At 68.5% G+C, this 230111-nt stretch carries 179 protein-coding genes, 8 tRNA genes and 2 pseudogenes (2 of these 189 only partly in view); 133 read left to right on the top strand and 56 right to left on the bottom strand.

Features of this window, described 5'->3' with window-relative positions; translation table 11 throughout:
- Window positions 1–745, top strand: partial view of an SDR family oxidoreductase gene (locus ACQ4L4_RS14255; protein ID WP_431104806.1) — the 3' portion only. Its footprint begins 161 nt before the window's first position; 745 of the gene's 906 nt are visible here — the last part of the coding sequence; its start codon lies off the left edge, out of view; it ends in the stop codon at window positions 743–745.
- A 114-nt stretch (window positions 746–859) separates the two neighbouring features.
- Window positions 860–2584, top strand: a complete 1725-nt coding sequence (locus ACQ4L4_RS14250) for an ATP-binding protein (protein ID WP_431104805.1) — start codon at window positions 860–862, stop codon at window positions 2582–2584.
- Between the two features lie 75 nt (window positions 2585–2659).
- Here the strand turns inward: ACQ4L4_RS14250 and ACQ4L4_RS14245 are convergent, their stop codons facing one another.
- On the bottom strand, window positions 2660–5083 hold the full coding sequence (locus ACQ4L4_RS14245; protein WP_431104804.1) for a hypothetical protein: 2424 nt from the start codon (window positions 5081–5083) through the stop codon (window positions 2660–2662).
- A 619-nt stretch (window positions 5084–5702) separates the two neighbouring features.
- On the opposite strand from ACQ4L4_RS14245, the gene ACQ4L4_RS14240 reads away from it, so the two are divergent.
- The 5 genes from ACQ4L4_RS14240 (at window position 5703) to ACQ4L4_RS14220 (ending at window position 9799) form a co-directional block, all read left to right on the top strand.
- Window positions 5703–6965 (top strand): NAD(P)/FAD-dependent oxidoreductase, encoded by a 1263-nt coding sequence (locus ACQ4L4_RS14240; RefSeq protein WP_431104803.1) that lies wholly within the window; start codon window positions 5703–5705, stop codon window positions 6963–6965.
- A 70-nt stretch (window positions 6966–7035) separates the two neighbouring features.
- Window positions 7036–8214, top strand: coding sequence for a Fic family protein (locus ACQ4L4_RS14235; protein WP_431104802.1), 1179 nt, complete (start codon window positions 7036–7038; stop codon window positions 8212–8214).
- 146 nt (window positions 8215–8360) lie between these two features.
- On the top strand, window positions 8361–8933 hold the full coding sequence (locus ACQ4L4_RS14230; protein WP_431104801.1) for a hypothetical protein: 573 nt from the start codon (window positions 8361–8363) through the stop codon (window positions 8931–8933).
- 288 nt (window positions 8934–9221) lie between these two features.
- Window positions 9222–9479, top strand: a complete 258-nt coding sequence (locus tag ACQ4L4_RS14225) for a YdaS family helix-turn-helix protein (protein WP_431104800.1) — start codon at window positions 9222–9224, stop codon at window positions 9477–9479.
- 137 nt (window positions 9480–9616) lie between these two features.
- Window positions 9617–9799, top strand: a complete 183-nt coding sequence (locus tag ACQ4L4_RS14220) for a CsbD family protein (RefSeq protein WP_431104799.1) — start codon at window positions 9617–9619, stop codon at window positions 9797–9799.
- A 99-nt stretch (window positions 9800–9898) separates the two neighbouring features.
- On the opposite strand, the gene ACQ4L4_RS14215 is transcribed toward ACQ4L4_RS14220, so the two are convergent.
- From ACQ4L4_RS14215 to ACQ4L4_RS14185, 7 genes are all read right to left on the bottom strand, one after another.
- Entirely contained in the window at window positions 9899–10051 is a 153-nt protein-coding gene (locus ACQ4L4_RS14215; RefSeq protein WP_431104798.1) for a hypothetical protein, read from the bottom strand.
- A 66-nt stretch (window positions 10052–10117) separates the two neighbouring features.
- Window positions 10118–11575, bottom strand: a complete 1458-nt coding sequence (locus tag ACQ4L4_RS14210; protein ID WP_431104797.1) for an alpha/beta hydrolase family protein — start codon at window positions 11573–11575, stop codon at window positions 10118–10120.
- Window positions 11576–11852: 277 nt separating this feature from the next.
- Complete coding sequence (locus tag ACQ4L4_RS14205) at window positions 11853–12098, bottom strand: helix-turn-helix domain-containing protein (RefSeq protein WP_431104796.1); 246 nt, start codon at window positions 12096–12098, stop codon at window positions 11853–11855.
- 27 nt (window positions 12099–12125) lie between these two features.
- Window positions 12126–13589 (bottom strand): M81 family metallopeptidase, encoded by a 1464-nt coding sequence (locus ACQ4L4_RS14200; RefSeq protein WP_431104795.1) that lies wholly within the window; start codon window positions 13587–13589, stop codon window positions 12126–12128.
- Between the two features lie 112 nt (window positions 13590–13701).
- The gene (locus tag ACQ4L4_RS14195; RefSeq protein WP_431104794.1) at window positions 13702–15741 is read right to left on the bottom strand and encodes a serine hydrolase; all 2040 of its coding nucleotides are present in this window, start codon (window positions 15739–15741) and stop codon (window positions 13702–13704) included.
- Window positions 15742–15810: 69 nt separating this feature from the next.
- The gene (locus ACQ4L4_RS14190; RefSeq protein ID WP_431104793.1) at window positions 15811–17874 is read right to left on the bottom strand and encodes a serine hydrolase domain-containing protein; all 2064 of its coding nucleotides are present in this window, start codon (window positions 17872–17874) and stop codon (window positions 15811–15813) included.
- A 10-nt stretch (window positions 17875–17884) separates the two neighbouring features.
- Window positions 17885–20170, bottom strand: a complete 2286-nt coding sequence (locus tag ACQ4L4_RS14185; protein WP_431104792.1) for a TonB-dependent receptor — start codon at window positions 20168–20170, stop codon at window positions 17885–17887.
- A gap of 175 nt (window positions 20171–20345) precedes the next feature.
- Between ACQ4L4_RS14185 and ACQ4L4_RS14180 the strand changes: the two genes are divergently transcribed.
- Window positions 20346–21065 carry a helix-turn-helix domain-containing protein gene (locus ACQ4L4_RS14180; RefSeq protein WP_431104791.1) on the top strand — a complete coding sequence of 240 codons (720 nt, stop codon included), beginning with the start codon at window positions 20346–20348 and terminating at the stop codon, window positions 21063–21065.
- A 105-nt stretch (window positions 21066–21170) separates the two neighbouring features.
- On the opposite strand, the gene ACQ4L4_RS14175 is transcribed toward ACQ4L4_RS14180, so the two are convergent.
- Window positions 21171–22583: a peptide MFS transporter gene (locus ACQ4L4_RS14175; RefSeq protein ID WP_431104790.1), complete on the bottom strand. Its 1413-nt coding sequence runs from the start codon at window positions 22581–22583 to the stop codon at window positions 21171–21173.
- A gap of 125 nt (window positions 22584–22708) precedes the next feature.
- Here ACQ4L4_RS14175 and ACQ4L4_RS14170 point away from each other — a divergent pair, with 125 nt between their 5' ends.
- Window positions 22709–23860, top strand: a complete 1152-nt coding sequence (locus ACQ4L4_RS14170) for an NAD(P)/FAD-dependent oxidoreductase (RefSeq protein WP_431104789.1) — start codon at window positions 22709–22711, stop codon at window positions 23858–23860.
- A 142-nt stretch (window positions 23861–24002) separates the two neighbouring features.
- Window positions 24003–24992 (top strand): dipeptide epimerase, encoded by a 990-nt coding sequence (locus ACQ4L4_RS14165; protein ID WP_431104788.1) that lies wholly within the window; start codon window positions 24003–24005, stop codon window positions 24990–24992.
- A gap of 29 nt (window positions 24993–25021) precedes the next feature.
- Here ACQ4L4_RS14165 and ACQ4L4_RS14160 read toward each other — a convergent pair whose 3' ends face one another.
- Window positions 25022–25516, bottom strand: a complete 495-nt coding sequence (locus ACQ4L4_RS14160) for a DUF1579 domain-containing protein (RefSeq protein ID WP_431104787.1) — start codon at window positions 25514–25516, stop codon at window positions 25022–25024.
- A 115-nt stretch (window positions 25517–25631) separates the two neighbouring features.
- Window positions 25632–26555, bottom strand: coding sequence for a M14 family metallopeptidase (locus ACQ4L4_RS14155; protein WP_431104786.1), 924 nt, complete (start codon window positions 26553–26555; stop codon window positions 25632–25634).
- Between the two features lie 178 nt (window positions 26556–26733).
- On the opposite strand from ACQ4L4_RS14155, the gene ACQ4L4_RS14150 reads away from it, so the two are divergent.
- From ACQ4L4_RS14150 to ACQ4L4_RS14140, 3 genes are all read left to right on the top strand, one after another.
- The gene (locus ACQ4L4_RS14150) at window positions 26734–27723 is read left to right on the top strand and encodes an aldo/keto reductase (protein ID WP_431104785.1); all 990 of its coding nucleotides are present in this window, start codon (window positions 26734–26736) and stop codon (window positions 27721–27723) included.
- 191 nt (window positions 27724–27914) lie between these two features.
- Entirely contained in the window at window positions 27915–28112 is a 198-nt protein-coding gene (locus ACQ4L4_RS14145; RefSeq protein ID WP_377152484.1) for a hypothetical protein, read from the top strand.
- 19 nt (window positions 28113–28131) lie between these two features.
- On the top strand, window positions 28132–28365 hold the full coding sequence (locus ACQ4L4_RS14140) for a hypothetical protein (protein ID WP_377152486.1): 234 nt from the start codon (window positions 28132–28134) through the stop codon (window positions 28363–28365).
- 54 nt (window positions 28366–28419) lie between these two features.
- Here the strand turns inward: ACQ4L4_RS14140 and ACQ4L4_RS14135 are convergent, their stop codons facing one another.
- The 3 genes from ACQ4L4_RS14135 to ACQ4L4_RS14125 all read right to left on the bottom strand — a co-directional run bounded on the left by ACQ4L4_RS14135 (window position 28420) and on the right by ACQ4L4_RS14125 (window position 32487).
- Window positions 28420–28635, bottom strand: a complete 216-nt coding sequence (locus tag ACQ4L4_RS14135) for a cold-shock protein (protein WP_377152489.1) — start codon at window positions 28633–28635, stop codon at window positions 28420–28422.
- 313 nt (window positions 28636–28948) lie between these two features.
- Window positions 28949–30535: a M20/M25/M40 family metallo-hydrolase gene (locus tag ACQ4L4_RS14130; RefSeq protein WP_431104784.1), complete on the bottom strand. Its 1587-nt coding sequence runs from the start codon at window positions 30533–30535 to the stop codon at window positions 28949–28951.
- A 113-nt stretch (window positions 30536–30648) separates the two neighbouring features.
- Complete coding sequence (locus ACQ4L4_RS14125) at window positions 30649–32487, bottom strand: M4 family metallopeptidase (RefSeq protein WP_431104783.1); 1839 nt, start codon at window positions 32485–32487, stop codon at window positions 30649–30651.
- Window positions 32488–32900: 413 nt separating this feature from the next.
- Here ACQ4L4_RS14125 and ACQ4L4_RS14120 point away from each other — a divergent pair, with 413 nt between their 5' ends.
- The 13 genes from ACQ4L4_RS14120 (at window position 32901) to ACQ4L4_RS14060 (ending at window position 48942) form a co-directional block, all read left to right on the top strand.
- On the top strand, window positions 32901–34586 hold the full coding sequence (locus tag ACQ4L4_RS14120) for an acyl-CoA dehydrogenase family protein (protein WP_431104940.1): 1686 nt from the start codon (window positions 32901–32903) through the stop codon (window positions 34584–34586).
- A 168-nt stretch (window positions 34587–34754) separates the two neighbouring features.
- On the top strand, window positions 34755–37094 hold the full coding sequence (locus ACQ4L4_RS14115) for a Tex family protein (protein ID WP_431104782.1): 2340 nt from the start codon (window positions 34755–34757) through the stop codon (window positions 37092–37094).
- Window positions 37095–37416: 322 nt separating this feature from the next.
- Window positions 37417–39621, top strand: a complete 2205-nt coding sequence (locus tag ACQ4L4_RS14110; RefSeq protein ID WP_431104781.1) for a TonB-dependent receptor plug domain-containing protein — start codon at window positions 37417–37419, stop codon at window positions 39619–39621.
- 70 nt (window positions 39622–39691) lie between these two features.
- Window positions 39692–40774, top strand: a complete 1083-nt coding sequence (locus tag ACQ4L4_RS14105; protein WP_431104780.1) for a patatin-like phospholipase family protein — start codon at window positions 39692–39694, stop codon at window positions 40772–40774.
- A gap of 204 nt (window positions 40775–40978) precedes the next feature.
- Window positions 40979–42904: a threonine--tRNA ligase gene (thrS, locus tag ACQ4L4_RS14100; RefSeq protein WP_377152501.1), complete on the top strand. Its 1926-nt coding sequence runs from the start codon at window positions 40979–40981 to the stop codon at window positions 42902–42904.
- Between the two features lie 68 nt (window positions 42905–42972).
- A complete protein-coding gene (gene infC, locus ACQ4L4_RS14095; RefSeq protein WP_082938615.1) occupies window positions 42973–43518 on the top strand; it encodes a translation initiation factor IF-3 in 546 nt (181 codons plus the stop codon).
- 153 nt (window positions 43519–43671) lie between these two features.
- Window positions 43672–43875 carry a 50S ribosomal protein L35 gene (gene rpmI, locus ACQ4L4_RS14090; RefSeq protein WP_067275755.1) on the top strand — a complete coding sequence of 68 codons (204 nt, stop codon included), beginning with the start codon at window positions 43672–43674 and terminating at the stop codon, window positions 43873–43875.
- Window positions 43876–43901: 26 nt separating this feature from the next.
- The gene (gene rplT, locus ACQ4L4_RS14085) at window positions 43902–44258 is read left to right on the top strand and encodes a 50S ribosomal protein L20 (protein ID WP_067275752.1); all 357 of its coding nucleotides are present in this window, start codon (window positions 43902–43904) and stop codon (window positions 44256–44258) included.
- A 196-nt stretch (window positions 44259–44454) separates the two neighbouring features.
- The gene (gene pheS, locus ACQ4L4_RS14080) at window positions 44455–45492 is read left to right on the top strand and encodes a phenylalanine--tRNA ligase subunit alpha (RefSeq protein WP_297530917.1); all 1038 of its coding nucleotides are present in this window, start codon (window positions 44455–44457) and stop codon (window positions 45490–45492) included.
- 39 nt (window positions 45493–45531) lie between these two features.
- The gene (gene pheT / locus ACQ4L4_RS14075; protein WP_431104779.1) at window positions 45532–47946 is read left to right on the top strand and encodes a phenylalanine--tRNA ligase subunit beta; all 2415 of its coding nucleotides are present in this window, start codon (window positions 45532–45534) and stop codon (window positions 47944–47946) included.
- A gap of 17 nt (window positions 47947–47963) precedes the next feature.
- On the top strand, window positions 47964–48329 hold the full coding sequence (locus tag ACQ4L4_RS14070; RefSeq protein WP_431104778.1) for an integration host factor subunit alpha: 366 nt from the start codon (window positions 47964–47966) through the stop codon (window positions 48327–48329).
- Window positions 48330–48369: 40 nt separating this feature from the next.
- Window positions 48370–48831, top strand: a complete 462-nt coding sequence (locus tag ACQ4L4_RS14065; protein WP_377152506.1) for a MerR family transcriptional regulator — start codon at window positions 48370–48372, stop codon at window positions 48829–48831.
- 34 nt (window positions 48832–48865) lie between these two features.
- Window positions 48866–48942 (top strand) — tRNA-Pro (locus ACQ4L4_RS14060).
- 52 nt (window positions 48943–48994) lie between these two features.
- Here ACQ4L4_RS14060 and ACQ4L4_RS14055 read toward each other — a convergent pair.
- Window positions 48995–50185, bottom strand: coding sequence for a choice-of-anchor tandem repeat GloVer-containing protein (locus tag ACQ4L4_RS14055; protein ID WP_431104777.1), 1191 nt, complete (start codon window positions 50183–50185; stop codon window positions 48995–48997).
- A 171-nt stretch (window positions 50186–50356) separates the two neighbouring features.
- Window positions 50357–51559 carry an acyltransferase family protein gene (locus ACQ4L4_RS14050; RefSeq protein ID WP_431104776.1) on the bottom strand — a complete coding sequence of 401 codons (1203 nt, stop codon included), beginning with the start codon at window positions 51557–51559 and terminating at the stop codon, window positions 50357–50359.
- 135 nt (window positions 51560–51694) lie between these two features.
- On the opposite strand from ACQ4L4_RS14050, the gene ACQ4L4_RS14045 reads away from it, so the two are divergent.
- The 5 genes from ACQ4L4_RS14045 (at window position 51695) to ACQ4L4_RS14025 (ending at window position 56393) form a co-directional block, all read left to right on the top strand.
- On the top strand, window positions 51695–52648 hold the full coding sequence (locus ACQ4L4_RS14045; RefSeq protein WP_431104775.1) for a LytTR family transcriptional regulator DNA-binding domain-containing protein: 954 nt from the start codon (window positions 51695–51697) through the stop codon (window positions 52646–52648).
- Between the two features lie 63 nt (window positions 52649–52711).
- Window positions 52712–53869 carry an ABC transporter permease gene (locus tag ACQ4L4_RS14040; protein WP_431104774.1) on the top strand — a complete coding sequence of 386 codons (1158 nt, stop codon included), beginning with the start codon at window positions 52712–52714 and terminating at the stop codon, window positions 53867–53869.
- Window positions 53866–54732 carry an ABC transporter ATP-binding protein gene (locus tag ACQ4L4_RS14035; RefSeq protein ID WP_431104773.1) on the top strand — a complete coding sequence of 289 codons (867 nt, stop codon included), beginning with the start codon at window positions 53866–53868 and terminating at the stop codon, window positions 54730–54732. The genes ACQ4L4_RS14040 and ACQ4L4_RS14035 overlap by 4 nt, the downstream gene beginning before the upstream one ends.
- 72 nt (window positions 54733–54804) lie before the next feature.
- Window positions 54805–55767 (top strand): MlaD family protein, encoded by a 963-nt coding sequence (locus ACQ4L4_RS14030; protein WP_431104772.1) that lies wholly within the window; start codon window positions 54805–54807, stop codon window positions 55765–55767.
- Entirely contained in the window at window positions 55764–56393 is a 630-nt protein-coding gene (locus ACQ4L4_RS14025; protein WP_431104771.1) for an ABC-type transport auxiliary lipoprotein family protein, read from the top strand. Before ACQ4L4_RS14030 ends, ACQ4L4_RS14025 begins: the two co-directional genes overlap by 4 nt.
- 170 nt (window positions 56394–56563) lie before the next feature.
- On the opposite strand, the gene ACQ4L4_RS14020 is transcribed toward ACQ4L4_RS14025, so the two are convergent.
- The 3 genes from ACQ4L4_RS14020 to ACQ4L4_RS14010 form a co-directional block, all read right to left on the bottom strand.
- Complete coding sequence (locus ACQ4L4_RS14020) at window positions 56564–57421, bottom strand: J domain-containing protein (RefSeq protein ID WP_377152525.1); 858 nt, start codon at window positions 57419–57421, stop codon at window positions 56564–56566.
- Between the two features lie 149 nt (window positions 57422–57570).
- Window positions 57571–59766: a sodium-translocating pyrophosphatase gene (locus tag ACQ4L4_RS14015; RefSeq protein WP_431104770.1), complete on the bottom strand. Its 2196-nt coding sequence runs from the start codon at window positions 59764–59766 to the stop codon at window positions 57571–57573.
- 380 nt (window positions 59767–60146) lie between these two features.
- Window positions 60147–61364 (bottom strand): citrate synthase family protein, encoded by a 1218-nt coding sequence (locus tag ACQ4L4_RS14010; RefSeq protein WP_431104769.1) that lies wholly within the window; start codon window positions 61362–61364, stop codon window positions 60147–60149.
- A 253-nt stretch (window positions 61365–61617) separates the two neighbouring features.
- Here ACQ4L4_RS14010 and ACQ4L4_RS14005 point away from each other — a divergent pair, with 253 nt between their 5' ends.
- The gene (locus ACQ4L4_RS14005; RefSeq protein WP_431104768.1) at window positions 61618–62625 is read left to right on the top strand and encodes a Bug family tripartite tricarboxylate transporter substrate binding protein; all 1008 of its coding nucleotides are present in this window, start codon (window positions 61618–61620) and stop codon (window positions 62623–62625) included.
- Window positions 62626–62679: 54 nt separating this feature from the next.
- Entirely contained in the window at window positions 62680–63633 is a 954-nt protein-coding gene (locus ACQ4L4_RS14000; RefSeq protein WP_431104767.1) for a 2-hydroxyacid dehydrogenase, read from the top strand.
- A gap of 63 nt (window positions 63634–63696) precedes the next feature.
- Here ACQ4L4_RS14000 and ACQ4L4_RS13995 read toward each other — a convergent pair whose 3' ends face one another.
- Window positions 63697–66783, bottom strand: coding sequence for a PKD domain-containing protein (locus tag ACQ4L4_RS13995; RefSeq protein ID WP_431104766.1), 3087 nt, complete (start codon window positions 66781–66783; stop codon window positions 63697–63699).
- A gap of 257 nt (window positions 66784–67040) precedes the next feature.
- On the opposite strand from ACQ4L4_RS13995, the gene ppa reads away from it, so the two are divergent.
- Entirely contained in the window at window positions 67041–67580 is a 540-nt protein-coding gene (gene ppa, locus ACQ4L4_RS13990; RefSeq protein ID WP_331614326.1) for an inorganic diphosphatase, read from the top strand.
- Window positions 67581–67796: 216 nt separating this feature from the next.
- Window positions 67797–69044: a glycosyltransferase gene (locus ACQ4L4_RS13985; RefSeq protein ID WP_431104765.1), complete on the top strand. Its 1248-nt coding sequence runs from the start codon at window positions 67797–67799 to the stop codon at window positions 69042–69044.
- A gap of 25 nt (window positions 69045–69069) precedes the next feature.
- Here ACQ4L4_RS13985 and ACQ4L4_RS13980 read toward each other — a convergent pair whose 3' ends face one another.
- Window positions 69070–70290, bottom strand: a complete 1221-nt coding sequence (locus ACQ4L4_RS13980) for a GNAT family N-acetyltransferase (RefSeq protein ID WP_431104764.1) — start codon at window positions 70288–70290, stop codon at window positions 69070–69072.
- Window positions 70291–70348: 58 nt separating this feature from the next.
- On the opposite strand from ACQ4L4_RS13980, the gene ACQ4L4_RS13975 reads away from it, so the two are divergent.
- Window positions 70349–72454 (top strand): NAD(+) synthase, encoded by a 2106-nt coding sequence (locus ACQ4L4_RS13975; protein ID WP_431104763.1) that lies wholly within the window; start codon window positions 70349–70351, stop codon window positions 72452–72454.
- 67 nt (window positions 72455–72521) lie between these two features.
- Window positions 72522–72860, top strand: a complete 339-nt coding sequence (locus ACQ4L4_RS13970) for a P-II family nitrogen regulator (RefSeq protein ID WP_067275693.1) — start codon at window positions 72522–72524, stop codon at window positions 72858–72860.
- A 95-nt stretch (window positions 72861–72955) separates the two neighbouring features.
- On the opposite strand, the gene ACQ4L4_RS13965 is transcribed toward ACQ4L4_RS13970, so the two are convergent.
- From ACQ4L4_RS13965 to ACQ4L4_RS13945, 5 genes are all read right to left on the bottom strand, one after another.
- Window positions 72956–73333, bottom strand: coding sequence for a diacylglycerol kinase (locus ACQ4L4_RS13965; protein WP_431104762.1), 378 nt, complete (start codon window positions 73331–73333; stop codon window positions 72956–72958).
- 25 nt (window positions 73334–73358) lie between these two features.
- Window positions 73359–73910: an RDD family protein gene (locus ACQ4L4_RS13960; RefSeq protein ID WP_377152543.1), complete on the bottom strand. Its 552-nt coding sequence runs from the start codon at window positions 73908–73910 to the stop codon at window positions 73359–73361.
- A 9-nt stretch (window positions 73911–73919) separates the two neighbouring features.
- The gene (locus ACQ4L4_RS13955; RefSeq protein ID WP_431104761.1) at window positions 73920–74669 is read right to left on the bottom strand and encodes a DUF3106 domain-containing protein; all 750 of its coding nucleotides are present in this window, start codon (window positions 74667–74669) and stop codon (window positions 73920–73922) included.
- 122 nt (window positions 74670–74791) lie between these two features.
- Complete coding sequence (locus ACQ4L4_RS13950) at window positions 74792–75310, bottom strand: DUF3619 family protein (RefSeq protein ID WP_431104760.1); 519 nt, start codon at window positions 75308–75310, stop codon at window positions 74792–74794.
- Window positions 75307–75873: an RNA polymerase sigma factor gene (locus tag ACQ4L4_RS13945; RefSeq protein ID WP_067275679.1), complete on the bottom strand. Its 567-nt coding sequence runs from the start codon at window positions 75871–75873 to the stop codon at window positions 75307–75309. The genes ACQ4L4_RS13950 and ACQ4L4_RS13945 overlap by 4 nt, the downstream gene beginning before the upstream one ends.
- 271 nt (window positions 75874–76144) lie before the next feature.
- On the opposite strand from ACQ4L4_RS13945, the gene ACQ4L4_RS13940 reads away from it, so the two are divergent.
- The 7 genes from ACQ4L4_RS13940 (at window position 76145) to pbpG (ending at window position 85438) form a co-directional block, all read left to right on the top strand.
- Window positions 76145–77941 carry an acetolactate synthase 3 catalytic subunit gene (locus ACQ4L4_RS13940; RefSeq protein ID WP_431104759.1) on the top strand — a complete coding sequence of 599 codons (1797 nt, stop codon included), beginning with the start codon at window positions 76145–76147 and terminating at the stop codon, window positions 77939–77941.
- A gap of 176 nt (window positions 77942–78117) precedes the next feature.
- Window positions 78118–78609, top strand: a complete 492-nt coding sequence (gene ilvN / locus ACQ4L4_RS13935) for an acetolactate synthase small subunit (RefSeq protein ID WP_431104758.1) — start codon at window positions 78118–78120, stop codon at window positions 78607–78609.
- A 52-nt stretch (window positions 78610–78661) separates the two neighbouring features.
- Window positions 78662–79678 (top strand): ketol-acid reductoisomerase, encoded by a 1017-nt coding sequence (ilvC, locus tag ACQ4L4_RS13930; RefSeq protein WP_431104757.1) that lies wholly within the window; start codon window positions 78662–78664, stop codon window positions 79676–79678.
- A gap of 92 nt (window positions 79679–79770) precedes the next feature.
- A complete protein-coding gene (pssA, locus tag ACQ4L4_RS13925) occupies window positions 79771–80619 on the top strand; it encodes a CDP-diacylglycerol--serine O-phosphatidyltransferase (protein WP_431104756.1) in 849 nt (282 codons plus the stop codon).
- A gap of 254 nt (window positions 80620–80873) precedes the next feature.
- Window positions 80874–82559, top strand: a complete 1686-nt coding sequence (leuA, locus tag ACQ4L4_RS13920) for a 2-isopropylmalate synthase (RefSeq protein WP_431104755.1) — start codon at window positions 80874–80876, stop codon at window positions 82557–82559.
- Window positions 82560–82683: 124 nt separating this feature from the next.
- Window positions 82684–84225 (top strand): 2-isopropylmalate synthase, encoded by a 1542-nt coding sequence (locus tag ACQ4L4_RS13915; protein WP_431104754.1) that lies wholly within the window; start codon window positions 82684–82686, stop codon window positions 84223–84225.
- Window positions 84226–84409: 184 nt separating this feature from the next.
- Complete coding sequence (gene pbpG, locus ACQ4L4_RS13910) at window positions 84410–85438, top strand: D-alanyl-D-alanine endopeptidase (RefSeq protein ID WP_431104939.1); 1029 nt, start codon at window positions 84410–84412, stop codon at window positions 85436–85438.
- 129 nt (window positions 85439–85567) lie between these two features.
- On the opposite strand, the gene ACQ4L4_RS13905 is transcribed toward pbpG, so the two are convergent.
- The 4 genes from ACQ4L4_RS13905 to hpnC all read right to left on the bottom strand — a co-directional run bounded on the left by ACQ4L4_RS13905 (window position 85568) and on the right by hpnC (window position 89506).
- Window positions 85568–86335, bottom strand: a complete 768-nt coding sequence (locus tag ACQ4L4_RS13905; RefSeq protein ID WP_088403548.1) for an IclR family transcriptional regulator — start codon at window positions 86333–86335, stop codon at window positions 85568–85570.
- Between the two features lie 120 nt (window positions 86336–86455).
- Window positions 86456–87739, bottom strand: coding sequence for a hydroxysqualene dehydroxylase HpnE (gene hpnE / locus ACQ4L4_RS13900; protein WP_431104753.1), 1284 nt, complete (start codon window positions 87737–87739; stop codon window positions 86456–86458).
- 1 nt (window position 87740) lies between these two features.
- Complete coding sequence (hpnD, locus tag ACQ4L4_RS13895) at window positions 87741–88637, bottom strand: presqualene diphosphate synthase HpnD (protein WP_431104752.1); 897 nt, start codon at window positions 88635–88637, stop codon at window positions 87741–87743.
- Window positions 88634–89506 carry a squalene synthase HpnC gene (gene hpnC / locus ACQ4L4_RS13890; RefSeq protein ID WP_431104751.1) on the bottom strand — a complete coding sequence of 291 codons (873 nt, stop codon included), beginning with the start codon at window positions 89504–89506 and terminating at the stop codon, window positions 88634–88636. Before hpnC ends, hpnD begins: the two co-directional genes overlap by 4 nt.
- Window positions 89507–89720: 214 nt before the next feature.
- Here hpnC and ACQ4L4_RS13885 point away from each other — a divergent pair, with 214 nt between their 5' ends.
- The 13 genes from ACQ4L4_RS13885 (at window position 89721) to ACQ4L4_RS13825 (ending at window position 102869) form a co-directional block, all read left to right on the top strand.
- The gene (locus ACQ4L4_RS13885; protein ID WP_431104750.1) at window positions 89721–90947 is read left to right on the top strand and encodes an efflux RND transporter periplasmic adaptor subunit; all 1227 of its coding nucleotides are present in this window, start codon (window positions 89721–89723) and stop codon (window positions 90945–90947) included.
- A gap of 16 nt (window positions 90948–90963) precedes the next feature.
- Window positions 90964–94104, top strand: a complete 3141-nt coding sequence (locus ACQ4L4_RS13880; protein WP_431104749.1) for an efflux RND transporter permease subunit — start codon at window positions 90964–90966, stop codon at window positions 94102–94104.
- Between the two features lie 208 nt (window positions 94105–94312).
- A tRNA-Leu gene (locus tag ACQ4L4_RS13875) sits at window positions 94313–94399 on the top strand.
- Between the two features lie 26 nt (window positions 94400–94425).
- Window positions 94426–95736, top strand: coding sequence for a trigger factor (gene tig, locus ACQ4L4_RS13870; RefSeq protein WP_431104748.1), 1311 nt, complete (start codon window positions 94426–94428; stop codon window positions 95734–95736).
- A gap of 222 nt (window positions 95737–95958) precedes the next feature.
- On the top strand, window positions 95959–96564 hold the full coding sequence (gene clpP / locus ACQ4L4_RS13865; protein WP_067275631.1) for an ATP-dependent Clp endopeptidase proteolytic subunit ClpP: 606 nt from the start codon (window positions 95959–95961) through the stop codon (window positions 96562–96564).
- Between the two features lie 301 nt (window positions 96565–96865).
- Window positions 96866–98134, top strand: a complete 1269-nt coding sequence (clpX, locus tag ACQ4L4_RS13860) for an ATP-dependent Clp protease ATP-binding subunit ClpX (RefSeq protein ID WP_067275628.1) — start codon at window positions 96866–96868, stop codon at window positions 98132–98134.
- 131 nt (window positions 98135–98265) lie between these two features.
- On the top strand, window positions 98266–100692 hold the full coding sequence (gene lon / locus ACQ4L4_RS13855) for an endopeptidase La (RefSeq protein ID WP_377152584.1): 2427 nt from the start codon (window positions 98266–98268) through the stop codon (window positions 100690–100692).
- Between the two features lie 215 nt (window positions 100693–100907).
- Window positions 100908–100983 (top strand) — tRNA-Gly (locus ACQ4L4_RS13850).
- Window positions 100984–101072: 89 nt separating this feature from the next.
- Window positions 101073–101146: transfer RNA gene (locus ACQ4L4_RS13845), tRNA-Cys, on the top strand.
- Window positions 101147–101159: 13 nt separating this feature from the next.
- Window positions 101160–101235: transfer RNA gene (locus tag ACQ4L4_RS13840), tRNA-Gly, on the top strand.
- Window positions 101236–101284: 49 nt separating this feature from the next.
- A tRNA-Gly gene (locus tag ACQ4L4_RS13835) sits at window positions 101285–101360 on the top strand.
- Window positions 101361–101460: 100 nt separating this feature from the next.
- Window positions 101461–101548, top strand: a tRNA-Leu gene (locus ACQ4L4_RS13830).
- A 28-nt stretch (window positions 101549–101576) separates the two neighbouring features.
- Entirely contained in the window at window positions 101577–102869 is a 1293-nt protein-coding gene (locus ACQ4L4_RS13825) for an MFS transporter (RefSeq protein ID WP_377152586.1), read from the top strand.
- A 36-nt stretch (window positions 102870–102905) separates the two neighbouring features.
- Here the strand turns inward: ACQ4L4_RS13825 and murI are convergent, their stop codons facing one another.
- Window positions 102906–103751, bottom strand: coding sequence for a glutamate racemase (murI, locus tag ACQ4L4_RS13820; protein WP_431104747.1), 846 nt, complete (start codon window positions 103749–103751; stop codon window positions 102906–102908).
- 285 nt (window positions 103752–104036) lie between these two features.
- On the opposite strand from murI, the gene ACQ4L4_RS13815 reads away from it, so the two are divergent.
- From ACQ4L4_RS13815 to ACQ4L4_RS13790, 6 genes are all read left to right on the top strand, one after another.
- Window positions 104037–104792: an electron transfer flavoprotein subunit beta/FixA family protein gene (locus tag ACQ4L4_RS13815; RefSeq protein WP_431104746.1), complete on the top strand. Its 756-nt coding sequence runs from the start codon at window positions 104037–104039 to the stop codon at window positions 104790–104792.
- 130 nt (window positions 104793–104922) lie between these two features.
- Window positions 104923–105852: an electron transfer flavoprotein subunit alpha/FixB family protein gene (locus ACQ4L4_RS13810; RefSeq protein ID WP_431104745.1), complete on the top strand. Its 930-nt coding sequence runs from the start codon at window positions 104923–104925 to the stop codon at window positions 105850–105852.
- Window positions 105853–105954: 102 nt separating this feature from the next.
- Window positions 105955–107748 carry an acyl-CoA dehydrogenase gene (locus ACQ4L4_RS13805; protein ID WP_431104744.1) on the top strand — a complete coding sequence of 598 codons (1794 nt, stop codon included), beginning with the start codon at window positions 105955–105957 and terminating at the stop codon, window positions 107746–107748.
- Between the two features lie 106 nt (window positions 107749–107854).
- On the top strand, window positions 107855–108808 hold the full coding sequence (locus ACQ4L4_RS13800) for an NAD(P)H-dependent flavin oxidoreductase (RefSeq protein ID WP_431104743.1): 954 nt from the start codon (window positions 107855–107857) through the stop codon (window positions 108806–108808).
- Between the two features lie 378 nt (window positions 108809–109186).
- Window positions 109187–110728, top strand: coding sequence for a methyl-accepting chemotaxis protein (locus tag ACQ4L4_RS13795; protein WP_431104742.1), 1542 nt, complete (start codon window positions 109187–109189; stop codon window positions 110726–110728).
- Between the two features lie 277 nt (window positions 110729–111005).
- Window positions 111006–113921 (top strand): thiamine pyrophosphate-dependent enzyme, encoded by a 2916-nt coding sequence (locus ACQ4L4_RS13790; protein WP_431104741.1) that lies wholly within the window; start codon window positions 111006–111008, stop codon window positions 113919–113921.
- 100 nt (window positions 113922–114021) lie between these two features.
- On the opposite strand, the gene ACQ4L4_RS13785 is transcribed toward ACQ4L4_RS13790, so the two are convergent.
- The 3 genes from ACQ4L4_RS13785 to ACQ4L4_RS13775 all read right to left on the bottom strand — a co-directional run bounded on the left by ACQ4L4_RS13785 (window position 114022) and on the right by ACQ4L4_RS13775 (window position 117862).
- The gene (locus tag ACQ4L4_RS13785; protein WP_431104740.1) at window positions 114022–115620 is read right to left on the bottom strand and encodes an ABC transporter substrate-binding protein; all 1599 of its coding nucleotides are present in this window, start codon (window positions 115618–115620) and stop codon (window positions 114022–114024) included.
- Window positions 115621–115785: 165 nt separating this feature from the next.
- The gene (locus ACQ4L4_RS13780) at window positions 115786–117351 is read right to left on the bottom strand and encodes an ABC transporter substrate-binding protein (RefSeq protein ID WP_431104739.1); all 1566 of its coding nucleotides are present in this window, start codon (window positions 117349–117351) and stop codon (window positions 115786–115788) included.
- 127 nt (window positions 117352–117478) lie between these two features.
- On the bottom strand, window positions 117479–117862 hold the full coding sequence (locus ACQ4L4_RS13775; RefSeq protein WP_431104738.1) for a hypothetical protein: 384 nt from the start codon (window positions 117860–117862) through the stop codon (window positions 117479–117481).
- A gap of 96 nt (window positions 117863–117958) precedes the next feature.
- On the opposite strand from ACQ4L4_RS13775, the gene ACQ4L4_RS13770 reads away from it, so the two are divergent.
- Window positions 117959–119086 (top strand): branched-chain amino acid ABC transporter substrate-binding protein, encoded by a 1128-nt coding sequence (locus ACQ4L4_RS13770; protein WP_431104737.1) that lies wholly within the window; start codon window positions 117959–117961, stop codon window positions 119084–119086.
- Window positions 119087–119285: 199 nt separating this feature from the next.
- Here ACQ4L4_RS13770 and ACQ4L4_RS13765 read toward each other — a convergent pair whose 3' ends face one another.
- Window positions 119286–120128 (bottom strand): 2OG-Fe(II) oxygenase family protein, encoded by an 843-nt coding sequence (locus tag ACQ4L4_RS13765; RefSeq protein ID WP_431104736.1) that lies wholly within the window; start codon window positions 120126–120128, stop codon window positions 119286–119288.
- A gap of 343 nt (window positions 120129–120471) precedes the next feature.
- On the opposite strand from ACQ4L4_RS13765, the gene ACQ4L4_RS13760 reads away from it, so the two are divergent.
- The 5 genes from ACQ4L4_RS13760 to ACQ4L4_RS13740 all read left to right on the top strand — a co-directional run bounded on the left by ACQ4L4_RS13760 (window position 120472) and on the right by ACQ4L4_RS13740 (window position 128167).
- Window positions 120472–123324: a 2-oxoglutarate dehydrogenase E1 component gene (locus ACQ4L4_RS13760; protein WP_431104735.1), complete on the top strand. Its 2853-nt coding sequence runs from the start codon at window positions 120472–120474 to the stop codon at window positions 123322–123324.
- Between the two features lie 115 nt (window positions 123325–123439).
- Window positions 123440–124705, top strand: coding sequence for a 2-oxoglutarate dehydrogenase complex dihydrolipoyllysine-residue succinyltransferase (gene odhB, locus ACQ4L4_RS13755; RefSeq protein ID WP_431104734.1), 1266 nt, complete (start codon window positions 123440–123442; stop codon window positions 124703–124705).
- Window positions 124706–124723: 18 nt separating this feature from the next.
- Complete coding sequence (gene lpdA, locus ACQ4L4_RS13750; RefSeq protein WP_431104733.1) at window positions 124724–126151, top strand: dihydrolipoyl dehydrogenase; 1428 nt, start codon at window positions 124724–124726, stop codon at window positions 126149–126151.
- Window positions 126152–126278: 127 nt separating this feature from the next.
- A complete protein-coding gene (gene zapE, locus ACQ4L4_RS13745; protein WP_431104732.1) occupies window positions 126279–127379 on the top strand; it encodes a cell division protein ZapE in 1101 nt (366 codons plus the stop codon).
- 119 nt (window positions 127380–127498) lie between these two features.
- Window positions 127499–128167, top strand: coding sequence for a hypothetical protein (locus ACQ4L4_RS13740; RefSeq protein ID WP_431104731.1), 669 nt, complete (start codon window positions 127499–127501; stop codon window positions 128165–128167).
- Between the two features lie 111 nt (window positions 128168–128278).
- On the opposite strand, the gene ACQ4L4_RS13735 is transcribed toward ACQ4L4_RS13740, so the two are convergent.
- Window positions 128279–129046: a PP2C family protein-serine/threonine phosphatase gene (locus ACQ4L4_RS13735; protein ID WP_377152627.1), complete on the bottom strand. Its 768-nt coding sequence runs from the start codon at window positions 129044–129046 to the stop codon at window positions 128279–128281.
- A gap of 139 nt (window positions 129047–129185) precedes the next feature.
- Here ACQ4L4_RS13735 and ACQ4L4_RS13730 point away from each other — a divergent pair, with 139 nt between their 5' ends.
- Window positions 129186–129383, top strand: a complete 198-nt coding sequence (locus ACQ4L4_RS13730; protein ID WP_431104730.1) for a YdcH family protein — start codon at window positions 129186–129188, stop codon at window positions 129381–129383.
- A 64-nt stretch (window positions 129384–129447) separates the two neighbouring features.
- A complete protein-coding gene (locus ACQ4L4_RS13725; RefSeq protein WP_431104729.1) occupies window positions 129448–131502 on the top strand; it encodes an ATP-dependent DNA helicase in 2055 nt (684 codons plus the stop codon).
- 177 nt (window positions 131503–131679) lie between these two features.
- Here the strand turns inward: ACQ4L4_RS13725 and ACQ4L4_RS13720 are convergent, their stop codons facing one another.
- Complete coding sequence (locus ACQ4L4_RS13720) at window positions 131680–132462, bottom strand: outer membrane protein assembly factor BamD (RefSeq protein ID WP_431104938.1); 783 nt, start codon at window positions 132460–132462, stop codon at window positions 131680–131682.
- Window positions 132463–132604: 142 nt separating this feature from the next.
- Here ACQ4L4_RS13720 and ACQ4L4_RS13715 point away from each other — a divergent pair, with 142 nt between their 5' ends.
- The 20 genes and pseudogenes from ACQ4L4_RS13715 (at window position 132605) to ACQ4L4_RS13620 (ending at window position 154212) form a co-directional block, all read left to right on the top strand.
- Window positions 132605–133675 carry an RluA family pseudouridine synthase gene (locus ACQ4L4_RS13715; protein WP_431104728.1) on the top strand — a complete coding sequence of 357 codons (1071 nt, stop codon included), beginning with the start codon at window positions 132605–132607 and terminating at the stop codon, window positions 133673–133675.
- A 298-nt stretch (window positions 133676–133973) separates the two neighbouring features.
- Window positions 133974–134801: pseudogene (gene scpB, locus ACQ4L4_RS13710) on the top strand (SMC-Scp complex subunit ScpB); the annotation flags it as partial.
- 107 nt (window positions 134802–134908) lie between these two features.
- Window positions 134909–137080 carry a pseudouridine synthase gene (locus ACQ4L4_RS13705; protein ID WP_431104727.1) on the top strand — a complete coding sequence of 724 codons (2172 nt, stop codon included), beginning with the start codon at window positions 134909–134911 and terminating at the stop codon, window positions 137078–137080.
- Between the two features lie 178 nt (window positions 137081–137258).
- Window positions 137259–137684, top strand: coding sequence for a nucleoside-diphosphate kinase (gene ndk / locus ACQ4L4_RS13700; RefSeq protein WP_377152641.1), 426 nt, complete (start codon window positions 137259–137261; stop codon window positions 137682–137684).
- Window positions 137685–137742: 58 nt separating this feature from the next.
- Window positions 137743–138930, top strand: a complete 1188-nt coding sequence (gene rlmN / locus ACQ4L4_RS13695; protein ID WP_431104726.1) for a 23S rRNA (adenine(2503)-C(2))-methyltransferase RlmN — start codon at window positions 137743–137745, stop codon at window positions 138928–138930.
- On the top strand, window positions 138927–139748 hold the full coding sequence (pilW, locus tag ACQ4L4_RS13690; protein ID WP_431104725.1) for a type IV pilus biogenesis/stability protein PilW: 822 nt from the start codon (window positions 138927–138929) through the stop codon (window positions 139746–139748). Before rlmN ends, pilW begins: the two co-directional genes overlap by 4 nt.
- A 10-nt stretch (window positions 139749–139758) precedes the next feature.
- The gene (locus tag ACQ4L4_RS13685) at window positions 139759–140841 is read left to right on the top strand and encodes a helix-turn-helix domain-containing protein (RefSeq protein ID WP_431104724.1); all 1083 of its coding nucleotides are present in this window, start codon (window positions 139759–139761) and stop codon (window positions 140839–140841) included.
- A gap of 59 nt (window positions 140842–140900) precedes the next feature.
- The gene (gene ispG, locus ACQ4L4_RS13680) at window positions 140901–142229 is read left to right on the top strand and encodes a flavodoxin-dependent (E)-4-hydroxy-3-methylbut-2-enyl-diphosphate synthase (RefSeq protein ID WP_431104723.1); all 1329 of its coding nucleotides are present in this window, start codon (window positions 140901–140903) and stop codon (window positions 142227–142229) included.
- Window positions 142226–143533: a histidine--tRNA ligase gene (hisS, locus tag ACQ4L4_RS13675; protein WP_431104722.1), complete on the top strand. Its 1308-nt coding sequence runs from the start codon at window positions 142226–142228 to the stop codon at window positions 143531–143533. The genes ispG and hisS overlap by 4 nt, the downstream gene beginning before the upstream one ends.
- A gap of 38 nt (window positions 143534–143571) precedes the next feature.
- Window positions 143572–144246: a YfgM family protein gene (locus ACQ4L4_RS13670; RefSeq protein ID WP_431104721.1), complete on the top strand. Its 675-nt coding sequence runs from the start codon at window positions 143572–143574 to the stop codon at window positions 144244–144246.
- Window positions 144243–145388, top strand: coding sequence for an outer membrane protein assembly factor BamB (gene bamB / locus ACQ4L4_RS13665; protein ID WP_431104720.1), 1146 nt, complete (start codon window positions 144243–144245; stop codon window positions 145386–145388). Before ACQ4L4_RS13670 ends, bamB begins: the two co-directional genes overlap by 4 nt.
- A 1-nt stretch (window position 145389) precedes the next feature.
- Window positions 145390–146736: a ribosome biogenesis GTPase Der gene (der, locus tag ACQ4L4_RS13660; RefSeq protein ID WP_377152656.1), complete on the top strand. Its 1347-nt coding sequence runs from the start codon at window positions 145390–145392 to the stop codon at window positions 146734–146736.
- A gap of 82 nt (window positions 146737–146818) precedes the next feature.
- The gene (hfq, locus tag ACQ4L4_RS13655) at window positions 146819–147061 is read left to right on the top strand and encodes an RNA chaperone Hfq (protein ID WP_067275532.1); all 243 of its coding nucleotides are present in this window, start codon (window positions 146819–146821) and stop codon (window positions 147059–147061) included.
- Between the two features lie 6 nt (window positions 147062–147067).
- Window positions 147068–148378, top strand: a complete 1311-nt coding sequence (gene hflX / locus ACQ4L4_RS13650; protein WP_431104719.1) for a GTPase HflX — start codon at window positions 147068–147070, stop codon at window positions 148376–148378.
- Window positions 148379–148431: 53 nt separating this feature from the next.
- Window positions 148432–149694 (top strand): FtsH protease activity modulator HflK, encoded by a 1263-nt coding sequence (gene hflK, locus ACQ4L4_RS13645; protein WP_431104718.1) that lies wholly within the window; start codon window positions 148432–148434, stop codon window positions 149692–149694.
- Between the two features lie 19 nt (window positions 149695–149713).
- Window positions 149714–150613, top strand: a complete 900-nt coding sequence (gene hflC / locus ACQ4L4_RS13640; protein WP_431104717.1) for a protease modulator HflC — start codon at window positions 149714–149716, stop codon at window positions 150611–150613.
- Between the two features lie 89 nt (window positions 150614–150702).
- Entirely contained in the window at window positions 150703–150888 is a 186-nt protein-coding gene (locus ACQ4L4_RS13635; RefSeq protein WP_431104716.1) for a DUF2065 domain-containing protein, read from the top strand.
- 176 nt (window positions 150889–151064) lie between these two features.
- The gene (locus tag ACQ4L4_RS13630) at window positions 151065–152228 is read left to right on the top strand and encodes an ATP phosphoribosyltransferase regulatory subunit (RefSeq protein WP_431104715.1); all 1164 of its coding nucleotides are present in this window, start codon (window positions 151065–151067) and stop codon (window positions 152226–152228) included.
- A 52-nt stretch (window positions 152229–152280) separates the two neighbouring features.
- Window positions 152281–153618 (top strand): adenylosuccinate synthase, encoded by a 1338-nt coding sequence (locus ACQ4L4_RS13625; protein ID WP_431104714.1) that lies wholly within the window; start codon window positions 152281–152283, stop codon window positions 153616–153618.
- A gap of 72 nt (window positions 153619–153690) precedes the next feature.
- The gene (locus tag ACQ4L4_RS13620) at window positions 153691–154212 is read left to right on the top strand and encodes a phosphoribosyltransferase (protein WP_067275520.1); all 522 of its coding nucleotides are present in this window, start codon (window positions 153691–153693) and stop codon (window positions 154210–154212) included.
- A 239-nt stretch (window positions 154213–154451) separates the two neighbouring features.
- Here the strand turns inward: ACQ4L4_RS13620 and ACQ4L4_RS13615 are convergent.
- Window positions 154452–154536 (bottom strand) — tRNA-Leu (locus ACQ4L4_RS13615).
- A 183-nt stretch (window positions 154537–154719) separates the two neighbouring features.
- Between ACQ4L4_RS13615 and rnr the strand changes: the two genes are divergently transcribed.
- A complete protein-coding gene (rnr, locus tag ACQ4L4_RS13610) occupies window positions 154720–157128 on the top strand; it encodes a ribonuclease R (RefSeq protein WP_431104713.1) in 2409 nt (802 codons plus the stop codon).
- Window positions 157129–157242: 114 nt separating this feature from the next.
- Here the strand turns inward: rnr and ACQ4L4_RS13605 are convergent, their stop codons facing one another.
- Genes ACQ4L4_RS13605 through ACQ4L4_RS13595 form a run of 3 tightly spaced genes read right to left on the bottom strand, consistent with a single transcriptional unit; the run spans window position 157243 to window position 161346 of the window.
- Entirely contained in the window at window positions 157243–158757 is a 1515-nt protein-coding gene (locus tag ACQ4L4_RS13605; RefSeq protein WP_431104712.1) for an NAD(P)H-hydrate dehydratase, read from the bottom strand.
- Window positions 158758–158783: 26 nt separating this feature from the next.
- Entirely contained in the window at window positions 158784–159989 is a 1206-nt protein-coding gene (locus ACQ4L4_RS13600; RefSeq protein WP_431104711.1) for an FAD-dependent oxidoreductase, read from the bottom strand.
- 1 nt (window position 159990) lies between these two features.
- The gene (locus ACQ4L4_RS13595) at window positions 159991–161346 is read right to left on the bottom strand and encodes an amidase (RefSeq protein ID WP_431104710.1); all 1356 of its coding nucleotides are present in this window, start codon (window positions 161344–161346) and stop codon (window positions 159991–159993) included.
- A 214-nt stretch (window positions 161347–161560) separates the two neighbouring features.
- Between ACQ4L4_RS13595 and rpsB the strand changes: the two genes are divergently transcribed.
- From rpsB to ACQ4L4_RS13515, 16 genes are all read left to right on the top strand, one after another.
- The gene (rpsB, locus tag ACQ4L4_RS13590; protein ID WP_377152676.1) at window positions 161561–162307 is read left to right on the top strand and encodes a 30S ribosomal protein S2; all 747 of its coding nucleotides are present in this window, start codon (window positions 161561–161563) and stop codon (window positions 162305–162307) included.
- A 118-nt stretch (window positions 162308–162425) separates the two neighbouring features.
- Complete coding sequence (gene tsf / locus ACQ4L4_RS13585; protein WP_331614127.1) at window positions 162426–163322, top strand: translation elongation factor Ts; 897 nt, start codon at window positions 162426–162428, stop codon at window positions 163320–163322.
- Between the two features lie 107 nt (window positions 163323–163429).
- Entirely contained in the window at window positions 163430–164140 is a 711-nt protein-coding gene (pyrH, locus tag ACQ4L4_RS13580; protein ID WP_377152678.1) for a UMP kinase, read from the top strand.
- Window positions 164141–164191: 51 nt separating this feature from the next.
- Complete coding sequence (frr, locus tag ACQ4L4_RS13575) at window positions 164192–164752, top strand: ribosome recycling factor (RefSeq protein ID WP_421037958.1); 561 nt, start codon at window positions 164192–164194, stop codon at window positions 164750–164752.
- A gap of 13 nt (window positions 164753–164765) precedes the next feature.
- Window positions 164766–165497, top strand: coding sequence for a polyprenyl diphosphate synthase (gene uppS, locus ACQ4L4_RS13570; RefSeq protein WP_377152680.1), 732 nt, complete (start codon window positions 164766–164768; stop codon window positions 165495–165497).
- Window position 165498: 1 nt separating this feature from the next.
- On the top strand, window positions 165499–166332 hold the full coding sequence (locus ACQ4L4_RS13565; RefSeq protein WP_431104709.1) for a phosphatidate cytidylyltransferase: 834 nt from the start codon (window positions 165499–165501) through the stop codon (window positions 166330–166332).
- 31 nt (window positions 166333–166363) lie between these two features.
- Window positions 166364–167572, top strand: a complete 1209-nt coding sequence (ispC, locus tag ACQ4L4_RS13560) for a 1-deoxy-D-xylulose-5-phosphate reductoisomerase (RefSeq protein ID WP_431104708.1) — start codon at window positions 166364–166366, stop codon at window positions 167570–167572.
- 54 nt (window positions 167573–167626) lie between these two features.
- Entirely contained in the window at window positions 167627–168997 is a 1371-nt protein-coding gene (gene rseP, locus ACQ4L4_RS13555) for an RIP metalloprotease RseP (protein ID WP_431104707.1), read from the top strand.
- Window positions 168998–169030: 33 nt separating this feature from the next.
- Entirely contained in the window at window positions 169031–171310 is a 2280-nt protein-coding gene (bamA, locus tag ACQ4L4_RS13550; RefSeq protein WP_431104937.1) for an outer membrane protein assembly factor BamA, read from the top strand.
- Window positions 171310–171819, top strand: coding sequence for an OmpH family outer membrane protein (locus ACQ4L4_RS13545; protein ID WP_431104706.1), 510 nt, complete (start codon window positions 171310–171312; stop codon window positions 171817–171819). Before bamA ends, ACQ4L4_RS13545 begins: the two co-directional genes overlap by 1 nt.
- A gap of 26 nt (window positions 171820–171845) precedes the next feature.
- Entirely contained in the window at window positions 171846–172916 is a 1071-nt protein-coding gene (gene lpxD / locus ACQ4L4_RS13540) for a UDP-3-O-(3-hydroxymyristoyl)glucosamine N-acyltransferase (protein ID WP_431104705.1), read from the top strand.
- Window positions 172913–173368, top strand: coding sequence for a 3-hydroxyacyl-ACP dehydratase FabZ (fabZ, locus tag ACQ4L4_RS13535; RefSeq protein ID WP_377152692.1), 456 nt, complete (start codon window positions 172913–172915; stop codon window positions 173366–173368). Before lpxD ends, fabZ begins: the two co-directional genes overlap by 4 nt.
- Window positions 173369–173424: 56 nt before the next feature.
- Complete coding sequence (gene lpxA, locus ACQ4L4_RS13530; RefSeq protein WP_377152695.1) at window positions 173425–174216, top strand: acyl-ACP--UDP-N-acetylglucosamine O-acyltransferase; 792 nt, start codon at window positions 173425–173427, stop codon at window positions 174214–174216.
- Window positions 174217–174234: 18 nt separating this feature from the next.
- Window positions 174235–175380 carry a lipid-A-disaccharide synthase gene (gene lpxB / locus ACQ4L4_RS13525; protein WP_431104704.1) on the top strand — a complete coding sequence of 382 codons (1146 nt, stop codon included), beginning with the start codon at window positions 174235–174237 and terminating at the stop codon, window positions 175378–175380.
- On the top strand, window positions 175352–176053 hold the full coding sequence (gene rnhB, locus ACQ4L4_RS13520) for a ribonuclease HII (RefSeq protein WP_431104703.1): 702 nt from the start codon (window positions 175352–175354) through the stop codon (window positions 176051–176053). Before lpxB ends, rnhB begins: the two co-directional genes overlap by 29 nt.
- Entirely contained in the window at window positions 176050–176823 is a 774-nt protein-coding gene (locus tag ACQ4L4_RS13515; RefSeq protein WP_431104702.1) for a TrmH family RNA methyltransferase, read from the top strand. Before rnhB ends, ACQ4L4_RS13515 begins: the two co-directional genes overlap by 4 nt.
- Before the next feature lie 34 nt (window positions 176824–176857).
- Here the strand turns inward: ACQ4L4_RS13515 and ACQ4L4_RS13510 are convergent, their stop codons facing one another.
- Window positions 176858–177748 (bottom strand): EamA family transporter, encoded by an 891-nt coding sequence (locus tag ACQ4L4_RS13510; protein WP_431104701.1) that lies wholly within the window; start codon window positions 177746–177748, stop codon window positions 176858–176860.
- A gap of 15 nt (window positions 177749–177763) precedes the next feature.
- Window positions 177764–178585 (bottom strand): posphoenolpyruvate synthetase regulatory kinase/phosphorylase PpsR, encoded by an 822-nt coding sequence (gene ppsR, locus ACQ4L4_RS13505; RefSeq protein WP_431104700.1) that lies wholly within the window; start codon window positions 178583–178585, stop codon window positions 177764–177766.
- A 343-nt stretch (window positions 178586–178928) separates the two neighbouring features.
- On the opposite strand from ppsR, the gene ppsA reads away from it, so the two are divergent.
- From ppsA to dnaB, 7 genes are all read left to right on the top strand, one after another.
- Window positions 178929–181340 (top strand): phosphoenolpyruvate synthase, encoded by a 2412-nt coding sequence (gene ppsA / locus ACQ4L4_RS13500; RefSeq protein ID WP_431104699.1) that lies wholly within the window; start codon window positions 178929–178931, stop codon window positions 181338–181340.
- A gap of 269 nt (window positions 181341–181609) precedes the next feature.
- A complete protein-coding gene (locus ACQ4L4_RS13495; protein WP_431104698.1) occupies window positions 181610–183688 on the top strand; it encodes a sodium:solute symporter family protein in 2079 nt (692 codons plus the stop codon).
- Between the two features lie 207 nt (window positions 183689–183895).
- Complete coding sequence (rpsF, locus tag ACQ4L4_RS13490; RefSeq protein WP_067062529.1) at window positions 183896–184258, top strand: 30S ribosomal protein S6; 363 nt, start codon at window positions 183896–183898, stop codon at window positions 184256–184258.
- Between the two features lie 60 nt (window positions 184259–184318).
- Complete coding sequence (priB, locus tag ACQ4L4_RS13485) at window positions 184319–184603, top strand: primosomal replication protein N (RefSeq protein ID WP_377152712.1); 285 nt, start codon at window positions 184319–184321, stop codon at window positions 184601–184603.
- Window positions 184604–184660: 57 nt separating this feature from the next.
- Entirely contained in the window at window positions 184661–184951 is a 291-nt protein-coding gene (gene rpsR / locus ACQ4L4_RS13480) for a 30S ribosomal protein S18 (protein WP_067275431.1), read from the top strand.
- Window positions 184952–184963: 12 nt separating this feature from the next.
- Window positions 184964–185416 carry a 50S ribosomal protein L9 gene (gene rplI, locus ACQ4L4_RS13475; protein WP_431104697.1) on the top strand — a complete coding sequence of 151 codons (453 nt, stop codon included), beginning with the start codon at window positions 184964–184966 and terminating at the stop codon, window positions 185414–185416.
- Window positions 185417–185614: 198 nt separating this feature from the next.
- Window positions 185615–187036: a replicative DNA helicase gene (dnaB, locus tag ACQ4L4_RS13470; protein WP_377152716.1), complete on the top strand. Its 1422-nt coding sequence runs from the start codon at window positions 185615–185617 to the stop codon at window positions 187034–187036.
- Window positions 187037–187915: 879 nt separating this feature from the next.
- Here the strand turns inward: dnaB and ACQ4L4_RS13465 are convergent.
- Window positions 187916–188503 (bottom strand): DUF4142 domain-containing protein, encoded by a 588-nt coding sequence (locus tag ACQ4L4_RS13465; RefSeq protein WP_431104696.1) that lies wholly within the window; start codon window positions 188501–188503, stop codon window positions 187916–187918.
- Between the two features lie 300 nt (window positions 188504–188803).
- Window positions 188804–189037 carry a DUF3606 domain-containing protein gene (locus ACQ4L4_RS13460; protein WP_431104695.1) on the bottom strand — a complete coding sequence of 78 codons (234 nt, stop codon included), beginning with the start codon at window positions 189035–189037 and terminating at the stop codon, window positions 188804–188806.
- 198 nt (window positions 189038–189235) lie between these two features.
- Between ACQ4L4_RS13460 and ACQ4L4_RS13455 the strand changes: the two genes are divergently transcribed.
- On the top strand, window positions 189236–189391 hold the full coding sequence (locus ACQ4L4_RS13455; RefSeq protein ID WP_431104694.1) for a hypothetical protein: 156 nt from the start codon (window positions 189236–189238) through the stop codon (window positions 189389–189391).
- A gap of 43 nt (window positions 189392–189434) precedes the next feature.
- Here ACQ4L4_RS13455 and ACQ4L4_RS13450 read toward each other — a convergent pair whose 3' ends face one another.
- Window positions 189435–189920: a DNA-3-methyladenine glycosylase gene (locus ACQ4L4_RS13450; protein WP_431104693.1), complete on the bottom strand. Its 486-nt coding sequence runs from the start codon at window positions 189918–189920 to the stop codon at window positions 189435–189437.
- 209 nt (window positions 189921–190129) lie between these two features.
- On the opposite strand from ACQ4L4_RS13450, the gene ACQ4L4_RS13445 reads away from it, so the two are divergent.
- Window positions 190130–190393, top strand: coding sequence for a hypothetical protein (locus ACQ4L4_RS13445; protein WP_431104692.1), 264 nt, complete (start codon window positions 190130–190132; stop codon window positions 190391–190393).
- 522 nt (window positions 190394–190915) lie between these two features.
- On the opposite strand, the gene ACQ4L4_RS13440 is transcribed toward ACQ4L4_RS13445, so the two are convergent.
- Window positions 190916–192709, bottom strand: coding sequence for a YbhB/YbcL family Raf kinase inhibitor-like protein (locus ACQ4L4_RS13440; protein ID WP_431104691.1), 1794 nt, complete (start codon window positions 192707–192709; stop codon window positions 190916–190918).
- Window positions 192710–193591: 882 nt separating this feature from the next.
- On the opposite strand from ACQ4L4_RS13440, the gene ACQ4L4_RS13435 reads away from it, so the two are divergent.
- The 8 genes and pseudogenes from ACQ4L4_RS13435 (at window position 193592) to ACQ4L4_RS13400 (ending at window position 213732) form a co-directional block, all read left to right on the top strand.
- Entirely contained in the window at window positions 193592–194326 is a 735-nt protein-coding gene (locus tag ACQ4L4_RS13435; RefSeq protein ID WP_431104690.1) for a response regulator transcription factor, read from the top strand.
- A gap of 23 nt (window positions 194327–194349) precedes the next feature.
- Window positions 194350–195999, top strand: coding sequence for a FecR domain-containing protein (locus tag ACQ4L4_RS13430; protein ID WP_431104689.1), 1650 nt, complete (start codon window positions 194350–194352; stop codon window positions 195997–195999).
- Window positions 195999–197951 carry a CHASE2 domain-containing protein gene (locus tag ACQ4L4_RS13425; protein ID WP_431104688.1) on the top strand — a complete coding sequence of 651 codons (1953 nt, stop codon included), beginning with the start codon at window positions 195999–196001 and terminating at the stop codon, window positions 197949–197951. The genes ACQ4L4_RS13430 and ACQ4L4_RS13425 overlap by 1 nt, the downstream gene beginning before the upstream one ends.
- Before the next feature lie 101 nt (window positions 197952–198052).
- On the top strand, window positions 198053–198781 hold the full coding sequence (gene aqpZ, locus ACQ4L4_RS13420; protein WP_431104687.1) for an aquaporin Z: 729 nt from the start codon (window positions 198053–198055) through the stop codon (window positions 198779–198781).
- A gap of 326 nt (window positions 198782–199107) precedes the next feature.
- Window positions 199108–206976: an SdrD B-like domain-containing protein gene (locus tag ACQ4L4_RS13415; RefSeq protein WP_431104686.1), complete on the top strand. Its 7869-nt coding sequence runs from the start codon at window positions 199108–199110 to the stop codon at window positions 206974–206976.
- A gap of 14 nt (window positions 206977–206990) precedes the next feature.
- Window positions 206991–211250 (top strand): OmpA family protein, encoded by a 4260-nt coding sequence (locus tag ACQ4L4_RS13410; RefSeq protein WP_431104685.1) that lies wholly within the window; start codon window positions 206991–206993, stop codon window positions 211248–211250.
- An 819-nt stretch (window positions 211251–212069) separates the two neighbouring features.
- Window positions 212070–212258, top strand: a pseudogene (locus tag ACQ4L4_RS13405) (DnaB-like helicase C-terminal domain-containing protein); the annotation flags it as partial.
- 34 nt (window positions 212259–212292) lie between these two features.
- The gene (locus tag ACQ4L4_RS13400) at window positions 212293–213732 is read left to right on the top strand and encodes a pyridoxal phosphate-dependent decarboxylase family protein (RefSeq protein ID WP_431104684.1); all 1440 of its coding nucleotides are present in this window, start codon (window positions 212293–212295) and stop codon (window positions 213730–213732) included.
- Between the two features lie 24 nt (window positions 213733–213756).
- Here ACQ4L4_RS13400 and ACQ4L4_RS13395 read toward each other — a convergent pair whose 3' ends face one another.
- From ACQ4L4_RS13395 to ACQ4L4_RS13370, 6 genes are read right to left on the bottom strand one after another with little or no spacing between them, the layout of a single operon-like run.
- Window positions 213757–214344, bottom strand: a complete 588-nt coding sequence (locus ACQ4L4_RS13395) for a DUF3299 domain-containing protein (protein ID WP_431104683.1) — start codon at window positions 214342–214344, stop codon at window positions 213757–213759.
- Between the two features lie 41 nt (window positions 214345–214385).
- On the bottom strand, window positions 214386–215087 hold the full coding sequence (locus ACQ4L4_RS13390; RefSeq protein ID WP_431104682.1) for a DUF3299 domain-containing protein: 702 nt from the start codon (window positions 215085–215087) through the stop codon (window positions 214386–214388).
- 1 nt (window position 215088) lies between these two features.
- A complete protein-coding gene (locus ACQ4L4_RS13385; protein ID WP_431104681.1) occupies window positions 215089–216447 on the bottom strand; it encodes an ABC transporter permease in 1359 nt (452 codons plus the stop codon).
- Window positions 216448–216457: 10 nt separating this feature from the next.
- The gene (locus ACQ4L4_RS13380; protein WP_431104680.1) at window positions 216458–217165 is read right to left on the bottom strand and encodes an ABC transporter ATP-binding protein; all 708 of its coding nucleotides are present in this window, start codon (window positions 217163–217165) and stop codon (window positions 216458–216460) included.
- A gap of 2 nt (window positions 217166–217167) precedes the next feature.
- The gene (locus ACQ4L4_RS13375; RefSeq protein ID WP_431104679.1) at window positions 217168–217809 is read right to left on the bottom strand and encodes a DUF2796 domain-containing protein; all 642 of its coding nucleotides are present in this window, start codon (window positions 217807–217809) and stop codon (window positions 217168–217170) included.
- Between the two features lie 7 nt (window positions 217810–217816).
- Window positions 217817–219016, bottom strand: coding sequence for a GTP-binding protein (locus ACQ4L4_RS13370; RefSeq protein ID WP_431104678.1), 1200 nt, complete (start codon window positions 219014–219016; stop codon window positions 217817–217819).
- Between the two features lie 145 nt (window positions 219017–219161).
- On the opposite strand from ACQ4L4_RS13370, the gene ACQ4L4_RS13365 reads away from it, so the two are divergent.
- The 5 genes from ACQ4L4_RS13365 (at window position 219162) to ACQ4L4_RS13345 (ending at window position 222636) form a co-directional block, all read left to right on the top strand.
- The gene (locus tag ACQ4L4_RS13365; RefSeq protein ID WP_431104677.1) at window positions 219162–219569 is read left to right on the top strand and encodes a Fur family transcriptional regulator; all 408 of its coding nucleotides are present in this window, start codon (window positions 219162–219164) and stop codon (window positions 219567–219569) included.
- A gap of 156 nt (window positions 219570–219725) precedes the next feature.
- Window positions 219726–220346 carry a hypothetical protein gene (locus tag ACQ4L4_RS13360; protein ID WP_431104676.1) on the top strand — a complete coding sequence of 207 codons (621 nt, stop codon included), beginning with the start codon at window positions 219726–219728 and terminating at the stop codon, window positions 220344–220346.
- A 50-nt stretch (window positions 220347–220396) separates the two neighbouring features.
- Window positions 220397–221245 carry a cytochrome b/b6 domain-containing protein gene (locus tag ACQ4L4_RS13355; RefSeq protein WP_431104675.1) on the top strand — a complete coding sequence of 283 codons (849 nt, stop codon included), beginning with the start codon at window positions 220397–220399 and terminating at the stop codon, window positions 221243–221245.
- Window positions 221242–222012: a molybdopterin-binding protein gene (locus ACQ4L4_RS13350; RefSeq protein WP_431104674.1), complete on the top strand. Its 771-nt coding sequence runs from the start codon at window positions 221242–221244 to the stop codon at window positions 222010–222012. The genes ACQ4L4_RS13355 and ACQ4L4_RS13350 overlap by 4 nt, the downstream gene beginning before the upstream one ends.
- 24 nt (window positions 222013–222036) lie before the next feature.
- Window positions 222037–222636, top strand: a complete 600-nt coding sequence (locus ACQ4L4_RS13345; protein ID WP_431104673.1) for a DUF308 domain-containing protein — start codon at window positions 222037–222039, stop codon at window positions 222634–222636.
- A 67-nt stretch (window positions 222637–222703) separates the two neighbouring features.
- Here ACQ4L4_RS13345 and ACQ4L4_RS13340 read toward each other — a convergent pair whose 3' ends face one another.
- Genes ACQ4L4_RS13340 through ACQ4L4_RS13330 form a run of 3 tightly spaced genes read right to left on the bottom strand, consistent with a single transcriptional unit; the run spans window position 222704 to window position 226428 of the window.
- A complete protein-coding gene (locus ACQ4L4_RS13340) occupies window positions 222704–223705 on the bottom strand; it encodes an oxidoreductase (protein WP_431104672.1) in 1002 nt (333 codons plus the stop codon).
- A gap of 43 nt (window positions 223706–223748) precedes the next feature.
- Window positions 223749–225479, bottom strand: coding sequence for a UDP-N-acetylglucosamine-peptide N-acetylglucosaminyltransferase (locus ACQ4L4_RS13335; protein WP_431104671.1), 1731 nt, complete (start codon window positions 225477–225479; stop codon window positions 223749–223751).
- A 19-nt stretch (window positions 225480–225498) separates the two neighbouring features.
- On the bottom strand, window positions 225499–226428 hold the full coding sequence (locus ACQ4L4_RS13330; RefSeq protein ID WP_431104670.1) for a LysR family transcriptional regulator: 930 nt from the start codon (window positions 226426–226428) through the stop codon (window positions 225499–225501).
- 289 nt (window positions 226429–226717) lie between these two features.
- On the opposite strand from ACQ4L4_RS13330, the gene ACQ4L4_RS13325 reads away from it, so the two are divergent.
- From ACQ4L4_RS13325 to ACQ4L4_RS13315, 3 genes are all read left to right on the top strand, one after another.
- Window positions 226718–228043, top strand: a complete 1326-nt coding sequence (locus ACQ4L4_RS13325) for an amidohydrolase family protein (RefSeq protein WP_431104669.1) — start codon at window positions 226718–226720, stop codon at window positions 228041–228043.
- A 26-nt stretch (window positions 228044–228069) separates the two neighbouring features.
- Window positions 228070–229392 (top strand): arabinose transporter, encoded by a 1323-nt coding sequence (locus ACQ4L4_RS13320; RefSeq protein ID WP_431104668.1) that lies wholly within the window; start codon window positions 228070–228072, stop codon window positions 229390–229392.
- Between the two features lie 88 nt (window positions 229393–229480).
- Window positions 229481–230111: the 5' portion of a PA0069 family radical SAM protein gene (locus ACQ4L4_RS13315; RefSeq protein WP_431104667.1), read on the top strand. 488 nt of this gene lie beyond the right edge of the window; the window shows 631 of its 1119 coding nt (coding positions 1–631); its start codon is at window positions 229481–229483; the stop codon falls past the right edge of the window.

Here is a 230111-nt window from a genome sequence, read left to right as displayed (position 1 = left end):
GGTGCTGGCGCAACGCGTCGACGTGTCCAAGGCCGACCAGATGGAGGCCCTGGCGGCCGCGGTGAAGGCGCGCTTCGGCGCGCCGAACTTCGTGTTCAACAACGCCGGCGTCGGCTCGGGCGGGCTGATCTGGGAGAACGCGCTGTCGGACTGGGACTGGGTCCTGGGCGTCAACCTGATGGGCGTGGTGCACGGCGTGCGCCTGTTCACGCCGATGATGCTGGAGGCCGCCGGCCGGGATCCCGCATGGCAGGGGCACATCGTCAACACCGCCTCGATGGCCGGCATGCTGAACCCGCCCAACATGGGCGTCTACAACGTGTCCAAGCACGCGGTGGTGTCGCTCAGCGAGACGCTGTACCAGGACCTCGCGCTGGTGACGGACCAGGTGCGCGCGTCGGTGCTGTGCCCCTTCTTCGTGCCCACCGGCATCACGCAGAGTCATCGCAACCGGCCTGCCGACGGACCCGGGCACCTGGGCGCGGACAAGCCGACCAAGAGCCAGCTCATCTCGCAGGCGATGACCGACAAGGCGGTCAGCTCCGGCAAGCTGACGGCGGCGGACGTCGCGCGCCTGGTGTTCGAGGCGATGGACGAGGAGCGCTTCTACATCTTCAGCCACCCGCAGGCGCTCAAGGGCGTGCAGACGCGGCTGGAGGACGTGATGCAGCTGCGCAACCCGACCGATCCGTTCGAGGACAAGCCGGAGATCGGCGCGAAATTGCGGGCCTCGCTGCGCGGCTGAACCGGACGGCGCACGGCAAGGTGTCGGAGACACCTGACACTTCTGACAGGGACCTCCCCCGGATGCGGGAGAGCCCTTCCCCTGTCGCGGGAGAGGCGGGCCCACAATCCTTGCGTGGTCCTGTTCGCACTCCCCCGACTTCTGCGCGCGCTGCCGCGCCTGCTGCCGATCCTGGCCGCGGCCGTGGCGGCGTGGCTGGCATTGGCGGGACAGGGGCACGCCGATCCGCGTGACTGGCTGACGGCCGAGGAGCGCGCCTGGGTGGCGCAGCATCCGGTGCTGCGGGTCGGGGGCTCGGCGAGCTACGGGCCGTTCACCTATGTCGACGAGGAAGGCCGCCTCACCGGCCTGTCGGTGGACTACGCGCGGCGCTTGATGGAGCTCACCGGACTGCGCTTCGAGTTCCAGCCGCCGCGGCCCTTCGCGGACAACCTGGACGCGCTGGCGGCCGGCACGCTCGACGTGCAGATGTCGCTGCGCGAGACGCCGGAGCGCACGCAGCGCTTCGGCTTCACCCGCCCCTACATCACGGTGCCCGCGGTGCTGCTGCGCCGCGCCGGCGCGGGCGACGACCCGCTGCGTCCCGGCGAGGCGGTGGCGGTGGCGCGCGGCTACGCGGTGGCGGAGTTCCTGCGCGACCGCTACGCCACCAATCCCTTGCAGGTCGAGGTCGACGACCGCACGGTGCTGCGCCGGCTGGCCGGCGGCGAGGTCGGCGCGGCGGTGATGGACCTGGCCGGCGCGACCTACCTGATGCGGCGCGACGGCATCGGCAACCTGCGGGTGGTGGACGACATCGGCTACGCGTACGGACTGGGCATCGGCTACCGGCGCGACTGGCCGATGCTGGGGCGCATCCTGGACAAGGCGCTCACGCGCATCGGCGACACCGAGCGCCAGGCCATCGCCGACCGCTGGATCACGCAGGACACGGCGGCGATGCGCTGGCAGCGCCGCGCGCTGTGGGGAGTGGGTGTCGCGCTGGCGCTGGTCGTCGCCGGGCTCGGCGTGACGCTGCTGTGGAACCGCGCCTTGCAGCGCCAGGTGCGGCTGCGCGGCGAGCTGCTGCAGCGCGAGCTCGGCGAGCGCATGCGGCTGCAGGACGTGGACCAGGCCCGCGAGCTGGCCGAGGTCACGAGCAAGACCAAGAGCGAGTTCCTGTCCCAGGCCAGTCATGAGCTGCGCACGCCGTTGAACGCGGTGCTGGGCTTCAGCCAGTTGCTGGCCCACGATCCGAAGCGGCCGCTGGACGATGTGCAGCAGTCGCGCCTGCGGCACATCGACGAGGCGGCCAAGCATCTGCTGGTGCTGATCGAGGACATGATGACGCTGTCGCGCGTCGAGGCGAACACGCTGACCGTGCAGTCGCTGCCGCTGCAGGCGGGGCCGGTGCTGCGCCGCGTGGTGGAACTCGCTCAGCCGGCGGCGGCGGCGGCCGGCGTCGACCTGCAGATGGGCATGACGCCCGAAGAGGACAGCACGCTCCCGCTCGTGCAGGCCGATCCCATCCGGCTGGAGCAGGTGCTGCACAACCTCATCTCCAACGCCATCAAGTACAACCGGCGCGGCGGCTGGGTGAAGGTCCGCGCCTGCGCGGAACCGCGCGGCTTCCGCATCGAGGTCGCCGACAACGGCATCGGGCTGAGCCCCGAACAGCGCTCGCAGCTGTTCCAGCCGTTCAACCGGCTCGGGCGCGAGGACCAGCCCGGGCACGGCATCGGGCTGGTCATCTGCAAGCAGCTCATGGAGCGCATGGGCGGGCGCATCCTCGTCGACAGCGAAAGCGGACAAGGCTCCCGCTTCACGCTGGAGCTGCCGGCCGTGCCGGCAGCGGCGTAGTCCTCGACGACCGGCGAAGCCCCCGACGACGTCGCTCCCGCCACCGCGGCCGACCTTGCCTCGTCTCCGGTCCCGTCACTCCCGCCACATGCGTCCGCTCCAGTCGGAGAAGGTCTTCAGCCGCTGCGCCTCGGCACCGTGGTTGCGCGCGGAGATCACGCTCCAGGTGATGTACTGCTCGCTGGTCCAGTCGACCCATCCGCCCACCAGGTGCGGCTGGCCCTTGCCGTTCAAGGGCAGCGGTGTCCGCTTCGCGTCGAGGCAGAAGCGGAAGCCCGACTTGGTCTCCGGCTCGCTGCCGAACAGCGCGTTCGGGTCGCAGCGCCGCCACTGCTCGTAGCTCGTGTTCGCGTACATCGCGTTGTAGAGCGAGATCGAGCTGTTGATGAACATCAGGTGCAGTCCCGGCGTCACGTCGTCCAGCAGCCGGAAGCGCGACTTCTCCCAGCTCTCCGGCCCGCGATCGACGACTTCGCCCACGCCCAGCTTGTGGATCGCCAGCGACGCGCGGCTGCGGTGCCCCTCGTTGCGGAACAGGTCGGTCGGCGCGGCGGGATCCGGCTTGTTGAAGGAGAGGGTGGTGTTGGCCAGTTGCGCCAGCTTGGTCCGCACCTGGAAGTAGCGCGCCAGGTGAGAAGCGGAGACTTGCGACGGTGCCTTCGCCGTCATCAGGTCGTCCACCACCGCCGTCGTGAAGCCCATGTGGTACGGCCAGTCCATCGGCCCCTCCGAGGCCCCGGACCAGCCCGGGTTCACCGTCATCTGCAGCTGGTACCACTGGTTGGTGCGGTAGTAGGAGGTGAGGCGCGGCTCCCACGAGAAGTAGAACTCGCGCTTGCCCTGCGGCGTCTGCTCGTCGGCGTAGAGCATGTGCGGCGCCATGTAGAACACGCTGGGCCAGCTGAACGGCCAGCCGCGTTTCTCGCCTTCGCCCACCCATTTCCCGCTGGCGTCCTTGCGGCCGCGGAACCATGGCGCGGGACCTTCCAGGCCGTACTCGTGCGCCAGCTCCCACTGCTTGACGCCCATCCAGTGGATCGTCCCGAACATGGCCCGCTCGATGAAGGCCTCCTTGCTGTAGCCGGCCCTGGCGTTCGGATACAGCGCGCTCGCCGACGACTGCGTCGAGGGCGACAGCAGGGCCTGCAGCTTGCGCCCGCCGATCTCCGCGCCGTAGGGCTGCGACGGATTGGACGACACGCGGCTGCCGCGACCGCCGCCGACGAAGTCCAGCGTCTTCATGCCCGGATCGGTCAGCCAGTACATCGCCCGTTCGCGCTGGTCCGCGCTCAGGTGGCTCCAGTCGCCGTACACGCCGTTCGGATTCTTGTTGGCGGCCAGCCAGTCGGCGATGCGCTTGACCACCTTGATCGGGTTCGAGCCGTCATCGCCCTGGGTCTCGAACAAGCCCTGACCCTGGCCCGCGTCCGGCGTCCAGATGTCCAGCGGATGCGTGATGGGCAGCCAGGCATTCCAGTCGGGCAGTTGCAGCGGGATCGGCATCTCGCGCGTGTTCAGCACCTTGCCTGGGCTCGGATCCATCGCGGCATCGAGTTCGGCCTGCGTCACCGCGGCCGTGCTGCCGGCCGCCTTGCCGACGAAGACGTTGACGAAGGACTTCGCGTCCGGCAGCACCGCGTCGATGCCCGCGCCGGCCGCCCATTCGACCGCGGGCCTGCTGTCCAGCCCGGGGCCGGGCTGGTACGGCGGATTCCACGGCGTGGCCTGCGGCACGTGCGGCACCTGCGTCAGCGCCGCGCGCAGGTAGGCGGCGATCTGCCGGCCTTGCGTCTCGCTCAGGCCGTGGAAGCGCGAGCGCTGGACGATCGAATGGTTGGAATAGTTGAAGTACTGCAGGTCGCGGCCCGTCGCGGCATGGCAGGACGCACAGGCGGCGCGCATGCGGCTGTTCACCACCGGCGACTTCAGCAGCAGGCCCGAAGCGTTCCACAGCGCCTTGCCCGCGTCGGCATCGGCCGTCCAGGTGCGGCCGGCCTGCTTCTCGACGGCGATGTCGGCCCAACGGCGCGGATTGGTCGCGAGGTTTCGCCCGCTCGCGTCCTGCAGCTGCAGGTCGAGGATGCGGAAACCGTTGGAGTTGCCGTCGGTGCCGTTGAAGCGGAACTCGATGCGGTTGGTGGCCGGCATCGCCACGAGGCGCGCCCGCGCGGTGCTGTCCAGCGGCACGCGGAAGCGGATGGTCAGCAGCCCGCCGTTGACGCCGCCGTGTGAGCGCTCGACATCGTCGAGCTGGACGCCGGTGTCGCTGATCGGGATCCACGCGGCGGCGCTGGTGTTGTTGGCGTTGGCGGCGCCGACCACGCGCAGGCTGCCGGCGATGGGCGTCAGCGGCTTGCTGAGCGCCTCGAACTCCGGTGAGTTGTAGAAGCCGCAGCGGTGGCAGCGCACCACCAGCTGGGTGGCGGTGGAGAGCGAGGCGGCATCGAGCGACAGCTCGGCGCTGGCGATGGTCGGCGCATCGGGAGCGCCGGCGCCCAAGACCTCGATGGGGAGGGTGAGCGTGGGAGGCGGCGCCGGGGACGGTGCAGGTGCAGGTGCCGGGGCTGGGCTCGGCGCCGGAGACGGGGCCGGTGAAGGCGCGGGAGCTGGAGGTGGCGCTGGCGAGGGAGAGGGAGAGGGAGAGGGGGCCGGAGAGGGTGCCGGCGACGGCGCGGGTTCCGGCACCGGGCTGGGAGCCGGCGCCGGCGCGGACCCCTGTGTATCGGTCGGGTCCTTCGACGGGCCTGCCGCGTCCCCACCGCCGCAGGCGCTGAGCAGCACGCTGAAGGCCAGCGCGATCGTGGTCGACGCGGCCGGGCGCTTGCCGAAGCTCGGGCGGTGGGAAGGGTGCATGCGCTGCTCTCTCTGGCGTTTGTGGGGAACCGACGCGGCCGACAGCGGCGCGACTCGAATCGATCCATTTTTTCGGTGAGCTGACAGCGGTTCCAACGCGCAGGCGCAAGAGCTGCAATCAACGGTAAGCGCGGCGATTCGCCGTACCTCTTCCGGGTGGGGCGGCCACGGCACGGCTGCGCCCGGGGGCCGCCCGATCGCCCGGATCCGGGAGATCCGCGACCGTCTGGCACACTGCGCGGCCTTGCGCAGTACCCTCCATCCCATGCCCATCTCCGAATCCCCTCGTCGCGTCGCCGTCATCGGCGGCGGCCCCGCCGGCCTCATGGCCGCCGAGCGTCTCGCCCGTGCCGGTCTCTCCGTCGACCTCTACGACGCCATGGCCTCGGTCGGCCGCAAGTTCCTCCTGGCGGGCAAGGGCGGTCTGAACCTGACGCACTCGGAGGCTCGCCCCGATTTCGATTCGCGCTTCTTCGAGCGCCAGCGCCAGGTCGGCGCCTGGCTCGACCGCTTCGACGGCGAAGCCCTCCGCGCCTGGGCCCAGGGCCTCGGCGTCGAGACCTTCGTCGGGACATCCGGGCGCGTCTTTCCGAGGGACCTCAAGGCCGCGCCGATGCTGCGTGCCTGGCTGTCCCGACTGCGCGCGCAGGGCGTGCGCTTCCACATGCGGCATCGCTGGCTGGGCTGGGACGCGGCGGGCGCGCTGCGCTTGCGCTCGCCCGAAGGCGAAACGACCGTGACCGCGGACGCCGTCGTGCTCGCGCTGGGCGGCGCCTCGTGGCCGCAGCTGGGGTCCGACGGCGCCTGGGCGCCGCTGCTCGCCGAAGTCGGCGCGACCGTGTCGCCGCTGCGCGCCGCGAACTGCGGCTTCGATCTCGGCACGACGCGTGACGGCGCGGCGCCGGGCTGGTCGCCGTTCTTCGCCGAGAAATTCGCGGGCCAGCCGGTCAAGCCGGTGGCGCTGACCGCCGAGGGCATCGACGGCCGGCGCTTCTCGCGCCAGGGCGAATTCGTCGTGACGGCGACCGGCATCGAAGGCTCGCTGGTCTACGCGGCGTCGGCGCTGCTGCGCGAGAAGCTCGAGCGCGACGGCGAAGCGCTCGTGCACCTGGACCTGCTGCCGGGCCGCGACGCGGCCTGGGTGCTGGAGCAGGTCGCCCATCCGCGCGGCTCGCGGTCCTTGTCCTCACACCTCAAGAGCCGACTGAACATCGAAGGCCTGAAGGCCGGCCTGCTGCACGAGGTGCTCACGAAGGACGAGTACGCCGACACGGCGACGCTGGCCCGCACGCTGAAGGCGCTGCCGCTGCGCCTGCGGGCGGCGCGCCCCGTCGCCGAGGCCATCAGCACCGCGGGCGGTGTGACGATCGAGTCGCTCGACGAGCGGCTGATGCTGAAGGCCCGACCCGGCGTGTTCATCGCCGGCGAGATGCTGGACTGGGAAGCGCCGACGGGCGGCTACCTGCTGACGGCCTCGATGGCCAGCGGCCTGGTCGCCGGGGACGGCGCGGCGGCATATCTGGGTTGAATCGGTGGCGTGAGCCGCATTTGACGAAATACGGCTCACCGGATGAGCCGTAAATGCCAGAATGCGGCTCATGACCCGCAAGACCGCTCCGCCGACCTGGATCTGGCAGCGCCCCGACTGGCCGGCCTTCCATTACGACGCCCAGGCCGTCGCGCCCGATCTGTTCGAGGCCTACGTCCTGCACGGCACCGTCGAAGGCAAGGCGATGGCCATCGGGCTTGGAGTGACCAGTCCTGTCGTGCTGGATGTCTTCGCCGACGAGGTCCTGGCGACGGCGGCGATCGAAGGGGAACGGCTCTCCGCCGATGCGGTGCGCTCGTCGGTGCTCCGGCGGATGGGCCTGAGCGAGGAGGGGCCGGTCGACCGTCACGTCGACGGACTCGTCGCGATGATCGCGGACGCGACGACGCACATCGATCAACCGCTGGACGACGACCGCCTCTGCCGCTGGCAGGCGGCGCTGTTCCCGGACGGACTCTCCGGCCTCCAGCGCATCGCCGTGGGCCGATACCGCGATCATGCGGATCCGATGCAGATCGTCAGCGGACGGCCGGGTCGCGAGGTGGTGCACTACCAGGCGCCCCCGTCCCGTGACGTGCCCGCCGAGATGGCGCGCTTCCTCGCGTGGTTCGCCGCCACCACGCCGCGCAAGGGCGCGCCGCCGTCGGAGGATGGCCCGCGACTGGACGGTCTTGCGCGTGCCGCGATCGCGCACTTCTGGTTCGAGAGCATCCATCCGTTCGAGGACGGCAATGGCCGCGTCGGCCGGGCGATCATCGACATGGCGATTGCCCAGCATCTCAGACCGCCGATGCGGCTCCACAGCCTGTCCAGGCAACTGCTGACCGCGCGCACCGAGTACTACGCGGCGCTGGAGGGCTCGCGTGGCGGGATGGACCTGACGGCCTGGGTTCAATGGTTCGTGCGCCAGTACACCGGCGCCTGCGATGCCGCCAATCACGTCATGGACACCGCCGTCCAGAAGCGCCGCTTCTGGGACACCCATGCCGCCGGGGCGCTCGCCGAGCGCCGGCGCAAGGTGCTGCAGCGCCTGCTCGACGACGGCGACGGCGGCTTCCTCGGCGGGCTCAACGCCGAGAAGTACATGAAGATGACCGGCGTGTCGAAGGCGACGGCGACCCGCGACCTGTCGGAGATGACCGCGGCCGGTCAACTGCGCGCGCACGGCGCGGGCAAGGCGGTGCGCTACTACGTCGACGTGCCCGGCTGGACGCACGGCATCGCGTAGCGTCGACGCTCCGCCCCTTGGCTGCGCCCGCAGATGCGGCGCCTCAAAGCGCCATCCGGAAAGGCGACCCGGGAACCTGGGACGCCGCGCGCGCTCCGGGTGTCCGGTCATGCGGCTGACATGAAGCTCGGCGAGGCTGCGTCGCGATGCGCCCTGCGACCGGATCCTTCGCCCGCATGCTCGCCGGCTGGCTGCGCCAGTCGCGAGGCGTGCTGCTGTTGCTGCTGTGCGCCGCGGTCCCGCTGTACGGCGCCGCCGGCGCGCGGCTGAGCACGCTCGGCCCGACGCATCACCACCGGACCGCGGCCGCCGTCGATCACGCTCACGACGCGCGCACGCTGGCGCAGACATGGCGTGACCTCGTCCATCGGGGCTTGCAGGTGCTGGCAGGGCAGGAGACCGCACAGGCCCTCGACACCGCGCGGGCCCGGCAGCAGCTGCAGCTCCAGAGCCACCGGAAGCCCGCGCATGTCCATGCCCACGGTCCGTTCGAGCGCCACCACCACCAGGCCGGCGATCCCACCGTCGTGCTCGACGATCACGACGGGCCTTCCCCGGGCGACGCGGCGGCGCTGGGCGCTTATGTCCTGCCCATGGCGAACGTCGACATGCCGCGCGTGCCGGCGCCCGCGAGCGCCAACGGCCATTGGCCACGCGCCGAGCCGCCGACCTGGCGCAGCATCGGCGATACACGACTGGAGCGACCGCCCCGGCGCTGAACGGCCGTGATGGCGCGCGAACACGTCCACGCCCTTGGCGCGGACGGCGCGCGCTCCGCCGTTCCGCCTCGCCCGGGCCGCCGTCGTTGCGCCCGATCGATGCGGTCACGCCGCCATGCCCGCGGGCCCAGGCGGCGCCATCGGCTGTCCGCCGACGCGGCAGCAGGATCTCTCGTCATGGAAACTCTTGGAACCCTCTTTCCCGACGCCATCCCCGACGCCATCCCCGGTGCCACTTCAGGCGCCATTTCAGGCGTTCTTTCGGTCGCCCGCGAGGCCACCGCGCCCATGTCGACGCCGACCTGGCAGGGCGCGGTCGATCGGGCCGTGCGCCTGTGCGGCAGCCAGGCCGCGCTGGCCCGCCATCTGAAGGTCCCCCGGCAGCACGTCAGCGAAGCCCGCACGGGCGGCCGCACGATCCCCACGGACCGCCTGCCCGCGCTGGGGCAACTGATCCACATGACGCCGGCCGAGCTGTGGATGCTGCAGGAGATCGCCAACATGCCCCGGCGCAATCCGTTCTCCCGGGCGTGCGATGGGCGGTAGCGCCTGTTCGAAAACCTGTAGGACCGCTCCGACGGGAGGATGCGCCGCCCGCCGTCACGCGGCGGGAGACGCCCCGCCTAGGATGATTTCAGTGCCATCGCACCCTGCGGGACACGCAGTAACTTCCGGAGATGATGATGAACAAGGACCAAGTGAAGGGCGCCGCCAAGGACATCGCTGGCAAGGTGCAGCAGAAGACCGGTGAAGTGGTCGGCAGCACCGAGCAGCAGGCCAAGGGCCTGGCCAAGCAGGTCGACGGCAAGGCCCAGAAGGCCTACGGCGACGTGAAGGAAGCGGCCAAGGACGCCGGCAAGCATTGATTGCCCGGTACCAGTGAGAACGCCGGCGGGACTCGCGTCCCGCCGGCGTTTTTCATTGTCCGGACCGGTCGATCCGGACCGGCAGGACGAAGCGGGCGATCAGCCCGGCTTGTTCTTCAGCTTGCCCTTGGGCATCACGGACGTCATCGGCGCGACCGGCCGGGTGGAGACGGAGGACGACTCCTTGGGGGTGCTGGTGTCCTTCTTGGGCTTCTTGTTGGCCTTGTCGTTGCGTTGCTCGCCTTTTGGCATGGCTTGATTTCCTTCTGGTCGTTCAGGGTCGGGATGGCGGCACTCTACTACTGCCGCGAGCCCCGGTCACTTCACCGGCAGGGGCCGGGTGATGACCGCCTCCCCGTAGCGGTCGCTGGCACCGCCGATGTCGCCGTCCCGGATGAAATCCCGCATCAGCGCGAAGTAGCCTCCGGCGTAGCGCGTGGCGATCCGCCGGCCCTCGGGCGTGAGCTCGAATTCGGTCATGCCGTGATCGGCGCCCGGGTACACGGCCAGGGTGTAGCGCTGGCCCGACGCGATCAGGGACCGGATGTCCGCCTGGGCGCCGGCGCTGGGCGCGACGCGGTCGTCGGCGCCGAGGATCCACAGCTGCGGCGTGCGCGAGGCCCGCAGCGTCGGCATCGGGTCGTAGCGGAAGGACACGTCGAACTTGTAGGTCGTGTTCAGTCCCTCGACGATCTGCGACTTGTCGAGCGGCAGCACCAGATGCAGGAAGTTGCCGCGCACGTCCGGGTACCAGGCCCGTGACCGGTACTGCTCACGCAGGGCGTCGAACGCCTCGTAGCCTTCCCTGCCGCGCGTCTCGATGACGGTCTGGCCGGCGCGCGCCAGCGCCAGCGCGTCTTCGGTGTCCTGCGCGGAGTGCCGGTGGGCGCGCATCTCGAGCGCCACGCTCTGCAGGTCCTGCTCGAGCATGGAGACCGTCAGGCCGAAGCTCACGATGGCGAAGTCCACCGGCGCGCGCTCCGCCGCCAGCGGCGCGACCCACCCGCCCTGGCTGCCGCCCTGATAGCCGAGGCGGCCCGCGCGCGATCCCGCGAGTCGGCGGGCCTCCTGCATCGCCCGCACCGCGTCGTCGGCCAGCACGCCGATGTCCTGCGTGTAGGCGCCGCCGGAGGCGCCCGTGCCCCGCTTGTCGTAGACGAACGCGCCGATGCCCTCCGCGGGGAACACGCGTTGAAGCACATTGCCTTCGCGTGCGGAATCGGATTCGGAGCCGTGGAGAAGCACCACCACCGGCACGGGGCCCCGGCCCCTGGGCATGACGAGGCGCCCGACCAGCGGGACGCCGCCCGCATCGAAGGTGGTCTCGCTCACGTCGAAGGCGATGCGCTGGCCGCGCTGTCCGCCGAAGGTGATCTCGCCCGTGTCGCAGTCGGCCGAGGACAGCGTGCTTGTCGCCGGTCTGTCGGTCCATCCGACGGTGCCGGTCCAGGCGCCATCGGGCAGAGGGCGCAGCCGGCCCGTCTCGCCGCCGAGGGCGGTCCAGCGCAAGCTGTTGCCGTGGGCCGCCGCGATGTCGAGCGTCTGGCCATTTTTCAATCGATACGCGCCGATCAGGCAACTCGTCGTCCGCGGGACGGGCGCGGGCGCTCGACCGGTCGTGGCGATCGGTGGCGCCTTGGCCGTCTGCGAGGTCTGCGACGCCTGCGACGTCCGCCACGCCTGCGACGCCTGCGAGGTTTGTGACGTCCCGGCCGTTGCCGGAGCGGGCGCCGCGGCCGGCAGCGCACACAGCGCCAGCACGACAAGTGATTTCATTCGTTCCCCTCGAACATCGGTCATCGGAGGCCGGAGTCTCGATGTCCGCCACGGTCGAGGCGACCGCCACGCGACACGCCGCCGACGGGCCGTGACGAACTGCCCTGCGGGCCGACGAGCGTCGCCCGCGGCGCGGACCTGCGATGGCATGCCGAGGTCGGCGCGTTCGAGGCGGCGCAGCGTGCGGGCCAGGGGGATGCGGCAACCGGATGAAGGTGCCGGCGTTCAGGACGCGCCGCGGCGGCGCCTGAGACTCAGGGGGCGGAGTGATCGCGCCTCAATCGGGCAGGGCCGGCCTGATCCCATACAGGGCCAGCATGCCGAAGACATGGCCGATCGCGACGCCGGGCTCGCCGGACTCGATGCGCGCGATGGTCTGGACATGCACGCCCAGCCGCGCGCCTGCCGCGCCCTGACTCTCGCCGGCCGCCGTGCGCGCGGCCTTGGCCGCGGCGCCCAGCGCCTTGATCGCCTGCAGGGCGTCCTCGTCGATGTCCACCGAGATGCGTTTGCCTTGTGCCATGGGGCCGCATTCTCGCCGGACGGCGCGTCAACCGAACCCGTGCGGATCCGCCACCCGCGGCCAATAGTCCAACGACCTCGCCCGGTAGGGCGTGCTCGCGAAATCGCAGTTCATCGCGCCGGGCGTGGTGACGTAGAGCACCGCGGCCGCGATCGGCGCGAACTCCGCGTGGAAGTGCTGCGTCGACTTCACGACGATCAGCGCCTTGTTCTCCAGCGTCAGGCCCAGGCCGGTGAACGCGTCCGTGCCGTAGGTCTGCGTGCGGATCGAGCAGAGCACGATGTGCACGCCGTTCGCCGCCTCGACGCGCACGCAGGTGCCGAGCCGCTCCCGCGTGCCGAGCGCCGATTGCGTGTGGTCCTGGACCACCGCCCGCACCACGACGCGCAGGTCCAGCGGATCGCCCGAGGCCGGTCCACACTTGCCGCCGATGCGCAGGTCGAGCTCCGCGCCCACGCCCGCGTCGCGGCAGATGTGCACCGCCCCCAGATCCCACAACGCGCCGACGATGACGTTGCCGATGCCGCGCTGGACGATGCGGCGCAGGAGGAAGGTGCTGTCGCACGGCGCGCCGCCGCCGGGGTTGTCGGCGATGTCGGCCAGCACCACCGGGCCTTCGCCCAGCGCCAGCGCGCGATCGAGCGCGCCGTCGACATCGATCAGCTCCGGGCCGATCTCGTCGCGCAGGTCCCAGAACTCGCGGCCCAGTTGCTCGGCGAGCGAGCGCGCCAGCGCCGGGTCGTTGTCGGTCACGACCCAGAGCTTCGCGCCCGCTTCGGGCACGTCACCCCACGGGAAGCCGTGGCCGAGCGAGACCGACAGCACGCCCGGCGCTTGCTCCAGCGCCTGCATGCGCGCGACGAAGGACTGCATCGGCTCGCGCGTCGTGTGCCAGAGCCCGACCATCTTGCAGTCGAAGGTCGCCGTGACCGGCCGCACGCGGCCCGACGCCGTGTCGACGAGGATCCGGTAGAGCTCCCGCCCGCGCGGCTCCGCGTCGATGTGCGGGTACTCCTTGAACGCCACGATCGCGTCCGCCGAGCGCTGCATCAAGGCCGTGAGATGGCAATGCAGATCGAGCTCGAGTCCGATCGGGACGTCCGGGCCCACGACCTCGCGGATGTGCGCCGCGAGGTCGCCCTCGCAGTCGTCATAGCCCTCGGCGGCCATCGCGCCGTGCAGCAGCAACTGCACCGCGTCGACCGGCATCGCCGCGCGCAGGTCGGCGAGGATCTCGTCGCGCAGCGATTCGTAGACATGCCGCACCGTGCGGCCCGAGGGCTGCGCGATCGCGCACAGGCTCTCTGCGACCTCATGCCCGTCCGCCTCGATCAGATCGCGCAGGAATCGCAGGAAGGCGCCGGTGCCTTCGGGATCCCGGACGCTCGCGTCGCCGTGGAAGATCCCGTATTCCGCGAAGCCCCCGAGCCCCGTCGGCGCCGGGGCGAAGGTGTTGGTCTCGGTGGCGAGGTGCGCGATGAAGAACTTCATGGGTCGTCCGGTGCTCATGGGCGTTCAAGGGCGTTCAAGGGCGTGCAATGGCGTTCAAGGGCGGTAGACGTCCTCGAGGGCCTCGAGGACCGCCGAGTGCGATGGCGGGCGCTCAGTAGTTGAGGTTGAAGCTCATCAACTGGCCGACGACGCCGATCCAGACGATGCCCACCAGCGCGAGCGCCACCAGCACGCCCCACATGCGCGTGAGACGCGTCGCATCGACGCGGAACAATCGCCATGCCACCCACACGCCGACGATGGCCGCCGCGAGCGCGAACACGCCGCTCAGCTGCATCAGGCCGAAGAGCCAGTCGTTGCCGCCGTTGTAGATCGCCAGGTCGGTGCTGAGCACCGGCATGATCAGGAGGATCCAGGCGCCCAGGTAGACGACGTCCACCACGACGGCGATGCGCTGCCAGCGGCGCAGCCGGAGCAGCGCGGGCGACGCGCCGCTCGTGGCCCGATCCGCGCGGCGCAGCAGCGCGCCCAGCGGCCACGCGACCAGCGCGCTGACCAGCACCAGCAGCGACAGCCCCAGGATGCTCAGCGTCAACGGCGCCGAGCGCAGGAAGGGCGCTTCCTGCAGCACGGAGACCGGGTTCTCGCTGTCGATGACGGTCTTCACGCCGTCGACGTCGGCCAGCGCGAGCTCTTGCGTGCCGCCCTGCTTGCGCCACAGCTGCGGCGCGACCTCGCGGAAGGTGGCCATCTCGCCGGTCGGGCCGGACGGCGCCAGGATCGTGCCGTCGGGATTGGCGGCGATCACCGTCTGGTTCATCAGGTACAGCGCGCTGAGGAAGCCATGCTCGACGCGACGCGAGGTCTGGTAGCGGCCCGCGATCAACGGCGCGTCCTTCGGCGCCGAGGCCAGCGCCGGCGCGTCGACGACCGGCTGGCCGGGGAAGTAGCGGTCGAGGAAGCCTTCCATCAAGGCCTTGCGCGCGAGGTAGACCGCCGAGTCCTTTCCGCGGCTGTTGAAGGACACGAAGATCCCGACGCCTTCGTCCGGCAGCAGGCTCAGGTCGGAATGGAACACGATGGTGTCGCCGCCGTGGCCGAGCAGCGTGCGGCCGTTGCGGTACTCCCGGAAGAAGCCGTGCGCCATCACGTTGAAGCCGGGCCGCGCCTGCGCGGACGGACTGTGCATCAGCGCGGTGGTGGCGGGGCTCAGCATCTCGTGGCCGTCGAGCCTGCCCTGCTGCAGGTGCGCGAGCATGAAGCGCGCCATGTCCGCCGCCGTTGCGCTGCCGCTGCCCGCGGGTGCCGTGACGACGAGCTCGAACGGGGAGGGCGCGGGATCGCTTGCCTGCCGGTAGCCCTTCGCGATGAAGGGCTCGAACTTCGCCGGCAGCGGCTGCGCCGTCGTCGAGTGCCGCATGCCGAGCGGCTGGAAGATGTGGCGGTCGATGTAGGTGTCGAAGGGCTCGCCCGACACCCGCTGCACGATGTAGCCCGCCAGCGCGACGCCGTAGTTGGAGTAGCCAGGCGCCTGCCCCGGCGCGAACAGCATCGGCCGCGGATGCTGCTTCAGGTAGTCCTCGTTGGACGGCGCGAGCTTCGGGTCGTAGGCGAGCAGGTCCTTCAGGCCTTCCTCGAAACCGGCCGTGTGGTTCATCAGATGCCGCAGCGTGATCGGCTTGCCGAAGGTCTGCGGGATCTTGAAGTCGAGGTAGTCGTTGACGTCGCGGTCGAGATTCAGCTTGCCGAGTTGGACCTGCTGCATCACCGCCGTCCACGTGAACAGCTTGGACGTCGAGCCGGGCCGCACCATCGAGGTCTCGGCGCTCATCGGCACCTTGGCTTTGACGTCGGCGTAGCCGTAACCCTTCTGGAGCAGGACCTTGCCGTCCTTCACCACGGACACGACGGCACCGGCGATGTCGCCGGCCTCGAGCGAGTAGGCGACGCGGCCGTCCAGCCAGGCTTCGAGGTCGGCGGCGGTCAGCGCGACCGCCGCGCGAGGCGCCGACGCGGACGGCGCTGGCGGTTCCGGCGTGGCGGCGGTCGTCGGCAGGCGTGGCTTCTCTGGCGGGAGCGCCGCGGGCTGGCCGCTCGGTTGGGCGTGGGACGGCAAGGTCGCGGACATCGTCAGCGCCAGGATCACCAGACCGGCGAGGCCGGCCTTCTTCATCGGATTCATCGGATTCATCGAGCATCCTTCAAGCGAAACAGGCGCGCCTTGTGGGCGCGCCCCGACTCCATCCCGGGAGCCTCGGGTTCAGAAGTTCTGGTTGAAGCTCATCAGGTGGTGGGCGCCGCCGATCACGATCAACACGGCGAAGGCGAGCACCCAGACGACGGCCAGCGCCTTCGCCGTCTTGCTGCCGCCCTTGAAGGCGAGCCGTGCGTGCCACAGCGCCGCGAGCAGCCCGCCGATGAAGGCCAGCAGGGTCAGGCCTTGCGCGAGCGGCAGGACGACGCTCAGGTCGCCGTCGCCTTCAAGCCGCGTGAACACCAGCGTCCACAGCGCCACGGTGAGCAGCACGAGGACGCTGGCGACTCGCACCGCCAGCAACGGCCGCCCCGGCGCGGCGACGCCGTGCTTGCGACGCAGCACCGCGGCCACCGGCCACAGCAGCGCGGTGAGCAGCATCGTCACCAGCGCGAGCCCGACCAGCAGCAGCGCCAGCCCGCTCGACAACGCCGGCACCGGCTCGAACACGAAGGCGAAGACGTAAGGCTCCAGACCCCAGCGCAACACGCGGCCGTTCTCGACGATGGCCTGCAGGCGGCGCTTGCCGTGTTCCTCTTCCCACAGATACGGCTTGACCTCGCGGAACACGCTGCGCGTGCCGGCCAGCTCCAGCGCGACGCGGCCGTCGTCCAGCGCCTGCACCTTCAGCGGACTGAGCAGGGGCAGCAACGAGAAGAAGGTCGAGTCCTCGCGCCGCGTGCTCTGGTACGAGCCGGCCAGTTGCTGCGCGTGCTGCTTCGCGGTGGCGTCGTCGACCTGCCGCGGCGTCGCCGGGCGCGCATCGGGCAGATAGCGGTCGGCGAAGGACTCCAGCAGCGTGTCCCGCAGCCACTTGCCCTGGCCGTCCTTGCCCGGCGAGTTGACCGAGATGTACAGCCCGATGCCGTCGTCGACGAACAGCAGCAGGTCGGTGTGGAAGAGGATGGTGTCGCCGCCGTGGCCGACGACGCGATGGCCGTTGATGTCGTGCTGGTAGAAGCCCAGCCCGATGCCGAGCAGCTCCGGCATCGGCTTCGTCAACTGGCCGTGCATCTGCTGCACGGTCTCGGGCTTGAGGAGGCGCGCCTCGCCGAGGCGGCCCTGCTGCAGGAAGGCCTGCATGAAGCGCCCCATGTCCGCGCCCGTCGCCGACAGGCTGCCGGCGGGCGCCAGGCTGACGATCTCGAAGCCCTTGCCGGGCTCGCCCTGCTTCTCGTAGCCCTGCGACATCAGCGGCGCGAGCGACGGCGGCAGCGGCTGGCGGAAGCTCGCGTGCCGCATGCCCAGCGGCGCGAAGATCTTCTGCTCGACGTAGTCGTCGAAGGGCAGACCGCTCACGCGCTGCACGATGTAGCCGGCCAGCGCCGTCGCGTAGTTCGAGTAGCCCGGCCGCGCGCCCGGCTCGTAGAGCGCGGGCGGGATGTAGTCCTTGAGCACCTTCGCCAGGTCGGGCGACTTGCCCGAATAGGTGATCAGATCGCGGGCCGTCTCCTCGAACCCGGTCGTGTGCGTGAGCACGTGGCGCAGCGTCATCGCCTTGCCGTTGAATTGCGGGATCTTGAAGTCGAGGTACTGGTTGAGGTCGGCGTCGAGGTTGAGCTTGCCCTGCTCGACCAACTGCATCACCGCCGTCCACGTGAACAGCTTGGACACGGAGCCCGGGCGGAACAGCGTGCGCTCCGCGTCGACGGGCAGGCGTCGGTCCCAGTCGGCGTAGCCGTAGCCCTTCTGGATCAGCGGCTGGCCGTCCTTCACGATGACGACGACGGCGCCCGGCACCTGCGCCATCTTCAGCGCGGCGGGCATCAGTCCGTCGAGCCAGGCTTGCGTGTCGGCCAGCGTCATCGGCTGGGCGGCCTTCGTGCCGGCGGCAGGCGCGGCAGCGGACGCAGACGCAGACGCAGACCCGGAGGAGGCCGCCGAGGCTGGTGCGGTCGCGGTCAGCGGTGCGATCGGCGGTGCGATCGCCGGTGACTGGGTGCCGGTCGTCGGCGTCTGGGCGGACGCGATCGGCATCGCCGCGCCGAAGGTCGTGAATGCGGCGAGCGCGACGAGTGTGACGAGCGCGGCCAACATCGGGGCGCCGAAGCGCGGGGTCAGGGGCTTCATGGAGCGGCGTTCAGAAGTTGTAGGTGACCGTGGCGCCGATCGTGCGCGGCTGCGCCGGCGTCGCGCGCAGCGGGCCGCCGAAGGCGGTGAGTGCGGTGTCGGCGCCGAGGATCGCGCGCTTGTCGGTCAGGTTGCGGACGAAGGCGGACAGCTGCCAGGCGCCGAAGTCCATGCCCCACTGCGCGTCGACCAGCGTGTAGGCCGGCATCACGAAGTTGGGGATGGAGGTGGTGTCGCTGTCGTAGCCCGCGTTGCGCTTGCCGACGTGCCGCACCTGCAGGCTGGCGTAGGACGGCTTGCCGGCCAGCGCGAAGGCGTAGCGCGCGCCCAGGGACACGGACAGCCGGGCCGAGTTCGGCAGCTTCGCGCCGGAGGGGCCGAGGGCCGGCGCCTCTTCCTTCAGCTTGCCATCGGTCCAGGCCAGGCTGCCCTCCAGCCGCCAGTCGTCGTTGATCGCGTAACGCGACGCCAGTTCCAGCCCCTTGACCTCGGCCTTGCCGGCATTGCCCATCACCGTCGTCGCGCCGAAGGCGAGCGGCTGCTGCAGCTTGCTCCAGCGGATGTCGAAGAGCGCGACCTCCAGCGACAGGCGCCGGTCCAGCAGGTCGGCCTTGTAGCCGGCCTCGTAGCTCCAGAGCGTGTCGGCCTCGAACGAGGTCGGCGCGCCGGGGATGACCTGGCCGTTCTCGTCGATGGCCTGCGGGTTGGGACCGCCCGGGCGGTAGCCGCTGGCGGCGCGGACGTACACGCTGCTCTGCTTGTCGAGCGAATAACGACCCGTCACCAGGTAGGTGTTCGACCGGTCCTTGGACGTGGCCGGCTCCGGGAAGTCCGGGACGTCGTTGGTGAGCGTCTCGTACGCCTGCTTGTTGCGCGCCACGCGGGCCCCCAGCGTGAAGGAGAGCGCCGAACTGGGATTCCAGGTCACGTCGCCGTAGACGGCGTTCTCCTCGTAACTCGCGGGCTGGCCCACGCGCACGAGCTCCATGTCCGCGTCGGCGCCGGTGGGCCGGCCCCACAGGCGCTGGTTGTAGTTGTTGCGTTCCTTGTTGTGATACAGGCCGATCAGCCATTCGACGGTGCCCCGCGCCGAGGTCAGGCGCAGCTCCTGCGTTTCCTTGCGCAGCTTCGTGCGGTTGTCCAGCTGCACGAAGTCGAAGGCGCCGCCGCCGAGGATCTCGGTGGCGTCCAGCAGCGTGTCGCCGTTGAAGCGCTGGCTCGACACGATGGCGTTCAGGCGCGCCCAGCCGAAGTCGTAGTCGACGTCGGCGGAGAGCAGCCGCGTGCGGATGCTGTAGGGCTCGGAGATCGACAGGTCATGGGTCAGGTCGCCGTGGATCGGCTGACCCGTCGCGACGTCGTACTGGACCACGCCGGTGCCGTCGCGCTCGATCTTCTGGTCGACCGCGGAGAGGCGGACCTTCATCTTCGACATCGGCTCCAGCAGCAGCGAGACCCGGCCGCCGCGCGTGTCGCCGTCGTTGACGTGCTTGCCCGGCGCCAGGCCGGAGGCCTTGATGTAGCCGCCGTCATGGTCGTTGAAGGCGGCCACGCGCAGGGCGGCGACGCCGGCGCTCAGCGGCACGTTCACCACCGCGTTCTCCGTGTGTCCGAGCGCGCCGCCCTTGATGCCGCGCACGCCCAGGCCGACCTTGCCGGAGAACTCCAGGGTGTCGGGTTCGTTGGTGACGTACTTGAGCAGGCCGCCCATCGCGCCCGCGCCGTAGAGCGTGCCCTGCGGGCCGCGCAGCAGCTCGATGTGATGCAGGTCCAGCAGCGACATGTCGAGCGCCGCCACCGCCGCGCCGCCGAAGGCGGTGCTGGAGCCGTAGGCCACCTCGTCGACATAGGTGCCGACCGTCGCCGTGCCGGCGCTGCCGACGTTGATGCCGCGGATGCTGACCTGGCCGCGGCCCGGGCCGCCGTCGCTGCTCACGTCCACGCCGGGCAGGTTGCCCACGTAGTCGACCAAGGAGCCGGCGCCGGAACGCTCCAGGCCCTCGGTGCTGATCGTCTCGACGCGCAGCGGCACGTCGCGCAGCGGCTCGCGGCGGCGCGTCGCGGTGACGGTCACGACCTCCAGCTTCTCCGCCTTGACCGCGGCGCGGTCGCCGTCCTTCTCCGCGGGCATCGCGGACGAGGCCGGCGAGGCGGGCGCCGCCGGTGCGGCGGCCTGGCTCCAGGCAGGCAACGCGTGCATCGCCGCCAGGCAGGGCAGCAGCAGCGGCGCTACGGCGAAGCGTCGCGCGGCGGACGCTCGGCGGCCGGAGCGGGGAGAGCGGGGGGAGACGTTCATTCGGTGGACTCCTGGCGAGGCGGGCGAAGTTGAGCCACAAGTTTCCATTTTGGAAAAAGCTTTCGCATTGGTGGAAACCTTAGCTGCTATCGCGCGAAGCTTCAACCCAGGGTGATCGCGGTGGTCCGCCGGGGAGGCCTTGCTAAGATCGCCGCACTGTTTGCTTCTCCCGACCATGGCCATCGAATCGAACCTTCCTGGTGACCACATCCGCAGCGTGCGCCGACGGCTGGGCCTGACGCTCAGCGACGTGAGCGGGCGGACCGGCCTGGCGGTGTCGACGCTTTCCAAACTGGAAAAGGGCAACGTCTCGCTGTCCTACGACAAGCTGATGCTGCTCAGCAAGGGGCTGGGCGTGGACATGGCCGAGCTGCTGGCCGACGTGCCGGGCACGCGCGCCGCGCCGGGCGGCGGTGGGCGCCGCATCGTCGAGCGCGCGGGGGAAGGGCAGCAGGTGGTGACCGAGAGCTACCAGCAGCTCTACCTGGCGACGGAGCTGCTCAACAAGCGCGTCACGCCCTTGATCGCCGAAGTCCGCGCCCGCACGCTGGACGAGTTCAAGGCGGAGTTCGGCGACCTCATCCGCCATCCGGGCGAGGAGTTCGCGTACGTGCTCGAGGGCGAGATCGCCTTCCACTGCGAGCTGTATGCGCCCGTGGTGCTGAAGGCGGGTGACTCGATCTACTTCGACAGCGAGATGGGGCACGCCTACCTGAAGGCGTCCGACGAGCGCTGCCGCGTGCTGGCGACCTGCGCGCCGCGCAGCAGCGGCACGCCGGACGGCTTCAGCCAGCATTTCATCGATGTCTCGCGGCGTCTGCAGGAGCCGGCACCGGCGTCTTCCGGCAAGGGCGCGAAAGCCACGGCTGCAAAGTCGCGCGGCTCGAAGCGCTGATGGCCCTCACCCCTCCCTCTCCCGCAAGCGGGAGAGGGTGTCCGACCGAGCACGGTTCTGGACCCCTCTCCCGCTTGCGGAGGGTGTGTCGCGCCTGAGCCTTTCTTACTCCCTCTCCCGCTTGCGGGAGAGGGTAGGGGTGAGGGCCAGCGGCCCCTCTAACCTCCTCAGCATGGGTCCCAGCGCGACCAGCGCCAGCGAGGCCGTGGCAGCAAGCGCCGCGAGCAGCACGAAGAACCCTGCGGGGCCGAGCCACTCCCACGCGCGTCCCACGACACCCGACAGCAGGTTGCCCGCGAAGGCCGCGAGGAACCACGCCGCGATGACCGTCGCGCCCATGCCCGACGGCGCGAGCCGAGCGAACAGTCCCAGGCCGACGGGCAGGATGTAGAGCTCGCCGATCGTGTAGACCGCGAAGAACACCAGCAGCCACAGGCCGCTCACCGGCTTGCCATCGGACATCGCGGCCATCCCCGCCAGCAGCAGGTAGGCCGCGCCGACGCCGGCCGCGCCGATCGCCATCTTCCGGACCGGCGCCGGTTCGCGGCCCCGGACGGCGGCGCGCCGCCATGCGCGGATCAGCAGCGGCGTGAACAGGAAGACGAACAGCGGGTTGAGCGACTGCACCCAGGTCACCGGGACCGCGAAGCCGAAGACGTGCAGATCGACGCTCGTGTCCGCCCACAACGCCAGCGTGTTGCCGCTGTGCGCGTAGGCGCTGCGGAACACCATCACCGACAAGGCCACGAGCAGCAGCGGCACGACGATCGCCGCACCGCCGGGCTTGCGTCGCGCGTTCCCGCCCGCAGATCCTGCCGCGCCCATGGAGCCGGTCGAGCCCGCGGCCCCCGCCGCATCGGGGCTCGCGGCGTTGGCGGCGCGGGCCGACGTGTCGCGCGGCCGGTCCTGCGGCAGATGCCGCCCGCCGAGCAGATAGATCGCCAGGCCCACGCACATGCCCACGCCCGCGGCGCCGAAGCCCCAGTGCCAGCCGTAGACCTCGCCCAGCGTGCCGCAGGCCAGCGGCGCGAGCAGGCCGCCGAGGTTCACGCCGACGTAGTAGACGTTGTAGGCGCCGCCGCGGCGCGGATCGTCCTCGGCGTAGAGGTCGCCGACCTGGCTCGGCAGGTTGGGCAGGAACAGGCCGTTGCCCAGCGCGATCAGCAGGAGGCTCGGGTAGAACAGCGCCTCCCAGCTCAGCGCGAAGTGCCCGACCGCCATCAGGCTGCCGCCGATCACGATCGCGAGGCGCCGTCCCAGCCAGCGGTCGGCGAGGTAGCCGCCGGCGATCGGCGTGAGGAACACGCCGCCCGTGTACAGCCCGTAGATCAGTGAAGCGTCCGCCTGCGAGAAGTGCAGCTGCTTGGTCATGTAATAGACCAGCAGCGCGCTCATCCCGTAGAAGGAGAAGCGCTCCCACATCTCGGTCAGGAACAGCACGGTGAGCCCGCGCGGCTGGCCGAACCAGGTCGCGCGCATGGGCGTCGCGGCGTCGGGGGCAGGGCTGGGGGTGGTCATGGTGGCGCTCATCGTCGCGGTGCCTCCGGAAGGATGTCTGCGGGTCTTCCCGTGACAAACAAGGTTGTGCATCGAGTTGTCTGGATGGTAGAGTTATTTTCCATTTTGGAAAGTAGCTAAAAACCATGAGTGAGACGACCGCCCGCAGCGTGGATTGCCTGGTGATCGGGGCCGGCATCGCCGGGGCGTCGGTCGCGGCGAACCTGGCGCCGCACATGACGGTGGCCGTGCTCGAAGCGGAAGCGCATGCCGGGTATCACACGACCGGCCGGTCCGCGGCGCTGTATTCGGCGCTCTACGGCAATGCGCCGGTGCGGGCGCTGACGCGGGCGAGCCGGCCGTTCTTCGATCAACCGACGGCGGGCTTCGCCGAGGTGCCGCTGCTGCGCGCGCGCGACACGCTCTACCTGATCGGCGCCGGGCAGCAGGCCGTCGCCGACCGGTTCGCCGCGGATGAGGACGTGCGCGCACAGACGCGCCGCCTGGATGCGGACGAGGTGATCAGGCGCCTGGCCATCCTTCAGCGCGATCGGATCGAAGGTGCCTTGCTCGACGACACGTCGGCGGACATCGATGTCGACGCGCTGCATCAAGGCTTCCTTCGTCAGGCCCGGGCCGGTGGCGTGCGGCTGCACCTGGGCTCGCCGCTGCGCGAGCTGGTGCGGGAGAAGAAGGGCTGGCTCGCCCGCACCGACAGCTTCAGCGTGCGCGCGCCGCTGGTGATCAACGCGGCCGGCGCCTGGGCGGACACGGTGGCCCAACTGGCCGGCGTCGCGCCCTTGTCCCTGCAGCCGCTGCGGCGCACCGCCGCGCTGATCGACGTGCCGACGGGCGTCGCCGCCGCCGAGGCGGCCGACTGGCCGGCGGTCATCGCCATCGACGAGAGCCACTACTTCAAGCCTGACGCCGGTCTGCTGCTGATCTCCCCGGCGGACGAGACGCCGAGCCCGCCCTGCGACGCGCAGCCCGAGGAGCTGGACGTGGCCATCGCGGTGGACCGCTTCGAGACGCTCAGCGGGCAACGCGTCGCGCGGGTGCGCCATCGTTGGGCCGGGCTGCGCGTGTTCAGTCCCGACCGCACGCCGGTGGTGGGGTTCGATCCGACGGCGCCCGGCTTCTTCTGGTGCGCGGGGCAGGGCGGCTACGGCATCCAGACCGCGCCCGCGCTGGGCCGCGCGGCGGCGGCGCTCGCGCTGGGCGGCGACCTGCCCGAGGACATCGCCTCAGCGGGTGTCCGTGCCCGAGACCTCTCTCCCCAGCGCTTCCGCAACACCTGACCCTCAAGCGCGACCGCGACCGCAATCGCAATCGCCCCTCAGCCGCGATCGCACCTCATCCGCGATCGCAACTTCAAGCGTCGACGCCTGGCCCTTGCGCCTCGCGTTGACGTCCGGCCTCTCACGCCCAGTCCCTGACGCCATGACCCGCCTCCAACTGTCCAGCCATGTCGAGCAGCTTGTGCTCCGCGAGCCCTTCGTCATCTCCGGCTACCGCTTCACCGAGATGCCCGCGATGCGCGTCGTCCTGCGGGACGGCCCGTACGAAGGGCGCGGCGAAGCGGCCGGCGTCTACTACCTGGACGACCGTCCGGCGGACATGCCGGCGCAGTTGGAGGCCGTGCGTGAGGCCATCGAGGGCGGCATCGGTCGGCAGGCGTTGCGGCGCCTGCTGCCGCCTGGCGGCGCGCGCAATGCGGTCGACTGCGCGCTGTGGGAACTCGAAGCCCGGCGCGCCGGCCGGTCCGTCTGGCAGATGGCGGGGCTCAGCGAGCCGCGACCGCTGGCCACGACGATCACCTTGGGCGCCGACGAGCCGGGCGCGATGGCGACGGCCGCGCAGGCGCTGCGCGACATGCGTGCGCTCAAGCTGAAGCTCACCGGCGACACCGACGCGGACATCGCGCGAGTGCGGGCGGTGCGCGGCGCGCGGCCTGACGTGTGGCTCAGCGTCGACGCCAACCAGGGCTTCACGCCGACGACGATCGAGCCGCTGCTGCCGGTGCTGGTCGCGTGCGACGTCAGCCTCGTCGAACAGCCCTTCGCGCGCGGCCGCGAGGCCGACATGGCGCTTGTCGATTTCCCGATGCCGACGGCGGCGGACGAGAGCTGCCTGAACCTCGACGAACTCGAGGCGCTGCCGGGTCGCTTCGATGTGCTCAACATCAAGCTCGACAAATGCGGCGGCCTGACCGAAGGGCTGCTGATGGCGCACCGCGCGCGGGTGCTCAAGCTCGGCGTGATGGTCGGCAACATGGGCGGCACCAGCCTGGCGATGGCGCCGGCGATGCTGGTCGGCCAGCTGTGCGACATCGTCGACCTCGACGGGCCGACGATCCTGCTGCAGGACGTCGTGCCCGGCGTGCGGTACGGGGACGGGAAGGTGGACTGCCCGGTGGCGGTGTGGGGGTAGGACGACTGCCGCTGTGATGCGGCGCTGCCCTAGCTCGCCGTGGAGACCCGCGTGAAGCGCATCACCCAGTTGGTCTCCCAGGTGCTCCCGCCGTCGGCGGAGAACGCCTGCTCCCAGCGCGGTTCGTCCGCGTTGCGCTTGTCCCAGGTGAAGCGGACCTTGATGTCTCGGCCGTCCAGCACGTCGTCGGCGAAGAAGAGGCCGATCGGACCATCGAAGCGGCCCTTGACCGGCACGTCCAGTGCATGCGGCGCGCGGCTGTCCAGCCACCAGATCGCCCATTGCCCGCTCGTGGCATCGAAGGATCGGAGCGCCACCGCGCGATAGCTGCCCTCAGGGAGATCCAGCTCGTTGTCCTCGAGGTTGCCGAAACCGCCCAGGATGGGCCGTGTCGTGCAGCGACCCTCGAAGGAGGTCCAGTCGTCGCAAGCGCTCAGGCGTCGATTCAATCGGCGGTGCTGGACGGTCCAGGCGCCGAATTCGAAGTTGAAGTCATCGGCGCCTGAAGAAGGGGGCGTGTGCATGGCGGGCCTCGGGTCGAGTGGTCGACCGGCCCAGTTTCCGCGCGAGGCCGTCCAGTTCTGGCAGCAGACCCGGACGCTCGTCTCACGCCCGTCTCACGCCCGTCTCACGCCCGCCTCAGGGTCGGTGCGCGATGGCGAAGTCGAGCGCGGCTCGCACCGCCGTCACCTGCGCTTCGACGCATTCCTCCGGGTGGGTCCGCGGGCTGTCCGGATAGACCTCGGTGGTGGTCGTGAACGGCGCTCGCGTCACGCACGCGCACAGCCCCGACTGGCGCACCGGGAACTCGATGACGCCCCGGGCGCTCAAGGGCGAGCCGATGATGTGGCCGTCGGCATCGGGCGGCGCGATGTGGGTGACCCGCTCCACCGCCTCGATGATCGCCTGCTGGAAATCGAGCCGGGTCGTCTCGCTGTCGCCGACCAGGTAGAAGCCGTCGGGCACTTCCTCGGCCACGAGCGGCTTGCCGTCGCGCGCCGCGAGCGCCAGGCGGAACTCGGTGATGTCGGTGTCCGTCGTCTCGTGCAGGTCGATGTGCATCAGGAACTGGCCGGCGTACGGCGCCAGCAGCTCGATCAGCGCCGACGACTCCGCCGCCTCGCGGCGCGCGCCGAAGTTCCGGTTGGGATCGACCGCGTGATAGTTCCAGCGGCAGACGCGCTCATAGGCCCACGGGCTCACGCAAGGCGCGACGAGGACGTTCACGCGATCGCCGAAGGCTTCGGCGTGTTCCTCGGCGAAGCGAAGCGCACCGAGCACGCCGCTGGTCTCGTAGCCGTGGACACCGCCGGTGATCAGCGCCACCGGGCGCGACGGATCCCACGAGCGGCTCTTCAACGCGAGCAGCGGATAGGCATCGGCGCCATAGGCCAGTTGCCCGTAGCGGACGATCTCGAAGCGGTCGGCCAGGGCCTCGACGCGCGTGACGACGTCGTCCTGATAACGCCGGGAGGCCACCTGGCGTTCGCGCCAGGCGGTGCGTTCGGCGTCGCCCCACGGGACGCCGGGAGTGCCGATGGGATAGAAACGCGCTGAGGTCATGAATGCTCCGATATCGGGGAGGGCCATCAAGAGGCCGAGTGTCTCCCATTCGCGATGCTCGACTATCCTGCGGCGGCATGTCGAATGGACCGCGGACGCCGCCGCTGTGCGACGTCATGCGCCGCGATGCATGGCTGTCGCGCGGCATTCGCTCGATCTCAAACCAGGAGCTGCAGGCATGAAGTACACCAAGCTGGGCAACACGGGACTGGATGTCTCGCGGCTGTGCCTGGGATGCATGACCTTCGGCGCCGCCGACGTCGGCAATCACAGCTGGACCTTGGACCTCGACGCCTCCCGCCCGATCTTCCGCAAGGCGGTCGACAGCGGCATCACCTTCTTCGATACCGCCAACAGCTACTCCGGCGGCACCTCCGAGCAGATGGTGGGCGTGCTGCTCAAGGAGATGACGCGCCGCGAGGAGGTCGTGCTCGCGACCAAGATGTACTCCCCGTACGAGACGCCTGAAGGCGTCAGGCATCGCCGCGGCCTGTCGCGCAAGCAGGTGCTCGCCGAGATCGATGCGAGCCTGGCGCGCCTGGGCACCGATTACGTCGACCTGCTGCAGATCCACCGCTGGGATCACGACACGCCGATCGAGGAGACGATGTGCGCGCTGCATGACGTGGTGCGCTCGGGTCGGGCGCGTTACCTCGGCGCGTCCTCGATGTATGCGTGGCAGTTCGCGAAGGCGCAGGAGGTGGCGCGCCGCAACGGCTGGACGCCGTTCGTGAGCATGCAGAACCACGTCAACCTGCTGTACCGCGAAGAGGAGCGGGAGATGATCCCGCTGTGCGCGGACCAGGGCGTGGGGCTGATCCCGTGGAGTCCGATGGCGCGGGGCCGCCTCACCCGCCCCGCGGACGAGGCCACGCCGCGGCTGCAGACCGACGACGTCGGCAAGCGGCTCTACGACGGGTCGGGCGAGCAGGACCGCCCGGTCATCCAGGCCGTGCAGGACCTCGCGGCCAGGCGCGGCGCGAAGATGGCGCAGGTTGCGCTGGCCAGGGTGCTGGCGAAGCCGCAGGTGACGGCGCCGATCATCGGCGCCTCGAAGATCGGGCAGCTGGAGGACGCGGTGGGTGCGCTCGATGTCGCGCTCGATGCCGACGAGATCGCCGCGCTGGAGGCGCCCTACGTACCGCACGCGATCAGCGGACACGAGTGAATCCGGGCCGCCTGGCGCCGCGGACTGCGCGGAAGGCGTCTGCGCTACTATCGGCCCATAGACCGTGAGGTTGTCATCCCGAAGTCCTTGCCCCGTTCGAGCGTGTCGAATGCGCCGCAAGTCCTCGCCTTGATCGCTTGGCGCTTCTGTTCGCGCCGCATGTCGTGGCTCGAAACGCGAGGAGTAGGACGATGGCTGTACCGCAGGACCTGGAAGCCCTCCGGGCCTCATTGCGCACGTGCGTGGACGCGCTCCACCGACGTCGCGCGAGCGAGATCCCCGAACTGCTGATCGATCGGCTCGTGAGCCAGCATTGGCTGGAATGGCGGGGTGGGGCCTTGTGCCTGACCGAGGTCGGCGAGGGCATCTACTGGCAGGAGCTGGCGTGACCACCGCGGCGGCGATGCCATGCTGATCCGGACGCGTCTGGCCAACATCAGCGGCCTGCGGATCGATTCGTTTGATCTGGTCTTTGTCACGGCACCCGCGACGGACGTCGGGGCGGTGATCTTTCAGCGGCCGGGGCTGCCGACGCGGAGGGTGCTCCACGTGGAGGGCGTCGCTGATGATCGCGAGGCGGCTGCGCAGGCGATCAGGAGAGCGCTCGACCCGTCGCTGAGCAGCGACGGGTGGAAGCTGTGAGGCTCGAAGGCGCGGCTCCGGGGAGATGCGCCTGTCAGCTCACTCAGCCCGCGTTCAGATGACGCGGATGCCGGAGGCTTGGGGACCCTTCGGGCCGTCCTTGGTCTCGAATTCGACCTTGGCGCCTTCGGCCAGCGTGCGGAAGCCGCCGGAGCTCTGGATTTCGCTGTGATGGGCGAACAGGTCCTTGGAGCCGTCTTCCGGGGTGATGAAGCCGAAGCCCTTGTCGTCGCTGAACCACTTCACAGTGCCGGTTTTCTTGGTCGTCATGTTGTTTCCTTTGGAATGAATGACAGGAAAAAACCCGGCGCACGATTGCGGGCCGGGACAGACACACTCAAGAGCTTGCAGCGGGGGGGTGTTGCTGAAGCAGTCCGCTCGCACGAGAGGCCCGGGGAGGGCCGGCGGCGGCTGCAGAGAAGACCTCAGAAGAAAGGTCTTGTGCGAATCTATCCGGCTAATGTAGCACGAATGAAACCCCCTGACGTCTCTCGCCGAAGAAACGATGTCCCGGCGCCAAGCCGGGCGGACGCCCGACCTGGCGATCTTCCTGCGGCCGCCGCTGCGGCCGTCACTGCAGCCGTCACTGCGGCCGGTAGGTCACTTTCAACTGGTAGCTGCCCGCCGAGTAGCCGTAGACCAGCACATAGACGTCGCCATTGGCCGTCATGGTGACGCTGCAGCCCTCGGTCGCCGTCGAGCCGTCCGACTTGCACGTGTAGGTGCTCGTCGTCGGCACGGCGCTCTTGCGGACGTAGAGGTCCATGTCGCCGGTGCCCGTCGTGCTTGCCGCGAGGCTGCCGCCGTTGGCGACCTTGAACGGGCCGAAGCTCCTGCTCTGGCCGCGCGTCAGGCTGCCGCTGAAGTTCTCCGTCTTGTCCGCCGGCGGCGGCGTGCCGGGACCGTCGCTGCCGAGCTCCACCGCGTAGGCCGCGGCCATGCGCGCGAACTTCAGCGCGTGGTCGGCTTGGCTGCCCATGTTGGCGTAGGTGTCGTTGGCGCTGTGGATGTACGGGTTGGAGCTGCTCATGCCGGACTCGAAGGGCATGCTCGCGAAGTAGCCCTTGGCGTTCCATGACGCATGGTCCGAGCACGCGTAGCCGCAGCGGTCCGTCCCCACGCGCAGCGTCGGCAGGTAGGTCGCGATCACGTTCGAGAGGAAGGTGTTCTGCGCGCTGTCCGTGTAGTCGCTGAAGATGTAGATGTCGTTGGCGGCGCCCTTGTAGTTGGTCATGTCGAGCTGCAGCACGCCGACCACGTTCGTGTTGGCCGCGGCGAAGCTGTTGGCGATCTCCTGCGAGCCGCGCAGGCCGACTTCCTCCGCCGCATAGGCCATCAGCTTGATCGTGCGACGCGGCTTGTAGTTCGCCTGCACCAGCGCACGCAGGACCTCGGTCAGGCTGGCCACGCCGGAGGCGTCGTCGTCGGCGCCGGGCGCGCGCATGGTCTCGCCCGAGCCGCCGGACTGGTTGATCGAGTCCAGGTGCGCGCCCATCACGATCACCTCGCTGCCGTTGTCGCTGCCCCGGATCGTCGCGATCACCGACTTCTGGGCCCAGCCCGGGTGGGTGAACTGCTCGACGGTGATGTCGCTGCGGCCCGCGCCCAGCGTCGTCCACTTCTGCTTGAGCCAGTTGGACGCGTTCACGCCGCTGCTGCTCGTGTAGTAGCGGTTGGTGTAGTTGGACAGGTCGACGATGGTCTGCCCGATGTTGCTCGCCTGCATCTGCGACAGGATCGGCGTCACGACGGATTGCTGATCGATCGTGTAGCTGGGCCGCGTGGCGACCAGCGCGGCGGCCAGCTGCTGCGAGGCGACCGGCGTGCTGTGACGCTTCAGCGAGGCCAGGCCGGCCTCCTGGGTCGGGTGGTACATGTAGCCGCCGCAGCGGCGCAGTTCTTCGTGGATCGAGTGGCTCAGCGAGGCGAGCGCCTCTTCGTCCACCTCGACGAGGTGGATGCCTTCGGGCCTGGCCGCGAAGGACAGCGCCGACGCGTCCTGCGCGGCATCGGCCTTGACGCTGGCCACGGCGCGCGCGGCCGGGCGGTGCTTCTGCAACTGGGCCAGCGCGGCGTCGCCGAGGCTGATCCAGACCTTGTCGCCCGCGTATGCGGGGGTGAGCGCGGCCAGGCCGACGCACACCGCGGTGATGGTGAGGAATGAACGCATGGGTGTTGTCTCCGGATTCGTTCCAGGAATGGCGAAGCCGGCGCGCCGCGCAGGGCAGCGCGCCGGAGCCCCCGGCGCCGCGCGAGGCGGCACCGGGGTCGTTCAGGCGGGGATCAGTAGGTGCCGACCAGCGAAGTGCTGGTGACCGTCGAGTACGCGCTCAGCAGCACGTAGTACACGCCGGCCGTCGGCGCCGAGAAGGTGATCGTCTCGGCGTTGGTCGAGCCGATCGAGCGCTTGTCGTAGCTCGTGGTCGTCGGCGCGGAGCCGCGCTTGACGTACAGGTCGCCGTCGCCCGAGCCGCCGGACAGCTTGATCGTCAGCGTGGTGCGGCCGGCCGGCACGGTGATGCTGTAGAGCTTGGTCGCCCCCTTGGCCAGCGAGATACCGGTCACCGGCACGCCGGTGGTCAGCGGGGTCGCGGTCGGCGGCGGCGTGGTGCCGCTGCAGCTCACGCCCACCGTGGCAAAGGCGGCGGTCACGTCGGCCTTGCTGTAGCCGCGGTTGGTCGCCGCCGTTTCCACGCCGCAGGCGCCCTGGTTGAAGGTGCTGTTGGCGGTCCAGTAGAGGCGGTTGGCGTCGACCATCACCTCGAAGGCCTTGCGCGTGTTCCATCCCGGCTTGGTCGCGAGCAGGTAGAACGCGCGGTTGTAGACGCCGCTCGAGTAGTGCACGTCCATGCCGCTGCGGTAGTTGGACGCATGGCCGATCGAGCTGCCGTCGCGCGTCGGATCGTCGAAGTAGCGCAGCGCGCCGCTGCCCTTGAAGATCTGCGCGCCGACCAGCCAGTCGTTGCTGCCGTTGTTGCGGTAGTACTCGGCGGCTTCGCCGGCCATGTCGGAGAAGGCTTCGTTCATGCCGCCCGACTGGCCGGAGTAGGTCAGGCCCGAGTTCTGCTCGGTGAAGCCGTGGCTCACCTCGTGCGCGGAGACGTCCAGCGACACCAGCGGATAGAAGGTGGTGCGGCCGTCGCCGAAGCTCATCGCCGTGCCGTCCCAGAACGCGTTCTCGTAGTTGCTGCCGTAGTGCACGCGCATGTACAGCGTGCCGGTCAGCGGACGGATGTTGAACCAGTCGCCGTACATCTTGAAGATGACTTCGCCGAAGGCGTGCGCGTCGTTCAGCGGCGAGTAGGCGCCGTTGATCTGCTTGTACTCGTTGCGCGAGCAGGTGAACTGGAAGGGCGTGTTGCTGGCGCCGGTGCTGCCGTTGAGGTTGACGGTGACGACGTTGCCGGAGTTCATCTGGCAGGTGTCGGTCACCTTCAGCGCCGGGTAGTCGGTGCCGTACTCGTAGCGGCCGGTCTTGGCGTTGCCGCCGGGGCCGGTCGCGTCCTTGTGGGCCAGGCCTTCCCAGCGCTCCAGCACCGCGCCGGTGGTGGCGTCGATCATGAAGTGGGGGCGGCTCGGCTGCTTCGCGTCATGGCGCACGAAGGACACCAGGTAGAACAGCTGCGCCTTGTTGTTCTGGTTCAGCCGGACGTAGAGCTTGACCTGCTCGTTCTCGGTGATCGCGGCGTTGATGGCGCCCTTGGCCTGCGCCAGCGCGCCTTGCGAGGTCAGGCTGGCCTGCGTGGTGGCCAGGTCCTGCTGGATGTTGGCCAGCATGCTGCCGGAGAAGCGCGAGGTGCCGGCGTTGGTGTCGAGCTGCTCGACCACGCCTTCGCCCCACACCGGGACGCCCTGGTAGTACTGCTGGTGGCGCGTGACGACCTTGCCGGTGGCGTAGGTCTGGCTGCGCACCGGCTGCAGGTCGCTGGCCGCGAGGCCCAGCGCCGTGGCGGCCGATTGCGGAGCGGCGCTGGACGCGCGCATCTGCGTGTTCACCGGGGAGGCGTCGTCGAGCAGGACGCGGTCTGCGGCGATCGCCTGGCAGGCGGCGGTGGCCGCGGCGGCGATGAGGGTCGCGCGAATGGCGCGTTGGATGAATGCCTGTGTGGAAACCTTGGACATAAGCCTCTTTCGTTCGTGATGGATCGATCAGATCTCCCGAAGAAATGGCCGTGCTCGCTCAGGTGGGAACGGGACGGCCCCCTCTGTTCGCGACCCGTGGTGGGGCCGTGCCAGATGTTCTTGGAGGTGCGGCTGGCGCCGCGTCCCGAGGTGTCGCCGGGTGCCCCGGAGGTCCCGAGGTCAGGTCTTGAGTGGTCCGGACGACTGGGCGAATGTAGGGGCTTCGCGGGCCGGTTCGGACTGTCAGGGCTTACAGCCGGTGTAACCCTTGCAACGAAGTTTCCAGGCACGTCCGTGGCTGGCGTGCGCGCGATAGGCGAGGATCCGGATTGTCGCGACCCCGATCCAGAGGACATGCTGGAAACGAGGGACGTCGATGACGGACGCATCAGGAGACGCACACCATGACGACCATGGACACGAACCCCACGCCGGCCGCCGCCGCGGCCTCGGGATGGCGCACCCACGAGGTCGCCAATCAGGTCGACGAACTCGCCGACTACTCGCTCCTCGAGACCGATCCGGCGTTGAAGGAGGCGCTCGCGCGCGCCGGCGCCGACGCCTTCGTGCCGGGTCTTGCTGCCTACGCCAGCCAGTTGGGGCGGGCGCAGACCTTCGCGATCGCCGAGCGCATCAACCGCGTCACGCCGACGCTCGACAGCTTCGACAAGCGCGGCCGCCGCATCGATCGGGTCGAGTTCGACGCCGGCTGGCACGAACTGCTCGCGATGTACCGGCAGGCGGATCTGGTCGCGATGCCGTTCCGGGACGAGCGTCCCGGCCGCTGGGCGGCGTGGGCCGCGGGCTTCTACCTGCACGGGCAGGTCGAGGCCGGCACGCTGTGCCCGGCGACGATGACGCAGGCCAGCATCCCGGTGCTGCGCCGCGAGCCGCAGTTGTGGGACGCGTTGCGCGATCAGCTCTTCAGCACCGCGTACGACGGACGCGACGTGCCGCTCGCGCAGAAGCGCTCCATCTGGCTCGGCATGGGGATGACGGAGAAGCAGGGCGGATCCGACGTGCGCGCCAACACGACGCGCGCCGAGCCGGTGGGCGCCGGCGGCCGCGGTGGCGAGTACCGCCTCACCGGGCACAAGTGGTTCTTCTCCGCGCCGATGTGCGACGCGCACCTGGTCGTCGCCAAGACGCCGGACGGCGCGCCGGGCTGCTTCTTCGTGCCGCGCTGGCGGCCCGACGGGACGAAGAACGCCGTCCACGTGCAGCGCCTCAAGGACAAGGTCGGCAACCGCAGCAACAGCAGTTCGGAGGTCGAGTTCCAGGACGCCTACGGCGTGCTGATGGGCGAGGAGGGCCGCGGCATCCCGACCATCATCGAGATGGCGACCTACACGCGGCTGAACTGCGTCGTCGGCAGCGCGGCGATGCTGCGGCAGGCGCTGGCGCAGGCGCTGCACTACACGCGGCATCGCACGGCTTTCGGCAGGCGGCTCGTGGAGCAGCCGCTGATGCGGGCGGTGCTCGCGGACCTCGCGCTCGAGAGCGAGGCCGCGATGCAGCTGAGCCTGCGTCTGGCACAGGCCTTCGAGCACCAGGACGATCCGCGCGAGCGCACCTGGATGCGGCTGGTCACGCCGGCGGCGAAGTTCTGGGTCTGCAAGCGCGCGGTCGAGCTCACCGGCGAGGCGATGGAAGTCCTCGGCGGCAACGGCTACATCGACGACGGCGTCATGGGCCGGCTGTATCGCGAGGCGCCGGTCAACTCGATCTGGGAAGGCTCCGGCAACGTGATGTGCCTGGACGTGATGCGCGCCGTCGCGCGCGATCCGCAAGCCTTCCTGGCGCTGCTCGACGAGTTCGAGGCGGACTTCGGCGACGACCGCGCGTTGCGCGCCGAACTCGATGCGTTGCGCGGCTTGCTGGCCACGCCGCCGGAACAGCTCGAAGCGCTCGGCCGCCGCTTTGCGTCGCGCCTGGTGCTGCTGGCGCAGGCCGCGCTGCTGCGCAGGCACTCGCCCGGTGTCGTCGCGGACGCGTTCGCCGCCAGCCGGTTCGATCCGCGATGGGGCGCGGTGGCCGGTGCGCTCGATACGCGGGCCGTCGATGTCGATGCGCTCCTGCAGCGAGCGTTTCCCGCGTGAGACCGAGCCCGTCGGCAGGCGCCGGTATCCCCCCTCGCTCCTACGACTCGCAGGCTCCCCAAGTCGCTCGGGGGGACACCGGCGCCTGCCGACCCGCCAGCGTCGCTGTTCCAGTGACCTAAACTCGTCCGCTTTCGTTGCTCTCGGGGCCGTTGGCCCGTCGCTGTTTTGGACAAGATCCTGCTTCAGATTGCCGCCGAACTGAAAGTCCGTCCGGCTCAGGTCAACGCGGCCGTGGAACTGCTCGATGGCGGGGCCACCGTCCCGTTCATCGCCCGCTACCGCAAGGAGGCCACCGACGGCCTCGATGACATCCAGCTGCGCGAACTCGAGGCCCGCCTGAGCTACCTGCGCGAGCTCGAGGACCGCCGCGAGGCGGTGCTCAAGAGCATCGAGGAACAGGGCAAGCTCACGCCCGAACTCGCCGCCGCCATCGCCGCCGCGCCGACCAAGCAGGAGCTGGAAGACCTCTACCTCCCGTACAAGCAGAAGCGCCGCACCAAGGGCCTGATCGCCCGCGAGGCCGGCCTGGAGCCGCTCGCCGACAAGCTGTTCGCCGATCCGTCGCTCGATCCGATGACGGAAGCCGCCGCCTTCCTCAACCCCGACGCCGGCTTCGCCGATGCCTTCGCGGTGCTGGACGGCGTGCGCGACCTGCTCTCCGAGCGCTGGGCCGAGGACGCCCTGCTGATCGGCAAGCTGCGCGAGTGGCTGTGGGAGGAGGGCCTCTTCAAGTCCAAGCTGATGGACGGCAAGGACGAGAACCATCCCGACATCTCGAAGTTCCGCGACTACTTCGACTACGCCGAGCCGATCCGCACCGTGCCCTCGCACCGGGCGCTGGCCGTCTTCCGCGGACGCACGCAGGAGTTCCTCGACGCCAAGCTGGCGCTGGATGAGGAAGTTGTCCTCGGTCAGCCCTCGCTCGCCGAAGGCCGCATCGCGCGCCACCTCGGCTGGAGCCATGCGAAGCGCGCCGGTGATGAACTGATCCGCAAGACCGTGGCGTGGACCTGGAAGGTCAAGCTCTCGCTGAGCCTGGAGCGCGATCTCTTCGCGCGGCTGCGCGAAGAGGCCGAGAAGGTCGCCACCAAGGTCTTCGCCGAGAACCTGCGCGACCTGCTGCTGGCCGCGCCGGCCGGCAAGCGCGTCGTCATGGGCCTGGACCCGGGCATCCGCACCGGCGTGAAGGTCGCCATCGTCAGTGATACCGGCCGCGTGCTGGACACCTCGACCGTCTATCCGCATGAGCCCAAGCGCGATTGGGAAGGGTCGATCCACACGCTGGGCCGCCTGTGCGCCACGCACGGTGTCAACCTGATCGCGATCGGCAACGGCACCGCCTCGCGCGAGACCGACAAGCTCGCCGCCGACCTGATCAAGCGCATCCAATCGATGGCGCCCGAGACGATCATCGAGAAGGTCGTCGTCAGCGAAGCCGGCGCGTCGGTGTATTCCGCGTCCGAATTCGCATCGAAGGAACTGCCCGACCTGGACGTGTCGCTGCGCGGCGCCGTGTCGATCGCCCGCCGCCTGCAGGATCCGCTGGCGGAGCTGGTGAAGATCGATCCGAAGTCGATCGGAGTCGGCCAGTACCAGCACGACGTCAACCAGAGCGAGCTCGCGCGCACGCTGGACGCTGTCGTCGAGGACTGCGTGAACTCGGTCGGTGTCGACCTGAACACCGCGTCCGCGCCGCTGCTGTCGCGCGTGTCGGGGCTGTCGGCCAGCGTCGCGAATTCGATCGTGCGCTGGCGCGACGCCAACGGCGCGTTCCGCAATCGCCAGCAGCTGCTGGACGTCACCGGCCTCGGTCCGAAGACCTTCGAACAGGCGGCCGGCTTCCTGCGCATCCGTGACGGCGACAACCCGCTCGACGTCAGCGGCGTGCACCCGGAAACCTATCCCGTCATCGAGCGCATCCTGGCGCAGGTCCAGCGTCCGATCGCCGACGTGATGGGCAAGTCCGACGTCATCCGCGCGCTGAAGCCCGAGGCCTTCGCTGACGAGCGCTTCGGCGCGATCACCGTCAAGGACATCTTCGGCGAGCTGGAAAAGCCGGGCCGCGATCCGCGACCGGACTTCAAGGTCGCGCGCTTCAACGACGGCGTCGAGGACCTCAAGGATCTGAAGGAGGGCATGGTGCTGGAAGGCACCGTGTCCAACGTCGCGCAGTTCGGCGCCTTCGTCGATCTGGGCGTGCACCAGGATGGCCTGATCCACGTCAGCCAGCTGGCCAACAAGTTCGTCAACGACGCCCGTGAGGTCGTCAAGACCGGCGACATCGTCAAGGTGAAGGTGCTGGAGGTCGACCTGGCCCGCAAGCGCATCTCGCTGACGATGAAGCTGGACGCGCAGGCGCCGCGCGGCGGCTCGAAGCCGGACAACAGCTTCCGCCCCGCTGGCCGCAACGAACGGCAGGGCGGTGCTCGCCCATCGGGCGCGCGTGACGCCCAGCCTGTCGGTGGCAACGCGATGGCCGCGGCCTTCGCCAAACTCAAGCGCTGAGACGCTGAGACGCTGATGAGCTCGGTGCCTCGGATCGGGACGACCGGGGCCCCTTTTCGGAGGTCAAGGAGGGAATTCGACTGCCGGGAGGCAGTCGAAGGAGGGACACGGAGAAAAGGGGCCCCGGTTGTCCCGATGCGCTTGCTCGAAGAAGTGAACGCCGTCCACGGCTCCTGATCGCGTTTGATCCCACATTTTTCGCGGCTGGTCGCACCTGAGGTGTCAGGACTCGCGGTGTACGGCTACGCTGCGCGCCGTTTACCGTCAAAGACAAAAGTCGACAGACCTACACAGTGTCGACACCAAATCCTCGGGAGTTCCCTTGAAGACCCACGCCATCGCCAGGGCCTGCGCCCTTGTCTGTCTGTCCGCGCTTGCACCTGCGACTGCCGTTCTTGCGCAAGACGCTCCTCCCGGGCTGGGCAACGAGCCGACCTCGGGCAAGCGCCTGGACCGCGTGGAGATCACTGGCCGGAACACTGATTCCGAGTTGCGCCGCCGCGCCCCGGTGGCCAAGCAGATCTACGGGCGCGACGAGCTCGACAAGTACGGCGACACGAGCGTCGCCGACGTGCTCAAGCGCCTGCCGGGTGTGAACGTGTCCGACGGCGCGCCGCGCATGCGGGGCTTGGGTTCGGGCTACACGCTGATCCTGATCAACGGCGACCCCGCGCCTCCGGGCTTCAAGCTGGACCAGCTGGATCCCGCCCAGGTCGAACGCATCGAAGTGACCAAGGGCCCGAGTGCCGACCAGAGCGCGCAGGCCGTCGCCGGCGCGATCAACATCATCCTGAAGGAAGCGCCGAAGATGTCGCAGCGCGACCTGCGCGTCGGGGCCGGCTACAACATCAACCACCCGGTGCCTTCCGCCACCTTCACCTACGGCGAGCGCTTCGGCCCGGTGTCGGTATCGGTGCCGCTGTCGGCGTTCCAGTGGCTGCAGGAGATGAAGTCCACGACCGAGCGCAACGGTACCGACCTGGACGGTCAGCCGGTCATCGCTTCCCAGCACGGGAAGATGCGCAACTGGGGGCACGGCTTCAATTCCGCGCCGCGCGCGACCTGGAAGATCAGCGACGACGAGACCGTGTCGCTGATCGGCTTCGCGCAGAAGGGCTTCTGGAACAACTCGGTGCGGCTCACGCCCGATGCCGTCTACAGCCCCGGCACGCGACTGGACGACAACGCCGACAACCAGGGCACGTGGCAGATGCTGCGCGCCAACGCGCAGTGGAACAACCGCTTCAGCGAGACCCAGAAGTGGGAGCTGAAGGCCGGCGTGCAGGACGCCAAGAACCACATCGAGAACCACACGCTCACCGGCAGGCCGGTCGATGCGCTGCTCGACAGCCGCGACCGCAGCCTGACGCAGGCCGGCAAGTACAGCCAGATCCTCGGCGAGGAGCACACGCTGACGGTCGGCTGGGACTTCGAGTTCCGCAAGCGCGACGAGATCCGCAACACCCTCGTCGCCGGCGACGAGCAGAGCCCCGGACTCAACGGCGAGAACTTCGGCGCCCGCATCCGCCGCCAGGCCTTCTTCATCCAGGACGAGTGGGAGATCAATCCGCAGTGGTCCACCTACTTCGGCCTGCGGCATGAGCAGATCGTGACCACCAGCCGCGGCATCGCCACCGATGCGCGCAACAGCTCCAGCGTGCTGTCGCCGCTGTGGCACCTGACCTACAAGCTGGACCCGAAGGGTCGCGACATGATCCGCGCCAGCATCACCCGCAGCTACAAGGCGCCGGAGCTGACGCAGATGCTGGGCCGCTACACGCCCAACAGCAAGTTCCCGAGCCCCGCCACGGGCGAGCAGAACGACGAGTTCAATCCCGACCGCATCGGCAATCCGGGCCTGAAGCCGGAGCTCGCAACCGGCTTCGATGTCGCCTACGAGAAGTACCTCACCGGCGGCAGCCTCTTCAGCGTGGGCCTCTTCCACCGCAACATCAGCCAGTTGATCCGCAACGTCGTGACCCTGGATCCGGCCAATCCGCCGCTGTCCACGGTGCCGCGATACGTGATCCGGCCGATGAACTTCTCCAGCGCCACCACCAGCGGCATCGAGATGGAGCTCAAGGGCCGTGCGGGTGAGCTGTTCCCCTCGATGTTCGATCCGAAGCTGCCGTTGAACCTGCGCAGCTCCGTGAGCGTCTACCGTTCGCGGGTCAAGGCCGTGGACGGCCCGGACAACCGGCTCGACCAGCAGCAGCCCTGGACCGCCAACCTCGGCTTCGACTACCGCTTCAGCAGCGTGCCGGTCACCACCGGCGCCAACCTGAACTACACACCGGTCTACACGGTGCGTCAGACCGATCGTCAGAGCGTCGAGTACTCGCGCAACCGCGGCCTGGACGTTTTCGCCCAGTGGATGGTCAGCCCGAAGACCTCGGTGCGCTTCTCGGCCAATAATCTGTTCCCGCTCGACGCCCGGGCCGAGACCCAGCTCCCCGGTGATCAGTTCTACGCCACCGGTCGCGGTCTGAAGCCGTGGTTCCAGCTCAACCTGGAGATGAAGCTCTGAGCCTTCTCCGGAGCGAGGGCCTTCAGGTCCGCGTCGGGCGTTTCCGTTTCTTGAAAGGACGACCCGCCCGATGCAGGCCTTGCAGATCCTTGCCGGACCCCGTGCGCGCCAACGGCTGCGCGACCATGGCCTTCGGGCCGCCGACGTGCGCGTCGTGCCCGGCGCCGCCGGCGGCCCGAAGGGGTTGGTGCTCAGCACGCTCGACGCGCATCTCTTCGGCGAGTTCCTGCCGTCGGGCGGTCAGGAGGTCCATCTGCTCGGCGCCTCCATCGGCGCCTGGCGCATGGCCACGGCCTGTCTGACCCGCGACGCCGCGCAGGCGAACGCGGAGTTCGAGCGCCTCGCCCACGATTACGCCCATCAGGACTACGAGTCGGCGCCCGGCAAGCGGCCGACCGCCGCGACGGTCTCGCGCGCATTCTCCGAGAAGCTCGGAGAGATCTTCGGCGGCCGCGAGGCCGAGGTGCTGTCGCATCCGCAGTTCCGGCTGCATGTGTTCACGTCGCGCGGCAAGCACGTGCTCGGGCGGGAAGGGCGGCTGCGCACGCCGCTCGGCTACCTGGGCGCGTTCGCGGCCAACGCGATGTCGCGGCGCGCGATGGGCGCCTGGCTGGAGCGGGTGGTGTTCTCCGACAAGCGCTCGCCGCTGCCGATGCCGCTGGCCGACTACCGCAGCCGGCAGGTGGCGCTCGATGCGGGCAACCTGAAGCGAAGCATCCTGGCAAGCTGCTCCATCCCCTTCTGGCTGCAGGCCGTGCACGACATCGAAGGTGCCCCGGCCGGCGCCTACTGGGACGGCGGCATCACCGACTACCACCTGCATCTGAACTATGCCGCGATGGTCGGCGACGGCATCGCGCTGTATCCGCATTTCCAGGCCAGCGTCGTGCCGGGCTGGCTCGACAAGGCGTTCAAGCATCGGCATCGGACCAGCGCGTTCCTGGACAACGTCGTGCTGCTGACGCCCAACCCCGAATGGGTGAAGACGCTGCCCAACGGCAAGCTGCCTGATCGCAACGACTTCCAGCGCTACCTGAACGACGTCCCCGGCCGGGCCCGCGACTGGCTACGCGCCGTCCGCGAAGGCGAGCGGCTGAGGGACGAGTTCCGCGAAGCCTGCGCCCGGCCGACCCTCGACATCCAGGCGCTCTGAGCTACACTGGCCATCTCTTTTTTCTTTTTCCAACAAGGACCGGGAAAGGCGACATGGTTATGACACCGCGGACTACCACCTCCACTGCGAAGGTTTGAGCGACCGCGGCTCGTCACGTCTTTCATCAGCTGTCCGGAAAAAGTCAGCACCCCAGAAAAAGCGCGGCAAGTGGTCGCGCTTTTTTGTTTTCTGGAGTTCCCCCACATGTCCCACATCTCCATCCAACTGCCCGACGGCTCCAAGCGCGAGTTCCCGCAACCGGTGACCGTCGCCGAAGTCGCGGCCTCCATCGGCACGGGCCTGGCGAAGGCGGCGCTGGCCGGCCGCGTCGGCTCGGGCGATGACGCCAAGGTCGTCGACACGAGCTTCCTCATCGACAAGGACACGCAGCTGGCCATCGTCACGGACAAGGATCCGGACGGGCTGGAGGTCATCCGCCATTCGACGGCCCACCTGCTGGCCTATGCGGTCAAGGAACTGTTCCCCGACGCGCAGGTCACCATCGGCCCGGTCATCGAGAACGGCTTCTACTACGACTTCTCCTACAAGCGCCCGTTCACGCCCGACGATCTGGCGGCGATCGAGGCCAAGATGGGCGAGCTCGCGAAGAAGGACGAGAAGGTCACGCGCTCGGTGCTGCCGCGCGATGAAGCCGTCGAGTACTTCAAGGGCATCGGCGAGGCCTACAAGGCCGAGATCATCGCCAGCATCCCGGCGGACCAGGACGTCTCGCTGTACGCCGAGGGCGGCTTCACCGACCTGTGCCGCGGCCCGCACGTGCCGTCGACGGGCAAGCTGAAGTTCTTCAAGCTGATGAAGGTGGCCGGCGCCTACTGGCGCGGCGACCACCGCAACGAGCAGCTGCAGCGCATCTACGGCACGGCCTGGGCGACGAAGGACGACCTCGCGAACTACCTGCGCATGCTGGAGGAAGCGGAGAAGCGCGACCACCGCAAGCTCGGCAAGGACCTGGAGCTGTTCCACATCGACGAGCATGCGCCGGGCGTCGTGTTCTGGCATCCCAAGGGCTGGACGATCTGGCAGGAGGTCGAGCAGTACATGCGCCGCGTGTATCGCGACAACGGCTACCAGGAAGTGAAGGGCCCGCAGCTGCTGGACAAGACGCTGTGGGAGGCCACGGGCCACTGGGACAAGTACCGCGACAACATGTTCACGACGGAATCGGAGAAGCGCGACTACGCGCTCAAGCCGATGAACTGTCCCGGTCACATCCTGATCTTCAAGCACGGCATCAAGAGCTACCGCGACCTGCCGCTGCGCTTCGGCGAGTTCGGCCAGTGCCATCGCAACGAGCCGACGGGTGGCCTGCACGGCATCATGCGCGTGCGCGGTTTCACGCAGGACGACGGTCACATCTTCTGCACGGAAGACCAGATCCTGGCCGAGTGCGTGGCGTACACGGCGCTGTTGCAGAAGGTCTACAAGGACTTCGGCTTCGACAACATCATCTACAAGGTCGCGACGCGTCCCGAGGCCCGGATCGGTTCGGACGAGGTCTGGGACAAGGCCGAGTTCGCGCTGATGGAGTCGCTGCGCGCGTCGGGCGTGGAGTTCATCATCGCCCCGGGCGACGGCGCCTTCTACGGTCCGAAGATCGAATACACGCTCAAGGACGCGATCGGCCGCCAGTGGCAGTGCGGCACGATGCAGGTCGACTTCTCGATGCCCGCGCGCCTGGGCGCCGAGTACGTGGCCGAGGACGGCGAGCGCCACACCCCCGTCATGCTGCACCGCGCGATCGTCGGCAGCCTGGAGCGTTTCATCGGGATCCTGATCGAGCAACACGCCGGCGCGCTGCCGGTTTGGCTCGCTCCGACGCAGGTCGTTGTCGCCAATATCACCGACGCCCAATCGGACTACGTTTCCAGCATTGTGAAATCGCTGCAAAAACAAGGGGTTAGGGTCCAGGCAGATTTGCGGAACGAGAAAATCACGTATAAAATCCGCGAGCATTCACTGCAAAAGGTGCCGTTCATCCTGGTCGTCGGCGACAAGGAAAAGGCGAACGGCGCAGTCGCAGTGCGCGCCCGAGGCAACCAGGATCTGGGCGTGATGTCGCTGGAGGACTTCGTTTCGAAGCTCTCGACCGCCATCGCGGACAAGACCTGAGTCGGGCGCTTTTTGCGTTGTACTGATCATTACGGACCCTTGCCAAGGCCCGCCTAAAGGTAACCACCATCGCTACTTTTGCTGACCGTCGTGCGATTCCGGAGCGCAAGCACCGCCTGAATCGCGAAATCATCGCTTCTGAAGTCCGTCTCAATGGCCCCGAGAACGAGCCGATCGGCATCGTCTCGATCCAGGAAGCGCTCCGGATGGCCGGTGACCTGGACGTCGATCTGGTCGAAATTGCCGCCACTGCAGTTCCGCCGGTCTGCCGGCTGATGGACTACGGCAAGTTCAAGTACCAGGAGCAGAAGCGCGCCGCGGAAGCCAAGTCCAAGCAGAAGGTCATCGAGGTCAAGGAAGTCAAGTTCCGTCCGGGCACGGACGAAGGCGACTACCAGATCAAGATGCGCAACCTGCGCCGCTTCATCGCGGAGGACGGTGACAAGGGCAAGGTCACGCTGCGCTACCGCGGCCGCGAGATCACCCACCAGGACATCGGCATGCGCATGCTGGAACGCATCCGCGATGAGCTGTCGGACGTGGCGGTGGTCGAGCACATGCCCAAGCTCGAAGGGCGCCAGATGATCATGGTGCTCGCACCGAAGAAGCGTTGAGCTTCTGAAGAATCGACTCGGCGGGGCCGGCAGGCCCCGCCACAGTTTCAGCCCGCCGATCTGGTCGTCGGCGGGCTTATTAGTCTCCTGCAGGCCGGTCAAGTACCGCGGAATCCGCGGTCGCCTGGAGGGACGCACATAGAAGGAGCAGTCATGCCCAAGATGAAGACCAAGAGCAGCGCGAAAAAGCGTTTTCGCGTTCGTCCGGGTGGCACCGTCAAGCGCGGTCAAGCGTTCAAGCGCCACATCCTGACCAAGAAGACCACGAAGAACAAGCGCCACCTCCGTGGTGCGACGACCGTGCATGAGACCAACATGGGCCACATCGCTTCGATGCTGCCCTTCGCTGGTCTGTAATCCAGCAGTAGACAAGGAGATACAACATGCCTCGCGTCAAACGTGGTGTAACCGCACGTGCTCGTCACAAGAAGGTCCTGGCTCTGGCCAAGGGCTTCCGTGGTCGTCGCAAGAACGTCTTCCGCATCGCCAAGCAGGCGGTGATGAAGGCGGGCCAGTACGCCTACCGTGACCGCCGTGCCAAGAAGCGCGTGTTCCGCCAGCTGTGGATTGCCCGTATCAACGCGGCAAGCCGTGGCCTGGGTCTGAGCTACAGCAAGTTCGTGGCCGGTCTGAAGAAGGCCGAGATCGACATCGACCGCAAGGTCCTGGCCGACCTCGCCGTCAACGACCCTGCTGGTTTCGCCAGCATCTTCGCCAAGGTGAAGGCCGCTCTGGCTTGATAGCCATGGTCCGCCCGCCGGTGCTCTCCGGCGAGCGGACTGGCCGCTCCGGCCCTGCCGGGGTTGCCTCTTTCAAAGGCCGACACCCCGGTGTTCGGCCTTTTTTCATTCCGGCGCGGTGGTGCGATGTTCGCCATTCCACCGTCGTGCCATTCGATTTCCGCCAACGACGCCGACGCCCAGTCGCCGCCCCGCGATGAACGACCTCGATCAATTGCTGCACCAGGCGACCGGCGAATTCGCCGCCGCCACGACTCCCGCCGACCTGGAGAACGCCAAGGCGCGCTTCCTGGGCAAGACCGGTCAGGTCACCGAGCTGATGAAGGGCATGGCCAGCCTGCCCGTCGAGGAGAAGAAGACCCGCGGCGCGCAGATCAACCAGCTGAAGCAGGGCATCGAGGCGGCGCTGACCGCGCGCCGCCAGGCGCTGGCGGACGCGGAGCTCGAGAAGCAGCTCAAGGCCGAGGCGCTGGACGTCACGCTGCCCGGCCGCCAGCGCGGCACCGGCGGCCTGCACCCGATCACGCGGGCGATGGAGCGCATCGAGGCGATCTTCGGCTCGATGGGCTTCGACGTCGCCGACGGCCCGGAGATCGAGAACGACTGGTTCAACTTCACCGCGCTGAACACGCCGGAGGACCATCCGGCGCGCTCGATGCACGACACCTTCTACATCGAAGGGGGTCATGTCTTGCGCACCCACACCAGCCCGATGCAGATCCGCTATGCGGTGCAGCATGTCAAGAAGCACCGCGCGCTGATCGACGCCGGCCAGCCGATGCCCGAGATCCGGGTGATCGCGCCGGGCCGCACCTACCGCGTCGACAGCGACGCCACGCATTCGCCGATGTTCCATCAGGTCGAAGGCCTGTGGGTCGGCGAGAACATCAGCTTCAAGGACCTGAAGTCCGTCTACGTGAACTTCATGCAGCAGTTCTTCGAGACGACGGACATGGAGATCCGTTTCCGTCCGAGCTACTTCCCGTTCACCGAACCCAGCGCCGAGATCGACATGATGTTCGGCTCCGGCCCGCTGAAGGGGCGCTGGCTGGAAGTCTCCGGCTCCGGCCAGGTGCACCCGCAGGTGATCCGCAACATGGGGCTCGATCCCGAGCGCTACATCGGCTTCGCCTTCGGCTCGGGCATCGACCGCCTGGCCATGCTGCGCTACGGCGTCAGCGACTTGCGCCTGTTCTTCGACGGCGACCTGCGCTTCCTGTCGCAGTTCAAGTAATTCGAGCCCCCGGTCGCCTAGAGAGCAAGAGAGAACCCCATGCAATTCCCTGAGTCCTGGCTGCGGGCCTTCTGCAACCCCGCGCTGAACACGCAAGAACTGGCCGAGCTGCTGACGATGTCCGGCCTCGAGGTGGAAGAGCTGCGCCCGGTGGCGCCGCCGTTCCACGGCATCGTCGTGGCCGAGATCGTCGAGGCCGTCCAGCATCCGGATGCCGACCGCCTGCGCGTCTGCAAGGTCAACGCCGGCGGCCCCGAGCTGCTGCAGATCGTCTGCGGCGCGCCGAACGCGCGCGTCGGCATCCGCGTGCCGCTGGCCACGATCGGCGCCGAACTGCCGCCGGGCGAGGACGGCAAGCCCTTCAAGATCGGCAAGGGCAAGCTGCGCGGTGTCGAGAGCTTCGGCATGCTGTGCTCGGCCCGCGAGCTGAAGCTGGCGGAGGACCATGGCGGTCTGCTGGAACTGGCCGCGGACGCACCGATCGGCGAGGACATCCGCAAGCACCTGAACCTGGACGACACGCTGTTCACGCTGAAGCTGACGCCGAACCTGGCGCACGCGCTGAGCGTGTACGGCGTCGCGCGTGAAGTGGCCGCGCTGACTGGCGCGCCGCTGCTCGCGCCCGAGATCAAGCCGGCCGCCGTCGCGACCGATGCGAAGCTGCCGGTGCGCGTCGAGGCTGCTGACCTGTGCGGCCGCTTCTCCGGCCGTGTGATCCGCAACGTCGACACGACCGCGAAGACGCCGCAGTGGATGGTCGACCGCCTGGCCCGCTGCGGCCAGCGCTCTGTGTCGCCGCTGGTGGACATCTCGAACTACGTGATGTTCGAGCTGGGCCGCCCATCCCACATCTTCGACCTCGACAAGATCCACGGCGAGTTGATCGTCCGCTGGGGCAAGCCGGGTGAACAGCTCAAGCTGTTGAACGGCAACACGATCGAGGTCGACGCGACCGTCGGCGTGATCGCCGATCGCGAGCAGGTCGAGTCGCTGGCCGGCATCATGGGCGGCGACGCCACGGCCGTCTCCGACGACACGAAGAACATCTATGTCGAAGCCGCGTTCTGGTGGCCGAAGGCGGTGATGGGGCGCTCGCGCCGATTCAACTTCTCGACCGACGCCGGCCACCGCTTCGAGCGCGGCGTCGATCCGGCGGGCACCGTCGACCACATCGAGCGCATCACGCAACTGATCCAGTCGATCTGCGGCGGCGAGGCAGGCCCGATGGACGACCAGACCACGCAACTGCCCGAGCGCAAGCCGGTGGCGCTGCGCGTCGAGCGCGCCGCCAAGGTCATCGGCATGCCGGTGACGCAGGCGGACTGCGAAGGCGTGTTCAAGCGTCTGGGCCTCGAGTTCACCTCGGCACCCGGCGTGATCACGGTGACGCCGCCGACCTTCCGCTTCGACATCCAGATCGAGGAAGACCTGATCGAGGAAGTCATTCGCGTGCTGGGTTATCCGAAGCTGCCGTCGACGCCGCCGCTGGCGCCGGTGGTCGGCAAGGTGGGCTCGGAATCGCGCCGCGCGACGCACGCGCTGCGCCACGCGATGGCCGGCCTCGGCTACTTCGAGACGATCAACTTCAGCTTCGTCGAGGCGCGCTGGGAGCAGGAGCTCGCCGGCAACGCCGATCCGATCCAGCTGCTGAACCCGATCGCCGCGCCGCTGGCGGTGATGCGTACCTCGCTGATGGGCTCGCTGGTCCAGGCGCTGCGCAACAACCTGGCGCGCAAGTCGCCGCGCGTGCGCGTGTTCGAGATCGGCCGCGTGTTCCTGCGCGACGCGTCGGTGCAGGAAAGCGACACGACCATCGCCGGTATCGCGCAGCCGATGCGGCTGTCCGGCCTGGCCTGGGGGCCGGCGGACCAGCAGCAGTGGGCGCAGAAGGACCGCGCGGTCGACTTCTTCGACGTGAAGGGCGACCTGGAGGCGCTGTTCGCGCCGCGCGTGCTGAGCTTCGAAGCCGCCGCGCATCCCGCGCTGCATCCGGGCCGCAGCGCCCGCGTGCTGCTGGACGGCGAGGCGATCGGCGTCGTCGGCGAGCTGCATCCGAAGTGGCGCCAAGGCTACGAACTGCCGAGCGCGCCGGTCCTGTTCGAGCTGTCGCTGGACGCGGTGCTGGCCCGCACGCTGCCGCAGGGTCAGGGCGTGCCCCGCCTGCAGGCGGTGCAACGCGATCTGGCGCTGATCGTCAATGAGCAAGTGACCTATGCCTCCCTCCTCGGGGCGATCGAAGCCAGCGGCGAAGCCCTGGTACGCTCTGCGCGTTTGTTCGACGTCTTCAAGCCGGCCCAACCGACGGTGGAGCTGAAGGCGAACGAGCGCAGCCTGGCCGTGCGCCTGGAGCTGCTCGATGACGAGAACACGCTGACCGACGAACGCATCGAGCAGGCGGTGGCGAAGGTGGTGGCGCAGCTGGGCGAACGCCTCGGCGCGCGCCTGCGGGGCTGAGGGAGGGGAGGGACACCATGAGTGATGACGATCTGAAGGATCAGGCGCGCGTGCTGCTCGGCAGCCTGGAGACGCCCACGCTGACCAAGGCCGAGCTGGCGGAACTGCTGTTCGACAAGCTCGGCCTGAACAAGCGCGAGTCCAAGGACATGGTCGAGGCCTTCTTCGACATCATTCATCAGAGCCTGTCCAGCGGCCGTGAAGTGAAGCTCTCGGGCTTCGGCAACTTCAACATCCGGCGCAAGGCGCCGAGACCGGGCCGCAATCCGCGCACCGGCGAGGCGATCCCGATCAAGGCCCGCAACGTCGTGACGTTTCATGCGAGTCACAAATTGAAAGAAGCCGTCCAAGGCAACACGCCTTCGGGTGGTGACTTCGAGTAGAGTCTGACCCTTCCCGCCGCTGCCGGAGCCGTTGATCCCCATGGACGTCCAGCTTCCCGCCATTCCTGCCAAACGCTACTTCACCATCGGTGAGGTGAGCGAACTGTGCGGCGTGAAGCCTTACGTGCTCCGCTATTGGGAACAGGAGTTCACGCAGCTCAAGCCGATGAAGCGGCGGGGCAACCGGCGCTATTACCAGCATCACGAAGTGCTGCTGATCCGCCGGATCCGCGATCTGCTCTACGACCAGGGCTTCACGATCAGCGGCGCACGCAATCAGTTGATCGACGTCAGCCACACCGGGGTCAGCGCCCAGGAGTTCCGCGCCGAGGCGTTGGCGGCTGCGCAGCTCGACGCGTACCGCGATCATCGCGAGGCGTCGCGCGCGTTGGCGGCGGACGTTGCACACAGCGCGGCACACACGACCGTGTCGCTCGAGAAGCTCACGCTGGAGCAGGTCAGGGATGAGTTGTTGGCGATTCGAGAGAGTTTGCTTGCATGAGCCTCTCGAATACGTATAGAATCTAAGGCTTAGTCGGGGCGTAGCGCAGCCTGGTAGCGCACTTGCATGGGGTGCAAGGGGTCGCGAGTTCGAATCCCGCCGCCCCGACCATTTATAAGAAGAATCAGGAAGCCCGGTATCGCAAGATGCCGGGCTTTTTGCTTTACGGATTAGCGGTCAGGAACTGGATCTTGAAGATCGTGCCGTAGTAGCCCGACCAGGTGGACTCGCCGTCCGTGGTGACGCTCCACAGATTGCCATCGGCGCCGACCGTCAGCCCCGCCTTGGGCCAGCTCGGACCACCGAAGGCGTACTGGTAGATGGTCGACAGGCTGTTGTTGGACGATCGGAACTGGTACAGGCGACCGGCGTCCGAGCCCCACGAGTTGGCGTAGAACACGCCGATGAAGCGCTCGTTCAGGGCGGACCAGGGCGAAGGGTTGCTCGGCATCACGGTGCGCACCGTCACCGCGCCAGCCAGCGTGCTGGAGAAGATCGTCCCCGTGTCGCTGGCATTGCCGCCGCGATAGCTCGTGCCATACAGCAGACCGTCGCGCGCCTGGATCAGGCGTGCTGGAAAGCGCGGATCCGTCGTGGCGCTGCCGAAGCTGTACAGACGGGCGAAGCTGTTGCTGGCGGGATCGATGCTGAACAGTGTGCCGCCGGCGTTGTCGCCACCGTTGTACGCCGTGCCATACAGCTTGCCGTCGCTGGCCTGGATCACGCCGGTCATCGGGCCGCTGCCCTCGGCGCCGCAGAAGGAATGCGTGGTCGTGACGCTGCCAGGACTGGACAGCGGGAACTGGAACACCGTGCCCAGTCCGCAAGCGCCACCGGCGGTCGCGCTGCCGTAGACGATGCCGTTGCTGGCCAGCAGCAGCGGACCGGAGGGCGAGGCGCTGTCCGTGCCGGTGCCGAAGTGATACAGCACCTGATAACCGGATGCGCTGCTCCACTTGAAGAGTACGCCCTTGCCATTGGCGCCGCCGGACTGCGTGACGCCGTAATATGCGGAGCCGGTCGCAAGCACCGGTCCGTTGGGTCGGCTGCCCTGCGCGTCGCCGCTGGTGCCGAAGCTGCGCAAGGTGGTGACGGCGCCACCGGTGGTGACGGTATAGAGGGCGCCGCCGCCGCCCGCGCCGCCGTTAGGCGTCACACCGACCAGCAGACCCGTCGACGGTTCGAGCGTCAGATCCCAAGCGGGCCAACTGCCCGGGGACGTCGCCGAAGTGTTGGTCGGAGCGGGGAACGAATAGACCGGAACAAAGGTGCCGCCAGCGTGCGCGGCCAGCGACAGCGTGGCCGCGGCGACGAGCGCGGACAGCTTCGGCAGCGTGAATGGCTTCAACATCATTTTTGAGGATCTCCCTGTTGATGAGCGGTGGAGGCGGCGTTCGCAACGCGTGAAGCCGCACCACCGCAGCCGACTATTGGGCAGACCTTGCGCTCGGAAAATCCCTCCGAGGGGTGGGCCCGCAAGACCTGGTACCGTTGGCACGCAACTGTCATGTGCGAAGCGTGATCTTCATGTGCGAGGGGCGAGTCCCAGCCACGGACGTAGCGCGTTCACGCGCATCGCCAGCAGCGCGGCGAGCAGGCAGCCCAGCGCGGTGATCGCGACGAGCGCGATGGCCTCCATCGCGAGCGGCCACTGCAGCGGCGCGAGCAGGTGCCCCGCGACCACGGTGACCGTCTGGTGGACCAGATAGAAGGGGAAGACGGCGAGCGTCAGCCAACGCAGCAACGGCGAATCGCGATCGGCCAGCCACTGCCTCCCGAACCCCAGCACCGCCACGATCGGCAGCCATTGCTTGCCGGCGTTCAGCGCGCGCAGCGCCATCAGCAGCCACTGCGGGAAGTCATCACCGTGGGCGAGGCGCCACTCGTCGGTGAGCATCTGCGACATCCACTGCACCACGACGTAAGCGATCAGCGCGACCCAGCGAAGTCGGCGGGCTCCTTCCCAGGCGCCATGGCGATCGTCTCGGCTGCCGTAGAGCGCGAAGCCCAGGACGAACACCGTCAGGTACACCCCATGCTGGTACCAGTCATGGACGAGGTCGTGCGTGCTGGGGAAGCGTTCCAGCAGATGCTGGCGCAGCAGCGCGAACACCAGCCAGGGCACCCACAGCAAGCGGCCTCCGGCGACGACGTGACGCCAGCCCGGATGCGCGACGAGGGCGCGCACGGCCCGAAGCCGCAACGCCAGCAGCACGAGCACGGTGTAGGCCCACAGGTAGGGCAGGAACCAGAGGTGATTCCAGGTCGGCAGCTTCAGGCAGTCGTCGCCGCGGCAGAAGCCGTGATAGGCCTGGAAGTAGAGCGTCAGGAAGTCGCCATAGTTGCCGGCGTAGTGCAGCTTCTCGACGACCTCCAGGTAGGCCTGTGGCGGCACGATCACCGTCATCCCGAACAGCAGCGGCAGCAGCAGCCGCTTGCTGCGCGTCGCGATCAGGCCGGAGCCGCCGTTGGCGCGTCCCGTCATCAGCGCGGTCGCCGCGCCGGAGATCAGGAACAGCAGCGACATCCGCCACGGGTTCAGCCACAGCATCCAGGACTCGAGTCCGGGGACGAGTCGCGGCGACTTCACGTGCCAGTCCCAGCTCACGTAGAACATGCCCGAGTGGTAGAGGATCAGCAGGCCGAAGGCGATGACGCGGAGCCAGTCGAGCTCCGTCAGCCGGGACGACGCAGCCACGCTGCGCGCGGCGGGAATGGTGGTGTTCATGGGTCGGAGCTTCGTCGCGCAGGCCGCTTTCACGGAGGGAATGTGACGAGCCGCCCCCGCCGGGTGACGACCCGCCCCGTCCCAGGGGCCGCTCGACGGGCTCATCGGCGCGCGGCGCCCCTACACTGCGCCGCCATGACCGAGGACAAGTGGCTGGCGATCTATCTGAAGCGACGGCGCTGGGTCGAGCGCGGGATCTGGAGCGCCTTGCTGCTTGGCTCGGCCATCGCGAACACGATCACCACGAATCTGGACATCCGTCGTGCCGGCTTGCCCTTCGAGCCTTGGGAACCGGCGGTCTGGGAGTTCTCCAGCGCCATCGTCTGGATGGCGCTGATCCCGTGGATCGTCCGCGCGGCTGACACCAGGCCCTTGCGTTGGGGGCTGCTGCGCAGGCATCTGCCATGGCACGTCCTCTTCGCGCTGGTGACCAGCCTCGCGCATGTCCTGGGCATGGTGGCCCTGCGCAAGCTGGCGTACGCGACGCAGGACGCGGTCTACGACTTCGGCAACTGGCCGCTCGAACTGTTCTACGAAGCGTTGAAGGACGTCCGCAGTTACGCCTTCGTCCTGGTGATCGTCGGGGCGTACCGGCTGTTCGTGTGGCGCTGGCAGGGCGAGGCGAGCCTGCTGGCGGACGCGCCGGAAGAGCCCGCCACGTCGACGCCTGCAGCGACACCCTCACCATCGGCGCCGTTGGCCACGCCCGTGCCTGGATCCTCTCCTGGACTCGCCGCCGCGACCCCGGTGGAGCGGCCCGCGCTCCCCGAGCGCCTGCTGGTGAAGAAGCTCGGCAAGGAGTTCCTGCTGCCGATGGACGAGATCGAATGGGTGCAGGCCTGCGGCAACTATGTGAACCTGCGCCGGCAGCAGCACGACTACCCGCTGCGCAGCAGCCTGGGCGCCTTCGAGCAACGCCTGGACCCGGCGGCGTTCGTGCGCGTGCACCGCGGCTACCTGGTGCGACTGAGCCTGATCGAGGCCATCGAGCCGACCGAGGCCGGCGATGCCCACCTGCGCCTGCGTGACGGCAGCCGCGTGCCCTGCAGCCGCACCTATCTGGAGCGCTTGCGGCAGCGTCTTGTCTGACGGGGCGAACTCCTGTCCGCCGGGTTCACCGGAGGGCTCGCGCGCAGCTATGCTCTGACCCCAATGGACGCCCCTCTGGAACCCCACGACGTCGCCGACCCGTCCCCGCGCCTGCTGCGCGAGTCCGGCGAGGGCGGACGCATCCAGGTGCGGCTGGAGGGCGACTGGACGCTGCTGGCGCTGCGCGAGCGCGTCGAGGCGCTGCGCGGCGAACTCGGCGAGGTGCCGACCGCCAATGTGTCCTGGGACCTGAGCGCGGTGCGCCGGCTCGACCCGACCGGCGCGCTGCTGCTGTGGCAGGCCTGGGGCCGCCGCCAGCCCGAGGATCTGCGCTGGCCGCCCGCCCCGATGGTGGACATGTTCCAGGCGCTGTTCGCACGCCTGGGCAGCAAGCAGGGCAAGCCGGCGAAGCCGCCGCGCGCGCAGAACGTGCGCCAGTTCGGGCAGGGCCTGCTCAACCTCGCGAGCCATCTGCTCGATGCGACCGCGTTGCTCGGCCAGGTCACGCGCGACCTCGGGACGCTGGCCCGCCACCCCAACCTGATCGCGTGGAAGGACATCTCCGCCCACATCTACCGCAGCGGCGCGCAGGCGCTGGGCATCACGGCGCTGGTGGGCGTGCTGGTCGGCATCACGCTGTCCTACCTGACCGCCAAGCAGTTGCAGAGCTACGGCGCCGACATCTACGTCATCAACATCCTCGGGATCAGCGTCTGGCGCGAGCTGGGGCCGCTGCTCGCGGCGATCCTGGTGGCGGGACGCAGCGGCTCGGCGATGACGGCGCAGCTCGGCGTGATGCGGGTGACGCAAGAGCTGGATGCGTTGTCGGTGATGGGCATCTCGCACACGATCCGGCTGGTGGTGCCCAAGATGGTGGCCCTGGCACTCTCGTTGCCCTTGGTCATGACCTGGACCAGCAGCATGGTGCTCCTGGGTGGCATGCTGGCCGCGCGCGCCACGCTGGGCCTGGACTACATCCAGTTCCTGCAAGGCCTGCCGGCCGCGGTGCCGGTGGCCAACCTGTGGCTGGGACTGGCCAAATCGGCGGTGTTCGGCGTCATGATCGCTTTCGTGGCCTGCCATTTCGGGCTGCGGATCAAGCCGAACAGCGAAAGCCTCGGGACCGGCACCACCGATTCGGTGGTGAGCGCGATCACCGTGGTCATCATCGTCGATGCGATCTTCGCGGTGATGTTCTCCGACGTGGGGTTGAAAGCATGAGCGGATGTATCGAACCGACCTCGGCCGAAGCCGTCGAGGAACTGAACGTCCAGCCCGGCGATCCGGTGATCGAGGTGCGTCACGTCGGCACGGTGCTCGGCGGGGTGCGCATCCACAAGGACCTGAGCCTGGAGGTCACCGCCGGCGAGGTGCTGGCCATCATCGGCGGCTCGGGCAGCGGCAAGACGACCTTGCTGCGGCTGATGCTGGGCCTGGAGCGGCCCAGCGAGGGCGAGGTGCTGGTCTTCGGCCACAAGCTCGGCAAGTGCGAGGCGACCGACCTGGCGCAGGTGCGGCACCGCTGGGGCGTGCTGTTCCAGCAGGGCGCGCTGTTCTCGGCGCTGTCCGTGTTCGACAACGTCGCACTGCCGCTGCGCGAGCTCAAGAGCCTGCCCAAGGACCTGATCGCCGAGCTGGTCATGACCAAGCTCCAACAGGTCGGGCTCAAGCCCGAGGACGGCATCAAGATGCCGGCGGAACTCTCGGGCGGCATGATCAAGCGGGTGTCGCTGGCGCGCTCGCTGATCATGGATCCGCAGCTGCTGTTCCTCGACGAGCCGACGGCTGGGCTGGACCCGGCCAGCTCGAAGAACTTCGTGCAATTGATCGAGAGTCTCCGGCGCGAAATGGCGCTGACGGTCGTGATGGTCACGCACGACGTCGACACGCTGTTCGCGATCGCCGATCGGGTGGCGGTGCTCGCGGACCAGCACCTGATCGCACACGGGCCGCTCGAGCTGGTGGTGAAGCAGAAGCATCCGTTCATCCGCAACTTCTTCCTCGGCCATGCGGACCGCTGCGCCGCGGACAACCTGCGCAGCTACCGCGACGCGCTGCAGCACCGCGACGAGATGCCCGCCTGAGCACGGCGACGCAGCGACCAGACGCCAAGTCGACGACGAACAACGACCCATCACAAGGACCCGGACGAGCACATGGAAAACAAGGCACATGCACTGGCCACAGGCCTCTTCGTGCTGCTGCTCGGGGCGGCGCTGGTGGTGGTCATCCTGTGGTTCCGCGACGATCGCGGGGACACGCAGACCTTCACCGTGGTGACCGCTTCGGGTGTACCGGGGCTCAATGTGAAGGCGCCGGTGAAGCTGCGCGGCGTGCAGGTGGGCAAGGTCGACACCATCCGTTTCGATCCGGCGCAGCCGCGGCAGATCCTCGTCGACATCGAGGTCGATTCGGACGCGCCGATCGCGCCGGGGACGCAGGCCAAGCTGGGCTACCAGGGCATCACCGGGCTGTCGTTCATCGACCTGTACGACGGGCCGGATCCGACGGATCCGAAGCAGAGCGTGCTGCAGACGCGACGTATCGCGCTCGCCCCCGGTTTCCTCGACCAGTTGCAGGACGCGGGACCGAAGCTCGCGGCTGGTGCGCTCGCGACGATGGACCGCATCCAGAAGGTGCTCAGCGACAGCAACCAGCAGCAGCTGAGCCAGACCCTGGCGCAACTGAACGAGGCCTCCGCGGGGCTCAATGAGCTGGTCAAGGAGCTGCGGCCGACGGCGCAGGCGCTGCCGGGGTTGGTGAAGAACACCGACGGACTGATGGTCGCGGGTCGGAACACGCTGGGCAACGTCGACACGCTGGCGAAGCAGGGCGGCGAACTCGTCGACGAATACAAGGGCAAGGCGGCTGCGATCGATCAACTGGGCGACGCGGCGGTGCAGTTGCAGCGCACGCTGCGCCGCGTGGAACTGTCCTTGGTGGGCTCGGCGGACAAGCCGCGTCAACGCGCGGTGCTGGACGATCTGTCGGCGGCGGCGCGCGCCCTGGAGCGCGCGGCACAGAACATCGGCGATCAACCGCAGAGCCTGATCCTCGGGCCGACGCCCGGTGCGCCCGGACCCGGTGAGACGGGATTCGAGGCGGGAGCGAAGAAATGAACGACCACATCGAACTTCCGCGGACCGGCGGCGTGCGCCGCGCGGCGCTGCTCGGCGGACTGGCGCTCGCAGCAATGCTGAGCGCCTGCGGCAGCCGGCCGCCGGCGCCGACGCAGATGGACCTCGGTCCCGCGCCCGCGTGGCCGCAGCAGACCACGCTGGCCAAGCGGGTCGAACTCCAGGCGGTCACCGCGCCAGAGACGCTGCAAGGCACCGGCATCGCCTACCGGCTCGTCGACTCCGATCCGTATGCGCGGCGCGTCTACCGCGACTCGCGCTGGGCGGCACCGCTCCCGGTGCTCGTCGGCTCGCGGCTGCGCCAGCAGATCGCACGTGCGCCCGTCGCCGCAGGCGCCGATCCGCAAGTGGCCATCAGCGTGACCTTGGAGCTTGAAGAGAGCCTCCAGAACTTTTCCAGCGCCTCGCGCAGCGACGTGCAGGTGCGGGTGATGGCCACCGCCGAGGACGGCACGCAGCGCGCGTTCGATCGGTCGGAACCCGCTGGCGCGAGCGCTGAAGGCGCCGTCAAGGCGACCGCGGCCGCGGTCGATGCGCTCGGACCGGAGATCGCGGCCTGGGCGGCGACCTTGTCTCCCCGCGTGCCTCAGGCGCGGGGGCGGCGCTGAGCGGCAGGCTGCCCACCTGCACCCGGCGGTGCGTTGGCCGACTGTGCATGGGGCCCCGGAGGCAAGCTCCGAAACCCCAAGCACAGCCGTCCCCAACCACTGCCGTACTTCCTCGGTTTTGCTACCGAGGACTTTTGAGAGGCGAGGAGCGGAGAGGCGGGGCTGAGTCTTCAGTGAGAGGCGGCGATTCCGCCACCCATGCGCTGTTGGCGCTGGCGCAGGAAGGCCTCGGCCATGCTCGAGGCAGGCTGCAGGCGCTGGCCGATGTAGAGCTCCTGCCGCCGTTCGGTGATCTGGGCGCGCAGGCGATTGGCCATGATCCCGAGCGGATCCAGGCCGCGCTTCTCGGCGCGCTCGATCGACTCGCCAAGTTCATGCATCGTGTGGCTCTTCAGTAGCGCCAGGTGGGCCTGGACGACGCGCAGCCGCCCTTGCACCGAACGCTCCGCGCTGCGCAGCCATTCCATGACCGCGTCCGCATCGCCGCCGCGAACCTTCACCAGGCTCTCCCCGGCAGCCAGCAGCAGCGCTTCGAGACGATCCCGATCGCAGGCCTCATAGGCCTCGTTCACCTCGGCCATCTTGCGTTCGCGATGCACGCGCTCGGCATCGTCCGGCGCGAGGTCCGGATGCAGCCGCTTCGCGGCACGGCGGTAGAGGGTCTTCAGCGGCGGCGGACCGACCTGCACCAGGCCGCCTTCCGGCTCGGCAGGGAGCGGGGCGCCGGCCGGCAGCACCGGCAGTTGCGGCATGGCCGTGGCGCGGGGCGAATCGAGGGCGCGGACATCCAGTCCGTTGCGGGCCAGCGCGTCGTGCAGGTAGCGCATCGCGCAGTAGAGCTGCGATTCGAGCGCGTCCAGCTCCATGTACAACGGACCCAGCGCGGCGACGTAACGGTCGACGAAGCGCTGCATGCGCTGGCGGCATTCCGCGTACTCGGATTCCTGCGAGGCCAGGTAGCGCTGGAGCTCGGCCAATTGCTCGCGGCGGCGTTCGAATTCGCGCGGCGTGATGGCCTGGCTGAGCATGTTGAGCGAAGTCCCTGGACGTTCTGGTATCGACAGCCGATTCTGCCGTGAGCGCATGACCCTTCAAAGCGCAAACAGCCCCTCGCGGGGCTGTTTTTCTCAGCGTTTTCACCGAGGCTCGGGCGAGCCTCGCCCAGTCGGCCTGACCGTCAGGGCGCGGAGGCCGCGCTGGCGGCTTCCGTCGGCCCGCTGGCCACCGCGTCCGGCACGCCCGCGGGCGCTGAGGCATCGGGGGCCGGCGCGGTCAAGGCCGGTGGCGTGTGCGCGCCCGCCGCGGGGCCGCTGATCCCGGCCGTGGGCAGCAGCGGCACGATCAGCAGCGCGACGATGTTGATGATCTTGATCAGCGGGTTGACCGCGGGTCCCGCCGTGTCCTTGTAGGGATCGCCGACGGTGTCGCCGGTGACGGCGGCCTTGTGGGCCTCGGAGCCCTTGCCGCCGTGGTGGCCGTCCTCGATGTACTTCTTGGCGTTGTCCCAGGCGCCGCCGCCCGTGCACATCGAGATGGCGACGAACAGCCCGGTGACGATGGTGCCCATCAGCAGCCCGCCCAGCGCGGCCGGTCCGAGCACCAGTCCGACCACGACCGGCACCACCACCGGCAGCAGCGACGGCACGATCATCTCCTTGATCGCCGCGGCGGTGAGCATGTCGACGGCGCGTCCGTACTCGGGCTTGCCGGTGCCTTCCATGATCCCCTTGATTTCGCGGAACTGGCGCCGCACTTCCTCAACGACCGAGCCCGCGGCGCGTCCGACCGCCTCCATCGCCATCGCGCCGAAGAGGTAGGGGATCAGCCCGCCGATGAACAGGCCGACGATGACCATGTGGTTGCTCAGGTCGAAGCTGACCGAGAGTCCGCGCTGCTCAAGCGCATGGGTGTAGTCGGCGAAGAGCACCAGTGCCGCCAGGCCCGCGGAGCCGATCGCATAGCCCTTGGTCACGGCCTTGGTCGTGTTGCCCACGGCGTCCAGCGGGTCGGTGATGTCGCGCACGCTGGCGGGCAGGTCGGCCATTTCGGCGATGCCGCCGGCGTTGTCGGTGATCGGGCCGTAGGCGTCGAGCGCCACGACGATGCCCGCCATGCTGAGCATCGCCGTCGCCGCGATCGCGATGCCGTAGAGCCCGGCCAGCTTGAACGCCACCAGGATCGCGATGCAGACGAACAGGACCGGCCACGCCGTCGATCGCATCGACACGCCCAGCCCCGCGATGATGTTGGTGCCGTGACCGGTGGTGGACGCCTGCGCGACGTGCTGCACCGGCTTGTAGTTGGTGCCGGTGTAGTACTCGGTGATCCACACCATCGCCGCGGTCAGCAGCAGGCCGACCAGGCAGGACAGGAAGAGGGCGGTGGCACCGATCGTCTGTCCGCCGGGCAGCGTCAGGTCTTGCGGGAACAGCGCGCGGGTGATGAACCAGAACGCGATCGCCGACAGCACGCCCGCGACGATCAGGCCCTTGTAGAGCGCCGGCATCACATTCTTCATGCCGGGGCTGGCCTTGACGAAGCTGCAGCCGATGATGGACGCGATGATCGACGCCCCGCCCAGCACCAGCGGATAGACGATCGCCGCGATGGACATGCCGCCGAAGGTCAGCGCCGCCAGCGCCATCGTCGCGATCAGCGTGACCGCATAGGTCTCGAAGAGGTCGGCCGCCATGCCGGCGCAGTCGCCGACGTTGTCGCCGACGTTGTCCGCGATCACCGCCGGGTTGCGCGGATCGTCCTCGGGGATGCCGGCCTCGACCTTGCCGACGAGGTCGGCGCCGACGTCGGCCCCCTTGGTGAAGATGCCGCCGCCCAGCCGCGCGAAGATCGAGATCAGCGACGAGCCGAAGGCCAGGCCCAGCAGCGGCTTCAGCGTCTGGCTGTCCGCGCGGGTGCCGCTGTCGCTGACCCACATGAAGAACAGGCCCACGCCGAGCAGGCCCAGGCCGACGACCAGCATGCCGGTGATGGCGCCGCCCTTGAACGCGACGTTGAGCGCCGGCGCCATGCCCTTGGTCGCGGCCTGCGCGGTGCGCACGTTGGCGCGCACCGAGACGTTCATGCCGATGAAGCCGCAGGCGCCGGACAGCAGTGCGCCGATGAAGAAGCCGAAGGCCGTCTTCCAGTCGAGCGCGACGCCGATCAGGATGCCGAGCACGACGCCGACGATCGCGATGGTGCGGTACTGCCGCGCCAGATAGGCCGCGGCACCTTGCTGGATCGCGCCGGCGATCTCCTGCATGCGGGGATTGCCGGGATCCTGGCTCAGGATCCAGCTGCGTTGGATAAAGCCGTAAAGCACCGCCGCCAGCCCGCAGGCCAGCGCGAAGTACAGCGCCAAACTCGTCGACATAGGGTTGTCTCCTCTCGCTGATTCTTTGATCCGTGAGACGGTTCCATCCAGCGGGCGCCGGGCCTGCGCGCACGCAACAGCAACAGTCCGTCGATCGATGCTAAGGCCGTGAATAGTGCATGGCATGAGCGTTTACCAGCGGATTCACGGGCTTTGCAAGGCGGGTGTCAGGCTTTGCAGGGGCGCGCGACAGGACAGGGGCAACGACTGGCCCCGGGCATGTCATGTGCCTCGTCACGTTACCTTTACACGCAGCCGGTGCGCTGCGCCCGAAGCCGGCGGAGCCGGTGCCCCTCTGCGCTCAATCTCCTCCTCGCCGCTCGGAATTCGCTCCGAGGGGCACCGGCTCCGCCGGCTTCTCCGGACCGAGGACCGCCCCGTCAACGCTTGCGACGTTCCTTGCGGGGATCGACCGGGCCCGCAGCGCTGGGGCCGATGTAGCGGCCGCGCGGACGGATCACCGAATCGATGGCGAGCTGCTCCATGCTGTGCGCCAGGAGACCGACGCTGCGCGCGATCGCGAAGATCGCGAACCCGGCGTCCGGCGGCAGCTTGTAACGCGCGACGAGCGCGGCCAGCGCCACGTCCATCGACGGCGGCAGGCCCGTCAGCGCGACGACGCGCTCGATCAGGCGGGCGATCGCGGCGGGCGGCTTGAAGTCCGCCATCAGCGACGCCGCGCGCGGATCGCCGTCCGGATAGATGTGATGACCGAAGCCGGGGAGCGGCATCGCGCAAGCCAGATAGCGGTCGACGACGGCATCGGCCCCGTCGCGCTCGACCTCGTCGAACAGCGTGCGCACGCGTCCCGAGGCGTCGCCGTGTAGCGGGCCGGAGAAGGTGGTGAGTCCCGCGAGCAGGCACGCCGGCAGCGAAGCGCCGGTGGACGCGGTGATGCGTGCGGAGAAGGCCGAGCTCGTGATCTCATGGTCCGCCGCAAGGACCAACGTCTTGCGCAGCAGCGCGGCCACTGCCCGCGGCTGGCCCCAGCCGCGGGCGAGGCGCTCGTGCAGCGGCATCGCCTCCTCATCCGAGGCGCCGAAGGCGACGGCCAGTCGACCGACCAGCGCCGACGCTTCCTCGATCAGCACGCGCGGCACGCGGCCGCGCGTCGAATGTCCGGTGGCGGTGAGCGCCGCCAGTTCGGCGAATGCGCGGGCGCGCCCATTCGGCAGCGCGGCGACGACATCGAGCGCGGCGCGCGAGGGCGAGCCCGATGCGACCGCGGGGCGCGGGAACGCCGGCGGCGTCTCGACGTTCCACAGCAGCCTCGCCGCATCCTCCAGCGTTGCGGTCGCGGCCAGTTCGACGACATCGACGCCGCGGTAGAACGGCCGTCCGCCCGAGAAGGTCGAGACCGCCGTCGGGATGCTGGGCTCGGCGCCGAACAGCGTCGTCGCGGCGAGCGTCTCGCGCGTGCGCCCCGTCTCCTTGCGGCGTACCAGCGCCTTCACGTCTTCAGCGCGGTACAGGCTGCGACGCGAGTCCTGCGGATCGGGCTCGACACCGATGCGTCCGCGGCTCACGTAGGCGTAGATCGTCTGCGCACGCACGCCCAGCGCGTCGCGTGCTTCATCCAGGGTCATCCAGGCGGCCATCGGGGCATGGTCTCGTGTCGTTGATGTCGTCAATGTATTCATCAACATAAGTCCTGTCCAGGTTCCGACGTTCGCCGGTCATTGGGTCGATTGAGTCGAATCAATGGGAGTACCCGTGCCTCAGATTGATATTGATCATCAATATTGACCAGTTGTTTTCGCGCTGCCAGCATGAGTCCACGCGACATCGACGGAGACCGCCCAGAAGCCTCCGCGATGCCGGCCCTCATGCCCCTTCCATGGAGACAACCGCATGAACCGCATCCCTCGCTTCCAGCCGGACCGACGCCGGGCCTCGTTCGCCCTCGCGGCCGCCGCCTCCTTCGCCTTTTTCGCGTCCTCGGCCTCCTTCGGCGCGCTCGCGCAGGGCGAGACGTTCCCCTCCCGCGCCATCACCCTCGTGGTCGGCTCCAGCCCTGGCAGCACCACCGACGGCCTGGCGCGCGCCCTCGGCGCGGAGATCACCGCCGCGACCAAGGTGCCGGTGATCGTCGAGAACAAGGCCGGCGCCAGCGGCGGCATCGCCGCGCAGGCGGTGGCGCGCTCGGCCGCGGACGGCTACACGCTCTTCATCACGACCAACACGACGCAGGCCGCCAATCCGCATCTGTTCCGCAAGCTCGCCTATGACCCGGTGAAGGACTTCGCGCCGGTGGGCGCACTGGTGAAGGGCTATCTGCTGCTGGTGACGAATCCGCGCATCCAGGCACGCAACGTCACCGAGCTCAGCGCGATCGCGAAGAAGCAGCAGCTCACCTTCGGCGCCGGCAGCTCGTCGGCGCGCGTCGCGGCGGAGCTGTTCCAGCAGATGACGCAGACGCAGCTGACCTATGTGCCCTACAAGGCCAATCCGCAGGCGATGGTCGATCTGGTCGGCGGTCAGGTGGATCTGATGATCGTGGACCTCACCACCAGCCTGCCGCAGGTGAAGGCCGGCAAGCTCAAGGCGCTGGGCGTGAGCAGCCCGAAGCGCTCACCGCTGGTGCCGGACCTGCCGACCATCGCCGAGGCCGGCCTGCCCGGCTACGAGATCAGCTACTGGAACGCGGTCTACGCGCCCGCGGGGACGCCGGCGCCCGTCGTCGAGCGCATCAACGCGCTGATGCAGAAGGCCATGACCGCGGAGCCGGTGAAGCGCTTCGTCGAGCAGAACGGCATGGAGCCGTTCACGTCGACGCCGGCGGAACTCGCCAGCTTCCAGGCCGCCGAATACAAGCGTTGGGGCGCCGTCATCAAGACGGCTGGCATCCAGCCTGAATGAGCCCGATTGAGCCCGAATGAATCTTTTCCGATCTTTCCTGAAGTAGAGAACGCCATGAAGCCGAACATCCTGCAACTCAATCCCATCCTCGTGCCCGCGATCAACGCGGAGCTGGACGCGCTGTACACGATGCACCGGCTCTTCGAGCAGTCCGATCCGGACGCCTATCTCGCGACGCACGGCGCGATCCTGCGCGGCGTGATCACCGGCGGGCACACCGGCATCTCGCGTTCGATGATGGAGCGGCTGCCGGCGCTGGAGGTCGTCGCGGTGAACGGCGTCGGCACGGACGCCGTGGACATCGAGTACGCCCGCTCGCGCAGGTTGCCGGTGACCGGCACCTTCGGCGCGCTGACCGAGGACGTCGCGGACATGGCGCTGGCGCTGCTGCTGGCGACCGCCCGCAACGTCGCGTCGGTCGACCGCTTCGTGCGCGGCGGCCTGTGGCCCAAGTTCCCGCAGCCGAATGCGATCCCGTTGGCGCGTCGCGTGAGCGGGATGCGCGTGGGCATCGTGGGTCTCGGTCGGGTCGGCCGCGCGGTGGCGGAGCGCGTCGGCGCCTTCGGCTGCCCGGTGCGCTACACCGACCTGAAGGAGATCGCCGGCGTGCCGTGGGCGTTCGAGTCAGACCTCGTGCAACTCGCCCGCGACAGCGATGCGCTCATCGTCTGCGCCGCGGCGGACAAGGCCCGCGACCTCATCGACGCGACGGTGCTCGACGCGATCGGGCCGAGTGGCTTCCTCATCAACGTCGCGCGCGGCCGTCTGGTGAAGGAGTCCGACCTCGTGAAGGCGCTGCAGGAGAAGCGCATCGCGGGCGCGGGGCTGGACGTCTTCGCCGACGAGCCGAACGTGCCGCCGGCGCTGCTGGACCTGGACAACGTCGTGCTGCAGGCGCATCGCGCCAGCGCGACCGAGGAGACCCGCGCCGCGATGGGCCGGATGGTGCTGGAGAGCCTGGCGCAGGCGCTGGCCGGTCAGCGGCCGACGCACAGCCTGACGACCTGAGGCACAAGCGCGCACCGCTGCATCCATCGCATCGACCGGCGCCGATGCGATAGACAGCGTCGTTCAGCGCTCGAAGCTGGTGACCAGAACCGCGTTCTCCGAGGTGATCGCGAGCTGGCCGTTGCTCAGCACGGCAACGCCTTCCGCGCTGCTGATGCTGCTGGGCAGATAACCCGCCACGGTCCGACGCGACCGGTCGCTCGCCATGACCCGTTCAAGCCAGCCGTCGGTCCGCAAACGGAACACGCCCGCCTGACCCGTGAGGTAGAGCTCGCCGCTGGCGTGGTCGAGCGACAGGCCCAGGGGTTCCCAGATGCAGTTGGTGCCGATCGGTCCGTCGATCTGGCAAGAAGCGTAGAGGCGGCCCGCGACGGTCGTGACCCTGCCGTCGGGCGCGATCTTGCGCACGGTGCCGTTGCCGTAGTCCGTCACGTACACCGTACCGTCCGCGGCCGCCACCAGATGGCTCGGAAAATTGAACGTCGCGCCGCTCCCGATGCCGTCCTGGCTGCCCACGTAGCCGGCGATGCCCGCGATCGTGGACACGATGCCGGCCGGCGTCACCTTGCGGATGGCGTGATTGAAGTCCGACACGTAGACGTTCCCGGCTGCGTCGACGGCGACCCCGAGCGGCGCATAGAGGCGCGACTGCGCGACGGTCCCGTCCGCATAACCCATCGTGCGCTCCCGCCCCGCGACGATGCTCTGCGTGCCGTCCGGCGCGACCTTGCGGACCACGTTCATGAAGGCGTCCGCGACGTAGACGTTCTCCTGGGCATCCACCGCGACGCCGCCGAGGTCCGGCACGCCGCGCCAATAAGGATGGGAGCCGTACATCTGGACGGAGTTGCCCGAGAACACGGCCAGCGTGGTGACCTGTCCATCGAGCGTGATCTTGCGCAGCGCCCGATTGCCGGAGTCGGCGACGTAGAGCGCGCCGCTGGGGCCTTGCGCGATGCCCTGCGGCCGCGAGAAGGCCGCCGCATCCCGCAGGCCGTCGACGCGACCGAGGATCGGGAGCGTGCCGGCGATGGTCGTCAAGGTGTTGTCGGCATTGACGCGACGGACGATGTTGGCGTGCGAATCGGCCACCACGATCAGGCCGTCGGGACCCACCGCCACCGCGCTGGGGATCGCCGACGGATCGCCCGCCACGGCGAGCGATACCGGCATCGTGGACACCGCGCCGGACGCGGTGACCTTGCGGAGCGTGCCGTTGGACTGCAACACGATCATCGTCCCGTCCGGTGCCATCGCCATGTCTTCGATCCACTCGAAGTCGGCCGCCGCGCCCTGTCCATCCACGGTGGCGTGCGGGGTCGCGAGCCGCCCCGCGAGCGTGCTGACGGTGCCGTTCTCGGTCACCGTGCGGATCCGGTAGCCGTCGGAGACGTAGAGGAGCCCGTCCGGGCCGTATCGCAGCCGCATCGAGTAGCCCAAGCCCGCCGCCGCCCCCTGGCCGTCGGCGCCGGAACTGCTGTTGAGCGAACCCGCGAGATAGGTCATCGTGCCGTTGCCCTCGAACCGCCGGATCACGCCGGAGCCGCCGAGCGTGAGTCGGCCGTCGGCCGTGCGCGCCATCCCGGTCACGGACATCTCCGTGCCGTAGGAAAACCCGTCGCGCTTGAGCACGGTGGTGCCGTCCGCGGCCAGCCGCGTCAGGCCGCCGCAAGTCAACATCAACGCGTCGAGCACGCCGTCGTCGCGCGGGGCGATCATCGAATGGCCCCAGCCGCCGTAATAGCCGCAGCCTGAGAGCGCCTCGATCGTGGAGACCGTGCCGCCCGGCGTCAGCTTGCGGACCGCCGAATTGCCGGCATCGCTGATGTAGAGGTTGCCGGCGGCGTCGAAGACGAGACCGCTGATCTCCCTAAAGCGGGCCGACAGCGCGGGGCCGTCGATCCGTGTGTTGATGACGCCGTCACCGGCGAGCAGCTTGAGCGCCTGGCGCGGGCCGACCCCGATCGTGGCGGTGCCCGTCGTTGATCGACCGTACGCGTTCGTCGCGGTGACCGTGACCGTGTAGCTGCCGGCGGCGGCGTAGGTGTGGGTGAACCAGGAGCCCAACGCCGGATCGGACGTCTTGCCGTCCCCGAAGTCGAACGCGTAGAGGACGCCGTAGTTGCCCGCGTCGGCGGCGACGCCCACTGTGAACGAGACGCCGGCGCTGGCCTCGGCGGGCTTGGTCGTCACCTGCGCATGCGTCAGGGTGAGTCCGGAGGGCGCCGGTGCCGGCAGCACCGTGACCGACATGGTGGCCGTCGCGGTCGCGCCCGTCGGGTTGGTGCGCGTGGCTTTCACCTGATAGGTGCCCGCCTTGGGGAAGGCATAGCCCGTCGACCCCGGGTAATACCAACCCTGCGTGCCGTCGTCCAACTGGAGCAGGATGTATTCCCCGCTCGTCAATGCCGGCGTGAAGGTGAGCGGTGTCGACAGCTGCGCATAGATGAAGTCCGGCGCGGCCATGGTCAGCGCCAGCGCGTCGTAGGACACGTTGATCGTCGCACTCGCCGTGCGTCTGGCGTTCGGGCCGAAGACGCCGGCCAGCGACACGGTGAACTGGCCCTTGGAGGCGTAGGCGACTTCCACGCTCTCGCCGCTGACCCGGCGACCGTCGCCGAGATCCCACTCATAGCTTTCAGTGCCGATGCGCCAGCTCGACGAGGCCCGCAGCTTGACCGTCTGGCCGACCGTGTAGTCGGTGCGCTCGGTGACGATGGCCAGACCGGTGGCGGACTCGACGACGACGTTGGTCGTCGACTGCGCGGTCTTGCCGAGGGCGTCGGTGACGTGGAACGTGACGGCATAGCTGCCGAACGCGACGTAGGCATGTTCTGCGCTCAGGCCTGTGCCCGAGGCGCCGTCGCCGAAGCTCCAGGCGTAGACGTAGGGGGCAGTGCCGCCGCTGGCGTTGCCGGTGAACTGGATGCCATTGCCGACCAGTGCGGGCGTGCCGGACACGGTGGCGATCGACACGCTCAGGGGCGGAGGCTCCGGCGGCGGCTGGGTCGGCTGCACGGGCGGGGGCGTGGTGGCGACGGGCGGGGGGGTTGCGCCACCGCCGCCACCGCCGCCGCATGCGGCGAGCGCCATCAGGACCACGACAGCCAGCAGCCGCGCCGCCCGACCGGGCGCGCGCAAGACATTCATCCCGAGCATCGAAACCTCCCTCACAGGCGCAGCCGGCGCCGAATCCGTCTTGTTTGTTTCCTGCGTGTGACGAAGTTGGCACACGGGGCGGGCCGGATTCTGCACGAGCAGCGGCGCAAACCTTCCGGCCGATGGGGGATGCCGCCCCCGCGAACGCGGGGGCGCGGCCGCCGTCAGGCCGGTATCAGGGGAACCTCTAGAATCGCGGCTTCTCCGGTTCGCTCCGGATTCCCCCGCTTTCACCGCTGTCCACCACCATGAGCCTGCACAAAGTCACCCCCGGCGCGAAGGCGCCCGAGCAGTTCAACGTCGTCATCGAGATCCCGATGAACGCCGACCCGATCAAGTACGAGGTCGACAAGGAAAGCGGCGCGCTGTTCGTCGACCGCTTCATGACGACGGCGATGCATTACCCGTGCAACTACGGCTACGTCCCCCAGACGCTGGCCGACGACGGCGATCCGGTCGACGTGCTGGTGATCACGCCCTTCCCGCTGACCCCGGGCGTGGTGGTGACCTGCCGCGCCATCGGCGTGCTGCAGATGGACGACGAAGCCGGCGGCGACGCCAAGCTGCTGGCCGTGCCGACCACCAAGATCCTGCCGATCTACGAGCACTGGACCAAGCCCGAGGACATCAACCAGATGCGCCTCAAGGCGATCCAGCATTTCTTCGAGCACTACAAGGACCTCGAAGCCGGCAAGTGGGTGAAGGTCAAGGGCTGGGAAGGCCCGGAAGCCGCCAAGAAGGAAATCACCGACGGCATGGCGAATTACGCGAAGGCCCAGCAGGCCTGATCGCGGGACCGGAGCGTCGGGCCCGCAAGGCTCGCCGCAGGACGACAAGCGCCCCATGTGGGCGCTTTTTCATTTCTGACCGCAAGAATGTCCGCATGGCAAACACGATGCCATGACGGTGCGTTACAACTGAGATGTCCCCGCTTTGGGGATTGACGTTGTGTACTGGTGCGTGCGGCACCAAAATGGGCGACCTCACCACGGAAGTATCGTCACGTGAAAGTCGCCTACCTGCTCAATCACTATCCCAAGGTCAGCCACACCTTCATCCGCCGGGAGATCCTGGCGCTGGAGCAGCAGGGCGTCGACGTGATGCGGCTGGCCGTGCGTGGCTGGGACGATGCCGCCCCCGATCCCACCGACCAGGACGAGAAGTCGCGCACCCACTACCTGCTGCGCGGCGGTGTCGGTCCGCTGCTGAAGGCGATGGCGCGCCAGGCGCTGACCTCGCCGGCGAAGTTCCTGTCCGCACTGGCGTTGACCTTCAAGCTGGGACGTCGCGCCGACCGGCCGCTGCCGGTGCACTTCATCTATCTTGCGGAAGCCTGCCTGGCCGTGCCGCTGCTGCGCGCGGAAGGTGTGAACCACGTGCACGCGCACTTCGGGACGAATGCGACCGAAGTCGCCGCGCTGATCGAGGCGCTGGGCGGTCCCGGCTACAGCTTCACCTGCCACGGCTCCGAGGAGTTCGACCGGCCCGAGATGCTGCATCTGGGCGAAAAGATCCGCCGCTCGCGGTTCGTCGTGGCGATCTCGTCGTTCTGCCGCAGCCAGATCTACCGGTGGGTGGATCACTCGCATTGGTCCAAGGTGCCGATCGTGCCTTGCGGCGTCGAGCCGGCGTTCCATGCCAAGGCGGCCGCGCCGGCAAGCGGCCGCCGTCTGCTGGCCGTCGGTCGGCTGTGCGAGCAGAAGGGTCACCTGTTGATGCTGGAAGCGGCCGCGCTGGTGGCGGCGAAGGGCATCGATTTCGAACTGGTGCTGGCCGGCGACGGCGAGCTGCGTGAGCCGGTCGAGGCGCGCATCGACGCGCTGCGCCTGCGCGACCGCGTGCGCATCACCGGCTGGATCAGCAGCGACCAGGTGCGCGAGGAGATGCTGGCGTCGCGGGCGCTCGTCGTGTCGAGCTTCGCGGAAGGCCTGCCGGTGGTGGTGATGGAGTCGATGGCCTTGAGCCGACCGGTGATCAGCACCGCAATCGCGGCGATCCCGGAACTGGTCCGGCCGGAGAACGGCTGGCTGGTGCCGGCCGGCGATCCTCAACCGCTGGCGCAGGCCATGATCGATTGCCTGCAGCTCGACGATGCAGAACTCCAGCGCATGGGCGAAGCGGCGCGCGTGCGCGTGCTCGCGCGGCATGACGTCGACGAGGCCGCGACCAGGCTGGCCAAGCTCTTCCGCGAACACGCGGGGGAAGCCGTGCGCACGCAGCCACGCCTGGTGACATCGACGAGGACGAGCTGAACGCGGTCGGTCGCGTCCGTCCTTGTCAGGCCGCGTCGCCCGGCGCCGCGGCCTTGAACGGCTGATGCCGTTCGAGTTCGTCGATGTACTCGCCCATCGCCTCGCCCTCGCGGGCCAGGAAGTCCGCGACCGCCTCGCGGAACTGCGGATGCGCCAGCCAGTGCGCCGAGTACGTCGTCACCGGCATCAGGCCGCGGGCCATCTTGTGTTCCCCTTGCGCGCCGCCTTCGAAGCGGCGCCAGCCGTTCTCCAGGCACCAGGCCAGCGGCTGGTAATAGCACGCGTCGAAGTGCAGGTTGGGGATGTAGCGCGTCGAGCCCCAGTAGCGCCCGTACGCCGCGCGCTGCGACTCGTCGATCGCCACCAGTGACGCGGCCACGCGCTCGCCCTGCGCATCCCGCGCGATGAACATCAGCCAGTGCTCCGGCATGTCCGTCGCCATCCGTGCGAAGAAGTCGCGCGTCAGGTAAGGCTTGTTGCGATGCGCGAGGTAGGTCAGCGTGTAGCACTTGTAGAAGAAGTCCCAGTCCTCCAACGCGATCGCGGCTCCGCGCAGCGCCTCGAAACGGACGCCGGCATCGACGACCTTGCGCTGCTCCTGCTGGATCTTCTTGCGCTTCTCGCGTTGCAGCGTCGCGAGGTACTCCGCGAACGGACGCGGCACGCCGTCACCGGTCCAGTGGAACTGCACCTGTTGCCGCGCGAGCCAATCGTCGCTCGTCAATGCCCGTTGGTCCTGGTCGTCGCCGAACAGGACGTGCACCGACGAGAGCTCCGAGCGCGCCGTCAGTGCCTTCAGCGCCTTCACGAGCCATTCGCGCGCGGCGTCGTCCTTCGCCAGCAGCCGGCTGCCCGGCACCGGCGTGAACGGCACGGCGACCAGCAGCTTGGGGTAGTACGCGAGCCCGTGCCGCTCGTAGGCATCGGCCCAGGCCCAGTCGAACACGTATTCACCGTACGAGTGGCCCTTCAGGTAAGCCGGGCAGGCGGCGATCAGTTCGTCGCCGTCCCACACGCTGAGGAACTGCGCCTGCCATCCCTTCTTCGGCACCGCGGAGCCGGACGCGTGCATCGCGCTCAGGTACTCGAGCTTCATGAACGGCGACGGCAGCGGCGATGCGGCGAGCAGGGCGTTCCATTGATCGCGGGGCAGTGCGGCGGGATCGTCGTCGACGCGGATGAGCGGCTGGGCGACGTCGTGTTCCGGCACGTCGGCGGAGGGAGGAGGCGAGGGCGGGGCAGTCATGCGCGGCAAATCTTAGGCGCAAGCTCAAACCCTTCGCTTTGATGGCAGGATGCTTCCCATGCAAGCGACGACGACTTCCACCCCGACTGGCGCAACGACGTTCCCTTCCGCCGCGCCGTCCTTCGACAACCTCTACACCCACGACTTCGCCCGCATCGCCGTCGGCATCCCGTTGTGCCGCGTGGCCGATCCGGGCTTCAACGGCGAGCAGACCGCGCAGCTGCTGCGCGAGGCCGCCGCGGACGGTGCCGCGGTCGCGGCGTTCCCCGAGCTCGGTCTGGCCGCGTACACCAGCGACGATCTCTTCCATCAGCGTCCGCTGCTCGACGGCTGCGAGGCGGCGCTGGCGCATCTGCTGACCGTGTCCCGCGACCTGCCCACCGTTGCGATCGTCGGCCTGCCGCTGCGCATCGAGCATCGACTGTTCAACTGCGCCGTCGTGTTCCAGCGTGGCCGGCTGCTGGCCGTGCTGCCCAAGACCTACCTGCCCAACTACGGGGAGTTCTACGAGGCACGTCAGTTCAATGCCGCCGACGAGGCGATCTCCGAGGAGATCACCTTGCTGGGCCAGCGCGTGGCCTTCGGGACGCGGCTGGTCGTTGCGGCGACCGACCAGCCGCTGCTGCGTCTGCATGTCGAGATCTGCGAGGACGTCTGGACGCCGATCCCGCCGTCGTCCTACGCCGCGCTGGCCGGCGCGACCGTGCTCGTGAACCTGTCGGCCTCCAACATCACGGTCGGCAAATCAAGCTATCGCCATCAGCTTGTCGGCCAGCAGTCGGCGCGCTGCTTGGCGGCCTACGTCTACACCTCGGCGGGCGCCGGCGAATCCAGCACCGATCTCGCCTGGGACGGCCAGGCACTGGTCTATGAAAACGGCAGCTTCCTCGCCGAGAGCGAACGTTTCCAGCGCCGCTCGCAGTTCGTGTCGGCCGACGTGGACCTCGAGCGGCTGTCGCGCGAGCGGATGCGGCAGACGAGCTTCGGCGATTCGGTGCGGCAACATGCCCCGTTGCTCAAGACCTTCCGCACGGTCGAGTTCGAGCTGGGACTGGATCGCGCCCAGGCGCTGCCGCTGCGACGCCGCATCGAGCGCTTCCCCTACGTGCCGTCGGACCGCCAACGTCGCGACGAGCGCTGCAACGAGGTCTTCCAGATCCAGGTCCAGGCGTTGGTGCAGCGGTTGGTGTCCAGTGGCATCCACAAGCTGGTGATCGGCATCTCGGGCGGGCTGGACTCGACGCATGCGTTGCTGGTCGCCGCGCGCGCGATGGACCAGATGGGCTGGCCGCGGACGAACATCCTCGGCATCACGATGCCGGGCTTCGCCACGGGCACACGCACGCGTGACCAGGCGTTGCGCCTGATGCGCGAGATCGGCTGCGAGGCGCGCGAGATCGACATCCGTCCGAGCTGCGAGCAGATGCTCAAGGACCTCGGGCATCCGTACGCCGCCGGCGAGCCGGTCTACGACGTGACCTTCGAGAACGTCCAGGCCGGCGAGCGCACCAGCCATCTGTTCCGCCTGGCCAATCACACCGGGGCGCTGGTGCTCGGCACCGGCGATCTGAGCGAGCTCGCGCTGGGCTGGTGCACCTACGGCGTCGGCGACCACATGTCGCATTACAACGTGAACGCTTCGGTGCCGAAGACGCTGATCCAGTACCTGGTGCGCTGGGTCGCGGAGACGGCGCAGCTCGGTCACGCGGGGCAGGAAGTGCTGCTCGATATCCTGAACACGGAGATCAGTCCCGAACTTGTGCCGCAGGATGCGCGCGTGGAGGGCTCCGGTCTCCAGAGCACCGAAGACAAGATCGGCCGTTACGAGCTGCAGGACTTCAACCTGTTCTACACGATCCGCCATGGCTACTCGCCGGCCAAGATCGCGTTCCTGGCGCGCCACGCCTGGGGCGACAGGGCGCGCGGCGAGTGGCCCGACGGCGAGCACGTCCAGCGCAACGAGTACCCGCTCGCCGAAATCAAGCGCGTGCTGAGGATCTTCGTGAGCCGCTTCTTCCGCGGCAGCCAGTTCAAGCGCAGCTGCGTGCCCAATGGGCCGAAGGTGGGCAGTGGCGGGTCGCTCTCGCCGCGCGGCGACTGGCGCGCGCCGAGCGATTCGGAACCCGCCGTGTGGCTCGCCGAACTCGACCGCATTCCGGACTGACGTCGTTGCGATCCGTGCTTAAATCACAGCCAGTCCTGCCCGCCAATCCCCCTTTCGGAGCCCCGTGATGAAACAGATCACCGCCATCATCAAACCGTTCAAGCTCGACGAAGTGCGCGAAGCGCTGGCCGAGGTCGGCGCGTCCGGCCTGACGGTCACGGAAGTGAAGGGTTTCGGCCGCCAGAAGGGCCACACCGAGCTGTACCGAGGCGCCGAGTACGTGGTCGACTTCCTGCCGAAGGTCAAGGTCGAGGTCGTCGTGAAGGACGACGAGGTCGAGCGCTCCATCGACGCCATCCTGAAGGCCGCCAAGACCGGCAAGATCGGCGACGGCAAGATCTTCGTCACCGCCGTGGAGCAGGTCATCCGCATCCGCACCGGCGAACAGGACGAAGCAGCGGTCTGACCGCGCGGACCCCGACGGGTCCGGCACCAACAAGGAAGGGCGGGCGCCGGTTGGCGTCCGCCCTTCGTCGTTCAGGCGCTCGGGTGTCGATGGCGTCAGCGCAGGTGCTGCCAGATGGCCGCCGCCCAGATGCCGCCGGCCAGCACCAGCGACAGCAGCACGGCGGCGCTGGCGATGTCCTTGGCCCGCTTGCTGAGGTCGTGCAGCTCGAACGACACGCGGTCCACGACCGCTTCGACCGCCGAGTTCAGCAACTCGACGATCAGCACCAGGATCAGCGAGCCGGCCAGCAGCGCGACCTGCACCCAGTCCCTTCCGACCCAGAACGCGAGCGGCAGGCCGATGATCGTCAGCCAGGTCTCCTGGCGGAAGGCGCTTTCGCCGCGGTAGGCGGCGCGCAGACCGGCCCAGGAATAACCGGCGGCGTGCAGGATGCGATCCAGGCCGGTGCGGCCCTTGTGGGGGTTGCTCATCGTCGGGGGCGGGAGATCAGAGGGATCAGGAGTCAGCCGGCAGCGCGGCGGACTTCTTTGGCCGAGGCGGCGGCAACTGCGTGATCAGGCGGGTGCCGCAGATCACGTCGTGCAGGAACTGCCGCTGGGGATGGAGTCGGGCCAGCAGCAGGTATCCGGCGATGCCGGCGAACATCGCGCCGAAGATCGCCCCGGTGCTGCGGTCCAGGCCCAGCAGGTGCACGCTGGCCAGCGCCGGCAGGAACCAGAGCCAGGCGGCCAGGTAGCGGGCCGTGGCGCGGGCTTGCGTGAGCGGGCGGCCGTTCGCGTCGACGACGCGCAGGTGCCAGGCCCGCATCGCCACGGTCTGGCCGCCGCGCGACCAGAACCAGATGAAATAGATGCCCAGCACCAGGAACAGGAAGGCCTGCAGGCCATGCTGACCGACCAGCGCATTGCGCTGCTGGGTGAGTGTCGAGTAGAGCCAGCCGGCGATGAACACGACGCCGAACAGGACGACGCCTTCGTAGATGAAGGCGGCGAGGCGGCGCATCAGGCCCGGCGGTGTGTCTTTGCCGGCGGCGGGGGCGGAGGTCATCCGGCCAGTTTAGCGGCTGGCTCCGTCGCGCCGTGGGAGCAGCGTGTCCGGGTCGAGCTTCGCATCGCGCGGCGAGCGGATCGGCCGGCCGGGCGCGGCGCTGGCGCCGGGCAGCGGCGGCTCGGCGCGCTGCGTCATCAGCACCGTGGTGGCGCCGGGCAGGGCCTGGACGATCGTCGGGCCGGTCGTCGCGGTCAGCGGCGTGCGCTGGATCGGCGCCTTCGCGCGATTGGGTGTCGGGGGCGCGACACGCCCGGCAGCCGAGGCCTTCTCCGCGGCGCGCTCCACCAGGCGTTGGCGCTTCTCAGGTGGCAGCGCCTGGTAGGCGTCCCACTTCTCGCGCAGTCTGGTTTCCTGTTCCGGCGCGCGGAGCTCGTTCGCGTGCTGGTAGCCGATGCGAGCGCGCTGGCGCTCCGCTGGCGACATCCTGGTCCATTCGACCATGCGCTCGCGCAGACGTTGCTGGTGCTCGACGGGCAGCGTCGGATAGCGGGCGGCGATTTCCAGCCACTTGCCTTTGCGGGCGCCGTCGAGCTGATCCCATTCCTTGGACAGCGGGGTCAGCGCCTCCTTCTGCGACGCGCTCAGCGAGGCCCAGTTCTGGCTGCTGGTCAGTGCGCCGGGCGTGACTGTCGGTGCGACGGGTCTGGCTGGCGACGAGGCGCGCGGTGCGGGCGAGGCGACCGAGGGGCCTCCGTCGACCGGCGCGGACGCGGCGGTGTCCTGAGCCGAAGCCATCGCGGCGCTGAACGCGAGCATGCAGCAGGCGGCTGCCGAGCTCAGGCGGCGAGCCTGTCGGTGCGATGTGGAAGGATCAGGGAAAACGCTCAGATCACCCCTCGCGAATGGGAGAAAACGGAAGGAACTGACCACGCACCGCCTCATTGCGACGATTTGGCTTCGTCGGACTTCTCACCGTCGGCGGCGCCGTTCGGGTTGCTGGGGTCGGTCTGATCCTCGTTCAGGTATTCGCGGAAGCCAGGATCGCTATACGCCGCCGGCGGCAGCGGTTTGGAGAGCATCTCGGTGTCGAGTTCGGCCGCGCTGCGGATCTGCTCGTACCACTGGCTGTGCTGGATCAGCAGCAGGCCACCCAGCAGCAGCGCCAGCGGCAGTAGCGTCGCGGCCTTTCTCCAGCGCGGGGTCTTCTCGCCGCCGCCCAGGGCCAGCGTGCCGCCGCCCACCTGGCGGATGTCGGAGGCGGTCTGCGCAGGGGCCGCGGCACGCGCCGCCATCGCCTTGGCGAGCGCCTGCTCACGCGCGAAGCGCAGTCGTTCCTGGATGTCGCCGGACAAGGTCTCGCTGTGCTCGGTGAGGCCCGCGGCCACCCGGAGTCCGAAACGGGTCACGCGCGCGTCCGCCTCGAGCGGCAGCGGCGTTCCTGACGTGTTCTTCTTCATAGCGAGATTCCCTTGGCTTTCAGCGTTTTGGCCAGCGCATGCACAGCGCGGGAGCAGTGTGTCTTCACGCTGCCCTCCGAGCAACCCATGACCGCTGCCGTTTCGGCGACGTCGAGTTCCTCCCAGTAACGCAGGAGGAAGGCTTCCCGTTGACGTGCCGGCAACGCTGCAACTTCCTGTTCGATCGCGGCCAGTACCTGAACGCGCGAGACCTCGTCCGCGGCCGACAGCGCGCCCATCGATCCTTCCCGCGTCTCCAGCGATTCCAGCAGGTCGAAGTCGTCGCCGGGATCGGCGCCTTCGAAGTCCGACAGGTTGCTGAACAGCGCGTTGCGCACCTTCTGCCGCCGGAACCAGTCCATCGTGGCGTTGGACAGGATGCGCTGGAACAGCAGGGGCAGCTCCGCCGCCGGGCGGTCGAAATACTTCTCGGCCAACCGGATCATGGCGTCCTGGACGATGTCCAGCGCGGCGTCCTCGTCTCGAACCATGTAGACCGTGCGCTTGAAGGCGCGTCGATCGGCGGTCTTGAGAAAGTCGTTGAGTTCTTTGTCTGTGGCCAAAGGGCTGGCGCCGTCGGAGGGCGGGTCTAGGGCGGTCGAGCGGGCAAAACGGCGCGGATTATCGCATCAGCGCTACAGACTGCGATCGAATCCAGACATGTGCGGGTTTGCATGCATAATCGGCGGCTCGCACACCGCATTTTCTGTCTCAAGTAGGCCGCCCAACCGGGGCGCCCCTGTTTTTGACGCGACGTTTCAAGTCCGCTTCACAAGAGCGCGAGGAGAAGCACCGATGGTTTTTCGTCAGAGAAAAAACTCAGAGGTTCGACATATGGACATGTCTGCCGCGGACATCAAACGTGCAGCGATCACGGAAGCTCGCTCACAACCGCACCCCCATTCCGTCAGTTCCGGTCAGGAACTGAATGGCTCCGAAATCCTGGTTCAGAGTCTTCAGGCCGAAGGCGTGAAGTTCCTCTGGGGCTATCCAGGCGGTGCCGTCCTCTACATCTACGACGCGCTCTACAAGCAGGACGCCATCCAGCACGTGCTGGTACGTCATGAGCAGGCTGCCGTGCATGCCGCCGACGGCTATGCCCGGGCGACCGGCGAAGTCGGCGTTGCGCTGGTGACCTCGGGTCCCGGCGTCACGAACGCGATCACCGGCATCGCGACGGCGTACATGGACTCGATCCCGATGGTGGTCATCACCGGTCAGGTCCCGACGCCCGCGATCGGCCTCGACGCCTTCCAGGAATGCGACACCGTCGGCATCACACGCCCGATCGTGAAGCACAACTTCCTGGTCAAGGACGTGCGCGACCTCGCGACGACGCTGAAGAAGGCCTTCCACATCGCGCGCACGGGCCGTCCCGGTCCGGTCGTGGTGGACATCCCGAAGGACGTCTCGCTCAATCGCACCGCGTTCCACTACCCGGAGCGTGTCGAGATGCGCTCCTACAACCCGGTGAAGAAGGGCCACAGCGGGCAGATCCGCAAGGCGGTCCAACTGCTGATGGGCGCCAAGCGACCCTACATCTACACCGGCGGCGGCGTGATCCTGGGCGAAGCCACGGCGGAGTTGCGCCAACTCGTGGACCTGCTGGGCTATCCCTGCACGAACACGCTGATGGGCCTGGGCGCGATGCCTGGCAGCGATCCACGCTTCCTCGGCATGCTGGGCATGCACGGGACCTACGAGGCGAACATGACGATGCAGCACTGCGACGTGCTGCTGGCCGTCGGCGCGCGCTTCGACGACCGCGTGATCGGCAACCCGAAGCACTTCTCGTCGGTCGATCGCAAGATCATCCACATCGACATCGATCCGTCGTCGATCTCCAAGCGCGTGCGCGTGGACATCCCGATCGTCGGCGACGTCAAGGACGTGCTGCAGGAACTGATTGCGCAGATCAAGGAAGCGCAGGCAAGACCTGACGCCGACTCGATCAACGCCTGGTGGAGCCAGATCAACGACTGGCGCAAGCGCGACTGCCTGGCCTACAAGCAGTCCAACGAGGTCATCAAGCCGCAGTACGTCCTCGAGACGCTGTGGAACCTGACCCGCGACCGCGATGCCTACTTCACGTCGGACGTCGGCCAGCACCAGATGTGGGCCGCCCAGTTCCTGCGCTTCAACGAGCCGCGTCGCTGGATCAATTCCGGTGGCCTGGGCACGATGGGCGTGGGCCTGCCATACGCGATGGGCATCAAGCTCGCGAAGCCCGAGTCGGATGTGTTCTGCATCACCGGCGAGGGCAGCATCCAGATGAACATCCAGGAGTTGTCCACCTGCCAGCAGTACAAGACGCCTGTGAAGGTGGTCTCGCTGAACAACCGCTACCTCGGCATGGTGCGGCAGTGGCAGGAGCTCGACTACGGCAAGCGTTACTCGCACAGCTACATGGATGCGCTGCCGGACTTCGTCAAGCTGGCCGAGGCCTACGGACACGTGGGCCTGCTGGTGGAGAAGCCCTCGGACGTGGAGCCTGCGCTGCGGGAAGCGATGCGGTTGAAGGACCGCACTGTCTTCATCGACGTGCGCACCGATCCGACCGAGAACGTCTGGCCGATGGTCCAGGCGGGCAAGGGCATCTCCGAGATGCTGCTGGGGTCCGAGGACCTCTGAGACCGGTGACGGCCCGAAGCCGTCCGGCGAGACGCGCGTTACCGCGCGCGTCGCGACCGGCGGCGGACGGTCCGAATCGCTCAGGGTGAACCGACCTGATTTCCTAGATCGAAGAGCGTGGCCAAGGGCCGACCGGTTACCGCCGGCGGTCTGAAGAGCGCGAAGGACGAGACTTCATGAAACACATCATTGCTTTGCTCATCGAGAACGAGCCGGGTGCGCTGTCGCGCGTCGTCGCGCTGTTCTCCGCCCGGGGCTACAACATCGAGAGCCTGACCGTGGCGCCGACGGAAGACCCGTCGCTGTCGCGGATGACCATCGTCACCAGCGGCAGCGATGACGTGATCGAGCAGATCACCAAGCACCTGAACCGGCTGATCGAGGTCGTCAAGGTCGTCGACCTGACCGAGGGCCGCTACATCGAGCGCGAGCTCATGCTGATCAAGGTGCGCGCCGTCGGCAAGGAGCGCGAGGAACTCAAGCGCACCGCCGACATCTTCCGCGGCCACGTCATCGACGTCACCGAGAAGACCTACACGATCGAGCTGACCGGCGACGCCAGCAAGCTCGACGCCTTCATCGATGCGATCGACCGCAGCGCGATCCTCGAGACGGTGCGTACCGGCACCAGCGGCATCGGCCGCGGCGAACGCATCCTGCGCGTCTGAGCGCATCCTTCACTGAACAACCCCCTGACCTGTTTTCCCCGGAGAGACCACCATGAACGTGTATTACGACAAGGACGCCGACCTCAGCCTGATCAAGGGCAAGAACGTCACCATCATCGGCTATGGCTCACAAGGCCACGCCCATGCCCAGAACCTGAACGAGAGCGGCGTGAAGGTCACCGTGGGTCTGCGCCGCGGCGGCGCGTCCTGGGCCAAGGCCGAAGGCGCGGGCCTGAAGGTCGCCGAGATCGCCGACGCGGTGAAGGCTGCCGACGTGGTCATGATCCTGCTGCCCGACGAGCAGATCGCCGACGTCTACAAGAAGGAAGTCGAGCCCAACATCAAGCAGGGCGCGTCGCTGGCCTTCGCTCACGGCTTCAACGTCCACTACGGCCAGGTGCAGCCGCGCGAGGACCTGGACGTGTGGATGGTCGCCCCGAAGGCCCCGGGCCACACGGTGCGCAACACCTACAAGCAGGGCGGCGGCGTGCCGCACCTGATCGCCGTCTACGCCGACAAGACCGGCAAGGCGCGTGACCTGGCCCTGAGCTACGCGGCCGCGAACGGTGGCGGCAAGGCCGGCATCATCCAGACCTCGTTCCGCGAGGAGACCGAGACCGACCTGTTCGGCGAACAGGCCGTGCTGTGCGGCGGCGCCGTCGAGCTGATCAAGGCGGGCTTCGAGACGCTGACCGAAGCCGGTTACGCGCCGGAAATGGCCTACTTCGAGTGCCTGCACGAACTGAAGCTGATCGTCGACCTGATCTATGAAGGCGGCATCGCCAACATGAACTATTCGATCTCCAACAACGCGGAGTACGGCGAGTACGTGACCGGCCCGCGCGTGGTGACCTCGGCGACCAAGGACGCGATGCGCCAGTGCCTGAAGGACATCCAGACCGGCGAGTACGCCAAGTCCTTCATCCTGGAGAACAAGGCCGGCGCCCCGACGCTGATCAGCCGCCGCCGCCTGACCGCCGAGCACCCGATCGAGCAGGTCGGCGAGCAACTGCGCGCGATGATGCCGTGGATCAAGGCCAACAAGCTGGTCGACAAGTCCAAGAACTGATCCACGCAGATCGCGTCAGATCAGTCCAGAAGGCCGCGCGGGTCGCACCGCGCGGCCTTTTCCGTTGATGCGCTGGGTTATCCTCCGGCCCCATGAATTCGACCGAAAACAAGAACGTGGACCTGCTCGACGAGGACGAGGCGGACAGCATCGACGCCCCGCAGCGCCCGCGCCACAAGGGCATCTACCTGCTGCCCAACCTCTTCACGCTGGCGGCGCTGTTCAGCGGCTTCTACGCGATCGTGATGGGCATCGGCGGCCGCTTCGAGCAGTCCGTCTACGGCATCTTCGCCGCGATGGTGCTCGACAGCCTGGATGGTCGCGTCGCCCGCATGACCAACACGCAGAGCACCTTCGGCGAGCAGATGGACTCGCTGTCCGACATGGTCTCCTTCGGCGCGGCGCCGGCGCTGATCATGTATTCCTGGGCGCTGCAGGGCCTGGGCAAGTGGGGCTGGTTCGCGGCCTTCGTCTACATCGCCGGTGCGGCGCTGCGTCTGGCGCGCTTCAACACCAACATCGCGGTCGTGGACCGGCGCTTCTTCCAGGGCGTGCCCAGCCCGGCCGCGGCCGCGCTGGTGATGAGTCTGATCTGGGCGCTCGACAGCTCTGGCTACAAGGACATCCACCGGGATCCGACGCTGGCGTGGCTGGCCTTCGGTTTCACGCTCTACGCCGGCCTGACGATGGTGACCAACGCGCCGTTCTACAGCTTCAAGGACATCACCTTCAAGCGTTCGGTGCCCTTCATCGTGCTGGTCGTGATCATGCTGGCCATCGCGGCGATCAACATCGACCCGCCGCGCGTGCTGTTCGGCGTCTTCTGCGCGTACGGCATCTCTGGCTATGTCGTCTATGCGGTCCGGCGCGCCAAGGGCAAACCGGCGAGCGTCATCGCGATGTCGACCGATGAGCCTGATGAAGCGGGCCTTCACCGATAGCGAATGCTTGCGGCTCGGTCATTCGCCCACTGACGTTGACGCTGCATAGGCCGCGCCTCTATATTCAACAGCTATGACGTCCCCGGCCCGAATTGCGCTGCTACTACTAGGTGACCTTCGGGTTCGCTAGATCGCGCACGTCCGTCCATCCAGACGCTCATCCCAGATCAACGGCCCGAATGCAACTCGCAACGGGCCGTTCCTGTTTCTGGAGAGTCTGCGAGTTGCGCCCCTGAACCCACAGGAACGCTCTCATGCTCAAGCAACCGCAGACCAAGTACCGCGCCTTCGCCCCCATCGCCCTTCCGGACCGCCGCTGGCCCGACGTGCAGATCACGAAGGCGCCGCTGTGGCTGAGCACCGACCTGCGCGACGGCAACCAGGCGCTGATCGAGCCGATGGATCCGGAGCGCAAGCTGCGCATGTTCCAGATGCTGGTGAAGATCGGCTTCAAGGAGATCGAGGTCGGCTTCCCTTCGGCGTCGCAGACCGACTTCGACTTCGTGCGGCTGCTGATCGAGCAGGGCCACATTCCGGACGACGTGACGATCCAGGTCTTGACGCAGGCGCGTCAGCCGCTGATCGAGCGCACCTTCGAATCGCTGGTCGGTGCCAAGCGCGCGGTCGTCCATCTGTACAACGCGGTTGCTCCGGTCATGCGTCGCGTCGTGCTCGGCATGAGCGAGGACGAGATCGTCGACCTGGCCGTCACCCACACGCGGATGATCCGTGATTTCGCCGAGAAGCAGCCGGAGACGGATTTCCGCTTCGAGTATTCGCCGGAGATGTTCTCCAGCGCCGAACTGAGCTTCTCCAAGCGCGTCGTGGACGCGGTGACCGAGGCCTGGGGCGCGACCCCGGAACGCAAGATCATCATCAACCTGCCATCGACGGTCGAGCACTCCACGCCGAACCTGTTCGCCGACATGATCGAGTGGATGGGCCGCAACGTCCAACGACGCGACTGCATCGTGCTGTCGGTCCACCCGCACAACGACCGCGGCACCGGCACGGCCGCCGCCGAACTCTCGATCATGGCCGGCGCGGATCGCCTCGAAGGCTGCCTCTTCGGCAACGGTGAGCGCACCGGCAACCTGGATCTGGTGAACGTCGCGCTCAACCTGTACACGCAAGGGGTGCATCCGGAGCTGGACTTCTCCGATATCGACGAGATCCGCCGCTGCGTCGAGCACTGCAACCAGCTGCCGGTGCATCCGCGTCATCCGTACGTCGGGGAACTGGTCTACACCTCGTTCTCGGGTTCGCACCAGGATGCGATCAAGAAGGCTTTCGCCGCCCGCAAGGAGGGCGACATCTGGGAGATCCCCTATCTGCCAGTCGACCCGAAGGACCTGGGCCGCAGCTACGAGGCGGTGATCCGCGTCAACAGCCAGTCGGGCAAGGGCGGCATCTCGTACCTGCTCGAGGCCGAGTACGGCATCGAGCTGCCGCGTCGCCTGCAGATCGAGTTCAGCCAGATCGTCCAGGGCGTGATGGACACGAACGGCAAGGAACTCGGCGCGGCCGACCTGTGGCGGATCTTCGACCGCGAGTACGGCGTGAAGCAGGCGCCGTCGCTGCACCCGCAGATCGATACCGCCGAGGATGGCCAGACTCGCGTGCAGGCGCAGGCGGACCTGTGCGTCCGTATGGTCAAGATCGACGGCCAGGGCAAGGGACCGATCGACGCCTTCGTCGAGGGCCTGAACAAGCTGCTGAAGACGCAGGTGCGGGTGCTCGACTACCACGAGCACGCGATGGGTAGTGGCGCCGACGCGCAGGCGGTGGCCTACCTGGAGCTGCGCGTGGGCGACGCGACGCTGTTCGGTGTCGGCATGGACGGCAACATCGCGTCGGCCTCGCTGAAGGCGATCGTCTCCGGCCTGCGTCGTGCGTCGCAACGCGGCGTGCTCAAGCTCGCCGACCGCGTCGCCGTGTGAGGGACCGGGGCGGCCCCGGCGCCGCCCTCGGACGTCTCATGAAGACGTCTCACTCGTGCCGCCGCCTAAACTCGCTGATCGGGCCGCTCCGGCCCGCGGCCCGCCACCGCAAGGAAGCCCCGACATGTCCGACCACCTGATCATCTTCGACACCACGCTGCGCGACGGTGAGCAATCGCCCGGCGCGTCCATGACCAAGGACGAGAAGCTGCGTATCGCGCGGCAGCTGGAGCGGCTGAAGGTGGATGTGATCGAGGCCGGCTTCGCGGCGGCGAGCCAGGGCGATTTCGAGGCGGTGAAGGCGATCGCCGACGCGATCCGCGACAGCACGGTCTGCTCGCTGGCCCGCGCGAACGACCGCGACATCGCCCGCGCCGCCGAGGCGCTCAAGGGGGCGGCGCGCGCCCGCATCCACACCTTCATCGCGACCAGCGAGCTCCACATGGAGAAGAAGCTGCGCATGACCCGCGAGCAGGTGCTGGAGCAGGCGATCCAGGCCGTGCGCTTCGGCCGCAACCTGACCGACGACATCGAGTTCTCGCCGGAGGACGGCTACCGCTCCGATCCGGAATTCCTCGCCCGCGTCGTCGAGGCGGTGATCCGCGAGGGTGCTCGCACGATCAACATCCCCGATACGGTCGGCTACGCGATCCCGGAGCTTTACGGCCAGTTCATCAAGACGCTGCGCGAGCGCGTGCCGAACTCCGACCAGGCGATCTGGAGCGTCCACTGTCACAACGACCTGGGCATGGCGGTGGCGAACTCGCTGGCCGGCGTGAAGATCGGCGGAGCGCGCCAGGTGGAGTGCACCATCAACGGCCTGGGCGAGCGCGCCGGCAATTGCTCGCTGGAAGAGGTCGTGATGGCGGTGAAGACCCGTCGCGACTACTTCGGCCTGGACGTTCGGGTGGATCCGTCGCAGATCGTCCCGGCGTCGAGGCTGGTCTCGCAGACCACCGGTTTTGTGATCCAGCCGAACAAGGCGGTGGTCGGCGCCAATGCCTTCGCACATGCGTCGGGCATCCATCAGGACGGCGTGCTGAAGGCCCGCGATACCTACGAGATCATGCGCGCCGAGGACGTCGGCTGGAGCGCCAACAAGATCGTGTTGGGCAAGCTGTCCGGCCGCAATGCGTTCAAGCAGCGGTTGCAGGAACTGGGCGTGGTGCTGGAGTCGGAGGCCGAGATCAACGCCGCCTTCGTCCGGTTCAAGGACCTGGCCGACCGCAAGTCCGAGATCTTCGACGAGGACATCATCGCGCTGGTGATGGACGAGTCGGTCTCCCAACTCCAGGAACATTACCGGCTGGTGGCGCTGGCGCAGCGCTCCGAGACCGGTGAGCGGCCGCAGGCGCAGGTGGTCTTCGCCGAGGGCGAGATCGAACACCGCACCGAGAGCGACGGCAACGGCCCGGTGGACGCGGTGCTCAAGGCGATCGAGAGCAAGGTCCAAAGTGGGGCGGAAATGCTGCTGTATTCGGTCAGCGCAATCACCAGCGGCAGCACAGAATCGCAAGGCGAAGTCACGGTGCGCCTGCAACATGCGGGGCGCGTGGTGAACGGCGTGGGGGCAGATCCCGATATCGTGGTCGCCTCGGCCAAAGCATATTTGAGCGCTCTCAACAAATTGCAGAGCAAGATGGAGCGGGTCGCCGCCCAAGGTTGACAGGACAGCGCACGCGGAGCCCTTGGGCGCGTCGGATGGCACGGATTCAGGTACTTTAAGAGCCTGCGTTAAGTCATTGATCTTGCCGGTCTTTCAGCGATCCCCTACACTCGCGCCCACTGACCTGGGGACTGGATTGAAGACCATTGCGACATTGCTGTCTGGTGCCGCGCTCAGCGGCGTCATGTTGCTGACGGGCTTGACCGCCAGTCTCGCGCCGATCCAATCGGCGCAGGCGGCCACCTCGTCGTCCTCCAAAGCCAAGGTGAAGAGCGTGCGGCAGGCCAAGCCGGCCCCCCGCTCTCCACGCAAGGTGGCTGCCCGCGCGGCAGCCCCGATCCGGGAAGTCGTCCCGTCCAAACCGTCATTCGGGACGATGTACGGCCTGCACGACACCGAAGATCCCCTCGACCTGAAATCCAGCGTCGCCTACGTCGTCGACCAGGACACCAACGAGGTCCTGTTCTCGAAGAACCCGTCGGCGGTGCTGCCGATCGCGTCGATCACCAAGCTGATGACCGCGCTGCTGGTCGTCGAGGCGAACCAATCGCTCGACGACAAGATCGAGATCACCGACGAGGACAAGGACACCGAGAAGTTCACCGGCTCCCGCCTGACCGTCGGCACGACGCTGACGCGCGGTGAACTGCTCCATCTGGCGCTGATGTCCTCGGAGAACCGCGCGGCGCATGCGCTCGGACGCAGCTACCCGGGCGGCCTGGAGACCTTCGTCGCGGCGATGAACGCCAAGGCCCACATGCTGGGCATGATGGACACGCATTACGTCGAGCCGACCGGCCTGTCCAGCCGCAACCAGTCGAGCGCTGCCGATCTTGCCAAGCTGGTCAAGGTGGCGCATGCGTTCCCGTTGATCCGCGAGCTGTCGACCTCGTCCGAGTACACCGTCGCGCTGGGTCGCAAGCAGGTGCGTTTTGGCACGACGAACGGACTGGTCCGCAAGGGCGACTGGGACATCGGCCTGCAGAAGACCGGCTTCATCAACGAGGCTGGCCAATGCCTGGTGATGCAGGCCCAGCTCGCCGGCCGCAAGCTGATCATGGTGTTCCTGGATTCCGCCGGGAAGTACTCACGCATCGGCGACGCCGAGCGTGTGCGCAAGTGGCTGACGGGAGCCGCGTCGCCGCTGGCAGCCGTGGCAACGCCGGCCGCTGTCAGCGCGACGGCACTCACTCCGGTGCTCTCGGCCAAGTAGACAGCCGGTCTCGCAATGAAAGAAGCGGGCCTTGCGCCCGCTTCGTCATTTCCGACTCGACATTGCCTGCGCGTCGTGTCTGGTCCGCACTGTCAACGCCGGCTGCCGGGCTGGCCGAGCTCCGCCAACTCAGCCCCGGAAGCCGAGCGAGGCCGAGATCCGCGTCGCCGTCTCTTTCAGTCGGGGCAACCAGCCTTCCTCCAGCCGGTCCGCGGGTGCCGAAATCGACAGGCCGGCCACCAGCTTGCCCTGGTCGTCGTAGATGCCTGCGGCCATGCAGCGAACGCCGAGTTCGAGTTCTTCATCGTCGCGCGCGACGCCGCGCTGGCGTACCAGTGCCATTTCACGCTCTAGCAGGGTGATCTCGGTCAGGCTGTTGCGTGTATGGCCGGAGAGGCCGGTGCGCGTGGCATACGCGCGCACACGCTGGGGATCGTCGCTCGCCAGGAAGAGTTTGCCCACCGACGTCAGGTGGAGCGGCGCCCGGCCGCCCACCGCGCGCACGACTTGCATGCCGCTGCGTTCGGAATAGGTCCGCTCGATGTAGACGATCTCATCCCCCTGCCGCACCGACAGGTTGACGGGCTGGTGGGTCAGCTTGTGGAGTTCCCGCATCGGGCCGATCGCGGCTTCGCGGACGTCCAGCCGCGCCTTCACCAGGTTGCCCAGCTCCAGCAGTCGCATGCCCAGCCGGTAGCTGCCGGCTTCAGGCCGGTCCACGAAACGTCCCAAGGTCAGGTCGTTCAGGATGCGGTGCGCGGTCGACGGGTGCAGGCCCGTCGTCTCGCTGATCAACTTCAGCGACACGGGGTCCTGATGCTGGGCCAGAACGTCCAGCAGCGCGAAAGTGCGCTCGAGGACCTGGATGGCGGGGGTCTGCAACTCCTTGGACTTCATGGCGGACGATTGTGAAGGATTTCTCCCCGGTTTTGCATGGCGAAACCGAGAGGGGCATCCAGAGGGCGCAATCCGTCGTTTTTGCCCATCAGCGGTGCGCGGACCGGGCAGTGACGTGCGTCAGGACGAGGTGTCGCCGACGGATTGCCGCATTGCGGAACGCGCCGCGAACAGCCCGCTGCGCACGGCGCCTTCGAGTGTCGCGGGGTACGGCCCGGCCAGATAGTCGCCGGCAGCCCAGACCCCGGGAGCGATCGTTGGGTCGGGGCGGGTCAGGCCCGGTGTGCAGGCGAAGGTCGCTCGCTTCTCGCTGAGCACGCGAACGATCCGCGGTGGCGTCGCCCATCGGAAAAGTTCCCGGGCCTGCGTCAGTGCCGCGGCGCCGGTGGCATCCAAGCCTTGGGCGACCCACGGCGCGGCGCCGCTGACGACCAGGCTGAACAGCCCCGGTTGCTGACCGAGCTGGCCCAGATCAAAGGCGAACTGGGCAGGCTCTGTCGCCGATTCGCGCAGCGCGACCATCGGCGCCGGCAGCGCCGACCCCATGCTCTCCAGGTAGATGGTGACGATGGGTTGGAATTCGAACGCCCCGGCGGCTGCGCTCCAGTGCGGCGCCAGATCGCGAGTGAGCCGGGACGCCTCGACGGACGTGCAGGCCACGATGACCGCGTCGAAGGCGTCGCCGTCGACGGCCCAGCGGCGCCCCTCCGCGTCGAGTTGCTGGACCCGCTGCGTTCGGATCGCCACGCCGCGCGACTGCAGCCATGCGCGCGCGGGTGTCGGGAGCAGTGCGCCCAGTCCGCGCCGGGGCAGCAGCAGGTCCGCGCTCCCCGGGCCGCTGAACAGTGCGTCCTTGAGCACCCGCAGGAAGACCTGCGCGCTGGCCTGGCTGGACGGTGTGTTCAGCGCGGCGACGCACAGCGGATCGATCAGGTCGTCACGCACGGTCCGAGGGAGCCCGGCGCAGAGCTGGGCGACCGTCAGCGCCGGATCGCAGCGGAAGCCCCGCATCGTCCACAGGCTGCTTGTCAACAGGAAGCGCAGCCGGTCTCGCAGCGACCACGCCGCGCAGCCCATCACGCCGCGCAGGAAGGCGAGGGTGGGCGGCCCTGGCGGGAGCCAAAGTGTCTCGCGATCGGGATAACGCAGCCGCAGCGGCATGCGGAGCAGGTCGGCGTCCGGGTCTCCGCCGACGCGTCGCATCAGCGCGAGCGTGTCCGTGTAGGCGCCGATCAGGATGTGCTGCCCGTTGTCGAGCGCGGGCTCGATGCCTTCCAGGCTGCGCGCCCGCCCGCCGAGCGTGGGCGCCATCTCGAACAGCGTGACCGAGGCACCCAGCGAGACGGCTTCGACAGCCGCGGCGAGCCCCGCCCAGCCGCCGCCGATGACGGCCAAGCGCGTCACGTCAGCGCCCGCGCCAGTTCGTCTTCATCGCGATCCACAGCTTGCGCAGCGGCGTCAGCGCGATGCGCTGGTGCAGGACCTGGAAGTTCTCCGCCTCGATCTCGCGCAGCAGCGTGCGGTAGATGTTGGCCATCATGAGCCCGGGCTTCTGCGCCTTGCGGTCGGTGTCGGACAGCAGCGCCACCGCCTCGTCGTACAGCGCGTGCGCGCGGTCCGCCTGGAACTTCATCAGCGCCGTGAAACGATCGCTGTAGCCCCAGGGCGCGTCGCGCTTGAGGATCTCGTGCGCCTTCACGTCGAACTGCTGCAGCTCGCTCACCGGCAGGTAGATGCGACCCCGTCGCGCGTCATCGCCGACGTCGCGAATGATGTTGGTGAGCTGCATCGCCTGGCCCAGCTTGTGGGCGTAGGCGATGGTGCCGGGATCCGTGCGGCCGAAGATGCCCGATGCCACCTCGCCCACCACGCCCGCCACCAGGTGGCAATAGCGCTGCAGGCCGGGGTAGTCGAGGTAGCGCGTCTGCTCCAGGTCCATCTGGCAGCCGTCGATGACCGCGAGCAGGTGCTCGACGCGGATGTCGTAGTCCTTGACGTGCGGCATCAGCGCCTTCATCGCGGGATGCGACGGCTGGCCGTTGAAGGCGCTCATGGCTTCCTTGCGCCACCAGGCCAGCTTGGTCGCGGCGACGCCAGGATCGGACACCTCATCGACCACATCGTCGACCTCGCGGCAGAACGCGTAGAAGGCGGTGATCGCCGCGCGGCGCGGCGGCGGCAGGAAGAGGAACGCGTAATAGAAGCTCGAGCCGCTCGCGGCGGCCTTCTGCTGGACGTACTGCTCCGGCGTGGAGGCGCCGGCGGTCGTCGTGTCGGAGGTCTTGTCGGTCTTGGTGCTCATCGCGCCGTCCCTTCGCGGCGTGTGTTCGTACGGTCTGCCGGTATCGTCATCGCGCGCCACAGCAGGAGCGGCGCGTCGGATGCACCGATCGTCGGCCGTCGCAGCAAGGCGTCGAAACGGTTCGATGCCAGCTTGTCGAGGATGCGGAGGCCGCCTTGTACCACCAAGCGCAGCTCCCAGCCGGCCCGGCCCGGAATCCGGCGGGCCAGCGGCGCACCTTCGGCCATCAGGTCGCGGGCCCAATCACAGAGTTCTGCGATCAGCGCACGGGCGGCCGGGCTGTCGCGCAGCGACAGCAGGTCCTGTCCCTCGACGCCGTGACGCCGGCGGTCCTCCAGTGGCGCATAGATCCGGCCGCGCGGACCGTCGACGGTGAAGTCCTGCCAGAAGTTGATCAGTTGCAGCGCCGAGCAGATCGCATCGGAGCGCCGCAGCGACCCGACGTCGTCGATGCCGTACAGGTGCAGCAGCAGGCGCCCGACCGGGTTGGCCGAGCGGCGGCAGTAATCGAGCAGCTCGGCGCGGGTCGCGTAATCGGTTTTCACGAGGTCCTGCTCGAAGGCATCGAGGAGATCCTCCAGCAGCGGCACCGGCAGGCGGTACTGGATCAGGACGCGTCCCAGCGGCGCGAACACGCGTGCCGCCCAGCGAGGCGAGGGCGCTTTGCCGGCGGCGACGGCACGCAGGTCGGCGCGGTAGTCGGCCAGGTCGCGCAGACGCCGCGAGGGCATTGCATCGCCTTCATCGGCCAGATCGTCGGCCGTCCGGGCGAACCGGTAGATCGCCATGATCGCGGGACGCAAGGCCGGCGGGCTCAGCCAGGAAGCGACAGGAAAGTTTTCGTAGTGCTCTATGCTCACGGGCGGCATTCTCCGCTGAGCGGGCAATGTCGTTTGCGTCAACCTGACGTCCCGAACCACGCGCGGTTCGCCCTGGTCGTCAATCTCCGCAGACCACGAGCAGTACCCCGGTGAACCGTACGCCGTCGGTTTGACACGTTCGGACACGCTGAATACATTACTGACCAGTCAGTCAGTTACTCCGATGCCCGAAGTCGGGCGTCGTGGCTTTGTCGAGGTGTTCATGCCCCAACGGTCTCTTGTGTCCCTGCCCGCCGGAACGTCCGGCGCCGTGTCCGAATCCGCCTTCGCCGGATCCTGGGGGCGCGTCTCGAAGTGGTTGGCGGCTGCCGTCGCCCTGGCGGCCATGGCCGTGTTGGCGGCCTGCGGCAAGCAGGCCCCGCCGCCGGAGCCGGAACGCTATGTGCGCACGCTGGTGCTGACGCCGCAATCGGCCGGTCTCCAACGCGAGTTCGCGGCTGAAGTGCGGGCCCGGGTCGAATCCCGGCTGTCCTTCCGCGTCGCCGGCAAGATCCTCGAGCGCAAGGTGGACCTGGGATCGGTGGTCAAGCCCGGGCAGGTGCTGGCGCGGATCGACAGCTCGGACCTGGTGCTGGCGCAAGAAGCCGCCAAGTCCAACGTGCTGGCGGCGCGCGTCAACCGCGACCAGCTGGGCGCGGACTACAAGCGCTACATCGACCTCCACAAGCAGGGCTTCATCAGTGCCGCCGAACTGGATCGCCGCGACGCCGCCTTCAAGGCCGCGCAGGCGCAGTTCGAATCGGCCCGTGCCCAGTCCGACGTGCAGCGCAACCAGGCGCAGTACTCGAGCCTGATCGCCGATGCGGCCGGTGTCGTCACCGGCGTCGACGCGGAGCCCGGCATGGTCGTGGCCGCCGGCACGCCGGTCGTGCGCGTGGCCAACGACGGGCCGCGGGACATCGTGTTCTCCGTCTCCGAAGACCAGGTCGCGCTGGTGCGCGCCGCCGCGGCGCGTCCGGACGGCCTGAAGGTCCGCCTCTGGACCGATACCAAGGCCGACGCGCAGCCGATCAAGCTGCGTGAACTGGCTGCCGCCGCCGATCCGGTGACGCGGACCTTCCTGGTGAAGGCCGAGCTGAACAGCCAGAACGTGCACCTCGGTCAGACCGCGACGGTCGTGCTGACCGGCGCGCCGTCGGACAACGCGATCAAGCTTCCGCTGAGCGCCGTGATGGAAGTGCAGGGCAAGAGTTCCGTGCTGCTGCTCGACCCGAAGACCATGGCGGTGCGCCCGCAGGCGGTGACCGTCGTCGGCGCCGAAGGCAACGAGCTGGTCGTGCAGGGCCTGTCGCCCGGCATGGAGGTCGTGACCGCCGGCGGCCATGTGCTGACGCCGGGGCAGAAGGTCAAGCGCTTCGTCCCGCCGGGTACGCCGATCGAGGGCGCGGCACCCGCGCCCGCGCCCGCCTCGGCGACCGCCTCGCGCTGATTCTCGGGAGCCCTGAATGAGCAACCCGAGCCGCGCCGGTTTCAATCTCTCGCGCTGGGCGCTGGAGCATGCCCCGCTGACGCGCTACCTGATGGTGGTGCTGATGGTGCTGGGCTTCGCCGCCTACTTCCAGTTGGGCCAGGACGAAGACCCACCGTTCACTTTCCGCGCGATGGTCGTGCAGGCCTACTGGCCCGGCGCGACGCCTCAGCAGATGGCCGAACAGGTCACCGACAAGATCGAACGCACCCTGCAGGAGGTGCCGCATGCCGACAAGATCCGCAGCTACACCAAGCCGGGGGAGTCCCTCACCATCTTCCAGGTGAAGGACAACACCGCGCCGACCGAGGTGCCGCAGCTCTGGTACACGGTCCGCAAGAAGATCGGCGACCTGCGGGCCACGCTGCCGCAGGGCGTGCTGGGACCGTTCTTCAACGATGAATTCGGCGACGTCTACGGCTCGATCTTCGCGCTGTCGTCCGACGGCGGTTTCTCGATCGAGGAACTGCGCCAGCAGGCCGAGGCGGTCCGCTCCGAACTGCTGCGCGTGCAGGACGTGGCCAAGGTGGATCTGTTCGGTGTCCAGGCGGAGAAGCTGTTCATCGAGATCTCGCAGAAGCGGCTGGCCGAACTGGGCCTGGACTTCAACCAGGTGGTGTCGCAGCTCAACGCGCAGAACGCGGTCGAGAGCGCCGGCACGATGAACGCCGGCAGTGCCAACGTGCAGATCCGCATCGAGGGCCAGCTCAACTCGGTCCAGGCGCTGAGCGAATTCCCGATTCGCGGCACCAATGCGCAGACCGGCGTGGCCAGCAGCATCCGCCTGGGCGACATCGCCAAGGTCCGCCGCGGCTACGTCGATCCGGCGACGACGATGGTCCGCTTCAACGGCAAGCAGGTCGTCGCGCTGGGTGTGTCGATGGGCAAAGGCGGCGACATCATCGCGCTGGGCAAGGCGCTGCAGGCCAGCGTCAAGCGGCTCCAGCAGCAACTGCCCGCCGGCATCACGCTGCAACAGATCCAGGACCAGCCGAGCGCCGTGAAGAGCTCCGTGGGCGAGTTCGTGCACGTGCTGATCGAGGCCGTCATCGTCGTGCTGGGGGTGAGCTTCATCGCGCTGGGCCTGCACACCAAGCCGCTGCGCATCGACGTGTGGCCGGGTCTGGTCGTGGGCATCACGATCCCGCTGGTGCTGGCGATCACCTTCGTGGTGATGCTCTACGCCGGCGTGGGACTGCACAAGATCTCGCTGGGGTCGCTGATCATCGCGCTCGGCCTGCTCGTCGACGACGCCATCATTGCCGTCGAGATGATGGTGCGCAAGCTCGAGGAGGGCTACGACAAGATGCACGCGGCGACGTACGCCTACGACGCCACCGCCAAGCCGATGCTGACCGGCACGCTGATCACCGCGGTCGGCTTCCTGCCGATCGGCCTGGCGAAGTCCACCGTCGGCGAGTACACCTACGCCATCTTCGCGGTGACCGCGGCGGCGCTGGTGATCTCGTGGATCGTGTCGGTGTACTTCGTGCCGTACCTCGGCGCGCTGCTGCTGAAGACCCGCGCCGGCCACGAGGGCGAGGCGCACGAGGTCTTCGATACCCCGTTCTACAACCGCTTCCGTCGCTGGGTCGCGTGGTGCGTGTTCAACCGCTGGAAGACCATCGGCCTGACGATCCTGGTGTTCGTGCTCGGCCTGGCCGGCATGGGCAAGGTGCAGCAGCAGTTCTTCCCGGACTCGAGCCGGCCGGAGATCCTCGTCGACCTGTGGCTGCCCGAAGGCGCCACCATCGAGGAGAGCAACGTCATCGCCAAGCGCTTCGAGGCCCGCATGGCCAAGGAGCCGCTGGTGGGCAGCATCGCGACCTGGGTCGGTTCGGGTGTGCCGCGCTTCTACCTGCCGCTGGACCAGATCCTGCCCAACACCAACGTCAGCCAGGCCATCATCCTGCCGAAGTCGCTGGCCGACCGCGAGACCTTGCGCCACAAGCTGCCGCAGATCCTGGCCCAGGAGTTCTCCGAGGTGCGCGGCCGCGTGAAACTGCTGCCCAACGGGCCGCCGGTGCCGTACCCGGTGCAGTTCCGCATCGCCGGCGACGATCCCGCGCAACTGCGGGTCTACGCCGATCGCGCCAAGGAGCAGATGCGCGCCAATCCGAACATGGTCGGCGTCAACGACAACTGGAACGAGGCCATCAAGGTCCTGCGCCTGCAGGTCGACCAGGACAAGGCGCGCGCGCTGGGTGTGACCAGCCAGAGCATCGCGCAGGCGGCGCGCATCCTCGTGACGGGCACGACCGTGGCGCAGTACCGCGAGGCCGACCGGCTGATCGACATCGTCCTGCGCCAGCCGGTGCAGGAGCGCGACACGCTGTCCGAACTCGCCAACGCCTACGTGCCGACGGCCTCCGGCCGCTCGGTGCCGCTGACGCAGGTCGCCAAGCCCCAGTTCACCTGGGAGCCCGGCGTGATGCACCGCGAGAGCCGCCAGTTCGCGATCACCGTGCAAGGCGATGTCATCGAGGGCCTGCAGGGCGCGACCGTGACGAACCAGCTCTGGCCCGCGCTCGACGCGATGCAGAAGGAGATGCCGCCGGGCTACTCGATCTCGATCGCCGGCGCGGTCGAGGAGAGCAGCAAGGGCACCGGTTCGATCGCGGCCGGCGTGCCGATCATGCTGTTCATCACCTTCACGCTGCTGATGCTGCAGCTGCACAGCTTCTCGCGCGCCATGCTGGCCTTCCTGACCGGCTTCCTCGGCATCGCCGGCGTGTCCGCGGCGCTGCTGATCCTGAACCGGCCGTTCGGCTTCGTCGCGCTGCTGGGCGTCATCGCGCTGATGGGCATGATCCAGCGGAACTCGGTCATCCTGATCGACCAGATCGAGCAGGACCGCAGCCGCGGCGTGCCGCCGGCGCAGGCGATCGTCGAGTCCGCCGTGCGTCGTCTGCGCCCGATCGCCCTGACTGCGGCCGCCGCCGTGCTGGCGATGGTGCCGTTGTCTCGCAGCGTGTTCTGGGGCCCGATGGCGGTGGCGATCATGGGCGGCCTGATCGTGGCCACCGTGCTGACGCTGCTGGCGCTGCCGGCGATGTACGCGGCCTGGTTCCGCGTCGAGCGGGACAAGGACGCCGGCATCGCGCCGTCCACGCATTGATCGCGCACTGACCCCGCGCCGACCTCGCAGGGGTTTCCCCCGCCCGGGACGGGCGGGGGTGCGTCGGAAAGCATCGATTCCTTGATTACAATCGCCGGTTTTCCGGATCGCGGAGGGCGGGCCCTGGGCTCTTCCTTCGCTTCATGAATTACCAAGGGGCCGTCGCGCAGGACTGTGCGCAGCGATCGCGACGACCTCAGTTCACCCGGCGCGGGTGGCGAAATTGGTAGACGCACCAGGTTTAGGTCCTGACGCCTTCACGGGCGTGCCGGTTCGAGTCCGGCCCCGCGCACCACACTCTCAACTGATTCCGAGTCCACTATGGCTGTCACCGTCGAAACTCTCGAAAAGCTCGAACGCCGCATCACGCTCACGCTGGCGGCCACTGACATCAACTCCGAAGTCGAGTCGCGCCTGAAGAAGCTGGCCCGCACGGTCAAGGCCGACGGTTTCCGTCCCGGCAAGGTGCCGATGTCGTTCGTGGCGCAGCGCTACGGCGCGCAGGTCCAGTACGAAGTCGTCAACGACAAGCTGGGCGAGGCCTTCAGCGCCGCCGCCAACGAGGCCAAGCTGCGCGTCGCCGGCATGCCCAGCATCGCCCAGAAGGACGAAGCGGCCGAAGGCCAGCTGGCCTTCGACGCGACCTTCGAGGTCTACCCGGAAGTGAAGATCGCCGATCTGGCCGAGGCCGAGATCGAGCGCGTCGCCGCCGACGTGACCGATGAAGCCATCGACAAGACCGTCGAGATCCTGCGCAAGCAGCGCCGTTCGTTCGCCCAGCGGGGTGCCGCGGACGTGGCCGCCGATGGCGACCGCATCACCATCGACTTCGAAGGCAAGATCGACGGCGAACCCTTCGCCGGCGGCAAGGCCGAAGCGTTCCAGTTCCTGCTGGGCGAAGGCCAGATGCTCGAGGCTTTCGAGAAGGCCGTGCGCGGCATGAAGGCCGGCGAATCGAAGACCTTCCCGCTCGCGTTCCCGGCCGACTATCACGGCAAGGACGTCGCCGGCAAGGAAGCCGACTTCCTGGTCACGGTCAAGAAGATCGAGGCCCAGCACCTGCCCGAAGTGAACGAATCGTTCGCCAAGGCCCTGGGCATCAAGGAAGGCACGGTCGAGGCCCTGCGCGCCGACATCAAGAAGAACCTCGAGCGCGAAGTGAAGTTCCGCGTGCTGGCCAAGAACAAGGGCGCCGCGATGGACGCGCTGGTCGGCAAGGCTGAGCTGGACGTGCCCAAGTCGCTGATCGCCGGCGAAGCTGAGCGCATGGTCGCCAACGCCCGCGAAGACCTGAAGAAGCGCGGCATCAAGGACGCCGACAAGGCCCCGATCCCCGCCGAGCTGTTCAACGATCAAGCCGAGAAGCGCGTGCGCCTGGGCCTCGTCGTGGCCGAACTGGTCCGTTCGCAGAACCTGCAGGCCAAGCCCGAGCAGCTGCAGGCCCACATCGAAGAGATCTCGCAGAGCTACGAGAAGCCGGCGGAAGTCGTGCGCTGGTACCTGTCGGACCGCGAGCGCATGGCCGAGGTCGAAGCCGTCGTGATCGAGAACAACGTCACCGACTTCATCCTGGGCAAGGCCAAGATCACCGACAAGCAGCTGCCGTTCGACGAGCTGATGGCCACGGCCTGATCCGCGGACACGCTGCTTTGGCGCGGGCTTTTTCGGCGTTGCTCTTGATTCGCCGCAAACTCATCGCCAAGTAAGGCGCCAGGCCGAAAGGCCGGCGCCTTTTTCTTTCCCCGGCGCTACCGTCGGGTGGGGCCCCTCCCGGGAGGGAACCCTCGCACGGTCAGGGGATGGAGCGCACGACATAATGGTTTGTCGTGATCTCGAACCACATCAGAGGATTTCATGAGCGCGCTTGAAACCAGCAACCTGGGCATGGTGCCCATCGTCATCGAACAGTCGGGCCGCGGCGAGCGCGCCTACGACATCTACAGCCGCCTGCTGCGCGAGCGCATCGTCTTCCTGGTCGGCCCGGTGAACGATGCCGTCGCCAACCTGGTGGTGGCGCAGCTGCTGTTCCTGGAGAGCGAGAACCCCGAGAAGGAGATCTCGCTGTACATCAACTCGCCGGGCGGCAGCGTCTCGGCCGGGATGTCGATCTACGACACGATGCAGTTCATCAAGCCGTCGGTCTCGACGCTGTGCATGGGCATGGCCGCGTCGATGGGCGCGTTCCTGCTGGCCGCGGGCGAGAAGGGCAAGCGCTTTGCGCTGCCGAACTCCAAGATCATGATCCACCAGCCGCTGGGCGGCGCCCAGGGTCAGGCCACCGACATCGAGATCCACGCCCGTGAGATCCTCAAGACCCGCGAGCAGTTGAACCGCATCCTGGCCGAACGCACCGGGCAGAGCCTGGAAAAGATCCAGGCGGACACCGAGCGCGACTACTTCATGTCGGCCGCCGAGTCGGCGACCTACGGCCTGATCGACAAGGTCATCGAGAAGCGCTGATCGCGGATCGGGGACCGGTTCACTTCCGGCTTTTAGCGGCGTCCCTGAGGGGCGCCGCTTGTCTTCCCCCGCCCTCCGCTGCCGCTTCCGAGCAGGAGATTTCTCAAGATCGGGAAGTCTTCTGACTGGTGCGGAGCGAACCGCCGGCTCCGCTTGTCAACTGACCGCCCGTTGACCGCACCAACTGACCACTCTTAGGGGCTTTTATCCCCCCAAGGGTGGTGCCGGCAATTGAACTATCATCAATGCAGGCACTTGCCTGTATTCCCCGCAGCCCTTCAGCAGCCCCAGCAGCACTCCCATGGCCGAGAAAAAAGGCAACTCCAGCGAAAAAGTCTTGTATTGCTCCTTCTGCGGCAAGAGCCAGCATGAGGTCAAGAAGCTGATCGCGGGCCCGTCGGTGTTCATCTGCGACGAGTGCATCGAGCTGTGCAACGACATCATCCGCGACGAGGTCCCCGCCGAGGCGGCGACCGGCGGACGTGCCAGCAAGTCGGACCTGCCCGTCCCCAGCGAGATCAAGACGACGCTCGACCAGTACGTGATCGGCCAGGACGTGGCCAAGCGCACCCTGTCCGTCGCGGTCTACAACCATTACAAGCGGCTGCGCCACGCGGCTGACACCAAGGACGGCGTCGAGCTGTCCAAGAGCAACATCCTGCTGATCGGACCGACCGGTTCGGGCAAGACGCTGCTGGCGCAGACACTGGCTCGCGTCCTGAACGTCCCGTTCGTGATCGCCGATGCGACGACGCTGACCGAAGCCGGCTATGTCGGCGAGGACGTCGAGAACATCATCCAGAAGCTGCTCCAGAACTGCAATTACGACGTCGAGCGCGCGCAGCGCGGCATCGTCTACATCGACGAGATCGACAAGATCAGCCGCAAGGCGGACAACCCCTCCATCACGCGCGACGTGTCGGGCGAGGGCGTCCAGCAGGCGCTGCTGAAGCTGGTCGAAGGCACGATGGCCTCGGTCCCCCCTCAGGGTGGCCGCAAGCACCCGAACCAGGACTTTCTGCAGATCGACACGACCAACATCCTGTTCATCTGCGGCGGCGCCTTCGACGGCCTGGAGAAGCTCATCCAGAACCGCTCCGAACGTTCGGGCATCGGCTTCAGCGCCGACGTCAAGAGCAAGAGCGACAAGAAGGTCGGCGAGCTGTTCCGCGAAGTCGAACCGGGCGACCTGATCAAGTTCGGACTGATCCCGGAACTGGTCGGCCGTCTGCCCGTGATCGCCACGCTCGGGGAACTGACCGAGGACGCGCTGGTGCAGATCCTGACCGAGCCGCGCAACGCGCTGGTCAAGCAATACCAGCAGCTGTTCTCGATGGACGGCGTGGAACTGGAAGTGCGTCCGTCGGCGCTGAGCGCGGTCGCGCGAAAGGCGCTGGCCCGCAAGACCGGGGCCCGTGGCCTGCGCTCGATCGTCGAGCATGCGCTGATCGACACCATGTTCGAGTTGCCTTCGCTCGAGAGCGTCGCCAAGGTCGTGCTGGACGAACACAACATCGACGAGGACACCAAGCCGTTGCTGGTCTATCGCGAAACCAAGGCCAGCGCCTGAGGTCGCGAAGACACCCCCGGGCGATTCGCTTGCCATCACTTCACGTGGAAAGCAATTGCTCAAAGGCTATTGAACGGCACCTTGTAATTGGTAGCTCGGGCCCTAGATGGGCTTGAGAAAGAGAGGTTTTCATGTCCGGTCATCCGATCCTCCCCGCGGAACCCATCACGCTGCCGCTGCTCCCGCTGCGCGACGTGGTCGTGTTCCCGCACATGGTGATCCCGCTCTTCGTGGGTCGTCCCAAGTCCATCAAGGCCTTGGAAGCGGCGATGGAAGCAGGGCGCCAGATCATGCTGGTCGCGCAGAAGGCGGCCGGCAAGGACGAACCCAAGCCCGACGACATGTTCGAGATGGGTTGCGTCTCCAGCATCCTGCAGATGCTGAAGCTGCCCGACGGCACGGTGAAGGTGCTGGTCGAAGGCCTGCAACGCGCGACGACGAGCAAGATCGAAGACGGTGAAGAGCACTTCACCGCCGAGGTCGTGCCCATTCCGCCGGAAGCCGATGATCAGCCCGAGGTCGAAGCCCTGCGCCGCGCCGTGACGCAGCAGTTCGACCAGTACGTCAAGCTGAACAAGAAGATCCCGCCGGAGATCCTGACGTCCATCGCCGGCATCGACGATGCCGGCCGCCTGGCCGACACGATCGCCGCGCACCTGCCGCTCAAGCTCGATGCGAAGCAGTCGGTGCTGGACCTGTCCGAAGTGGGCAAGCGTCTGGAGAAGCTGCTGGACCTGCTCGAGCATGAGGTCGATATCCTGCAGGTGGAAAAGCGCATCCGTGGCCGCGTCAAGCGCCAGATGGAGAAGTCCCAGCGCGAGTACTACCTGAACGAGCAGGTCAAGGCCATCCAGAAGGAACTGGGCGACGGCGAAGAAGGCGCCGACATGGAGGAGCTGGAGAAGAAGATCCAGGCTGCTCGCATGCCGAAGGAAGCGCGCAAGAAGGCCGAGTCCGAGCTCAAGAAGCTCAAGCTGATGTCGCCGATGTCCGCGGAAGCGACCGTCGTGCGCAACTACATCGACACGCTGGTCAACCTGCCGTGGGCGAAGAAGACCAAGATCAAGCACGACCTGGCCAATGCCGAGGCGGTGCTCAACGAGGACCACTACGGCCTCGACAAGGTCAAGGAACGCATCCTCGAGTACCTCGCGGTGCAACAGCGCGTCGACAAGGTGAAGGCGCCGATCCTGTGCCTGGTCGGACCTCCGGGCGTGGGCAAGACCTCGCTGGGGCAGTCGGTGGCGCGCGCCACGGGCCGCAAGTTCGTCCGCATGGCGCTGGGCGGCGTGCGTGACGAGGCCGAGATTCGCGGTCATCGCCGCACCTACATCGGCTCGATGCCGGGTAAGGTGCTGCAGAGCCTGAGCAAGGTCGGCACGCGCAATCCGCTGTTCCTGCTCGACGAGATCGACAAGCTGGGCATGGACTTCCGCGGCGATCCGTCGTCGGCGCTGCTGGAGGTGCTGGACCCCGAGCAGAACCACACCTTCGCCGACCATTACATCGAGGTCGACTACGACCTGAGCGATGTGATGTTCGTGGCGACGTCGAACTCGCTGAACATCCCGCCGGCGCTGCTGGACCGGATGGAAGTGATCCGTCTGTCGGGTTACACCGAGGACGAGAAGGTCAACATCGCCCAGCGCTACCTGCTGCCGAAGCAACGCGGCAACAACGGCGTGAAGGATGAGGAACTCGAGGTCACCGAAGACGCGATCCGCGGCGTGATCCGCTACTACACGCGGGAAGCCGGCGTGCGGTCGCTGGAGCGCGAAATCTCCAAGATCTGCCGCAAGGTCGTCAAGGGTCTTCAGCTGAAGGCCTACGACAGCAAGGTGGTCGTCAACGAGGACAACCTCAACGAATTCCTGGGCGTTCGCAAGTACGACTTCGGCCGTGCGGAGAAGAAGAACCAGGTCGGCCAGGTGGTCGGTCTGGCGTGGACCGAAGTGGGCGGCGATCTGCTGACCATCGAAGCCACCGCGATGCCGGGCAAGGGCAACATCATCCGCACCGGCTCGCTGGGCGACGTGATGAAGGAATCGGTCGAGGCGGCGCGCACGGTGGTGCGTTCGCGGGCTCGCCGGCTGGGCATCAAGGATGAGCTCTTCGAGAAGCGCGACATCCACGTGCACGTGCCGGACGGCGCGACGCCCAAGGATGGTCCGAGCGCGGGCATTGCGATGACGACGGCCTTCGTGTCGGCGCTGACCGGGATTCCGGTGCGGGCCGATGTGGCGATGACCGGCGAGATCACGCTTCGCGGCGAGGTCACGGCGATCGGCGGCTTGAAGGAAAAGCTGCTGGCGGCGCATCGCGGCGGCATCAAGACGGTCATGATTCCGGAAGAGAACGTCAAGGATCTGCAGGACATTCCGGAGAACGTGAAGAACCAGCTCGAGATCGTGCCGGTCCGCTGGATTGATCGCGTGCTGGAAGTGGCCCTCGAGACCTATCCGCAGGCCTTGCCTGAGGAAGAGGTCGCTGCGACGGCGACGCCGGCCGAGAAGGTGGCGGACCCGAAGCCTGACGCGGGCGACTCCCTGAAGCACTGAGCCCGGGCTCGACACGACAATGGCGCCTTCGGGCGCCATTTTTCTTTGGGCTTGGCATCGGCACTTGGGCGATCTTCATAAAGAAGTCGCCGAACTCTTGCGAGAGCGTCAAAAACCGTTCTATACTCTCGGCTTCAGCGCAAACGGTGCAGCGACGACAAAGCAATTCGCAAGAATTGCACGGCAGTTGAAGCAGGCAGTGTGTTGAAGACCCTGCGGGAATAGCTCAGTTGGTAGAGCGCAACCTTGCCAAGGTTGAGGTCGCGAGTTCGAGCCTCGTTTCCCGCTCCAGGTTCAAAAAATGGAAGCCCAGGCTTCCATTTTTTATCGAAGTCGGACAACCAAATCCGGCTTCTACAGAATCCCGTCCAGGGTTCTGGGGCGCGATAGCAAAGCGGTTATGCCCCGGATTGCAAATCCGGTCAGTCCGGTTCGACTCCGGATCGCGCCTCCAAAGAATGGACATTGCGGGAATAGCTCAGTTGGTAGAGCGCAACCTTGCCAAGGTTGAGGTCGCGAGTTCGAGCCTCGTTTCCCGCTCCAACGACACCAAAGGTCGGTGGGGTGATTGAACACTCCGCTGTCCTGCGATGCGGGAATAGCTCAGTTGGTAGAGCGCAACCTTGCCAAGGTTGAGGTCGCGAGTTCGAGCCTCGTTTCCCGCTCCAAATCCTACAAAGGGAAGCCAGTTTGGCTTCCCTTTTTTCTTTGTCGGTCGCCGTGATAATGCGCGCTCACTCCGACATGGAATCGATGCGGAGTCGTCGCGCCTCGATGGTGAAATTGGTAGACACAGCGGACTTAAAATCCGCCGCCCTCAACCGGCGTACGGGTTCGAGTCCCGTTCGAGGCACCACGCGATCGGCTTCCAGAGACTGCAGCACATGGGCATGTTTGTGCAGGAACTGTTGAACCCGGGCGTTCGCAAGCGCGAAGTCTTCGGCTGGTCGATGTACGACTTCGCCAATTCGGGCTACACGACCGTCGTCCTGACGGCCGTCTACAACGCGTACTTCGTCGGCGTCATCGCCAAGGGCCAGCCGTCGGCGACGCTGCTCTGGACCGTGCTGATCGCCGTCTCCAGTTTCCTCGTGATGGTGACGATGCCGGGGCTGGGCGCCTGGGCCGATGCCCATGGGGCGAAAAAGAAACTGCTGGGGCTCTGCACGATCGGCTGCGTGTTGTCGACCGCCGCGCTCGCGGTATTCGGCGCGGACCAGCTGTGGTGGGCGGCCACGGCGGTTGTGCTCTCCAACGTGTTCTTCTCCTACGGCGAATCGCTGATCGCGGCGTTCCTCCCGGAGCTGGCGCGGCGCGATGCGCTCGGGCGCGTGTCCGGCTGGGGCTGGGCTTTCGGTTACCTCGGCGGGATGCTCGCGCTCGGCCTGTGCCTGGGCTACGTGCTGAGCGCCCAGGCGCGCGGAGACACAGCCGACCATTTCGTCCCGGTCACGATGCTGATCACCGCCGGGCTGTATCTGCTCGCCGCGCTGCCCACCTTCCTGCTGCTGCGCGAGCGCGCCGATCCCTGCGCCACGCGTCGGGCCGCTCGCATGGGGTCAGGTCTTTCCCAGCTGTGGACGTCCTGGCAGCGTGCACGTGCCTATCCGGACTTTCTGCGACTGCTGGCCTGCGGCACGAGCTACCAGGCGGGGATCGCCGTCGTCATCGCGCTCGCCGCTGTCTATGCGGAGCAGGCGCTCGGTTTCACACAGGCGCAGACGATGACCTTGGTGTTCCTCGTGAACATCGCCTCCGCGGTCGGTGCCTTCCTGTTCGGCTATTACGAGGACCGCATCGGCCACCAGCCCGCGCTCGCGGTGACGCTGGTGGGTTGGATGGTCATGACGCTGCTGGCCTTCCTGGCGACGAGCGCCTGGTTGTTCTGGATCGCCGCGGTGATCGCGGGCCTGTGCATGGGTTCCAGCCAGTCCTGCGGCCGTGCGCTTGCCGGTGCCCTCGCGCCGCACGACCGCCTGGCCGAGTTCTTCGGCTTGTGGACCTTCGCCACCCGCCTCGCCGCGATCATCGGTCCGCTGACCTACGGCGCCGTCACGGTGTTGACGGCAGGCAATCACCGTCTCGCGATCCTCGCGACCGGCGTCTTCTTCGTTCTCGGCTACTGGTTGCTGAGACGCGTCGACATGACGCGCGGACTGGCGCGGGCGCTGATCTGAACCTGATCTGAGGCCGGTCAGCTCGCTGGCCGTCGCTCAGGCCGCGATGCGCGTGGCCGTCACGTCGCGCCAGCCGAGGGCCTCGCGCGCCAGGTGCTGCAGCGGCGCGGGATCGCCGGTGCTTTCGAGCACGATCGCCGCGGGGCCCGACGCGGCGAAACCGAGTCCCTCCCACACGCGCCTCGCCTGACGCGCGACGGCGTCCTCGATGTTGAGCAACTGAACGCCGTCGCCCAACGCCGCCTGGATGCGTGCCTGCACCAGCGGGTAGTGGGTGCAGCCGAGCAGCACCGTATCGACGCCGCCCTGCCGCAGCGGCTCGCAGAAGCGCTCGATCAGGTCGCCGAGCTCGGCGCTGCGCAGATCGCCTTGCTCGATCAGCGTGACCAGGCCGGGGCAGGGCTGGCTGATCAACTCGACATCACTGGCATGTGCCGCGACGAGCTGCTCGAAACGCCGGCTCGCGATCGTCGCCGTCGTCGCCATCACGCCGATGCGGCCGTTGCGCGTCGCGGCCACGGCCGGCTTCACGCCGGGCTCGATGCCCACGACCGGCCAGTCCGGCCAGCGCTCGCGCATGGCCTGCACCGCATGCGCCGTCGCCGTGTTGCACGCCACCACCGCCATCCGGGCGCCGACCTCGCGCAGGCGTTCGGCCACGCGCACGCTGCGCTCGACGATGTACTCGCTGCTGCGGTCTCCATAAGGGGCGTGAGCGGTATCGGCGACGTAGTGCAACGGCACATCGGGCAACTGCTCGCGCAGCGCCTTCAGCACGGTCAGACCGCCGACGCCCGAATCGAAGACCCCGATGCAGGGGACGCGCGCGTCGGTGTCAAGGGAACTCGCGGGAGCGATCGATGGAGAGGAGGGAGGAGGCACGGAACTCGCGGTCGTGATCGTTGGGGGCGGTGGTGCTGGCGTATCGGGAGCGCAGTCTAGAGGAATCCCTCATTCCTGCCGTGAACCGCTTGGCAGCCGCGAAGCAATGGCTAGAATAGAACGATCGTTCGTTTTATTTTCGAGCCAGCGCCGAGGAGACGCTCGCGGTTTTCCGGGATGCCCGGGACGGGAGCAGGGGCGCATGACGGCTGGGAGACACGGGAGCGCCCCGGGGCTCCCATAGAATCTGATTAACGTTAACGTCAATCCGCTTGGAGTGCTTCGATGAAGGTATTGGTCCCCGTCAAACGAGTCGTCGATTACAACGTCAAGGTGCGCGTCAAGAGTGACGGAACCGGCGTGGACATCGCCAACGTGAAGATGTCCATGAACCCGTTCGACGAGATCGCCGTCGAAGAAGCCGTCCGCCTGAAGGAGAAGGGCGTGGTCACGGAAGTGATCGCCGTCTCCTGCGGCGTCACGCAGTGCCAGGAAACGCTGCGCACCGCGATGGCCATCGGCGCCGATCGCGCGATCCTGGTCGAGACCCCCGCCGACCTCGAGCTGCAGCCGCTGGCCGTGGCCAAGCTGCTGAAGGCGCTGGTCGACAAGGAACAGCCGCAGCTGGTGATCCTGGGCAAGCAGGCCATCGACGACGATTGCAACCAGACCGGGCAGATGCTGGCCGCGCTGACCGGCCTGCCTCAAGGCACGTTCGCGTCGAAGGTGGAAGTCGCCGACGGCAAGGTCAACGTCACGCGTGAAGTCGACGGCGGCCTGGAGACGGTCAGCCTGACGCTGCCCGCGGTCGTGACGACCGACCTGCGCCTGAACGAGCCGCGCTACGTGACGCTGCCCAACATCATGAAGGCGAAGAAGAAGCAGCTCGACGTGGTCAAGCCTGCCGACCTGGGCGTGGACGTGTCGCCGCGCATCAAGACGCTGTCGGTCGCCGAGCCGCCCAAGCGCAGCGCCGGCATCAAGGTGCCGGACGTGGCCACGCTGGTCGCGAAGCTGAAGACCGAGGCCAAGGTGATTTGACCCACCCCCTACGCGCTTCGCGCGCCCCCTCAAGGGGGCGAGCCCGACGGCCCGGCAGAGCCGGTTCCGTGGGCTCCGCTGGGTAAGACATCAAAGCGTCGGCAGACCGACGCCTCTGGAGAGAACAAACATGACCATCCTCGTCATCGCTGAACACGACAACGCTTCGCTGAAGGGTGCCACGCACCACGTCGTCACCGCCGCCGCCGCCATCGGTGGCGACGTGCACGTGCTGGTCGTCGGCTCGAATGCCGGCGCCGCCGCGCAGGCCGCTGCGAAGATCTCGGGCGTCGCCAAGGTCCTGCACGCCGACGGCGCGCAGTTCGCCGACGGCCTGGCCGAGAACGTCGCCGCCCAGGTGATCGCCATCGCCAAGGACTACTCGCACCTGCTGTTCCCGGCCACCGCCTCGGGCAAGAACGTCGCGCCGCGCGTCGCCGCGCTGCTGGACGTCGGCCAGATCAGCGACATCACCAAGGTCGTCAGCCCCGACACCTTTGAGCGTCCGATCTATGCCGGCAACGCGATCGCGACCGTGCAGTCGACGGACGCCGTCAAGGTGATCACCGTGCGCACGACCGGTTTCGACTCCGCGGCCGAAGGCGGCAGCGCCGCCGTGGAATCGCTGTCCGGCGTGACCGACAGCGGCAAGAGCAGCTTCGTCGGCCGCGAGGTCACGAAGAGTGATCGTCCTGAACTGACCGCCGCGAAGATCATCGTGTCGGGCGGCCGCGCGCTGGGCAGCAGCGACAAGTTCAATGAAGTGCTGACCCCGCTGGCCGACAAGCTGAACGCCGCGCTGGGCGCCTCGCGCGCCGCGGTGGACGCGGGCTACGCGCCCAACGACTGGCAGGTCGGCCAGACCGGCAAGATCGTCGCGCCGCAGCTGTACATCGCCGCCGGCATCTCCGGCGCGATCCAGCATCTGGCCGGCATGAAGGACTCCAAGGTGATCGTCGCGATCAACAAGGATCCGGAAGCGCCGATCTTCTCGGTGGCCGACTACGGCCTCGAAGCCGACCTGTTCACCGCGGTGCCTGAACTGGTCAAGGCGCTGTAAATCGGACGCTGACGAACCGCGACGGCGAAGACCGTCGCCGACAAGACCAAGGGCGCCCGCCGACGACGCGCGGCGCCCTTTTTTCATCCGGAGACAACCCCCATGACCTACCGCGCCCCGATCAAGGACATGCTGTTCGACATGCAGGCCCTGGCCGGCCTGCAGACGCTCGCCGAGCAGATCCCCGCGTTCGCCGACCACGGCCTGGACACCGCGCAGGCGGTGCTCGAGGAATCGGCCAGGCTGAACGAGGACGTGATCGCGCCGCTGAACGTCGAAGGCGACAAGAACCCGTCGTACTGGAAGAACGGCGAGGTCTTCGCGACGCCGGGCTTCAAGGCGGCGTTCAAGCAGTACGTCGAGGGCGGCTGGCAGGGGCTGCAGCATCCGGAGGCCTATGGGGGTCAGGCCTTGCCCAAGACGATCGGCGCGGCCTGCGGCGAGATCGTGCAGGCCGCCAACGTCAGCTTCGCGCTGTGCCCGCTGCTGACCGACGGCGCGATCGAGGCGCTGCTGGTGGCGGGCTCGGAGGAGCAGAAGCAGACCTTCATCCCGAAGCTGATCTCCGGCGAGTGGACCGGCACGATGAACCTGACCGAGCCGCAGGCCGGCTCGGACCTGGCGATGGTGCGCACCCGCGCCGAGCCGCAGGGCGACGGCACCTACAAGGTCTTCGGCACGAAGATCTTCATCACCTGGGGCGAGCACGACATGGCGGACAACATCGTCCACCTGGTGCTCGCGCGCGTGCCGGGCGCGCCGGAAGGCGTGAAGGGCATCAGCCTGTTCCTGGTGCCGAAGTTCCTGGTGAACGCCGACGGCTCGCTGGGCGCGCGCAACGACGCGCACTGCGTGTCGATCGAACACAAGCTCGGCATCAAGGCGAGCCCGACGGCCGTCCTTCAGTTCGGCGATCACGGCGGCGCGATCGGCACCTTGATCGGTGAAGAGAACCGCGGCCTCGAGTACATGTTCATCATGATGAACGCGGCCCGCTTCGGCGTCGGCGTGCAAGGCATCGCGGTGGCCGATCGCGCGTACCAGAAGGCGGTCGAATACGCGAAGGACCGCGTGCAGTCGCGCCCGGTCGACGGTTCCGCATCCGGTCCGGCCGCGATCATCCACCACCCCGACGTGCGTCGCATGCTGATGACGCAGCGCGCGCTGGTCGAAGGCTGCCGCGCGATGGCGATCGACGCCGCCGCGGCCTACGACATGGCGCATCACCACGAGGATGCCGAGACCCGCAAGCAGGCGCAGGCCTTCTACGAGTTCATGGTGCCGCTGGTGAAGGGCTACAGCACGGAGATGAGCCTGGAGGTCACCTCGCTGGGCGTGCAGGTGCACGGCGGCATGGGCTTCATCGAGGAGACCGGCGCGGCGCAGTACTACCGCGACGCGCGCATCCTGCCGATCTATGAGGGCACGACGGCGATCCAGGCCAACGACCTGGTCGGCCGCAAGACGGTGCGCGACGGCGGCGCGTTCGCGCGCAGCGTGGCGGCGCAGGTCGAGGAGACCGAAGGCGCACTGGCCGCGAACGGCAGCGCGGACGCGCAGGCGGTGCGCACGCAACTGGCGGCGGCCCGCGCGGCCTTCGTCGAGGTCGTCGACTTCATCGCGGCCAACGGCAAGGCCAAACCGAATGCGGCCTTCGCCGGCTCGGTGCCTTACCTGATGGTGGGCGGCAACCTGATGGCGGGCTGGCAGCTGGCGCGCTCGCTGCTCGCCGCGCAGGAGCTGAAGGCGACCGGCCAGGACGTCGCCTTCATGGACGCCAAGATCGCCACCGCGCGCTTCTACGCCGAGCACATCCTGCCCCGCTGCGCCGCGCAGCGCGACGCGATCGTGAACGGCGCGGACAGCGTGATGGCGCTGCCCGTCGACGCGTTCTGACGCCTGATGTGTTGACTGCAACGTCCCCTGCGCGACGCGTGATGGCGAGCGCGGGGGTCACCATGGACGGCATCGATCCGTCGACTTGACCCGAGGAGATTCCGAGGTGGCACTTCCCCCGCTGTTCAGCAAGCTGCGTCTGCCGGTGATCGGCTCGCCGCTGTTCATCATCAGCAACCCCAAGCTGGTGATCGCGCAATGCAAGGCCGGCATCGTCGGCTCGATGCCGTCGCTCAACGCCCGCCCGGCCGAGCTGCTCGACGACTGGCTCGCCGAGATCACCGAGACGCTGGCCGCGCATGACCGCGCGCATCCGGAGTCGCCGGCCGCGCCGTTCGCGATCAACCAGATCGTGCACAAGAGCAACGACCGGCTCGAGCACGACATGGCCCTGTGCGCCAAGTACAAGGTGCCCATCGTGATCACGTCGCTGGGCGCGCGCGAGGACGTCAACGCCGCGGTGCACGGCTGGGGCGGCATCGTGCTGCACGACATCATCAACAACAAGTTCGCGAAGAAGGCGATCGAGAAGGGCGCCGACGGCCTGATCGCCGTGGCGGCCGGCGCCGGCGGCCATGCCGGGGTGAAGAGCCCGTTCGCGCTGATCCAGGAGATCCGCGAGTGGTTCGACGGCCCGCTGGCGCTGTCGGGCTCGATGGCCAGCGGCGACGCGATCCTCGCGGCGCAGGCGATGGGCGCGGACCTCGCGTACATCGGCTCGGCCTTCATCGCGACCGACGAAGCGCGCGCCTCGGACGACTACAAGCAGATGATCGTCGAGAGCAACAGCGACGACATCGTCTACAGCAACCTGTTTACCGGCGTGCACGGCAACTACCTGAAGGGCTCGATCGTGAAGGCCGGGCTCGATCCGGAGAACCTGCCCGAGAGCGACCCGACGAAGATGAACTTCGGCGGCACGGGCGCGAAGGCCTGGAAGGATGTCTGGGGCAGCGGCCAGGGCATCGGCGCGATCCGCGAGGTGCTGCCGGCCGGCGAGCTGGTGGCACGCTTCGATCGCGAGTACCAGGCGGCGCGTCGACGTCTGGCGCTGGCCTGACAGCGCGCGACACGCTTCCCGCAGCTCACGCCCCGCCTTGCGGGGCGTTTCCATTTCTGCCGCGTCTCCCACCGGGCGTCCCAGTGTCCGGTGGCCCCCGTCGACCCTGGTCCCGTTGCTTCCATCCACGGCCTGCAGGGAATGCCCCCTCAATCGGGGGTGGGTAAGGGCGCTCATCGCCCACATTGCGCGATTGGTGGCCATGGCGGGTTGTCAATCGAACGCACGTGAGACCGATGGGGGCCTCGATCCGTTGAAAACCTCACGGTCCAACGATTTCACAACGTGAATGCTAATTTCGCATTGCTGAGTCGATAGACCTGAAATGTAAGCAGTGGTGTTATCTCCGGACATTCAGTCGTCAGGGAGAGCAATCAAATGAAATTGGCCGACGTTCGGATCGGGTCACGTCTTGCCGCAGCATTCGCGGTCGTCTTCGTGTTGCTGCTGGTCATCCTCGGGGTGGGGATCCGCGTGATCGACGGGGTCAACGCGACGATGGGGCGGGTGGTCGAGGACCGCTACGCGCTGATCGCGCTGACCACGCAGGTCAAGAGCGTGGGCGACCGCGGCGCGATCACCATCGGGCGGCTGCTGCTGGCCGGCACGCCGGATGCGGCGAAGAAGTACATGGACGAGTACGCCGGCATCCGCCAGACCAACTCGGAGAACCTCGCCAAGCTCGAGAAGCTGCTGGCGGACGACCAGAGCAGGCAGCTCTTCGCCGAGCAGTCGGCGGCGCGCAAGGACTACGGCGCGGTGGTGCGCAAGATCTTCGACCTGCTGGCCGCGGGCGACCGCGACGGCGCGATGGCGGTCTATCAGGATCAGATGGTGGGGCCGCAGGCGCGCTACTACGCGCTGATCGACAAGATGGTCGACTTCCAGGCCGCCCGCATGGCGGCGGACGTGGCCGAGGCCAACGAGCGCTCCCAGGGCGCCAAGCTCGACATGATCGTCGCGTCGGCCCTGGCGCTGCTGATGGGCGTGGCGACCGCGTTCTTCATCACGCGTTCGATCACGCAGCCGATCGAGGGCGCCATCGAGCTGGCTGAGCGCGTCGCCGCCGGCGACCTGACCTACCGGATCCGCGCCAGCGGCAAGGACGAGGTGGCGCGGCTGATGGCGGCGCTGCAGAACATGGTCGAGAACCTGCATCGCATCGTCACCGAGGTCCGCACGGGCGCGGACACGATCGCGAACGCGGCCCAGGAGGTCGCGCAGGGCAATCAGGATCTGGCGGCGCGCACCGAGCAGCAGGCCGCGGCGCTGGAGGAAACGGCGTCGGCGATGGAGCAGCTGACCGCGTCCGTGCGGATGAGCGCCGACAACGCCGGCGAGGCCGACCGCTCGGCCTCGTCCGCGTCCGGCATCGCGACGCAGGGCGGCGAGGTGGTGGGCCAGGTCGTGCAGACGATGAGTTCGATCTCCGCGGCGTCGCGCCGCATCGTCGAGATCATCGGCGTGATCGACGGCATCGCGTTCCAGACCAACATCCTGGCGCTCAACGCGGCGGTCGAGGCGGCGCGCGCGGGCGAGCAGGGCCGCGGCTTCGCGGTCGTGGCGTCGGAGGTGCGCAGCCTGGCGCAGCGCAGCGCGACGGCGGCCAAGGAGATCAAGCGGCTCATCGACGACTCGGTGTCGCAGGTCGAGGCCGGCGGCCGCATGGTCGAACAGGCCGGCCAGACGATGCAGCAGGTCGTGGGCAGCATCCGGCACGTGAGCCACATCGTGACCGAGATCAGCGCGTCCAGCCGCGAGCAGAGCGCCGGCATCGAGCAGGTCAATGCGGCGGTCGTGCAGATGGACGACTCGACGCAGAAGAACGCGTCGATGGTCGAGCAGAGCACCGCCGCCGCGCGCGCGCTGCAGGAGCAGGCGCATCAGCTCAACGACGCCGTGCGCGCCTTCGCGCTATGAGGCCGCCGTGCGCGCGCGACGCATGAACGCGCCGTGATCGCGTCTTGAATCCGTGAGCGGCGGCCGCGCGCCGTCGCGTCAGGTTGGAGGGGACTGGAGACGGGACCGGCCGCAGAGCCGGAGGTCGCGCAGCCCGGGAGGATCCGACCGCCGACTGATCGACGGCCCGCGAGGGCCGCGAAGGATCGGCACAGGTGCCGCAGAGCGCCGGGGTCGCCCGGAGGCGTGACGAGCAGGGCTCATCCGAGCCGCGTCAGTCAACGTCAAGGGAGTCGACATGTCCGTGAACACCTCGTTCGGGCGCCACGCCTGGGCGCTCCGCTGCCGTTTCGATCGCGACACCGATCCGTCGGACGCGAGCGCTTCGCCGGCCGCCTCACCGTCTTCTTCACCGCGTCTGCGGCCCGGCATCGCCGCGCTGATCGATGCATTCCGCCGGCAGGGCCATCGCCATGCGCGGCTCGATCCGCTGGCCGGACCGCCGGCCGCACCGGACGCCGGTGCCGAGCCCGGTCCAGGCGGCAGTGACGCATCGATCGGCACCAGCACCGGCACCAGCACCAGCACCAGCACCAGCATCGGCGCCGCGGCCGACGCGGATGCCGGTGCGTTCGACCTGTCGCGATTCGGCCTCGCGGACGGCGACGCTGTCGCGGAGGAGGGCGGTTCGGTGCTCGGCGTCGCCGACGCGCGGGCGCTCCGCCAGCGCTTGAGCGCGCTGTACTGCGGCGCCTTGACACTCGACCTGAGCGCGGTGCGCGACGAGTCGCGCCGCTCGTGGTGGAGCGCGCGTTTCGAGTCGGACGATGCGCCGTTGTCCGCCGACGCGGCGCGCGCGCTGCTGCGCCGGCTCGCTCGCGTGGAGGGCTGGGAGCGTCATCTGGCGAATCGCTTTCCGCATGGCAAACGCTTCTCGCTCGAGGGCAACGAGGCGCTGCTGCCCTTGCTCGACGCCGTGCTGGAGGCCGGCGCGGCACTGGGCGTCGACCAGGTGCTGATGGGCATGCCGCATCGCGGCCGTGTGAACGTGCTGGCCAACCTGCTGGGCCATCCCATCGACGCGTTGATCGACTACTTCGAGCCCGCGCCGGCGCATCCCGAACGACAGCGCGACCTCGTCTATCACCTCGGCGGCACGTCGCGCGTGCAGACCGCGCATGGCGCCGTGCGCCTGCGACTGGCGAGCAACCCGTCGCACCTGCAGAGCGTCTATCCGGTCGTCGTCGGCATGACGCGCGCGGCGCGCTCGGCGGCGGGTGACCGGCCGGACCGGTGCATGGCCGTGATGATGCATGGCGACGCGGCCTTTGCCGGGCAGGGCGTGGTGATGGAGACGCTGGCGCTCGGCCTGAAGCCGGGCTACGAGGTGGGCGGCGTGATCCATGTCGTCATCAACAATCAACTCGGCTTCACCGAGCCGAACCCGATGGATGCGGGCGCGGCCCGCTACTGCACCGATGCGACGCGAGGCGTCGACGCGCCGGTGCTGCGCGTCCATGCCGACGATCCCGAGGCGGTGCTGCGCGCCGCGCGGCTGGCGGTCGACTACCGCGCGCGCTTCGGTACCGACGTGGTCATCGACCTGGTCGGGTACCGCCGCCTCGGTCATTCGGAGCACGACGTGCCGCAGCTCACCAGTCCCGCGCTGTACCGGCGCATGCCAGCGAAGCCGGGCGTGACCGCGCTGTATGCGAAGCGCCTGACTGCGGAGGGCCGTCTTCGGGAAGACGACGCCGGGGCCGTCGCCGCGCAGGTCGATGCCTTCGATCCGTCGCGACCGTTGGAAGGTGCCGCGCCGATCGCCGATGACGCGCCGTTGCGGCCGGAGGGGCACGCCCCCATCGGCGATCTGCACGATGTGCTGGAAGCGCTGGCGCAGGTGCCCGAAGGTTTCGAGCCGCACCCGCTGCTGCGCGATCAGGCCAGCCGCTGGCGCGGCATGGCCGATGACGCCCGCCGTCCCGCCGACTGGTGCACGGCGGAGACGCTCGCCTGGGCGCAGGTCCTGCGCGCGGGGACGGGCGTGCGGATCTCCGGCCTGGACGTGCAGCGCGGCACCTTCCTGCATCGGCATGCGGTGTGGCATCACCAGCGGCGGGAGGTCGATGCCGGTGGCGGCCTGCCCATGGCGGGCGCGGGCAGGATGCGCGATCACGCGCGCGATGTCATGCACGCTGAAGTGCGCGAGGACAAGCGCGATGACGTGCACGAGGACAAGCGCCCGAGCGATCCCTCGACGTGGACGCCGTTGTCCCGCTTCGCATCGGCGGGCGCGCGACTGGAGGTCGTCAACTCGCTGCTGGCGGAGGAGGCGGTCCTGGGCTTCGAGTACGGGCACAGCGTGCATGCGCGCGATGTGCTGACGGTGTGGGAAGCTCAGTTCGGCGACTTCGTCAACGGCGCGCAGGTCTACCTCGACCAGTACCTCAGTTCCGGCGAAGAGAAGTGGGGCGACACCTCCTCACTGACCGTGCTGCTGCCGCATGGCTACGAGGGCGTGGGGCCGGAGCACTCGAACGGTTTCCTCGCGCGCATCCTGCAGCTGTGCGGCGCGGACAACCTGCGCGTCGCGATGCCGTCGACATCGGGCCAGTACGCGGCGCTGCTGCAGCGCCAGGCGCTGGATCCGGTGCGCAAGCCGCTGATCGTGATGACGCCCAAGGCGGTGCTGCTGGCGGAGCCGCGCAGCCACACGCCGGTCGGCGTGCTCGCGGCCGGTCGCTTCGAGCCGGTGCTCGACGACGACACCCTCGACGAGGCACAGGCGGGTCGTGTACGCCGGGTCGTGCTGAGCAGCGGCAAGGTCCACTACGACCTGCTGAGCGCGCGCCAGGCGATGGCCGGGTCGCTCGCCGATCCGATGGCGGGCGCGACCGCGCTGGTGCGGGTCGAACAGCTCTACCCGTTCCCGAGCGAGTCGCTGTCGGCCGTGCTGCGGCGGTACCCGCTCCTCGAGGAACTCGTCTGGACGCAGGAGGAAACGCGCAACCAGGGCGCGTGGCACTTCGTCCGCGACGAGCTCGAGGCGCTCCTGCCCGACGGCGCGTGGCTGTGCGAGGTCTCCCGCGCCGTGACCGCGGCGGGCGCCACGGCTTCGCCGGTGATCCATCGTTGGCAGCAGGCCGAGCTGGTCCGCCAGGCGCTCGTGCCGCAGACCGCCGTGCCGGGGCGCTCGCCAGCCCGTTCGTCCTGAACGACGAAGGCGGCATCGCGCATCGCACGGTGCCGCCTTCCAGGCGTGATCGGCGCCGGGGCGGCCGTTGTGGACGGCCCGCCCCGCGTTCAAGCGTCCGTCACTTGATCGTCGTGAACCGCGCTTCCGGACGGTCGTCGGAGCGGTGCGGCGTCGTGACGCTCTTCTTCATCGCCCACGGGCGCACCTGGTGGTGCAGCGGGATGAAGAACACCTCGTCGCGGATGCGCACCAGGCCTTCCTTCAGCAGCGCGTTGCGCTTGGCCACGTCGCCTTCGATCTTCGCGGCGTCGATGATCTGGTCGAGCTTCGCGTCGCTCAGGCGGAAGTAGTTGCCGCTGCCGTCCGCGCCGCCGCTGCGCGTGCGCGCCAGCGACTGCATCGTGTACAGCGCGTCATAGGTCGGCACGCCCCAGCCGTACAGGAACAGCGGGTACTCGAAGGCCTGCAGCTTCGGGCTGAAGGTGCTGAACGACTCGGTCTGCAGCCGCGCCTTGATGCCGACCTTGCTCCACATCGACACCACGGCGAGGCAGATCTCCTCGTCGTTGACGTAGCGGTTGTTGGGGCAGTTCATCGGCACGTCGAAGCCGTTCGGATAACCGGCCTCCGCGAGCAGCTTCTTCGCGCGTTCGGCGTCGACCTTGGTCGGCACGTCGATGTCGGGCGCATTGCCGTTCACGCCCGGCGCGACCATGATGCCGGCCGGTACCGACAGGCCGCGCATCGTCGCGCGCTTGATGGCCTCGCGGTCGATGGCCAGCGACATCGCCTCGCGCACGCGCTTGTCCTTGAACGGGTTCTTGCCCGTCACGCTGCTGCCCTTGAGCTGTTCGCTGCCCTGGTCCATGCCGATGAAGATCGTGCGGGTCTCGCTGCCCTCGGCGACGTTCAACTTCGGATCGGCCTTCAGCCGGCCGACGTCCTGCGTCGGGATGTCGGACAGCAGGTCCACGTCGCCCGACAGCAGCGCCGCGACCCGCGTCGGATCGGACTTGATCGGCGTGTAGATCACCTCGTCGACGTTGGTCGCGTTCTTCGCGTCCCACCAGTCCTTGTTCTGGACCATCGTGATGCGCTGGTCGGGTTGCCAGCCGGTGATCCGGTACGGCCCGGTGCCGTTGGCATTGCGCGTCGCGTAGGTCTCTTCCTTGGCCTTGAAGTCCGGCAGGTTGAGCGCCTTGTTCTTCTCCGCCCAGGTCTTGCTCATGATGCGGAAGTCGACGAACTGGCGCAGCAGGATCGGATTGGGCGCGGCCAGGATCACGTCGATGGTGTGGCTGTCGACCTTCCTGATCTCGGCGACCCCTGCCACGAACGGGTGCATCGTTCCCACCGGCTGCTTGATGCGCTGGAACGAGAACACCACGTCGTCCGCGGTGAACGGCGAGCCGTCGTGGAACTTCACACCCTTGCGCAGCTCGAAGCGGACCTGCGTGGGGCTGATCTGCGTCCACTTCGTGGCGAGCGAGGGTTCGACCTGGTACTGGCGGTCGTAACGCGTCAGACCCTCATAGGCGTGCTGCGTGATCGCGTTCGTCGTGCTGTGGTTCTGCGAGTGCGGATCCAGCGTCAGCACGTCGTTCTGAGCGGCCCAGCGCAGCGGCGCCGCCTGGGCGATCCCGACCATCGCCGCGATGGCGGCGACGCAAAGGGCAGTGCGGGCGGATCGGATCGATCCGGAGTGATTCCTCGACATGAGCGGTAGCTCCCTTGGCAACGTCGTTAAGCAAACGTGAAGTCGCCTGGATGCTAGCTGCCGGGACCCTCGGCGGGTGGCCGGTCCACCCTGGGGATTGCCCCAAGGGCGGACCGGAAAATTCAGCCGCCGAGCAAGGACATCCGGGATCCGCGCATCAAACCGTCACTTGATCGTCGTGAACCGCGCTTCCGGCCGGTCGTTGGAGCGGTGCAGGGTCTGCAGGTTGGCGCGCATCGCCCACGGGCGCACCTGGTGGTGCAACGGGATGAACAGGTACTGATCGCGCGTGCGCACCAGCGCATCGCGCAGGATCGCGTCGCGCTTGGCGGTGTCGATCTCGCTCTTGGCGGCGTCGATCAGCTTGTCCAGGGCCAAGTCGCTGACCTTGGAGAAGTTGAAGCTGCCATCCGCGCCGCCGCTGCGCGTGCGCGCGAGCGCCTGCAGCGAGTAGAGCGCATCGCGCGTGGACACGCCCCAGCCCAGCATGTAGAGCGGCGCCTCGAAGCGCTGGAACAGCTGGCTGTGCTGCGACATCGGCTGCGCGGTCAGCCGCGCCGTGACGCCGATCTTGCTCCACATCGACACGACGGCCAGGCAGATCTTCTCGTCGTTGACGTAGCGGTTGTTGGGGCAGTTCAGCGGCAGCTCGAAGCCGTTCGGATAACCGGCGTCGGCGAGCAGCTTCTTCGCGCGGGCGAGGTCGGGCTTGGCGGGCTTGTCCAGCGCGGCGTCGTAGCCGTTGACGCCGGGCGGGACCATCAGCGATGCCGGTACCGACAGGCCGCGCATGATGCTGCGCTTGATCGCCTCGCGGTCGATGGCGATGGAGAGCGCCTCCCGCACGCGGACGTCCTTGAACGGGTTCTTGCCCTTGACCGAGGCGCCGCGCAACTCGTCGCTGCCGAGGTCCATCGCGAAGAAGATGGTGCGGGTCTCGGGCCCTTCGATCGACTTGAGCTTCGCATCGGCCTTCACCGCGGCGACGTCCTGGGTCGGCACCTCGGTCAGCAGGTCCACGTCGCCCGAGGTGAGCGCCGCGACACGCGTGGGATCCGACTTGATCGGGATGTAGCTGACCTCGGTGATGTTGCCCTTGTTCTTGTCCCACCAGGTCTTGTTGATCGTCATCGAGACCTTCTGGTCGGGCTGCCACGAGACGATCTCGTACGGGCCGGTGCCGTCGGTGTGGCGGCTGGCGTAGTTCTCGTCCTTGGCCTTGTAGTCGGCCATCTGCGTCGCCTTGTTCTTCTCGGCCCAGACCTTGCTCATGATCCGGAAGTCGACCAGGTTGCGCAGCAGGATGGGTTGCGGCGAGTCGAGGATCAGGTCGACGGTGAAGTCGTCGACCTTCCTGATCTCCTTGATGCCGGTGACGTAGATCTGCATCGTGCCCTGCGGCTGGCGGATGCGGTCGAAGCTGAAGATCACGTCGTCCGCGGTGAAGGGCGAGCCGTCGTGGAACTTCACGCCCTTGCGCAGCTCGAAGCGGACCTGCGTCGGACTGATCTGCGTCCACTTCGTGGCCAGGCAGGGCTCGATCTCCCACCGCTCGTTGTAGCGGGTCAGGCCTTCGTAGGCGTGCTGCAGGATGGCGCTGGTGGTGGTGTGGTCCTGAGAATGCGGATCCAGCGTCAGCACGTCGTTCTGCGCGGCCCAGCGCAGCGGCACGGCCTGCGCGCCGGGCACGGCGGCCATGGCGCCGAACGCGATCGCCAGGGTCAGCGTCATGGGGGCGCGGACGGTTCGGGACGCTCTCGGGAAGCGGGATGTCGGGACACGGGACATGGGCGGACTCCGATGAAGCCTGGTCAGGCGATGCTCGGCCCATGCTATGCCCGACGGGGGCAGGCGTTGCTTAGCGCTTCTCCGGAGATGAGGGCGAGGATGCCGGGGACGACGGGGCCGTCGTCGGCTCGATGTCCGCGTCGCAGCCGATGCCGGCCGCGATCATGCGTCGCGCATAGCGGCGGATCAGGCGATTGACGAGACCGTCCGGCCGGAGTGTTCGCAACCCGACATAGCGCGTCGGATGCACCAGCATGCCGCATCGGTACTGCCGGTCTTCCCCGGACCACAGCAGCGCGCGGCAGGCGCCTTCGCGCTTCAGGCTCACGAGCATCCCGAGCGGGCAGGGCTCGGCCAGGCAGCACACGCCGCAGCCGTTGCACGCCTGGCCGAGGGCCGGTTTGGGTGGCGCTTCCGGATGGATCCAGATGACGCTGCCTGATGGGGAGGACATGCACCACTGTAGACGGGGTTGATCCGCGTCCTTCACGGCCGCATTACGTAGACTCGACGTCCCCCTTGCCGGGGAAGACCTTACCGAGGAAGACATATGAAGAAGTTCTCTCTGAAACTGCTGGTGCTCGTCGCCGGCTTCGCGGCGCTGGGCAGCCAGGCGCAGGAGCGCGTGCGCATCGGCTTCATGAGCCCGGTCACCGGGCCGCAGGCCGGCTACGGCATCGACAACCGCGACGGCGCCGCGCTCGCCATCAAGGAGCTGAACGCCAAGGGCGTGAAAGTCGCCGGCAAGCCGGTCGTGTTCGAACTCGACGTCAACGACGACGTGGCCGATCCGCGTCAGGGCGTGCAGGTGGCGCAGGCGCTGGTCGACAAGAAGATCAGGTTCGTGCTCGGCCCGTACAACTCGGGCGTGACGATGCCGGCCTCGCGCGTGTTCTCCGACGGCGGCGTGATCGTGCTGACGGTGGCGTCCAACCCCCGCATCACGCAGCAGCCCAACCAGTCCAACCTGTTCCGCATCGGCGCCACCGACAACCAGCTCGGCGCGAAGATGGCCGTCTACGCGGCGCAGGACCTGAAGGTGAAGACGGTCGCCGTCATCGACGACCGCACGGCCTACGGCCAGGGCGTCGCGCAGGAGTTCACCGCCCAGGCGACCAAGCTCGGCATCAAGGTCGTGTCCAAGGAGTTCACCAACGACAAGGCGACGGACTTCAGCAGCATCCTGACCGCCGTGAAGGCCGCCAAGCCCGACGCCGTGTTCTACGGCGGCTACTCGGCGCAGGGCGGCCCGATGCTGCGTCAGATGCGAGGCCTCGGCATCACGGTGCCGCTGTTGGGCGGCGACGGCATCTGCTCGTCGGAGACCGCCACGCTGTCGCAGATCGCGAACGACCTGAACACCTACTGCACGCAGGGCGGGGCGCTGATCGACCGCAGCGCCAAGGGCAAGCAGTTCCTGGAGAAGTACAAGGCCGAGTTCAAGCGCGATCCGTTGACCTACGCCGCGTCCTTCTACGACGGCGCCTACCTGCTGGCCGGCGCCATGGAAGCGGCGCAGTCCACCGATCCGAAGAAGGTCGGCGAACATCTGGCGAAGTCGACCTACGTCGGCGTGGCCGGCGAGTACGCCTACGACGACAAGCACGACCTGAAGTCGTCCGCCGTCACGGTGTTCACGCTCAAGGGCAAGGATGTGGTGCCGCTGAAGAGCCTCTGAAGAGCCTCTAAAGAACTGCGGGTGAGCGAGCGGAAGCCCGAGGCGCCGGTGCCCCCCTCCGCTCAATCGCCTGCGCATGCTCGGCATTCGCTCCGAGGGGCACCGGCGCCTCGGGCTTCTCGGTGGACCGCGGTCCCCGAAATGAGAAGGCCCCGTTCCCGGGAGGGAAAGGGGCCTCGTGCGGGTGACTTTCCGAGGGTCAGGTCTTGACGCCCAGTTCCCGCAGGCGCTCTTCCAGGTACTCGTGCGCGGTGTAGCGGTCCGACAGGACCACGTCCTCGCGCGGATGCAGGAACAGCGGCAGCGAGACGCGGCTCTTCTTGGCGCCTTCGCCGGTCGGGTTCACCACGCGGTGCTGCGTCGACGGGTAGTAGCCCTGCGACGCTTCCTGCAGCATGTCGCCGATGTTGATGATCAGCATGCCGAAGTCGCCGGGCACGTCGACCCACTCGCCATCCTTGCCCTGCACCTGCAGGCCGGGCTCGTTGGCGGCCGGCAGGATGGTCAGCAGGTTGATGTCGCCGTGCGCCGCGGCGCGCAGCGAGCCCGCCGGCTCGTTGCCGGTCAGCGGCGGGTAGCGCAGCACGCGCAGCAGGGTGTGCCGGCTGTCCTTGATCATGTTGGACAGCGGCTCGCGATAGTTCTTCGCGATGTCGGCAGGGGTGTGCTTCTCCACCCACGACAGCAATTCCGCCGCCAGGTCATTGGCGATGCCGTAGTAGCGCATCGCGTCCTCCTTCAGCGACGCCGGGATCCTTCCCCACGGGTAGATGTGGAAGTACTCCTTGATGTCCTTCTGCGCGTGGCCCTTGGCGGTCTCCGAAATCTCGGTGGAGAAGTAACCGTCCTGGGTCTCCTTGGAGAACGCCAGCGCGTGCTTCTCGGTCCCGTTGAAATAGCCGAGCCAGTCGGCGTAGATCTTCTCGACCAGTTCCTGGGGCAGTGGGTGATTCACCAGGACGCCGAAGCCTGTCTCGTGCAGGGAGCGGGTGAATTGCTCGGCCGCATCCGCGGCGCGGTAGTCGACGACTCGAACTTGCATGTGGGATCTCCTGTGTCCCGGGCAGTCCGCCATTCAATGTCGGGGCGGTACGCCAACCAGCAGTCTACTGCGTTGAGTTGCTTGCTCGCAAACGTTTGTAGATCGTGAGGATCCGTTCGCTTGATCCATGTCATGGACGGGGCGCACTGGAAGTGGGCGATCCCGCAACAGCACGGGTTCCAGCGTGGTGCTACAGTCCTGCGCTTGTGACTTCAGGTCCTTCCCGTACCCCTTTTCTGGCAACAGCAAAGGCGGGTCGCAATCCGCCAACCGGTCAAGCCGTGTCGCGGAAGGTTCATAACCAGCCGATAGCTCCGGAAGCCGGGGCAGAGGTGAGCGAAAGATGATGCAGCAATACAGCTCGAACTCCTATCTGTTCGGGGGCAATGCTCCCTACGTCGAGGAGATGTACGAGCAGTACCTCGACAACCCGGGCGCCGTGCCCGACAACTGGCGCGCCTACTTCGACGCGCTGCAGCACGTCCCCGCGGTGGACGGCAGCGACAAGCGCGACGTCCCGCACGCCCCCGTCGTCGAGTCCTTCGCGCAGCGCGCCAAGGCCAACGCGCTCAACAACAAGGTGTCCTCCGCCGAGCTCGAAGTGGCCGGCAAGCAGGTGCACGTCCAGTCGCTGATCGCCGCGTATCGCACGCTGGGCTCGCGCTGGGCCGACCTGGACCCGCTCAAGCGCACCGAACGCGCCAAGATCGCGGAACTGGAACCCTCGTCCTACGGCCTCACAGAAGCCGACATGGACCGGACCTTCAGCGCCACGAACACTTATTTCACCAAGGCCGAGCGCATGACCCTGCGCGAGATCGTGCAGGCCTTGCGTGACACCTACTGCGGCTCCGTCGGCGCCGAGTTCATGCACGTCACCGAGCCGACCGAGAAGCGCTGGTGGCAGGAGCGCCTGGAGGCGATCCGCAGCAAGCCGACCTACACGGCCGAGAAGAAGCAGCAGATCCTGGAGCGCCTGACGGCCGCCGAAGGGCTGGAGCGCTACCTGCACACGAAGTACGTCGGCCAGAAGCGTTTCTCGCTGGAAGGCGGCGAGAGCTTCATCGTCTCGATGGACGAGCTGGTGAAGTGCGCCGGCGTCCGCGGCGTGCAGGAGATCGTGATCGGCATGGCCCACCGTGGCCGCCTGAACGTGCTGGTGAACACCCTGGGCAAGATGCCCAAGGACCTGTTCGCCGAGTTCGACCACACCGCCCCGGAAGACCTGCCCTCGGGTGACGTGAAGTACCACCAGGGCTTCTCCAGCGACGTGACCACCCCCGGCGGCCCCGTCCACCTGAGCCTGGCCTTCAACCCGTCGCACCTGGAGATCGTGAACCCGGTCGTCGAGGGCTCGGTCAAGGCGCGCATGGACCGCCGCGGCGACAAGACCGGCGAGCAGGTGCTGCCCGTGCTGGTGCACGGCGACGCGGCCTTCGCCGGCCAGGGCGTCGTGATGGAGACGCTGGCGCTGGCGCAGACGCGCGGCTACTACACCGGCGGCACCGTCCACATCGTCATCAACAACCAGATCGGCTTCACCACCAGCGACCCGCGCGACACGCGCTCGACGCTGTACTGCTCCGACGTCGTCAAGATGATCGAGGCCCCGGTGCTGCACGTGAACGGCGACGATCCGGAAGCGGTCGTGCTGTGCACGCAGCTGGCGCTGGACTACCGCCAGCAGTTCAAGAAGGACGTCGTCGTCGACATCGTCTGCTTCCGCAAGCTGGGCCACAACGAGCAGGACACGCCCGCGCTGACGCAGCCGCTGATGTACAAGACCATCGCCAAGCATCCGGGCACCCGCAAGCTGTACGGCGAGAAGCTGGTGGCCCAGGGCGTGCTGGACGCCGACGGTCCGGACGGCATGGTCAAGGCCTTCCGCGCCGCGATGGACGAAGGCCGTCACACCGTCGACCCGGTGCTGACCAACTTCAAGAGCAAGTACGCGACCGACTGGACCCCGTTCCTCGGCAAGAAGTGGACCGACAGCTGCGACACCGCGCTGCCGGTGGCCGAGTGGAAGCGCCTGGCCGAGAAGGTCACCACGCTGCCCGGCAACTTCAAGGCCCACACGCTGGTGGAGAAGGTCATCGCCGACCGCGCGGCCATGGGTCGCGGCGACATCAACGTCGACTGGGGCATGGGCGAGCACATGGCCTTCGCCTCGCTGGTGGCCTCGGGTTACCCGATCCGCCTGTCCGGTGAAGACTGCGGCCGCGGCACGTTCACGCACCGCCACGCGGTGCTGCATGACCAGAACCGCGAGCGCTTCGACGAAGGCATCTACATCCCGCTGCAGAACGTCGCGGAAGGCCAGGCCCCGTTCGTCGTGATCGACTCGATCCTGTCGGAAGAGGCGGTGCTGGGCTTCGAATACGGCTACGCCGCCGCCGACCCGCACACGCTGACCATCTGGGAAGCGCAGTTCGGCGACTTCGTGAACGGTGCGCAGGTCGTCATCGACCAGTTCATCGCCTCGGGCGAAGTGAAGTGGGGCCGCTCCAACGGCCTGACGATGATGCTGCCGCACGGCTACGAAGGCCAGGGCCCCGAGCACAGCTCGGCCCGCCTGGAGCGCTTCATGCAGCTGGCCGCCGACAACAACATGCAGATCGTCCAGCCGACGACGGCGTCGCAGATCTTCCATCTGCTGCGTCGCCAGATGCTGCGCATGTTCCGCAAGCCGCTGGTCATCCTGACGCCCAAGTCGCTGCTGCGCGCCAAGGACGCCACGTCCCCGGTCAGCGAGTTCACCAAGGGTGAGTTCCGCACCGTCATCGGCGAGACGAGCGCCGAGATCGACGCGAGCAAGGTCAAGCGCGTGATCGCCTGCTCCGGCAAGGTGGCCTACGACCTGATCAAGGCCCGTGGCGACAAGAAGGACGTCGCGATCATCCGCGTCGAACAGCTGTACCCGTTCCCGCACAAGGCGTTCGCGGCCGAACTCAAGAAGTACCCGAACCTCGCCGAGATCGTGTGGTGCCAGGACGAGCCGCAGAACCAGGGCGCCTGGTTCTTCGTGCAGCACTACATCCACGAGAACATGGCCGACGGCCAGAAGCTCGGTTACGCGGGCCGTCCCGCCTCGGCCTCGCCGGCCGTCGGCTATGCCCACCTGCACCAGGAACAGCAGAAGGCGCTGCTGGAGCAGGCCTTCGGGAAACTGAAGGGTTTCGTGCTGACCAAGTGAGTCATTGCGGACGCCGCGCGCCGCAATGACACCGGCGCCGGGGACGGGCACACGCTCCCCGGCGACCGGCAGGCGCAAGGCTCCGGTTTACTGAAAAACCGAGAGAAGAAACATCATGGCAATCGTTGAAGTCAAAGTCCCCCAGCTGTCCGAATCGGTCGCCGAAGCGACCCTGCTCCAGTGGAAGAAGAAGCCCGGCGACGCCGTGGCCATCGATGAGATCCTGATCGAGATCGAGACCGACAAGGTCGTGCTCGAAGTGCCGGCGCCGTCCGCCGGCGTGCTGGCCGAGCTGGTCGTCGGCGACGGCGGTACCGTCACGTCGGACCAGGTCATCGCCAAGATCGACTCCGAAGGCAAGGCCGGCGCCGCTGCTCCGGCCGCCGCCGCTCCGGCACCCGCCGCCGCCGCCGCCGCTCCGGCCGCCGCTGCCGCCTCGTCGGACAGCAAAGCCGGCGTCGCGATGCCCGCCGCCGCGAAGATCATGGCCGACAACAACCTGGCCGCCGGCTCGGTGTCCGGCACCGGCAAGGATGGCCGCGTGACCAAGGGCGACGTGCTGGGCGCGATCGAAGGCGGCGCCAAGCCGGCGGTGATCCCGGCTCCGGTGCAGGCCCCGGCCGCTCCCGCCAAGGCGCCGCTGCAGGCCGTCGCCGCGCCCGTGTCCGCCAATCTGGGCGACCGTCCGGAACAACGCGTGCCGATGAGCCGCCTGCGCGCCCGCATCGCCGAGCGTCTGCTGCAATCGCAATCGACCAACGCCATCCTGACCACGTTCAATGAAGTGAACATGGCCCCGGTGATGGAGCTGCGCAAGAAGTTCCAGGACAGCTTCACCAAGGAACACGGCACGAAGCTGGGCTTCATGAGCTTCTTCGTCAAGGCCGCCGTCCACGCTCTGAAGAAGTACCCGGTGCTGAACGCCTCGGTCGACGGCAACGACATCGTCTACCACGGCTACTTCGACATCGGCATCGCCGTCGGCTCGCCGCGCGGCCTGGTCGTGCCCATCCTGCGCAACGCGGACCAGATGAGCTTCGCCGACATCGAGAAGAAGATCGCCGAGTTCGGCAAGAAGGCCCAGGAAGGCAAGCTCGGCATCGAAGAGATGACCGGCGGCACCTTCTCGATCTCCAACGGCGGCACCTTCGGTTCGATGCTGTCGACGCCGATCATCAACCCGCCGCAGTCGGCCATCCTGGGCGTGCACGCGACCAAGGACCGCGCCGTCGTCGAGAACGGCCAGATCGTGATCCGTCCGATCAACTACCTGGCGATGTCCTACGACCACCGCATCATCGACGGCCGTGAAGCCGTGCTGGGTCTCGTGGCCATGAAGGACGCGCTGGAAGATCCGGCTCGCCTCCTGTTCGACATCTAAGCCAAGGACGATCGACACATGAGCAAGCAATTCGACGTCGTCGTCATCGGCGGCGGCCCCGGCGGCTACATCGCGGCGATCCGCGCGGCGCAACTGGGCTTCAACACGGCCTGCATCGACGAGTGGAAGAACGACAAGGGCGGTCCCGCCCTGGGCGGCACCTGCACCAACGTCGGCTGCATCCCGTCCAAGGCCCTGCTGCAGTCGAGCGAGCACTTCGAGCACGCCGGCCACGGCTTTGCCGACCACGGCATCTCGATGAACGACCTGAAGATCGACATCGCCAAGATGATCGGTCGCAAGGACGCCGTCGTGAAGCAGAACAACGACGGCGTGCAGTACCTGTTCAAGAAGAACAAGGTCACGTTCTTCCACGGCCGCGGCTCGTTCGTGGCGGCGAAGGACGGCGCTTACGAGCTGAAGGTCGCCGGCGCCGCCGAGGAGACCATCACGGCCAAGCACGTGATCGTCGCCACCGGTTCCAACGCCCGCCAACTGCCGGGTGCCCCGTTCGACGAGACCAACATCCTGTCCAACGACGGCGCGCTGCGCATCCCGACCGTGCCGAAGAAGCTGGGCGTGATCGGCTCCGGCGTCATCGGCCTGGAAATGGGTTCGGTGTGGCGCCGCCTCGGCGCCGAGGTGACGATCCTGGAAGCGCTGCCCGCCTTCCTGGGCGCCGCCGACGAGTCCGTCGCCAAGGAAGCCGCCAAGGTCTTCAAGAAGCAGGGCCTGAACATCGAGCTGGGCGTGAAGATCACCAGCGTCGAGAACGGCAAGGACGGCGTGGCGGTGAAGTACACCGACGCCAAGGGCGGCGAGCAGACGCTGGCGGTCGACAAGCTGATCGTCTCGATCGGCCGCACGGCCAACACCATCGGCCTGAACCCCGAAGCCGTGGGCCTGAAGCTCGACGAGCGCGGCGCCGTCATCGTCGACGACGAGTGCAAGACCAACCTGCCGGGCGTCTGGGCCATCGGCGATGTCGTGCGCGGCCCGATGCTGGCGCACAAGGCCGAGGAAGAAGGCGTTGCCGTGGCCGAGCGCATCGCCGGCCAGCACGGTCACGTCAACTTCAACACGATCCCGTGGGTCATCTACACGAGCCCCGAGATCGCGTGGGTCGGCAAGACCGAGCAGCAGCTGAAGGCGGACGGCGTGGCCTACAAGGCGGGCCAGTTCCCGTTCCTGGCCAACGGCCGCGCGCGCGCCCTGGGCGACACGACCGGCTTCGTCAAGTTCCTGGCCGACGCCAAGACCGACGAGATCCTGGGCGTGCACATCATCGGCCCGATGGCCTCGGAGCTGATCGCCGAGTCCGTGGTCGCGATGGAGTTCAAGGCCTCGGCCGAGGACATCGCCCGCATCTGCCACGCGCACCCGTCGCTGAGCGAAGCGACCAAGGAAGCGGCCCTGGCCATCGACAAGCGCACGCTGAACTTCTGAGCTCCGGCTCGAAGCGCATCGGACGCATGAACGGAAGGGGCGGCGCGAGTCGCCCCTTTTTCCATCTTGTCCGCGCTGCGCAGGTTCCCTGATCTGAACGTCTCGAACGCCGCCGCTTGACCACCGCATGACTACCGTTACCGAGCTCTACCACCAGACCCTCGCCGAACGCGGCTACACCGCCGACGCCGCGCAGCTGCGCGCCGTCGCCTCGCTGCAGCGCTGCCAGGACGAATGGGCCGACTACAAGGCGCGGCGCTCCAACGCGGTGACCAAGTTCCTGGTGCGGCCGCCGCTGCCGCGCGGCGTGTACATGTTCGGCGGCGTCGGTCGCGGCAAGAGCTTCCTGATGGACTGCTTCTTCCAGGCCGTGCCGCTGACGCGCAAGACCCGGCTGCACTTCCACGAATTCATGCGCGAGGTCCATCGCGAGCTGCAGGAACTCAAGGGCATCCAGGACCCGCTGGACGAGCTCGGCAAGCGCATCGCGCGGCGCTTCCGGCTGATCTGCTTCGACGAGTTCCACGTCGCCGACGTCACCGACGCGATGATCCTTTACCGGCTGCTCGACGCGCTGTTCAAGAACCGCGTGTCGATCGTGACGACATCCAACTTCCATCCCGACGGGCTCTACCCGAACGGGCTGCACCGCGACCGCATCCTGCCGGCGATCGAGTTGCTGAAGCAGAACCTGGAAGTCATCAACGTCGACAACGGCACCGATTACCGGCAGCGCTCGCTCGAGCATGTCGAGCTCTATCACACGCCGCTGAACGCGCAGACCGAGGCGGCGCTGACGACGGCCTTCGAATCGCTGGCCGAGGCGCGCGACGAAGATCCGATCCTGCACATCGAGCATCGCGAGATCCGCTCCCGGCGTCGCGCCGGCGGCGTGGTGTGGTTCGACTTCGCGGAACTCTGCGGCGGGCCGCGCTCGCAGAACGACTACCTCGAGCTGGCGACGCAGTTCCACACCATCATCCTGTCCAACGTGCCGGCGATGCCGCCGCGTCTGGCCAGCGAGGCGCGCCGCTTCACGCTGCTCGTGGACGTGCTGTACGACCGGCGCGTGAAGCTGATCATTTCCGCGGCCGTGCCTGCGGAGCAGCTGTACACCGAAGGCCCGCTGGCGCACGAGTTCCCGCGCACCGTGTCGCGGCTGCAGGAGATGCAGTCGAAGGAATACCTGGAGCTCGAGCGTCGCGACGTCGATACCCGGTTGACCTGACCCCTGTTCCTGCGCGTCCACGCCCATCCCCACTCGCGGTTCCCTCCGATTGGGGTGTAGGGAAGTCACCGGCGGGCGTGTCACTGGAACGAGCGTCGCCGGATGCGATGATCACGTCCATGACTTTCCGCCCAGTCCTTGTTCTCCTGCCGATGGCGCTGTCGGGCATGGCCGCCTCGACGGCCGTCTGCGCGGCGGAGATGACCCGCGCCGAGATCGGTGCCGCCCGCGCCCGCGTCGAGCAGACCTACCAGGCGAAGGTCCGCGAGTGCAACCAGCGTTTCGTCGTCACTGGCTGCCTGGAAGACGCCCGCGACGAACGCATCCGCCAGCTGCGTCCGCTGGACCACGCCGAGCACCAGGTCAATGCCGAGGAGCGCCAGCGCCGCAGCGCCGCCGCGCGTGAGCGCGTCCAGCAGAACGAACGCGAGGCGGCCAAGGACGAGGCCCGGCGCAAGACCGAATCGGTGCGGGAAGCGGCTCAGCCGGCATCCGCGCCGACGGTGCCAGGCGCGCGGACGCCGCGCGCCAATCCGGAACTGCATCAACGCCGCGAGGCCAAACTGGATGCCGAGGCGAAGGCCGAGGCAGCCAAGCGCCGCGAGGCCGCCGCCGAGCGCCGTCAGAAGGCGTTGGATCGCCAGCGCAAGGCCGGTGAGCAGCAGCTGCGCTCGGCGGGGAAGGCCGCCTCCGCGGCGTCCGCGCCGGTCGGCAAGAACACGAAGCCGCCCGCGGCCCATCTGCCGACGCCGTCGGCCTCCGACATCCGTGCCTTGCCCAAGCCCTGAAGCGTCGAAGCGTGGAGAGCGCGTCATCCGATCCCCGAGGCGCTCAATGCAAAACGCCGGTCGCGAGACCGGCGTTTTGCATGGGGAGGCGGGGAGGGCGCCCGCCCGGCGTCACTCGAGCGGATCCACCCGCACGATCGCCAGCGACAGGTTGTCGCCCGTGCCCTTGGCCCGCTGGCGCGCCTTGTTGACCAGCAGCTCGGCGCCGTCGCGCGGCGGCAGGCTGTGCATCACCGTGCCGAGCTCGGCCGGCGAGAAGTAGTGCCACAGCCCGTCGCTGCAGCACATCAGCGTGTCGCCGTGCTCCAGGTGCTCGATGTAGGACTCGACCGGCGTCGGCTCCTGCACGGTGCCCAGGCAGGCGGTCAGCAGGTTCGACTGCGGATGGACCAGCGCTTCGTCCTCGGTGATCTGACCTTCGTCGACCAGGCGCTGCACGTAGGACTGGTCCAGCGACCGCGTCACCATGTTGGGGCCGCGGAAGTGGTAGATCCGCGAGTCGCCGGTATGGATCCAAAAGCAGCGCCGGTCCGACGTCAGCAGGTAGGCCGCCAGCGTGCTGTGCGGCTCCTCCTCGGCCGAGATCGCCGTCAGGCGGATCATCAGGTGGGCTTCGGACACGATCTGGCGCAGCAGCTCGGATTCATCCTCCTCCCCGGGGACGAAACGTTCGAACAGTTGCTGGGCGGTGAGGATGACCTGGTCGGCGGCCTTGCGACCGCCGCTCTTGCCGCCCATGCCGTCGGCGACGATGCCGAGCACGCAACCGCTCTGTCTGGGATGGGCGATGACCTGGACCTGATCCTGCTGGTACAGACGATCGCCGCGATGGATGCCGGTGGCGGCGCTGAGGCGATAGCCTGGGGTGTTGCGACTCATCCCAAAACTATAATCGTCCGGCTCGGCTTCCCGGTCGGGTGGTTCCCCGTTTATGGATGAACAACTTCACTCTCCAGCGCGCCGTCTGATTGAACTTCGCATCGCGCATGCGGAGTTGGACGGCCGTATCGACGCATTGATGGGCGCCGTGCGCGCCGACGTCGTCGCGGACATCCGTCCGGTGACGGCCATCGGGGCCATCGCGGCGATCGGTGGCGAACTGGCTCTGCCGCCCGTCGACGAACTGACGCTGCGCCGGTTGAAGAAGCAACGCCTGGCGCTGCGCGACGAGATCGCGCGGCTCGAACGGGCCAGCGATCCCGATGAGCCGGCCTGACCGACACGATCCCGCCATCAACGACTCGACCGACCACTCCTCCGAGGATTCGACCGACGATCTGATGGCTGACGCTCCCTGGGGCGCGGCCGAGACGTCGCCGGCGCTGGCGGCGTCGCGCGCCCGCGCGGCGGCCGAGGAGCTTCGCCCGGGTGAGCTGGAGCAGTCGGTGATCGCCGCATTCGACACGGGCGGCCCGCTGTCACGACATGGCCCCGGCTATGCCCCCCGCGAGCCTCAGCAGCGCATGGCGCTGGCCGTCGCGCAGGCGATCGCCGGGCGCGACACGCTGGTCGTCGAGGCCGGCACCGGCGTCGGCAAGACCTTCGCGTACCTGGTGCCGGCGCTGCTCAGCGGCGGCCGCACGCTGATCAGCACGGCGACGAAGAGCCTGCAGGACCAGCTCTTCATGCGCGACCTGCCGCGCCTGCTGGACACCTTCGCGCTGCCGCTGCGCGCCGCGTTGCTGAAGGGGCGAGGGAGTTACCTCTGCTTGCACCGGCTGCAGCAGGCGCGCCACAGTGCGGAGCTGCCTGATCGACGCGCCGTCGCGCAACTCGCGCGCATCGAGCGATGGGCGATGACGACGCACACCGGCGACTTCGCGGAGATCGACGGCATGGACGAGCGCTCGCCGGTGATCCCGATCGTCAGCTCGACGCGCGACAACTGCCTGGGCACCGACTGCCCGTCCTACCGCGACTGCCACGTCGTGAAGGCACGGCGCGAGGCGATGGAGGCGGATCTGGTCGTCGTGAACCACCACCTGTTCTTCGCCGACCTGGTGCTGCGCGACAGCGGCGTCGCGGAGCTGCTGCCCAGCGTCGAGGTCGCGATCTTCGACGAGGCGCATCAACTCCCCGAAGCCGGTCTGAACTTTCTGGGCCGTCTGCTGGGCAGCGCCCAACTGTTCGACTTCGGACGCGACATGCTCGCGCAAGGCCTGGTGCATGCGCGCGGGCTGCAGGAGTGGCAGGCCATCTCCGGCGGCGTCGAGCGCGCAGCCCGTGCGCTGCGGCTGGCCTGTGCCGGCGGACGCGAACTGCGTGGCGTGCTCAAGCTGCGCTGGAGCGAGTGTTCGGGCCGCGCCGATTTCGAAGAGGCGCTGGTGCAGGTCACGCAGGCGATCGAGCTCAGCGTGGACGCTCTTGCGACGGTAATGGAAGTCGGGCCGGACCTCGTGCGCCTGCACGAGCGCGCGGTTGAGCTCTACAAGACGGCGCAGCTGTTCGCACGGGCGCCGGATCCGGGCGCGGTGCGCTGGGTCGATGTCGGCACGCACCAGGTCCGCCTGATGGAGTCGCCGCTGGACATCCGCGAGGCGATGCAGGAAGCGCTCGCCAGCACGCCCAAGGCCTGGGTATTCACGTCGGCGACGCTGGGCGAAGACGACGCGCTCACCTGGTTCACCGAGCCCGCAGGTCTGGGTCAGGCCCGCACGCTGCGTGTCGGCAGCCCGTTCGACTACGCGTCGCACGCGCGGCTCTACGTGCCCAAGCATTTCCCGAAGCCCTCCGAGCCCGACCATGGCGAATCGGTGGGCTGGCTCGGCGCGCGCCTGGCGGCGCGGCTCGGCGGTCGCACCTTCATCCTGACGACGACGCTGCGTCAGCTGCAGACGGTGGCCGACGTGCTGCGTCAGCGCTTCGAGGAAGGCGGCCATCGCATCGAGGTGCTGGTGCAAGGCACGATGCCGAAGCGCCAGCTGCTGCAGCAGTTCGTCGATCAGCCGGCGTCGGTGCTGGTCGGCTCGGCGAGTTTCTGGGAAGGCATCGACGTGCCCGGCGACGCGCTGCAATGCGTGCTCATCGACAAGCTGCCGTTCCCGCCGCCGAACGATCCGCTGGTGGAGGCCCGCGTCGCGCGCCTGGAGTCCGAGGGCCGCAACCCCTTCATGGAGTACTTCGTCGCTGAGGCCGCAATCGCGCTGAAGCAGGGCGCCGGCCGCCTGATCCGTACCGAGACCGACCGCGGCCTGCTCGTCGTCTGCGATCCGCGCCTGGCCGGCTCGCACTACGGCAAGCGCTTGCGCGAGGCGCTCCCTCCGATGACGCAGGTACCCGACGAGACGACGGCGCAGGCCTGGCTCGCCGAGCTGAAGGCTTCCCACGACGCCTGAACGAAACAGCCCGCTCAAGAGCGGGCTGCATTTTCCGAGGGCGCCGAGATCTGGTTTCGAGCGCGCCGAGATCTGGTGGGCTGAAGCTTGCCAGACTAGGCGCGAGGGGCCGCCGCATAGCAGCGCTATGCAAGGCCCCGAGCAACGACGTATGGCGAGCTTCAGCCCACCAGATCATCACCAGATGACCCACCAGGCCTTGTCCTTGGGTTTGGCCTTGCCAGTCGTCAGGTAATAGCTGTCCGGGAAGCTTGCCTGCAGCACGCGGCGGCTGTCATCGCGCAGCTGTTCCAGGCCGAGCTTGTCATAGCTCTGCACCATCAGGAACAGCGCCTCTTCCAGCGCCGGTGCGTTCTGGAATTCCATCAACGCGGCCTGCCCACGGTTCGCCGCCGCGAGATACGCGCCGCGGTTGTAGTAGTAGCGCGCCACATGCACCTCGTAGGCCGCGAGGCTGTTGGTGATGTAGTCGATGCGGATGCGGCCGTCCTCGGCGTACTTCGACTCGGGGAACTGCTCCACCAGCTGCTTGAACGCCTGCATCGAATCGCGCGCGGCCTGCTGGTCGCGTTCGCTGATGTCCTGGCGGGCGATGCGGCCGAACAGGCCGAGGTCGTCGTTGAAGTTGACCAGGCCCTTCATGTACAGCGCGTAGTCCAGCGCCGGGCTCGACGGGTTGAGCTTGATGAAGCGGTCCAGCACCGTCACGGCCTGCACGCGCTCGCCGCTCTTGTAGTTCGCCCAGGCCAGGTCCAGCTGCGCCTGCTGGCCCAGCGTCGTGCCCGCGGCGCGGCCTTCGATGCGTTCCAGCGTCTTGATCGCCCGGTCGTAGGAGCCGGAGAGCATGTCCTCCTTGGCCTCTGCGTACAATTTCTCCAGGTTGGCCTGGGAATTCGGGTCCTCCTTGGGGGCCGACGAACAGGCCGCCAGCCCCAGCACGGCAGCGGCCGCGGCGGTCATCGCCACGCAGCGCCACGCGGCGCGCCAGGAGCCGGACGCTTCAGAAGAATCCGCGGTCCGGCGGCGCAACACCCGAGTCTCGATCATGGTCCACAGGGCGCGCGCCACGGCGGCCCTCATCTGAAATTGGAGCGGCGATTATATGGTTCAGGTCGGTCACGACCCGGCGGCGCAGGACGGGCTTTACCCTGGTGAGAAACCGGGGGAGGCGCCGGTGCACGCAGCCCTCTCCGAGGGCGTCGACGACGCCCAGGACGTCGGGGTCGACGTCCCCGAACGCCGCAGCGCCGAGGCCGGGCGCGACGAGATCGCGCTGCGCCTCGACAAATGGCTGGTGCAGCTGGCGCCGGAGTTCTCGCGCAGTCACCTGCAGGGCCTGATCGAGCGCGGTTGCGTCACGCTCGATGGACAGCTCGTCACCCACGCGTCGCGCAAGCCCCGCCTCGGGCAGACGCTGGTCGTCGACCTGGTCCCGACCGAAGAGGCGCTGGCCTTCCGCCCGGAACCCCTCGCGCTCGACATCGTCTTCGAGGACGAGCACCTGCTCGCGGTGAACAAGCCGGCCGGGTTGGTCGTCCATCCGGCCGCGGGCAACTGGTCCGGCACGCTGATGAACGGCCTGCTGGCCCATCACGCCAAGGCGGCGACGCTGCCGCGCGCGGGCATCGTGCATCGGCTGGACAAGGACACGTCGGGACTGATGGTCGTCGGCAAGACGCTGCCGGCGGTCACTGCGCTCGTGCGGATGATCGCGGCGCGCGAGGTCCATCGCGAGTACCTGGCCCTGGTCCACGGCCGCACGCCCGACGAGTGGGTCGTCGACGCGCCGATCGGCCGCGATCCGCAGTCGCGCACGCGGATGGCCGTCGTGGGTGGCGGCAAGCCGGCGCGCACCGATTTCTTCAAGCTGGCCGAGGGCGAGTGGCAGGACGCGCGTGGTCTGAACCGGACGGTGTCCGCGCTGCACTGCGTATTGCATTCGGGGCGCACGCACCAGATCCGCGTGCATGCCGCGCACCGCGGACATGCGCTGGTGTCGGATGCCCTCTACGGCGGGGCCGAGGCGCTGGGCGTGCCGCGCCAGGCGCTGCACGCCGCGCGGCTCGGTTTCGCGCATCCGATCACCGGCGAGCCGCTGCGCTTCGAGGCTCCGTTGCCGGCCGATCTGGCCACCGGGTGGCGCGTCTCGGGTTTGCCCGATCCGGTGTTCTGAGAGCGGTGCGCCCGCTCGCGCTACAATGCGTCCCAGTACTTGCGCTGAGACCAACGTGAAGAGCGTGCGCAAGACGGCGGCGGGCTGGCAGTCGACCCCGTTCGCAGCGCAGGCCGCACACCGACGCGGCGCCCCACTGACCGGCCGGATCCACCACTGAGCGGCGGCCGTTGGAGCACAGAGCTCCCAAGCAAGCAGATCGAATCCGTCCGGCGCGGCCCGTTGCCGTCGCCGGCGCCCAAGATGGCGACACACACCGATTTGACCGGCCTCCAGGCCGGCCTGACGAACTGAGTTCATGGATACGCAGGAGGCGAAGCGGGTCCTGGAAACGGCGTTGCTGTGCGCGCAGGCGCCTCTGACGCTGCGTGACATGCGTTCGCTGTTCGCGGACGAGCTCAACGGCGACAGCGTGCGGACGCTGCTCGACGAGTTGCTGCGCGAGTGGGAAGGGCGCGGCGTCGAGCTGGTGGCGCTGTCCTCCGGCTGGCGCTTCCAGAGTCGGCCCGAGATGCGCGAACATCTGGACCGGCTGCACCCGGAGAAGCCGCCGAAGTATTCGCGGGCGGTGCTGGAGACGCTGGCGATCATCGCCTACCGTCAACCGGTGACCCGCGGGGACATCGAGGACATCCGCGGCGTGGTGGTGGCGACGCCCATCATCAAGCAGCTCGAGGACCGCGACTGGATCGAGGTCATCGGGCATCGCGAGGCGCCGGGCCGGCCGGCGCTGTATGCGACGACGAAGCATTTCCTGGACGACCTGGGGCTGCATTCGCTGGAGCAATTGCCGGCCTTGATCCAGGGCGGCGACCCGACGCCGATCGCCGGGGCGCTGCAGGCCTCGCTGCTCGAGGAACCGCCCGGCGACGTGGTCGTCGAGCTCGATCCGCCGGCGCCGGAGATCCAGCCGGGCGAGCCGGTGGCGGCGGTCGAGGCCGCTGAAGCGGTGGTAAGCGCCGACACCGGCGAGCCCGCCGAAACCGTCGACGCGGCAGAAGTTGCCGAGATGGCGGAAGTCGCGGAGACGGCAGAGGCTGCCGAGACCGTCGAGACCGCTGAAACGAACCTGGCGGCGCCCGAATCTTCGGACGCCGCCACTGAAGACGAATCCAAGCCGGCCGCCTCGCGTGATCCGGGTGAAGAACCACAGGCCGGGGCCGTCAACCCCGAGCCCACTTGAGCGCCCCGGGAAGGGGCCGTGTCCACCGCTGACAAGGTGCAAGCCGACACATGAATTCCAACGATATCGACGATTCCAAGCCCGAGACGCTGACGGCCGGTCCGGCCGACACCCCGTCCGACGCGCCCGCGAAACCCAAGCGCACCCGCAAGGTCGCCGCGGCCCCGGTAGAGGCGACCGACGCGGGCGCCGCGCCCGTGGCCGAGGAGACTCCGAAGCCTCGAGCGCGCCGCAAGACGGCCGCCGCGGCGGAAGTGCCTGCCGAGGCCCCGGTCGAGGTCCAGGCCGAAACGCCCGCGGCCGAAGACGCGCAGGCGTCCAAGCCCAAGCGCCGCACCACGAAGAAGACCGCCGAGGCGGACGCCGCGCCGGCGCAGGCCGACCGCGCCGTGATCCACGTGCCGGTGGCGACCGTCGAGGCTTCGCCCGCGCCGGTGTCGCCGGTGGCCGGGGCGGTTGTCGAGCTGGTGTCGCAGGAGTCTCCTGAGTCGCGAGAAGCGGGTCCGGTGGCGAGTGAAGGCGCCGACGGCGACGCAGGCAGCGACGGCGAAGGCCGTGGCCGCAATCGTCGCCGCCGCGGCCGTGACCGTGATCGCGAACCGCGTGAAGGTCAGCCGGTCCAGGCGCAGGGTGAGGCTTCCGATGCCGGCGAAGGCGCCGGGTCCGCGCCGACGCAGGTCGACAGCGCCCAGCTCCAGGCCGAGGCGCAGGCGCGCTTCGACGCGCTGGTGTCCGGTGCCTTCGATGCCGACGCCGAGGACGACGGCGCCGAGCCCGCCGAGATCGCCGATGTCGAGGCGTCGTCCGACGACGGCGAGTCCGATGCCGCCGACCAGCCCGCCAAGCGCGTGCTCGCTCCCGATGTCGACGCGCCCAAGCTGCAGAAGGTGCTGGCGCAGGCCGGCGTCGGCTCGCGCCGCGACATCGAGGACATGATCGCCAAGGGCCAGATCACGGTGAACGGCGAAGTCGCCCACGTCGGTCAGCGCATCTCCTACGGCGACCGCGTCGCCGTGGCCGGCAAGCCGATCAAGGTCCGCATCGCGCCGGTCGCGCCGCGGATCCTGGCGTACCACAAGCCGGTCGGCGAGGTCGTGACCTTCAACGACCCCGAAGGCCGTCCCACCGTCTTCCGCAGCCTGCCGCGCCTGCCGCAGGGCAAGTGGCAGTCGGTCGGTCGCCTCGACCTGAACACCGAAGGCCTGCTGCTGTTCACCAACTCCGGTGAGCTTGCCAACCAGCTGATGCATCCGCGCTTCGGCGTCGAGCGCGAGTACGCGGTCCGCGTGCTGGGCTCGCTGAGCAAGGAACAGAAGGAGAAGCTGCTGACCGGCGTCGACGTCGACGGGCAGCAGGCCAGCTTCAAGAGCATCGAGGACGGCGGCGGCGAAGGCGTGAACCGCTGGTACCGCGTCGTCATCACCGAAGGCCGCAACCGCGAAGTCCGCAAGCTGTTCGAGACCGTCGGCCTGGCCGTCAGCCGCCTGATCCGCATCCGCTACGGCACCGTCGTGCTGCCGCGCGGCCTGCGTCGTGGCGTCTACATCGAGCTTGGCGACGCCGACGTGCGGATCATCCGGCAACTGGCCGGGAACGAGCCGCGCCCGCCGCGCAGCAACGATCGCAACGACCGGGGCGACAAGCGCCGCCGCGGCAACAGCGGCGGTCCGCGTCCGAGCCGTCCGGAGCAGGGTCGCAACGAGCAGCGCGGTGAGTTCCGTGGCGATCGCAACGAGCAGCGGGCAGACCGTGGCGATCAGCGCGGCGACCGCAACGATCAGCGCGGCGACCGTCAGGAACGTCCGCAGCGCAACGATCGGAACGAGCAGCGTCCCCCGCAGAATCAGGCGCAACGCCCGCAGCAGCAACAGCAGCAGCAGGAGCGCGAACGCGATCGCCGCCCCCGCGACGAGGACGATGACGACTTCATCCCGAAGCACATCAACCCGCTGGAGCAGACCTTCGACCGGCGCTTCGCGACCGGCAGCAAGCGCATCCCGCAGGGCTTCGGCAAGGGCGGCAGCGATTCCGGCCACAACCCCCATCAGGGCAACAAGCGGGGCCCGGGCGGCGAGCACCAGCCGGATCCGATGAAGACCTCGATGGGCTACATCGGTGCCGACGCCTTCATCAATCGCGGCAACAACCGGGGCGGTGGTCGCCGCGGCGGCGGCGGCGGCGGTGGTGGGGGTGGTGGCGGCGGAGGCCGCGGCCGCCGCTGATCAGGTTTGAACGCCCGGCGTCCGCCATCCGGCGGGGCAGGGCGGCAGGGGCCGGGTTCCATCCCGGCTTTTTGCCTTCCGGCGACACCCGGCTGAAAACGGGATGTCACTTGGGGGCTTGACTTCACGCATTACAATGCCGGGCTTTGCCAAGCCCAAGATTTTCAAGGAAAAAGACATGGCCATCGAACGCACCCTCTCCATCATCAAGCCCGATGCCGTGGCCAAGAACGTCATCGGCCAGATCTACACCCGCTTCGAAGGTGCCGGCCTGAAGGTCATCGCCTCCAAGCAGAAGCAGCTGTCGCGCGCCGAAGCCGAAGCGTTCTACGCCGTGCACAAGGCCCGCCCGTTCTTCAACGACCTGGTGACCTTCATGATCTCCGGCCCGGTGCAGATCCAGGTGCTGGAAGGCGAAGGCGCCATCCTGAAGAACCGCGACCTGATGGGCGCGACCGACCCGAAGAAGGCCGAGAAGGGCACCATCCGCGCCGACTTCGCCGACAGCATCGACGCGAACGCCGTGCACGGCTCGGACGCCGCCGAGACCGCGGCCGTCGAGATCGCGTTCTTCTTCTCCGGTCTGGAAATCAACGGCCGCTGAGCCGTCAACGCCTCTGGACCCCGGGCCAGCAGGCCCTAGCGAAAGAGGAGTACACACGATGGACGCGGTCAACCTGCTCGGATTCGATCTGCAAGGCCTGGCCGCGTACTGCGAGCAGCTGGGGGAGAAGCGCTTTCGCGCGACCCAGCTGTTCCGCTGGATCCATCAGAAGGGCGCGTCGGACTTCGCCCAGATGTCCGACCTGGCCAAGTCGCTGCGCGACAAGCTGGCCGGGCGCGCCCACATCACCGCACTGCCGGTGATCTCCGAACATGTCTCGGCCGACGGCACCATCAAGTGGTTGTTCGACGTCGGCCAGGGCAACGCCGTCGAGGCGGTCTACATCCCCGAGGACGACCGGGCCACGCTGTGCATCTCCAGCCAGGCCGGCTGCGCCGTGGGTTGCCGCTTCTGCTCGACCGGCCATCAAGGCTTCAGCCGCAACCTCGAGACCTGGGAGATCGTCGCCCAGCTCTGGTATGCCGAGCACTCGCTGCGGCAGCGCCTGGGCAAGGACGAACGCATCATCTCCAACGTCGTGATGATGGGCATGGGCGAGCCGCTGCAGAACTACGGCGCGCTGATCCCCGCGCTGAAGATGATGCTGGACGACCATGGCTACGGCCTGTCGCGGCGCCGCGTCACGGTGTCGACCTCGGGCGTGGTCCCGATGATCGACCGCCTGCGCGACGATGCGCCGGTGGCGTTGGCCGTGTCGCTGCACGCACCCAACGACCCGCTGCGCGACCAGCTGGTGCCGCTCAATCGCAAGTACCCGATCGCGGAACTGCTGGCGAGCTGCAACGCCTACCTGGACAAGGCGCCCCGCGACTTCATCACCTTCGAGTACTGCATGCTGCAGGAGGTGAACGATGCGCCGGAGCAGGCCCGCGAGCTGATCGCGCTGCTCAAGGGCAAGGTGCCCTGCAAGATCAACCTGATCCCGTTCAATCCGTTCCCCGCGTCGGGCCTGAAGCGCAGCACCAACGAGCGCGTCAAGGCCTTCGCCGATCTGCTGATCCAGGCCGGCATCGTGACGACCGTGCGCAAGACGCGCGGCGACGACATCGACGCCGCCTGCGGCCAACTGGCCGGCGAAGTGCAGGACCGGACCCGGGTTCATCTGCGCATGGTGCGCGCGCCCGTGGTGGTACAGCGCGGCGCGACATCCGGCGGCACTTCGGGCGCGGCGCCCGCGGCCGCCGCGCCTTCGACTCCCGTCACTCCCACAGGCCCACGTCCATGACCCTTTCGTCGCCCGGCTCCCTCCTTCCGCGTCGTTCCGCCCGGACCCTGTCCGTCGTGCTGCTGATCGCCGCGGCCCTGGCCGGGTGCGCGGGCGGTGCGCAGCAGCAACAGCAGCCGCGCACGGAGAGCGACAAGACCGACAACGACCGCCGGGCGCAGGTGCGGCTGGAGCTCGCCAGCGGCTACTTCGCCCGCGGCCAGTACGAGACGGCGCTGGACGAGGTCAAGCTCGCGATGGCCGCCAAGCCGGATCTGCCCGAGGCGATCAACCTGCGCAACCTGATCTACGCCGCGATGGGCGAGTACGGTCTGGCCGAGGACGGCTTCAAGCAGTTGATCGCCCGCGACCGCAACAACGCCGACTCGCTGCACAACTACGGCTGGTTCCTGTGTCAGCGCCAGCGCTATGCCGAGGCCTACCAGCAGTTCGACGCGGCCCTGGCCCTGCCGGCCTACCGCACGCCGTCGCGCACGCTGCTGGCGTGGGGCGCCTGCGAGGCGCGCGAAGGCCGTCTGGTGCCGGCGCAGGCCCACCTGACCAGGGCCTTCGAGGCCGAGCCCGGCAATCCGACGATCGCAATGAACCTGGGCGAAGTGCTGTACCGCCAGGGGGAATACGAACGCGCGCGCTTCTACGCGCGGCGCGTCAACAGCAACGTGGAACAGGCGAACGCCGCCAGCCTCTGGCTGGAGCTGCGCATCGAACGCCGCCTGGGCAACACGTCCAACATGGACGATCTCGGCCAGCAGATGCGGCGCAAGTATCCGCAGTCGGCCGAGACGCAAGCATTGAACAACGGTCGATTCGATGAATGAGGGACATCGCATGACTCCGACGGCCGCCGACGAGGCGACGAACGGGGAAGCGCCTGGCGCTTCCGCCCCGGCATCCACGCACGCACCCGCCCCCGCCTTGGCGCCGGTCACCGCGGGCGAGGCCCTGCGCCGCGCGCGCGAAGCTCGCGGCTTGCACATCGCCGCGCTGGCCGCGACGCTGAAGGTGCCGCAATCGAAGCTGGAGGCGCTGGAGGCCGATCGCTACAAGGATCTGCCCGATGCAACCTTCGCGCGGGCGCTGGCGCGCTCGATGTGCCGCGTGCTGAAAGTCGAGGCCGAACCGGTGCTGAAGATGCTGCCGAGCGGCGGCGGCGAGGCCTCGCTCGACCGCGTGACACCGGGCCTGAACCAGCCGTTCCGCGAGCGCTCGGTGAGCCAGGAGCCCGCGCTGTCGACGGAACTGCTCAAGCGCCCGGCCGTGCTGGGGATCGGCGTGCTGTTGATCGCCGCCGTGGCCGTCTATGCCATCCCGTCGAGCTGGATCGATCAGGTCACGCAGCGCCTGCGGCCGGCCGACTCCGCCGCCACGGCGCCGGGACCGGACAACGTCGCCGGCACGCCGCCGGCCGTGACGGAAGCGCCGTCGACCAACGTGGAGGCGCCCGTGGTGAGCGCCTCCGAGACCACGCCCGGGGGCCAGGTGGCAGCCGGAACGTCGACGCCGCCGTCGCAAGGCGCCACCGCGACGACGACGGCACCGACACCGGTCACCACCGCACCGGCGACCATGGCACCTGCGCCGAATGTCGCCGCCCAGGCCACGCCCTCGGCCCCGACCGCTACCGCATCCGCGACTGCCGGCTCACCGGTCCAGGCCGGCGCCCCCGCGCCCGGCACCTCGCCGCTGAAGGTCCGTGCCAGCGCGGAGTCCTGGGTCGAGGTCGTCGACGCCAAGGGCCAGGTGTTGTTGTCCAGACTGTTGCGTCCGGGCGATCTCGTCGACGTCAATGGCGTCGCGCCGCTGAAGCTGCGCGTGGGCAATGTGTCCGGCACGGAACTGGTGTTCCGCGGCCAGACGGTGGACCTCGCCGCCCGGTCGCGCGACAACGTCGCCCGTCTCGAACTGAACTGAACCCACCCGAGCCAACGGGCGCCGCACCAGCCGTACCCCTTTCGCAAGAGCGCCGCAAGATGGACAAGCCAGCCACTCCCGATTTCGTCGAAGCCAACGCTGAAGCCAACGCCGAAGCCCACGATCTGTCCGACCTGATCGCCGCCGCCGCGCCCTCCGCGCGCCGCTCGCGCCAGGCGCAGGTGCGCTGGGGCAACCGCGTGGTGACCATCGGCGGCGACGCGCCGGTGCGCGTGCAGTCGATGACCAACACCGACACCGTCGACGTCATCGAGACGGCGATCCAGGTCAAGGAGCTGGCGCAGGCCGGCTCGGAGCTGGTCCGCATCACCGTCAACAACGCCGAGGCCGCCGACGCCGTCCCGCACATCCGCGAGCAGCTCGATCGCATGGGCATCGACGTCCCGCTGGTCGGCGACTTCCACTACAACGGCCACCGGCTGCTGACCGAGCATCCGGCCATGGCGCGGGCGCTGTCGAAGTACCGGATCAATCCGGGCAACGTCGGCAAGGGCGACAAGAAGGACCGCCAGTTCGCCCAGATGATCGAGGCCGCGATGCAGTACGACAAGGTCGTGCGCATCGGCGTCAACTGGGGCAGCCTGGACCAGGAACTGCTCGCCCAGATGATGGACGAGAACGCGAAGCGCGCCGCCCCCTGGGACGGCAAGCAGGTCATGTACCAGGCGCTGATCCAGTCGGCGCTGTCGTCGGCGTCGTATGCCCGCGAACTGGGCATGAACCCCGACAACATCATCATCAGCTGCAAGGTCAGCGGCGTGCAGGACCTGATCTCGGTCTACCGCGCGCTGAGCAGGCGCTGCGACTACGCGCTGCACCTGGGCCTGACCGAGGCCGGCATGGGCACCAAGGGCACGGTGGCCTCGGCCGCGGCGCTGTCGGTGCTGCTGCAGGAAGGCATCGGCGACACGATCCGCGTCTCGCTGACGCCGCAACCCGGCGAATCGCGCACGCAGGAAGTGGTCGTCGCGCTGGAGATCCTGCAGTCGCTGGGCCTGCGCGCGTTCAACCCGAGCGTGACCGCCTGTCCCGGCTGCGGCCGCACGACCAGCACCACCTTCCAGGAACTGGCCAAGCAGATCGACGACTTCCTGCGCGCGCAGATGCCGGTCTGGCGCGAGAAGTACCCCGGCGTCGAGACCATGAAGGTCGCGGTGATGGGCTGCATCGTCAACGGCCCGGGCGAGAGCAAGCATGCCGACATCGGCATCAGCCTGCCGGGCAACGGCGAGGCGCCGGCAGCGCCCGTCTTCATCGACGGCGAGAAGGCGCTGACCCTGCGCGGCGACAACATCGCCGGCGAGTTCCACGCCCTGGTCGAGACCTACATTGAAAAGCGCTTCGGCGCGCCTACCACCACCGCATGAGCAAGAACATCCAGGCCGTCAAGGGGATGAACGACATCCTCCCGGCCAGCGTCGACCGCAAGGACAAGCTGCCGAGCAGCCAGCTGTGGAGCTGGTTCGAGACCACGCTGCGCGGCGTGCTGCAGCGCTACGGCTACCAGTACATGCTGACCCCGATCGTCGAGCCGACCGCGCTGTTCGTGCGCGGCCTGGGCGAGGTGACCGACATCGTCGAGAAGGAGATGTACTCCTTCACCGACAGCATGAACGGCGACCAGCTGACGCTGCGTCCGGAAGCCACCGCCGGCATCGTCCGCGCGATGGTCGAGCACAACGCGCTGTACAACGGCCCGCTGCGTCTGTGGACGCTGGGTCCGATGTTCCGCCATGAGCGCCCGCAGAAGGGCCGCTACCGCCAGTTCAACCAGCTGGACGTCGAGGCGCTGGGCTTCGCCGGCCCGGACGTGGACGCCGAGATCATCCTGATGGTCCGCCGCCTGTGGCAGGAGCTGGGTCTGGTCGTCGGCGAGCACGTGCGGCTGGAGCTCAACTCGCTGGGCCAGCCGGAGGAGCGCGCCGCGCACCGCGCCGCGCTGATCGCCCACTTCGAGGCGCACGCCGACAAGCTCGATGAAGACGGCAAGCGCCGCCTGCACACCAATCCGCTGCGCATCCTCGACACGAAGAATCCGGCCATGCAGCCCGTGGTCGAAGCCGCGCCCAAGCTGATGGACTTCCTCGGCGAGGAGACGCTGGCGCACTTCAACGCCGTGCGCGCGATCCTCGACGCCGCCGGCCTGGAGTACCGCATCAACACGCGCCTGGTGCGCGGCATGGACTACTACAACCTGACCGTCTTCGAATGGGTGACCGACCAGCTCGGTTCCCAGGGCACGGTCTGCGGCGGCGGTCGCTACGACGGCCTGTTCGAGCAGCTCGGCGGCAAGCCGACGCCGGCGGTGGGCTTCGGCCTGGGCATCGAGCGTCTGCTGCTGCTGATCGACGAGCTCGGCCTGCCGGTGCCGTCGTCGGCCCCGGACGTCTACGCCATCCTGCCGGACGCGGCCGTGCTGCCGCAGGCCATCCCCGTGCTGGAGGCGCTGCGCGCCGAAGGCGTCGCGGTGCAGATGCACGCCGGCGGCGGCTCGTTCAAGTCGCAGTTCAAGAAGGCCGACGCCTCGGGCGCGCGCTTTGCGCTGGTGTTCGGTCCCGACGAACTCGCCCGCGGCGAAGTCGCCGTCAAGCCGCTGCGCGGCGACGGCGAACAGGTGACACGCCCGCTTAACACGGTCGCTGCATGGGCGGCCGACCTGCGCACCGCATAATCGCGACCTCGAATTTCAACCCGGACCCTCACTCGCACATGGCGTCTCATCTCGATCTCGAAGAACAGGAACAGCTGGAGCAGCTCAAGGCGTTCTGGAAGCGCTGGGGCAATCCGATCACCTGGCTGTTGACGCTGGCGCTGGTGGCTTACGCCGGCTGGACCGGCTGGAACTACTGGCAGCGCACGGAAGCCGCAAAGGCCGCCGCGATGTTCGGTGAGCTGCAGCGTGCGACGCAGGCCGCCGACCTGGGCAAGAGCGTCGCCGTCTTCGGCAACCTGAAGCAGGATTACGCCGGCACCGGTTACGCCGCGCAGGCCGCGCTGCTGACCGCCAAGCTGCAGCTGGACAAGGAAAAGGCCGACGACGCGCGCGCCACCTTGACCTGGGCCGCCGCCAACGCCAAGGGCGATGCCTACCGCGATCTGGCGCGCCTGCGCCTGGCCGCGCTGCAGATGGACGCCAAGCAGTTCGACGAAGCCGGCAAGACGCTGGACGCCGTCAAGAGCGCGGACTTCGCAGCCCTGGTGGCCGATCGCCGCGGCGACCTGGCGCTGCTGCAGAACAAGCCGGACGTCGCCAAGACCGAGTTCAAGAAGGCCTATGACGGACTGGACAAGCAGCTCGACTATCGCCGCCTGCTCGAAGTGAAGCTGGCCAGCCTGGGCGTGGCCGTCGGCGGGGACGAGCCCGCCGCGGGAGCCCCTCAATGAGCGCCGGCCTGACCCTCGGTCGGTTGGCCCGCGCGCTGCTGCTGGGCGGGGTCGCGGCGACGCTGGGCGCCTGCTCGCTGTTCAGCAGCTCCACCGCGCCCAAGCCGGCGGCGCTGGAGAACATCACGCCGTCGCTCCAGGCCCGCGTGGCCTGGGAAGCGCGCGTGGACAGCGTCAAGTTCCCGCTGACGATCACGGCGGTCAACGACCGCTTCGTCGTCGGCGGCTCCGACGGCGTCATCAGCGCGATCTCCGCGAACGACGGCACCACGCTGTGGCGCGCCGACATCGGCAAGGGCCTGACGGCAGGCGTCGGCAGCGATGGCCGCTTCGCCGCGGCCGTGACGCGCGACAACGAACTGGTCGTGACCGAGGGCGACAAGATCCTGTGGCGCAAGACGATGACGACCCCGGTCGTGACGTCGCCGTTCGTCGCCGGCGAGCGCGTGTTCGTGCTGACGCTGGACCGCGCGGTGCTGGCCTTCGACGCCGTCGACGGCCGCCGCCTGTGGGAACTGCGCCGTCCGGGCGAGCCGCTCACGCTGCAGCAGGCCGGCGTGCTCGGTGCCTACCAGAACACGCTGCTGGTGGGGCAGGGCTCGCGCCTGGCGGGCATCGACCCCACCCGCGGCCTGCTGATGTGGGAAGCGACCATCGCCAACCCGCGCGGCACCAACGAAGTCGAACGCCTGGCCGACCTGGTCGGTCCGCTGGCCCGGGACAACGACGTCTTCTGCGCCCGTGCGTTCCAGTCGGCGGTCGCCTGCGTCAACGGTGAACGCGGCAACACGGTCTGGACCCGCAACAACGCCGGCCTGCGCGGCGTGGGCGCCGACGCGACGATCGTCGTCGGCGGCGACGCCTCCGACCGCCTGACGGCCTGGGGCACCCGCACCGGCGACGTCGTCTGGACCGCCGACCAGTTCCAGAACCGCAAGCTCAGCGCGCCGCTGGTGACCGACAAGTCGGTCATCGTCGGCGACAGCGAGGGCTACGTGCATTTCCTGTCCAAGGACAAGGGTCTGACCGTGCAGCGCCTGCAGACCGACAGCTCCGGCATCGCCGCGGCGCCGGTGCAGCTCGGCGGCACGGTGCTGATCGCCACCCGCAGCGGACGCCTGTTCGCGCTGCGCCAAGACTGATATGAAACCTGTGATCGCCCTGGTGGGCCGCCCCAACGTGGGCAAGTCCACGCTGTTCAACCGGATGACGAAGAGCCGCGACGCCATCGTCGCGGACTTCGCCGGCCTCACGCGCGACCGCCATTACGGCGACGGTCGTCTGGGCGATCGCGAGTTCATCGTCATCGACACCGGCGGCTTCGAGCCCGACAGCACCACCGGCATCGTCAAGGAGATGGCCAAGCAGACCCGCCAGGCCGTGGCCGAGGCGGATGCCGTCATCTTCGTGCTGGACGTCCGCACAGGCCTGGCCGGCCAGGACCTGGACATCGGTCGTTATCTGCGCCAGTGCAACAAGCGCGTCTTCATTGCCGTCAACAAGGCCGAAGGCATGAGCGACAGCCCGCTGCTGGCCGAGTTCCATGAGCTCGGCATGGGCGAGCCGCATCCGGTCTCGGCCGCGCACGGGCAGGGCATCCGCTCGCTGCTCGAGGCGGTGCTGGACAGCTTCGAGGCGCCGGTCGAGGACGAGGAACCTGCAGAGGGTGCCGGTCCTGACGACGAACGGGCGATCCGCCTCGCGGTCGCCGGCCGTCCCAACGTCGGCAAGAGCACGCTGATCAATACCTGGCTCGGCGAGGAACGCCTGGTCGCCTTCGACATGCCCGGCACGACGCGCGACGCCATCAGCGTCGACTTCGAGCACAACGGCCAGAAGTTCAAGCTGATCGACACCGCCGGCCTGCGCCGCAAGGGCAAGGTCTTCGAGGCGATCGAGAAGTTCTCGGTCGTCAAGACGCTGCAGGCGATTGCCGACGCCAACGTGGTGCTGCTGCTGATCGACGCGACGCAGGGCGTCACCGACCAGGATGCGCACATCGCCGGCTACGCGCTGGACAGCGGCCGGGCGGTCGTCATCGCGATCAACAAGTGGGACGCGATCGACAGTTACCAGCGCGAGACCATCGAGCGCCAGATCCAGACGCGCCTGGGCTTCCTGCGCTTCGCGCCGATCCTGAAGATCTCCGCGCTGAAGCGGCAGGGCCTGGGCCCGCTGTGGAAGGCGCTGGCGGACGCCTATTCGTCCGCCTACCGCAAGATGACGACGCCGGTGCTGACGCGCCTGATCCAGGAAGCGGTGCAGCATCAGCAGCCGCAGCGCTCGGGCATCTCGCGTCCGAAGCTGCGCTACGCCCACCAGGGCGGGATGAATCCGCCGATCGTCGTCATCCACGGCAATGCGCTCGAAGGCGTCAGCGACGTCTACAAGCGTTATCTGGAAGGGCGCATCCGCGACCACTACAAGCTGGTGGGCACGCCGATGAAGATCGAGTTGCGTTCCTCGAAAAACCCGTTCGCCGAAACCTGAGGACGGGCCGGCCCGGGGAAACCCGGTGCTGTGATAAGGTGCGAGGTTCCAACACCTCTCCCTCTCTAACACGGAGCATATCGTGAGTAACAAAGGACAACTCTTGCAAGATCCCTTCCTGAACCTGCTGCGCAAGGAGCATGTTCCTGTGAGCATCTACCTCGTGAACGGCATCAAGCTGCAGGGCCACATCGAGTCCTTTGACCAGTACGTGGTGCTGCTGCGCAATACGGTCACGCAGATGGTCTACAAGCACGCCATCTCGACGGTGGTGCCGGGCCGTGCGGTGAACTTCCACACCGGCGAGAGCAACGACGCCAGCTGAAGCTGATTGACCACACAAGACCCCACCCATTCGACGCCGCCCCCCGAGGCGGCGCGTGCCATTCTGGTGGGGGTCGATCTGGGCCGCGGCGAGGCCTTCGACCCCACCCTCGACGAACTTGCGCTTTTGGCAGAGTCCGCCGGTGACACCCCGGTCGCGCGGGTCGTCGCGCGGCGCAAGGCGCCCGACGCGGCGCTGTTCATCGGTTCCGGCAAGGCCGACGAGATCAAGCTGATGGTGCAGGCGCTCGGCGCCCACACCGTGCTGTTCGACCAGGCCATCTCCCCCGCGCAGCAACGCAACCTGGAACGCCACCTCGGCGTGCCCGTGGCCGACCGCACCGCGCTGATCCTGGAGATCTTCGCGGCCCGCGCGCAGAGCTTCGAGGGCAAGCTGCAGGTGGAACTCGCGCGGCTGCAGTACCTCGCCACGCGCCTGGTGCGTCGCTGGAGCCATCTGGAACGTCAGAGCGGCGGCATCGGCATGCGCGGCGGCCCCGGCGAGCGCCAGATCGAGCTGGACCGCCGGATGATCGACGACCGCATCAAGTCGATCAAGGAACGGCTCAAGAAGGTCCAGAAGCAGCGCGCCACGCAGCGTCGCGCCCGTGCGCGCAACGGCGTGTTCCGTGTTTCGCTGGTGGGCTACACCAACGCCGGCAAGAGCACGCTGTTCAATGCGCTGACCAAGGCGCGGGCCTATGCGGCCAACCAGCTCTTCGCCACGCTCGACACGACGACCCGCTCGCTGTACCTCGAGGAGGCCGGCACCAGCGTCTCGTTGTCCGACACCGTCGGCTTCATCCGCGATCTGCCGCACAAGCTGGTCGAGGCGTTCAAGGCCACGCTGCAGGAGGCGGCCGACGCCGACCTGCTGCTGCATGTCGTGGATGCCGCCAGCCCGGTGCTGACCGAGCAGATGGAGGAGGTGGAGCGGGTGCTCGCCGAGATCGGCGCGCAGCACATCCCGCAGATCCTCGTCTACAACAAGCTCGATCTGCTGGAGGACAACCAGCGTCCGCGCCAGCTGCAGGACTGGCTGACGCGCGTCGGCGGCGAGCACGGCGGACAGCGTCTGCCGCGGATCTTCGTCAGCGCGGCCAAGGGCGAAGGCCTGGACGAGCTGCGCACGATGATCGCGTCGCTGATGCAGGCCGCCCCGGTGCCCGAGTACAGCGGCATGACGGATGCCGACGACGGAGCCGAAGAGGCTGGAGAGGCGGATGGGAGCGATGCCGACGATGTCGACTTGAACCCTCAGGACCCGCCCCAAAATCAGTCGGACCCGCAGGATCATCCGCAGGGACGCACAGGCTGAGGCCGTTCGCCGATGCCCGATACTTGCAACAAGACTTCCTCATCAGGATGCGTATGAATCAAGACGATCGCATGTCCGTCGCCGGTGGTGGACGTGACCCGCGGGGTGGAGCCGGCAGCCTGCGCCGCCGGCTGGGGCTCTGGATGAGCAATGGCCGCAACGAAGGCCCGCCTGACCTGGACGAGCTGTGGCGCGACTTCAACCGCAAGCTCTCGCGCCTGTTCGGCGGCCGCGGCGGCAATGACGGCAATGGCTCCTCGGGCGGCGGCAATCCCCAGCCCGACATGCGCGGCGCGGGTATCGGCGCCGGCCTGGTGGTCGGCGTGGTGCTGCTCGGCTGGCTGGCCAGCGGCCTGTTCATCGTGCAGGAAGGTCAGCAGGGCGTGGTCACCTCGTTCGGCAAGTACAGCCGCACGGTGGATGCCGGCATCCAGTACCGCTTCCCGTATCCGTTCCAGGCGCACGAGGTCGTCTCGGTCACGCAGCTTCGGTCGGTCGAGATCGGTCGCAACACGGTCGGTCAGGCGACCGGCCTGCGCGATTCGTCGATGCTGACGCAGGACGAGAACATCATCGACGTGCGCTTCACCGTGCAGTACCGGCTGAAGGATTCGCGCGACTACCTGTTCGAGAACGTCAACACCGACGAAGCCGTCACGCTGGCGTCGGAGTCGGCGGTGCGCGAGATCGTCGGTCGCAACGAGGCGAATGCCGTGCTCTACGAGAAGCGCGACCAGATCGCCACGGAGCTGCAGACATCGATCCAGCAGCAGCTGGACCGGCTGAAGACGGGGATCCAGATCTCCGCCGTCAACCTGAACAGCGTGCAACCGCCGGAGCAGGTGCAGGCCTCCTTCGAGGATGCCTTCCGCGCCAACGCCGATCGCGAACGCCTGAAGAACGAGGGCGAGGCCTACGCCAACGACGTGATCCCGCGCGCCCAGGGCCAGGCGGCCCGCCTGCGCGAGGACGCCGAGGCCTACCGTGCCCGGGTCGTCTCGTACGCCGAGGGTGATGCGCAGCGCTTCAAGTCCGTGCTGGCCGAGTACCAGAAGGCGCCGGCCGTGACGCGCGACCGCCTCTACATCGACGCCATGCAGCAGGTCTACTCGCGGGTCACCAAGGTGATGGTGGACAAGAGCGGTTCCAACCTGCTGTACCTGCCGCTAGACAAGCTGATCCAGCAGCAGACGGGGACCGTCACGACCAGCGTGCCGACGGTCGCGCCGGCCGATGCGTCGACGGCCAGTCCCGCGCTGAGCACCGACCCGCGCTCGCGCGACAGCATGCGCAGCCGCGAACGCGACGGCCGTTGATCGACAGGAGCCCACAACAATGAATCGCATCGTCTCCGTCGTCGTCGGTCTGCTGATCCTGTTCATGATCGCCAGCTCGACCTTGTTCGTCGTCGACCAGCGTCAGTACGCGGTCGTCTACTCGCTGGGCGAGATCAAGGACGTGATCGCCGAACCCGGCCTGAAATTCAAGCTGCCACCGCCGCTGCAGAACGTGGTCTTCCTGGACCGCCGCGTCCAGACGCTGGACTCGTCCGAGCCCCGCGCCATCTTCACCGCCGAGAAGAAGAGCCTGGTCGTCGACTGGCTGGTCAAGTGGCGCATCGTCGATCCCAAGCAGTTCATCCGCAACAACGGCAGCCAGCTGCGTAATCTCGAATCGAGACTGAGCCCGGTGGTCAATTCCGCGATGAACGAGGAGGTGACCAAGCGCACCGTGGCCGCCGTGCTGGCGACCGAGCGCGAGAAGGTCATGCAGGACGTCCGCAAGCGTCTGGAGGGCACTGCCAAGGAGTTGGGCATCGAGATCGTCGACGTGCGCGTCAAGCGCGTCGACTTCGCGGCCAACATCACCGAGGCCGTCTACAACCGGATGAAGACGGAACGCGCCCGCGCCGCCAACGAGCAGCGCTCCACCGGCGCGGCCGAAGGCGAAAAGATCAAGGCCGATGCCGACAAGCAGCGCGACGTGATCACCGCCGAGGCCTACAGCGACGCGCAGAAGATCAAGGGCGAGGGCGACGCCAAGGCGGCGGCGCTGTATTCGGAGGCCTTCAGCCGCGATCCTCAATTCGCGCAGTTCTATCGCTCGCTCGATGCCTATCAGGCGTCGTTCAAGGGCAAGAACGATGTGATGGTGCTCGACCCGTCGAGCCCCTTCTTCAACGCGATGCGCAACGGCGGCCCCGGCGCCCCGGCAGCGGCTGCGCCGAAGAAGTGACTTCTGGAAGGGCCGGCCCTGGCGACCTCCGGGTCGACCGGCCCTCGTCAGCAGGCTGACCGGCAGCAGCCGGGGAGGGCGGCCCCATCATGAACGGCGACAAGTGGCTGGCGGCGCTGGCGTTGCTGCTGATCATGGAGGGGCTGTTGCCTTTCCTGAATCCTGGCGCATGGCGCCAGTTGTTCTCGAAGCTGTTGGCCATGAGCGACGGCCAGCTGCGATTCCTCGGCCTGGCCAGTCTGTTGTGCGGCGCCCTGCTGCTGCTCTTGCTCTGAGCATTGCGAGGCAGCGGGACGACGCACAAGACGGTGATCGGGCCGCGCGCGGCCCATCGCGAAGCCTTGCTGGATCGTTGACGAACCCGCGCCGGACCCCCGCCTGAGGGTTCCGGCGGTCGAGGCACGTCGCGACCCCGGTACAATGCCGTTTTTAACCCCCTCCCTGAACGTCCATGGCCTCTGCTTGGCTGCTGCCCGAGCACATTGCTGACGTCCTGCCCTCCCAGGCTCGCCGCATCGAAGAACTGCGGCGCGAATTGCTGGACATGGCGCGGACCTACGGTTGCGAGCTGGTGATGCCTCCCATGCTGGAGCATCTCGACTCGCTGCTTTCCGGCACCGGCCAGGCGCTGGATCTCAAGACCTTCAAGCTCGTCGACCAGCTCTCCGGTCGCAGCCTGGGCCTGCGCGCGGACACGACCCCGCAGGTCGCCCGCATCGATGCCCACCTGCTGAACCGCGCCGGCGTGACGCGCCTGTGCTACTGCGGCCCGGTGCTGCACACGCGCGCCGAAGGCCTGACCGCGACGCGGGAGCCGCTCCAGTTCGGCGTCGAGATCTACGGCCATGCCGGTCTCGAAGCCGATCTCGAAGCGCAGGAACTGGCCATCGACGCGATGCAACGCGCCGGCGTCACGCGCCTGGTGCTGGACCTGGGCGACGCGCGCCTGGTGCGCGGCGTGCTCGGCGAACATGCGCTCGGCGAGGATCGTCTGAGCGCACTGGTGGCTGCTATGGCCGCCAAGGACGCTGCCGGCGTGGCGGCGTTCTCCAATGAATTGCCCGACGACGTCGTCGCCGCGCTGCAGACGCTGCTGCGCCTGTATGGCGGTGTCGAGGTGCTGGCGGACGCGCGTCGCGCGCTGCCGGTGAATGCGTTGGTCACGGCCGCGCTGGACGATCTGGAGTGGCTGGTCCATCACCTGCGCGCGGCGTATCCCGACGTTCGCATCGGTGTCGATCTGGCGGATCTGCCGGGCTTCGGCTACTACAGCGGCGTCCGCTTCGCGCTGTATGCGGAAGGCGGCAGCGATGCGGTGCTGCGCGGCGGCCGCTACGACGAGGTCGGCGCGGTCTTCGGCCGGCGTCGTCCCGCCGTCGGTTTCAGCCTGGACCTGAAGACGCTGGTGGGACTGATCCCCGCCACGTCGCTGCGGGCCGCGGTGCGCGCCCCGTGGGGCGAGGATCCCCATCTGCGCGCGGCGGTCCGCCGTCTGCGCGAGCAGGGCGAGACGGTGGTCTGCGTCCTGCCGGGCCACGAGCAAGAGAACGACGAATTCGAATGCGACCGCGAGCTGGTGCAGTCCGGCGGTCAATGGGTGCTGCGATCGCTGTGAGCGACGCGATTCGCCCCTCCACCCTCAACCTCCAAATCATCGGATGAACGACATGCAAAGCAGTGAGATCGCGCGCGGGCGCAATGTGGTGGTCGTCGGCACCCAATGGGGTGACGAAGGCAAGGGCAAGGTCGTCGACTGGCTGACCGACCACGCGCAAGGCGTGGTGCGCTTCCAGGGCGGCCACAACGCCGGCCACACGCTGGTCATCAAGGGCGTGAAGACGGCGCTGCAGCTGATCCCGTCGGGCATCATGCGCGACGGCGTCGCCTGCTACATCGGCAACGGCGTGGTGCTGGACCCGACCCATCTGCTGTCGGAAATCGAGCGCCTGGAGAAGGCCGGCGTCGAGGTGCGTTCGCGCCTGTACATCAGCGAGTCCTGCCCGCTGATCATGCCCTTCCACGTCGAGGTCGACCGCGCCCGCGAGGCGCTGCGCGAGAGCAGCGGCAGCGGCAAGATCGGCACGACCGGCAAGGGCATCGGCCCGGCGTATGAGGACAAGGTCGCCCGCCGCGCGCTGCGCGTGCAGGACCTGAAGCATCCGGACCGCTTCGCGAAGAAGCTCAAGGAACTGATCGACCTGCACAACGTCGCGCTGACCGGTTACCTGAACGGCAAGGCGCTGGAGTTCCAGCCGATCTTCGACCATGCGATGTCGCTGGCCGACCAGATCAGGCCGATGATGGCCGACGTCGGCTACATGCTGCACAAGGCGCATCAGGCCGGTCAGAACATCCTGTTCGAAGGCGCGCAGGGCACGCTGCTGGACATCGACCACGGCACCTATCCGTACGTGACCTCGAGCAACTGCGTGGCCGGCAACGCCGCCGCGGGCGCCGGCGTGGGTCCGCAGATGCTGCACTACATGCTGGGCATCACGAAGGCCTACGCGACGCGCGTGGGCTCGGGCCCGTTCCCGACCGAGCTGGACTGGGAGACCCCGGGCACCGTGGGTCACCACCTGTCGACGGTCGGCCAGGAGCGCGGCACCGTCACCGGTCGCGCCCGCCGCTGCGGCTGGCTGGACGCCGCCGCGCTGAAGCGCTCGATCATCATCAACGGCATCACCGGCCTGTGCCTGACCAAGCTGGACGTGCTGGACGGACTGGCCGAGATCAACATGTGCGTGGGCTATGAGCTCGACGGCAGGCAGATCGACATCCTGCCGCTGGACGCCGACGAGATCGTCGCGTGCAAGCCGGTCTATGAAGTCTTCCCCGGCTGGACCGAGTCGACCTTCGGCATCACGAAGTGGGACCAACTGCCGGCCAACGCGATTGCCTACCTGAAGCGCGTGGAAGAGGTGATCGGCGCGCCGATCGCCATGGTGTCCACCGGCCCCGATCGCGAGCACACCATCCTGCTGCAGCATCCGTTCAAGGACTGAGCGACCGCTCGGCCCCTGTCGTTTTCCGTCTTATCCAGACCTGACCCCATCCATCGCTGAGGAGCCTCCCCCATGTTGACCGACGACGGCAAACATCTGTACGTGTCGTGGGATGAATACCACCTGTTGATCGAACGCCTGGCGCTGAAGGTGCATGCCTCCGGCTGGGAGTTCGACCAGATCCTGTGTCTGGCGCGCGGCGGGATGCGTCCCGGCGACGTGCTGTCGCGCGTGTTCGACAAGCCGCTGGGCATCATGTCCACCAGCTCGTACCGCGCGGAAGCGGGCACGATCCAGGGGCGTCTGGACATCGCCAAGTACATCACCATGCCCAAGGGCGAACTGGCGGGCCGCGTGCTGCTGGTGGACGACCTGGCGGACTCGGGCGTGACGCTGAAGGCCGTGGTGGAACGGCTGCGCGGCATGCCGTCGATCAGCGAGCTGCGCTCGGCAGTGATCTGGACGAAGAGCGTTTCGGAATACACGCCGGACTACTACGTCGAGATGCTGGAAACCAGCCCGTGGATCCATCAGCCGTTCGAAGATTACGACGCGTTGCGCCCCGATGCGCTGGCGAAGAAATTCGCGATCTGATGAACGAAGGGCTGACACGTGTCAGCCCTTTTTTCTTGCGCGCCATGCCGCTGCAGTACGCATGCTCGGTGTCGAGAAGGTGGGGCTGCCGGCGCCCCTCGGAGCGAATGCCGAGCGTGAGGAGGCGATTGAGCGGAGAGGGGTGCCGGCAGCCCCACCTTCGGGCGCGCGGCACTGCCATTCGAGTCCTCGACGGGGCGCCAATGAGAAAAGCCGGCACGAGGCCGGCTTTTCGAATTTGGTGCCCAGGAGAGGACTCGAACCTCCACGGAGTTACCCGCTAGTACCTGAAACTAGTGCGTCTACCAATTCCGCCACCTGGGCAAGGTCAGAAGCCAGCTTCTCGGGAAACCAGCTCAAGCCACTTCATGACGAACTTCTTGAAGTATTCTTGAGCCCTCGGTTTCTCGAAACGCAAAAGAGCTTCTGCGTTTCAGGAAAGACAAGGATTCTACTATCAAAAACTTCAAGAATGCAAGCCCCCAGGGCGCTCAAGGCGCTCAGCTGATGGGGGAGATCGAAGGCACGGTGCAGGGTCACCGCGACGGGCACGGTTTCCTGATGCCCGACGATGGTCAACCGGACGTTTATCTGTCCTCGCAGGAGATGCACGCCGTCATGCACGGCGACCGCCTGCGGGTGCGCATCGTGCGCCACGACAAGCGCAATCGTCCCGAAGGCCGCGTGCTGGAAATCCTCGAACGCCGCAAGAAGCCGATCATCGGCCGGCTGCTGCTCGAGTCCGGCATCTGGCTCGTCGCCCCTGAAGACAAGCGCTACGGCCAGGACATCCTGGTTCCGAAGAACGCGATCGCCAACGCGACCGCGGGACAGATCGTCGCCGTCGAACTGACCGAGCCGCCGTCGCTGTATTCGCAGCCGGTGGGTCGCGTGACCGAAGTGCTGGGCGAGATCGACGACCCCGGCATGGAGATCGAGATCGCCGTGCGCAAGTACGAGGTCCCGCACGCCTTCAGCGCCGACACGCTGGCGCAGGCGGCGAAGCTGCCCGACAAGGTCCGCGCGGTCGACATGAAGCACCGCATCGATCTGCGCGACGTGGCGCTGGTGACGATCGACGGCGAGGACGCCCGCGACTTCGACGACGCGGTCTACTGCGAGCCCCACAAGCAGGGCCGGGGCAAGACGGCGTTCCAGGGCTGGCGGCTGCTGGTCGCGATCGCCGACGTCAGCCACTACGTGAAGCCCGGCGAACCGTTGGACCGCGATGCCTACGAGCGTGCGACCTCGGTCTACTTCCCCAGACGCGTCATCCCGATGCTGCCGGAGAAGCTGTCGAACGGCCTGTGCTCGCTGAATCCGGAGCAGGACCGCCTGTCCATGGTCTGCGACATGCTGGTCAGCGAGGCTGGCGAGCTGCACGCCTACCAGTTCTATCCGGCGGTGATCAACTCGCATGCGCGCTTCACCTATACCGAGGTGGCGGCGATCCTCGGCAACACGCACGGCCCCGAGGCCCACAAGCGCAAGGCGCTGGTGCCGCACCTGCTGCATCTGCACGAGGTCTACCGCGCGCTGCTGTCGCAGCGCGCCAAGCGCGGCGCGATCGACTTCGAGACCACCGAGACCCAGATCGTCTGCGACGACAACGGCCGCATCGAGAAGATCGTGCCCCGCACGCGCAACGAGGCACACCGCCTGATCGAGGAGGCGATGCTCGCCGCCAACGTCTGCGCGGCGGACTTCATCGCCGGCGGCAAGCATGCGTCGCTGTACCGCGTCCACGAGGGCCCGACGCCCGAGAAGCGCGGCACGCTGCAGGCCTACCTGCGGGCGCTGGGCATCGGCATGGGCATCAGCGACGATCCGACGCCGGGCGAGTACCAGACGATCGCGCAAGCGACCAAGGACAGGCCCGACGCGCAGCAGATCCACACCATGCTGCTGCGCTCGATGCAGCAGGCGATCTACACCCCGGCCAATGCGGGCCACTTCGGTCTCGCCTACCAGGCCTACACGCACTTCACCAGCCCGATCCGGCGCTACCCGGACCTGCTGGTGCACCGCGTGATCAAGGCGCTGCTCGGCTCCAAGAAGTACGCGCTCGACGCGCACAAGATGGAAGCCGCGAACCCGATGCCCAAGCGGCCGGGCAAGCCGGCCTCGAAGGCGCCGAGCCCGGCCTCCGCGTCGACCGAGTCGGAGCGCTGGGAAGTCGTCGGCGCGCACTGCAGCGCGAACGAGCGTCGCGCCGACGAGGCCTCGCGCGATGTCGAGGCCTGGCTGAAGTGCCGCTTCATGCGCGACCACCTCGGCGAGGAATTCGCCGGCACGGTGAGCGCGGTGACGAGCTTCGGCCTGTTCGTGCAGCTCGACGCGTTGTATGTCGAAGGCCTGATCCACATCACCGAACTCGGCGGCGAGTACTTCCGTTTCGACGAAGTCCGCCAGGAGCTGCGCGGCGAACGCACCGGCATCCGCTACGCCACCGGCGCGCGCGTGCAGGTGCAGGTCAGCCGTGTCGACCTGGACGGCCGCAAGATCGATTTCCGGCTGGTGCGCGACGGCGACGAGCAGCGGCTGCTGCGCGGCGCCCATCGCGACAAGTTCGGCGACCGGCGTGGCGGCGATGGCAAGGGTCCCGCGAGGAAGCAGGACAAGCGCGCCGAGCACCGTGCGCGCCGCGAGGCGGCCGCGGCGCCGGCCGCGACGGTGGAGCCGATGCCGCTGCCGCCGCCTGATCCGCCGACGGCGGTCGACGCGCTCGAGCGCATCGAGCAGGCCGACCGCGTGCTGAAGGCCGAGCGCCGCAAGTCGGAGCGCGCGACGAAGGGCTCGTCGACGCATCCGGTCCAGGCAGCCAAACGCACGGCGCGCAGTGCGGCGAAGTCGGTCGCCGCGAAGGGCAGTGGCGCGCCCGCGGCGAAGACGACGCGGCGCAAGCGCGGCGCATGAACGGCGCGTGAGCGCAGCCTGACGGGTGTCGGTCCCTCGCGATCGAGTCTCCGATGAAGAAGGGCCTGGTCATGCCAGGCTCTTGGTCTTTCTGACGAACGCGCTCGCCGTCGTTCAGGCGGAAAGGCTGTGCAGCGCGGCCATCGCGTCGATCAGGTCGGCGGCGAGCAGGGGGCCCGCATGACCTTCCGCCGCCGCGCCGTGCCAGGTCACGGCGGCACAGGCGAGGTCGTGCGGCGCGATGCCCGGCGACTGCGCCCAGAGTCCGCCAATCCAGCCGGCCAGCACGTCGCCCGTGCCTGCGGTGGCCAGTGCTGATGAGCCGGTGCCATTGATCGACAGGCGCCGCTTGGGCGTGACCACGAGGCTGCCCGATCCCTTGAGCACGACGGTCACCGCGAAGCGCGTCGCCAGTTGCGTCGCGGCGTCCAGGCGATCGGCCTGCACATCGGCCGCCGACGGCAGTCCCAGGAGCCGCGCCGCTTCCAGCGGATGCGGCGTCAGGATCGTGGGCCAGCCGTGCGCGGCGCGACGGCGTAGCGCATGCTGCAGTGTCTCGTCGGCGGCCACCAGGTTCAGGGCGTCGGCATCGAGCACGACGCGCGTCGCGCCGTGCAATGCCTTTGACAGCGCCGACGCGATCGCAGTCCCGCCGCCACAGCCGCACACGGCGACGATGTCCCGCCAGGTGTCCGGCGAAGCGCTCCAGCGCGCGGCATCCCAATGCATGAGTTCCGGTCGCGCGGGCCATGGTTGGCCGTCGTCCTCAGGCAGTGCCGCGTACACGCGCCCCGCGCCGGCGGCCAGCGCCGAGGTCGCGGCGAGCCACGCGGCACCGCGCATCGTCGGCGCGCCGCCCAGGACGACGACATCGCCATGCCGTCCCTTGTGGCTGGCCGCTGAACGCGCGAACGCGCTTTGCCAGCGCGCGATGCGGCCGGCGCCGAAGAGCACGCCGACGCCCTTGTCGTCGACGGGCACGCCGAGGTCGTCGAACCAGACCCGCCCCGCGAGCGCACGGCCTTCTCCGGTGAACAGGCCGGACTTGAGAGTCAGGAAGGTCAGCGTGTGATGCGCGCGCACGGCATGGGCACCCAATGGCTGGCCGGTGCGGACATCGATGCCGCTGGGAACGTCGACGGCCAGCACCGTGGCGCCGGCGTCGCGCATTGTGTCGATGGCCTGGATGGCCGAGGCGATGGGCCCGTCGGGTGCGCGGTTCGCGCCGAGGCCGAGGAGGGCGTCGATCGTGCCATCGGCCCACCGGGGCATGTGTGGGAGATCGGCGTGCAGGCGCAGGCCGGCTTGCCGGGCGGTGTCCAGCGCATGCGCGGCGTCACTGCCTGGCGGGGGTTCCGGTCCGACCAGGAGCACGTCCACCGTCCATCCGCGGGCGGCCAGGTGGCGGGCCGCGATGAGGCCGTCGCCGCCGTTGTTGCCCGGACCCGCGAACACGGCGGCGTGCTGGCCGAAAGGTCGGAGTGCCATGGCCAGGCGTGCCACGGCAAGCCCGGCGCGCTCGATCAGCGTGTGAGGCGGATGCAGCGACAGCGCCGCAGCCTCGATGCGCCGGCTCGACGGCGCGTCATGGAGGGATCGGTCGTGGGACGTGGGCAGCACCGGCAGCATGGCGCCGACTCTATCCCCGTCTCAGCTCACTGGAGCCGTGCCGGTTCCAGCAACGCGGCGTCGATGCCCGGATCCTTCTTCGCGAGCCGGGCCGCCAACAGTTGCGCGGCGGCTCCGGCCATGGTCCAGCCGTGCTCGCCATGACCGATGTTCAACCACACGCCGGGCAGGCCGGACTCGCCGATCAGCGGCAGCTCGTCGGGCAGCAGCAGGCGCGAGGTCTTCCAACGCTGCTGACCGCCGGCGAGCAGGGCGCCCGGGAACCAGTCGTGCGCAGCCTGGTGCAGCGCGCCCATCGACTGGCCATCCGGCTGCGACGATGAGCCGCCCAGCTCGTTAGCCCCGCCGACGCGCACGCGTTGACCGAGTCGCGTGAGGCTGACGCCCAGCGCCATGTCGATGACGGTCGCACGCGGACCCAGGTCCGGGTGCGCCTCCAGCATGCGCAAGGGCGCCGTCAGCGTGTGCGTGTGCACCGTTCCCCACGGCAGCTTCAGCCCTTGCGCGGCGAGCAGCGGCGCCGCGCCCTTGCCGGCGCACACCAGCACCGCGTCCACCCGCAGCGGCTCGCCCGCGGCCACGTGCACGGCCGGCTGGCTGCCGGGCTCGACGCGCAGCACGTCGGTGTTGAAGTTCCACTGCACGCCGAGCCGCTGCGCCTCCAGCTTCAGCGCCTGGCTGAACTGGCGGGCGTTGGCCGCCTCGTCCTGCGTCAGCAGGATGCCGCCGTGCAGCGCGGTCTCGGCGTTGAGTCCGGGTTCCTGCGCGCGGCAACCGTCGGCGTCGAGCTCGCGATGCGGTACCTGCCGCTCCTGCAGCCGCGCCAGCAGCGGTGCCGCGCTCTTGTAGTCCTTGGCGGTGCGCCACAGCAGCAGCACGCCGGCTTCGCGCTCGACGTCCATCTTCAATTCGCGCCGCCACACCGCCATCACGGCCTGGCCGCGCAGCGCCAGCGCATGCAGCGCCTCCGGCATCGCCTGCAGGCCGCGCGCGCGGCCGGCGCGCCAATGCGCGAACTTCCAGCCGAGCTGGCCCGGCTTGCCGCGCCACGCCAGCGGCGTGTCGGGCCGCGCGGCCATCAGGCCCGGCGCGATCAGCCCGGGCGGCGCGAAGCTCGCGCCGGTGGCGACGCTGGTGTCGCGTTCGAAGACATGGACCTCATGGCCCTGCAGCGCGAGTTCGTAGGCGCTGGTGACGCCGGCCAGACCGGCTCCGATGATGGCGATCCGCATTTCAGCGGATCCCCGCGGCGAGCGCCGCCTCGACGCGCGACGCAGCGCCCAGCACCGCGTGATCGCGCAGCGCGGGGGCCCACAGCATCAGGCCGACCGGCAGTTCGCCGGGGTGCTCGCACGGGATCGAGATCGCGCAGCCGTCGAGCAGGTTCACGACGGCGGTGTTGCGCAGCAGGCGCGCATTGGTGGCAAGGAACAGGTCGTCGCTGTGCAGCAAGGGGGCGATCTCCGGGGCTTGGAGGGGAACGGTGGGGCTGAGGAAGGCGTCGATGCCGGCCATCGCGGCCGTCATGTCGTGGATCCAGCGGCGGCGGGCGTCGAGCATCGCCTGGTAGGTGGCGGGAGGGATGGCCTCGCCGCGGCGGATGCGCATCGCGACGCGCGGGTCGTAGCGGTCGCCGCGTTCGGCGAGGCGCGCATGGTGCCATGCCCAGGCCTCGGCCGCGGTGATGCCGCCTTGTGTTTGCAGTTCCGCCACACGGGGCAGGGCGGGCAGCGCGCGTTCCTCGATGCGGGCGCCGGCAGCGCTCAGCGTCGCGAGCGCGCGTTCGAACGCGGCGGCCACCGCGGGCTCGAGCTCGTCCTGCATGAAGTCCGGCGTGATCGCGAAGCGCCATGCCGACAAGGGGCGTTCATCGAGGTCGGCCGGTGCGCCGCTCAGCACCGCGTGCAGCAGCGCGGCGTCCCGCACCGAGCGCGTGATCGCGCCAGCCGTGTCCAGCGAGGGCGACAACGGCACGCACCCGTCAAGCGGCACCAGCCGCGCCGTGCTCTTGAAGCCGATCAGCCCTTGCAGCGCGGCCGGGATGCGCAGCGACCCGCCGGTGTCCGAACCGAGCGCCGCCCACGCGGCGCCGGTGGCGACGCTGACCGCACCGCCGGAGGTCGATCCGCCAGGAATGCGCGCCAGGCCGTCGATCGCGTGTGTCACCGGATTCCGGGGCGTGCCGTGATGTGGATTGATCCCGACGCCGGAGAAGGCGAACTCACTCAGGTTGGTGTGGCCGATCAGCGCGGCGCCGGCATCGCGCAGCCGGGCGACGACCGGGGCATCGCGCTCGGCGGGCGCCGCATCGTCCATGGTGGCGGAGGCGGCGGTCGTCGGATGCCCGGTAACGTCGAACAGATCCTTGACGGACACCGCCAGACCGCCGAGCGTCGGGCGCGGTCCGCCGCGAGCGACCACGGCATCCGAGGCGTCGGCCGCCGCGCGGGCCTCCTCGTCGAAGCGGCGCAGGAAGACGTGCTCGCACGCGGCGCCGTCGGCAAGCGCCAGGCTCTCGTCCAGCAGGCTGCGCGCGGCGTGGCGGCCCACACGCAGGGAGGCGAGCGCCTCGGTCAGGTCGATCGGCATGCGAAAACGGGTTATACTCGTCGGGTTTTTCCCGGATAAGCCAGCCGTTGGGGCTGGAGTCCGGTGGAGAACGCGGCAGGTGGTTGGGGCCCAGACTTGTTCAAGGCCTGTCCATCGATCGCAAATTCGCGAGTCCGGCGAATCAAGGTGTTGCAACGTACAAGCAGACGTCGCAATTCGTGCCGGATTCTAGAACCAACCTTCGGAGTTACTTATGTCCGTCACGATGCGTGAGATGCTGGAAGCCGGCGTCCATTTCGGCCACCAGACCCGCTTCTGGAATCCCAAGATGGCCCCGTATATCTACGGCCATCGCAACAAGATCCACATCATCAACCTCGAGAAGACGCTGCCCGCGTTCGAGGAAGCCCTGAAGTTCGTGCGCCAGCTCGCCTCCAAGCGCGGCACGATCCTGATGGTCGGCACCAAGCGCCAGGCCCGCGACATCGTCGCCGCCGAAGCTGAGCGCGCCGGCGTCCCGAGCGTCAACCAGCGTTGGCTGGGCGGCACGCTGACCAACTTCAAGACGGTCAAGACCTCGCTGAAGCGCCTCAAGGACATGCAGGCCCAGATCGACGCCGGCACCCAGCCCGCGATCAAGAAGGAAGCCCTGATGTTCACGCGCGACATCAACAAGCTCGAGAAGAACATCGGCGGCATCCAGGACATGGTCGCGCTGCCGGACGCCCTGTTCGTCATCGACGTCGGCTATCACAAGATCGCCGTCCTGGAAGCCAAGAAGCTGGGCATCCCGGTCATCGGCGTCGTGGACACCAACCACTCGCCCGAAGGCATCGACTACGTCATCCCCGGCAACGACGACTCGGCCAAGGCTGTCGCCCTGTACGCCAAGGCTGTCGCCGACGCCGTGCTGGAAGGCCGTGCCAACTCGTCGAACGAAGTCGTCACGGCCGTCGCCGCTGAAGGCGACGAGTTCGTCGAAGTGAACGAAGGCGCCTGATCCAGGCCCTGACCCTCGACGGGTTCTGACAAGGGGGCTGATTCAGCCCCCTTCGTCCAAGCAGATTCAGATTTCAGCGGTGCCGGGTCGTTCCGGGCCGCGACATACGGAGATTGAAATGGCAGCAATTACCGCAAGCATGGTCGCCGAGCTGCGCGCCCGCACCGACTCCCCGATGATGGAGTGCAAGAAGGCGCTGACCGAAGCCGACGGCGACATGACCCGCGCTGAAGAGATCCTGCGCGTCAAGCTGGGCAGCAAGGCCGGCAAGGCCGCCTCGCGCGTGACCGCCGAGGGCGTCGTCGCCGCGGCCGTGAAGGGCAACGCCGGCGCGCTGATCGAAGTCAACTGCGAAACCGACTTCGTGTCGAAGAACGACGCCTTCCTGGCGTTCGTGAACGCGCTGGCCGGTCTGATCGTCGACAGCAACCCCGCCGACATCGCCGCCCTGTCCGCCCTGCCGCTGTCGCAGGAAGGCTTCGGCCCGACGGTCGAGGACGTGCGCGCCGGCCTGATCGGCAAGATCGGCGAGAACATGACGATCCGCCGTTTCAAGCGCTACGAAGGCGCCAAGCTGGCCTCCTACCTGCACGGCACCCGCATCGGCGTGATGGTCGAGTTCGACGGTGACGAAGTCGCCGCCAAGGACGTCGCGATGCACGTCGCCGCGATGAAGCCGGCCGCGCTGTCGTCCGCCGAAGTCCCGGCCGAGCTGGTCGAGAAGGAACGCAAGATCGCCGCCGAGAAGGCCGCCGAGTCCGGCAAGCCGGCCGAGATCGTCGCCAAGATGGTCGAAGGCTCGGTGCAGAAGTTCCTGAAGGAAGTCTCGCTGCAGGACCAGGTCTTCGTGAAGGCCGCCGACGGCAAGCAGACCGTCGCGCAGATGCTCAAGGACAAGGCCACGACGGTGAAGTCGTTCACCCTGTACGTCGTGGGCGAAGGCATCGAGAAGAAGGTCGACGACTTCGCTGCCGAAGTGGCTGCCCAGGTGGCGGCTGCAAGCAAGCAGCAATAAGCGTCGCGACTCAAAAAGGGCGCCTCTGGCGCCCTTTACACTTGTGCGCTTGCGCCAGCAGGCCTACGCACGACACTCCCTCCATCGGCCGTATTGACGAGGTAACAATGCCCGCCCACAAACGCATCCTGCTCAAGCTTTCCGGAGAAGCCCTGATGGGCGACGACGCCTACGGCATCAACCGCGCGACCATCGTGCGCATGGTCCAGGAAATCCAGGAAGTGACGAAGCTCGGCGTCGAGGTGGCGGTCGTCATCGGCGGCGGGAACATCTTCCGCGGCGTGGCGGGCGGCGCGGTCGGCATGGACCGCGCGACGGCCGACTACATGGGCATGCTGGCGACGGTGATGAACTCGCTGGCCCTGGCCGACACGATGCGCCAGGAAGGCATGACCGCGCGCGTCATGTCGGCGATCGCGATCGAGCAGGTCGTCGAACCCTATGTGCGTCCCAAGGCGCTGCAGTACCTGGAAGAAGGCAAGGTCGTCGTCTTCGCGGCCGGCACCGGCAACCCCTTCTTCACGACCGACACGGCCGCCGCGCTGCGTGGCGCCGAGATCGGCGCCGAGATCGTGCTGAAGGCGACCAAGGTCGACGGCGTCTACACCGCCGACCCGAAGAAGGACCCGACGGCCACGCGCTACTCGCGCATCAGCTTCGACGAGGCCATCGGCAAGAACCTGCAAGTGCTGGACGCGACCGCCTTCGCGCTGTGCCGCGACCAGAAGCTGCCCATCCGGGTGTTCTCGATCTTCAAGCCGGGCGCGCTGAAGCGCGTCGTGATGGGTGAGGACGAGGGCACGCTGGTGCACGTCTGACCGGGCTGGCGCGTTAGAGACCACGCCGCCCCCCTGATCGAGGAAAAGAACATGAGCATCGCCGACATCAAGAAGAACGTCGAAGCCAAGATGGCCAAGTCCGTCGAGGCGTTCAAGAACGAACTGCAGAAGATCCGCACCGGCCGCGCCCACCCGGGCCTGCTGGACCAGGTGCACGTGGACTACTACGGCTCGATGGTCCCCATCTCGCAGGTGGCCAACGTCACGCTGCTGGACGCCCGCACGGTCAGCGTGCAGCCCTGGGAAAAGGGCATGAGCCAGAAGATCGAGAAGGCCATCCGCGAATCGGACCTGGGCCTGAACCCGTCGTCGATGGGCGACCTGATCCGCGTGCCGATGCCGCCGCTGTCGGAAGAACGCCGCCGCGACCTGGTGAAGGTCTCCAAGGGCGCCGCCGAGGATGCGAAGGTGGCCGTGCGCAACCTGCGCCGCGACGCCAACGAGCAGGCGAAGAAGATGGCCAAGGACAAGGTCATCACCGAGGACGACGAGCGCCGCAGCCAGGACGAGGTCCAGAAGCTGACGGACCGCGTCGTCTCGGACATCGACAAGCTGCTCTCGGCCAAGGAAGCCGAGATCATGGCCGTCTGATCGTCGCATCCTCGTGAGCGCCGACAGCAAGGCGGGAGTGCCCCGCCATGTGGCCATCGTCATGGATGGCAACGGTCGTTGGGCGAAGAAGCGCTTCCTTCCGCGCTTCTTCGGTCACAAGCAGGGCGTGGACGCCCTGGTGCGGGTGGTCCAGGCCTGCATCGATCGAGAGATCGAGTACCTCACCGTCTTCGCCTTCTCCAGCGAGAACTGGAAGCGCCCCAGCGACGAGGTGTCCGGCCTGATGGGCCTGGTGCTGGCGGCGGTGTCGCGCTATCTGGCCCGCATGGGCGCGATGGGCGTGCGCATCCGCATCGTCGGCGACCGCGAGGCGGTGTCCGACAAGCTGCGTGCCGCCTGGGCCGAGGCCGAGGGCTCCACCGCCCACAATTCCAAACTGACGCTGAACGTCGCGTTCAATTACGGCGGCCGCTGGGACATCGTCCAGGCCTGTCGCAAGGCGATCGCGGCGGGCATCCCGGCGCACGAGCTGACCGAAGCCCGACTGTCCGAGTTCATGGCGATGAGCTATGCGCCGGACCCGGACCTCTTCATCCGCACCGGCGGCGAACTGCGCATCAGCAACTTCATGCTGTGGCAGACCGCCTACACCGAGTTCGTGTTCTCCGACTGCCTGTGGCCCGAGTTCGGCGAGGCGCAACTGGACGAGGCGATCGCCGCGTTTCGGGCGCGCGACCGCCGCTTCGGCGGGGTGAACGTGCCGGGCGTGGCCCAGGAGGCTTGAGATGCTGCTTCAGCGCGTGATCACGGCCCTGGTGCTGTTGGCGATCCTGCTGCCGGCGCTGTTCGCGTCGAATCCGATGTGGTTCGCGCTGCTGACGCTGGTGATGATCGCGGCGGCCGGGTGGGAGTGGTCGCGACTGAACGGCAAGCCCGGCGCGACGGCGCTCGCGTTCGGCGCCGTGCTCGCGGCGGCCTGTGCGGCGACCTTCTACGCCGTCGGCTTCAACGTGCCGGCCTGGTGCTGGTGGCTGGCCGGCGGGATCTGGGTGCTCGGCGGCGTGCGTGCGCTGGCGGCCGGCGTCGCCGGATGGCCGAAGCTGTCGCCCGTGCTCAGACTCGTGCTCGGCGCGGTGCTGCTGTGGGCCGCCTGGCTGGCGCTGATCGTCGCGCGACAGCGCGGCATCAACTTCCTGCTGTCGGCGATGTGCCTGGTCTGGATGGCCGACATCGCCGCGTACTTCTCCGGCAAGGCCTTCGGCAAGCGCAAGCTCGCGCCGGCGATCAGCCCGGGCAAGAGCTGGGAAGGCGCGATCGGCGGCCTCGTCGGCGTGATCGTGCTGGGCTTCGTCTGGGTCCACGTGATCGACGTGCGCGTCCCGGTGGATTCGGCCTCGCTGTACACGGTGCTGGTCAAGCGCATCGGCATCGTGTCGCTGCTGGCGCTGGTTTTCCTGTCGGCGATGAGCGTCGTCGGCGATCTGTTCGAATCCCTGGTCAAGCGGGCCGCCGGCGCCAAGGACAGCAGCCAGCTGCTGCCCGGCCACGGCGGTGTCCTGGACCGTGTCGACGCGCTGCTGCCGGTGCTCCCCCTGGCCTTGGCGCTGACCTCCCTCTGATCCTCCGGATCCCTCCGCGAGACCTTCTGCGATGACCGACCACTTCCACCGCCCGCAGCAGGTCTGCGTGCTGGGTTCCACCGGCTCCATCGGCACCAGCACGCTGGACGTGATCGCGCGTCATCCGGACCGTTATCGCGTCTTCGCCCTGTCGGCGATGAGCCGCGTCGACGAGCTCGCCGCGCAGTGCGTGCAATTCCAGCCGCGCTTCGCTGTCCTGCCCGATGCGGCGCTCGCCGCGCAACTGCGCACGAGGCTGCGCGAAGCCGGCTCCCGCACCGAAGTGCTCGACAGCATGGCCGCGCTGAGCGAGATCGCCGCGCATCCCGACGTCGACGCGGTGATGGCCGCGATCGTCGGCGCCGCCGGCCTGCCGCCGGCGATGGCCGCGGCGCGCGCCGGCAAGCGCCTGCTGCTCGCCAACAAGGAAGCGATCGTGCTCGGCGGTGCGCTGTTCATGCGCGCGGTCGCCGAGGGCGGCGCGACGCTGCTGCCGGTGGATTCGGAGCATTCCGCGATCTTCCAGTGCCTGCCCGAGGACCGCTCGACCTGGCCGCAGCGCATCGATCACATCGTGCTGACCGCGTCCGGCGGGCCGTTCCGCCAGCGCGATCCGGCCTCGCTGGCCGATGTCACGCCCGAGCAGGCCTGCGCCCACCCGAACTGGGTGATGGGCCGCAAGATCTCGGTCGACTCGGCGACGATGATGAACAAGGCGCTCGAGGTCATCGAGGCGCGTTGGCTCTTCGACCTGAAGCCCGAACAGATCAAGGTGCTGATCCACCCGCAGAGCATCGTGCATTCGATGGTGGTGTGCCGCGACCACTCGGTACTGGCCCAGTTGGGCACGCCCGACATGCGCGTGCCCATCGCGTATGCGCTGGCCTTCCCCGAACGCATCGTCTCCGGCGCGGGGGTGCTGGACCTGCTCAAGACACCGAGCCTCGCCTTCGAAGAGGCTGACGAGCGCCGCTTCCCCGGCCTGCATCTGTCGTGGCAGGCACTGCGCGCGGCCGAAGGCAGCACCGCGGTGCTCAACGCCGCGAACGAGGAGGCGGTCGCCGCCTTCCTCGATCACCAGCTTCGCTTCGATCACATCTGCCGCGTCAACCGCGAGGTGCTTGAAGCCGTGAATCCCCAGGCGGGCGAGGTCGACAGCGTCGAGGGGCTGCTGGCCCTCGACGGACGCGCCCGCCGACAGGCGAGACAGCAGATCGCGGCGCTCGCCGCAGCGGTCTGATCCTCCGGTCGACGACCGCCGCCCAGCCCCAGACCTCGATCCAGGACGCCCGCGATGCTTTCCCAAGTCCTCTATTTCCTCGTCACGCTGGGCATCCTCATCGTGATCCACGAGTGGGGCCACTACCGCGTGGCGCGCGCCTGCGGCGTCAAGGTGCTGCGTTTCTCGGTGGGCTTCGGCCGCGTGCTGCTGCGCCGGCGCAAGTCGCCGGACAGCACCGAGTTCACGCTGAGCGCGATCCCGCTCGGCGGCTACGTCCGCATGCTCGACGAGAGCGACGGCCCGGTGGCGCCCGACCAGCAATCGCAGGCCTTCAACCGCAAGACGCTGTGGCAGCGCGCGGCGATCGTCGCGGCGGGCCCGGCGGCCAACCTGATCCTGGCGGTGCTGCTGTTCGCGGTCGTCGGCTGGATCGGACGGGAAGAGCCGAAGGCGCTGCTCGGATCCCCGACGGCGGGCGGGCTGGCCGAACGCGCCGGCCTGCGGGCCGGTGACTGGGTGCAGGCCTGGTCCAACGACGGGCAGGATTGGGAAGACGTCCGCTCGATGCCGGACTTCGGCTGGCAACTGGCGCAGTCCGTCGCGGACCGGCAGCCGCTGCTGCTCAGCGTCAGCGATGCGGCGGGCCACGGTCGCCGCACCGTGCGCCTCGAGACCGACACCCTGGAGAGCCGCGACTTCGACGAGAAGACCATCGGCCGCATCGGCTTGGGCGGCGTGTTCATCGAACCGGTGCTGGGCCGCATGGTCGACGGCGAACCCGCGCAGGCCGCGGGACTGCAGTCCGGCGATCGCGTGCTGCGCGTCAACGACGAGGTCGTGCCGGACGTGGCCTGGTTCATCCAGCGCGTGCGCCGCGCCATCGTCGATGGCCAGCCGGAGCCGCTGCGCGTGCTCGTGCGCCGCGACGGCCAGCAGCTGGAACGCGTGGTCACGCCGCGCGTCGAGATCGTCGGCGACCAGCGCGTGGCCCGCATCGGCGCGGGCTTCGACGCCCGGCCTGCGAGCGTCAAGGTGCACTACGGCCCCATCGAATCGGTACGGCAAGGCCTGACCCGTACCTGGGAACTCAGCGCGCTGACGGTGAAGACGTTGGGCCGCATGTTGGTCGGTGAAGCTTCGGTAAAGAACCTCAGCGGACCCATCACGATCGCCAAGGCGGCGGACCAGTCGGCGAGCCTCGGATTGACTGCTTTCCTGAGCTTCCTCGCCGCCGTCAGCGTGAGCCTCGGCGTGCTGAACCTGCTGCCGCTGCCGATGCTCGATGGCGGACACCTGATGTATTATCTTTTCGAGGGTTTGAGCGGCCGCCCTGTCTCTGAGTGGTGGCACAAGCAGCTGCAACGCGCAGGCATTGCCGTCGTGCTGCTGATGATGAGCCTGGCCCTTTTCAACGATCTGACCCGCACGCTGGGTCTGCACTGAAGCTTCCGCATGCCCCGATTCCTGCCCGACGCCTTGCGCCCCCACGTGATCCAACTGGCGGTGCTGGCCACCGCGCTGCAAGCCGGTTCCGCCTGGGCCGCCGAACCGTTCGTTCTCAAGGACATCCGCGTCGAAGGTCTGCAGCGGACCGACCCGGGCACGGTGTTCGCGGCGCTGCCGTTCCGCATCGGCGACACCTACAACGACGAGAAGGGCGCCGCCGCGCTGCGCGCGCTGTTCGCGACCGGCCTGTTCAAGGACGTCCGCATCAACCTCGACACCGATGCCGTCGTCATCGTGATCGAGGAACGTCCGATCATCGCCAACGTCGGTTTCGTCGGCCTCAAGGAGTTCGACACCGAGGCACTGACCAAGTCGCTGAAGGACGTCGGCATCGGCGAGGGCAAGCCCTTCGACAAGGCGCTGGCCGACCGCGCCGAGCAGGAACTGAAGCGTCAATACCTGACCCGCTCGCTGTACGGCGCCGAGGTCACGACGACCATCACCCCGATCGAGCGCAACCGCGTCAACGTCAGCTTCTCGGTGACGGAAGGCGAGCCGGCCAAGATCGCCGAGATCCGCATCCTGGGCAACAAGGTCTTCAGCGAAGGCACGCTGACGGGGCTGCTCGAGCAGACCACGTCGGGCTGGCTGACCTGGTACACGAAGACCGACCGCTACTCCCGCGCGAAGCTGAACGCGGACCTGGAAACGATCCGCTCGTACTACCTGAACCGCGGCTACCTCGAGTTCAACGTCGAGTCGACGCAGGTCACGATCTCGCCGGACAAGCAGAGCATCAGCATCGCGATCACGATCAACGAAGGCCAGCCGTACACGGTCAACGGGATCAAGCTCGAAGGCGACTTCATGGGTCGCGACGAGGAGTTCAAGCGCCTGATCGCGCTCAAGCCCGGCCAGCCGTACAACGGCGAGGCGGTGGCGCAGACCACGCGCAACTTCCAGGACCTCTACGGTACCTTCGGCTACGCCTTCGCGCGTGTCGAGAGCCGCCCGGAGATCGACCGCGCGACCGGCCAGGTGACGGTGACGCTGGTCGGCGAGCCGCAGCGCCGCGTCTATGTGCGGCGCGTGCTGATCTCGGGCAACACCCGCACGCGGGACGAAGTGATCCGCCGCGAGTTCCGCCAGTTCGAATCGTCCTGGTACGACGGCGCCCGCATCAAGGCCTCGCGCGACCGCGTCGAACGCCTGGGCTACTTCAAGGACGTCACGATCGACACGACCGAGGTCCCGGGTTCGCCCGACCAGGTCGACGTCACGCTGACCGTGACCGAGCGCCCGACCGGCAACATCCAGATCGGCGCCGGCTACTCCAGCGCGAGCAAGCTGTCGCTGTCGGGCTCGATCTCGCAGGAGAACGTGTTCGGCTCCGGCAACTACCTGGGCATCCAGGTGAACACCGCCAGCACCGGCCGCTCGCTGGGCGTGACGACGGTGGACCCGTACTTCACCGTCGACGGCGTATCCCGCGCGATCGACGTGTTCTACCGGACCGTCAAGCCGATCAACAACCTCGGCGAGGAATACGAGTTCGCCTCGTACGGCGGCTCGGTCAAGTTCGGCGTGCCGTTCTCCGAGGACGACACCGTGTTCTTCGGCATCGGCTACGAAACGACGCGCATCACGACCCGCACCGGCCTGCCCAACAGCTACTGGCTGTTCCGCGAGCAGTTCGGCTCGTCGGCGATGTCGATCCCGCTGACGATCGGCTGGAAGAAGGACAACCGCGACTCCGTGATCACGCCGACCGCCGGCGCGATGAAGCGGGTGAACCTGGAGCTGAGCCCGGTCGGCGATTCGCGCTACACGATCGCCAACCTGCAGTACCAGGAGTTCTTCCCGCTGGGTCGCAAGTTCTCGCTGATGGTCAACGGCGAATTCGCCTACGGCAAGGGCCTGAGCGGCCGGCCGTATCCGATCTTCAAGAACTTCTACGGCGGTGGCCTGGGTTCGGTGCGGGTGTTCGAGCCCGGCACGCTGGGCCCGGTCGACGTGACCGGCTCCTACACCGGCGGCAACCGCAAGTTCAACCTGAACACCGAGTTCTACGTGCCGGTGCCTGGTTCGGGCAACGACAAGAGCTTCCGTCTGTTCGCGTTCCTGGACGCGGGCAACGTGTGGGGTCAGGACGAGAAGCTCAAGTTCGGTGATGTGCGTGCCTCGGCTGGCGCGGGTATCAGCTGGCTGTCGCCGATGGGCCCGCTGCGGCTCAGCTACGGCTCGCCGATCCGCAAGAAGCCCACGGATAGAATCGAGCGATTCCAATTCCAGATCGGGACTGCATTCTGATGAAGAGCAAGCTGTCGCAGATCGTCGCCACCGTCCTTCTGGCGGGCGCGGCGAGCCTGGGCGCGCAAGCCCAGGAAGTCAAGATCGGCTACGTCAACAGCGAGCGGATCCTGCGCGAAACCAACTTGGCCAAGGCGGCGGAGACGAAGCTGCAGGCCGAGTTCAGTCGTCGCGAGAAGGCGCTGGTCGACCTGGAGACCAAGCTGCGCGGCGCGGCCGAGAAGCTCGACAAGGACAGCCCCGCGCTGAGCGAGGCCGAACGCGGCCGCCGCCAGCGCGAGCTGATCGAGCAGGACCGCGACCTGCAGCGCAAGCGCCGCGAGTTCAACGAGGACGTCGCGCAGCGCAAGAACGAGGAACTCTCCGCCGTGATCGAGAAGGCCAACAAGGTCATCAAGCAGATCTTCGAGCAGGACAAGTACGATCTGATCGTTCAGGACGCGATTCATGCCAGCCCCCGCGTGGACATCACGAAGAAGGTGATCGACGCGCTCAACAGTCAGAAATGACACCGGACGTGATGCCGGAAGTGACCATGAAGCAGGTTCTGGTCTCCGATCTGATCGCCGCCTTGGGCGGCGATCTTGTTGGTGCCTCCACCACGGCGATCCGCGCGATCGCGCCGCTGGAGGATGCGGGCGCGGACGCGATTTCCTTCCTCTCGAATCCCAGGTACGAAGCGCAGCTCGCGACCACGCAGGCCGCCTGCGTGATCGTGTCGCCCAAGCTGGCGCAGGCCGCCGCGGCCCGCCAGGGCGCCGGCACGACCGCGTGCTGCATCGTGGCGCCGGATCCCTACCTCTACTTCGCGCGGCTGACCCAGTGGTGGGCCGCAAACATGCGCAAGCCGCGCGCCACGCCGGCCATCCATCCGACCGCGACCGTCGCGGCGGACGCGGTGATCGGCCAGGACGTCGAAGTCGGCCCGCATGCGGTGATCGAGTCCGGCGCGGTGCTGGGCGACGGCGTGCGCATTGGCGCGCATACGATCGTCGAGCAGGATGCCCGCGTCGGCGCGCACACGCGGTTCGCTCCGCACGTGGTGTTCGGCCATGACTGCGTGATCGGCGAGCGTTCGATGCTGCACAGCGGCGTCGTCATCGGGGCGGACGGCTTCGGCTTCGCGCCGACGAAACGCTCGGACGGCGAGCCCGGCGTCGAGTGGGTCAAGATCGAGCAGCTCGGCGCGGTGCGCATCGGCGACGGCGTCGAGATCGGCGCCAACACCTGCGTCGACCGCGGCGCGCTGGGCGACACGGTGATCGCCGACGGCGTCATCATCGACAACCTGGTCCAGATCGCGCACAACGTGAAGATCGGCAAGGGCACGGCGATCGCCGGCGCGACGGCGATCGCCGGCAGCGCGGAGATCGGTGCCAACTGCATCGTGGCCGGCGCGGCGCGCATCAACGGCCACATCCGGATCACCGACGGCGTGCAGATCGGCCCGACGGCCAACATCAGCAACAGCATCGACAAGCCCGGCGCCTACGCCGGCATGTGGCCCTTCGAGGACGCCGCATCGTGGCAGAAGAACGCCGCCGCCCTGCGCGGGCTCTATGAGCTGCGCCAGCGCGTGCGTGCCCTGGAAAAGAAGACGACATGACTGAGACCCGCATCGACATCCACGGCATCCTCGAGAAGCTGCCGCACCGTTATCCCATCCTGCTCGTGGACCGCGTCCTGGAAGTGGAGAAGGGCGTGCGCATCCGGGCGATCAAGAACGTCAGCATCAACGAGCCGTTCTTCAACGGCCACTTCCCGCACCGTCCGGTGATGCCGGGCGTGCTGATCCTGGAAGCGCTGGCGCAGGCCGCGACGCTGCTGGCGGTCGAGAGCTACAACTTCACGCTGGACGAGAACCACGTCGTCTACTTCGCCGGCATCGACAACGCGCGCTTCAAGCGCCCCGTCGAGCCGGGAGACCAGCTGATCCTCGAGGTCACGCTGGATCGCGCGAAGGCCGGCATCTACAAGTTCGGCGCCAAGGCGCTGGTCGGCACCGACATCGTGGCCGAGGCCGGCCTGATGTGCACGATGCGCAAGCTCGACTGCTGAGTCGTCGTTGCACACCCGCTGAACACCCGCTGAACAGCCGCTGAATCCGGACGCCCATGGCCCGCATCCATCCCACCGCGATCATCGACCCGCAGGCGCAGCTCGACGAGACCGTCCAGGTCGGCCCGTACGCGGTCATCGGCCCCGAGGTGCGCATCGGCGCGGGGACCCGCGTCGGTCCGCACACCGTGATCGAGGGCAAGACCACGATCGGCCGCGACAACGTCATCTACCAGTTCGCGTCGATCGGCGCGATGCCGCAGGACATGAGCCATGGCGGCGAGGTGACCGAGCTCGTCATCGGCGACCGCAACACGATCCGCGAGTTCTGCACCTTCAACACCGGCACGTTCAAGGAGCAGGGCGTCACGCGCGTCGGCTCCGACAACTGGATCATGGCCTACGTGCACCTGGCGCATGACGTGGTGGTCGGCGACCACTGCGTGCTGGCCAACAACGCCACGCTGGCCGGCCACGTGCATGTGGGCGACTGGGCCACGATCGGCGGCCTGACCGGCGTCCACCAGTTCGTGCACGTCGGCGCGCACGCGATGATCGGTTTCCAGGGCCATGTGGCGCAGGACGTCGCTCCCTACATGACGGTCGACGGCAATCCGCTGGGCGTGCGCGCGGTCAACCTGACCGGCCTGCGCCGCCGCGGCTTCAGCAACGACCGCATCGGCGTGATCCGCCAGATCCACAAGCTGCTGTTCCGCGACGGCACGACGCTGGAGCAATCCGTCGCGAACATCGAGGCGCTCAAGCAGGGCCAGGACGCCGAGTCGATCCGCGACATCCAGGCGATGCTGGACTTCCTGGCGGGCGCCAAGCGCGGCCTCGTCCGCTGAACGACCCGGACGATTGACATGAGCGCCACGGATCCTCGACTGGGCCTGGTGGCCGGCGAGGCCTCCGGCGATCTGCTCGCCAGCCTGCTGCTGCAAGGCCTGAAGGCGCGCTGGCCTGACTTGAGCTCGGTCGGCATCGGCGGCCCCAGGATGCAGACGCAAGGCTTCGACGCCTGGTGGCCCAGCCACAAGCTGTCGATCTTCGGCTACTGGGACGCGATCAAGAACATCCGCGAGCTGCTCGCGATCCGCCGCCAGCTCGGCGACCGCCTGATTGCCGAACGGCCGTCGGTCTTCGTCGGTGTCGATGCGCCCGACTTCAACTTCGGCCTGGAGCAGCGCCTGCGCGAGGCCGGCATCAAGACGGTCCACTTCGTCTGCCCGTCCATCTGGGCCTGGCGCCCGGAGCGCGTGCAGACGATCAAGCGCAGCGCGGACCACGTGCTGTGCCTGTTCCCGTTCGAACCCGCGATCCTGGAGAAGGCGGGCATCCCGTCGACCTACGTCGGGCACCCGCTGGCCGACCAGATCCCGTTCGAACCGCCACGCGAGGACGCTCGACGCGACCTGGGCCTTGCGGAGAGGGACACCATCGTGGCCATCCTGCCCGGCAGCCGTCGCAGCGAACTGGACTACATCGGCCCGCCGCTGCTGGACGCCGCGCGGCGCATGCACCAGGCGCGCCCCGCGTTGCGCTTCGTCATCCCGATCGCGCCGGGACTGCGTCCGATGGTCGAGGCGCTGATGGCGCAGCATGGCCAGGGCCTGCCGATGACGCTGGTCGACGGTCGTGCCCAGGAGGCGCTGGCCGCCTGCGACCTGACGCTGGTCGCGAGCGGCACCGCGACGCTGGAAGCGGCGCTGCTGAAGCGACCGATGGTGATCGCCTACAAGCTGCACTGGTTCAACGCGTGGCGGATGAAGGGCAAGGCGCTGCTGCCGTGGGTGGGGCTGCCGAACGTGCTCGCGCGCGAGACGCTGGTGCCCGAGTGCCTGCAGGACGAATGCACCGGCGAGCGCATCGCCCGCGAGGGCCTGGCCTGGTTGGACGACGCGCCGCGTCGGGAGCGGCTGCGCGAGCGTTTCCTCGAGATCCACCAACAGCTGCGCTGCAACACCGCGCAAAAGGCCGGCGATGCGATCGCGAAAATCCTCGGCGCTTGAGCCTCCGACGCAACTGGGCCTCGAATGGGTCCGCGAGGGCCTGCTGTGCGGCGTGGACGAAGCGGGCCGCGGTCCGCTGGCGGGCCCGGTGGTCGCCGCGGCGGTGATCCTGGACGATCAGAACCCGATCAAGGGGCTGAACGATTCGAAGGTGCTCAGCGAGAAGAAGCGCGAGCAGCTGTTCGACGAGATCCGCGCCAAGGCGCTGTGCTTCTGCATCGCGGAAGCGACGGTCGAGGAGATCGACCGCATCAACATCCTGCAGGCGACGATGCTGGCGATGCGCCGCGCGGTCGAGGGCCTGCGGCTCAAGCCTGCGCACGTGCAGGTCGACGGCAACCGGCTGCCGGTGCTGCGCATCCCCGCCGAGGCCATCGTCAAGGGCGATGCGCTGGTGCCGGCGATCTCGGCCGCGTCGATCCTGGCCAAGGTGCACCGCGACCGCTTCTGCCTGCAGATGCACGCGCAGCACCCGGAGTACGGCTTCGACAACCACAAGGGCTACGGCACGCGCGAGCACCTGGACGCGCTGCGCGTGCATGGCGCGAGCGTGTGGCATCGGCAGAGCTTCGCGCCGGTGCGTTCGCTGGACCTGGGTGATCGGGTCCTGGCGAACATCGCGCCCCCACGGAGCGTCGAGCCCGCGCTGAACGAGGAAATGAGACCCGGATGAGCTGGCAGTCGATCACCGCGCGCGACAACCCGAACCTGCAGCGACTGCGCAAGCTGGCGCAGGACGGGGGTGCCTATCGCAAGCTGGGTGGTGTCTGGCTGGAAGGCGACCACCTCGTGCGCGCGGCGGTGCAACGCGGCGTGAAGCCGTCGCTCGCGCTGATCACGGACGTGGCCGCGGCGGACGAGGCGCTGCATGCGCTCGCCGACGTGGCGACCAAGGTGCTGGTCGTTTCGCCGGCGTTGTTCAAGACGGTGTCGGGGCTGGAGTCGCCGGCGCAGATCGGCTTCGAGCTGGCGCTTCCGACGCAGCCGCGCATCGATGCGAAGGCCGATTCCGTCGTGCTGGACCGCCTGCAGGATGCAGGCAATGTCGGCACGATCCTGCGCAGCGCGGGTGCGCTGGGCTTCCGGCAGGTGCTGGCGCTCAAGGGCACTGCGGCTCTGTGGTCGCCGAAGGTGCTGCGCGCCGGCATGGGCGCGCACTTCGGCCTGCATCTGGTGGAAGGTCTGAGCATCGAGGACCTCGATGCGCTGAAGGTGCCGCTGCTGGCGACCAGTTCGCATGCGGATGCGATGCTCCATCAGGCCGATCTCCCCAACCCCTGCGCCTGGGTCATGGGCCACGAAGGGCAGGGCGTCGCCGAGGCGCTGATGCAGCGCTGCGCGTTGCGCGTCGGCATTCCGCAACCGGGCGGCGAAGAGTCCCTGAACGTGGCCAGCGCCGCGTCGATCTGCCTCTACGAATCGGCTCGTCGCCGTCTGGTCTGAGCGGCCGTCCCACACGCTCTGCGCGTCGAACCATTCATCTCGCCATCGCGAGCGCGGCGACTCCCAACGCGATGAACACCGCGCCCGCGATGCGCCACCCGCGCTCGCCTTCGCCGAGCAACTGTCCGCCAATCAGCGCGGCGAACAGCATCGACAGTTCCCGCGCCGGCGCGACGCGCGACAGCGGCGCGAGCTTCATCGCATAGAGCACCAGGATGTAGGCCGATGGCGCGCCGACGGCGACGACCAGCGCATGCTTCCACTGCCTGCGCAGCGCGGGCATGAAGCCGGCACGGTCGCGCAGCACGGCGGGCAGGCTCACCGGCACGCGCAGCAGGTTGCAGATGTAGTCGTAGAGGATCGGCGACAGCGCCAGCACCTTCACCGCGTAGCCGTCGATGACGCTGTAGGCGGCGATCGTCGCGCCGGTGAGCGCGCCCCAGGCGATGCCCAGCTTGCGCTTGCGGTGCAGTTCCGGATCGTGATTCGCGCCTTTCGAGAAGAACGTCGGTCCCGCCGCCATCAGCAGGATGCCGCCGACGACACCCGCAAGTCCAAGCCCGCCTCCCACGCCGAGGTGCTCGCCCAGCAGCACCACCGCGACCAGCGATGACAGCAGCGGCCCGCTGCCGCGCGCGACGGGATAGACGACCGTCATGTCGGCGGCGCGGTAGCCGGCGAGCAGCGCGTTGAAGTAGGCCAGATGGACGACCGCGCTGGCGAGCGTGGCCGTCCACGCCTGCCAGCCCCAGGCGGGCAGGTCGTCCAGTCCGACGAGCACGACCACGGGCAGCCAGAGCACCGTGACGCCGACGGCGGTCATGCAGGCGAAATGATGGTTGCCCTGCGCCTTCTTGGCGGCGAAGTTCCACAGCGCGTGGATCAGCGCGGCCGCGACGACCAGGGCGAGCGCGCTGGCTGGCATCGGTCGCGGGGGCCCTCAATACATCAGGCGATCGGGACGGATGTCGCGCAGGATCGTCGTGGCGATTTCCTCGATCGACTTGTGCGTCGACGACAGCCAGTTGATGCCGGCCTTCTTCATCATCGTCTCGGCCTCGCGGACCTCGTAGTGGCAGTTCATGAGGTCGGCGTACTTGCTGCCCGGGCGGCGCTCGTTGCGGACCTGCGCCAGCCGCTCCGGATCGATCGTCAGGCCGAAGCACTTCTTCTTGTGCGGGATCAGCAGCGAGGGCAGGTGGCCGCGATCGAAGTCCTCGGGGATCAGCGGGTAGTTGGCCGCCTTGATGCCGTGCTGCATCGCCAGGTACAGCGAGGTCGGCGTCTTGCCGCAACGACTGACCCCCACCAGGATCACGTCCGCCGAGTCGAGGTTGCGCGCCGACTGTCCGTCGTCGTGGGCCAGGGAGAAATTGATCGCCTCGATCCGGTCGTGGTACTCCTGGCTCTTCGCGACGTCGGAGAAGCGGCCGACGCGATGGCTGGACTTGATCCGGAACTCGTCTTCCAAGGGCGCGATGAAGGTGCCGAACATGTCCATCACGAGGCCTTGACACTCCTGACGCACCACGTTCAGCACCTCGCGATTGACCAGCGTCGCGAAGACGATGGGTCGCACGCCTTCGCGCTCGCCGGTCTCGTTGATCTCCTGGACCAGCTGGCGGGCCTTCTCGCCGCTGTCGATGAACGGGCGGCGCACATGACGGGCCTTCACCGGGAACTGCGCCAGGATGGAGTTACCGAAGGTTTCGGCGGTGATGCCGGTGCCATCCGAGACGAAGTAGACGGTGTGCTGTGACATGGAGGGCCTTTGAATCATGCCGGGACCGAACCGCGAGCGGCCCGGGAGCCTTCGCCGGATCGGGCATGCCGCATGCCGAAGCGGGAAGAACGGCCGTTGTTCTGCCTCGGCCCGGCCCCGAACGGGGGCTTACATCATAGATCGGCGACCCACTAGAATCGTCCGCAACTTGCCCCTGCCCATCGCATGAACGCCGCATGAACGCCGCCTCGCGCCGCCCACAAGAATCGACAACACCTGTCGTGCGCCGCGTCATGCCTGTCTCCCTCGAAGCCGCCGATGCGATCGGCCTGCTCGGGAGTGCGCGGGGAGCCCCGGTTTCTCAACATCACGGAGTTTTCCCATGTCTGATGCACGCTTCGAGGCGACCGCCCTGGTCGTACCCTTCGAGAAACTGAGGATGACCGACGTCGAGTCGGTGGGCGGCAAGAACGCCTCGCTCGGCGAAATGATCTCGCAGCTGGCCGAAACCGGCGTGCGCGTGCCCGGCGGCTTCGCCACCACGGCCCACGCCTTCCGCCAGTTCCTCAAGCATGAAGGCCTGGATGTCCGCATCCAGAATCGCCTGGCCGACCTCAACACCGATGACGTCCGCGCGCTGGCCGTGGCCGGCGCCGAGATCCGCGGCTGGCTGGAAGCGCAGCCGTTCCCGGCCGACCTCGAAGCGGCGATCCGCGCCTCCTTCGCCGGCCTGACCGCGGACAACCCGGACGCGTCCTTCGCCGTGCGCTCGTCCGCGACCGCGGAAGACCTGCCCGACGCCTCCTTCGCCGGCCAGCAGGAGACCTTCCTGAACGTCGTCGGCATCGAGGACGTGCTGCACAAGATGAAGGAAGTCTTCGCGTCGCTCTACAACGACCGCGCGATCAGCTACCGCGTGCACAAGGGCTTCGCGCACAGCGAGGTGGCCCTGTCGGCGGGCGTGCAACGCATGGTGCGCTCCGACCTGGGCGCCGCCGGCGTGATGTTCACCATCGACACCGAGTCCGGCTTCAAGGACGTCGTCTTCATCACCTCCAGCTACGGCCTGGGCGAGACGGTGGTGCAGGGCGCGGTCAACCCCGACGAGTTCTACGTCCACAAGCCGGCGCTGCAGCGCGGCAAGTTCGCGCTGATCCGCCGCAACCTGGGGTCCAAGCTGATCCAGATGACCTTCTCCACGCCCGAGGAGAAGGCCGCCAGCGGCAAGCTGGTCAAGACCGTCGACGTCGAGGTGGAGCAGCGCAACCGCTACTCGCTGACCGACGAGGACGTCGTGCAACTGGCCAAGTACGCGGTGATCATCGAGCAGCATTACGGCCGCCCGATGGACATCGAGTGGGGCAAGGACGGCAACGACGGCCAGCTCTACATCCTGCAGGCGCGCCCGGAGACGGTGAAGAGCCAGGCCGAGGGCCAGGTCGAGCAGCGCTTCAAGCTCAAGGGTTCGGGCACGGTGGTCGCCGAAGGTCGCGCGATCGGCCAGAAGATCGGCACGGGCCCGGTGCGCCTGGTCGACAGCGTGGCCGAGATGGAACGCGTGCAGCCCGGCGACGTGCTGGTCACCGACATGACCGATCCGAACTGGGAGCCGGTCATGAAGCGCGCCAGCGCGATCGTGACCAACCGCGGCGGCCGCACCTGCCACGCGGCGATCATCGCGCGTGAACTGGGCATCCCGGCGGTCGTCGGATGCGGCGACGCGACCGACAAGCTCAAGGACGGTCAACTGGTGACGGTGGTCTGCTCCGAGGGCGACACCGGCTTCATCTACGACGGCCTGCTCGAGACCGAAATCAGCGAAGTCCACCGCGGCGAGATGCCCTACAGCCCGGTGAAGATCATGATGAACGTCGGCAATCCGCAGCTGGCGTTCAACTTCGCGCAGATGCCCAACAGCGGCGTCGGTCTGGCGCGGCTCGAGTTCATCATCAACAACAACATCGGCGTCCACCCGAAGGCGATCCTGGACTATCCGAACATCGACAACGACCTGAAGAAGGCGGTCGAGTCGGTGGCGCGGGGCCATGCCTCGCCGCGCGCGTTCTACGTCGACAAGCTGGCCGAAGGCATCGCGACGATCGCCGCGGCCTTCTGGCCGCAGCCGGTCATCGTGCGTCTGTCCGACTTCAAGAGCAACGAGTACCGCAAGCTGATCGGCGGCTCGCGCTACGAGCCGGACGAAGAGAACCCGATGCTGGGTTTCCGCGGCGCGTCGCGCTACATCTCGGGCGAGTTCCAGGACGCGTTCGCGATGGAATGCGAGGCGCTCAAGCGCGTGCGCAACGACATGGGCCTGACCAACGTCGAGATCATGGTGCCCTTCGTGCGCACGGTGAAGCAGGCGCAGAAGGTCGTCGAGATGCTGGGTGAGCGCGGCCTGAAGCGCGCGGCCAATGGCGGCCAGGACGGCCTGCGCGTCATCATGATGTGCGAGGTCCCGAGCAACGCCATCCTGGCCGAGCAGTTCCTGGAGCATTTCGACGGCATGTCGATCGGTTCCAACGACCTGACGCAGCTGACGCTGGGCCTGGACCGCGACTCCGGCCTGGAGCTGCTGTCGGGCGACTTCGACGAGCGCGATCCGGCGGTCAAGGCCCTGATCTCGCGCGCGATCGCTGCCTGCCGCGCCACGGGCAAGTACATCGGCATCTGCGGCCAGGGCCCCAGCGACCACGCGGACTTCGCCGAATGGCTGGCGGCGGAAGGCATTGCCTCGTTGTCCCTGAACCCGGACACGGTGGTCGAGACCTGGCAGCGTCTCGCGAAGCGCTGACCCCTCGCACCCCACCACGCAACGGCCCTTCGGGGCCGTTTCCCATTGCAGTCCTCGGTCGCAAAACCGATGAAGGACGACAGTGGTTGGGGACGGCATGGCGTGGGGTTTCGGAGCTTGCCTCCGGGGCCCCACGCCATGGCGGCCAACGCCCAGGCCTCAGCAGGCAGGCGGCCAACGCCCATGCCTCAGCAGGTAGGCGGCCAACGCACACGCCCGGGGGAAGTTGTGGATGCGCCCGCACCGCAAGAGGGTGATGATCCGCCCCCATGTCGACTCCCCCGCCAGACGCCGCATTCCGCCGCCGGCTCCATCGCATCTACGGTGCCTACACGATCGGCTTCGTCTTGCTGGTGGGGCTGCTGGGCGTGCTGGAGCGCATGGGGATGCCCAAGCAATGGCTAGGGTTCTCGTTCCTGCTGCTGACGGTGCTGATCTACGCCGGCATCGGCGTGTTCAGCCGCACCACCGACCCGGTCGAGTACTACGTTGCCGGCCGGCGCGTCCCGGCGTTCTACAACGGCATGGCCGCGGGCGCCGACTGGATGAGCGCGGCGAGTTTCCTCGGCATGGCGGGGAGCTTGTACCTTGCGGGCTACGGCGGGCTGGCCTTCGTGCTCGGCTGGACCGGCGGCTTCTGTCTCGTGGCCTTGCTGCTTGCCCCGTACCTGCGCCGCTTCGGCGGCTTCACGGTGCCGGACTTCCTCGGCGCGCGATTCGAGAGCCGCGGCCTGCGCGTGATGGGCGCCGCGGCGGCGGTGCTGGTGTCCTTCATCTACCTCGTCGCGCAGATCTACGCGATCGGCCTGATCACGACGCGGCTGACGGGGCTGACCTTCGAGATCGGCCTGTTCGTCGGGCTCGGCGGCGTGCTGGTGTGCTCCTTCCTCGGCGGCATGCGGGCCGTGACCTGGACCCAGGTCGCGCAGTACATCATCATGATCGTGGCCTACGTGGTGCCGGTGATGTGGCTGTCGACGCTGCAGACCGGCTCGCCGCTGCCGCAGTTCACCGCGGGCACTGAGATCCGCGAGATCACCGCCCGCGAGCAGCAGCTGCTGCACGATCCGAAGGAGCTGCAGGTCCGCGGCCTCTATGAGCAGCGCGCCAAGGATTTCGAGCACCTGCTCGCCGGTCTGCCGCACTCGCTCGACGCGGAGCGCCTGCGCGTCTCGCAGGTGATCGCGCAGTTGAAGTTCGAGGATGCGCCGCTCGCGCAGATCCAGGCGGCGGAAAAGGTCCGCGCCGCGCTGCCGCGCACCGAGGCGGAGGCCCGCGAGCTCTGGTTGCGCGCCGTCGCCGCCAATCGACAGCGCGCCGAGCCGCTCGCCGGCATGCCGCTGCACGCGCAGCCCTTCGCCGGCGATCCCGAGGGCACGCCGGCCGAGCAGGAGGCCTACACGCTGGCGCGCCGCAACTTCCTGGCGCTGGTGCTCGTGCTGATGGTGGGCACCGCCGGGCTGCCGCACATCCTGACCCGCTACTACACGGTGCCGACGGTGGCGGAGGCGCGCACCTCGGTCGCGTGGACGCTGTTCTTCATCGCGCTGCTCTACCTGTTCGCGCCGGCGCTGGCGGTGATGCTCAAGCACGAGGTGCTGCATCACCTGGTCGGTTCGCCGATCGCGGAACTCCCGGGGTGGATGAAGCAGTGGATGCGCGTCGATCCCAGCCTGCTGAACATCCAGGACATCAACCAGGACGGCATCCTGCAACTCGGCGAACTGCGGCTGGGCGGCGACATCGTCATGCTGATGACGCCCGAGCTTGCCGGCCTGCCGTACGTGCTCTCCGCGATGGTGGCCGCCGGCGCGCTGGCGGCGGCGCTGTCGACGGCGGACGGGCTGCTGCTGACGATCTCCAGCGCGCTCTCGCACGACGTCTACTACCGCGTCATGAACCCGCGCGCCTCGATGACGCAGCGGGTGACGATCTCCAAGGCGCTGCTGCTGGCGACCGCGCTCACCGCCGCCGCCGTGGCCGCGCAGAAACCGGCGGACATCCTGCTGCTGGTGTCGGCGGCGTTCTCGCTGTCGGGATCCACGCTGGTGCCGGCGCTGGTCGCGGGCATCTTCTGGAAACGCGCCAACAAGCAGGGCGCCGCCGCGGGCATGCTCGCCGGCCTTGGCATGACGCTGTACTACATGGTCGGTGCCCACGCCGGCCTGCGCCAGGCGCTCGGGATCGGCGGCGACCCGCAGCTGTGGTGGGGCATCCAGCCGATGGCGGCGGCGCTGTTCGGACTGCCGGCGGGCATCGCCGCGCTGGTCGTGGTGAGCCTGCTGACGCCGCCGCCGTCGCCGACGGCCCGCGCGCTGCAGGCCCGGGTCACGGGCGCCGCACCCTGAGCGCCTTGAACGCCTTGATCCCCCGGGAATGGGGCGGCTCTTCGCGCCTCTCGGCCGGCCAGTGGACGGCAAGGGCCAAAGTCGTCTAGAATCCGCGATTCCCCTTGCCGGGCCCAGGAGTAGACGCTGGGGTCCGGCTTTCAGGCCAAGGGCAGAACATCACCCGATGTTGGTGCCGGCGGTCGTTGAAACCCACAAGGAGCACACATGCGTCACTATGAGATCGTTCTGCTGATCCATCCGGATCAAAGCGAACAAGTTCCGGCGATGCTGGAGCGCTACAAGGGCCTGGTCACCAACGGTGGTGGCAAGGTGCATCGCGTGGAAGACTGGGGCCGCCGTCAGCTGGCCTACATGATCCAGAAGCTGGCCAAGGCGCATTACCTGTGCCTGAACATCGAGTGCAGCAAGGAAATCCTGGCTGAAATCGAGACCGGTTTCCGCTTCAACGACGCCGTGCTGCGTCACCTGACCGTCGTCAAGGACAAGGCCGAGACGAACCCGTCGGTGATGATGAAGGCCGTCGAGCGCGAAGAAGCCCGCAAGGCCCCGCAAGAAGCGTCCGCCTGAGCTGACAAGCGCGATCCCTGACGTTCCCGAATTCCTGACCCGCAGAGCATCCGCGCCCGCATGAACCGACTGGTACTGCAGGCACAGATCCTCGAAACCGCGGCGATCCGATACACCCCCGCCGGGCTCCCGGCCCTGGACCTGATGCTCAAGCATGAGTCCGTGGTCGACGAAGCCGGTGCTCCGCGCAAGGTCGCGCTGGAGATCAAGGCGGTGGCCATCGGTGATGTCGTGAAGCGGGTCCAGGCGCTGGACCTGACGGAGAAGACGGTGTTCACCGGATTTCTCTCGGCACAGCGACAAGGGCGAGGCACGGTGTTTCACATCACCGGCTTCGCGGACTGAACGGGACGGACAGGTCGCGCAGATCGTTTAAATCTGGATAGATAGCAGGAGTTCACTATGCCCCCGCCACGTGGTAAAGGTCGGTTCTCGAAGGACCGCAAGCCCAAGCGCAATCAACAATCGCTGCTGTTCCGTCGCAAGCGTTTCTGCCGCTTCACCGTCGCCGGTGTCGAGCAGATCGACTACAAGGACGTCGACGTCCTGCGCGACTTCGTCGGCGAAAACGGCAAGATCGTGCCCGCCCGCCTGACCGGCACGCGCGCCTTCTTCCAGCGTCAGCTGTCGGTGTGCATCAAGCGCGCCCGCTTCCTGGCCCTGCTGCCGTACAGCGACCAGCACAAGGTCTAAGGAGTCCACCCCATGCAAGTCATCCTGCTGGAAAAAGTGGCCAACCTGGGTAACCTCGGCGACGTCGTCAAGGTCAAGGACGGCTACGCCCGCAACTTCCTGATCCCGACCCGCCAGGCGCGCCGCGCCACGGAATCGGCGATCAAGGAATTCGAAGCCAAGCGCGCCGAACTGGAAAAGGTCGCCGCCGAGAAGCTGTCCGCCGCGCAAGCCCTGGGCGAGAAGATCAACGGCAACACCGTGACGATCTCGCAGAAGGCTGGCGTCGACGGTCGCCTGTTCGGTTCCGTGACCAACGCCGACATCGCTGAAGCGCTGACCAAGGCCGGCACGGCCATCGTCAAGTCGCAAGTGCGTCTGCCTAACGGTCCGCTGAAGACCGTCGGCGAGTTCCCGATCAACGTCGCTCCGCACACCGACGTGGTGGTGGAAGTGACCGTGAAGGTCGTCGCCGAAGTCGAGTAATTGCTCGATACACCCCTTGGGCGCTCTGCGCGTCCATCGGGGTTGTCACCGGATTCGCGGGTCACACGACCTGCAAAGATCGGGGCAACATCAAGAAAGCCGACAGCTGCGAAGCCGTCGGCTTTCTGCTTTTCCGGGGGTTGAGTTATCCCGCTCGCTCCACAAGCTATCAAAAGCTCATCCACAGGCTTGTCCACAATGTCCGCGATCTTCACCACGCCCGGGTCAGGTGCCAGCGACAGCGAAATCGCGCGACTGCGCGTGCCGCCCAATTCGGTGGAAGCCGAGCAGAGCGTGCTCGGCGGCCTGCTGATCGACAACACCGCCTGGGACAAGGCGGCGGACACGCTCAGCGACTCCGACTTCTACCGCTACGAGCACAAGCAGGTCTATGCCGCGATCGGCAAGCTGATCAACGGCGGCAAGCCGGCGGACGTGGTGACGGTGTTCGAGGAACTGACCTCGGTCGGCAAGGCCGAGGAGTGCGGCGGCCTGGCCTACCTGAACGCGCTGGCGCAGGGCGTGCCCAGCGCCGCCAACCTGCGCCGCTATGCCGAGATCGTTCGCGAGCGCGCGATCCTGCGCAAGCTGGTGGCGACCTCGGACGAGATCGCGACGGCCGCGCTGAATCCCGCCGGCCGCGCGGTCAACGAGATCCTGGACGAGGCCGAAGGCAAGATCTTCCGCATCAACGAAGAGGGCTCGCGCGGCGGCACCGGATTCCAGAGCATGGACCGGCTGATGGTCGAGCTGATGGACCGCGTCAACGAGCTGGCGGAGCAGGGCGCCGAGGACGTCACCGGCGTGCGCACCGGCTTCTACGACCTGGACCGCATGACCGCGGGCCTGCAGCGCGGCGACCTGATCATCCTGGCGGCGCGGCCGTCGATGGGCAAGACCGCGTTCGCGATCAACATCGGCGAAGCCGTGGCCATCAACGAGGGCCTGCCGGTCATCATCTACTCGATGGAAATGGGCGCGGCGCAGCTGGCGCTGCGGATGGTCGGCTCCATCGGCCGCATCGACCAGAGCAACCTGCGCACCGGCCGCCTGAAGGACGACGAGTGGGGCCGGCTGGCCGAGGCCGTCGACAAGCTCGGCAATGCGCCGATCTACATCGACGAAAGTCCGGGCCTCTCACCCAGCGAAGTGCGCTCCAGAGCCCGGCGCCAGGCGCGCATCTCGGGCCAGATCGGCCTGATCATCATCGACTATCTGCAGCTGATGAGCGGCAACGGCGGCGGCAGCGAGGAGAACCGCGCGACCGTGGTCGGCGAGATCTCGCGGGGCCTGAAGGCGCTGGCCAAGGAGCTGCGCTGCCCGGTGATCGCGCTGTCGCAGCTGAACCGTTCGGTGGAGACACGGCCGGACAAGCGGCCGATGATGTCCGACCTGCGCGAGTCGGGCGCCATCGAGCAGGACGCGGACATCATCATGTTCATCTACCGCGACGAGTACTACACCAAGGACGAGTGCAAGGAGCCGGGTGTCGCGGAGATCATCATCGCCAAGCAGCGTAACGGCCCGGTGGGCACGGTGAAGCTGGCCTTCGCGCGGCAGAACACGAAGTTCGAGAATCTGGCGCCGGGTTACGTCAGCCCGGGCGGCGACGAGTACTGACGACGGCAGTCTCTAGGTGGCTCTGGCGTATGAAACCAAGCCAAGCGGCGAGCAGTAACTGCATTACGACTTGACGTTGAAGTGGAGCTCTTGCGGTCTCCGGTTTCCTAACTTTGTGGCTGTCCCCAATACGCGGCTACGGCGCGAGTTGGAACGCTTGGTTCAATCGTCGGGACTGCCACCCCTGAAAGTGAGGGTCGAGGCGGCTGCTGTGCGGGACACCGTTGCTCACACAGTAGCAGTTGGTCGGTGCAGTCCCTGGCCTCGATTCGGGCTGAAGCCGTTGCCGATTGCGCTTCCGGCGCTGCGGCGAAGGATCGCGTGGATGACCCGCAAGCACGGATATCGCTCGCCGCTGTTGGAGCGGGTGCAGACTCTGGCCGAGGAGTTCGGCCTCAAGGGATACATCGGTCGAGGCCGTGAGAGACACGAAAACTGATCGAGCACCCGCTGGTCGTGACGCAGTCCGCCCGATGACGGCGTTGCCGCACGCGCTCGTTGAGCGGCTGCTTTGCGACGTCGAATTTGGCAGGGTGACAGACTGACGGCAGCGCCATCTGCCGGAGTTGGACGGGTTGGAGGTGTTCAGAAGATGTCGTAGCGTTGCGTCGTTCGCCGACATCCCGGTTGTCGTGCCGTCGGCAGGCAGCGAGCGCGCGGACACTGGAGCTTCGCTCCGTGTTGGCGCCACCGCGTACTGGCTCCAGCCGTTCGACTTTGAGCAACTGGCGCTCGAACCGATCGACCTCGTCGCGAAAGCGAGCCAAATGCCATGAGGTGAGCCGCTCACGACGCTCTACGCCACGCAGTCGCGATGCTGCTCGAGTGCCGCCGCTGCCCATCAGGACCGCGGCGGCGCCCGGAGCTCGACACACCCGATCATTTGCGCTTGTCGGCGGCCTTGGTGCTGGCCTCCAAGGCCTGCGCTTCCTGGAGGTGATGCTGCAGGGTCGGCAGCGTCTTGGCAGCCCAGGCTTTGACGTCCGCATCCTTGGCGTCCTTGGCCGCCTTCTCGAACAGCTTGACCGCATCCTTGTGCGCCGACACCTGGTTCTCCGCGTAGGCATGGTCGAACCCCGTGCCTTCACGCTTTTCCAAGAGCTTGGCCTTGCCCTTGGCCACCATGGTGGCCTCCGTCGGCAACTTCACGCCCTTGGAGCCAGCCAGCGCCTCCAACTCGGCGTGCGCCTTCTTGTGATCGTCGACCATCTTCTGCGCGAAGGACTTGACGTCCGCGGCGTTGCCCTTTCGCAGCGCGAGGTTGCCCGCGTCGATTTCGGCGTGGCCAGATTCGGCGGCGTCCTTCAGGAAACTGCTGTCGGCATGGGCGGCGCGCGCAGCGGACGCGGCTGCTGGCGCGGTGGTTTGCGCAGACGCGAGGCCACCAGCCATAAGCCCGGCAATGGCGACCGACGCCACAGCGATGGCGGACAGGGCGGGGGGGCGCGAGTAACGGTTCAGGGCCATGAAACACTCCTCAAATTGATGATGCAGGACTTGGCAAACGGGAATCCCGCGCGCCTGACGTTCATATGAAGCCGCTCCTCTCTTGCCGAGTGGACCTTGCAGCGGCCGTGCGAGCAGACTGCCCAGCTCAACGGGAAGCGTTCATCGGACCGCGTTCACTGCGTCCCTCGCTGGCACCACGTGGGCGTATGACAACGACCACCGCGATGAACATTGGGGCTGGCATCTGGAATATGGAAAGAGGAGGACTCCATCACACTGGATTCTTCCCCCTACGGTTGTTGGCCCTCGTGCGGCCGCTCAGGACGTCCGCGTGCGCTGGGTCTGCTCCGCACTGGTCGTCGCGCGGCTACCCTTCAGGTGCAATTCGACGTCTGACGCCGACGCACCTACGGCGGTCACCGCTTGTCGGATCTGTTCTTCCGTCGTGCTGAGCTTGTCGGCCCAACTCTTGAGCTGGGCAGGATCGGCGATGTCAATCCTTTCGCCATCGGCGTCATTGGGTGGCGCTGCAAAGCTTGCTTCTTCAGACATGGTGGCTCCATCGGTGAAGTCCCGATGATCGGCACATCACATTCCCGGGGTTTCGTGCTCGCTATGCATGAACGGCGCGTCAAGATTCCTGCCCCAGTCGGACCCACGCCCGTGCGTGGCCGCTCGGCTTTGGCCAGGGTTTTTCAGGTAACTCATCTCGGCACGCCAGCTGCCACTGCACGGTTCAGGGAGGGCCTCATGCGTGACCTGTCGCTGGTGCTCAGAGCGCTCATCTGTGTCGCCGCGGGCGCGATCGGCGCCGGCCTTTGTGCCCTGAACGGTTTCAGGCCTGCAGCGATAGCGACCATCGCCGAACTCTTCGTCTTGTTGTTCTGGACTTGGCTTCGACGTTAGACGAAGTCCCCACTCCGAGAGCATGCGGCTGGCGGGATGCAGTTCAAAGCTTCTTGCTGAGGAAGTGCGACCCCGACAGCGCGAAGCGCCACGGGAGGTGCTGCGCTTTTGAGATGCCGATGCGTGCGCCGCAGCTGACAACCGACGCGGCATGTGCAGACGCGAGGACAAACGGAGGCTGGTCGATTCGCTGATGGTCCAGCGCTCCGGTGACGCCCAACGCCTGCGCCAGCTTTCCAGGGCCCGAGCAAAGGTTGCGCAGACTCTCGACTTGGCGTCTGCGCCGCATGACCTCGATACCGTGCGTTGGTTCAATGGCCCGAACGAGTACGGCCGAACCGTGCCCGGCTTCTCGGCACACGATATTGAAGCACCAGTGCAGCCCATAGGAACGGTACACGTACGTGGTACCAGGCGAAGCGAACATCGCTCCGTTGCGCGGCGTCATGCCGCGAAAGCTATGTGACGCCTCATCGTCAACGTCGTACGCCTCGGTTTCGACGATGCGCCCGCCGATACCGTCGACCAACAGCGTGCATCCGATCAAGGCCTGCGCCACTTCGACAGGTGGCGCCGAGAGATTGATGGGGGTGGTACAGCGGAGGCGGGGTCGTGGTGAACTCATGACAACCGGCGAAGTGTGGTCATGCCGAGCTTAAAACAAGGCTGCATGGCGGCTGCGATGTCCGATGGCGGGGCGACTGCTGTTGCGATATGCCTGAACCTCGGCGGACCCGGATGTTGCCGGTTGGCATCCGATCAGATCGCCTCAAGTCTTATCTGAGCATCTCGCCATCACTGCCGCACGAGCAGCGAGCTGTTCGACCAGTTCGAGAAGGCGCGATCGACCGCGAAGAAGCGCTAACTGGTCGCGCAGATCTGCCAGGAACTCACCGCGCCCAGGTGGAGGAAGAGATCTTCGACCCCGAGATCCAGGCCGCGCTGTTCGACAAGGAACTTGTCCCGGAAGCCAAGGTTGAGCTCAGAGCATCAAGGACCTGATCGCCGCCGTCGAAGGCGTCGAGCCCACTGGCGAGGACCATGACGCCAAGGTCAAGGTCATGAGCGAATGGGTGAAGCATCACGTGAAGGAAGAGCAGAAGGAGATGTTCCCCAGGGCGAAGAAGTCGAAGCTTGACGTGGTGGAACTGGGGCAACGTCTGAAGAGTCGCAAGGCCGAGCTGCTGGCTCGGTACCCGACGTCTCACGGAGAGAGGTCGCCGTACCGGTTGGGGGGAAGCGCGCCATGGCGACAGCGGCAAGATGCGAGATCGAGCACCAGGTCGCAAGCTCCACCGGGATGCCGCGTTCCCGCAAGGTGCTCTTGTTGGTCGATTTCATCAACCCGCTGGCCTTCGACGGTGCAGAACACATCGCGGGGGCCGCCGTGGAAGCCGCGAGGGCCATCCCCCGCAGTGCTAGGTCGATGAGCGCGGCGCGAGCCAACAGTTCCCGCCATGCAACGTGCTATTCGAACATCGTCGGCTCCAGTGTTCCATACCCGGTGCCTGCTGGAGTCAGCGGTTATTTGGGAGGCTTGATCTCCTGGCGGTAGGTGCCGATCAGTTCGCCCTTTCCGAGGACGTGTCCCTTCGCAGCGGCCAGCACGTCGTCGCGACTTGCTCCCAAGGGAAGCTGGAGCAGCGTATCGAGCGCAAGGATCTGGAAGTGGTAGTGATGCGGCGGATCCCCAACGGCAGGCCGGGGGCCGTAGTAGCCTACGGAGCCACGGCTGGTGGCACCTTGTATCAAACCCGGCGGCTCGGTAAGCCGCTCCTGTTCCTGCAGACCCTCGGGCAACGCGGTCACGTTGGCCGGAATGTTCCAAGCGACCCAGTGGACGAAGGGTGTGATCGGTTTGGCGTCGGGGTCTTCAACGATCAGGACATAGCTTCTCGCGCCCGGCACTGCTTTCCAAGACAGCGCCGGCGACACCCCGTCCGCATACTCGCTGTGCTTCGCAGGGATGGCTGCATCGGGCGCGAATGCGGACGATATGAGTTCGACGGAGGAGGAGCCCCTTGACGCCGTTTCGGGGCGATCCTTTGCGAGTGGAACGCCGACTCCGCGCTGCGACTGGCGCTTCATCTCGTCCGCCGAAGTTGGCATCGCCGGCGCTGGCGCGGCAGTCCCCTCGTACGCCACGCGGTAGATGACGCCGTTGGCATCGTCGGCCATCAACATCGCCCCGTCCTTGGCCCATGCAAGTCCTACCGGACGCGCGATGTGGGTACGACCCCGATCGGTCAGGAACCCGGTGACGAAGGGTTCAAAGCGCTGCGGTTTGCCGTTCGCGAATCGGACGCGGACGATCTCATAGCCCGAAGCTTCCTTGCGGTTCCAGGAGCCGCGCATGGTCACGAAGGCGTCGCCCGCGAATTCGGCAGGGAAGCGGCCGCCGCCTCTGGCGAAGATCATCTGCATCGGCGCGGCATGGGCCTTGTAGCCCAACACCATCGGCACGCTGTCCGCCTTCCACTGGGCCTTGGTGACTTCGCCTGCCGGGGTGCTCTGCGGGTTGATGCCGCCGTCGCCCCAGACGTGCGGCCAACCGTAACGCTTGCCCTGTTCGATGCGGTTGAGTTCCTCGGGCTGCACCTCGTCGCCCAGGAAGTCGATGCCGTGGTCCATGCCCCACAGCTCCCCGCTAGCAGGATGCCAGTCGAAACCGATCGTGTTGCGCAGACCGCTGGCCACGATCACGCGGCTCTGATCATCGGGCGAGGCACGCAGGATCGTCGCGTTCTCGGGGTTGCTCTCGTTGCACGCATTGCAGGTCGAGCCAGCGCTGATGTAGAGCATGCCGTCCGGCCCGAACCCGATCGTCCGATTCGGATGCTGACCTGAGTCCGGTAAGTCGCCAACGATGAGCCTGAGGTCGCCCACGCGGCCGTCAGCCAGCAGGGGCGCAACAAAGATCTCCTTGACCGTCGCCACGTACAGCTTTCCGTCGTGGATGGCCAGACCATGGGCGCCGGCGCGATCGAGCACCTTGACAGCCGGGCCGTCTGCCACGCCGTCGCCGTCTCGATCCTCCAGCATGACGACGTCGCCGGTGTCGCGCCGGCTGACGTAGATGCGTCCGTCCGGTGCGACGGCGATGATCCGCGCGTTCTTGAGGTCGCGTGCAAAGACGGACACCTTGAAGCCGGGTGGCGCCTTGAGGCCCGCCACGCGAGCCCCAGTGGCTTCCACCTTGTCGGGTTTGAAGACGTGGGCTCGGATGGGCACGTCGGTTCCGTCTCCCTGCTGTGCTCTGGCAGAAAAGGACAGGACGGCGCCGACCAGAAGCAGGAGCGCTCGTGAACTCGAAGTCATATTGGCATCCGTCTGAAGTAGGTGGCAGAAGCGTGGCGAGGGGTGGCAACAACCGGCAGGCCGCGTTCCTGCGAAGGCATGACGCTGGAGATGCCCGACGCCATCGCCCATGCACCGTCATGCCGACTTTCGGCAAGCCCACTCCCCGGGCTGCCTCAACTGTTCGCAGGGGATGGCCTTGCGCCCGTGAAGATCGAAGTCCGCCGCGCAGGTCAGCACGCGGTCTGCGTCGCTGCTGCGACCTGCAAGAGCGACCAGACGCGGTGTCTCAGGGGGCGCGGTTGAGCGTATGCAGGTCGCGAACTCGAAGCCGCTCAGCTCTGGCGTGTCCAGATCCAGAAGCACCAGGACGGGTGGAGGAGTTCCGCTGACAGAGCCGCTTGCGTGCCGTTGTGGATGGCGCAGATGGCAGGTCCCGTACGCGCCGCTCCTGTAAATCGAGGACCCGCCACGGCCCACTCACCGCAGCCGCTGCAATAGCGCCGCGCTGGCCTCACGGTCCCCAGGTAGGTGACGCACCAAACCACACCGGCCAGGCGGAGGTCGTCGTCATGCTCGATCTCGTAGCCTTCCCAGGCGCCATGGCGAGGATTAAACCGGGATGCGCCATGGCTGCCTCCTGCGAATGGGAGTCTCGACAACTCCGACTTGGCAGGTGCGGCACCCGGCCGCCTCTCGCTATTCCAAGGACTTCGGCGAAACCAAAAATTGGCCCGTCGCCGATGTCCCGGGCGCTTTGCGGATCTTGAGGAATCGCGTGGGAGCCTGCGCGAACGCCGCCATCCAGCGGCCCCAGATCCACATGCCGGGCGTAGACCGCCCACTCGGTCTTGCGCGCCGACGTTCTTGTGCAAAATCCGCCGCCACTAGCAGGTTTAGGGGATGTCACTCATGCAAATCGCGGTTGTGGACGATGACCTCCATCAGCTGGAGCTGCTCTCGCGAGCTGTGGAAACCATGGGGCATGTGAGCCACCGATTCACGGACGGTCAGGGCTTGTTGCAAGCCATGCGACGCAGCACCTTCGACCTTCTGCTCGTGGATTGGGAACTGCCGGACCTGTCCGGAGTCGACATCGTGCAGACACTGCGCGCCGAGGGGGCCGGCATGCCGATCGTGATGGTGACCCATCGCGACGGCGAGCGCGACGTGGTGCAGGGCCTGACCAAGGGCGCCGACGACTACGTCGTCAAGCCGGTGCGCGGTGCCGAGCTGAAGGCGAGGCTGCTGGCCTTGCTCCGCCGCGCCTATCCGGAGCAGGCCACCCTGCAACGCCATGGACCCTACGAATGGAACGCGTCGACGCGCGCCTGGTGCAGGGACGGCGAACCGATCGAGCTCAAGCCACGCGAGTTCGACCTGTGCGTCTGCCTGTTCCGCCAGATCGGGCGGGTGCTGTCGCGGAGCTACCTGATGCAGGCCGTCTGGGGACGGGACGACGAGGTGCCCACGCGCACCCTGGACACCCACATCTCCGCGATCCGGTTGAAGCTGGGTCTTCGCCCGGAACACGGGTATCGGCTGAGCGCCGTGTATGGACACGGCTACCGGCTCGAAGCGCTGGAGGCACAGGAGCGGCAGGACACGCCGGCGCCCGCGCGCGAGGCCGCCCGATGAGGCGGGCGCCGACGAATGCGGTGATGACCGTGTTGATGGCCGCGGTGCTGACGGCGGGCGCGGTGGCCGGGCACGCGCAGGCCGGGGACACCGTGGCGCATGTGGTGCATGTGGTGCAAACGGGCGAATCGCTGTACCGCATCGCGCAGGAGCAACTGGAAGACCCCGCCCGCTGGCCCGAGGTCGCGCGGCTCAATCGCCTCGCGCGCCCGTCGAAGCTGCAGCCCGGACAACGTCTGCTGCTGCCGCTGGCGCTGATGAAGGGCCAGGCCAGCCAGGCCACGGTCGCCTACGTCCGGGGCGGCGTGCTCGCCGACGGCGCGGCGCTGCGCATCGGCGACCGCATCGAGGAGGCCGCGACGCTGACGGTGCCGTCGCAGGGATTCATCAGCGTGACGCTGGCCGACGGCTCGTTGCTGCAACTGCAGTCCGACTCCACGGCCCGCCTGGTCCGCCTGCGCGATCTGCCGCGCGAGACGCGCAATACCCTGATCCAGTTGGATCGTGGCCGGATCGACTTGCGAGTGTCTCCTCAGACGCCGGGCTCGCGCTTCCGGGTCAAGACGCCGCTGGCGACCGCGGGCGTGCGCGGCACGCGATTCGGCGTGACGATGGCGGCGGACGGCGCGCTCACCGCCACCGACGTGATCGAGGGCCTGGTCGCCGTCGGTGCGGTCGCTGCGGTCGGTGCGGCCCCGCCGGGCGCCGCGGAAGCGGAGGTCTCGATCGGGCAGGGCGCCGTCGTGCGTCCCGGCCGGGCGCTGGCGTTGCGGCCGTTGCCGCCCGCGCCGCCCTGGACGGAGGAACTCCGGTTGGAGCAACTGCCCGGCGTGCTGCCGATGGGCGACGTGCGCGACGGACAGCAGGTGCGCGTGGAGATCGCGGAGGACGACGATTTCACCCGGGTGGTCGCGACGCTGCAAGGCAGACCGCCGTTGACGGTCCCGGCGCTGCCCGACGGCCACTACCGGATCCGCGGCCGCCTGCTGGACGCGGAGGGCCTGTTCGGCCTCGAATCCGCGTCGCGCGTGCGCGTCAAGACGCTGCCGCACGCGCCCATCGCGCGCGCGCCCTCCGAGGGTCAGGTCGTGCCGCCCGCGCCGGTGGTGTTTCGCTGCACGGAAGTGCCCGGCGCTCAGGGCTACCTGTTCCAGGTCGCGGAGGAGCCCGGCTTCGAGCGGCTGCTGGCGGAGCGGCAAGTCCCGCCGGACGCCTGCACGTTCACGCTCGGCCCGGTGCCGACGGGGACGCTGTATTGGCGCGTCGCCTCGCTGGCGCCGGAGCCGGACGGCCGTCTCGAACGCGGGCCGTTCAGCGATCGGAGCCGGCTGGAGATCCGTCCGCTGCCGGTGGCGCCAGCGGGCGACGACCTGTCGCTGCAGGGCGACCGTCTCCATTGGGCCGGCGCGGCGGGCAGCCGCTACCGGGTCCAGGTGGCGGCGGATGCCGCGTTCGAGCAGGTCCTGTCCGATGTCGACGTCGACGTGCCGGAAGCGCGCCTGACGCTGCCCACGGGGTGCCGCACGCTGGCCGTGCGACTGCAGGCGATCGATGCGCTGGGGCGCCGATCGGACTTCGGCGCGCCGCGGCTGATCAGCGGCGATGCCGGCCTGTGTACCGAGGACGGCGCGGCGGTCGAGGGCGGCGGCGTCGGCGTGCGCGTCGAGCGCTGATGCGGACCGGCTGGATCGCCGACGGGAACTTCCGTCGCCGGCTCCATGCCCTGGGGTGGGCGCTGTTCCTGGGCATCGTGGCCGGTGCCGGCGCCTTGGGTGTCTCGGGCGGGCTGGGGCGGCTGGACGCCCTCATCACGGACGCCTTCCTGCACTACTCCCCGCGGCCGATCCCGGACGACGTCGTCATCGTCGCCGTGGACGACGCCAGCCTGGCGGCGCTGGGGCGCTGGCCCTGGTCCCGCGACGTCCATGCGCGGCTGCTGGACGTGCTGACGGATTCGGGGAGCCGCGCGGTCGGGCTGGACCTGATCCTCGCCGAGCCGGACCCGGCCCACGATGAGGCGCTCGCCGCCGCCATGCGGCGCCATGGGCGGATCGTGCTGCCGCTGCACTTCGCGCCGGCCCAGACGCATGCCGGCGTGGTGTCGCTGCCGGTGCCCGCGCTGGCCGCCGCGGCCGCCGGACTGGGGCAGCTGCATGTCGACCGCGACGCCGACGGCGCCGTGCGCGCGTTGTTCCTCAGGGAGGGCTTCGGCGACGTGACCTGGGACCATTTCGCCGTGGCCCTGCTCAAGCAGGCACGTCCTTCGCAGGAGGTCCTCGAGCCGGCCCCGGATCCCTCCGCGCGTGCGGACAACGGCCGCTGGCGCCGGGCGGCGCGATTCGTCATCCCGTTCTCCGGGCCGCCCGGCAGCGTCCGGCGCGTGTCCTACATCGACGTGCTGCAGGGCAGGGTGCCCGCGGCGACCTTCAAGGACGCGATCGTGCTGGTCGGCGCCACGGCGGCGGGCCTGACCGACGCCTATCCCACGCCGGTGTCGCGCAATGAGGCGCTCATGCCGGGCGTGGAGATCTCCGCGCAGGCCCTGATCGCGCTGCGCGACGGCCGCTCGCTGCGCGTGCCGACGCGGTGGCAGGGCGCCGTGCTGGCGGTGGCGCCGCTGCTGCTGGCGCTGGCGGTGCTGCGGCGGACGCTGCCGCGCGTGGGGCTGGGTGTGACGCTGGGCCTGATACCGGCGATCGTGGCGCTCGCCTGGGCCTTGCATCACCTGGCCGGAGTCTTGTGGGCGCCGTCGGCGGCGCTGATCGGCGTGGCCTTGGTGATTCCGCTGTGGAGCTGGCAACGGCTGGAGACCGCGATGGCCTACCTGGAGCGCGAGTTCCATCGTGTCCGGGAGCGGCTGCCGCCGCGCGACGGGGCCGTCGCCGCGTCGTCGGGCGGGGACCCGATGGAGCGGCGCATGGCCGCCTTGACGGCGGCGGCGAGCCGGCTTCGTCAACTGGAAGTCCAGCGCCGGCAAGCGGTGGATTTCCTCTCCCATGATCTGCGCGCGCCGCTGTCGGCCACGCTCGCGCTGATCGAGATGGCCGGGCCGGTGGCGGACGCGCGCACGCTCGCGGCGATCGAGGCCCAGACCCGTCGGGCGCTCGCGCTGGCCGAGGGTTTCGTCGATCTGGCCCGAGCGGAGGCGCCGGAGGCGCTGCGGACCACGCCGCTCGATCTGCGCGACGTGGTCGTCGAGGCCATGGACGGTGCCTGGTCCGACGCACGGCAGCGCGGGATCTCGATCGAGAGCGAGGCGCCGGCCGACGACGCCCTCTGCGACGGCGATGCCGCCCTGCTCGTGCGCGCCGTCGGCAATCTGCTCGACAACGCCTTGAAGCATGGCCGCGAGGCCGGCACCGTGCGCTGTGACCTGCGCGCGACCGGCGCGGGCTGGCGCATCGACGTGCGCAGCCAGGGCCAGGCGCTGGCGCCTGCCGTGGCGGCCACGCTGTTCGACCGTTTCATGCGCGCGCCCGAAGGTCGCGCGCCCTCGGCCTCGGGAGCGGGACTGGGCCTGGCCATCGTCCGTTCGGTGGCTCGCCGGCATGGCGGCGACGCCGGCTGGCGCCCCGACGACGACGCGAACGTGTTCTTCATCGAGTTGCCGCGCGCCGCGGACTGACGCTTCAAACGTCAACAATCGTCAGCGGCGCTGGTGCCTCCCGCCGCGCCTTCCTACAGTCCGCCCGCCGCTGTTCCTGCGGCACGAATTGGGAGAAGGCATTGAAAGCGCTCATCGCAGAATTCATTGGCACGTTCTGGCTCGTTCTGGGCGGGTGCGGCAGTGCCGTGCTGTCGGCCACCTATCCGGAATGGGGCATCGGACTGCTCGGCGTCTCGCTGGCCTTCGGCCTCACGGTGCTGACCATGGCGCATGCGGTGGGGCCGGTCTCCGGGGGGCACTTCAATCCGGCGGTGACCGTCGGACTGTGCGTGGCGGGGCGTTTCGAGGCACGCGCCGTGCTGCCCTACATCGGCGTGCAGGTGCTGGGGGCGGTGGTCGCGGCGGCGGTGCTGGCCGTGATCGCCAGCGGCAAGCCCGGTGTCGACCTGGCCGCCGGGGGCTTCGCGGCCAACGGCTACGGCGCGCATTCGCCGGGCGGCTACTCGATGGCGGCGGCCGCGCTGACCGAGGCCGTGCTCACGGCCGGCTTCCTGCTGGTCATCCTGGGGGCGACGACGCGCCAGGCCGCGGCGGGCTTCGCGCCGCTGGCCATCGGCATGGCGCTCACGCTCATCCACCTGATCAGCATTCCCGTCACCAACACCTCGGTGAATCCGGCGCGCAGCTCCGGCGTGGCCCTGTTCTCTGGCGACTGGGCGCTCGGTCAGCTGTGGCTGTTCTGGCTGGCGCCGATCGCCGGTGCCGTGGCCGGCGCGCTGCTCGGCCGGGTGCTGTTCGCCGGGCAGGACCCGCAGCCCGCCCATCCTCCCGCGCCGACGCCACATTGACGCAGCGTCGCGCCGGCTTCTCGCGAGCGCGCGCCTCCGGCCACATTCGCACCGGTCGGCCAGCGTGATGCGTTCGTGAGGACTTGTGGCGGCCCGCCCGCGACGGTCCGCCCGCTCGCGACGACGCATCCGTTGCGCGACGCAACCACCACCGATCGACAACCGATCCGCCGACCACGGCCGCCAGGCCCGGGTTCGCGTGGACCGCTCCTCCGACTTTCAGTCTCAGCACGGACCGGCCCCGCGCCGCCCGTAAAACAACGATGACGTCTGCCCGCGTGTTGAATCCTCTTGCCCGTTGCCGGGCCGCCTTCCGGCGAGCCGCCGTGCTTGTCGGCCTGGGCCTCGGCCTGGCCGGTGCCGCCCAGGCACAGCTGGTGGTGACCGGCATGCCGGACACGCCCGATCCGGTCGCCGCGGGTGGCGTCGTGACCTACGACATCGGCATCGGCGACGCCCTGGGCGTGGCGCGCAACGGCGTGACGGTGAACGTCGCCGTGCCGGCCAACGGGCGCTTCGCCGGCACGGGCACCCTGCCGGCGGGCGTGAGCTGCGCCGGCATGGCGGTTGGCCAGGCGGGACCCGGCACGGTGACCTGCACCGGGATCAACGTGCCGTCGCTGGACGTGACGCATCTGCCGATGCGCGTGCGGTCGACCGCGGCCGGCACGATGACGGTCACGGCCACCGTCGTGGGCGGCTCCTCGCAGAGCGAGACGACCACGGTCAACACCGGCGCGGATCTGGCCCTGTCGATCAACGCACCGGCGTCGGTGGCGGCCGGCAGCACGCAGAACGTGCAACTAACGGTCTCGAACGCGGGGCCCGACGCCTCGCCGTCCTCGACGCTGACCTACAACGTGCCGCCGGGCTTCGCGTTGAGCGCGACACCGGGCGGCTGCTCGCTGTCGGGCAACACGCTCACCTGCACCCTGGGCGCGATCGCCAACGGCGGCAGCACCAGCATCACCGTCACCGGCGTGATCGGCGTGGGCGGCAACTCCACGCTGACGCACTCGGCGGACGTCACCAATGGCGGAGGCGTCGCCGACGGCGACACCAGCAACAACATCGCCAACGCCACTACCGCGGTCACGGCGGGCAGCAGCCTGTCGGTGACGAAGACCAAGTCCGTCGCGGACCCCGTCCAGACCGGGCAGGCCTTCAACTTCCAGTTCAACGTGCGCTACAGCGGGGACTTCCCGTCCGGCGCGCAGCTGACGGACAACCTGCCCGCCAACTTCTGCGCCGTCGCACCCGCGACCTTCAGCAGCGGCGGCTGGACCTGCACCGCCTCCAGCACCTGTCCCTCCGCGGGCGGAACGCTGAGCTGCACCCGCGGCGGCACCGGCAGCGCGGGCAGCAACGTCTCGCTGGGCACCATCAGCGCGCCGATGCAGGCGCTGACCAGCGGCGTGGGCATCGTCAACACCGCCACGGCCAGCGCCACCGGCGTGTCGCCGGTCAACGGCTCGGTGAACACGACGGTGATCGACCCCGCCGCGGACCTGCGCGCCAACAAGGCCAAGAGCTGGCCGCAGGCCGCGGTGCCGGTGAACCAGGCGTTCAACTACACGATCTCGACGACCAACCTCGGCCCGAGCGCGATCCCGACCAGCGGCACCATCACGCTGACCGACACGGTGCCGGCCAACCTGCGGGTCAACAGCATCGCGGCGCCGGCGGGCTTCACCTGCCTGTCCTCGGGCGGCGCCAGCTTCCCGCAGGCCGGCCCGGTGACCATCACCTGCACCAGCGCCAACGTGGCGCTGGCGGTCAACGCCACGACCTCGAACGTCACCATCAACGCGCAGGCCACGGCCGCGGGCGGCACGCTGACCAACCAGATGTGCGTGGGCTCGGCCAACGCGCCAGCGGACAACGTGTCCGCCAACGACTGCGCCAGCGTCGGCGTGAACCCGCAGGCCAATGCCGCGCAGGCCGACGTGTCGGTGCTCAAGCGCGTGGTCGGACTGGGCGACGCCGCGGGCAACCGCCAGGAGGCCGGCTCCCCGATCACCTGGGAGATCGAGGTTGTCAACGCCGGTCCGCAGACCGCCACCGGCGTCGCGGTCACCGACACCGTCAACAACGTCTTCAACGCCAACGCGAGCCAGTATGCGCTGGCCACGGTGGCCGGCAGCGCCACGCTGGGCAGCTGCAGCCTCGCGCCGTCGGCCTCGGCGGTGTCGCTGAGCAACTGCACGATCGCGAGCCTTCCGGTCTGCACCGCCGGCGTCGACTGCCCGCGGTTGCAGATCACGGTGCGCCACTTCGGCGACGGCACCGCCTCGGACAACCCGTTCACCGCGACCAACACGGCGTTCGCGCTGGCCCAGAACGAGGCCGATCCCGACCTCGCCAACAACAACGCCAACAACAACACGCCCGCCACGGCCTACTTCATCGCTCGCGCCGACGTGGCGGTCAGCAAGACCGACAACCCCGATCCGGTGTCCGCCGGCCAGCTGCTGACCTACACGATCACCGCCAGCAATCCGGCCGCCACCAGCGGCAGCCGCGCCTTCAACGTCGCCATCGACGACAGCCTGCCGGCCGGCCTGGTGTACCTGTCGGCCACCGCCAACGGCGGCGGCAGCTGCACGACCACGCCCGTGGCCGGCACCACGACCGGCCCCGGCAACGACACGCTGATCTGCGGCTGGAGCTCCATCGCGCGCGGCTCGCAGCAGACGGTGACGGTGCGGGTGCGCGCCACCGCCGCGCTGGCCGCGGCCCTGGGCGGCAGCGGCGCCATCACCAACACGGTGACCGTGTCGACGTCCACGCCCGAGATCGCCGGCGGCGCCGCCAACAACACCGCGACGCAGAGCACCACGGTGACCGCGCCGTCCTACGACCTGATCGTCAACAAGACCGATGACGTGGACCCGGTCAGCGTCGGCGACAACGTCACCTACACCATCACCGTCACCAACAACGGCGCGTCGACCGCCGAGAACGTGGTCCTGACCGACACCCTGCCGTCGACGGCGGGGGCGCCGACCTTCGTGGCCCTGGTGACGCCGCTGCCCGCGGGCGTGAGCTGCAACACCTCGGGGGTCACCGTCGGCGCGGCCGGGGGCAGCATCGGCTGCACCATCGCCAGCCTGGGCGGCACCGGCGGCGGGTCCACCGGCGAAGGCAATTCGGTCCAGGTCCGCGTGCGCCTGCAGGGCGCCGACAAGGGCACCTTCTCGAATGCCGCCTCGGTGCGCTTCGCCAGCGCGGCGCAGGACGCCTTCGATCCGCAGGCCAACAACAGCGTCTCGGAGCCGACCACCTTCCGCTACAAGGCCGACGTGCAGGCCCTCGACAAGGCGGCCGTGATCGCCGGCACCACCACGCCGCTGAGCGCCATCGCGCAGGGCCAGGCTTTCGACTGGCTGATCCACGTGCGCAACAACGGCCCGCAGGCGGCCGAGATCACCAGCATCGGCGACACGCTGCCCGCGGGTCTGCAACTGGCCGGCGCGCCGGCGCTGACGGTGACCGCCGGGACCTTCACGCCCGCAGCGCCGACCTGCACCGGCACGGCCGGCGGCACGGGCACGACCTGCGCCATCGCCAGCATGCCCTCGGGCGGTGCGGCCACGCTGCGCATCCCGGTGCAGCTGAGCGGCAATCCGGCCAACGGCACGGTGCTGACCAACACCGTCTCCATCGTGACCACCGGCTCCGGCGACACCAACGGCGGCGCCGACCCGGCGGCCGGGAACAACTTCGCCAGCGGCTCGATCACCGTGCAGACCTCGACGCTGTCGGGCCGCGTCTACGAAGATGTCAACGGCAACGGCCAGGCCGACGCGGGTGAGCCCGGCATCGCTGGCGTGACGCTGACGCTGGGCGGCACCGACAGCCTGGGCAATCCGGTCACGCGCACGACCACGACCGACTCGAACGGCAACTGGAGCTTCTCCGTTCCCGCGGGCGCCTACACCGTCACCGAGGCGCAGCCCGCCAGCTACCTGCCGGGCATCACGCGCGCCGGCAGTGCCAGCGGCGTCGGCAGCACCGCCGGCAGCGTGCCGGCCGGCGGGGCGGGGGTGGTCAGCGGCCCCAACGGCTCGAACGCCAACGTGATCCAGACCATCGTACTGGGCGCGGGCGGCAGCTCGACGGGCAACCTCTTCGGCGAAGTGCATGCCGCGTCCCTGGCGGGCCGCGTCTACCAGGACGCCGACTACAACGGGGCCTATACCGCGGGCGAGCCCGGCATCGCGGGCGTGACGCTGCAGCTCATCGGCACCGACCTGCAGGGCAACGCCGTCAACACCAGCACGACCACCGCGGCCGACGGCAGTTACGGCTTCGCCAACCTGCTGCCGGGCAGCTACACGGTGATCGAGCCGACGCAGCCCGACGGCTTCGCCGATGGCGGCGAAACGGCCGGCACGGCCGGCGGCAGCACCACCGTCAACGACCGCATCGGCGGCATCACGCTGGGCAGCAACACCGCCGCGACCGGCAACAACTTCGGCGAGCGCCTGACGCGCGTCAGCGTGCGCGTCTTCGAGGACGCCGACAACGACGGCGTGCCCGCCACGGGCGACGCCGGCATCACCGGCGTGACGCTGCACCTGACGGGCACGTCCGCCACCGGCACGCCGGTGGACATCGTGGCCACGCCGGTCGCCGGCCAGCCGGGCCGCTACGAGTTCCTCAACGTGCCGCCCTCGGCGGCCGGCGGCTACGCGATCACCGAGACGCAGCCGTCGACCTACGCACCGGGCAAGGCCAACCCGAACGGCAACGCCGGCGCGGCGCAGCCGGGCGGCAACGTCGTCCAGGGCGTGTTCATCCCGCTCAGCGGCACGCCCGCCGCGCTGGGCGACTATCTCTTCGGCGAGCTCACCAGCAGCCAGATCCGCGGCCGCAGCTTCTACGACCGCGATGGCGACGGCAGCCAGGGCGCGACGGCCACCGAGCCCGGCATTCCGGGCGTGAGCGTCACGCTGAGCGGCACCGATGCGAACGGCACTCCGGTCTCCGCGACGACGACCACCGACGCGAGCGGCGACTACGTCTTCAACAACATCGCCCCCGGTACCTACACGCTGAGCGAGACGCGTCCGGCGGGTTATCTGCCCGGCCTGACGCGGGCGGGCACGGTGACGGGCGCCGGATCGACCGCGGGCAGCGTGCCCACCGTCGGCGCGGGCGTCAGCGCGGGTCCGAACGGCTCCACCGCGCCGGTGGTGCAGAACATCCGCCTCGGCGCTCCGGGCTCGAGCTCGAGCGGCAACAACTTCGCGTCGGTGCGCGCGGCCTCGCTGGCCGGGCACGTCTATGCCGACATCGCGCCGGCCAACGGCCAGCGTGATGCGGGCGAGCCGCCGATGCCCGGCGTCACGGTCACCGTGACCGGCACGGACTTCCTGGGACGCGCGGTCTCCGTCGCGCTGACCACCGCAGCCGACGGCGGCTATGCGGCCACCGGGCTGCTGCCGGGCAACTACCAGATCGACGAGACCCAGCCCGCCGGCACCGGCGACGGTCCCGAGCACCTGGGCGGCATGAACGGCAGTCCGCGCGGCGTGGCCAACCCGGGCGGCGCGAACGACCGGTTCGGGGGCATCGCGCTGGCGTCGGAAGAGGCCGGCACGGACTACGACTTCGGCGAGCGCGGCGGCCAGATCACCGGCCACGTCTACGCCGACAGCAACGGCAACGGCCGACGCGACGCGGGCGAGCCGCCGATCGCGGGCGTCGCGCTGACGCTCACCGGCACCAGCGCGGGCGGGCTGCCCGTGAGCATCGCCGCAGTCACCGGCGCGGACGGCCAGTACCTCTTCGACGGCGTGCTGCCCTCGGACGCCGCCGGCTACGTCATCGCCGAAACGCAGCCTCTCACCTACGCCGATGGCGGCGAGACGATCGGCCGCCTGGGCGGCGCGACCACCGGCGTGACGAGCGGCAACGACCGCATCGGCGGCCTGGTCTACACCGGAGGCGCCGGCGACGGTTACGACTTCGGCGAGCTGGGCGCCTCGATCGCGGGCAGCGTCTTCAACGACGCCAACGGCAACGGCAGGCGCGACGCCGGCGATCTGCCGCTGGCGGGCGTGACGGTGACGCTGGCCGGCACCGACGCCACGGGGCAGGCGGTGAGCCGCACCGCGGTGACGGCGCGCGACGGCAGCTACCGCTTCGCCGATCTGCCGCTGGACAACGGCGCGGGCTACACGATCGTGCAGTCGCCGGTGCCCAGCTCCACCCACGCCGGCGAGACGCCCGGCTCGCTGGGCGGCAGCGTGCCGGCCGCGCGCCAGCTCAACGTCAGGCTGCCCGGCGTGGCGGCCCAGGGCACGGCCTACGACTTCTTCGAGCGCTCCACCGCGCCCGCGGCGGTCAGCGGCCGGGTCTGGCGCGACACCGACCACGACCGTCAGGCCGACGGCGGCGAACCCGCCGTGGCCGGATGGACCGTGGAACTGGTGGCCTGCGCCGACGGCGGCACCGCCTGCGCCAACAGCGGCGCGCTGGTGCTCGACACCCGCACCACCGCGGCCGACGGTGGCTATCGATTCGACAACGTCGTGCCCGGCCCGTACCAGGTGCGCTTCCGCGACGCGCAAGGCCGGCTCGTCGGCGGCACGTGGCCCACCGATCCGACGCTCAACGGCGCGGGCGGCGCGTTCCCCACCGTCTCCGGCATGGCGCCACGCGGCTGGATCCCGCTGACCGTGACCGCGGGCGCCGCGGTGGTCAACCAGGACCTGCCGCTTGATCCGGGCGGTGTGGTGTACGACAGCCTGAGCGCCGAGCCCATCCCCGGCGCGGTGGTGACGCTGGTCGGTCCTGCGGGGTTCGATGCGGCCACGCAGCTGCTCGGCGGCAACGCCGCGCTGACCACCGGTCCGGACGGCGCGTACCAGTTCTTCCTGCTGCCCGGCGCGCCGGCCGGCGCCTATGCCGTCACGATCACGCCGCCGGCCGGCTACCTGCCGTCGGTGACCTATCCGGCGGCGGCCGGTCCGCTCGACGCGCTGAACTGCAGCGCGCCGGGCACCGCCATCACCCGCAGCAGCGAGGCCTGCGTCATCAGCGCGGCCGCGTCGCCGGCGGCCGGTCCGGCGGCCCCGTACTTCCTGAGCTGGCAGTCGGGCGGCGCCGCGCGCCAGGTGGTCAACAACCACATCCCGCTGGACCGCGAGGGCAGCGGCACGGCCATCGAGCTGCGCAAGACCACGTCCAAGCTGACCGTGAAGAAGGGCGAGCCCGTGCCTTACGTGATCACCGCGCGCAACGCCAGCAGCGGCCCCATCGGCAACGTCGCGTTGCTGGACACGCTGCCGCCGGGCTTCAAGTACCTGGACGGATCGCTGACGGTGCAGACCCTGCCGGCGGGGCCGGTGGTGACGGTCAAGCCGACCGTCGTCGGACGGCAGCTGACGCTGGCCGACCAGACCTTCCTGCGCGGCGAGACCAAGCGCATCTCGATGGTGCTGGCGGTGGGCGTCGGCGTGGGCGAGGGCCAGTACGTCAACACGGTGGTGGCCACGCAGGGCATCGCGGGACGGGTGTTGTCCAACACGGCCAGCGCCTCGGTCCGTGTCGTGCCGGACGCGCTGTTCGACTGCACCGACGTGATCGGCAAGGTCTACGACGACCGCAACGCCAACGGCGTCCAGGATGAGGGCGAACCCGGCATCCCGAACGTGCGCGTGGCCACGGTCAACGGCCTGCTCGTCAGCACCGACGCCGACGGCCGCTATCACATCGCCTGCGCGGCGGTGCCCAAGGAGGGGACCGGCAGCAACCTGGTGCTCAAGGTCGACGAACGCACGCTGCCCTCGGGCTATCGCGTGACGACCGAGAACCCGGCCGCCGAGCGCGCCACGCGCGGCAAGGCGCTGAAGGTCAATTTCGGCGCGACCGTGCACCGCGTCGTGCGCCTGGACCTGAAGGCGGCCGCCTTCGTCGAGGGTCAGGTCGTGCTGCTGCCGGCCTACGAGACGCGCCTGGCCCAGACCATCGCCGCCCTGGTGGAGCGTCCGTCCATCCTGCGCCTGGCCTATCAGCCGGCGCCGGACGAAGCGCGCGAGCTGGGCGACGCCCGCGTCGCCGCGATGCGGGCCGCGCTGCTCGACCGCTGGCGCGAACTTGGGAAGTCGATGCGCCGGTCGCAGGACCGGGCGCTGTTCAACCTGGACATCGAGGTCGAGCGCGTGCCGGCCTTGCTCAACCGCTGATGCAGGGGCGCCCCATGACCACGTCCTTGTCCACGACCTTCATCTGTGCCACCCGCATGACTCGCTCCACCTTTCCCCGCGCGGCCCTCGCCAGCGCCGCGGCCGCCGCCTGCCTGGCCATCGGGCTGCCGGCCTCGGCCGCCGACGCGAGCAGCGACGACGGCAGCTGCCGCGCCGACGCGCGCGGCCGCTTCAGCGACCGATGCCAGGCCGACCGGCGCGCCGTCGAGATCGACGGACGCGACCATCTCCCCGCGTCCGGCGAGCGCGAGCTGCCCAAGCTCACCGTGATCCTGGGCGATCCACGTGCCTTGCAGGAGCGGCTCGAGGAGGAAACACGCAGCGTCCCCGGCGCCGTACGGCCGCGCGAGGAATCGCACACGCCGCATTTCGATTCCGGCGAGGACCTGCTCAAGCCGGAGGACAAGGCCAGGCTCGACGCCATCGTGGCGCAGGTGCGCGGCCGCGAGGGCCTGCGCTTCGAGATCGTCGGCCACACCGACGTGCAGCGCATCAAGCCTGAGCTGCGTCCGCGTTTCCCCGACAACCATGCGCTCGGCCTGGCCCGCGCGGAGCAGGTCGGCCGCTACCTGACGCAGCAGCTGGGATTGCCGGCGAGCGCCTATGCGGCGGACTCGCGCGGACCGGATGAGCCGCTGGCCTCGCCGCCGCAGGACCGCGCCAACTGGTCCGCCAACCGGCGCGTCGAGGTGCGCGTGTACTGGCGCGAGACCGCGCCGGCGCAGGTGGAGACGACGTCGAGCGTCAAGCTCGTGGATCCGACCGCTTGCGGCATGCTCACGCCCTACGCGAACGACGACGCCGCGCTGCGCCTGACCATCGACGGTCAGCCGGTGGTCGGCGCGGACAGCGCCAGTGCCGACCGCCAGCGCTGCATCGACGTGCGGCTCGAGCGCGACCACCTGCGCCTGCAGTACGACAACCTGTCGCAGCCCAGGCGCCTCAATGGCACGGCCTGGCCCGCGACCGCGGTGCCGGGCGACACGGTGCGCTTCAGCGGCTACAGCAACTACCGGCCGTATCTGATGCGCGCGGAGCTGAGGCTGTTCGGCACCGACGGCGACATGCGCCCGCAACTGCTGGCCACCGTGCCGCTGGATGGCGAGCTGCGCGCGCAGTGGACCGTTCCCGCCGAGTGGGCGCAAGGACCGCTGGCGCGGCGCAAGCTCTACTGGCGCGTGCGGGTCTACGACGGGTCGGGGCGCTTCGACGAGACCGAGGACATCCCGCTCGCGCTGGCCGATCGCCATGCGCCGACCGGCGAGCGCGAACCCGACGCGGCGCAGCGCCTGCTGGCCGGCTACGGCGAGAGCCGGCTGGCCGTCGCCAACATCCCGATCGCGGGCGGCACCGTGACGGCCAGCGGGGAGGGCATCGCGCCGGGAGAACAGGTGCGCGCGCTCGGATTCGCGGTGCCGGTGGATACGCAAGGCCGGTTCGTGATGCAGCAGCTGGTGCCGCGACGCGTGCAGACCGGCGAGATCGCGGTGCGCGGGACCGATGGCCACGAGCGCATCTATCGCCGGGACTTCGAGTTGCCGCGGCGCGATTTCTTCTTCGTCGGCCAAGCGGACCTGACCGTCGGCCGCGATCGCACCGCCGGCCCGGCCGCGCTGGTGACGCAGGAGCGCAACCGCTACAACAACGACACCTGGACCGAGGGCCGGCTGGCCTTCTACGGCAAGGGCATGCTGGACGATCGTTGGACCTTGACCGCCAGCCTGGACACCGAGGAGCGGCCGCTCGGCGAGTTGTTCCGCAACCTGGATCGCAAGGACCCGACGTCGCTGTTCCGGCGGATGGATCCGGTGGACAGCTGGGGCACCTTCGGCGACGACTCCACCAGCATCGAGGATGCGCCCACCCAGGGACGCGTGTACCTGCGCGTGGACGACGGCCGCTCGCAGGCGCTGTGGGGCAACTTCAAGCTCAACCTGGGCGCGGACAACACGCTGGCGCAGGTCAACCGCGGGTTGTACGGTCTGAAGGGCCACTACGTCGGCGAGGACGCGACCAGTTTCGGCGATGCGCGCGTGACCCTGGACGTCTACGCGGCCGAACCCGGCACGCTGGCCGCGCGCGAGGAATTCCGCGGCACCGGCGGCTCGCTGTACTACCTGCGCCACCAGGACGTGAGCCGCGGCGCCGAGAAGGTCTGGCTGGAGATCCGCGACCGCGACTCCGGCTTCGTCCTCCAGCGTCGGGCGCTGATCCCGGGCAGCGACTACGACGTCGACTACCTGCAGGGTCGCGTGCTGCTGACCTCGCCGCTGCCCAGCCTGGCCGACAACGGGCTGCTGGTGCGCGCCGGCGGGCTCAGCGGCCAGCCGGCCTACCTGGTGGTGGACTACGAGTACACGCCGCTGTCGGGCGATCTGGACACGCTGGCCCTGGGCGGTCGCACCGCCTGGTGGGTCACCGACGGCGTGCGCGTCGGCGTCACCGCGGCGAAGCAGCGCCAGACCGGTGGCGACCAGCGTCTGGGCGGCGTCGACCTGCTGTTGCGCCAGAGCGAGAACACCACGCTGAAGATCGAGGCCGCGCGCAGCGACGGTCCCGGCATCGGCACGACGACGTCGCTGGACGGCGGCTTCGGGTTCTCGCAGAACACGCTGGCCGGGGACACGCGCGGCGCGAACGCCTGGCGCGTGGAGGGACAGGCGGATCTGGTCGACCTCGGCGTCGCGAAGAGCGGCCATGTCGGCGCCTATGCGCAGCTGCGGGAGGCCGGCTTCTCGGCGCCCGGGCAGGTCGCGTCCAACGAGACGCGGCAGGCCGGCGCCACCGTGAGCGCGCCGGTGGGCGAGCGCACCGAGGTCCGCCTGAAGGGCGACCACAAGGACGAGCTCAACGGCTACAACACCGATGCCGGCGAGGTCCAGGTGGTCACGCGCGTCGACGAGCACTGGACCGTCAGCGCCGGCGTGCGCGCCGACCGCAAGTCCACCGACACGGTCAACACCTCGCCCTTGCTGCCGGGCTCGGGCGCGGTCACCGGCGAGCGGTCGGATGCGGCCACGCAGGTCGACTACGACAGCGGTGAAGGCTGGGGCGTCTACGGCTTCGGTCAGAAGACGCTGGAGCGCACCGGCACGCGACAGGACAACGACCGCCTGGGCGCGGGCGCGCGCTACCGGCTCAACGACAAGCTGACGCTGCGCGGCGAGGCCTCGGGGGGCGACGGCGGCGCGGCCGGCAAGGCAGGGGTCGACTACCAGTACGACGACCGCTCCAACGTCTACGTGACCTATGCGCTGGACACCGGTCGCACCGACGAGACGCTGAACGCGCGCGGCGGCACGCTGGTGGGGGGCATCAAGTCGCGGCTGGCGGACGGGCTGAGCGCCTATACCGAGCACAAGCAGAGCACCGGCACCCTGAGCGGCCTGACGCATGCCTACGGCGTGCAGTACGCGCCGGACGATCGCTGGACCTTTGGCGTCAGCGCCGAAACCGGCCGGCTGGAGGCCGAGAACGCGGGACAGACCGACCGCGACGCCGCGGGGTTCAGCGTCGGCTTCGTCGATGCGTCCCTGAAGTACGCCGGCGGCGTCGAGTACCGGCGCGATCGCAGCAACACGGACACCCGCCGCAGCTGGTTGCTGAAGAACTCGGTCAGCGTGCAGGACGGTCCGAACGCCCGCTGGCTGGGCAAGCTCAACTGGGCCGACAGCGACAGCGCGGTCGGTGCGCTGGCCGCGGCAAAGTACACCGAGGCGGTGCTGGGGTATGCCTTCCGGCCGGTGAGCAACGACAAGCTCAACCTGCTGCTCAAGTACACCTACCTGTACGACCTGTCGTCGCCGGGGCAGGTGAGCACGACCGACGTGACGCAGACGACGATCAGCACCACCGGCATCGACTACCAGCAGCGCAGCCAGGTGGCGGCCGTGGATGCGACCTACGACCTCAGCGCGCGTTGGACCATCGGCGGCAAGCTGGCCTGGCGCGTCGGCGAGCTGCGTCCCAGCCGGGACGACAGCGCGCCGTGGTTCAAGAGCAGCGCACAGCTGGCGATTGCCCGCGTGGACTGGCAGGTCGTGCGGCAGTACGACTGGCTGCTGGAACTGCGCATGCTGCGCGCGGGCGAACTGAGCGAGCGCAAGACCGGCCTGCTCACTGCCGGCTACTACCACGTGAACGAGAACCTCAAGGTGGGCGTGGGCTACAACTTCACCGACTTCTCGGACGACCTGACCGACCTGAGCTATCGCAGTCGCGGGGTGTTCCTGAACATCCTGGGGAAGTTCTGAACGGGACGGTCCCAGATCTGAAGAGCCACACCCCCAGCCAGGTGAGGTGTGGCAATGGAAAGAAGAGAGACGTATCGGCAACTGAGCCCCGACCTGCCGGGGACCATTGCGTTCAGGCAGGTGAGTAGCTTTCGCATGCAGGCGACCAGTGCGACCTTGGGCAGCGCTTTCGTCATCTACGCTCAGTCTCGTCCTAGCGATGTCCCGCACGTACCCGGAGCACGAGTTGCCCCTGATGGCGGTGCTTGGCCCGGTCGGATGTAGGCCCTGGAGTGTTGTCGAGTTGCGCGGGCGCATCGAACTCGTCCTGATACGGATCTCGGGTGATCAAGCTGAGGATGTCGGAAGACCGCGAACCCTCCTGCTACCCGATGTTCACTCCCTCGTCGCGCTTTTTTGGACGAGCCGGTGGCTTTCGATACAACCATTGAAATTGCCTGCCTGATGTCACACCGGGTGCTTGGCGGTTCAACCGGGTAGCAGGGGTGATGGTGGCGGAGGAGCCGAACACGCTGGGGACAGCCCATATCCTGCAGTTCGAATCTGGCAAGACATGCGTGCTGTCGCCACATGGAACCGCCATGGAAGCACTGAGCGCGGTGCGTTCGATCTTTGGACCCGGAACTGATCGACGCGGCCGGCCGCCACCGACCCGTGATTGATGCGATGCGGGTCCTTCGGGCGAGCTTTGCGCTGCTGCTTGCGCCAGGCGGTGGCCGAGCGTCCTAACCGTGGAAATCCGGAGGACGCCCCAGTTGTGCGCCCTTGCTTAAAAGACCGGCAGATTTGCTGCTGAACCAGGAAATTCCACTACTTAACATCATGTTCATCTACCGCGACGAGTACTACACCAAGGACGAGTGCAAGGAACCCGGCGTGGCGGAGATCATCATCGCCAAGCAGCGTAACGGTCCGGTGGGCACGGTGAAGCTGGCCTTCGCGCGGCAGAACACGAAGTTCGAGAATCTGGCGCCGGGTTACGTCAGCCCGGGCGGCGACGAGTATTGACCGACGGGGCCGGGCAGGCTCCGGGAGAAGCACCATGCCTGACCACCGTCCACTCCTTCACCAGACCGCGGCGCTGGCCGCCCGCTACCTCGAGGGCATCGAGCGACGGCACGTCGGCGGCCTGGCCACGCGCGAAGGACTGTTGACCGCCTTGGGTGGGGCGCTGCCCCGGCAAGGACTGACCCCCGACCAGGTGATCGAGGACCTGGCCCGCTTCGCGGACCCGGGCGTCGTCGCGAGCGCCGGTCCGCGCTACTTCGGGTTCGTGACCGGCGGCGCATTGCCCGCCGCGCTCGCGGCGGACTGGCTGGCGAGCGCCTGGGACCAGAACGCGTTCTCCTGGGTGATGTCGCCGGCCGCCGCCGTCGTGGAAGAGGTGGCCGCCGGCTGGATCCTGGATCTGCTCGGACTGCCGGCGTCGTCCTCGGTCGGATTCAGTTCCGGCGCCACGATGGCCACCTTCACCGGCATCCTGGCCGGTCGCCACCGCGTGCTGTCGCGCGCGGGCTGGGACGTCGAACGCGACGGCCTGATCGGCGCGCCGCCGCTGACGGTCGTGCTGGGCTCCGAGGCGCACGCCACGGTGCTGTCCGCCTTGCAGATGGCAGGCCTGGGCAGCGGCCGGGCCCGGCGCGTGGACAGCGATGAACAAGGACGCATGCGGCCGGGCGCGCTGCGCAGCCTGCTTGCGGAACTCGGAGACCGTCCGGTGCTGGTGTCGGCCCAGGCGGGCAACGTCAATTCCGGCGCATTCGACCCGCTGCCGGAGATCGTCGACGCCGTCCGCGCACACCCGAATGCCTGGCTGCATGTGGACGGCGCGTTCGGGCTGTGGGCGGCGGCCTCCGACGCGCTTCGATCGCATGTCGACGGGGTGGCCGGCGCCGACTCCTGGACGACCGATGCGCACAAGTGGCTGAACGTGCCCTACGACTGCGGCGTGGTCATCGTTCGCGACGCCGACGCACATCGGGCGGCGGTCAACTTCGGTGCCGCCTATTACGTGATCGGCGACGGAGGCGCCCGGGAACCGGGATCCTGGGTGCCGGACTCGTCGCGGCGGGCGCGCGGCTTCGCGGTCTATGCGGCCTTGCGCCAACTGGGCCGGGCAGGTGTCGCCGATCTGGTGGACCGTTGCTGCGCGCTGGCCCGGCGCTTGGCCGACGGGCTGCGCGATGCGCCCGGTGTGGCGATCCTCAATGACGTGGTGCTGAACCAGGTGCTCGTGCGTTTCGCTCCGACGGCGCGGCCGGGGGGCGGCCTCGACGTCGATGCTGACGTCGACGCTGACGCGATCGATGCCTTCACGCGCCGGGTGATCGCCGCGGTCCAGCAGGACGGCACCTGCTGGGCCGGTGGCACGACCTGGCACGGCATGGCCGCGATGCGGATCTCGGTCTCGAACTGGGCCACCAGCGAAGCCGACGTCGACGCCTCCGTCGTGGCCATCCGCCGGTGCGCCGCCTCCGCCTGAGGGGGCGGGCACTGCAGCGATGCATCAACGCTCCACGCGCACCGATTCCGGCACGAGCCGATAGCCGCTGGTCGCCAGGGCTGAACTGAGGGCGCGGACCTCGAGCGTGCCGGTGACCGTCACGACCGACATGGCCCGCAGGCCGTCGATCTTCGAAGGCGCCTTCACGTGGACGATCTGGTTGGGCGGCGGTGGCGGGCTGTGGATGCAGGCGCCGAACGAAGGCACCAGCAGGAACTCGTCGGTGCCGCCCCAGCCGACACCCACCGGCACCGCGTACCCGCGCAGCCGCACACGACGGCCGTCGAGCTCCTGGCGCACCGGCGCGTGATCGAAGGCCTCGCGCATCTCGCTCATCATCTGGCGCGCGACGGGATCGTCGTCCGCGAGCTGGGAGATGTCGATCCCGCCGCTCTGGCCGCTCTGGCCAGTTTGATCGGTTTTCGGTCGCGGATCCCAGCCGGGCGGCATCAACTCCGCCCATTCGATCGCCGTCACGTCGGCCGGCGGGTCGGTCGCGAGCGGCGCGGAGGCGATCGCCCGGGACGGATCGGTCCGGTTCAGCACGATGCCCGCGGCAACCCCGATCGCGGCGACCGTGACCAGCGCCACCGCCGCCAACGGGAAGCGCCAGGACCGCATGATCCGTGCGATCAACGCGGCTTGTTCCGGTAGGGCTCGACATTCGCCGTGTCGAGGCGATAGCCGCTGACGCCCATGTCGCTGGGCTGCCGGTCCAGGCGCATCACGCCGCTGGCCCAGACGGTGTCCATCGCGCGCAGCTGTTTCGCCGGCTGCGCGAGCTTCACCAGGATGATCTGGTTCGCCGGCGGGGGCGGCATGTGGATGCAGGCGCCGAAGTAGGGCACGAGCAGGAACTCGCGCACACCGTCGCGATCGGTCTGCAGCGGCACGACGTAGCCGGGCAGCCGCACCGGCGTGTCCTGCAGCGACTCCACCAGGGGCGCGTTGTCGAGTTCGTCGCGCAGGTCGGCCATCAGCGCCGCGGTGCGTGGGCTGTTGTCGCTCAGACGCCCGATGCCGACGTCGCGGAAGCGCTTCATCGGATCCCAGCCCGGCGGGACGAGCTGGATCCAGGTGAGGTCGCGATACCCCGAGGTCGGCGTGCTGGCTGCTGGAGCGGCCGTTGGCGCGGAAGGCGCGGCCGGAGCCGCGTCGGCGGCAGAGACCGGGAGGACGACGGCGAGCGCGACCAGCACGGTGAACGCCGCGAACGCGGCGAGCGCGGTGCCGATGGCCGCGATGATCGCGCCGCCGACGGGCGCATGCACGGGCGCATGCACGGGCGCATGCACGGGCGTACGCGGGGGAGCAGGAGCGGGCAGGGATGTCATGTCAGACCTTCGGAGAGAGGCCGTCGCCGAGCGACAGCGCGTAGGCGCGCAAGCCGGGCAGCAGGCTCGCTGCCCATCCCAGCGCGATGACGATGCCCAGCAGTGGCCATTCGGCCGCCGAGGGCGGGCCGGCGCTGAGGCCGATGCCGAAGCGCAGTTGCACCCACGGCCCGAGACCGGCGATCAGCAGCAGGCACAGCGCCGCGCCGAGCACGACGCCGCAGACGGTGACCAGCATGCCCTCGACCGCCAGCAGGCTGAAGATCCGTGCCGGATTGGCGCCGACGGCGCGCAGGATCGCGAGTTCGCGGCGGCGTTCGTTCAGCCCGGCGAGGATGACCGCGACCAGTCCGCACAGGCTCACCGCCGCGACCAGCGCGCTCATCAGCGTCAGGCTGCGCTCGCCCAGCGCGACCACGTCCCACAGCTCGTCCAGCGCGACGCCGGGCAGGATCGCCATCAGCGGCTCGCCGGCGAAGTCGTTGACGCGTCGCTGCGTCGAGAACACCGCCGTGCGCCGTTTCAGGCCGACCAGCGCGGCGGTGACCTGATGTGGTGTCAGGTCTTGCCCGGCCAACGCGTCGAGGCTGACCGCCTGACCGGGAATCGGCGCGCCGGCGACCCAGTCGAGGTGGATGGCCTCCATCGCCGCGAGGCTGATGTGGAGCGAGCGGTCCACCGGCGTGCCGGTACGCGCCAGCACGCCGATCACGTGGAAGGGTTTGTCGGCGTGGTCGTTGGCCGCGAGCGCGCCGTCGCCGTGGCTGAGGACGAGCCGGTCGCCGATCCGGTAGCCCAGCGAGGCCGCGACGTCGGCGCCGAGCACCACGCCGAAGAGATCGGGCGGCAGCGTTCTTGATCCGTTCGATCCGTTCGATCCGTTCGATCCGTTCGATCCGTTCGATCCGTCCGCTCCATTCGGATCGGCGGGCGCATCGTCGAAAGCGCGTCCCTCCGCCAATGCCAACGGCTGGGCGTCTCCGTAGCGGAATCGGCGGAAGTAGTCGCCCGTCGTCGCGACGACCGGGAAGCCCCGGTGCGAGTCGCCGAGCGAGATCGGCACGACCCAGTCCACGCCGGGCATCCGGGCCAGCGATTGCACGCTGGACCACTGGATGTTGTTGGTCGCGCCGCCGATGCGGAGGACCGAATACAGCAGCAGCTGGACCGATCCCGTGCGGGCGCCGACGATCAGGTCGGTGCCGGAGACCGATTGCGCGAAGTTCTTGCGGACATCGTCGCGCAGCCGGGCGATGCCGAGCAGCAGCAGCGTCGACAGCGCGATCGACAGGACCACGAGCGACAGCACGAAGCGGCGATTCCACGCGCTCTGCGCGGCGAGGCGGAAGAGTGCCTTCATGTCGGGGCCCTCATGTGACGGATTCCTCCACGCGCGCCGAACCGCGTTGCAGCGCGGGCAGATCCAGACAACGCGGGAAACGCGCGGCCAGTCGCGTGTCGTGACTGACGAAGAGCAGCGCGCTGCCCGACTCGGCGCAGACCTCGCGCAGGATGCGCATGAAGGCGTCGCGATGCGCGTCGTCGAGCGCGGAGGTCGGCTCGTCGGCGATCACCAGGTCCGGATGCCCGATGAGCGCGCGTGCGGCGGCCACGCGCTGCTGCTGGCCGACGGACAGTTCGCTCGCCCGCCGCGCGATCAGCTCGGGCCCCAGGCCCATCCGCGCGAGCAGCGCCTGCGCGCGCTCCCGCGGCGGGTCGGCCAGCGTGGCGCGGCGACGCGAGAACTCGCAGGTCAGCAGCACGTTGTCCAGCGCCGAGCGGTAGGGCAGCAGGTTGAACTGCTGGAAGATGAAGCCGACATGGTCGGCGCGCAGCCGGTCGCGCTGCCGGCCGGAGCAGTCCGCCAGCTCATGGCCGAGCAGCTTCAGCCTGCCCGCGCGCGGCGTCAGCACGCCCGCGATGAGCGACAGCAGCGTGCTCTTGCCCGAGCCGCTGGGACCGCGCAGGAACACGGCCTCGCCCGGCTCGATGCGCAGCGCCGCGATGTCCAGGCAGTCCCGCGTGGCGCGCGGCCATCGGAACGTCAGGTCCCTGGCTTCCAGGACAGGCACCACCATGGTCAGCCGCCGAGGGACAAGGTGGCGGCCGGGCGCTTGAGCACCTGTCGGGATTGCCCCTTCGGCGTCGCGACCTGGGCGTCGATGCGCTGGATGCGCGGGAACAGCGCGAACAGCTGGTGCGACAGCGTCGTCAGCTCGGCCGTCGCGGCGCAGCGGAATCGATAGCTGACGTCGACGTCGAGGTGTTCCGACCGGGGCGGGGGGTTATCGGCGGAGGGGCTGGCAATGAGCGCGGACTCGAGCTGCGCGCCCTCGAAACGGCATTGGCCGCGTGCGTCCGGCGTGAAGAGCACCGCGCCGCCGCGCAGCGTGGCGAGCATCCGCTCGACGGACTGGCGTTCCGCCGGCGTGCGCGGCTGGCGTTCGAAGCCGAGCACGCTGTCGAGCGGCGACTCCAGCTGGATCGCCAGCGTGTCGCCCTCGATCGCGACGTCCAGGTGCACGACGCCGTGCTCGTGCTTGTCGCCGTGCGCCTGCGCGGCGCCGAACGCCATCAGGCCGGCGGCGAGCACGGCGGCCGAGGCCCGTGTCGAGAGCGCCTTGGCGCGCCTGTTCGATGCCTTGCTCGATGCCTTGCTCGATGCCTTGTTTGAAGCCTTGTTTGAAGCCTCGTTCACTGCCGTGTCCGGCGTCTTCGTCATGATCATCTCAATGGGTTCCTTCGTGAGGGGAGGTGAGGTCCCACGCCGGCCAGGGGTCGGGTCCGCCAGACGCCGCGGTCGAAGTCAGACAGGCGTCGAGCGCGCGCGTGAGGGTGGGGACGTCGAGGTCCTGGCCGATGAGCACCAGTTCCTGGCCGCGCTCGCTCGGCGGCACGCTCCAACGACCGACCGGATCGAGCTGATGGCCGCGACCCGCGCCGGACAGGCAGGCGAGCCAGTCCGGCCGGCTCGCCAGCCAGACATAACCCTTGAAGCGCAGCAGCCCCGGCCAGGGATGCGCGATCAGCGTGTGCAGGCGACCGGCATCGAAAGGCCGGTCGGCGCGGTAGACGAAGCTCGAAAGCCCGTATTCATCGGCTTCGGAATGGTCGTGCCCCTCCAGGGCCCGGATCCATCGGGGTTGCGACTCGGCCTGTTCCAGGTCGAAGAGGCCGGTGCCGAGCAGCTCGCCGATCGGCACGTCGCCGTGCCGGGCGTCGATGACCCGAGCGCCCGGGTTGAGCGCCCGGATCACGGCATGCACCTGCGCGAGTCGCGCGGCATCGACCAGATCCGTCTTGCTCACGACGACGACGTTGGCGAATTCGATCTGCTCCACCAGCAGTTCGACCAGCCGGCGCCGGTCCTGCGCGTCGACGCCGCTGTCACGCTGTGCCAGGAAGTCGTCGCTTGCATAGTCGTTCAGCAGGTTGAGCGCATCGACGACCGTGACCATCGTGTCAATGCGTGCGAGCTCGCGCAGTCCCTGGCCGTGTTCGTCGATGAAATCGAAGGTCGCCGCGATCGGCATCGGCTCCGAGATGCCGGTGGACTCGATCAGCAGGTAGTCGAAGCGTCCTTCGCGGGCGAGCCGGCCGACCTCCTGCAGCAGGTCGTCGCGCAGCGTGCAGCAGATGCAGCCGTTGCTCATCTCGACCATCGCCTCGTCGGTGCGCGACAGGCCGACGCCGGCGCGCTCGGCGCCGTCGCGGACGAGGTCGGCATCGATGTTGAGTTCGCTCATGTCGTTGACGATCACCGCGACGCGCAGCGGCCCGCGGTGGCGCAGCACCTGGTTGAGCAGCGTGGTCTTGCCGGCGCCGAGGAAGCCGGATAGCACCGTGGCGGGCAGGCGGCGGGGAAGGGTGGCGGCAACGGCAGAGGCAACGGCGGAGGCGGCGGCATCGGCGGCGTCGGCAACGGACATGAGCGTCTCCTGTGGGGGGAAGTATTTCCGTTCGCCTCGGCTTTGATGCTAATGCGAACGCATTCGCAATATAGCAGCATGACAGAATGCGCGGGCCCTATCGACATGCTTTCGCGGTGCTCTGATCGCCCGCGGCTTGACACCCATGGAACGTTCGACCCGACAGCGCAGTGCCATCCGGACCGTCATCGACGACGCGGGTCGTCCGCTCTCGCCGCAGGAGGTGCTGGACGCCGCGCAGGGCGAGGTGCCGGGGCTCTCGCTGGCGACGGTCTACCGCAACCTGAAGCAGTTGCTGGAGGCGGGCGAGATCCAGGCGGTCTCGCTGCCCGGGGACAGCCCCCGCTACGAGTCGGCGCACCACGACCACCACCATCACTTCCAATGCACCGAGTGCGGCCGCGTCTTCGACGTGCACGCCTGCCCCGGCGACATGGCACAGCTGGTGCCGGAGGGCTTCACCGTCGCGCGCCATGAGCTGACGCTGTATGGGCGCTGCGCCGACTGCGCGACGCCGAAGCGCGCAGGACGCAAGCGCGCTGTCAGCGCTTGAGCGCCTGAACGCACCGCGGCGTCGAACGCCCCCCTGCCCAACCACGTAAAAACCGACGGCCATTCAGGCCGGCTTAAGTTTCAACGTTGATCTCTACCAACTAGTAGGTAAACTTCGGGCACATCAATCGCGACCCCCGTCGCAAGGAGTACCCAGATGCGCCTTCAACGCCTCCATTCGCTGTTCGCCGTCGCCCTCATCGCGTTCAGCGCCGCCGCCCCGTCGCTCTCGTCCGCGGCTGACGCCGGCGTGCGTGTCCGTGGCACCGTGATCTCCCGCAGCGGCGACCAGCTCGACGTCAAGTCGCGCGAAGGCAATGTCGTGACGATCAAGCTCAAGGAGGGCTGGATGGCCTCCGGCGTCGCGGCGGCCTCCATCGCCGACATCAAGCCGGGCGACTACGTCGGCATCGCCTCGCTGCCGAAGTCGCAGGGCGGCGACGGCGCGCTCGAAGTGGTCATCTTCCCGCCCGCGATGAAGGGTGCCGCGGAAGGCAGCTTCGGCTGGGATCTGAAGCCCAACAGCACGATGACCAACGCGACCGTGTCCAACGCGGTGAAGTCGGTCGAGGGCAGCACGGTGACGGTCACGTACCACGGCCAGGAGAAGAAGATCGCGATCCCCACCGGCACGCCGGTGGTGACGCTCACGCAGGCGACCGCCGATGACGTGAAGGCCGGCGCGGTCGTGTTCGTCGTCGCGGAGAAGGACGCCGACGGCAAGCTGTCGTCGGGCCGCCTGGTGGTCGGCAAGAACGGCGTCGTCCCGCCGATGTGAGGTCGACCCGGCCGGCGATCCGCCGGCCGGTCTCTCGTACAGGCCCCGCCATGGACACATCGATCTCCGACCTCGGGCGCGCCCCCGAACGCGCCCCCGAACGCGTCCCCGAACGCACCCCCGTACAGCGGCGCCTCGTGCCCCGCCACAGCGTGACGGTGCGTCTGACGCATTGGCTGCACGTGCTCTGCTTCACCTTGCTGCTCGCCAGCGGTCTCCAGATCCTGAATGCCCACCCGCGCTTCTACCTGGGCCAGGCCGGGGCGGACCACGATGTGGCGGTGTTCGAGGTCCCCGCCATGCCCGGCTGGGCGACGCTGCCCTCGTATCACGACCTCGGCGCGGGGCGGCGAGTCCACTTCAGCGTCGCGTGGCTCCTCGTCATCAATGGGCTGGTCTACCTGGGCCACGGTGTCTGGCGCGCTCATGTCCGGCGCGATCTGCTGCCCAGCGGTGGAGAGTTGTCCCGCCGCCATCTCTGGCAGGAGATCAAGGATCACGCGCGCTTCCGATTCCCCAAGGGCGAAGCGGCCCGCCGCTACAACGCGCTGCAGAAGCTCACCTACCTGGTCGTGATCTTCGGGCTGGTGCCGCTGATGGTGGTGACGGGTCTGACCCTGTCGCCAGGCCTCAACGCAGCGATGCCCTGGCTGCCCGACCTGCTGGGCGGCCGGGCCACCGCGCGGACGCTGCACTTCCTGACGGCCTGCTCGCTCGTGGGCTTCGTGGTGGTGCACCTGGTCATGGTCGTGGCCTCGGGCGCGTGGAACAACCTGCGGTCGATGGTGACGGGCCGCTACGCGATCGAGATCAAACCCGAACCCGAACCGGCGCCCGATCCCTGGGCGGAGACCAGACCCGATCCAGCGACCCCGATCGAGCGGAGCACCCCGCCATGAACCAGTTCTCGAGACGCCGATTCCTCGGCGGCGCCATCGCCGGCGTGGGCACCGTCGCATTGGCCGGATGCGACCGTGTGATCCAGGACGCCGGCGTCGATCGCGTGCTCCGCAGCACCGAGCGCTTGACGATGCAGGCCCAGCGTGCGCTTCAGCGCGAGCGCCTGGCCGCGGAGTTCACCGAGGCGGATCTCTCGCCGGTCTTCCGGGCGAACGGCACGCGCATGCCGGACTCCGACGAATACGCGCGGCTCCTGGAGGGAAAGTTCTCCGATTGGCGCTTGCGCGTCGATGGCCTGGTGCAGCAACCGCTGAGCCTGTCGCTGGCGGATCTCATGAGCCTGCCGTCGCGCACGCAGATCACGCGGCACGACTGCGTTGAAGGCTGGAGCGCGATCGCCAAATGGCAGGGCGTGCAGCTCAGCCGGGTCCTCGCCGCGGCGGGGCTGGCGCCGGGCGCGCGGTACGTCGTCTTCCATTGCGCGGACGAACTCGAGCAGACGCTGGACGGCAGCGGCCGCTACTACGAAAGCATCGACCTCTTCGACGCCTGGCATCCGCAGACGCTCCTGGCGTATGCCATGAACAACCGCCCGCTGCCCGTCGAGCACGGCGCCCCGCTCCGGCTGCGTGTCGAACGACAGCTCGGCTACAAGCACGCGAAGTACCTGATGCGCCTGGAAGTGGTGGCGGGCTTCGACCGCCTCTGGGGCGGCAAGGGCGGCTACTGGGAAGACCGCGGCTACGAGTGGTACGCCGGCATCTGATCATCCACTGGAATTCACCTCATCATGTCCAAACACATCGACTCCTCCGTCTCCTCCGTCTCCTCCGTCCTGAAGCAGGACCATTGGCTCAAGCGCTACTACCTCACCCGCGCGCTGTTCTCCATCGTCTGGGTCGCCGCCGCGATCGTGATCGGCAGCCGGTCGCCCGCGATCGCCGCGGTGCTGCTGGTCCTCTATCCGGCCTGGGACGCCGCCGCGAACTGGGTCGATGCCAACGCCAGTGGCGGCCTGGCAGCCAACCGCACGCAGCGCATCAACGTGTGGGCGAGCGGTATCACGACGCTCGCCGTCTGCCTGGCGCTGACCGCGGGCATGAACGCCGTGCTCGGCGTCTTCGGGGCCTGGGCGATCGCGTCGGGTCTCATGCAGCTCGGCACGGCGCTGCGCCGCTGGAAGTCGCAGGGCGGGCAATGGGTCATGGTGCTGAGCGGCGCCCAATCCGCGCTGGCTGGCGGCTTCTTCATCGCGCAGGCGCAGAAGGCCGACGTTCCCTCGATCGTGAATGTCGCGGGCTACGCCGGCGTCGGCGCGCTGTACTTCCTCATCTCCGGCATCTGGCTGACTGTCAGCCTCTCGCGTCGGGCGAAGAAGGCATCCGCCTGAGCGCTGCGCGATGAAGGACGCCCTGGAGCCGCATGGGCTCATGCGGTTCGGGGGCGATGCGGCGGGGTCAGGTGTTGAGCGTTACGCCCGTGAGCCGCTCGCTGAGCGACCACAGCCGCTCGGCCTGCGCCGGGTCGATCGCCCAGGGCCGCACGCCGCCGTCGAACACCTCGCCGTCGGCCACGACGCGCGCGATATCGCAGTTCTCGCAATAGAGGCCACCGAGGCCGTCCAGTTGGCGGCTGGTCGCGCACCACAGCGTGGTGGCCGCCCCCTGCGAGAGGTTCTTGTAGCGCCCGCCTTCCTCGACCGACATGCCCGCTGGGGCAACGCCATGGGCGTTGTCCGGAGAGAGGCCGAAGGCGGCGTAGTCCTCGGCGGTGAGATCGCGCGTCAAGTCCGTGAGGATGGCGCCCGGATGCACCGCGAAGCCGCGCACGCCCTGCGCCGCGCCTCGTTGATCGAGGCCGACGGCGAAGAGCGCGTTGGCGGATTTGGACTGGCCGTAGGCCTGCCACTTGTCGTAGGGGCGTTGCGCGAAGTCCGGATCGTCGAAGTCGACCGGCGCGAAGCGGTGACCGAGCGAGGTCAGCACGACGACACGCGCGGCGCCCGCGCGCAGCAGCGCGGGCCACAGCCGCAGCGTCAGCTCGAAATGGCCGAGGTGGTTGGCGGCGAACTGGCTTTCGTGACCCCGCGCGTCGCGACGCAAGGGCGTCGCCATGATGCCGGCGTTGAGGATCAGCAGATCGAGCGCGTCGCCGCGGCCGACAAGCTCGTCCGCGAAACGCGCGATCGAGGCCGGGTCCAGCAGGTCCATCGCGGCCTGCTCGACGTTCGGGAGTCCTTGGAGGGCGACCTGCGCCTTGTCAGGACTGCGCGCCGGCACGACGACCCGCGCGCCTGCCGCGGCGAGCCCACGCACGGTTTCCAGGCCGAGACCCGCATAACCGCCGGTCACGACGACGCGCTTACCGGTGAGGTCGACGTCGCGCAGGATGTCCGTCGCCGTGGTCGTGGGGCCGAGGCCGGAGGGCAGGGGATGCTGGTGGGTGTTCATGCCGGACATGATCTGCCACCGGGCCGCGGACGGCCATGCCGTCAGATCCGGATCAATTGCCTGATCGTCCGGCCTGCAGGGCTTCCGGCGGCAGGCCCGCCACGGCACGGGTCCACATGCGCTCGTAGAGCGCCTCCAGGTCGCGCGCGAAGGCCGGCGAGTCGATCCATGCGGGGATCGCCGGGAGCGCCCGGTCGGCTTGATCCGCTTGATCCGCTTGATCCGACTGATCCGCCTGATCCGACTGATCTACTTGACCTGCCTGAACCGCTCGGCTGGCGAGTGCGCAGATCTTGTCGACATACGCCTCGGGCGTGTCGCAGACCAGCCCGAACAACCCGGCCTGCACGAGCAGGCTCTCCGCCACGCGTGACGCGAACCCCTCACCGCGCAGCGTCACCACCGGCACGCCGGCCGCGAGCGCATCGCTGGTCGTCGTGTGCCCGTTGCAGGGCCAGGTGTCGAGGGCCACATCCGCCGCGGCGAGCCGGTTCCAGTGCTCGGCCATGCCCACCGGCGGCATGAACACGATCCGCTCCGGCGCGATGCCGCGCGACGCGGCCTCGGCGCGCAGCTGCGCGTCGGCCTGCTCGCCGCCGCTGAACTGCCACAGCAGCGCCTGCGGCAGGCGATGCAGGATCGTCATCCATGCGTCGAAGACGGTGGGCGTGATCTTCAGCACCACGTTCGCCGACAGCAGCACGACCGCGTCGTCCGGCAGGCCGAGTTCAGCGCGCGGCGTCGGCTCGATGCGCCGCGTCGCGTCGCCGGGCTGGTAGCAGCGCGGCAACTGCGCGATGCGTTCGGCGTAGAACGGCGCCTCGTCGAGCGGCGTCACGATCGCGTCGCCGATGACGTAGTCGATGAAGTCGGCGCCGCAGGTGCCCGGAAAGCCGAGCCACGCGACCTGCACCGGCGCCGGTCGCGCCGCCAGCGCGATGAAGCGGCTGCCGGCGGTGTGGCCCTTCAGGTCGACGGCGATGTCGACGCCCTCGGCGCGCATGCGCGCGGCGATGCCGGCGGGATCGAGATCGCCGACATCGATGAAGCGCTCGCAGGCGGCGCGGACGCGCTGCTGCAGCGGCGATCCGTCGTCGGGCCCATGCGAGAACAGCAGCACCTCGAAGCGCTCGCGATCGTGGCACTCGAGGACCTCCACCATCAACGCGGCGGTCGCATGAGCGTGGAAGTCGGAAGACAGATAACCGATGCGCAGCTTCGGCTTGTCGACGGCCGTCACCGGCGGCAGGGCCGCGATGCCCCGGCTCAGGAAACGCGTGCTCAGCCGAGCGACCTTCAGCAGATCCGCCGCCTCGTGCGGCAGCGTGGCCAGCGCGAAGGGCACGCCGAATTCATCGTCGGCGTCGTCGGGCTTGGCCCGGATGACGGCGTGCAGCGCGCGCAGGTTCTCGTCGAAGTCCAACCAGCGCGCGCACTGCTGGTCGCCGTGGGCCTGGTAGGCCTGCGCCATGACGCTGTCGGGTCGCAGCGCGGCGACGGTGCGGAAGCACTCGGCGGCCTCCGCCTTCATCTGCAGCGACTGCAGCGCGAAGGCCAGCTGCAGGTAGGCGTCGACGTCGTCGATCTTCAGCGCCAACGCCTGCATCAGCGGGCCGATCGCGTCCTGCACGCGCCCGCTGCGCCGCAGCGATTCGCCGAGGTAGCGCTGGAGCTCGTTGGACGCGACCTGCGCATGCGGTTCGAGCAGCGCGACGGCCTCGGCGTAGCGGCCGCGGCCCATCTCGTGGAGGGCGTTGCGCAACAGGTCTTTGAGGGCATCCATGGGGGACGATTATGGAAGCTCAGGCCGCCGTGCCCGACGGCGCGCAGAGCTCGATGCAGAACGCCATGAACGCCTCCACCGAGGCCGGCGGCAGCCGCCGCGACGGCCGCACGATGTGGAGCGGGAAGGTCTCGCCCGGCCAGTCCGGGAACAGCTCCACCAGCGTGCCGTCCGCGAGCAGGTGCTCGACGCTGAGCGCCAGCACCTGCGCCACGCCGGCGCCCGCCACGCAGGCCTGCACCATCGCGTCGGCGTCGGTCATCGTCAGCGAGCCCGAGGTGGCCACCGTCAGCTGTTCCTTCGCGCGGCCCTTGCCGCGGACGAAGATCCATTCGAACGGCCGGCCGCGCTGCGGATCGATGTACTGGAGGCAGTCGTGCTTCGCCAGCTCCGCGGGCTTGCGCGGGCGTCCGCGCCGGTCGAGGTAGGACGGCGCCGCCACCGTCAGCACGCGGTTCTCCAGCAGCTTGCGCGAGGTCATCGTCGACGCCGGCTGCGGCCCGAAGCGCACGGCCACGTCGACGCCCTCCGCGACCAGGTCGCCGCTGCCCGGGAACTGCACCATCGTCAGCGTCAGGTCCGGGTAGAGCGCCTGCAGCCGGGGCAGGGCGGGCGCGAGCACGTAGCGCGCGAACAGCGGGTTCAGGCTCACCCGCAGCGCGCCGCGCACGCTGACCGCCGCGCCGGAGACGACGTTGGCCGCCTCCTCGATGCCTTCCAGGTGCGGCACCGCGTGCTCGTACAGCCGCGCGCCCTCGCCGGTGAGGTGCAGCGAGCGCGTCGTGCGGTCGAGCAGCCGCACGCCCAGCCGTTCCTCCAGCCGCGACACCGCCCGGCTCACGCCCGAGGCGGACATCCCCAGCACCTCGCCGGCCTTGCTGAAGCTGCCCGATTCCACCACCGCGGCCAGCACGCTCATGCCGGCCAGCAGACGTCCGTCGATGCTCATCGCCTGTCCCTCATCGCCTGTCCCATTGCCTGTCCCATTGCCTGTCCCATTGCCTGTCCCATTGCCTGCCCCTCATTGCCGGTCCCCTAACGCGTGCCCGTCGTCGCCTGCCTCCGGCGAGTACGTCATCGGTGAGTGCATCTTTGAATTTCAGCAAAGATCATTTGAGCGACTCTACCTTTATCAAAAGTCGCCCGCTTCGCATCATTCGGTCCGTTGCCTCAATCCCGAGTCGACTCCCTCCCGAGTCCTCAACGAATCCCAGCGATTCCCCCCAACGGAGTTCCCCATGACCGATCGCGACATCCTCTTCAAGGCCGGCACCGTCATCACGATGGATCCCGCGCTGCCCAACCTGGCCGTCGGCGACGTGCTGGTGCGCGACGGCCGCATCGCCGCCGTCGGCGCGGCCCTGCCGGCCGGCGACGCCGAGGTCATCGACGCCGCCGGTTGCATCGTGATGCCCGGCCTGGTCGATGCCCACCACCACGCCTGGCTGGGCGTGATGCGCCGGCTGATGCCCGACGTCGACGACCTCTTCGCCTACATCGACGTGGTCGCCGAGCGGCTCGGCGCGCACTTCCGCCCGCAGGACATGTTCACCAGCACGATGCTGACGGCGGCCGCCTCGCTGGACGCCGGCATCACGACGATCGTCGACGCCTGCCACAGCGCGCGCAGTCCCGAGCACACCGATGCCGCGCTCGACGCGCTGGATGCCTCGGGGATCCGCGCGCTGCACATGGTCGGTCCGGCGATGGACAAGGGCGCGTCGTCGGCGCATCTGCCGGGCGATCTGGCGCGCCTGGCCGCGCGCTGGAACGCGAGCGGCAGCCGCGTGAAGGTCGGCCTCTTCGGCCAGTTGAAGCTGGACTGGTGGGAGGTCGCGCGCGGCCTGGACATGCGCATCCTGACCGAGTTCATCGGCGACCTCGCGCAGCTCGGCCCCGAGTTCGCGAAGCCCGGCGTGCTGGGTCCGCACAACCTCTTCAACCATTGCACGCGCGTCCCCGCGGCGACGTGGCGGCTGTTCGCCGACGCCGGCGTCAACATCACCGTGAATCCGCGCTCGGACGCGCTGTTCGGCTTCGACGACGAGACCTTCGCCTACCAGGTGGCCGTCGACCACGGCCTGACGCCGGCGCTGGGCATCGACCTCGACACCGCCTTCGGCAGCGACCTGTTCGGTGAGATGCATGCGCTGTTCCACCAGCAGCGCGCGGCGATGCGCTATCGCCGTTTCCGCGGCGAGGCGGACGTCCCCGCGCCGATCGGCGTCGAGGAAGTGCTGCGCGCCGCCACCGTCAACGGCGCGCGCGCGGCGGGCCTCGAGGATCGTGTCGGCACGCTGACGCCGGGCAAGGCGGCCGACCTCATCATGGTCCGCACGCAGGGCGCGGCCGTGTTCCCGGTGACGAACGCGATCGCCACGATCGTGCAGGCGGTGGAGCGCGCCGACGTCGATACCGTCGTGGTCGGCGGGCGCCTGCGCAAGCGCGGGGGGCGGCTGGTCGATGTCGATCTGGCGAAGCTCGCCGCCGACGCGGCCGCGTCGCGCGACTTCCTGCTCAGCGCCAGCGGGCATCGCGTCGACCTGTTCAAGACAGCCGCCTGATCGGCCCACCGCCCCCGGGAGATCCCATGCCTGCCATCGCTTCATCCCGCGTGGACGAGGCGGCGCGGCTCGACGCCGCGCCGCCGCCCACAGCCACCTCCACGCCCGTGCCCGTGCCCGTGCCCGCATCCGCATCTGTGCCCACGCCCGCGCCCGCGCCCACGCCCGTGCTGACGCGTCCCGCCCCGGGTGTCATCGCAGCGCTGTTCTGCGGCTACCTCGCCGTCGGCCTGCCGTTGCCGGTGCTGCCGCTGTTCATCCATGAGCGGCTCGGCTTCGACGCGCTGACGGTCGGGCTCGTCATCGGCCTGCAGTTCGCCGCCACGGTGCTGACGCGCGGCTACGCCGGACGCCTCGTCGACGGGCAGGGCGGGCGGCGCTCCGCGTTGCAGGGGGCGCTCGGCTGCGCGGTGGCGGGCCTGCTGTACCTGGTCGCCGCGCTGCCCGGCTGGTCGTCCGCGACGGCGCTGGCGATCGTCGTCGCCGGGCGGCTGGTGGCCGGCTTCGGCGAAAGCCAGTTCGTCACCGGCTGCGTGTCCTGGTCCATCGCCTCGGTGGGCCCGCAGCGCGCCGGCTTGTCGATGTCGTGGACCGGCATCGCGATGTTCGGCGCGCTCTCCATCGGCGCGCCGATGGGGATGTGGCTGTATCGCGGCCACGGCGGCGGCCACGGCGGCGGCCATGACGGCGCCCACGGCGTGGCCGCCGTGATGGCCGCCTGCATCGCGGCGCCGCTGGCCGCCTGGGCCATCGCGCTGGCGACGCCGGCGTGGCGCATGGCCGGTGGCCCGCGGCTGCCGTTCCGGCGTGTCGTGGGTCAGATCTGGCGCCAGGGACTCGGCCTGACGCTGCAGGGCGTCGGGCTCGCCGGCCTGACGGCCTTCGCGTCGCTGTACTTCGCGGCGCGCGGGTGGTCGCAGGCCGGCATCGTGATGACCTGCTTCGGCGTCGGCTTCATCGCCGTGCGGCTGCTGCTCGGACATCTGCCCGACAGGATCGGCGGTCGGCGCGTGGCGCTGTGGTCGCTGGTCGTGGAGGCGATCGGGCAGGGCCTCGTCTGGTACGGGCCGCAGCAGGCCGTCGCGCTGGCCGGCGCCTTCGTGTCGGGCCTGGGCTGCGCGCTGATCTACCCGGCGCTGGGCGTCGAGGCGCTCAAGCGCGTGCCGCCCGCCAGCCGCGGCAGCGCGATCGGCGCGTTCGCGGCTTTCCTCGACATCGCCTACGGCCTGGCCGGCCCGGCGGCGGGGCTGGTGGCCGGCCGTTTCGGATACGCGGCGGTGTATGCGCTGGGGGCGGTGGCGGCGCTGCTCGGTGCGGTGCTGGTCGTCACGGACGGTCAGAAGGCATGAGCCCGACGGATGCCGATGGGTGTCGACGGATGTCGATGGGTGCCGATGGGCACTGGCATTCGTCGGCGATACTGTATAAATTGACAGTATGCCGCAAGACACCAGGATCGCACCCCCGCCGCTGTACATCCAGGCCGACGCGCTGAAGGGCCGGGGCAGCGCCTGGGCGATGCCGCACCGCTTCGAATCGCGAGAGCGCGAGCAGTACGACGACGGCTGGGGCACGCTGGACCAGGAGGCGCTCGAGGAACACATCGCGCCCAGGACGCAGATCATCGAGGAGCACGCGAAGAAGATCGTCAGCGGCAACCAGTCGCCGGACATCGGCTTCGACCTGTCGATCAATCCGTACCGGGGCTGCGAGCATGGCTGCATCTACTGCTTCGCGCGGCCGACGCACAGCTACCTGAACCTGTCGCCGGGCCTGGATTTCGAGACCAAGATCATCGCGAAGGTCAACGCCGCGGAGCGGCTGCGGGAGACGCTGGCCTCGTCCGCGTACAGGCCCGCGCCGCTGGTGCTGGGCACGGCGACCGACGCCTACCAGCCGATCGAACGCAAGCTGGGCATCACGCGCGCCGTCGTGGAGGTGCTGACCGAGGCGCGGCATCCGTTCTCGGTGGTGACGAAGTCCAGCGGCATCGAGCGCGACCTGGACCTGATCGTGCCGATGGCGTTGCGGCGGCAGGTGTCGGTCTATCTGTCGGTGACCTCGCTGG

This window comes from Roseateles noduli (assembly GCF_050626985.1).
Lineage (GTDB): Bacteria > Pseudomonadota > Gammaproteobacteria > Burkholderiales > Burkholderiaceae_C > Roseateles > Roseateles noduli_A.
This window is presented reverse-complemented; position numbering and strand designations above follow the sequence as displayed.

Excerpts from the sequence above, each read along its gene's own strand:
- lpxD (WP_431104705.1), top strand. The coding sequence starts at position 171,846 with ATGAAGCAGGTTCTGGTCTCCGATCTGATCGCCGCCTTGGGCGGCGAT.
- rnhB (WP_431104703.1), top strand. The coding sequence starts at position 175,352 with ATGCGATCGCGAAAATCCTCGGCGCTTGAGCCTCCGACGCAACTGGGC.
- ACQ4L4_RS14040 (WP_431104774.1), top strand. The coding sequence starts at position 52,712 with ATGGACGCCCCTCTGGAACCCCACGACGTCGCCGACCCGTCCCCGCGC.
- ACQ4L4_RS13600 (WP_431104711.1), bottom strand. The coding sequence starts at position 159,989 with ATGCGGATCGCCATCATCGGAGCCGGTCTGGCCGGCGTCACCAGCGCC.
- ACQ4L4_RS13775 (WP_431104738.1), bottom strand. The coding sequence starts at position 117,862 with ATGTCCTCCCCATCAGGCAGCGTCATCTGGATCCATCCGGAAGCGCCA.
- ACQ4L4_RS14065 (WP_377152506.1), top strand. The coding sequence starts at position 48,370 with ATGGACGTCCAGCTTCCCGCCATTCCTGCCAAACGCTACTTCACCATC.
- ACQ4L4_RS13905 (WP_088403548.1), bottom strand. The coding sequence starts at position 86,335 with ATGAAGTCCAAGGAGTTGCAGACCCCCGCCATCCAGGTCCTCGAGCGC.
- thrS (WP_377152501.1), top strand. The coding sequence starts at position 40,979 with ATGTCCCACATCTCCATCCAACTGCCCGACGGCTCCAAGCGCGAGTTC.
- hpnD (WP_431104752.1), bottom strand. The coding sequence starts at position 88,637 with ATGAGCACCAAGACCGACAAGACCTCCGACACGACGACCGCCGGCGCC.
- ACQ4L4_RS14045 (WP_431104775.1), top strand. The coding sequence starts at position 51,695 with ATGACCGAGGACAAGTGGCTGGCGATCTATCTGAAGCGACGGCGCTGG.
- ACQ4L4_RS14130 (WP_431104784.1), bottom strand. The coding sequence starts at position 30,535 with ATGCGTTCATTCCTCACCATCACCGCGGTGTGCGTCGGCCTGGCCGCG.
- ACQ4L4_RS13495 (WP_431104698.1), top strand. The coding sequence starts at position 181,610 with ATGTCGACTCCCCCGCCAGACGCCGCATTCCGCCGCCGGCTCCATCGC.
- ACQ4L4_RS13345 (WP_431104673.1), top strand. The coding sequence starts at position 222,037 with ATGTCCAAACACATCGACTCCTCCGTCTCCTCCGTCTCCTCCGTCCTG.
- ACQ4L4_RS13720 (WP_431104938.1), bottom strand. The coding sequence starts at position 132,462 with ATGACCGCCGCGGCCGCTGCCGTGCTGGGGCTGGCGGCCTGTTCGTCG.
- ACQ4L4_RS14160 (WP_431104787.1), bottom strand. The coding sequence starts at position 25,516 with ATGCACACGCCCCCTTCTTCAGGCGCCGATGACTTCAACTTCGAATTC.
- ACQ4L4_RS14145 (WP_377152484.1), top strand. The coding sequence starts at position 27,915 with ATGGCTGTACCGCAGGACCTGGAAGCCCTCCGGGCCTCATTGCGCACG.
- ACQ4L4_RS13630 (WP_431104715.1), top strand. The coding sequence starts at position 151,065 with ATGGCCTCTGCTTGGCTGCTGCCCGAGCACATTGCTGACGTCCTGCCC.
- ACQ4L4_RS14225 (WP_431104800.1), top strand. The coding sequence starts at position 9,222 with ATGTCGACGCCGACCTGGCAGGGCGCGGTCGATCGGGCCGTGCGCCTG.
- ACQ4L4_RS14050 (WP_431104776.1), bottom strand. The coding sequence starts at position 51,559 with ATGAACACCACCATTCCCGCCGCGCGCAGCGTGGCTGCGTCGTCCCGG.
- dnaB (WP_377152716.1), top strand. The coding sequence starts at position 185,615 with ATGTCCGCGATCTTCACCACGCCCGGGTCAGGTGCCAGCGACAGCGAA.
- ACQ4L4_RS13915 (WP_431104754.1), top strand. The coding sequence starts at position 82,684 with ATGTCCGACCACCTGATCATCTTCGACACCACGCTGCGCGACGGTGAG.
- ACQ4L4_RS13635 (WP_431104716.1), top strand. The coding sequence starts at position 150,703 with ATGAACGGCGACAAGTGGCTGGCGGCGCTGGCGTTGCTGCTGATCATG.
- ACQ4L4_RS14205 (WP_431104796.1), bottom strand. The coding sequence starts at position 12,098 with ATGGCACAAGGCAAACGCATCTCGGTGGACATCGACGAGGACGCCCTG.
- ppa (WP_331614326.1), top strand. The coding sequence starts at position 67,041 with ATGAGCCTGCACAAAGTCACCCCCGGCGCGAAGGCGCCCGAGCAGTTC.
- pheS (WP_297530917.1), top strand. The coding sequence starts at position 44,455 with ATGAACGACCTCGATCAATTGCTGCACCAGGCGACCGGCGAATTCGCC.
- ACQ4L4_RS13880 (WP_431104749.1), top strand. The coding sequence starts at position 90,964 with ATGAGCAACCCGAGCCGCGCCGGTTTCAATCTCTCGCGCTGGGCGCTG.
- ACQ4L4_RS13810 (WP_431104745.1), top strand. The coding sequence starts at position 104,923 with ATGACCATCCTCGTCATCGCTGAACACGACAACGCTTCGCTGAAGGGT.
- hpnC (WP_431104751.1), bottom strand. The coding sequence starts at position 89,506 with ATGCCGCCCGTGAGCATAGAGCACTACGAAAACTTTCCTGTCGCTTCC.
- ACQ4L4_RS14150 (WP_431104785.1), top strand. The coding sequence starts at position 26,734 with ATGAAGTACACCAAGCTGGGCAACACGGGACTGGATGTCTCGCGGCTG.
- rseP (WP_431104707.1), top strand. The coding sequence starts at position 167,627 with ATGCTTTCCCAAGTCCTCTATTTCCTCGTCACGCTGGGCATCCTCATC.
- ACQ4L4_RS13685 (WP_431104724.1), top strand. The coding sequence starts at position 139,759 with ATGACTCCGACGGCCGCCGACGAGGCGACGAACGGGGAAGCGCCTGGC.
- ACQ4L4_RS13965 (WP_431104762.1), bottom strand. The coding sequence starts at position 73,333 with ATGAGCAACCCCCACAAGGGCCGCACCGGCCTGGATCGCATCCTGCAC.
- ACQ4L4_RS13715 (WP_431104728.1), top strand. The coding sequence starts at position 132,605 with ATGGTTCAGGTCGGTCACGACCCGGCGGCGCAGGACGGGCTTTACCCT.
- ilvC (WP_431104757.1), top strand. The coding sequence starts at position 78,662 with ATGAACGTGTATTACGACAAGGACGCCGACCTCAGCCTGATCAAGGGC.
- clpP (WP_067275631.1), top strand. The coding sequence starts at position 95,959 with ATGAGCGCGCTTGAAACCAGCAACCTGGGCATGGTGCCCATCGTCATC.
- ACQ4L4_RS13970 (WP_067275693.1), top strand. The coding sequence starts at position 72,522 with ATGAAACAGATCACCGCCATCATCAAACCGTTCAAGCTCGACGAAGTG.
- ACQ4L4_RS13350 (WP_431104674.1), top strand. The coding sequence starts at position 221,242 with ATGAACCAGTTCTCGAGACGCCGATTCCTCGGCGGCGCCATCGCCGGC.
- ACQ4L4_RS14020 (WP_377152525.1), bottom strand. The coding sequence starts at position 57,421 with ATGCTCAGCCAGGCCATCACGCCGCGCGAATTCGAACGCCGCCGCGAG.
- ACQ4L4_RS13370 (WP_431104678.1), bottom strand. The coding sequence starts at position 219,016 with ATGTCCGTTGCCGACGCCGCCGATGCCGCCGCCTCCGCCGTTGCCTCT.
- ACQ4L4_RS14175 (WP_431104790.1), bottom strand. The coding sequence starts at position 22,583 with ATGACCACCCCCAGCCCTGCCCCCGACGCCGCGACGCCCATGCGCGCG.
- ACQ4L4_RS14215 (WP_431104798.1), bottom strand. The coding sequence starts at position 10,051 with ATGCCAAAAGGCGAGCAACGCAACGACAAGGCCAACAAGAAGCCCAAG.
- ACQ4L4_RS14235 (WP_431104802.1), top strand. The coding sequence starts at position 7,036 with ATGACCCGCAAGACCGCTCCGCCGACCTGGATCTGGCAGCGCCCCGAC.
- ACQ4L4_RS14140 (WP_377152486.1), top strand. The coding sequence starts at position 28,132 with ATGCTGATCCGGACGCGTCTGGCCAACATCAGCGGCCTGCGGATCGAT.
- ACQ4L4_RS13790 (WP_431104741.1), top strand. The coding sequence starts at position 111,006 with ATGTCCGTGAACACCTCGTTCGGGCGCCACGCCTGGGCGCTCCGCTGC.
- ACQ4L4_RS14180 (WP_431104791.1), top strand. The coding sequence starts at position 20,346 with ATGGCCATCGAATCGAACCTTCCTGGTGACCACATCCGCAGCGTGCGC.
- ACQ4L4_RS13465 (WP_431104696.1), bottom strand. The coding sequence starts at position 188,503 with ATGGCCCTGAACCGTTACTCGCGCCCCCCCGCCCTGTCCGCCATCGCT.
- ACQ4L4_RS14135 (WP_377152489.1), bottom strand. The coding sequence starts at position 28,635 with ATGACGACCAAGAAAACCGGCACTGTGAAGTGGTTCAGCGACGACAAG.
- ACQ4L4_RS13545 (WP_431104706.1), top strand. The coding sequence starts at position 171,310 with ATGAAGAGCAAGCTGTCGCAGATCGTCGCCACCGTCCTTCTGGCGGGC.
- ACQ4L4_RS13795 (WP_431104742.1), top strand. The coding sequence starts at position 109,187 with ATGAAATTGGCCGACGTTCGGATCGGGTCACGTCTTGCCGCAGCATTC.
- ACQ4L4_RS13385 (WP_431104681.1), bottom strand. The coding sequence starts at position 216,447 with ATGAAGGCACTCTTCCGCCTCGCCGCGCAGAGCGCGTGGAATCGCCGC.
- ACQ4L4_RS13670 (WP_431104721.1), top strand. The coding sequence starts at position 143,572 with ATGGCGTCTCATCTCGATCTCGAAGAACAGGAACAGCTGGAGCAGCTC.
- priB (WP_377152712.1), top strand. The coding sequence starts at position 184,319 with ATGAACCGACTGGTACTGCAGGCACAGATCCTCGAAACCGCGGCGATC.
- ACQ4L4_RS14055 (WP_431104777.1), bottom strand. The coding sequence starts at position 50,185 with ATGATGTTGAAGCCATTCACGCTGCCGAAGCTGTCCGCGCTCGTCGCC.
- rpsB (WP_377152676.1), top strand. The coding sequence starts at position 161,561 with ATGTCCGTCACGATGCGTGAGATGCTGGAAGCCGGCGTCCATTTCGGC.
- ACQ4L4_RS13995 (WP_431104766.1), bottom strand. The coding sequence starts at position 66,783 with ATGAATGTCTTGCGCGCGCCCGGTCGGGCGGCGCGGCTGCTGGCTGTC.
- pssA (WP_431104756.1), top strand. The coding sequence starts at position 79,771 with ATGAATTCGACCGAAAACAAGAACGTGGACCTGCTCGACGAGGACGAG.
- ACQ4L4_RS14030 (WP_431104772.1), top strand. The coding sequence starts at position 54,805 with ATGGAAAACAAGGCACATGCACTGGCCACAGGCCTCTTCGTGCTGCTG.
- ACQ4L4_RS13445 (WP_431104692.1), top strand. The coding sequence starts at position 190,130 with ATGTTGCCGGTTGGCATCCGATCAGATCGCCTCAAGTCTTATCTGAGC.
- ACQ4L4_RS13380 (WP_431104680.1), bottom strand. The coding sequence starts at position 217,165 with ATGGTGGTGCCTGTCCTGGAAGCCAGGGACCTGACGTTCCGATGGCCG.
- fabZ (WP_377152692.1), top strand. The coding sequence starts at position 172,913 with ATGACTGAGACCCGCATCGACATCCACGGCATCCTCGAGAAGCTGCCG.
- lon (WP_377152584.1), top strand. The coding sequence starts at position 98,266 with ATGTCCGGTCATCCGATCCTCCCCGCGGAACCCATCACGCTGCCGCTG.
- ACQ4L4_RS14200 (WP_431104795.1), bottom strand. The coding sequence starts at position 13,589 with ATGAAGTTCTTCATCGCGCACCTCGCCACCGAGACCAACACCTTCGCC.
- rpsF (WP_067062529.1), top strand. The coding sequence starts at position 183,896 with ATGCGTCACTATGAGATCGTTCTGCTGATCCATCCGGATCAAAGCGAA.
- ACQ4L4_RS13565 (WP_431104709.1), top strand. The coding sequence starts at position 165,499 with ATGCTGCTTCAGCGCGTGATCACGGCCCTGGTGCTGTTGGCGATCCTG.
- tsf (WP_331614127.1), top strand. The coding sequence starts at position 162,426 with ATGGCAGCAATTACCGCAAGCATGGTCGCCGAGCTGCGCGCCCGCACC.
- rlmN (WP_431104726.1), top strand. The coding sequence starts at position 137,743 with ATGGACGCGGTCAACCTGCTCGGATTCGATCTGCAAGGCCTGGCCGCG.
- ACQ4L4_RS13460 (WP_431104695.1), bottom strand. The coding sequence starts at position 189,037 with ATGTCTGAAGAAGCAAGCTTTGCAGCGCCACCCAATGACGCCGATGGC.
- ACQ4L4_RS13360 (WP_431104676.1), top strand. The coding sequence starts at position 219,726 with ATGCGCCTTCAACGCCTCCATTCGCTGTTCGCCGTCGCCCTCATCGCG.
- ACQ4L4_RS14185 (WP_431104792.1), bottom strand. The coding sequence starts at position 20,170 with ATGAACGTCTCCCCCCGCTCTCCCCGCTCCGGCCGCCGAGCGTCCGCC.
- ACQ4L4_RS13740 (WP_431104731.1), top strand. The coding sequence starts at position 127,499 with ATGACTTTCCGCCCAGTCCTTGTTCTCCTGCCGATGGCGCTGTCGGGC.
- ppsR (WP_431104700.1), bottom strand. The coding sequence starts at position 178,585 with ATGTCACAGCACACCGTCTACTTCGTCTCGGATGGCACCGGCATCACC.
- der (WP_377152656.1), top strand. The coding sequence starts at position 145,390 with ATGAAACCTGTGATCGCCCTGGTGGGCCGCCCCAACGTGGGCAAGTCC.
- ACQ4L4_RS13430 (WP_431104689.1), top strand. The coding sequence starts at position 194,350 with ATGACCGTGTTGATGGCCGCGGTGCTGACGGCGGGCGCGGTGGCCGGG.
- ACQ4L4_RS13325 (WP_431104669.1), top strand. The coding sequence starts at position 226,718 with ATGACCGATCGCGACATCCTCTTCAAGGCCGGCACCGTCATCACGATG.
- hflK (WP_431104718.1), top strand. The coding sequence starts at position 148,432 with ATGAATCAAGACGATCGCATGTCCGTCGCCGGTGGTGGACGTGACCCG.
- ACQ4L4_RS13885 (WP_431104750.1), top strand. The coding sequence starts at position 89,721 with ATGCCCCAACGGTCTCTTGTGTCCCTGCCCGCCGGAACGTCCGGCGCC.
- ACQ4L4_RS13960 (WP_377152543.1), bottom strand. The coding sequence starts at position 73,910 with ATGACCTCCGCCCCCGCCGCCGGCAAAGACACACCGCCGGGCCTGATG.
- ilvN (WP_431104758.1), top strand. The coding sequence starts at position 78,118 with ATGAAACACATCATTGCTTTGCTCATCGAGAACGAGCCGGGTGCGCTG.
- ACQ4L4_RS13805 (WP_431104744.1), top strand. The coding sequence starts at position 105,955 with ATGACCTACCGCGCCCCGATCAAGGACATGCTGTTCGACATGCAGGCC.
- ACQ4L4_RS14240 (WP_431104803.1), top strand. The coding sequence starts at position 5,703 with ATGCCCATCTCCGAATCCCCTCGTCGCGTCGCCGTCATCGGCGGCGGC.
- ACQ4L4_RS13815 (WP_431104746.1), top strand. The coding sequence starts at position 104,037 with ATGAAGGTATTGGTCCCCGTCAAACGAGTCGTCGATTACAACGTCAAG.
- ACQ4L4_RS13515 (WP_431104702.1), top strand. The coding sequence starts at position 176,050 with ATGAGCTGGCAGTCGATCACCGCGCGCGACAACCCGAACCTGCAGCGA.
- rnr (WP_431104713.1), top strand. The coding sequence starts at position 154,720 with ATGGGGGAGATCGAAGGCACGGTGCAGGGTCACCGCGACGGGCACGGT.
- ACQ4L4_RS13355 (WP_431104675.1), top strand. The coding sequence starts at position 220,397 with ATGGACACATCGATCTCCGACCTCGGGCGCGCCCCCGAACGCGCCCCC.
- ACQ4L4_RS14170 (WP_431104789.1), top strand. The coding sequence starts at position 22,709 with ATGAGTGAGACGACCGCCCGCAGCGTGGATTGCCTGGTGATCGGGGCC.
- ACQ4L4_RS14125 (WP_431104783.1), bottom strand. The coding sequence starts at position 32,487 with ATGTCCAAGGTTTCCACACAGGCATTCATCCAACGCGCCATTCGCGCG.
- lpdA (WP_431104733.1), top strand. The coding sequence starts at position 124,724 with ATGAGCAAGCAATTCGACGTCGTCGTCATCGGCGGCGGCCCCGGCGGC.
- ACQ4L4_RS14165 (WP_431104788.1), top strand. The coding sequence starts at position 24,003 with ATGACCCGCCTCCAACTGTCCAGCCATGTCGAGCAGCTTGTGCTCCGC.
- ACQ4L4_RS13605 (WP_431104712.1), bottom strand. The coding sequence starts at position 158,757 with ATGCTGCCGGTGCTGCCCACGTCCCACGACCGATCCCTCCATGACGCG.
- zapE (WP_431104732.1), top strand. The coding sequence starts at position 126,279 with ATGACTACCGTTACCGAGCTCTACCACCAGACCCTCGCCGAACGCGGC.
- ndk (WP_377152641.1), top strand. The coding sequence starts at position 137,259 with ATGGCCATCGAACGCACCCTCTCCATCATCAAGCCCGATGCCGTGGCC.
- ACQ4L4_RS14070 (WP_431104778.1), top strand. The coding sequence starts at position 47,964 with ATGAGTGATGACGATCTGAAGGATCAGGCGCGCGTGCTGCTCGGCAGC.
- ACQ4L4_RS13455 (WP_431104694.1), top strand. The coding sequence starts at position 189,236 with ATGCGTGACCTGTCGCTGGTGCTCAGAGCGCTCATCTGTGTCGCCGCG.
- rplT (WP_067275752.1), top strand. The coding sequence starts at position 43,902 with ATGCCTCGCGTCAAACGTGGTGTAACCGCACGTGCTCGTCACAAGAAG.
- ACQ4L4_RS13330 (WP_431104670.1), bottom strand. The coding sequence starts at position 226,428 with ATGAGCATCGACGGACGTCTGCTGGCCGGCATGAGCGTGCTGGCCGCG.
- ACQ4L4_RS13980 (WP_431104764.1), bottom strand. The coding sequence starts at position 70,290 with ATGACTGCCCCGCCCTCGCCTCCTCCCTCCGCCGACGTGCCGGAACAC.
- frr (WP_421037958.1), top strand. The coding sequence starts at position 164,192 with ATGAGCATCGCCGACATCAAGAAGAACGTCGAAGCCAAGATGGCCAAG.
- ACQ4L4_RS14190 (WP_431104793.1), bottom strand. The coding sequence starts at position 17,874 with ATGAAGCCCCTGACCCCGCGCTTCGGCGCCCCGATGTTGGCCGCGCTC.
- hisS (WP_431104722.1), top strand. The coding sequence starts at position 142,226 with ATGAGCAAGAACATCCAGGCCGTCAAGGGGATGAACGACATCCTCCCG.
- ispG (WP_431104723.1), top strand. The coding sequence starts at position 140,901 with ATGGACAAGCCAGCCACTCCCGATTTCGTCGAAGCCAACGCTGAAGCC.
- ACQ4L4_RS13595 (WP_431104710.1), bottom strand. The coding sequence starts at position 161,346 with ATGCCGATCGACCTGACCGAGGCGCTCGCCTCCCTGCGTGTGGGCCGC.
- ACQ4L4_RS13435 (WP_431104690.1), top strand. The coding sequence starts at position 193,592 with ATGTCACTCATGCAAATCGCGGTTGTGGACGATGACCTCCATCAGCTG.
- ACQ4L4_RS14120 (WP_431104940.1), top strand. The coding sequence starts at position 32,901 with ATGGACACGAACCCCACGCCGGCCGCCGCCGCGGCCTCGGGATGGCGC.
- ACQ4L4_RS13390 (WP_431104682.1), bottom strand. The coding sequence starts at position 215,087 with ATGACATCCCTGCCCGCTCCTGCTCCCCCGCGTACGCCCGTGCATGCG.
- ACQ4L4_RS13320 (WP_431104668.1), top strand. The coding sequence starts at position 228,070 with ATGCCTGCCATCGCTTCATCCCGCGTGGACGAGGCGGCGCGGCTCGAC.
- ACQ4L4_RS13365 (WP_431104677.1), top strand. The coding sequence starts at position 219,162 with ATGGAACGTTCGACCCGACAGCGCAGTGCCATCCGGACCGTCATCGAC.
- rpsR (WP_067275431.1), top strand. The coding sequence starts at position 184,661 with ATGCCCCCGCCACGTGGTAAAGGTCGGTTCTCGAAGGACCGCAAGCCC.
- ACQ4L4_RS13780 (WP_431104739.1), bottom strand. The coding sequence starts at position 117,351 with ATGACGCTGACCCTGGCGATCGCGTTCGGCGCCATGGCCGCCGTGCCC.
- hflC (WP_431104717.1), top strand. The coding sequence starts at position 149,714 with ATGAATCGCATCGTCTCCGTCGTCGTCGGTCTGCTGATCCTGTTCATG.
- ACQ4L4_RS13765 (WP_431104736.1), bottom strand. The coding sequence starts at position 120,128 with ATGCAAGTTCGAGTCGTCGACTACCGCGCCGCGGATGCGGCCGAGCAA.
- ACQ4L4_RS13620 (WP_067275520.1), top strand. The coding sequence starts at position 153,691 with ATGTTGACCGACGACGGCAAACATCTGTACGTGTCGTGGGATGAATAC.
- ACQ4L4_RS14010 (WP_431104769.1), bottom strand. The coding sequence starts at position 61,364 with ATGGCCGCCTGGATGACCCTGGATGAAGCACGCGACGCGCTGGGCGTG.
- ACQ4L4_RS13785 (WP_431104740.1), bottom strand. The coding sequence starts at position 115,620 with ATGTCGAGGAATCACTCCGGATCGATCCGATCCGCCCGCACTGCCCTT.
- ACQ4L4_RS13400 (WP_431104684.1), top strand. The coding sequence starts at position 212,293 with ATGCCTGACCACCGTCCACTCCTTCACCAGACCGCGGCGCTGGCCGCC.
- ACQ4L4_RS13730 (WP_431104730.1), top strand. The coding sequence starts at position 129,186 with ATGGGCGCCGTGCGCGCCGACGTCGTCGCGGACATCCGTCCGGTGACG.
- ACQ4L4_RS13975 (WP_431104763.1), top strand. The coding sequence starts at position 70,349 with ATGCAAGCGACGACGACTTCCACCCCGACTGGCGCAACGACGTTCCCT.
- ACQ4L4_RS13340 (WP_431104672.1), bottom strand. The coding sequence starts at position 223,705 with ATGTCCGGCATGAACACCCACCAGCATCCCCTGCCCTCCGGCCTCGGC.
- ACQ4L4_RS14105 (WP_431104780.1), top strand. The coding sequence starts at position 39,692 with ATGCAGGCCTTGCAGATCCTTGCCGGACCCCGTGCGCGCCAACGGCTG.
- odhB (WP_431104734.1), top strand. The coding sequence starts at position 123,440 with ATGGCAATCGTTGAAGTCAAAGTCCCCCAGCTGTCCGAATCGGTCGCC.
- ACQ4L4_RS13955 (WP_431104761.1), bottom strand. The coding sequence starts at position 74,669 with ATGCTCGCGTTCAGCGCCGCGATGGCTTCGGCTCAGGACACCGCCGCG.
- rpmI (WP_067275755.1), top strand. The coding sequence starts at position 43,672 with ATGCCCAAGATGAAGACCAAGAGCAGCGCGAAAAAGCGTTTTCGCGTT.
- ACQ4L4_RS13735 (WP_377152627.1), bottom strand. The coding sequence starts at position 129,046 with ATGAGTCGCAACACCCCAGGCTATCGCCTCAGCGCCGCCACCGGCATC.
- pheT (WP_431104779.1), top strand. The coding sequence starts at position 45,532 with ATGCAATTCCCTGAGTCCTGGCTGCGGGCCTTCTGCAACCCCGCGCTG.
- ACQ4L4_RS13510 (WP_431104701.1), bottom strand. The coding sequence starts at position 177,748 with ATGCCAGCCAGCGCGCTCGCCCTGGTCGTCGCGGCCGCGCTGATCCAC.
- ACQ4L4_RS14000 (WP_431104767.1), top strand. The coding sequence starts at position 62,680 with ATGAAGCCGAACATCCTGCAACTCAATCCCATCCTCGTGCCCGCGATC.
- pbpG (WP_431104939.1), top strand. The coding sequence starts at position 84,410 with ATGTTGCTGACGGGCTTGACCGCCAGTCTCGCGCCGATCCAATCGGCG.
- ACQ4L4_RS13625 (WP_431104714.1), top strand. The coding sequence starts at position 152,281 with ATGCAAAGCAGTGAGATCGCGCGCGGGCGCAATGTGGTGGTCGTCGGC.
- ACQ4L4_RS14230 (WP_431104801.1), top strand. The coding sequence starts at position 8,361 with ATGCGCCCTGCGACCGGATCCTTCGCCCGCATGCTCGCCGGCTGGCTG.
- rplI (WP_431104697.1), top strand. The coding sequence starts at position 184,964 with ATGCAAGTCATCCTGCTGGAAAAAGTGGCCAACCTGGGTAACCTCGGC.
- ACQ4L4_RS13940 (WP_431104759.1), top strand. The coding sequence starts at position 76,145 with ATGGACATGTCTGCCGCGGACATCAAACGTGCAGCGATCACGGAAGCT.
- ACQ4L4_RS14035 (WP_431104773.1), top strand. The coding sequence starts at position 53,866 with ATGAGCGGATGTATCGAACCGACCTCGGCCGAAGCCGTCGAGGAACTG.
- ACQ4L4_RS14005 (WP_431104768.1), top strand. The coding sequence starts at position 61,618 with ATGAACCGCATCCCTCGCTTCCAGCCGGACCGACGCCGGGCCTCGTTC.
- clpX (WP_067275628.1), top strand. The coding sequence starts at position 96,866 with ATGGCCGAGAAAAAAGGCAACTCCAGCGAAAAAGTCTTGTATTGCTCC.
- ACQ4L4_RS13705 (WP_431104727.1), top strand. The coding sequence starts at position 134,909 with ATGAATTCCAACGATATCGACGATTCCAAGCCCGAGACGCTGACGGCC.
- ppsA (WP_431104699.1), top strand. The coding sequence starts at position 178,929 with ATGTCTGATGCACGCTTCGAGGCGACCGCCCTGGTCGTACCCTTCGAG.
- ACQ4L4_RS14210 (WP_431104797.1), bottom strand. The coding sequence starts at position 11,575 with ATGAAATCACTTGTCGTGCTGGCGCTGTGTGCGCTGCCGGCCGCGGCG.
- ACQ4L4_RS13375 (WP_431104679.1), bottom strand. The coding sequence starts at position 217,809 with ATGACGAAGACGCCGGACACGGCAGTGAACGAGGCTTCAAACAAGGCT.
- ACQ4L4_RS14025 (WP_431104771.1), top strand. The coding sequence starts at position 55,764 with ATGAACGACCACATCGAACTTCCGCGGACCGGCGGCGTGCGCCGCGCG.
- pyrH (WP_377152678.1), top strand. The coding sequence starts at position 163,430 with ATGCCCGCCCACAAACGCATCCTGCTCAAGCTTTCCGGAGAAGCCCTG.
- ACQ4L4_RS13770 (WP_431104737.1), top strand. The coding sequence starts at position 117,959 with ATGAAGAAGTTCTCTCTGAAACTGCTGGTGCTCGTCGCCGGCTTCGCG.
- tig (WP_431104748.1), top strand. The coding sequence starts at position 94,426 with ATGGCTGTCACCGTCGAAACTCTCGAAAAGCTCGAACGCCGCATCACG.
- ACQ4L4_RS14015 (WP_431104770.1), bottom strand. The coding sequence starts at position 59,766 with ATGTCGACGAGTTTGGCGCTGTACTTCGCGCTGGCCTGCGGGCTGGCG.
- leuA (WP_431104755.1), top strand. The coding sequence starts at position 80,874 with ATGCTCAAGCAACCGCAGACCAAGTACCGCGCCTTCGCCCCCATCGCC.
- pilW (WP_431104725.1), top strand. The coding sequence starts at position 138,927 with ATGACCCTTTCGTCGCCCGGCTCCCTCCTTCCGCGTCGTTCCGCCCGG.
- bamB (WP_431104720.1), top strand. The coding sequence starts at position 144,243 with ATGAGCGCCGGCCTGACCCTCGGTCGGTTGGCCCGCGCGCTGCTGCTG.
- ACQ4L4_RS13760 (WP_431104735.1), top strand. The coding sequence starts at position 120,472 with ATGATGCAGCAATACAGCTCGAACTCCTATCTGTTCGGGGGCAATGCT.
- ACQ4L4_RS13440 (WP_431104691.1), bottom strand. The coding sequence starts at position 192,709 with ATGACTTCGAGTTCACGAGCGCTCCTGCTTCTGGTCGGCGCCGTCCTG.
- ACQ4L4_RS13410 (WP_431104685.1), top strand. The coding sequence starts at position 206,991 with ATGACCACGTCCTTGTCCACGACCTTCATCTGTGCCACCCGCATGACT.
- lpxB (WP_431104704.1), top strand. The coding sequence starts at position 174,235 with ATGAGCGCCACGGATCCTCGACTGGGCCTGGTGGCCGGCGAGGCCTCC.
- lpxA (WP_377152695.1), top strand. The coding sequence starts at position 173,425 with ATGGCCCGCATCCATCCCACCGCGATCATCGACCCGCAGGCGCAGCTC.
- ACQ4L4_RS13950 (WP_431104760.1), bottom strand. The coding sequence starts at position 75,310 with ATGAAGAAGAACACGTCAGGAACGCCGCTGCCGCTCGAGGCGGACGCG.
- ACQ4L4_RS13725 (WP_431104729.1), top strand. The coding sequence starts at position 129,448 with ATGGCTGACGCTCCCTGGGGCGCGGCCGAGACGTCGCCGGCGCTGGCG.
- ACQ4L4_RS13825 (WP_377152586.1), top strand. The coding sequence starts at position 101,577 with ATGGGCATGTTTGTGCAGGAACTGTTGAACCCGGGCGTTCGCAAGCGC.
- ACQ4L4_RS14220 (WP_431104799.1), top strand. The coding sequence starts at position 9,617 with ATGAACAAGGACCAAGTGAAGGGCGCCGCCAAGGACATCGCTGGCAAG.
- ACQ4L4_RS14155 (WP_431104786.1), bottom strand. The coding sequence starts at position 26,555 with ATGACCTCAGCGCGTTTCTATCCCATCGGCACTCCCGGCGTCCCGTGG.
- ispC (WP_431104708.1), top strand. The coding sequence starts at position 166,364 with ATGACCGACCACTTCCACCGCCCGCAGCAGGTCTGCGTGCTGGGTTCC.
- ACQ4L4_RS13335 (WP_431104671.1), bottom strand. The coding sequence starts at position 225,479 with ATGGATGCCCTCAAAGACCTGTTGCGCAACGCCCTCCACGAGATGGGC.
- ACQ4L4_RS14195 (WP_431104794.1), bottom strand. The coding sequence starts at position 15,741 with ATGAATCCGATGAATCCGATGAAGAAGGCCGGCCTCGCCGGTCTGGTG.
- ACQ4L4_RS13425 (WP_431104688.1), top strand. The coding sequence starts at position 195,999 with ATGCGGACCGGCTGGATCGCCGACGGGAACTTCCGTCGCCGGCTCCAT.